Raw genomic sequence first — 162,019 nt, forward strand, 5'->3', positions numbered from 1 at the left:
CAATCGGCGTGAGGCTGATCGCGGGACGGGCGAGGTTGCGCGGCGTCTGAAACTGCGATCTGCTCTTGGATCCGCTGGGCATAGAGGTCTCGCGCCGCTTCCCATTCCGGGGCGAGAGCGATCAGGTTGGCGTCGCCGGAAAGACAACGACCGTCCCCACCACCCATCCGCACGCTGGGTCACGTAGGGCCGGAAGGCAGAGCGCGGAAAGAAGACGGGTGAGCATGCTTTGAGCGTCCTGTGCTTCTGGCAAGTGCCAAGCTTATACCAATCGACGGTGAGGCTGACTCACGGGGTATCGTTGCGGCTCTGGATCTGATTCGATTAGGCGAACCGGAGGGTTTGCGATGTCATCTGCGGTGCGGCTGCGGTAGGACTTCACGGCCGACGATCTGCGGCGGCACGCCAAGGTCAGCCGGGATGCGGGCCAGGGCCGTCGTCTCCTGGCTCTGGCTGAGATCTACGACGGCGGCAGCCGCACCGCAGATGACATGGCAAACCCTCCGGTTCACCTCATCGAATCAGATCCAGAGCCGCAACGATACCCCGTGAGTCAGCCTCACCGTCGATTGGTATAAGCTTGGCACTTGGCAGAAGCCCAGGACGCTCAAAGCATGCTCACCCGTCTTCTTTCCGCGCTCTGCCTTCAGGCCCTGCGTTCGCCAGCCTGCGGATGGGTGGTGCGGACGGTCGTTGTCTTGGCGTCGCGGGAGGCATCACCGCGCGGCAGGGCGGCGCGCGGCGGCGCTGGCGAGATGGCCCCAGTCCGGTAGCCGACAGGCCGGCCGGAGCGTGGTTCAGGCCGCGCGGGCGAGATCACCCTCGATGGCGGCGAGCGCCCGCTCCAGCGCTCCGAAGCAGGCGGGATCGAACGCCGCACCGAGGTCAGCGCGCATGATGCCAAGCGCCTTCTCCAGCGACATCGCTGCGCGGTAAGGCCGGTCTGCGGTCAGCGCGTCGAAGACATCGGCGACAGAAACGATGCGGGTCTCGGGTGCGATCGCGCCGCCGCTTATCCCGCGGGGATAGCCCCTGCCGTCCAGCCGCTCATGGTGACCACCACCGATGCTGGCCATTTCGTGGAAGACCGCGACCCGCGCCAGGATCGTCTCGGACAGAGATGCGTGGTTGCGCATATCGCGCCACTCCGCCTCGTCCAGCTTGCCGTTCTTGTCGAGGATCGCGTTCGAGACCCCGAGCTTGCCGACATCGTGGAGGAGCGCGGCCCGCTTGAGCCACCGGCGTCGTTCCGGCGGGTAACCGAGTTCGGCCGCGATCATGTCGGCGTAGACCGCGACGCGCTCGGAGTGGCCAGAGGTGAACGGACTCTTGGCATCGATGATTTGTGCGAAGGCACGGGCAATGTCGTCGAGGTAATCCTCGTCCACCACGATCGGGCTGGTCGGCGCCAAGGCGAACACCGCCGCCTCGACCTCGGCCGAGGCCAGGGTGTCCCAGAACCCGGGTTCGGAAGCGATTGCCTCGAAACAGGCGACGACCTGAGGATCGAACCATGTGCCCGAGCGCGCCCGCACCTCGGCGATCGCGGCCGCCGGGCCGGCTGCGGTGTGGAACACATCCACCACCTGGGCGAGAAGCGCCACGCGGGCGTAGAGCGGGATCGCGGAGCCGGCGAGACGGTCTGGCCGCCCGCTGCCGTTCCAATGTTCGTCAAGGGCGTGGATGGCTTCGCAGACGCTCGCCGGGAATCGAAGCTGACGGGCGATCTGCGCGCCGCGCTGGCAGCGGGTCTGGATGAGGTCGTCGGCGATCGTCCCGCCGTTCTGCAGGATGTTGAGCACGGCCCGGAAGCGTTCAGCGAGGCCTGCCTTCAGACCGGTGTGAGAAAACACGAAGCCGAGCACCTTGGGCAGGCTATCGCTCACCGTCTTGAAGTCACGCTTGAAGCTGAGATCATCGGAGAGATAAAGTTCACAGATGCGCGCGGCGTTGCTGGAACACCCGAGATCTTTCAACATCACCGTGTGATAGAGTTCCCAGAGCTGTAGGTCCGGCAGGCCCAGCTCTCGGCCGATGTGAAATCCAATCCACGTCGCGCGCACACAATGGCCGACGGGCTGCCCTTCCGTGAGATCGAGGGCATGGCTCAGGGCGCCAAGAACTTCCGAGAGCTGGATCGTCCTGGCTTCGACCGCGCTACCCGATACGATCCGCATCGTTTTGGTCCAGTCTTACGTCTTATAGGCTTCTACAGGGGCAGATAATACCAGCAGAGCCTCACCAAAACGTTGCGCCAAGTCCTGTCGTGTTCGTCTGAAACGCGCGCCACGACGCGGCTGCGTGGGCATTGGCCTTGGGCTTTCTTCGGAATAAGGCGTTCGACGCGGTCGATGCGTCCCGTCGTGGCTTGGCGTGATGCTCTATTGATGTCGGCTTTGATGCCTCGGCCACCTCGAGTAAGCCGGCAGAATACACCAGACACAGAGCGACGCCTGCACCGGCTGCCTGTTTTCAGGTCCGAGTAACCCGCGATCGACGCGGACCGCGACGCTGAGCCTCAGGCCGCAACCAGCAATGCCGCGCCGGCGACACCGGACAAGACCAGCCGCAGCCGCCCGAGCCAGAGCGGCACGAGGCCGCGGCGGTGCAGATCCTGGTCGATCAGGCCCCAGGCGAGCACGAGGACGCCGAGGATGCGCAGGTCCCAGGGTGCCGGCGCCGCCATCGCGGCCCAAGCCACCAGCGACGGGATGATCGCCACGAGATAATCGGCATTGCCGGCATTGCGCGCAGCGGCGGCGCCCCACCGGATGCCGCCGAGAAACGAGGCGATCACCGCCCCATAGGCCGACAGAATGGTGCGCGGCGCCAAACCGAGGCTGCTCAGGCCGCCGTCGCTGCCCGAGACCGCCAGGGCCGCAAATCCCAGGAACGGAATGAGACCCGCCACGCCGAGTACGACGGCGCCGATCGGGACGGTGTTCCGGCTCGCCATCCATCCTCCCAGCAGCGGCATGGGCTGGCGACCTACGCGTTCCAACCGCGGTCCGACGCCGCCCCGGTCGGAGCGTTCCTGCATCGCGGGAGCGCGGTCAAGCTCGGATTGTCCGAGGCCGCGCTCCGGCAAATCTGCGCTAGGACCGCTTCGGAGCAGCCGTCAACGCGACGGAACTGGGTGCAGGAGCGCCGAGCAGTGACATCGGGGCGGTGGCACTTGTTTTGGCGCTCGGCGGCTCGTTGACGGCCGCGTCAATCTTTCGCGGCTTGAACGATGCTGCGAGGGACTTCGCGCTGGCGAGTTCGGCGGTGCTCAGCTTGTTGGCCACGTCGTCGCGCTTCTTGGCCGCGTCCTCGTCGCCCTGGGAGGCGGCGGCGGCGAACCACGCGTAGGATTGCACCAGATCCTGCGTCAAGCCCATGCCGCGGGCGTACAGGACGCCAAGGTTGTACTGGCTGTCGCGGACACCATACTCGGCACCCTGACGGAACCAGGAGGCCGCGGAGGCGAAATCCGGCTTCCCGTTGGCGGCCGGGTTCTCGGCGAAGATCACCGCGAGATTGTGCATCGACCGGGCGTGGCCCTGTTCGGCGGCGCGGCCGTACCAGAGCTTGGCCTTGTCGAGGTCGCGGACCACGCCGGCGCCCTTCTCGTACTGGCCGGCGATCTTGTATTGCGCCGGCGCGTAGCCCGCCGCGGCCAGCTTCTCGAAGAGCTTGGCGGCCACCGCGAGGTCGCGGAGCATGCCGCGGCCATCGGCCTCCCGGGTGGCAAGATCCCAGACCGCCGAGCCGTCGCCTTCAAGGGCGGCCGTCTTCACTTTGGCGAGCCCCGGCGGCACGCCGCCGAGTTCAGCCTGCAGGGTGTTCATCCCCGAAACCTGCGGCAGGGTGGTTTTCGCGGCGGTCGCACGCGCCTCGGCGGGAACCGGGTTCGGAAGGGCCTGGGTGGTCGTCGGATCGGTCACGGGCGGCTTGGCTCCCGGAGCATCCTTCCAGGCTTCGGCTCCGGCCACCTTGGTGGCCTCCTTCGGGACGTCCTTCGACGCTTCCTTGACGACGGTGCCGGTCTCGGATCCTGCCGCGGCCTTCGCAGTGTCGCCGGCTGCCTCGCTGGCAACGGGGCCGGCCTGGCTCGCGGCGACGACCGGGCGGGGCTCGTCCGGGGCGCGCAGTTTGACCGCCTGAAGGGCTCCGAGCGCCAAGACGATCGCGGCGAGCCCGAGCAGCAGCGGCCGACGCCGACGGTCGATCTCGCTCCGCAACCGGCCGAGGCGGCCCGGCTCGCCCACCGCCTGCGCTGTCGCGAGCTTCGCGGCGCGGGTCTCCCGGCGGTCGATCGGCGCCTCGGCGGCCAGTTCCGCCTGCGCGGCCTGGGCGGCGCGGCGCGCGGCCGCGATGAAGCTGGTCTTGATATCGCTATCCGACCCGGGTTCGGCATTCAGCCTGACGCGGGCCGATTCGGTCGGCAAAGCCTTGGCCGACCGGCGGCTCGCCGAATCGCGGCCCCCGCGGGGCGCCCGGATCGGCCGCCCGCTACCCGGCTCGAGAAGGTCGTCGGCGATCAGCGGGGTCTCGGCCCCGGCCATCCGGACGGCCGGGTTCAGATCCGCGGCGGCAAGCGCCACCTCCGGGCTCGTCGAGGACATCAGGCGATCGTCGAGGGACGGAACCCGCGACTCCGCCGTCTCGGTGGGGCCGAGCCGGACGAGAAGGCGTTCGAGGGCCGTCTGGACACCTTCCAGTGTAGCACCCAGACGCGCGTCTGAAGCCGCCTGCCGCGCCTGCATGTCGGCGAGGCTCGCGCGCAGAAGGCCGATCTCGCCCGAATCCGCGGCGATTGCCGAACCGCTCAGGGTCTGCGCGACCGCGTTGCGGGCGGCGCGTTCGACCACGGCCTCGCTCGGGGCCGCGTCCCTGAGGGCGGCCACCTGTGCCAGCAGATCGCCCATCGTGCGCTCGAGCCCGGCCAGGGCCGGATCGCCGCCCTTGGGCGCATCCAGCCGGTCGGCCAGGGTCATGACCTGCTTCTCGAGGGCGTCGAGGCCCTCGTGCTCACCGGCTTCGTCCACCTTCTCGGCCAGCGTGTGGAGCATCGCCTGGATGGAGGCCATCTCGCTGGGCTCGGCATGAACGACCGCGCTGACCGGCTCCGCATGGTCCTGCAGCGCGCAGAGGTGATCGACCTTCTCGGCCAGCGTCTGGATCTGCTCGGCAAGCGCCGCGGGCGCGGCGATCTTCACGTCGCCGCGGATTTCTTCCAGCAGCGGGCGCAGATCCGGGCCGGCGCCGACGCGTTGCAGCTGCACCACCTGGGCACTGACGACCTGAAGGCTGTTCGCCAGGCTCTGGATCCGCTCCGGATCGGCCAGCGTGCTGATCAGCTGCCGGATCTCGTCGAGTTCCGTGAGCAGCCCGGCCAGCGTCTGACCCTCGGGGTCCGTCGGACCGGCCGCCGCGACATCGTCGAGACGCGCGGCCAAGCGGCGGACATCCTCCGCTACGCGGGCGTGGACATGTTCGGCAACCTCGTCGGCCAGGCGCTCGACCTGATGCCGGATCTCGGCGATCGGTGTCGCGATCGCGCTGAGATCGGTACCAACTTGGGCACGCTCCAGGCCGCTCGTCAGGGCGGCCACGGCCTGTTCCAAAGCACCGAGATCGCGGCTCGTGGCCAGCCGATCGATGGCTTGGCGCAGGCGGAGGGTTTCAACCTGAAGCTCCGCGAGGGCGACCGACGTCGCGGCGGCGTCCTCGGTGCGCGCCTCCAGGCGCCGGGCCAGATCCTGGCGCATGCTTGCGACCACACCGCCATCGGCGGCCAGCGGCGCGGCGTCGCCGGCAGGCTCCTGCGACAGCTCCCGCTGGCGCTGGCGGATGTCGAGGACTGCGCTGCGGATATCGGCGGGCGCCGGGCGCGCACGCCGGCCGGGCTGGCGCGTGGCGACCTGCTCGCCGAGCAGCGACATGCGGCGCTCGATATCCCCGAGCCGCTCGGTGACCTGCTGGACCGGGGCGGCCTGCAGGGCGCGCTCGATTCTGGCTTCGATCTCGGCCAGGCGCTGCGCCTCGGCGATCTGTGCTTCGCGCCGGTCCGCATCCAGGGTCCGGTCGAGGCCGTCGAGACGGTTCATCAGAGCGGCAAAGCCCTCGCCGTAGGTCTCGGCGATGGGTGCCGGACGCTCGGGCGGTCGCGACTCGGTCGGAAGATCCCTCTGGCGGGCGCCGATCTGGTCGATGCCTGTTTCGGTGCGGACCGCAGCCTCCGGCCGGTTGACGGGCCGATCGAGCTGCTCGGCGCGGAAGCGGCGACGCTGATTGCGGTTGCCGGACAGACCGGGCTGCGGTTGCGGAACGACCGAGGCGATCCAGGTCTCGAGCGGGACACCCGCCCGGGCGGCGACGTCGCGGGCGGCGTCGAGCACCTCGGGATCGAAACTGTCGAGCTGCGGCATCGCGGTGCGGGTCATCGGGGGCCTGTGGTCGGCAGCGTTCGTGGTCCAGCCCGTTGCGCGGCAGTTCCCCAAATGGGTATCCGCGGATCACGCCCCGGGTCGTTCGAGTGTGATCATTAACTTTCTTGGTAAACACGAGGTTAAGGGTGTTCTGAGCCGGTAATCATCGCGGCGTTCAAGACGCCGCAGGTCGTGACGCGTGTCACCACGTGGCAGGACTGAGCCGTTGCTCCCGCGGTGGCCGGGCGGTTACATGCGCTGCTGAAAGCGGATCGCGCCGAGAGATCCGCGCAGACGGGGGAAGCCTCACGATGCCGCAGTACCGTGCTCCGGTCGACGATACGCTGTTCCTGCTCTCCGACGTGCTGGGCTTCCACGCGCGGGCCAATCTGGCGGGCTTCGCCGACGCATCGCCCGATGTCGTCGAAGCGGTCCTGCGCGAAGGTGGCAAGCTCGCCGAGGAGGTGCTTGCGCCGCTCAACCGGACGGGCGATCTCGAGGGCTGCCGCCGGGAGGCCGATGGCCGCGTGCGCACGCCGACCGGCTTCAAGGCGGCCTACGACACCTATGCAAGCGGCGGCTGGATGGGCCTCTCCGTCCCCGAAGCGTTCGGCGGCCAGGGGCTGCCGCACACGCTCAACACGGCAATCCAGGAGTTCGCTTCGGGCGCGAATCTGGCGTTCGGCATGTATCCGGGCCTGACGCAGGGCGCGATGGCAGCCCTGCTGGTGCACGGCACCGACGAACAGAAGGCAACGTACCTGCCCAAGATGGTCGAGGGCGCCTGGACCGGCACCATGAACCTGACCGAGCCGCATTGCGGCACGGATCTCGGCCTCCTGAAGACCAAGGCGGTGCCGAACGGTGACGGCTCCTACAGCCTCACCGGCACCAAGATCTTCATCTCGGCCGGCGAGCATGACCTGGCCGAGAACATCATCCACCTCGTCATCGCGCGAATCGAAGGCGCGCCCGCTGGCACCAAGGGCATCTCGCTGTTCGTGGTGCCGAAGTTCATCGTGAAGGCCGATGGATCGCTCGGCGCCCGCAACGGCGTGTCCTGCGGCTCCCTGGAGCACAAGATGGGCATCCACGGGAACGCCACCTGCGTCATGAACTACGACGGCGCGACCGGCTGGCTCGTCGGCCAGGAGAATCGCGGCCTCAACGCCATGTTCGTGATGATGAACGAGGCGCGGCTCGCCGTGGGCGTTCAGGGCCTCGGGCAGTCCGAGGTCGCCTACCAGAATGCCGCCGCCTACGCGCGGGACCGGCTCCAGGGCCGCGCGCTGACCGGCGCCAAGGCGCCCGAGAAGGCCGCCGATCCGATCATCGTGCACCCGGACGTGCGCCGGACCCTGCTGCAGATCCGTGCCTTCAACGAGGCGGCGCGCGCCCTGATGCTCTGGACCGCGCTCCAGGCCGACATCCTGCACCGCTCGGAGGATGCCCAGGAGCGGCAGGCGGCCGACGACTACCTCGGCCTGATGACCCCGGTGGTGAAGGGCGTCTTCACCGATCGCGGCTTCGCCAACGCCGTCGAGGCCCAGCAGCTGTTGGGCGGGCACGGCTACATCGAGGAATGGGGCATGTCGCAGTTCGTGCGCGATGCCCGCATCGCCATGATCTACGAGGGCGCCAACGGCATCCAGGCCATGGACCTGATCGGCCGCAAGCTGCCGAAGGACGGCGGCCGGGCGATGATGGCCTTCCTGGGCGAGGTCCAGGCCTTCGTGAAGGATCACGGCGAGGACCCCGCCATGGCGCCGTTCGTCAAGCCGCTCCAGGCCGGGCTGAACGATCTCCAGGGTGCCGTGATGTGGCTGATGCAGAACGCGTTCAGCAAGCCCGACAATGCCGGCGCCGGCGCGACCGACTTCATGCACCTCTTCGGGCTGGTTGCGCTCGGCTACATGTGGGGCCGGATCGCCAAGGCCGCGCTGATCAAGCAGGAAGTGGCGCCCTCCCCGCGCTGGGAATCGAAGCTCACGGGCGGAAGGTTCTTCATGGAGCGGATGCTGCCGGAGACGAGCCTGCGGCTGACGCGGATCAAGGCCGGCGCGGAGAGCACCATGGCGTTGGAGGCGGAGGCGTTCTGACGTTGACGTGCAGGCAATCGACAACGGCCTCGTTCCGGCTGCTGCATCCGGAACGAGGCACGCGTCGCGATTGGTGTCGCGATCGGTCCGGTCGTCGGTGTCGATGCGCCGACCACGCATATTAGACCGAGTTCGGCGTGCGATCCGAGGCGGACCAGCTGGATCGTCGCGGTATCGGCAAGACGGTAGATCAGAACGAGATCCGGCCTGATGTGGCAGTCCCGATGGTCATGCCAATCTCCGATCAGGGCATGGTCCCGGTGCCGCACTTCGAGGGGCAGGTCGCACGCCAAGCGTTCCAAAACGGCCGCGAGGTCGCCGGATAGCGTTGCGCGGTGGCGCCCCTTCAGCTCTCGTTTGACATCGCGCTTGAACTGGCCGGTGTGCTCAATCGTACGCATCGAGGGCGGCCATCAGCGAGGCCACGTCGTCGAAACGCGGCAGCCCCCCCCTCGCCGTGCTTCACGCATCGCGGCGATTGTCGTTTCATTCGGCGCGAGTGGTTCGAACGGCAGCGCCTTCTCGCGGGCGACCCGCGTCAGCAGCAGCCGTACGGCATCGGACACCGTGAGACCCAGGCCGGCCAGAACGACGGCAGCCTCTTCCTGCGTGACGGGATCAAGGTCGGTCTCGATCACGGCTTCGGCATCGTGACAGCCTCCGGACGCGTAGCCCACTATAACGCTGCGATTGCCCGGAAACCATAAGACCGAGGCGGCATGTCTCCGCAGCCGCGCGTCCGGCAGGCCCGTTCACAGGATTCGATGGCGTGCTCAGGCTGTGAGCGCCCCGTCCAGATCCTCGATGAGATCCGCCGGATCCTCCAGGCCGATCGACAGCCGCACAACATCCGGCCCCGCCCCCGCGGCGGTCTTCTGCGCGTCGGTGAGCTGGCGGTGTGTCGTCGAGGCCGGGTGGATGATCAGCGAGCGCGTGTCGCCGATATTGGCCAGGTGCGAGAACAGCTGGAGGTTGGAGACGAGCTTCACGCCCGCCTCGTAGCCGCCCTTCAGGCCGAAGGTGAAGACCGCGCCGGCGCCGTTCGGCGTGTAGCGCTTGGCCAGTTGGTGGTAGCGGTCGGTCTCCAGGCCCGGGTAGCTCACCCACGACACCGCCGGGTGCTGGACCAGGTGCTTGGCAACCGTCAGGGCGTTGTCGGAATGGCGCTGCATCCGCAGCGGCAGCGTCTCGATGCCGTTGAGGATCAGGAAGGCGTTGAAGGGCGACAGCGCTGGCCCGAGGTCGCGCAGGCCCAGCACCCGGCAGGCGATCGCGAAGCCGAAATTGCCGAACGTCTCGGCGAGCACCATCCCGGAATATTCCGGCCGCGGCTCGCTCATCATCGGGTAGCGGGCATCCCCGGCCCATTGGAACGTGCCGCCGTCGACGATCAGGCCGCCGATCGAATTGCCGTGGCCGCCGAGGAATTTGGTGGCCGAATGAACGATGATGTCGGCCCCGTGCTCGAAGGGCCGGATCAGGTACGGCGTCGCCATGGTGTTGTCGACGACGAGCGGGATGTTGTGCTTCTTGGCGATCTGCGACAGCGCCGCGATGTCGGTGATGACGCCGCCCGGATTGGCGATCGACTCGCCGAAGATCGCCTTGGTGCGCGGCGTGATGGCCGCCTCGAACGAGGCCGGATCGTCGTTCTCGGCCCAGGCCACCGACCAACCGAAGTTCTTGTACGAGTGATTGAACTGATTGATCGAGCCGCCGTAGAGCTTGTTCGAAGCCACGAACTCGTCGCCCGGCTGCATCAAGGCGTGCATGGTCAGGAACTCGGCCGCGTGACCAGACGCGACAGCGAGGGCCGCCGTCCCGCCTTCGAGGGCGGCGATACGCTCCTCCAGCACGGCGTTGGTCGGGTTGGTGATCCGCGTGTAGATGTTGCCGAACGCCTGAAGACCGAACAGCGAGGCGGCGTGATCGACGTCGTCGAACACGAAGCTCGTGGTCTGATAGATCGGCGTTGCCCGCGCGCCCGTGGCGGCGTCGGGTGCGGCGCCCGCGTGGATCGCCAGCGTGTTGAAGCCGGGCAGGCGGTCGGTCATCGTCGTGTCTCCTCCAGGCAGGCGAGCCTCTACGCCCGTGCAGGAGCAGGGCGCAAGAGATCACGCAATGGGGTATCGGCCGGGTGTTGGCCCCAGCTTCGAACGGCTACGCGTCCGGTGACGGGCCGATATCGACGTGCGGCTGGCCGGCCTCCACGAGGGCGCGGTCCACGGCCTCGATGGCCACGAGGGTCCGGGTCAGGTCCTCGGACATGGAGATCGGCGCCACGTCGAGGCCGCCGATCCTGCGGGCGATGGCGTTCCGCTGACGTGCCAGCGACGCGCGGGCACGATTGAGATCCTGTACTTCGTCGGCGGTCATCCGCACTTCCTTTCCGAAACTCGTGCCGGTCAATCCCCAGGCGTCCAGTCGATATCAGGCCGCTGCGCCAGCATGCGATCGAGATAATCGGCCACCGCCTGGGCTCCGTCGGTGTGCATCATCGCGACGGGATGGGCGAGATAGGCGCGGGCCAGATCCAGAGGGATCTTGTCGGACTGGAGGGCGCTCAGAACCTCGTCGATGAAGGCGTCGTTGGCCTCGTTGAAGTCGTTCGAGAGCTTCTTTCGATCATTCAAGGCTTTGATCGCCATGCCGTGCTCTTGCTCCTTCACTGGGGGCAGGTTGGCCCTCCCGACCGTTCGAACGGGATAGGGCATCGTGCGTTCCGTTGACAGGACGCCGCCCGCCGGGGACGCGACGCGGTGCATCTCGGTAACCGTGCATATCGTGTTTTTGGAGCGGAAGCGTCGCCGGGCGCGTTAACGCAGCATGTCGATGCCTGCTTCACAGACCCACACCGTTGAAATCGTACCCTGCTCGGAGGGCTACCGCTGGGTCATCCGCACGCGGGGCGGCGCCGTCGTGGAAGCCTCGCCCTACGCTTTCGTGACCTCGAACGGTGCGCGCATCTCGGGCGAGTGCTGGAAGCGCGAGCATTTCAACGACGCCTCGGGCGATTAGACCACTTTTGCCCCAGGAAGATTGAGAACGGCGGCATACCGAAGGGGCCCCCGCCCGGTGCGGCGTGATCGAGCACAGGCCCTCGCTTTCAAGCATTGCCCTCGATCCGCGACAGTCGACCGCGCTGCTGGTGCAGCCGCGGCTTTGCTTGCTGGACCCTGCGAGCCAACGACTCAATCCCTGCGTGTATTTTACTGCGGAAGATGCACCCAGTGTATGCAGCCCCTCCGACGCGCTTTGCCATGCACACCCATACTAGTATTATATCATACAGGCCGCTGTGTATTAGCGGAAGGATTGATTAATCATCGATCCACTGTATCGCCGTCTTTGTCTGATTCTTAATCGGCCGATCCCACCATAGCGTCACGTTTGATTGGCAGGTTCGGGCACACGCAATGGTGAACGGTGACGGCATGGACCGGGACGAGGTTCCGGCGGCGCAGATGGGTTCGGTTACGTCGATCGAGGGTTCGAAGGTTCATCTCGAACTCGCCGGACAGAACGGCCGGCCGCACGTGCGGGCAACCGTCGGCAATTTCGTCCGGATCGAGGCTGGCGCCGCACTCCTGATCGGGATCATCACGACACTCTCGTCGGGCGGTGATCGGTCCGGACAGCGGGGCGCCTATGCGAGCATCGATCTCCTCGGGGAGATCCTGTCGGATAACGGGACCAAGCGGTTTCGCCGGGGCGTGACCTGCTACCCCGCCATCGGGGATGCGGTCGACCTGCTCGCTGCGGGAGATCTGCGGATCCTCTATCAGGTTTCATCGGCGAACATGGCCCCGGTGGGGGCGCTGTATCAGGATCCGGACACGCCGGCCTGCATCAAGGTCGAGGATCTACTCACGAAACACTTCGCGGTGCTCGGCACCACCGGTGTCGGCAAGTCGAGCGGCGTTGCCGTCATCCTCGACCAGGTGATGCGGTCCCAGCAGGCGGTGCGCATCTTCCTGCTGGACGTTCACAACGAATACGCGGCCTGCTTCGAAGAGCATGCGAGCGTCATCAGCCCGCGCAATCTCAAGCTGCCCTTCTGGCTGTTCAATCTCGAGGAGATCGCCGACGTCATCTACGGTGGCCGCTCACCGATCGATGAGGAGATCGAGATCCTGGCGGAAGTCATCCCGCTGGCGAAGAGCAAGTACGCGCAGTACAAGGAGGCCAGCGACAGGCAGATCGTCAAGCGTACCATCGGCAAGAGCTCCGGCTACACCGTCGATACGCCGGTCCCTTACATGCTTCAGGATCTGATCGCCCTGATCGACGAGCGGATGGGGCGCCTGGAGAACCGCGTCGGGCGGATGCACTACCACCGCCTGATCACGCGCATCGAGGCGATCCGCAACGATCCGCGCTACGGCTTCATGTTCGAGAACGCCAATGTCGGTGGCGACATGATGGGCGAGATCCTGGCACACCTGTTCCGGCTCGATCCGGACGGGCGCCCGATGACGATCATGCAGCTCGCCGGGCTCCCCATGGAGGTGGTCGACGCCGTCGTCTGCGTCCTGTGCCGTCTGGCCTTCGAGTTCGGGATCTGGAGCGAGGGCGCGATCCCGCTGCTGTTCGTGTGCGAGGAGGCTCACCGCTACGCGTCCGCCGACCGTTCCATCGGCTTCACCCCGACTCGCCGCGCCCTGTCGCGGATCGCCCGCGAGGGCCGCAAGCACGGCGTGTATCTGGGACTCGTCACCCAACGGCCGGCGGAACTCGATCCGACGATCATGTCCCAGTGCAGCACGCTCTTCGCCATGCGGATGACCAACGATCGCGACCAGGCTTTCCTGGCCGCGGCGGTCTCCGATGCGGTGAACCTGCTCACCTTCGTGCCGTCGCTCGGGACCGGCGAGGTGATCGCCTTCGGCGAGGGCGTGCCGATGCCGGTGCGGATGAAGTTCGCCGCCCTGCCCCCGGAGCGCCAGCCGCGCAACGACATGAGCGGGCGGGCTTCCGACCACGGCGACGCGATCGCCGGCGCGGCCTTCGTGGGCGCGGTGGTCGAACGCTGGCGGGGTGCCACCATGAGCAAGGCCAGCGGGCTCGATTCAGCGGACCAATCCGCAAGCCCGCGCCTCGCCCGGGAACCGAGTGCCGAGGGCAGCAACGGCGCCGCGCTCGACCAAGTGCACCGTCGCCTGCTCCGTCGTCCCCTCGAAGGCGCGGATGCCGCAGCCGCCGAGTCGGGCCTGCGCGCGCCCAAGACGCTCTGGCAGCAGGGCTGACGTGAGCACGTCCGCGCCCCGACATCGCCAGAGCCTGCTGGAAGCCGCCATCCAGGCGCTTCCGGTCGGCGTCGTGGTCCACGACGAGCGAGGGCTCTGCATCCTGGCCAACGACGCCGCCCGTGCTCTGGGATCGCGGGCGATCGACGACCTCTCGGCCAGCGCCTTCGACAGCCCCGACGCCGCGATCATCGCGGAGATCGGCGATTTCGTCGTCGAGGCGCAGGCGCAGGCGGTCGCCACCGAGGCGGATACCTACACGCTCACCACCCTCACGGATGTCACGCACCATCACGACATGCAGCGCGATCTCATCGCGCGGGCCTTCATCGACGCGCTGACCGGACTGCCCAACCGGACGATGTTCGAGCAGAGCATCGAGGAACTCATCGTCGGAGCCGGCCCGGACGACCGCTTCGCCCTGGCCTTCATCGATCTCGACAACTTCAAGCACATCAACGACTATTACAGCCACGCCGCGGGCGACGCCCTCTTGCGCAAGGTGGCTGACCGCATCCGCGGTACGCTGCGCCCGAGCGACATGCTCGCCCGGATCGGCGGCGACGAGTTCGTGTTGCTGCTCAGCCCGGTGGCCGATCGGGACGCCACCCTGGCTTCGGTGCTCGATATCTCGGACCGCCTGAAGCAGCCGTTCTTCATCGACGACCACGAGATCTTCGCCTCGGCGTCGATGGGACTGAGCCTGTTTCCGGAACACGGCACGACCTACGAGATCCTGCGCCGGCAGGCCGACAATGCGATGTATCGGGTGAAGGGTGGGGTGAAGGGCGGCGTCAGCGTCTTCGAGGAGACGATGAGCCACGCCGCCACGGCCCGCATGGCCGTGGAGCAGCGCCTGCGGCTCGCGATCCGCGACCGGTGCTTCTGCTGCGCCTTCCAGCCGAAGGTCGACATGCGGACGCACGCGGTGATGGGCGTCGAGGTTCTGCTGCGCTGGCGGGACGAGCTTGGGATGATCCAGGCTCCCGGCGACTTCATCGAGCTGGCGATCGAACTCGGTCTCATCAACGAGATCACCCTGCAGGTCCTGACCGAGACCGTGCAGACCATGCCGGACATCGACGAGGTGTTCGGGCCGGATGTCACGGTGAGCCTCAACATCGCCGCCAAGCAGGCCTGCGACGTGCCGTTCATGTCGGCTTTCTGCGACGCGCTCGGGGCGACGGGCATGGCCCGGCGCTTCGTGCTGGAACTGACCGAGGAGGCCTTCTTCACCAAGGGCAGCTTTCAGCGCGAGGTTCTTCCGCGCATCCGCGCCATCGGCGCCCGGGTGTCGATCGACGATTTCGGCGTGGGCTATTCCTCGCTCGCGGCGCTGGCGGAAATCACCGCGGATGAACTGAAGATCGACCGGTCCTTCATCACCGATATCGACAAGCGGCCCCGCAGCCAGATCGTCCTGAAGGCGATCGAATCGCTCGGGATGGCCCTCGGCATGTCGGTGGTCGCCGAGGGCGTCGAGACCTTCGAGGAGGTCGCCTACCTGCTGGGCGCCACGCAGATCCGCTGTGCGCAGGGCTATTATTACGCCAAGCCTCAGTTGATCGAGCAGATCCGGCAGGGGGAACAGCGGATGTCGGTGCCGCGTACCTCCCAGAGCCGCGGCTCGGATTTCCGCTCGCCGAGCCTGTTGCGGCGGGCCTGACGGGTGTGATGCGGCGGGACGACCGGTTGCTGCCGGTCGTCCCGAGAGCGCGTCCGGTCGGATGGCCGTCGGAACCGGCCGTTCTAGCCTCGGCCGACTGCCGGCCTGAGCGGTCGGGGCCATCGCGCGGCGCAGTCGCGGCCACGTGCCGAACCCGTGCACCGCTGCGCGCCGCCTCAAGAGGCGCGTCGGTCATCGCTTCCTGGACGACCAGAAACGACAAAGGCAGCACGGAGGCGGCCTTGTGAACGCACGTATGGTTGGAAAACTGGAGCGGGCGAAGGGATTCGAACCCTCGACCCCAACCTTGGCAAGGCTCTCACCCCGCCGCAACTTTCCTAGGGACCGGCGTCCGGCCCGTCAATTCCCATGCAACGCCGTTCGATTGGATCGAGCGCCATGCACGGCCATGCGGGCCGGATTTCGTAATTGCGGGGCCATTCCGGGACCCCGCTCCGGGCGTCAGATATACACGTACCGCCCATCCTTCAGACGCATCCGGATCCCCAGGACGACGACGAAGGCTCCCGGCAGGATCTGGAACAGGTAGCTCACCAGGTACAGCCAGGGCGCGCCGGCCATCGCGGACATGATCGCCTCCGCGGTGGATCCGACCAGCATGAGGCCGGAGCCGAGGATGAGCGCGTCGAGGCTGTAAGCCCGCTTTGGCTGCGGCTCGGTCCTCAGGATCCCGCCGACGCTCCACCAGCAGCCGAGAGCATGCCGGAGCTGATCGAGCTTGGTGTCGCAGTCGGCGAGGTGCGATGACCACTCCTCGGCGTAGGACTCCCGCTTGCCCTCCGGCAGCCGGGCGGCCGCCTTGCGGATGAGGAAGCGGGCGAGCCTCGGGCAGCGGTCGTAGAGGTCCGCGCCCAGGATGTTCATGAGCAGCCCGATCAGGAGTTCCATGCGAGGGCTCCTTCCGGCGCGACCTGGTACTCGGCGAACGCGGCACGGGCCCGGGCGCGCCCTGCCATCGTCAGCGTGTAGAACCGTCGCCTCGGCCTCCCGGCCTCGCTCGGTTCCACCTCCTCCCACTTCCCCTCGACCCAGCCGGCGGTCTCCAGCCGGGCGAGCATGGGGTACATCGTCCCCGACCCGATGCGGGCGGACTTGCTGATCTCCGCGCCCGACCTCCCCTCAAGGGGAGCCGAGAGCAGGAACTTGAGCGCGCGCAGGGTCGTGTCGGAGAGCCGGACGTCCTCAGCCATGGTGTACCTCGAAAGTCGACATAGCCCCCTATATCGACTTTCGACTACGCTTGTCTAGTCCCTGGTCCTTCCGACGCAGGGCCCGCCCTCAGGCCAGTGTCGCGAGGTCGGCTTTGTCCTCCTCCGGCGCCGCCGGGGCCCACTCCATCCGGATCTCGGCCGCGCGGCGTTCCAGGTCCTCGGCCGCTCGGATCGCGAGACGCCGAGTGGGCTCGAACAGGGCATCGGGCACGGGGCGGGAGCCCGAAATCCACTGCGACACCTGCGCCTGGGTGATGCGCCGGCCCGCAACTTCCGAGAGCGCCGTCGCGAAGAAGCTCTGCCAGCGCGGCCCGAAGGCTCGCTCGCCGAGGCTGATGACGCCCCGTCGGATGAGGATTTGAGCCTCGGTCAAACCCGAGAGGTCGACCTTGGCCTCGCGGATCGGCTTGGGGAAATCGAAGGACACGGTGCGGGCTCCTGCGCAGGACGGGCGTTTCAATTCTACACCGGCCGCCCCGTGATGGGGGGCCGGTGGAGGTGCAGGCTTCAGGCGGCCTCGACTTCGAGGAGGTTTTTGATCCCCCGGCGGATGCGCTCGGCGCCCTCGTGCAGGCCCTGGTCGTTGCCGGCCTTCCAGCCGAGGATCGCCATCTCGACCTCGCGGCGCGTGACGTCTCCGGGGAGCGAGAGGATCGGCCTGCCACCCACGCGGACTTGGATGCTCATGCCTCCCGGCGCGCCCCACGCCCACCACCCCTGACCGCGGACGTCGTACCCGGGGAACTGGCCGATGCGATCGCACGCGACCTCCTCAAGATGGCGCACCTGCAGGTTTCGCAGAGTCGCAATCAAGTGCTCGCGTGCCTCCCAGCGGTCGTGGCCGGCGCGTCCGTGGCCGGTCATCCGAGCTACCTCTCCGACGAAGGTCCTGGCGGCGTAGACGGCCCTCTCAGCGGCCGTCCACTCGTCGTCCTCGGTCGACTGGCGCAGCGTCGGTGCCGCGGCGGCGTGCGGCTCCAGGGCGGCGGCGACGGTAGCGTGGTCGTCGGAGGTGCAGAAGTCGAACGTGAGGATCGCGGCAACGGCGGGGTGCTCCGGGAAGGCGCGTTTGGCGGCGGCCCGACCCTCGGCGTCGATCGTGCCGAGGGCGCCGAACATGGCGTAGACGGTCGCGTCCTCGTCCCGGGACGGGGACGCGGCGAGCACGGCCTCGATGGCGGGGATGGCAGCTTTCATGGGTGTGGTCCTTCCGGAAGGGCTGGGTTCGGTCCTGAGGCCCGGGATCGGGAGGTCTCTCACCCCTCCCGAGGGGCGGGCCTCAGTCGCCGGAGAGGCGGCGCTCGGCGCGCTTGCGCAGCACGGAGGCCTCGATCGTGCGGGCCGTCGGGCCGGTGCGCACGTGCACGGTCGCCTCGCGCTCGAAGTCCCGCTCGCCCTCGTAGCGGCGGTAGACGCCGACCCGGACGATCCAATTGCCGTCGAACCTGAACTCGCCCTCGGTCGTCAGGCGCAGGCCGTCGTCGAAGTCCACGCCGTCGTTGTCGAAGTCCACCATCCTGGCCATGTCCGGATCCTCTGTGCTGGGGGTAGGGTTCTCGCCTGAGGCCGGGGGGCGATCCCCCGGCCGGTCCGCGCCCTCAGTCGGCGCAGACCTGGGAGTCCTCCCAGATCTCGGCCTGGAGCTCGGCGTTCATGACGCCATGGCCGTCCTCGGCGCCGCCGGCGACGACGATGTCGCGGTACGTGCGGCCGTTGATCCTGTGCTCATTGCCCCAGCAGAGGACCGAGCCGTCGCCCAGCACCGCGATCGCATCGGAGCCGAGGTCGTCGAGGTCGACCGTGGCGGTCTCGGTGGGGGCGGAGAGGGCCGCGATCTCGGCGAGCGCGGTGTCGAGGTCGGACTGGGTGATGATTTCGTTCAGGGCGTGCTCGACGGCCTGGTTGTGGGCGACGTTGGCGGCGGTGAGTTTGGACATCGGTGCGGTTCCCTCGGGGAGACCGTCTCCCCGTTGCTTGTAAATATACAAGCAACGGGGCCGAAAGCAAGGGGTGCTTGTAAAAAATAAAGCTCCGCGTCAGGCCGCCGCAGCCGCCTTCTGGTAGGCGCTCGACGTGTGGCCGTAGACCTTGAGGACCATGGCCAGCGACATGCCGAGGTACTCGCTCACCTCCACCGGAGGCACGCCGGCGCGGAGCATGATCGTTGCCCTGGAGTGCCGGAGGATGTGCGGCGTCGGCCAACCCATCTCGTCGGCGTCGCCCTCGGCCTCCTCCGAGAGGTAGCCCTCCTCCTCCTCGGGCAGGTCGGCGGCGAGGCCGGCCGACAGGTCGGTGACGCGGTGCGTCCCGTCGATGTCGCGCCGGTCCAGGCAGGCCCGGATCGCGGCCATCCTGAACCCCTTGCTGACCCGCTTCACGGCGGCACCGTTCCGATGGACGACGCGCGACACGCCGGCCGCCAGGTCCTCCTCGCGCCACTCCTTGAGGAGCGGGAGCAGGCGATCGTGGATCCGGCACGGGGGCTGCCTCTTGCGGGATGCCGGCGCCTCGGGGCCCTCGCGGAACATCGTCACCGTCGGGAAGTCCACGTACCCGGCGACCTTGTGCTTGCGCCAGCGCAGGTCGAGGACGGCCGCGCTCCGGGTGCCCGAGTAGAACGCGATCTGGAGGAACCGCACCAGCTGGTCGCCGGGCTCGTGGCGCAGGCCCTCGATCGGCTGCCAGTACGGCTCGCGCGTGGCGATGTCTGAGGAGAACCAGCGGAACCCGGAGGCCGCCTTCAGGAGGCGCTCGAACTCCGATTCGGTCAGCCAGTCCGGATGGCCCTTCGAGGCCTTGGGCAGTTCGAGCACCGGAACCGACGAGAGGTTGTACTCCCGATGCCAGGCGTTGATGGCGGCCGACAGGGTCCCGAGCTCGCGCCGGGCCGTCGACGTCGAGATCGGCTTCGAGATCTTCCAGCCGGGCTTCGTGTAGCGCTCGCTCGTCCGCTTCTCGACGTAGTCGCGGCACGTCGATCCACGGATCTGCGCCAGCGTCAGGCCCCTCAGGATGCGAAGTAGGTGGACGATGTGCTGGCCGACCAAGGCGGCATTCTTCGTGCCCTCCATGCGGGCGCCGTAGAACGTCAAGCAAGCGGCGACGGACACCAGGCGGGGGTTGGAATTCGCCGGGTCGTCGTGATCCGGCGAGGCCATGAGCCGCTCTCGGGCTAGGCGCCCTTGCTCCGCGATGTGGAGCGCGAGCTCCTCTTGAGCCGCGCCGCGAGCTGCAAGGCCGTGTCGTGTTCTGCGCTTGTAGCGCTCGCCATCGATGAAGTCTGCGATTGCCCAGACCTGTCGCTTCCGGTCGAAGACAAGGCGGGAGGGTTGCTTGGGGCGAGCCACGTATTTCTCCAGTCGAGCAGGTATTGGCGGGTCGTGTAGATCGCGTGTCCGGGCTGCATCGATTTCAGTCGATGAGGATCCGGGGCACGCGTCGCGGCCCGCAGCTGCGCGGTGGAGAAGGTCGGGAAGCCTAGGGCGTCCGCTAGCTCGGGGGCCCACGCGGCGACGTCGAGCGACATCAGCGTGTCCGTACCGGCCATGGAGGCCTCGTCGCGGGCGCCGTCCGAGAAGTCGAACGGGCCGGCGTGAAGGACGAATGTGGGCTTCGAATTGAGCATGGTGCGATTCTGAATCGAGGGGGCTTCGACTGCAACGGCAAATAGAGGCCGCGGTTAACACGGCGGGGGATGGTTACTGGGACATGCTCGAAGTCCCAGCGTTTCGGCCGTCCGCGTGTAGGTCCGGTTCGGGCGGTACCGGCGGTAGATCTGCCGCATCGCGTCATCGACGGCCTCGGCGCTATCGTCCTCGAGGAGCTCCGCCGACGCATCGCCGTCGTCGGATTCCGAAAACCGAAAGACGATGTACTGCCGCCCCAAGGTCGGCCGCCATCCGAAATGGGCCGGGCACGCGTCCGGGTCCCGCCGGCGGAAGAGCAGGAGCCGCCCCTCCTCGACGCCGAGGATCTCCCCCAGGAACTCGTCCTCCGGATCGCGGGAGAGGTGGGAGTCCCCGTCATCCCTCGCCGTGAACGGCGGACTGGCCGTCACCAGATACCCATGCTTGATCACGCAGCGATCGAGGCTGTGGGCCTCGGTGATGCTCATGTCGAACGTGATCGACAGGGGAGCGGACGGGGTCGGGGCGGGCTTCTTCTTGGTGGCCATGGTCAGGTGTCCTTGTGTTCGGTGGAACGCGCAGCCTTGGCGCGTGCCCGGGAGGATCCGGCGCCTCACCACGCGAGGCTACCGAGGGCATCGGCATCGTCGGAGGGGGGCGGTTTGGGCCCCGCCGCCTCGACCGCGGCCACCCGGCGGCGGATCACCCGGAGCCAGTGCAAGCACGTCGCGACGTCGAACCCGGCGTGGCGGTGGTGCGCCGCGAGCGTCGGGACCGCCGCGTCGACCCGCGCCGTGCGGAACTCGGGCGGCAACGCGCCGATCCTGACGAGGGCGTGCCCCACGAGGGCGTCCGGATCGAGCACCAGCAGCTTGCGCAGAAGGGGCTCAACAGCGGCGTCGAGTTCCAAGTACGACCGGGCAACCCGCCCGCGTGGCCGCGCCGACCTCAGCGCCGCCGCGACCGCCTCCGCTTCGCGCACCTCGGCCTCGTACGCGTGCCGCGCGGCCTGCTGGACCGGCGGGAGCCCGCGGACCTGGATGTAGTGGGTCCGCCCGTCGTCGTCGCGGAACTTGATCCACGTCTGCTCGTGTGTCAGCAGGCGCCACATGCGCTGCCCCTCGGGCCCCGTCTCGGCCGCCAGCATGTCGACACGCAGGCCGTAGCGGACGATGACCCCCGCATCGCGCCAGGGCGTCTCCGGGTCGCGGGGGATCACGAGGGCCCGACGTCCCTCCCTGATCCTGGGGAGGTCCTCCACGATCCGATCGATGCCGAGCACGTCCACCGGCTCGCCGTCCCCGTAGACCCCGTAGAGCCAGAGGACGTCCTCGCAGACGGCGACCATCTGAGCGTAGGCACCGGCCTCGCCCAGCGGCGTACCTGCCTCAAGGCCCTCGTCGAACGCCCCCTCGTAGCGCCTCGTCCGGAGCTCCTCGATCTGGCGCACCAGCTCGTCGAGACCGGAACCGGTCAGGATCCCGCCCGCCATCAGATGACCTCCCCGACACAGGCGTTCTCGACGCGCGTCCACGCGCCGTCGACGTAGTGGAAGGCGCGCCTGTCCTCGCCCTCGGGATCCCACCCACGCACGTGGGGCTCGGGGCCCCCGTCCACTCTCAGGACGACGACGCCCCCATCGAACAGGCGCACGCGCGTGACCAGGACCTCGCCGTCCCGGCGCACCGAGAGAACCGCCGAGACGAACGTCGGCACGTCGGCCGGCAGGCTCCTCGCGATCGCGGCCTCGACGATGGCTACGTCGCGGGGCCGCCGGCGCCCGACGCCCGCGTCGTCGATGAGGGCCGTCAGGCGGGCGCACGGCGGCAGGGGGGCCGCCTCCCGGATCAGGGGGACCGGCGGCGTCCAGTCGGCCGGCCGGGTGAGCTCCTGCAGCGCGATCTGGCGCCACATCGGATCGCGGACCATCGGGCCAGGATCCGGGACGTAATCCCAGAGGGTCATGAACTCGTCGGCGGGGGGCTGCTCGGGCACGGGGATCACTCCGGCTTGGCGAGGTCGGTGAGCAGCGCCTCGACGTGGGCGCGGTGCTCGGCGGCGAGGCGGTCCGGATCGAGGTGCGGGGGCAGCGCCTCGTCCTCGTCGTCCGGCTCCATCACCTGGTGGTTGTGCTGAAGGTCGATGGCACGGTCGCTCATGCGGCTCATCAGGCGGCCTTCCGGAAAGCGGGGACGTAGGCGGCCTCGCGCGACCTCGGCGCGACGGTCCGGTGCGCCGGGCAGTAGGGCGAGCCGAGATCGGCCGGGTGCCCGCAGGCCGTCGGGTCCAGACGGGGATCGCCGGCGATCCAGCGGCAGACCCCGTCTCGGACGTCGAGGATCGAGACGCGGCGGGACTCCGGCAGGAGAACGTCCGATGCGGCCGGGCGGGGCGCGGGCTTCGGCGGGGGCGGCGGCGCCTTAACCACGAGGGCCTTCGGGGCCTTCCGCGGGCCCTCGTGGGGCTTACGTGCAAGGGGGGTCCTGCTGGCCCCGGGGCCCTGGAAGCTGACGTTCTCGCGCCGCATCCGGCCGATGACCGAGCTGTGGCTACGGGCGATGCCCTCGGCGGCGAGCGTGGCCGAGATGGAGCGGGCGGACACGCCGGCGAGCCACAGCGCTTTGACGCGCTCGACCAGGTCGGGCGACCAAGTGTGGGGATGGAGGGGCATGGGGGTACGAGGCACCGGGGGTCTCCTAGCGAACGCAGATCAACATGCAGCCAATGCACCAGCTTTGTCAACAAGACTATTGGCCGGGCTTATTTCGGAGCATAATCTTGCGTTAACCATTTCCCCTGTGGACACGCCCCATGCCCCGGTTGACCGCTCCCCCGCTCGATTTCGACGGCTTCCCTTGGCGCCACGTCGGCGAGCGCCTCCGCTACGGCCACGCCATGGCGCTCTTCGTCATGGACGAGGCCCCGCAGACCTTCTCGGACGCCTACCGAGCCGAGCGCGGCTTGATGGTCGCGGCGGTCTTCTCCTGGACGGACCGCGCCGGCACCCCGAACCTGCTGCCGTGCTGGTGGGGGATCTCGGCCGAGGACGTGGACGTCCCGGCGCTCAGGGCGGCGGCCGACGCCGCAATCGCTAAGGCCCGCGCCGCCCGTGACGAGGCCAACGCTCGGGCCGAGGAACGCCGGCTCGCCGCGCAGGCTCGCGTCGACGAGATGGCGGGACCGATTCGCGAGCGGCTTCAGGCGCTCGTCGGGGCGGCACCCTGGCAGTTCGGCCGGTCCCTGACGGAGGCGGCCGAGACCGCGCACCGGGCCGAATGGGGGCCCTACGATCTTGAGCGTGCGGAGCGCTGGCTGTCCAACGCCGAGGCCAACCGCGTCCGCGCGGAGCAGAGGATCGGGCGCCCGGCGATGCCGCACTTCTACGCCCGGTCAGAGGACCCGGCGGTGCGCGCTGCGACCCTGGAGGGGCTGCGCTACCTCGCCTCCCTCGACGAGGACTGGGCCGCCATCCAGAACGGCGAGGGTTTCAGCCAGACCACGACCTGGAGCGGTCACGTCCTCGCCGAGCGCGAGGTCCTCGACCGGGGCGAGGCCGCCCACGGGCTCGCGCTGATCTATCAGCACAGGCTGCAGCTGCCCGACGAGCTCTGCGAGCGCGCCCTCGGCGAGGCCCCGGTGCGCCGAGGCCGGCGCCGCCTCCCAGCTGGCGACTTGCTAGCCCCGGCCTGACGATACCCTCGCCCCTGTCTCTCCGTCTCCCTCAGTTCAACTTAGGCAGTCCCGCAATGATCGACCTCAAGAAAATCCTGGCCTTCATCGCCGCTCTCATCGCCGCCATTTTTGGCGACGCCCGCGAGGCCGCCGTGTCCCTGTACGGGGACGTGAAGCGCGTCGCCGGCGTCGCGAAGGCCGCGGTCGACCGCACCGCTACCGCCGTCGGAGCCGGCCTGGAGGGCCCGGCTCGGGGGCTGGATCTCACGGCTTCCGGGATCGGCGGTGTCCTCGGGGCCCTGCTGCCCCGTCCGGCCGTCCACGCGTCCGACGTCGCCGAGGTCGCCCTGGCCAACGACAACCGCGCCGCGGCCGGCCCGCGCCCGGTCGCGCTTGGCCTCGGAGAGCTCGTTATCGCGCACAACCGAGCCGCGATGGACCCGACTGGCCGCTCCGGCAGGGATCTCGCCCCGCTCCCGCGGGACGTCGCATCCTGGCTCGCCGGCCTCGACACTGGCGCCCGGTGCAATCTGGCATTCGTGCCCGCGTTCCGCGTCGAGCAGCATCTCCGCGCCGAGTCCCTCTCGGAGATCCATGGGGGCCTGCCCCTGATGCCGTCCCTTCAGGCGCGCCTTGATGCCGAGGCCCCGAAGCCTCGCCCCGGCGAGTACGACGCAGACGACAAGAGGGTCATTGAGGAGGCCTACAGGCTCCTGGAGACCCCCGAGGCCCACGCCCGCGTCGCCGCCTGCCGCATGTGACGTGTCAGCGACCGAACGACGAAGGGCCCGCCGGTCATCCCGGCGGGCCCTTCGCATGTCTGGGGGGGCTTGAGGCTAGACGAGGCCCTGGCGCCGGGCGGCGGCGACGACCGCGCGCTCGGCCCGCTCGGCCCGGGCCTCGGCCGCCGCGGCGCGCTGCAGGGCGGCCCCGAGGAGGAGGCGGAGCTCGGCGGCCTCAGCGGCAAGGGCATCGGCCTCGGCCTCGACCGCGACGGCATCCCGGCGGGCTTGCCCGAGGCGGCCGGCGAGGCGCGAGACGGCGTGCCGGTCCGTGTCCTGCCGAGCGCGCAGGCCGTCGAAGGCACCCTGGATCGCGGAGTGCCCGAGAGCCAGGCCCTGGCCAACGCGGATGCTGCTGTCGATCGCGAAGCTGCGGGTCTGGTGCGACATGGGCGTCTCTCCTGGCGGGGCGGATCTCACCGCCCAATTCGCGCCTGGGCGGGACTCCCCGTCAACCCGGTGCCACGTGGATCCACATGGGATGGTGAACACCCCGTTTCCGGGGGGGCTGCAGCATGCGTCCTGAACGGATCGCGATTTCGCTCTTGATGAATCGCCGATCATGCAGACTGAAACGCCCAAAAATATGCTGAGGAAATGCTGAGCTCAGCACGACGTGCGCACGAGGGAGTGCCGAGCGAGTGCCGATGCCGTGACATGTCATGGTGCCTTGCACCTCGTCACGGCATCCTACGCCCATGACCGCACCCCGCACCTCATCCTCGGCCGCCCGTGCACGCGAGGCAAACCGCGCCGTCAAGGCGGCCTCCCGCGCCCGGGCGGCGGAGGCGGGCGCGCCCGACCCGGCGACGCTCGACCGCGCGATCGCTGACGGGCTGGCGGTCGTCATCGCAGGCGCGCCCAAGGGGTACCGCCTCGCGAGCCCGATCGACGCGGGAAGGGTTCTGCTGGCGGCGGCCGCCGCGCTCAAGGCCCGCACGGAACGGGCCATCGCGGCCGGAAAGCCGGCGGTCGTCTACCGGCGCGAGGCCGTCGCGACCGCCCTCGCGGCCCGCCTCGGACTGGATCCCTGAGGTCCGGGAGTTCGCAATTCCCGCGTTACACCGGATAGGAGTAACGGGGGGAGGAGATGGCCTGGTCGAAAACACTCGACTGACGCGACGCCCCTTCGGAGGGGTTCTCAGCCCTTGGAGCGCGGCTTCAGCGTCACTTCGAGATCGCAGCCCATCGCGTCGGCCACGGAGCAGAGCCGGGCCCAATGCCAGCCCGCCAGGTGCCCTGCCCTGAGCTCCGTCCGGACGTGGCTGTCCTTCATCCCCTCGGGGTAGCTGAGGCGGCAAGGCTTGGCGGATGGGGCGGCCGGCTTCACCCGCTCGCAGAAGGCCTCGATGGTGCCGGCGTGGGAGACTGCGATCTGCTGGGCCACCCCGTCGCGGGCCCGATCGGCGATCGCCGCGCCCCGGGCGGCGTCGTAGCGCTCGATGATGCGGTCGCTCCGGATGCCGAGGAGGCGGTCAGTGGCTAAATGGCCCGGGCGGCTTGGGCGCGGGCGACCTAGTGCACTGACGCGATCAGAGGATTCACGTGGTGGGTGACGTGTGCGAGTCTGTGCGATGGCTCAGACCGTTTGCGTGCTCCTCGATGACACCGCCCAGTCACAGCTGACCGAGATCGCCGGGGATCGATCACGGCCCCTCAAACACATCCTGCGGGCCCGTATCGTTCTGCTCTCGGCCGAGCGTCTCAACGTACAGGACGTGGCCCGGCAGGCCGGTGTCAGTCGGCCCGCCGTCTGACGCTGGCAGCAGCGCTTTGCTGAGGAGGGCGTCGAAGGCTTGCTGCGCGACAGGACCCGCCCGCCAGGCATCCCACCCCATCCGACCCGAACGGTGGCCAAGGTGCTGGCGCTGACCTGCTCGGAGCCCCCCGGCGAGGTGACCCACTGGACCGGGCGCGCCGTCGCCCAGCAGACCGGGATCTCGTTGCGCTCCGTGCAGCGGATCTGGCAGGCGCATCGCCTGCAACCGCATCGGGTTCGCACCTTCAAACGATCCCACGATCCGGCCTTTGCCGAGAAGGTCGAGGATGTGGTCGGCCTCTACATGGATCCGCCCGCCCATGCGGTCGTGCTCTCCATCGACGAGAAGAGCCAGATCCAGGCCCTGGAGCGCACCCGTCCCGACCAGCCGCTCGGACCAGGGCATCCCGCCGCCCAGACCCATGACTACAGCCGTCACGGCACCACAACCCTGTTCGCCGCCTTGAACGTCTTGGAGGGCACCGTGCTCGGCCGCTGCATGCAGCGCCATCGCCATGGCGAGTTCATCCGCTTCCTGAACGCGGTCGAGGCCGCCGTGCCGGCGGGCAAGGTGATCCACGCGGTGCTCGACAACTACGGCAGCCACAAGCACCCGAAGGTCCGCGCCTGGCTCGCCCGCCATCCGCGATGGACTTTCCACTTCACCCCGACATAGGCCTCATGGCTCAACGCCGTCGAGGGCTTCTTCTCCGCCCTCACACGCCGCCGGTTGCGACGCGGGACCTTCACCGGACTCGTCGACCTGCAGGCGGCCATCAAACGCTACATCGTCGAGCACAACCAAAGGCCCAGACCCTTCGTCTGGACCAAACCCGCCGCTGCCATCTTCGACGCTCTCAACCGAACCCTTGAACCATCCGTCTGAGTCAGTGCACTAGTCGACGGAGCTTGAGTAGCATGGCGCTCCACCAAGAAGGCCATTGACGCTCTATTGCCACGCAAGAAGATAGAGATGCGCTTGAGCCACGGGAACTTCTCCAACAAAGTGGACAAGGCCTACAGGCGGCGTCCCGAGGACTGACGGGTCGGAGCCAGCGACGCCGCCGGCGCCCCTTACGGATCCGAGGGTTCTGCTGCTAAGCTCGAACCCGTGCGGGGGAACGAGTCTCGATGGCGGCGACGGGTTCGGTCTTCGAGATCATCCTGCAATGGTCGAGGAATAAGCCTGACTGGCAGCGGGACGCCCTACGTCGCATAGTGGCCAAGCGCACCCTCGACGCCGACGATCACCAAGAGCTTGCACTGCTCTGCAAGAGGGGATGTGGCTTTCCCGGTATCGAGGTGACACCGTCGCCCTTGGGCGCCGAGCATGTTCCGTCCATGGCCACCGCCGGTGAGAAGGTAGCGCTGACCTCGATCAGGGATGTCATGGGCGTCAATCGGCTCGCTCCCGGCCAGGAACTCTCGTTTGAACCCGATGGAATTACGATCGTCTACGGCGACAACGGGGTAGGAAAATCCGGGTATGCCCGCATCCTGAAGCGGGCGTGCCGGGCACGTTCCCCCGGCGAGATCCTGCCGAATGCCTTCGGCGGCGGTGCCGATGCGGGATCCGCCACGATCGGATGCGTCGTATCGGGCGATCCGATCGCGCCGCTGGCCTGGACCGACGCGGGCTCTCCCCACGCCATCCTTTCCAGCGTCAGCGTCTTCGACCGCGAATGCGGAATGGTCCATGTGCGCGAGAGGAACGAGGTCGCGTTCCGTCCGTTCGGGCTCGACATCCCCGATGAGCTCGCCGGTGTCTGCCAAGCGATCCGCACGGCGCTGACGGCGGAACAGGGGGCGCTTGAGCAGGCGCGGGATTCGGCGTTCACGGAACCCGCGTTCGGGTCTGGGACCCGGGTCGGGCGGCTTCTCGGCGCGCTCGCTCCGGGTACCGACCTCGGACCCCTGGAAAAGCTGTCGAACCTGTCAGCGGAGGAGCGCGCAAGGCTTCGCCGGCTTGAGGAGGACCTGGCCCGCGACCTGGTCCGGGCCTCAGGGGAGCAGCGCGAGCTGGCCCGGGCCGTACGCCGCCTCTCCGAGGAGCTTGATAGGGTCTTCGGGGCGGTGTCGGATGCGGAGCTCGCGCAGCTTGCGGCGCTCGCCGGGACCGCCCGCTCCAAACGCTCCGCCGCCTCGCTCGCGGCCGAACGCGCCTTCGGCGGAAGCGCCCTGAAGGGGGTCGGGGAGGCGACCTGGCGAGCCCTATGGGACGCGGCGCGGCATTACTCGGAGCATGTCGCCTACGAGGGGCACGACTTCCCGCGGACGGACGCGGAAGCGGTCTGCGTGCTCTGCCACCAGCCGATCTCCGAAGGGACCGGGGATCTGAAGCTGACCTTTGAGGAGTTTGTGAAGGCCGACAGCGAGCGCGAGGCGCGGAAGGCCGAGGTCGCCTACGAGGAAGCCCTGGGGAAGCTGTCGGGTCTGTCGCTGCGGATGTCCGGGTTTCCGCTGCGCCGCCAGCTGTCGGTGACCCATCCAGATGTCGCCGCCGCGATCCTGCGCGGGCTGGCGACCGTCCGGCTTCGGCGATGGATCTGCACGCGGGCACTCGCCGACCGCGGGGCGGGTCCAATGCCCGTGGTTGCGGCCGGCATCATCGGCACGCTGACGACTCTTGCGGATGATACGCAGGCCTATGCCAAGGAGCTTCTGACGGCGGTCGATCCCGCCGGTCGGGTACGGCTGGTTGCGGAACGGGACGAGTTGCGTGACCGCGCACTCTTGGAGGCACTGCTGCCGAAGGCGAGGATCGAGGTGGCACGGCTGAGCGAGCTGGCGGGTTTGAAGGACTGCCTGTCCGAGATGGCGACGAATGCCATCACGACGCTCGGCAACACGATCGCCGACAAGGTCATCACGCCGAAGGTCCGCGATCGCTTTCAGGAAGAAATCCAGAAGCTGGCCGCCCACAGGGTGAGGGTCGACATCGTCCGTTCGGGCGGCAGGTACGGCTCCCCGCAGTACCAGGTCCGGCTGTTCGCCAACGAGAGGGCGAAGGTCGGCGAGATCCTGAGCGAGGGCGAGCAGACCTGCGTGGCCCTGGCCGCCTTCCTGACCGAGCTCGCTACCGCGGCTCATGGATCGACGCTGGTCTTCGACGATCCGGTCTCCTCGCTGGACCATCGGTGGCGGCGCAAGGTCGCCGAGCGGCTGGTCGAGGAAGGGGGCGTCCGGCAGATTATCGTCTTCACGCATGACCTCGTCTTCCTGAACGACCTGCATGCGCTGTCAATCGACGGCAGGATCCCGGTCTCCCTGATCTCGCTCACCCACACCTCTGCCGGCGCGGGCGTCGTGAACCAGGGACTGCCCTGGATCGGGGCTAAGGTCCGGGAGCGCCTCGACGCTCTTGAGAAGGACGCACGGGCGGCCAAGGTCCTCTACGACGACAATCGGGATGATGAGTACGGGGCTGCGGCCTCCCACTTCTTCAGCAGGTTACGAAGCACGTGGGAACGGGCCCTTGAGGAGGTGGCCTTCAACTGCGTCATCCAAAGGCACCGCGACTACATCAGCACCAAGGACCTGAGAAAGGTGGCGAGCCTGACCGTTGCCAACGTCGAGGATTTCGCCGCCGGCTTCAAACGGTGCTGCGATCAGACGGAAGCCCACGATCCATCTCCCGGGCGGAACGCTGCTCCCCTGCGCCCAGACGAACTGCTCAAGGCCGTCGGGGACCTGAGGGCCTGGGTGGACCAGCTTCGTGAGCAGCAAAAGGGCGTTTGACGGCCTTCTGTCATCGTCGCCTACCGCAGTAGGTGCCGCGGCCACCTGGTTGAGATCGACGGCGCCCTCCGCCGCGGCAGCCTGGCCCTGCTAGCCCCCGACACCATGCAAGGCCCCTTTCTAATGATCGCCGAGCGGATCCCCGACGCGCTGACCACCTCGACCTTCGAGCGGGATGCCGACCGGAACATCGCAGGCCGCGACGAGCCCTGATGCGCCTTAACGGTTTTCACCTATCAATCGGATTTGGAGGTACGGGCCCCGGCCTACCGCCGATAGGCATCGTGCCAGGAGTGGTCGTCCCACCATCGACGAGAAGGGTGTCGCCGACGATGTAGTCGGACAGGTCGCAGGCTAGGAACGCGATGGCTGAGGCGATGTCCTCGACCCGTCCGATGCGACCATACGGGATCTGCGACACCGCACTGCGCAGATTTTTACCCTGCATCTGGCCCGCGTTAATGCCGGTCCTCACGGCGCCGGGTCGATGGCGTTCACGCGCAACCCGCGCGGGGCGAATTCCTGGGCGAGGGTGCACATCAGCGTCGTCGTGCCGCCCTTCGAGGCCGCGTAATTAACGTGATCGCCCCACGGGATGCAGTCGTGTGACCTGAAGGCTCCCGACGCGATGGGAACCAGCGTCGTCGGCTGACTTCCCGGCTATTGAGCCAGCCCCGGCTTCTGTTCACTTCCGGCCGTTTGTAGTTCGCGCCGATCAGTGTAACAGGCAATTTTTCAAATATCAAAAATCGCCTTTTCATCGTCTATCGAAGGTAACCGGGGGCTCCTAAGCAGTCTCAATCTTTCATGTCTTACATATGCTGCCCTTTCAATTTGTCCTCTTAGTGAACTTTGCATGATTTCACCGGGGACAGTTTCGAGAATATCTGAAATTGTTTGATATTTTATTGGTAAAAACAACCTCTTTTTCAGGACGCTTTTATTGAGAGGTTCCTTCCCCCAATATGTTTTTAAATCACGAATGACAGGCTGGATTTGATCGAGCACGGCTGCTCCGTGTAATCGTGTGAATTCTAAGTGATCCATATCTTGATCGTCATCGTGCATCCGATTTATATCTCTCAAACAACATGCAGGAAATCCGTTTACATACAGATTCGACTCTGGTCTTGACAGACTAAATCTGAGATCAGTTGATATTTCTTGACAGTCAACTATTCCGAATGCGACGGCCTTAACGAGTAGGTCAACATCTTCAGTAAGTCGCTTGGGTCCAATTTTTATGAAAGGTAGCTTCTGTTCTCGCTGATACATACAGGCTTGTACGAAGCCGACAGCATCCAAATCAAAATTATGCCCAGTGAAGATTGCGCGAATTCTGAGTTCGATGTCGGACGGCGCAAGCTGATTTATATCAGCAAATACTCGAGGTTTTTCTATTTCCTCGTGAAATATTTTGTAGAATTCTGCGCTTCCGATACCTATCATGCCATTATTATCTCTCGTTGAGAGTTTCGCGTAGCGAATGCGTGATAATTAGTCCGGGATGGATATGTACAAGTACAATACAATCCGATGAGATAGATCGCGTGACAACGCTTATAGCTTCTTAGATGCGCTTTCATCAAAACCCCGTCACCAAGGTTACAGCAAATCGCCGCGGCACACCGAAACTGATGCCCGGGCTCAGGCCTTGAGCGCCTCGATGCTGTCGAGGAGGTCTGGGCCGCCGGTCCGGCGGGCGCTCCACTTGCGGAAGATCGCGAGGACACTGCGATCGGTGATGCCGTGGCGGGCTGGGTTGTTCTCGTCCAGGACGCGCCGGAGCCGGGCGGGGACGTCGCGGTGCCAGAACTTGGTATGGTTCGGGCCGACCTCGCGTCCGAGTTCCTGGTAGGCGCCGTTGCCCGCCCAGCGCAGGCCCTTGGCGCCGAGCAGGGTACCGATCTCGCTGGCGCGGAAGTCGAGCTTCCGGCCGATACTGCCCGCGGTACAGATGTAGACCACTGCGGACTCCGCGGAGACGGTGGGCAGGTCCGGGGCGGCGCTCTCGCCGCCGACGCGGGCGAAGGCCTCCTCCGCCTTGCCGGTCCGGACGCCGTGCATCTCGGTGACGAGGAGCTCGACGCCGCGGGTGAGCCGCTCAATGAGCTCGCCTTGCCGCTGGAGGCGCTCATCCTGTTCCCGGACACGCGCTAGATGCTCACCGCGCTCGGCGCGGAGGATCTCGTTCTGCTCCCGGAACTGTGCCGCGATGGTCTCTCCCACGTCGCGCCGGAAATCCTCCATATCCGCGAGGGGTTTCCTCGGCGGAAGGTGGTGGAGCACGCCCATGGGAGGCTTCTCGCTCATGCGGCGACGGCTTCCGGGTTCGCGTGGTTACCGTGGAAGGCGTCGAAGGCCGCGTCGGCAGCGAGGGCGGCGAAGCGCTCGTGGTCGATCTCGGTGCGCCGCCCGAGGGCGTCGCGCATGACGGCGTGGGCGCGCTTGCGATCGTCAAGCTCGATCTGGGCGAAGACGCCCTCGGCCTCCGGGTTTACGACCCCGGCCGCAAGCATCTCGCGGCGGGCGAGGTAGGGGTCCCGGGCTAGGGCTCGGATGTAGCGGTCGGCGACCTTGCTCTGAGGAACCTTGCCGCGCTCCCAGCGGGTCCAGGTCTTCGGGCCGGTGGAGAGGATCTGTTCCATGTCGGCCTGGCGGAGCTTGTACTTGAGGCGGATGGCGTTGAGCTCGGCGGCGGACAGGAGCCCGTCCATCTCTCGCACGGCGTTGGCGACGGCGAGCTCGTGCTCGGAGATCTGAGAGCCCTGATAGCTGACGTTCCCGCATTCGGCACAGGCCATGCGACGGTCCTGGATGGCGAGGCTCTTCCCCGACCGTTCGACCACGAAGGGCTCGACGCGCTCGCAGACCGCGATCGCCTCGCAGGCTTGGCAGGCCTCCATCGTCATCGATCGATATCCTTCTTGAATGAGGTGACGACCAGGACGTCAGCGCCGGTGACCAGCAGCTTCAGGAACATCCAGTCGGCGCAGTCGTCGACCCAGATCGAGTAGTAGTCCGACACGGTGGTCGGGTGGTGTCTTCGCGTCGGCTCGGACTTGCTGAAGTGCGCCTCGCCCAATTCCGTCTGGATGATCGCCCGCAGGTCGTCCGTGTCGAGCTTACGGGTCCTGAGCTCTTCGAGGACGGGAGAAAAGAACGAACAGGCCTCCTCGTCGGCGGCGAGCGCGCGGACCTTTGCCAGGGGATTGTGCGGCGTCATCCAGCCTCCAAGAGGTAGCACCATGCTACCCGAACTTCAACCGCGGCATTCTGCTGAGGCTGGCGGCCCGGCTCCCTTGGTTGATCCCCGGTAAGCGTGGCCTGGAGGGTTTTACGCATGGGCCGGTGCGCGGTTCCGTCCCTTCGTGGAAGGGGCCGCCCGTGCCTAACCCAGCTCCATCTTCGGCTTGTCGGACGATCGCCAGGACCGGTTCCAAACTAGGTGCGCAGCATGTCCGATGCCCGGTCCCGCTCCTCGCCGACCTGCTCGGGCGGCCGGGAATCGCGACGCTACGGCGACCCCAGACGCAGAGGGGGGCGACGTCTCCGCGGACGCACCCCCGAGCATGTCGGCATTCGGATAGGCGCCCTGGGACGCCCGTCCGGCATGTACGAGCGCCTCCGGATCGTCCATAAGGCAGTCATGAGCGCGGGATTCCCGATCAGGGCCTACGAGGCGTCGCGCGGCTGGTGGGCGACCGCCGTCCGCCTGCTGTCGTTCGTCCTCCTCCTGGCGCTCATGGCGCCCTGTGCGATTTCCTCCGCCGACGCCCATCGCCTTCCTGATCACGCGCCCGCGTTCGCCACGTCCTCGCATAAGGGTGCGCCGGACCAGCCCGACGGGTGCCCGGCCTGCCATGCGACCTGCGGCTGCCATCTGGCCATTGGCATCGAGGCGTCACCCGGGATTCCGATCGCCACCGCCGGACGCCCGTCCTATGCCACGGCCGACGTCACCGTAGCCTCGATCTCCGCCGGTCGCCTTCCAAGGCCCCCTCGCGCCTGAGGCGGCACCGCCACGGCCGTGGCGGATGCAGACCGGACATCCCAGCGGATGCCGGCTCCTTGAGCGAGCTTGACTTGAACCGGACCGTCGACCCAGCCCCAGGCGGTGACCGCGGTCCTATGCGAACGGCCTCCCTTCCATGCGTGCAATCATATCCGTGGCCCTCCTGGCCATAGGCGTCGCCATCGGCGGTGCCGTCCCCCGCGTGTCCGAGACCGTGCGGGGCGCGCTGGCCGCCGCCGGCCTGTCCTCCACCGCGGCCAAGACTCCGGCGACCAACGCGGCCGTGACCGGGGCGCAGGCCACCAAGGTCGACGGCGACCACAAACACGCCGAGGGCGAGGCGCACGGCCACGACGAGGCAAGCGAGGGCAAGATCAAGATGACGGCCGAGCAGGCCGCCGAGCAGGACATCAAGCTGGCGCATGTCGAGGGCGGCATCCTCTCGCGCCATCTCCTGGTGCCCGGCACCATCACCCAGGACGCCGACCGGATCGCCCGGGTGCCTGCGCGGGTCGCCGGGACAGTGGCGGAGATGCGCAAGCGTCTCGGCGAGGACGTCGCCAAGGGCGAGATCGTCGCCGTCCTGGACAGCCGCGAGGTCGCGGATGCCAAGAGCGACTTCCTCACCGCGACGGTCAAGGCGGATCTGGAAAAGACCAACTTCGACCGGCAGCAGGCCCTCTGGGACAAGAGGATCTCGGCGGAATCGGCCTTCCTGAACGCGAAGGCCGCCTACTCCGAGGCGGGCCTGCGGGTCGATCTCTCCCGCCAGAAGCTATCGGCCCTCGGGCTGAACGCGACCGAGGTCGCCGCCGCGGCCAAGAAGGACGAAACCACTCCGAACTTGTCGTCGCTTCGCCGCTTCGAGCTCAGGTCCCCCCTCGCGGGGCGGATCGTGGAGCGCAAGGTCGACGTCGGAACGAAGGTCGGCAGCGAGGGGGACCCGGCCGACGTCTATACCGTGGCCGACCTCTCCTCCCTCTGGATCGAGCTCCCCGTCCCCACCACCGAGCTGTCCAAGGTCCGCGAGGGCGCCAGGGTGACTATCGTCGGGGGCGAGGACGCTCCCCGCCCCGAGGGCAAGGTCGTCTTCGTCAGCCCGATCCTCAACCCGGAGACGCGCTCGGCCCGGGTCATCGTCGCCCTGCCGAACAAGGACATGTCCTGGCGCCCGGGCACCTTCGTCACGACCGAGATCGAGATCGCCCAGGACAAGGTCGCGGTGCGGCTGCCGAAGTCCGCCATCCAGACCATCGGCGGCGAGAAGGTGGTGTTCGTGCGGACCGAGGAGGGCTTCTCGAAGCGAGAGGTGACCCTCGGCAAGGCGGACGACGATGCCTACGAGGTCGTCGCCGGCCTGGAGCCCGGCGACGAGGTCGCGGTGGCCAACTCCTTCGTCCTGAAGGCCGAGCTCGGCAAGGCCGAAGCCGACCACGACCACTGAGGGCGGCCGCCATGATCTCGAAGATCCTCGACTTCTCCGTCCGCCAGCGTTGGCTCGTGGTGCTCCTGTCGCTGCTCGCGGCCGGGTTCGGCGTGTTCTCGCTGACGAAGCTTCCCATCGACGCGGTGCCGGACATCACCAACAACCAGGTGCAGATCAACACCACTGCGCCCTCGCTCTCGCCGAACGACATCGAGCGCATCATCACGTATCAGGTCGAGACCGCGCTCGCAGGCATCAAGGGCCTGGAATACACCCGCTCGCTATCCCGGAACGGGTTCTCCCAGGTCACCGCCGTCTTCTCCGAGGCGACGAACATCTACTTCGCCCGCCAGCAGGTCGCCGAGCGTCTTCAGGAGGCCGAGGCGGCGATGCCGTCCGGGGTCGAGCCGCGCATGGGGCCGATCTCGACGGGCCTGGGCGAGATCTACATGTGGTCGGTGCACTACGCGAAACCTGCTGAGCGCAAGGTCTCGAAGCCCGGCAAACCCGGTTGGCAGCCGGACGGCAGCTACCTCACACCCGAGGGCCAGAGGCTCTCGACGGAGCTCGAACGCACGGCCTACCTGCGCACGGTCCAGGACTGGATCATCCGCCCACAGGTGAGGACCGTCCCGGGCGTGGCCGGCGTCGACGGCATCGGCGGCTTCGAGAAGCAGTACCACGTCCAGCCCGATCCGATGAGGCTGACGGCCCTCGACCTGTCCTTCGCCGACATCGGGCGGGCGCTGGAGGCTAATAACGCCAACCAGGGTGCGCGCTACCTGGAAGACAACGGCGAGGGCTACGTCGTGCGCGCCGCCGGCCGCTTGGAGAGCATGGAGGACATTGGCTCCGTCGTCGTGACCACGCGCGGCGGCGTGCCGGTCCGCATCTCCGACGTCGCCGAGGTGCGGATCGGGCGCGATCTGCGCACCGGGTCAGGCAGCGAGGACGGGCAGGAGGTCGTCATCGGCACCGCCCTGATGCTCATCGGCGAGAACAGCCGCACCGTCGCCGCCGCGGTCGACGCGCGCATGACCGGCATCCGGCGCACGCTCCCGCCCGGCGTCGAGGTCCAGACGGTCCTCAACCGCACGGTCCTGGTCGAGGCCACCATCCGGACGGTCGCCAAGAACCTGGCCGAGGGCGCGGCCCTCGTCGTGGTCATCCTGTTCCTGCTGCTCGGCAACATCCGCGCGGCCATCGTCACGGCCCTCGTCATCCCGGTGGCGATGCTGATGACCATGACGGGCATGGTCCAGGGCCGCATCAGCGCCAACCTGATGAGCCTTGGGGCCCTCGATTTCGGCCTCATCGTCGACGGGGCAGTCATCATCACCGAGAACGCCCTTCGCCATCTCGCCGAACGCCAAGGGGAACTCGGGCGAAAGCTCGACCTGGAGGAGCGCCTCGCCACCGTGCGGGCCTCGGCCGAGGAGATGATCAAGCCCTCCCTCTACGGGCAGGCCATCATCATCCTCGTCTACGTGCCGCTCCTCACCTTCACCGGGGTCGAGGGCAAGATGTTCGAGCCGATGGCGCTCACCGTCATCATCGCCCTGGTCGCGGCCTTCGTCCTGTCGCTCACCTTCGTCCCGGCGATGATCTCCATCGTCATCACCGGCAAGGTCACCGAGACCGACAACCTCTTCGTCCGGGCGATCAAGGCCGCCTACCGCCCAGTCCTCGGGGCCGCCCTGCGCGTGCCCATGCTGTTCGTCGCGGTCGCCCTGGTGTTGCTTGTCGGGGCAGGCATCCTGTTCAGGGGTCTGGGGCAGGAGTTCATCCCGCAGCTCGACGAGAAGAGCATCGCGTTGAACGCCCAGCGCATCCCGTCGACGTCCCTGTCGCAATCGCAGGCGATGCAGCTGAAGGTCGAGCAGGCCATCGGCCGGTTCCCCCAGGTCGCCTACGTCTTCTCGAAGACCGGGACCGCCGAGGTCGCCTCGGACCCGATGCCGCCGAGCTCGTCGGACACCTTCGTCATCCTGAAGCCGCAAGCCGAATGGCCGGACCCGGACCTGTCCAAGGCCGAGTTGCAGGAGAGCATCGAGAAGGCCCTCGGGGCGCTCGCGGGCAACGTCTACGAGTTCTCCCAGCCCATCCAGCTTCGCTTCAACGAGCTGTTGGCCGGCACACGCGGCGACCTCGCCGTGAAGGTCTTCGGCGATGACCTAGGCGCGATGACCGCGGCCGCGAACCAGATCGCCGGCATCCTGCGCGGGGTCGAGGGCGCGGACGACGTGAAGGTCGAGCAGACGGCTGGGCTGCCGTTCCTGGAGATCGGGATCAACAAGGCCGAGGCGGCCCGCCTGGGCCTGAGCACGTCCGCGATCCAGGACGTCATCGGGGCGGCCATCGGGGGCCGCGAGGCGGGCGTCGTCTTCGAGGGCGACCGGCGCTTCCCCATCGTCGTGCGCCTCAACGACAAGGTGCGCGAGGACCGCGAGGCCCTGGAGAACATCCCGGTGCCGTTACCTCCCGGACCGAACGGGCGCGCCGCGTCCGTGCTCCTGAAGCAGGTCGCGAGCTTCTCGGTGACGGAGGGCCCGAACCAGATCTCGCGCGAGAACGGCCGGCGCCGGGTCGTGGTCACCGCCAACGTGCGGGGCCGCGACATCGGCTCGCTCGTGGCCGAGGCGCAGGACAAGGTAACCTCGGGGGTGTCGCTCCCGGCCGGCTACTACGTGACCTGGGGCGGACAGTTCGAGAACCTGGCTTCCGCCCGCCAGCGCCTGATGGTGGTCGTCCCGGTGTGCTTCTTCCTGATCTTCCTGCTGCTGTTCTCGGCCCTGAACTCGGCCCGGGACGCGCTCCTGGTGTTCAGCGCGGTTCCTTTGGCGCTGACCGGGGGCATCGCCGCCCTATGGCTGCGGGGCATGCCGTTCTCGGTGCCCGCGGCCGTCGGCTTCATCGCCCTGTCCGGGGTGGCGGTGCTCAACGGCTTGGTGATGCTGACCTATATCAAGCAGCTCATCGCCGAGGGACGGCCAAGGCGCGAGGCCATCATGGAGGGCGCCATGACCCGGCTCCGTCCAGTGGCGATGACCGCGCTGGTGGCATCCCTCGGGTTCGTACCGATGGCGCTGGCGACCGAGACCGGGGCAGAGATCCAGCGCCCCCTGGCGACGGTAGTCATCGGCGGCCTCATCTCGGCGACCCTTCTGACCCTCGTGGTCCTGCCGGCCCTCTATGCCAGGTTCGCCGGTGCGGTCGCCCCCGAGAGGAAGGATCGGCCCAAGCCGGTCCAACCGCATCTCCGCGCCGCCGAGTAGGAGGGTCGGCATGAGCAAGAAGGTCGCCCGAACCATCGCCGACTGGGGCGGCGGCGGCCCACGTCGCCGACGCCGCGTCAGGCCCCACGTCCGTCGCGCGGCCGGCCGGGCGTTCGCCCTGGCCCTCATCGCCATCCCGGCCTGCGTCTACGTTCTGTACTGCCTCTGCAACATCGGCGGGAGGACGCACTTCCACCTGATGCCGACGGGGCCGATCCATCCTCAGGACGGATCCCCGTGGGGAGACAAAGCCTCGATGATGCGGCAGTCGGCGACGGACCCGCAGCCGCACTGACCGATGACGTCACGCAGCTCATGCGCCAACCGGGTCAGGTCGGCCAGCTTGCGCTCGACCTGCGCCAGGTGGGCGCGGGCGATGGTGTCGACCTCGGCGCAGGACCGGTCGCGGTCGTCGGCCATGGCGAGAAGCTCCCGGATCTGGTCGACCGTGAAGCCGAGGTCCCGTCCCCGCCGGATGAAGCTCAGGCGGCGCAGGTGCTCCGGACCGTAGAGACGGTAGTTGCCCGCCGACCTTTCCGGCGCCGGCAGGAGCTTCATCTTCTCGTACCACCGGACCGTCTCGACGCGGGTGTTCGTCGCCGCGGCCAGGTCGCCGATGGTCATGGGGGGTGCCTGCGCCATGGCCTTGACCCTGTAGTTGCTACAGGGTGCATGTAGGGCCTCAGACCCTTCGGCGCGAGGCCCGGGTCGACGGAGCTTGCCATGTCAGGGCCAGGAACATCGGGAGCGGTCCCCGCGGGCGCCGCGCTGCGCTACCGCGTGAAGGGCATGGATTGCCCGAGCTGCGCGACCAAGATCGAAACGGCGGTAACCCGCCTGCCCGGCGTCCGCGACGTGCGCGTGAACTACACGGCCCAGGTCCTCGACCTCGTGCTCGACGAGGGCTCGACGCCCAGGGCGGACCTGGAGAACCGGATCACGGGGCTCGGCTATGGCGTCGGGTCCCTGCCGACCGCGGCCGACCTCGCCCGCTCGCAGACGACGGGCATCGCGGCCCCGGCCATCGTCGAGGAGGAGGCGGAGACCCCCGCCTGGCGCAGCCGCAAGGGGCTTTTGGCGCTGGGCATCGCCGTCCTGTTCGCAAGCGGATTTCTCCTGCAGACGGTTCGGCCCGGGCTGGCCGGGGAATACGCCTACTGGCCCGGCGCGCTCCTGGGTCTCGCCTTCTACGGACGCCGCGCCATCGCCGCCGCCCGCAACGGCTCGCCCTTCTCCATCGAGATGCTGATGTCGGTCGCCACCATCGGGGCGCTCGCCATCCATGCCGCCGAGGAAGCGGCGGTGGTGGTCCTCCTCTTCACCGTTGGCGAGATGCTCGAAGGCTTTGCGGCCGGCCGGTCCCGGGCCGGCATCAAGGCCCTCGTGGGCCTGGTGCCGAAGACGGCGCGCCTGGTCGAGGGGGACGGCGCCGTGCGTGAGGTGGCGGCCGCCTCCCTGGTGATCGGCCAAACCGTGCTGGTGCGCCCGGGTGACCGCGTCCCTGCGGACGGCGAGGTCACGGACGGCACGTCGAGCCTCGACGAGTCCCCGATCACGGGGGAATCGGTGCCCCGGCCAAAGGAGGTCGGGGACGCCGTCTATGCCGGCAGCGTCAATGCGGACGGGGCCCTGCAGGTCAGGGTCACCCGGATGCCGTCGGACAACACCGTCGCCCGCATCCTGCACATGGTGGAGGAGGCGCAGGCGTCGAAGTCGCCGACCGCCCGGTTCATCGACCGCTTCAGCGCCGTCTACACCCCGGTCGCCTTCGCGGTCGCCGCGCTGGCGGCGCTTGGCCCGCCGCTGCTGCTCGGCGCCGACTGGGGCACCTGGATCTATCGCGGACTGGCGTTGCTCCTCATCGCCTGCCCCTGCGCCCTCGTGCTCTCGACCCCGGCCGCCATCGCCTCGGGTCTTGCCGCCGGAGCGCGGCGGGGACTGCTGGTGAAGGGCGGCGCCGCCCTGGAGACCATCGGACGGGTGCGTACCGTCGCGTTCGACAAGACGGGGACGCTCACGGCAGGGCGTCCAAGGGTCACCGACGTCCTCCCATTTGCCCCGGACATGACGGATCGCACCCTGCTCGGGCTCGCGGCGACGGTGGAGGCCGGATCGAGCCACCCCATCGCTCGTGCGATCCTCGAACGTACGGAGGCCGACGCCATCCCCCTGCGCCCCGTACGCGATGCCCGTGCGGTTCCCGGCAAGGCCGTCCAGGCCACGGTCGCCGGTCGCACGGTCGCGGTGGCATCCCCGCGCCACGCCGCGACGCTGGCCAGCCTCTCGCCGGAAGCGGAAGCGACGGTGCAGGCCCTTGAGGAAGCCGGCAAGACCGCCGTCGTCGTGGTTCGGGACGGAGAGGCGCTCGGCGCCGTGGCGGTCCGGGACGAGCCCAGACAGGATGCGGCCGCCGGCGTCGCGGCCCTGCGCCGGCTCGGGGTCGAATGCGTGATGCTGACCGGCGACAACCGGCGCACCGGCGAGGCCATCGCCAAGGGCCTGGGACTATCGGTCCGGGCCGACCTGCTGCCGGCCGACAAGCTCGCCGAGATCGGCGCGTTGAAGGAGGTCGGCCCGGTCGCTATGGTCGGCGACGGCATCAACGACGCCCCCGCGCTCGCCTCCGCCAGCGTCGGCATTGCCATGGGCGGCGGCACAGACGCGGCACTGGAGACGGCTGACGCGGCCATCCTCAACGACCGGGTCTCGGACGTGGCCGCCCTCGTGGCGCTGTCCCGGGCGACGCTCGGCAACATCCACCAGAACGTGGCCATCTCGCTGGGGCTTAAGGCCGTGTTCCTGGTGACGACGCTCGCAGGCATCACTGGGCTATGGCCGGCCATCCTGGCGGATACCGGGGCGACCGTCCTAGTGACGGCCAACGCCCTTCGCCTGCTCCGGGCTTGAGCCGATGCGTCTCATACGGGAAAGGGCCGAGGTCGGCGCCCTCGTCGTAATCGCTGTGACCGCGGCGGGCACCGACCTGTGGACCAAGGCGCTGGCGGTCGACAGGCTTTCCGACGGAACCGTGCACGCGGTACTGCCGATGCTCGACCTCAGGCTCGCGTTCAATCATGGCATCAGCTTCAGCCTGCTTCCGGCGCATGACGCGACGTCCCTGGTCGTCCTTCTTGCGCTTCAGGGAATGCTGACGGCCCTCGTTGCCGGGTTGGCATTCCGCGCGACCGGAGCGTCGGAAGGAGTTGGTTTCGCCATCATGACCGGCGGTGCCCTGGGAAACCTCATCGACCGATGTGCGGACGGCCGCGTCACGGACTTCCTCGACCTGCACCCGGCGGAGGTGCATTGGTTCACCTTCAACATGGCCGATATCTGGATCAGCCTCGGGGCCGCCTTGATAGCTTGGGAGGCAGTCGGCAAGCCGGGCCGGCCGAGACCACCAGCGCCGCTTGATCCGGCCGCCCTACGGGCCCCCTAACGGCATCATTTCGGTCGTGCCCGTAATGGTCGGACGGCCTGGCCGCAGGCATCGACGATGCGGTCCTGCTAATCGAACGAATACTGGGATGCGTCCGTTCCTTCAGTCAGGCGGAGGATGCGTTTAGGAAGAACGACGCATGGGGTCCTATGCCTCGATGCCGGCCTCGCCCGCGACATGGTCGGGCTTCTCGACCTTACCGCGTCGCTGGAGCTGGAGGGCCACGACCCAGCACAGGACCGCCCAGGCCGACCCCACGCACCAGCCCGCCAGCACGTCGGTCGCGTAGTGCACCCCGACATAGACCCGGCTCATCCCGACCACCACCGTGAGGAAGACGGCCAGCCCCATGAAGTATGCCTTGAGGCGAGCGCCCGCCGCCACGCGCGTCATGAGGGCACCGAGCGTCAGGTAGGTGACGGCGGAAAGCATGGCGTGGCTGCTGGGGAAGCTGGCGGTAAACACCTGGATGCCGCCGGGGATCTCGGGTCGCGGACGGTTGAAGAGGAGCTTGAGGCCAAAGCTGATGACCGTCCCGCCCAGGATTGAGCCTACCACCAGGACCGCTGCCCCCTGCTTGCGGATCAGGAGCAGGTAGCCTGCCACAGCCGCGATGAGAAAGCAAAGAACCACCATGCTGCCCAGGGAGGTCACGTCCCGGGCCATCTCGTGCAGCCAATCCGGTCCAATCGGACCAGCCGCGCCGGGTGGACGGAAGAAGTGGGCGACGCGGGTGTCGAACCCCATCGTGCCGCCCTCCATGACCTTGTCGGCCAGGAGACCAAACCCGAGGATGAGGGCGGCGACGCAAAACAGCGTCACGGGCAGACCAATCTCCCGTTTGCCGAGGCGCGCCATGATACCGGCACGGGCGGACGGAGAGGATTGGTTCATGCGCCCGAACTCCTGGATCGGTCCCTTGACGGTTGCTGGCTCGGGACACTCACCGCCTCATGCGGCAGAGCCGAAGAACCCGTTCGGATCCTCGCCCGTTCCCCCGCGGTGAGCGGCGAGCCAAGGAGAACCCGCACCTTTGTTGCCCGCAATGGTCGCATCCACGCCGAGATCCCTGCGGAGGAGGACCTGAAACGTCGGATATCGACCCCGAGGCCTAGTGGTCGAAACCTGACGCTTGATACCGTCCGCTTCCGACCCTTCTCGGACCCTCAGAGTGTCCGCTTCCGGGCAGCCTGATAGACCAGATGCTTATGACCGGGATGGGTGGAGAGCAGTCTGGCCGCTTTCGGCGGCGTGCTGTGCTAAGACAGACATAGGTGGCCCTGCCGACCGTGGAAGCACCGCGGTGCTACCGCGCGAACGGACTACGAGCCGAAGTCTGCCGGTCATCCAGGATGGCCAAGAGATGCGTAGGGCGAAGGAAACAGCCTGATCTGACGCGTGGCGAGCACGACCGCCGCTGGCAATGGATCGAAAACAATCTCGACCGCACTCGGACCTCCCCGGGATCAGATGTCGATCCGGGCGCCGATCTCGACGGCACGGTCGACCGGGATGCGGAAGTAGCGGGACGCGTCCGTGGCCGCACGGGCCATGGAGATGTAGAGCCTGTCCTGCCACACCGGCATGCCGGTCTCCGGCGAGGCCACCAGCACCCGCCGCGTCAGGAAGTACGACAGGTCGCCCTTGTCCAGGCCCGCGGCCGCAAGGGCGCGCGGAAGGTCGGGCAGTTCGGTGAACCCGAAGCGCACCGTCACGCAGGAGAAGGCGTCGGACAGCTTCCTCACGGCGACGCGCTCGGCGTCTGCCACGCGCGGCAGGTCCTCGGTGACCACGTGCAGGATATAATTGTTCGCGTGCATCACCCGGTTGTGCCTGACGTTGTGCATCAGGGCCCCTGGGGTATCGCCGGGCGTTCCCGTCAGGAACATGGCCGTTCCCGGCACCCGTTGGATCGAGCCGGTCTCCACCATCCGCGTGAACTCGGAGAGCGGCACGCGCCGACGGTGGATCTCCTCGGCGATCAGGGCCGAGCCGCGCCGCCAGGTCCACATCGCCGTGACCAGGGCGGCGCCGATGGTCAACGGCACCCAGCCCCCGTGCAGGATCTTGAGCGCGTTGGCCGAGAGGAACACCAACTCGATGAGTAGGAACGGCGCGATGACCGCGGCCGCGACCGCAGGCGACCAGCGCCAGACCTTCCAGGCGACGACGAACAGCAGGCAGGCGGTGATGACCATGTCGCCGGTGACCGCGATGCCGTAGGCGGCCGCCAAGCCGCTCGACGACTTGAACAGCACCACCACGAACACGACCGCGACGAGCAACCACCAGTTCACCCGAGGGATGTATATCTGCCCCTTCTCGGTCTCGGAGGTGCGCAGGACCCGCATGCGCGGCAGCAGGCCGAGTTGCATCGCCTGCTGGGTGATCGAGAAGGTGCCGGTGATCACCGCCTGGCTGGCGATGACCGTCGCCACGGTGGCGAGTAGCACCATCGGCAGCAGAGCCCAGGACGGATAGAGCAGGAAGAACGGGTTCTCGGCCCGCTCGGGGTGGGCGAGCAGCATGGCGCCCTGGCCGAGATAGTTCAGGGCGAGCGCCGGCAGCACCAGCCCGAACCAGGCCGCGCGGATCGGCGTGCGACCGAAGTGTCCCATGTCGGCGTAAAGCGCCTCCGCGCCGGTCACAGCGAGGAACACGGCACCGAGCGCCAGCAGGCCGGCCGTGCCGTGGCTCAGGATGAACGAGACGCCGTGGGCGGGGTTAAGCGCACCCAGAATGCTCGGGTCGTCGACGAGGTGGCCCAGGCCGCCCAGCGCCATGACGATGAACCAGAACGCCGTGAGGGGGCCGAAGAAGGTCGCCACCCGCGCCGTCCCGTGGCTCTGCAGGGCGAACAGCCCGATCAGGATGGCGAGGCTGATGGGCAGGACGTACGGGTCGGTGGCCGGGGTCACCAGCTTCAGCCCTTCGACCGCAGAGAGCACTGACATGGCCGGAGTGATGATGGCGTCGCCGAAGAACAGTGAGACGCCGACCATGCCCAGCACGATCACGAACCCGCCGGAATGGCCCAGCGCCCGCTGGGCGAGCGCCACGAGGGACGGCGTGCCGCCTTCGCCGTCGTTGTCGGCCCGCATCACCAGCAGCACGTACTTGAGCGTGACGATGAGGATGAGCGCCCAGAGGATCAGCGAGACGACGCCGAAGACCATCTCGCGGGTCGGCGCGTGCCCCCCTCCGGCGGTGGCGTGGAGGGACTCCTTCAGGGCGTAGAGCGGGCTGGTGCCGATGTCGCCGTAGACTACGCCGACCGAACCGAGCGTCAGCGCCCAGAACCCCGCCCTCGGGCCATGTCCCTCATCGGAGGGCAGCGGGGTCTCGGACTTCGCGAACTCGGTCCTGGCGATTGCGGGCATCCACTGGCTCCACGTCAGCGAACGCGGGAAGCTCGCAAGGCAAGCCTCCAACGGCCTGGGGCCGGGAACGTTCAGGTAACACGAAGACGAATGTCCCCGTTCAGGCAGGCCGTCGCGACGTATGTCTTGAGGACTGAGAAGTAGACGCCCGACCAGCCGGAGTTCGCGATGGCCAGCGCCAGGGCGGCGCTCGCCATCAGGATCAGGCCGCCTGAGGCCTCGCCCCGGAGGACGTTACGCAGGGCCGAGGTCGGGCGAAGGCGCCGCGGCATGGGCATAGATCTCCCGCGCTGGCGGCCCGACCAACGCTGAAGCCTGCCGGTCCGAAGGTCGGACCGCGCACCCATGGCCGGCTATCGCATTCGTTGGCCTATCCGGCAATCCGAAGCCCGGAGCGTCCCGGGACGGTTCATGTCATGCAGCCCGGCCCGCCGCACCGACGCCGACTTGGCTGACGCTCCAGTGCTCCAGGTGCTTGTAGACGATGACCTTGTTCGCGAGTTGGGCACCGTGCCGGCTGCAGAAGCCTTCGAGCTGCTCGCGGGTGCCGATCAGTTCGACGCACATGGTCAGCTCGGGGTTGAGCGACTCGGCGCCGTCGTCCTGGATCGGCCCATGGTTGCTGTAGCCGTGGTGGGACTGGTGGGCGACGGCGTTCATGAGGCCCTCCGCCTTGGCCTGGGCGACGAGCTCCCGATAGAGCGGCTTCGAGCCAGAGAACCACCGGCCCTTGCCGGCGCCGCCGCGCTCGCCCGGCTTCATGTAGATACGGATCATGCCGGTGTCGGCGGCGACGACGCGATGCGATGGGGTCATGACGTCTCCTCGGTGATGGGGCGCTCGGCCAACGGTGCGACGGTCGGCACCCGGCCCGTACGGGCCTGGCGCAGGGTCATGCCGTCCGGGATGTTGGCCGCCGCCGACTTCGGGACCGCGATGCGCTGCGACAGGTAGATGCCGTTGTGACCCGAGCAGAGGTAAGCCAGGAAGCACGCGACGGCGAGATAGACCCCGTGCGTCGCGCCGAAGAGCTCGATGCCCATCAGCGTGCAGGCGAGCGGCGTGTTGGCTGCGCCGGCGAAGACCGCGACGAACCCCAGCGCCGCGAACAGGTCCACCGGCGCGCCGAGCAGCCCGGCCAGGGCGTTGCCGAGCGCCGCGCCGATGAAGAACAGCGGCGTGACCTCGCCGCCCTTGAACCCGGCGCTGAGGGTCACGACCGTGAACAGGATCTTCAGGGCCCAGCTCCAGGGATGGATGTCCGGCCCGAAGAAGGTGTTGATGGTCATCCCGCCGGCGTCGGCGGCCGAGACGCCGAGCCCGAGGTAGTCCCGCGTACCAAAAGCGTAGACGAGGCCGATGACCGCGAGGCCGCCGATCACCGGGCGGAGCGGCCCGTACGGGACCAGGCGCTTCAGCCAACCACCGAGGAGGTGGTTGGCTTCCGCGAACAGCAACCCGACAAGGCCGAAAGCGACGCCGGCGAGCGCGACCTTGGCAAGGAGCAGCGGATCGACGGTCAGGGCCTTCGCGCCGCCGGCGAGGAAGTCCACGTGGTAGAAGCCGTGGTGGATGCCCCATGCCTGGCAGGTCCAGTCGCCGACCACCGCGGCGAGGAGGCAGGGCACCAGCGCGGCGTACTCGACGCGACCGACCGCGAGCACCTCCAGCGCGAACACCGCGCCGGCGATGGGCGTGCCGAAGACTGCGCCGAAGCCGGCGGCGATACCCGCCATCAGGAGGACCCGGACCCCGGCCGCATCGACCCCGAAGAGCTTGCCGAAGGCGCTGGCAAGGCTGCCTCCCATCTGGACGGCGGTACCCTCGCGCCCGGCCGACCCGCCGAACAGGTGCGTGACGATGGTGCCGAGGAAGATAAGCGGCGCCATCCGGAGCGGCACGCCGCCGTCCGGCTCGTGGATCTCCTCGACGATGAGGTTGTTGCCGCCTTCAACGCTCTTGCCGAACAGGTGGTAGAGCAAGCCGACGGCACAGCCCCCGAGCGGAAGCAGGAACAGGAACCAGGGATGGTCGAAGCGCGCCTGGGTGGCCGCGTCGAGGCTCCACAGGAAGGCCGCGCAGAGGGTGCCGACCGCCGCGGCCATCGGCACGAGGATGGCCGACCATCGCGCCACCGAAACGGCATGGGCGTGCCGCGTGCGGACGAACGCCGCGAGGTTCAGGCTGTCGAAGAGATTTTGGAAGGTCGCGCGCATGAGTCCCCCTTGTTGCGGCGCCGCAAAAGGTAGGAGTCATTAGCCCAGGGGGCGGTTTGGCCGAAAGGCCCGGCAGATTCCATTGCCGTGGACGGGAGATGCCTTCGCCTCGCCCGTTCGTCAAGATCCAACTCCCGCGCGCCCGGGCCCCATCCCGAGTGGGGATGGGGCCCGGGTCGTTCGAAAGCATCACGAAAGACGGTGGCTGGTCCAGGGCCCGGGGCATGTCTATGCCCTCCGCGGCCGAGGCCGGCGCGTTCGACGCCGGCCCGGGGCGGAGCGCATCCCATGACCCTTTCCTGGCTCGGAGCCGTCATCACCTTCCAGGTGACCTTCACCGAACTCTTCATCGCCGCGACGGTGATGATGGCCGGGGCGTACCGGTTCGGATGGCGCAGCGTCCTGGCGGGCTCCATCCTCGGCGGGCTGGCGGTGTCGATCCTCGCGGTCGTCCTGCGCAAGGCGGCCTACCTCCTGGCCCTGAACGTCCTGGATTGGATCTCGGCGGTCTTGCTGCTCGGGTTCGGCCTGTACCTGCTCTACGAGTTCATCGACGGGCTCTCGAAGCGCGATGCCGGCACGGCCCCCGGCTCGACGGACGCGAACTGGTCGCGGCCGATCAACGCCGCGGGCCTCGGCGTCGCCGCCTGGGCCCTGGTCGCCGAGGGGCTTGAGATCCTGGTGGTCTGGCTCGGCGTCTCGCTTCGGGAGGGCGCGGGAACGGCGACCCTCGGGGTCGGCATCGGGGTCGTGCTCGTGGCGACCTTGGCTTTCGCCCTCGGCGGCACCGGGATCTTCCGGAAGGTGCCGCCCTACGTCCTCGACGGGGTCGCGGCCCTCATGGTGACGGCCTACGGCGCCTATTTCCTCTCCCTTGCCGTGACCCGCGCGTGATCGGTCGACGAAGGGATTGACCCGGACGACGGATTAATCCACGTTGCCGGACGTGGGATGGGGATGAAGCTCCCCGATAACTGCCGGCCCCCTATGGGCCGGACGATAGCTTCTACCGAGCGCTTCGGCGCGGGTAGAGCTATGTGTTGACCCGCACCGTCACGCTCATGACCGCAACCGGATCGCCGCAAGGCGGCCCCTCATGAGCCGACCGATGACCCTGCCCGATCCAAGACCGTCCTGATGCCCGCCGTCGCCCACCAGGCGCGGTCCGGGCCTTTTCCCGTTCGCGCACGAAAAAAAAGGCGGAGCCATAAGGCTCCGCCGCGACCAGGACACATGCCTCCGAGCGGTCACAAGAATACATGTGCTTAGGTCTAGTCTGTCGCAGGAATAAGGATAGCCACTCGATAGTCTGAGTCAACGCAAAAAAGCGATGTCTCGGAATAATAAAGAGCGGCATCTTTATTTAAAAAACAGCACTATTTGCGCCCCTGATAAAGCCATGGCTTTTTCGGGCGACGTCGTATTGGTTAAATCAGCATCTGCATGATAATGACTGGATAATTCTGTCGCACTTAGAAAATGCTTATTGCGCTGATCTTATAATTCGATACTTCTACCGGCGCTCCACTTGGGCTCCCGGACGATGATCTTGGGGCTCGAGGGGAATGCAGCCCCGGTCCGGGGCCCGGCGCGGAAGCGCGCAGGGCCGACACGTCGCCGCCGACGGACCGGGATGCGGTGAGGAGACCCCTGGCGGACACAACGTCCGGGTTCGAACGCTCAAATGGAGGAACACCTATGAGGAAGATCGCCCTTGCGGCGTCCGTCGCCTACGCCGCGACGCTCCTGCCGGCCGCCATGCCGGCCATCGCGAACGAAAACCTGATGAAGCTGATGCAGGACCCCAACCAGTGGGCGTTCCCGGGCCTCGACTACACGAACCAGCGCTATTCGAAGCTCGACCAGATCAACAAGGACAACGTCAAGAACCTCCAGGTGGCCTGGACCTTCTCGACCGGCGTGCTGCGCGGCCATGAGGGCGCCCCGCTCGTCATCGGCAACATGATGTACGTCCACACCCCGTTCCCGAACATCGTCTACGCGCTCGACCTCGACCACGAGGCCAAGATCGTGTGGAAGTACGAGCCCAAGCAGGACCCGTCGGTGATCCCGGTGATGTGCTGCGACACGGTCAACCGCGGCCTGGCCTACGCCGACGGCGCCATCATCCTGCACCAGGCCGACACCACGGTCGTCTCGCTCGACGCCAAGTCCGGCAAGGTGAACTGGTCGGTCCAGAACGGCGATCCGAAGAAGGGCGAGACCAACACCGCCACCGTGCTGCCGGTGAAGGACAAGGTCATCGTCGGCATCTCGGGCGGCGAGTTCGGCGTACGCTGTCACGTGACCGCCTACGACCTCAAGTCCGGCAAGCGGGTCTGGCGCGCCTACTCCGTCGGCCCGGACGACGAGATGCTCGTCGACCCGGAGAAGACCACCTACCTCGGCAAGCCGGTGGGCAAGGATTCTTCGCTGAAGACCTGGGAAGGCGACCAGTGGAAGACCGGCGGCGGCTGCACCTGGGGCTGGTACTCGTACGACCCCAAGCTCGACCTGATGTACTACGGCTCGGGCAATCCCTCGACCTGGAACCCCAAGCAGCGTCCGGGCGACAACAAGTGGTCGATGACCATCTGGGCGCGTAACCCCGACACCGGGCAGGCCAAGTGGGTCTACCAGATGACCCCCCACGACGAGTGGGACTACGACGGCATCAACGAGATGATCCTCACCGACCAGAAGGTCGACGGCAAGGAGCGCCCGCTCCTGACCCACTTCGACCGCAACGGCTTCGGCTACACCCTGGACCGCGCCACCGGCGAACTCCTCGTCGCCGAGAAGTTCGATCCGGTCGTCAACTGGGCCTCCAAGGTCGACATGGACAAGGGCTCCAAGACCTACGGTCGCCCCCTCGTCCAGGCCAAGTTCTCCACCGAGCAGAACGGCGAGGACACCAACTCCAAGGGTATCTGCCCGGCCGCGTTGGGTTCGAAGGACCAGCAGCCCGCCGCCTACTCGCCGAAGACCAACCTGTTCTACGTGCCCACCAACCACGTCTGCATGGACTACGAGCCGTTCCGGGTGACCTACACCCCGGGCCAGCCCTACGTCGGTGCGACCCTGTCGATGTACCCCGCGCCGAACAGCCATGGCGGCATGGGCAACTTCATCGCCTGGGACGGCGTGAAGGGTAAGATCGCGTGGTCCGATCCCGAGCAGTTCTCGGTCTGGTCGGGCGCCCTCGCCACCGCCGGCGACGTTGTCTTCTACGGCACGCTGGAAGGCTACCTGAAGGCCGTCGACTCCAAGACGGGTAAGGAACTGTACAAGTTCAAGACCCCGTCGGGCATCATCGGCAACGTGATGACCTACACCCACAAGGGCAAGCAGTACGTCGGCATCCTGTCGGGTGTCGGTGGCTGGGCCGGCATCGGCCTCGCGGCCGGCCTGACCGACCCGAACGCCGGCCTCGGCGCGGTGGGCGGCTACGCCGCCCTGTCGAGCTACACCAACCTCGGTGGCCAGCTCACCGTGTTCGCCCTGCCGAACTGATCGGTCGCGAACACCAAGGAGCCTAGGGTGCCGGCGCGGGTCCTCCGCGCCGGCATTTCCCTGTCCGCACCACCCTTCGCCCGGAGCCCGCGTGATCGCCTCCCCAGTACCCCCGCCGGGGCGATGTCTCGTCCTCGTCCGCCATGGCCAGAGCCAAGCCAACGCCGACGGCCTTTTCACGGGACTGCTCGACTCACCCCTCACCGAGCGGGGCCGACAGGAAGCCTGCTCGGCCGGGCTGCGGCTCAAGGACGAAGGATTTCGCTTCGCCTCAGCCTTCACGTCGACCCTCGCGCGGGCCATCGCGACCTCCCGGCTGGCGCTCGATGCCCTGGGGCAGGCCGATCTGGTGCCCCTCCGGGATGCCGCCCTGGACGAGCGCGACTACGGCGACCTCAGCGGCCTTGGCAAGCAGGGCGCCTACGAACGTTTCGGGGCGGAGCGGATCGAGGGCTGGCGGCGCTCCTACAAGGGTCAGCCGCCGAACGGCGAGAGCCTCCGGGACACCGTCGCCCGGGTCGTGCCCTTCCACCTAAGGCATATCCAGCCGGCGGCGATGCGCGGTCCAACGCTGGTCGTCGCCCACGGCAACTCGTTGCGGGCCTTGGTGATGGTGCTCGAAGGACTGGGCCCAAGGGAAATCGAATCCGTCGAGATCGCGACCGGATCGATCCGGGTCTACGAGTTCGGTCCGGATACCACCATCGCATCCCGCCGCATCATCGACTGAGCTCCGGCTCCGTGCCCGTTCCGGATCGAGCCGGTGCGGCCTCGGCTACTTCCCGCTCGATCTCGCCGCGGGATTGAAGCCAGAGGGCGAGGATCCAGCAGGACACCGCCCAGGCCGCGCCCACGCACCATCCGGCGAGGACATCGCTCGGGTAGTGCACGCCGAGGTAGATCCGGCTCAGCCCAACCGCCACCGTCAGGAACACGCTCAGGCCCATGAAGTACGACTTCATACGGCGGTCGGCGCTCCCTCGGGTCAGGAGGACGCCGAGTGTCAGGAAGGTGACGGTTGCAAGCGTTGCGTGACCGCTCGGGAAGCCCGGCGTGAAGACCCGCACCGCGTTCGGGAAGTCCGGCCTGGGCCGGTCGATGCCGTACTTGAGCAAGGTGCTTGCGATTGCGCCGCCGAGGACCGCGGCCACCATCACCATCGCGAGGCCGCGCTTGCGGACCAGCATGAGGTAACCAACGGTCGCGGCCGAAAGGAAGCCGAGGAAGACGAAGCTTCCCAGCGCGGTGACGTCCCGTCCCGTCTCCTGCACCCAGGCCGGTCCTATGGGGATGGCGAGATCCTTGCCCGTTCGAAGCGCGGTGAGCACCGCCAGGTCGAACCGTGCTGTTCCGCCCTCGATCACCTCGTCGGCGAGAAGCCCGAAGCCGAGGAGCAGTGCCACGACGAGGAAGGCGCCCGCCGCCAGCCCGAAGTCGCGCTGCCCCATGCGTGCTAGGAGCGATGGGGTGATCTCGGCGGCCTTGATCTCATCGGTCGCGACCGGCAGCGAGGGCCGGGTCATCGCGGCGCCCCGGAACGCCTGAGGACGCTTTCCACCAGGATCAGGCCTAGCCCTCCGAACAGGAAGATCGCGGCCGATGTCGTGCCGGCCTGTCCGTAGGCGCGCACCAGCCAAGCCGCCCCGACCCAGGCGACGATGGAGGCGGCGAAGCCGACATCGTCCACGACCAATCCCAGGAGTTCGCGAAGGACGGTTCCGAGCCAGTGCATGCGGATGCCTAGAGGTTGGGAAGGGGACGAAGGGCGGCGGCACGTCGACGGCACGTCGGCACGGCCAGAACCGAGAGGCCGAGGAAGCCCGCGGTCAGCGCCGCGACCGCCCAGTCGCCGCCGGGCCAGTCGAGGCCGATGCCCTCGCCGACCCAGAACGCGCCGAAGGCCGACAGGAGGACGCCGACCGTGAACTTGAGCGTGTTCTCCGGCACCATCGACAGGGGGCGGTGAAGCGCGACGCCGAGCGCCACCACGACGATCAGGGCGCCGAGCGCCCCGAGGCTGGCGGGGACCAGGAGTCCCGCCCCGCCCGCACCGACGGCGACGACGATGAAGACGACTTCCAGGCCTTCGAGCATGGTGATCTTGAAGGCGGTGGTCACGGCCACCGCATCCCATCGAAGGCGGCCGCCGCCTCCGGTGCCCAGCGCGGCCGCCTGCTTGCCGTAAGCCTCGTCCTCGTCGTGCAGGGCGATGACCCCGGCGGAGCGGAGGATGGCCTTGCTCAGCCAACGCATGCCGAACAGCAGCAGCAGGCCGCCGACGACGAGTTGTACGTCCCGCAGGGGGATGCGGGTCAGCAGTGGGCCGAAGAGCAGCACGATGGCAAGGAGGACGGCGAGGGCGCCCGCGGCGCCCGCGAGGGCGTTCCGCCAACCCCGGGTCGCGCCGACGGCGAGCACGATGGTGAGGGCCTCGACGAACTCGACGATGGAGGCGAGAAACGCCGCAAGTGCCGTGGGCCATGCATGCACCCAGTCGATGGCCATTCCGATCCTCCCTGCCACTCGACCGCTTGGCCGGACGCGGTTTCCGTCGGGAGGAAATGTCGCTCTTGCTACCGATGTCAACATCATTGTAGAAAATGCTACATCATGGTTCCAAACGGGGCACCACCGACTGGCGGAGTCGAAGCCGATGGCGGACGAGTTCGGCGACACGGTCCGGCGGCTGATGCCATCCCTGTCCCCCGCCGTTGCCCGGGTTGCGGGTTACCTGGATCAGAACCGGGCGACGGTTCTCGCAAGTTCGGCCCAGCAGATCGCCACGCATCTCGCGACATCGGACGCGACCGTGATCCGCGCCGTCCAGGCGCTGGGGTTCGATGGCCTGCCCGATCTCAAGCAGGCGCTCGCCGCCGGACTCGACGGCCGACGGACGCCGGCGACCGACATGCGTCGAACGCTGGCGGAAGTCGGCGCCACCACCGGCGATGCCATCGATGCCGTGCTGGAAGCGCACCGGGAGGGGATGGAAGCGCTCCGGACCGAGGACGGACGCGCGGGTATCCTCGCGGCGGTCACCGCCCTGCATCCAGCGACCCGGATCGGCGTCTTCGGGATCGGCCCCTCCGCGCATCTTGCCCGGTACGTGGCCTTCCAACTTACGCGCTCGGGACGGCAGAGCCTGCTTCTCGATGCGACGGGATGGTCGCTGGCCGACCAGTTGCTGGGCCTGCATGCCGACGACGCGGTCGTACTCCTGGCCTACGGCAAGCCCTACCGCGAGGTGCAGGCCGTGATGGGCGAGGCGCACCGTCTGGGCCTGCCCGTGGTCCTCGTGACCGACACGGAGACCAGCACCATCGCCCGCAAGGCCACGGTCGTGCTGTTGGCCCGTCGCGGCCGCGCGAACCAGGTCGCCCTTCACGCCACCACGCTCGTCGCCCTGGAGGCCGTCATCCTCGGCCTGGCCGCGGCCGACCGCGACACCGCCCTTCGGCAACTCGCCAACCTCGACCGGCTGAGGAAGCTGATCGGGTCCTGAGCGGCAGCCGTGACGCCGCCGACCCATCGACCTGACGGAGGACCCATCCATGGCCGACGACCGAACCGGTATCGAAGTGAGCAAGGTCCCGGAGATCACGCTGGCCTTCTGGGGGATCAAGATCGTTGCCACGACCCTGGGCGAGGTCGGCGGCAACGCCGTCACCCTGACGTTGGGTCTGGGCTACCTCGTCGGCACCCTGATCTTCGCGACCCTCCTGGCTGTCGCCGTGGCGGCCCAGATCAACGCCAAGCGGTTTCACCCGTCCCTGTACTGGGCCGTCATCACTGCGACGACCTTGGCGGGAACGACGATGGCCGATCTCTTCGACCGGTCGCTGGGCATCGGCTACCTTGGCGGGTCGCTATCCCTCCTCGCGCTCGTGCTGGGCTCGCTCGGCCTCTGGTACAGGTCGGAGGGGACGGTCGCGGTCGAGACCGTCGCGACCCCGAAGGTGGAATGTTTCTACTGGCTGACCATCATGTTCTCGCAGACGCTCGGCACCGCGTTGGGCGACTGGATGGCCGACGACACCCCACTCGGCTACAACGGAAGCGCCCTGCTGATCGCCGGCGCCCTGGCCGTCACGGCCGGTCTCTACTTCTTCACGAAAACCTCCCGCACGGCGCTGTTCTGGGCCGCCTTCATCCTGACGCGTCCGCTCGGTGCGACGGTCGCGAACTCGCTCGACAAGCCCTCTGCCCAGGGTGGCCTGGGGATCAGCGACCTGACCATCTCGGTGGTGCTCGCGGCGTTGATGGTCGTATGCGTTCTGGTCGTTCCCCAGAGGGCCGGCCACCATCCGGCGTCGGCTTAGCCTCGACGTTCCGAGGAAGGCCGAGGCGGGAATTTCGCGGGTCGTCGATTTCTGTGCCTCCACCCTTGAGGCAGATCGAGGACCGGCGTCGCTCCCATGTGGGCCTTCCCCCTGATCGCGAAAGCGTCGGGGATACGGTCGCGCGGATCGTCCCGTCCCACCTGACACTCGTCCAACGGAGCGCGATGCGGGGCGCGGCCGCGGTCCCCGGCCAGGGCAAAGCGTTGCGGGCGTCGGCGATGGTGCCGAAAGGCCTTTGGCCGAGAGAGGTCGAGGGTCATCGAGGTCGCACCTCCCGACAAACGCCGCAAACCTGCCGACCCGACTTTCAGACCGCGCACCCGAGGGACCTGTCGCACCGGCGGATGAAGACGGCAGCCCGCATCCGTCCGCCCTTGCGAAGGATGACGCCACGGTCAGTGGCCGCCCACGGCGAAGGTCGCCCCCGGCTTGTCGTGGGTGCCGACGCGCTCGACCATCGTGGCCGTCGCCTCGTTCATGCCGACGACGTCGACCGCGATGCCGTGATGACGGAACTTCAGCACGACCCGGTCGAGGGCGTTGATGGCCGAGATGTCCCAGAAGTGCGCCGCCTGCAGGTCAGTCACGACCGCCCGCAGGGCCTCCTCGCGAAAACCGAAGGCGGCGTGGAAGGCTTCGGCCGTCGCGAAGAAGATCTGCCCGGTGACCTGGTAGGTCCGCACGTCGCCCTTACCGTGGGACGACCGGACGGCGAAGAACCTCGTAACCTTGTGGGCGAAGAACAGACCGCTGAGGACCACGCCGAAAAGGACGCCCTTGGCGAGGTCGTGGGTGGCGACCACCACCGCCACGGTGCCGAGCATCACGAAGCTCGACGCCTTCGGGTGGGTCACCAGGGTCCCGTGCGACTTCCACTGGAAGGTGTTGATGGCCACCATGATCATCACCGCAACGAGGGCGGCCATCGGGATCCGGGCCACGTAGGGACCAAGCACGACGATCAGGAACAGCAGTCAGGATCTATGAGCTTGCTGCGGACACGACGATCACGGCCCGCTGGATCGACGGGTGAATCCGCCTGTCGGCCCCTCACAATGCGTCTCCGCAAACTCTGAAGGGGTCCGCATTTCATCTATTTCAGTGATGAAAAGCATCTAATCATTCCGTTGGAGTGAATGAACGGGACCTGGGATCCTCCGGCATCACATCGGAGCCATCCATGTCCGCGCCCAGACTTTTCTCCCACTCTCGTCCGACGCGTGCCTTGGCCGGCACGAGAGCCATCCTTCCGGGACTGGGCCTCTGCGTGGCGGTCACCGCCGCAGCGATCGGCTTCGAAGCCGCCGAGGCGCACCTGTTCGGTCGTGCCTGGCTCGAAGCCCTGGTGCTCGCGATCCTGCTCGGCAGCGCGATCCGCACCATTTGGACCCCGTCGCAGCGTTTCTTTCCCGGCATCGCCTTCGGGGCCAAGACCGTGCTGGAGATCGCGGTCGTACTGCTCGGCGCGTCGCTCAGCCTCGCGACGATCCTCGCCGCCGGACCGGGCCTGCTCTTCGGCATCGCGGGCGTCGTCGTCGTGGCGATCCTGTCGAGTTACGGCATCGGCCGAGCGCTCGGGCTGCATCCGCGCATGGCGATCCTCGTGGCCTGCGGGAACTCGATCTGCGGCAACTCGGCGATCGCGGCCACGGCCCCGGTGATCGGCGCCGACGGCGAGGACGTCGCCGCCTCCATCGCCTTCACCGCGGTGCTGGGCGTGCTGGTGGTGCTCGGCCTGCCGCTGCTGGTGCCGCTGCTCGGTCTGTCGCCGATGCAGTACGGCGTGCTCGCCGGCCTCACCGTCTACGCTGTTCCGCAGGTCCTCGCCGCCACCGCGCCGGTCGCGGCGCTCAGCGTCCAGGTCGGAACCCTGGTGAAGCTCGTCCGGGTGCTGATGCTAGGCCCGGTCGTCCTGGTGCTCTCCCTCGGCGCGAGCCGGCTGCGCGAGGAGACCGACGAGGCTGCCCCCGGCGTCACCGCCGGCGACCGCCCGGCCCGCGGCGGCCTCGCGATCCACCGCCTGGTGCCGTGGTTCATCCTCGCCTTCCTGGCGCTCGCGGGCCTTCGCTCGGCCGGGCTGGTCCCGCAGGTTGCGCTCGCGCCGATGTCGGAGACCGCCAACGTGCTGACCGTGGTCTCGATGGCGGCGCTCGGCCTCGGGGTCGACGTGCGCAGCGTCGCCAAGGCCGGGGCGCGGGTGACCCTCGCGGTGGTCGCCTCGCTCCTTGCGCTAGGCGCCGTCAGCCTCGGCCTGATCCACGTGCTCGGCCTCGTCTGATCCGCGCTATGGCATCGATCCGAATTCTTGATGAAAGAACTGCCGTGACACGTTCGTCCCAATCTTCGTCCGAGGCGGTCGCGCAGGCGACGGGATGGTTGATGGGGCCGGGTCGCGAAGCGGCGGACGCGGCAGCCCTTCTCGACGGGTTCAGCGCGTGCCTCTCGGGGCTCGGCCTGCCACTGGCCCGCGCCACCACCCACGCGCCGACCCTGCATCCGTCGTTCCGGTGGGTGATGCGCGTCTGGCATCCCGGAGCGTCGAGCCTAGCCCTGCGTCGCCGCCACGGCATCGAGGGTACGCCGACTTTTCACGGCAACACCGTCGAGCACGTGGTCGAGACCCGTACCCCATTCCGATGCCGTCTCGACGGGGATGGGCCGCTGCCGTTTCCCGTGCTGGGCGAGCTTCGCGACGAGGGTCTGACCGACTACCTCATCGTGCCGCTGCGCGCCGCGCGTGGACGCATGGGCGCCGCCTCCTGGGCCACGGCGAGACCGGGCGGCTTCACGCCGATCGAGATCGACACGTTGCTGGCGCTGGTCGGGTCTTTCTCGCTGCTGTTCGAGATCAAGGCGCTCGACGACATGCTCGGCGCGGTGCTGAGCGCCTATGTCGGGCGCGACCCGGCGCGGCAGATTCTGGCCGGCACGGTGCGGCGTGGCGACGTGCGCCTGATGCGGGCCGCGATGATGCTGACTGACTTGCGCGGGTTCGGTGAACTGTCCGACCGGCAGAGCCCAGACTGTGTCGTGGCCGCCCTCAACCGGATGTTCGATGCCATCGTGCCGGCCATCGAGGCGGAAGGCGGCGAGGTGCTGAAGTATATCGGCGACGGGCTACTGGCCGTGTTCGATGCCGATCGCAACGAGGCCGCGGCGCGCCGTGCCGCGTTGCATGCCGCCGAGGCCGCACTCGCTGCGCTTGCGACCCTGCGCGACGGTGACACAGCTGCCTTCGAGGTCGGCGTCGCACTTCATGTCGGGGAGATCGCCTACGGCAATATCGGCGGCGGCGACCGGGTCGATTTCACGGCGATCGGCCGCGATCTCAACGTGCTCGCTCGCGTCGAGCGCCTGTGCAAGACCTACGACACGCCGCTGATCGCCACCGACACCTTCATCGACGGGTTGGCACATGCCCTCGAACCTCTCGGCACCGTCGCCCTTCGCGGTTTTTCAGAGCGTCACGCCCTGTTCGGGCATCGCAGGACCGCGCCCGTCGGCGCGCCGGCGGCGTGACGCCGAGACGGCGTCCTTGATCGTCCCATCGTAGATCGAAACTTCTCAAATCATCGCGTTTGGAGATCATTCACATCGCGAAAGACCGTTGGAAGGAATAAATCGTATCCCGTAGCATCTCCATGGTCGCGAGGAATCGCGACGGGTCCGATGCCCTCGAACGCATCGACGCCGACATTCTTAGGGGAGAGACCATGCACGGACTGGACAGACCGACGAACCGCCGCCTCGTCCTGGGTGGCCTAGGGCTCGGCAGCCTCGGCGCCGCCATGCCGGCCTGGGCGGCGGGCTCGGTGAAGCTTCCGCTGCCGGGCGGCCCGGATGAGCGGGCGTTGACCACGGCCTTTCCGGACAAGGGCGAGATGATCCTGCAGCGCACTCATCCGCCGCTGCTGGAGACGCCGTTCTCGGTATTCGACGAGGGCGTGTTCACACCCAACGACCGCTTCTACGTCCGTTGGCACTGGGCCTCGATCCCGACCGAAGTCGACGCCGGCACCTTCCGTCTTAAGGTCCACGGCCACGTCGATAAGGAACTCTCGCTCTCCCTCGACGCCATCGCCGGCCTGCCCCGCTTCGAGATCGCCGCGGTGAACCAGTGCTCGGGCAATTCACGCGGGCTGTTCGAGCCGCGTGTGCCCGGCGCGCAATGGGCCAACGGCTCGATGGGCAACGCCCGCTGGACCGGGGTGCGCCTCAAGGACGTGCTCGAACGCGCTGGCGTGAAGTCTGGTGCCTTGCAGGTGCGCTTCAGCGGCCTCGACGAGCCCGTGGTCGACGACGCGCCGGACTTCAAGAAGTCCCTCGATCTCGACCACGCCAACAATGGTGAGGTGATGATCGCCTACGCGATGAACGGCGAGCAACTTCCGCTGCTCAACGGTTTCCCGCTCCGCCTCGTGGTGCCGGGCTGGTACTCGACCTATTGGGTCAAGATGCTGTCCGACATCGAGGTGCTGGACAAGCCCGACGACCAATATTGGATGAAGACCGCCTACCGCATCCCGGACGTGCCGGGCGCCAACATTAAGCCCGGCCAGACCGGCTTCAAGACGGTCCCGATCAACAGGATGGTGCCGCGCTCCTTCGTCACCAACCTGACCGATGGCGCCAAGGTGGCGGCCGGAACGCCGGTGGCCCTTCGCGGCATCGCCTTCGGCGGCGATTGCGGGGTGAAGACGGTCGACTTCTCCGGAGATGGCGGAGCGACGTGGTTCCCGGCGCAGCTCGGCGCGGACGAGGGCCCCTACAGCTTCCGCCGCTTCGAGGGCAGCCTACCGGCGCTGGCCTCCGGCACCCACACGATCAGGGTCCGCTGCACCAACACCAACGGCGTCGCGCAGCCCATGGACCGGGTCTGGAACGGCGCCGGCTTCATGCAGAACGGCATCGAGGCCGTGTCCTTCCAGGCCGCTTGAGGAGAACAGCCATGAACCCAATCCGCCCTGCGGCCCTCATCGCCGCGCTCATACTGTCTCCCCTGGTGGCGCTCGCCGCCCCGGCTCCCGAGCCGATGCGCTTCACCTCGCAATCGATCGAATTCCCGACTTCCGACCGAATGTTCCCCGACGGACCGGGGGCCGAGGCGGTCAATAACAACTGCCTCGCCTGCCACTCGGCCGGGATGGTGCTGACCCAGCCCAAGCTCACGAAGGCGCAGTGGACCGAGACCGTGAACAAGATGGTCCACGTCTACAAGGCGCCCGTCGATCAGGCCGACGTGCAGACCATCGTCGACTACCTCACGGCGTTGAAGCCGACGCCCTGAACCCCCGAATCCCGAGGCCGCCGCGCTATTTCGCCGGCCTCGGGGAATAAACCGCGCCTTCTGGCGTCTCCTCAGGGCGATGCACGGCCGGCCCGGCCTTGCACCACGGATTTCCGATTTCGAACCAGCCCTCACGGCAGGCCCCGGCCGCCGAACGAGCGCGCATGCCCGAGAGACCCGCTTCATGACCCATATCCGCACCAGCCTCCGCACCCTCCTCACCGGAGCCGCCTTGCTCCTAGCCCAGGCCCAGCCCGGGTTCGCCGCCGGCTTCGACGGCGCGATCAAGAACAACGCCCTGGCGCTGAACGCCGCCGGGACCGTCGCCGCTGTTTCGAACAGCGAGGAGAGCGCCGTCGTCGTCTACGACGTCGCCAAGGGCACGGTGCTGCGCCGCCTCGACGGCTTCGTCACGCCGCGCAACATCGTGTTCGCGCCGGACGGCGCCCGCTTCTACGTCTCCGACAGCGGCACCGGCCGGATCACGGTCTACGAGACCGCCACCGGCAAGGAGGCCGGCGTTCTCGCCGCGGGCCCCGGCTCGTTCGGTACGGTGCTCTCGGCCGACGGAGGCAAGCTCTACGTCAACAACGAGGCCGCGAGCACGCTGACCGTGTTCGACACCAGGACCATGCTCGCCGAGGCCGTGATCCCCGGCTTCGCGCAGCCGCGCCAGGGCGTGAAGCTGTCGCCGGACGGCAAGACCGTGTTCGTGACGAACTTCCTCGGCGACAAGATCACGTTGGTCGATACCGCTACCAACAAGATCACCGGCGAGATCGCCGGGTTCGACAAGCTGCGCGCCATCTCGATCACCAAGGACGGTAAGACGCTGTTTGCCGCCAACAGCGGCCGCAATACCATCGGCGTGGTCGATGTCGCCGCCCGTAAGGTCACCTCCGAGGTGGCAGTGGGCAAGGACCCCTACGGCGCCGCGCTGACCCCGGACGGGCGCTTCGTCTATTCGGGCAATCTCAAGGACAACTCCTTGTCGGTGATCGACACCGGCACTCTCAAGGTCGTCGCAACGGTGACCGGCCTGAACGAGCCGCGCCAGGCGATCGCGTTCTCGACCGACAACGCCCGCGCCTACGTCCTCAACCGCGACCTCAGCGTCGCCGTGGTGGACCGGGCGAAGAACGCGGTCATCTCGACGATGAAGCCCTGAGGCGACGCGCGCCGGGGGCCTTATCGGTTCCCGGCGCGTTCTCGTCGTCGACACGTCACGAACGCAGGACAAAGACCCCATGCTCGGCCTGTTCCAGCGCAAGGACCGCCTCATCGTCCACGGCAAGGCGCCCTACAACGCCGAGCCGCCGCTCGATCGCCTGCGCGCGACCTTCATTACCGAGCAGGCCGACTTCTACGTCCGCAGCCACGGCGACATCCCGGACATCGACGCCGACAGCTACCGCCTGACCGTCGACGGGATGGTCGCGACGCCGCTCGACCTGTCCGTCGCCGACCTCAAGGCGCGGTTCGCACCCATCACCGTCACGGCAGTAATGCAATGCGCCGGCAACCGCCGGGCCGACATGCTGGCGGTGGCCCCGGTCGCCGGCGACCCGTGGGCGGCCGGCGCCATCGGCAACGCGGAATGGACCGGCGTGCGCCTCGCCGACGTGCTGCGCGCGGCCGGCCTCGACGCGGGGGGCGCACGTCACGTCGCCTTCGAGAGCCACGACCGGATCGCCCATACGGACACGCGCTTCGGCGCCTCGATCCCGCTCGCCAAGGCGCTCGCCCCCGAGACGCTGCTCGCCTTCGCGATGAACAGCGAGCCTCTCGCCCCCGAGCACGGCCATCCGTTGCGCGTGGTGGTGCCGGGCTTTGCCGGTATCCGCAGCCCGAAGTGGCTCGCCCGCATCACGGTGCAGGATCACCCCTCCGACAACCCGATGCAGGCCGACGACTACAAGCTGTTTCCGCCCGACGTGACCGCCGAGACCGCGGACCCCGCCCACGGCATCACCATCGAGGCGATGCCGCTCAACAGCGCGATCTGCGAGCCCGCCCGCGGCGCAGCGTTGAAGGCCGGCCGGCACGCGATCCGCGGCTACGCCATCGCCAGCGACCGAGCGGTCGCCCGCGTCGACGTCTCGACGGATGGCGGTCGCAGCTGGGCGCAGGCCCGGATCGACCGCGATGCGGACGCGCCCTACGCCTGGACGTTCTGGGAGATCGACTGCGAGCTGACGACCGGCGAGCACGAACTCGCGGTGCGGGCCTGGGACTCCGCCGGCCAGACCCAGCCTGCGGCGCCGGACGACACCTGGAACTACAAGGGCTACCTCAGCGCCGCCTGGCACCGGGTGCGGGTCACGGTGGCCTGACCGTCACGCCCAGAGCAGGGCAGTGGCCGCGAGGCCCGAGATCGCGATGAGTAGGGCCGCAACCCCGACGGTGAGGATGCGCGGCATCATCGGGATCTCGGCATGGGCGAGTCGCGCTCGGATCGCCCGGTCCCGCCATGCGGCGCCGGCGAACGAAGCAAGCGCGCAGGCGATCAGCGTGAGCGACAGCACCTTCAGTGGCCAGACCGCCAGCACCTCTCGCAGGAAGCGCTGCGCGGCCAGGCCGACGCCGAGGAAGGCGAGCCCGGTGCGAAGCCACGCCACGAAGGTGCGCTCGGCTGCCAGCACCGTGCGGTCCTCGGCGAGCCTGACCCGCGGGTCGTCGGGGGGAACGGGCTTCGCAGGTTCCCTCATCCGGCAGCCGCCTCCTGGATCAGGTCGAGCAGCGCGTCGGCTGCCCGACTGCGATAGCGCTCCTTGTGGCGCAGCACCCGGAAGGGCCGGCTCGGCAGGGCGAACGCCGCCCGCACCAGCGTTCCGGCCCGTAGCGCGGCGGCGACCACGGTCTCGGACAGGACGGCGGCCCCGCCCCCGGCCTCGACGGCGGCGCGCACCGCCTCGTTCGAGGGCAGTTCGAGCGTGACCCGGAGTTGGGCCGTGGAGAGGCCAGCCTCCATGAGCGCTGCCTCGAAGGCCGAGCGGGTTCCGGATCCCGCCTCGCGCAGCACCCAATCGGCCCCGGCGAGGTCCTCGGGTGCGAGCGCGGTCGCCCCCGCGAAGGGATGTGTTGGGGCAACCACGAGGACGAGTTGGTCCCGCGCGATGGTGGTGCTCGCAAGCGTCGGGTCGTCCAACGCTCCCTCGACGAAGCCGAGTTCGGCCTGCCCGGCGCGCACCGCGTCGGCGGCATCGGTGGTGTTGCCGACCGCCAGCCGGATGGCGATCTCAGGGTAGGTGCGGCGGAAGGCGACGAGGTGGCGCGGCAGCCAGTCGCTGGCGATGGTCTGGCTGGCGTAGAGCGCCAGCGTCCCGCGTCGCAGGCAGCTGAGGTCGGCGAGCACCAGTTCGGCGGCTTCCGCCCGGGCGAGCACCGCGCGAGCCTCGATGAGGAATACGCGCCCCGCCTCGGTGAGTTCGATCCCGCGGCCGACCCGGTGAAACAGCTTCGTCGCGTGCCGCCCCTCGATGTTGGCGATCGCCGTGCTGACCGCCGACTGGACGATGTTCAGCGCCTCGGCGGCTCGCGTCACGTGCTGCCGCTCGGCCACCGCCACGAAGATGCGAAGCTGGTCGAGGGTCACGGCTGCCGACGATCCGGCGCGAGGCCGCGGACGTGCGCATCGACCGCCTGCGCGACGGTGAGCAGCCGGGCCTCGTCGGTACGGCCGGTGACGACGTAGGACATGCCACCATCGACCCAGGAGAAGGCAGCGATGTCGCCCTCTCGGGCGAAGCGGAAGAGCGTTCGCCCATCGCCGTCTCCGACGCGGCTGTAAAGCGTCAGGCGGGTTCCGCGGTCGTCGTCGTACATTAGCATCGCTGCGGATTCAGCGCCGGCCGGCAGCAGCCGCCCGCCCATCAGGCGAAACCCTTGGGCCGCGAGATCGGGGGCCGCGACCGCGTGACCGAGGCGCTTCGAGAGCCACGTCACGAGGTGGGGCTTCTCGTCGGCGCGCACCTCCACCGGATGCACCACCTCGACCACGAAGGTGCGAAAGGCCGCGACCGCGTCCTGCGTCGCCGGTGACTCCGTCACCATCGCCGTTGCGGGTCCGCCGCGCAGGGCATGGCCGACCCAGCCGCCGGCACCGCCGAGCGCAAGGCAGAGCACGGCTGCAGCCGCCATGGGGAACCAGCCCCTGCCGACGAACCGACGTCGCGGGCGAATGTTGGCCACCCGGAGCCGCGCCGGGATCGCCTCCTCGGCGATCGGCGCGAGGCGGGCACGCAGGCGCTCGCGCAGAGCGCGATCCGCCGAGACCTCGGCCGCACGCGCGGGGTTTCCTTTGAGCCATGCCTCGACCAGCGCCTGCCGCTCCGGTTCGAGGCGGCCATCGATCAGGCCGTGCAGGTCGTCCTCGCCGACCGGGCGTGGATCCCCGCTCATTTCACCCTCCTCAAGAGGCCGGTTCGGCCTGTTTCCAGAAAACTTCGCATCCGCGTCCGCGCCCGGCTCAACCGCGACATCACGGTGCCGAGCGGTACGCCAAGCACCTGGGCCGCCTCGGCATAGGACAGATCCTCCACCGAGACGAGGAGCAGCACCGAGCGCTGTTCCTCGGGCAGGGCGTCGAGGCCGGCGAGCACGTCGCGGGCCCCCATCGCGGCCTCCGGGTCGATACCTGGGTCGGGCACCTGCTCCAGCGCTTCCGCGCCGCAATCGACGCCGCGCCGGCCCTGGCGCCGGACGGCGCCGAGGAACAGGTTGCGCTCGATCGTGAACAGCCACGCTCGGAGGTCGCCGTCGCGGCGGCGCCCGGACCAAGCGGACAAGGCCCGCTCCAGGGTGTCCTGGACGAGGTCGTCCGCCGCCTCGCGGTCTCGCAACAGCGCGACGGCGTAGCGCCGCAGGGCCGGGATTTGCGGTTCGATCAGGGCGGCGATCTCGTCCAACGATGCTTCCCGGTCAGAGGGGGCCGATCAAGGCATTCACCGATCAAGGCTTGGCGATGTGCCACGCGCCATTGAGGAAGCCGTCGCCGGTGATGTCGCCGGGCTTGGTGTCCTTGGCAAAGGTGTAGAGCGGCTTGCCCTTGTAGGCCCACTGCATCGTGCCGTCGTCCCGCGTCACCATCGTCCAGTCGCCGCTGGCGGCCGAGCCGGAGGCGGCCATCAGGGCCGGCCAGTTGGTGGCGCAGGGGCCGTTGCACATCGACTTGCCGCCCATGTCCTTGTCGAAGGTGTAGAGGGTCATGCTCTTGGCATCGACGAGCGCCGGCCCCTTGGCGGTCTCGGCCGTCATGGCAGGCGCGGCGGCCTGGGCGGCCAAGGCGGAGAAGGCGACAGCCGCGAAGGCGCCGCGGATCAGCAGAGTGCGCATGGGTGAGGTCTCCCGCGGTCGAGCATGACCGCATCGGGAGGGATGCCGAAGAGGCGCCTCTATTCCACGCGTCTTCTCGACGACAGATCACGAAGGCGTGAACGGGCTCTCAGCCACATCCGCGGAATAAAGCCGCGCCCCAGGCATCCTTCCCATCGACACCGGATCAAAAGGAAGCCGCATGCGCGGAGCACTGGGATTTGCCGTGACGGCGGCGCTGATGGCGAGCGGCCTCGTCGGCGGCCGGATGATGATGCGCCCGACCTTGGCCGCCACCGAGCCAGCGGCAGCTCCGTCTGCGTCCTTCGACGCGATGATGGCGCAGTCGATGGCGCAGATGCATGCCGACATGATGGTCCCGCCCTCGGGCGACCCCGACCGCGACTTCGCCGCGATGATGATCCCGCACCACGAAGGCGCGATCGCGATGGCGAAGGCGGAGCTGCTCCACGGCGAGGATCCGGTCCTGCGCCGCCTCGCGCAGGGGATCGTCGTCGAGCAGGGCCAGGAGATCGATGTGATGCGCCGCGCGCTCGCCGATCGCCTCGCGATGCCGGGTCGGGCCGCCGGCGCCCCTCCCGTTCACCACCATGGCGCGGCACCTGCCGCCGAGATGCCTTCGGAGCACCGCCGATGAAGACCGCCCTGACCGTTCTCGCCCTTGTGCTGCTCTCCGGCTCGGCCTTCGCCGGGCAGGCTCCAGGCCCCGCCTCGGCGCCCGACGTGCCCATCAGCAGCAAAGACCGGTTCTACACCTCCGATCAGTTCTCCAATACGGTCTCTGTGGTCGATCCCGCCGCCAACACCCTGCTCGGGGTGATCCGGCTCGGCGACCCGACGCCGACAAACCTGAGCCCGCTCTATCGCGGGCAGCTTCTGGTTCACGGCATGGGCTTCTCGCCGGACCACAGGACCCTGCTCGCGGTCTCGATCGGTTCGAACTCCGTGAGCTTCATCGACACGGCGACCAACGCGGTCCGCCACACCGCCTATGTCGGCCGCTCGCCGCACGAAGCCTTCTTCACGCCGGACGGCCGAGAGGTCTGGGTGAGCGTGCGCGGCGAGGACTATATCGCCGTGCTCGATGCCGCGACCGCCATGGAGACCCGCCGGATCACCGTACCGAACGGGCCGGGCATGACGATCTTCTCGCCGGACGGCACCTACGGTTACGTCTGCTCCAGCTTCAGCCCCGAGACCGTCGTCATCGACACCAAGACCCACGCCATCGTCGGCCGCGTGAAGCAGGAGAGTCCGTTCTGCCCCGACATCGCCGCCACGCCGGACGGCAAGCAGGTGTGGTTCACCCTCAAGGATGTCGGCCGGACCCAGGTGTTTTCGGCGCGTCCGCCATTCGCGCCGCTGAAGACGATCGAGACCGGGCCGATCACCAACCACGTCAACATCGTCTCGACCAAGGCCGGCCAGTTCGCCTACGTGACGATTGGCGGCCTGAACCAGGTCAAGGTGTTCCGCACCGACGATTTCTCCCAGCTCGCAACGATCCCGACCGGCGCCCTGCCGCACGGGCTCTGGCCCTCGGGCGACGGCAGCCGCGTCTATGTCGGTCTGGAGAACGCCGACAAGGCCGCGGTGATCGACACCGCGTCGAACACGGTGATCGCCGAGGTGCCGATCGGGCAGGGTCCGCAGGGCGTCGCCTACGTCCCGAACGCCGTACCGGAGGGCGACGGAATGCAAAACCTGCAGCCGCTGGGGGCCGCAGGCCAGACCAGTGCGCTGACGCTCGCGGGCAGCGACGGCAAGCCGGCGACGCAGGTCACCCTGTTCGACCAGGGCGTGCTGCAGACGCTGCAGGCCGCGATCACGGGACTGGCGCCGAAGATGCCGTTCGTGCTGGCGCTGTCCGCAGATCCGAAGGGCGCGACCGGCCTGGAGCCACTCGCCGCCTTCACCACCAACCCGGCCGGCGCGGCCATCGTCAACGCGATCGGCCCGATCCGGCAAGTCACCCGCAAGGACGCCGGCCCGAGCCGCCGTTACCTCGTGGTCGCGGCGGGCAAGCCCGGCAAACTCGGCGGCGTCGTGCAGGTGCAGATCACGGATTAATCGAGCGGTGTCGCCAGTCCGGAAGGCGAACATCTCAAACAATGCCTCCGTGACGCGAGCCCAGCCTCGATGTCTGCTTTCGAGAACAGCGTCAGCCCGCTTCTATGGCGTAGTTGGGTCGGATGCGGAATGTCCGCTTGCGGGCGGCCGGTTACCTTCCGCATTCCACCCCAAGCTGACCTCGCGAATGGGTACCAAGCGTCAGGTTTCGACCACTAGGGCGTGTCATCGCTTGAGCCAATCGAGGGCGGCGGCGAGGTAGAGGACGCCCATGAAGCTGACGGCGGTCTTCTCGTAGCGGGTGGCGATGGCGCGCCACTCTTTGAGCCTGGCCCAGAGGCGCTCGACCTGGTTACGGTTGTTGTAGATCCAATCCGGGCAGGCCACGGGCGCTTCGTGGCGCTGAGGCGGGATCGCAGGCCGAGCGCCCATGTCCCAGATGTGTTCGCGAAAGACGTGGCTGGTATAGCCGCGGTCTCCCACGACCCATTTGGGCACCCCCGGCAGTTGATCGAGCAGGGGAACAGCGTGAGGGAGTTCATGGGCCTGACCGGGCGCCAGCCGGAAGGCGATGGCGCGGCCCTGCCCGTCGGCGATCACGCAAGCCTTGGTACTATCGCCGCCACGCGAGCGGCCAAGAGCTTCACGAGCGTCTCGCTCGGCCGCAGATCCCCCCTTTTGGCGGCTCCCGCCGCCTTTTGGTGCGCCCGCACGTTCGTGCCGTCGAGGAACACCATGCCGAGTTGGACGCCGCGTTCCTGCACAAGGTGAAGAAGCCGCTCCCAGACGCCGGCACGCGACCAGCGGATGAAGATCTGGGCGGCCCGCCACCAGGGTCCCAATTCCTCGGGAATGGCCCGCCATTTGGCCCCGTTCTGATGCCGCCAGAGAATGGCCGAGAGCGTGCGCTGCAGATCCTGCGGAGGCGTTTTGGCCTTGGGCCGGCAGGCTTCAACCAGAGGCTCCAGATCAGCCCATTGCGCGTCGCTCAGCATCGTCCCTCCTCCATCAGAGAGACGAAAACGCAAGCCCAGCCAATCTGTTCAGGCGACGACAGGCCCTAGGGGCCCGCATCCACGGGACCTACGGAAACGTCGCCAGGCAACCGGGCTTCAAGGACGCAAAAGAAACCTATGTTATGCGGCAACCTACCGGCCAGGCCGGCCTTTGGTATCCATGCCCCTGCCTGACACCGCCGATGCCCCCCATGTCCTCGTGGTCGACGACGACGCCCTCATCTTGATGGATGTGTCCGACATCCTGGAGGATGCCGGTTTCGTGGTTCTTGAGGCGATGAACGTCGCCCAGGCGATGCGGGTGCTAGACGAGCACCACGGCAAGGTGCAGCTGCTGTTCACGGACGTGCAGATGCCCGGCCCGGACAACGGCTTCGACCTGGCGCGGCGGACGGCCGTGACGTGGCCCCACATCGCCATCGTGGTCGCCTCCGGCAATGTGCGACCTGAACCCGGGGACCTGCCCTATGGGGCGACGTTCATCGGGAAGCCGTTCAGCCCCTCCTTGGTCCGGCACCACGTGCGCGAGACGATGCCGCCGGAGAAGCACCCCGGGCCCCTTCGGAGGTAAGCCCGGGATCGGTTGGCCGGAGCCCCATGCCTCCTCCCGGCTCTCCTCGATCATCGACCGGATGCGAGCGACCCTCGATGTCGGGTTAGGCGAGGTCTTCGAGAATGTCGGAGACCAACCTGCCTACCTTCGGCTCGTCTTCGACCACCAGCATGGTCTCGTCCTCGTTGTCATTCCGCGGCCAAGGGCATCGTGTGCCCCTCGACGGATTCCGGCCGCATGTCGGATCTCGGCAGTCCCCATCCCTTCACCAGCCCGTACACTGCCGGGATCACGACGAGGGTCAGGACGGTCGACGACACCATGCCGCCGATCATCGGCACCGCGATGCGCTGCATGACCTCGGAGCCCGAGCCGGTGCTCCACAGGATGGGTAACAGCCCGGCCATGATGGCGACCACGGTCATCATCTTGGGCCGCACCCGCTCGACCGCGCCGACCATGATCGCCCGCCTCAGGTCATTTCGCGATAGGGGCCGGCCCTCCCGCTCGCACTCCGTCCGGACCTCGGCCAGCGCATGGTCGAGGTAGACCAGCATGATCACCCCGGTCTCGGCGGCGACCCCGGCGAGCGCGATGAAGCCCACGGCCACGGCGACCGACAGGTTGAAGCCGAGCCACCACATCAGCCAGACGCCGCCGACCAGGGCGAAGGGCAGCGACAGCATCACGATGAGGGTCTCGGTCAGGCGCCGGAAGTTCAGGTAGAGCAGCAGGAACACGGTCAGGAGGGTCAGGGGCACCACGATCTTGAGCCGGGCCGTCGCGCGGTCGAGGTACTCGACCTGCCCGCTCCACTGGAGGGTGGTCCCCGGCGGCAGGCTCACCTCGCCGGCCACCGCCGCTCGCGCCTCGGCCACGTAGCCGCCAAGGTCGCGTCCGGTGACATCGACGTAGATGAAGACCGCGAGTTGCCCGTTCTCGGTCCGGATCTGGGTCGGGCCCCGGGTCAGCGCGACCTTGGCGACCTCACCCAAGGGGACCGTGCCTCCGCCCGCGATGGGTACCTGCACCTCGGTCGCGATGGATTGTGGGCTCGACCGGAAGGCGCGCGGGTAGCGAACGTTCACGGTGTAGCGCTCGCGGCCCTCGACGGTGTTGGTCACGCTCTCACCGCCGAGCGCCATGGCGATCACGTCCTGAACCTCGCCGACCGTTAGGCCGTAGCGGCCCAGAACCTCACGGTCCGGCGTGATGTCGAGGAAGTACCCGCCCTGGACGCGCTCGGCATAGGCGCTCGACGTGCCCGGCACCGCCTTCACCACCGCCTCGACCCGGCGGGCGACCTTCTCCATCTCGGCGAGGTCGGTTCCGAGCACCTTGATGCCGACGGGGGTTCGGATGCCGGTGGCGAGCATGTCGATGCGGGCGCGGATTGGCTGGGTCCAGGCGTTCGAGACGCCCGGGAACTGGAGCGCGGCATCCATCTCGGCCTTGAGGCTCGCCAACGTCACGCCCGGGCGCCACTCCGCCTTCGGCTTCAGGTTGACGATGGTCTCGAACATCTCGGAGGGCGCCGGGTCCGTGGCCGTGTTGGCCCGGCCCGCCTTGCCGTACACAGACAGGACTTCCGGGAAGCTCTTCAGGATGGTGTCCTGTCTCCCTAAAAGCTCTCCGGCCTTGGTCACCGAGATGCCCGGCAGGGTGGTCGGCATGTACATCAGGGTGCCCTCGTCGAGGTCGGGCATGAACTCGGACCCGAGCTGCAGGGCCGGCCAGACCGAGGCGCCTAGAACGCCCAGCGCGATCAGGATGGTCAGCACCCGCGCCCGCAGGACGCCGGCGATGATGGGACGGTAGAGCCAGATCAGGAGCCGGTTCACCGGGTTGCGGTGTTCGGGCACGATGCGGCCGCGCACGAACAGGACCATCAGGGCCGGAACCAGCGTCACCGACAGCACCGCCGCCGCCGCCATCGCGAACGTCTTAGTAAAGGCCAGCGGCCCGAACAGACGCCCTTCCTGGCTCTCCAGGGTGAAGATGGGCAGGAAGCTGACCGTGATGATGAGGAGCGAGAAGAACAGCGAGGGACCGACCTCGGAGGCGGCCTCTATCAGGACCTGGACCCGGGGCTTGCCGGGGTCCGCCCGCTCCAGGTGCTTGTGGGCGTTCTCGATCATGACGATGGCGGCGTCGATCATGGCGCCGACCGCGATGGCGATGCCGCCCAGGCTCATGATGTTGGCGCCCAAGCCCAGCGCCTTCATGCCCGCGAACGCCATCAGGATGCCGACCGGCAGCATCAGGATGGCCACCAGCGCGCTGCGCACGTGGAGCAGGAAGACGACGCAGACGAGAGCGACGATGGCGCTCTCCTCGATCAGGGTGCCCTTGAGGGTCTCGATGGCCGCCTCGATCAGGTGCGAGCGGTCGTAGACGGGCAGGATCTCGGTGCCCTTCGGCAGGCTGGCGGCGACTTCGGCGAGGCGCGCCTTGGCGCTCGCGATGACGTCGAGGGCGTTCGCCCTGAAGCGCTGGAGGATGATGCCGCCGGCGACCTCGCCGTCCCCGTTCATCTCGGTGATGCCGCGGCGCTCGTCGGGACCGAGCTCGACCCGGGCGACGTCCTTCACCCGCAGGGGTGTGCCCGCCTCCGTCCTCAGGACGATGCTCCCGATGTCGGCGACGCTCTTGAGGTACCCGCGGCCACGGACGACGAACTCGAACTCGGACAACTCGACGGTGCGGCCGCCGACGTCGGCGTTGCTCGACCTGATGGCCTCCCGGAGCTTGGACATGGTGATGCCCTGCGCCCGCAGTCGGTTCGGATCGACGACGACGTTGTACTGCTTCACGAAGCCGCCGACGCCGGCGACCTCGGCCACGCCCTCGGCGCGGGACGCCCCGAAGCGGACGACCCAGTCCTGGAGCGAGCGGAGTTCGGCCAGCGACCGCTCCTTGGCGACCACGACGTACTGATAGACCCAGCCCACCCCTGTCGCGTCCGGTCCCAGCGTCGGGGTCACCCCTGCCGGTAGGCGCTTGGCCACCGTGTTGAGGTATTCGAGCACCCGGCTGCGGGCCCAGTACGGGTCGGTGCCGTCCTCGAAGATGACGTAGACGAACGAGACCCCGAAGAACGAGAACCCCCTCACCACCTTCGACCGCGGCACCGTCAGCATGGCCGTGGTCAGCGGGTAGGTGACCTGATCCTCGATGACCTGGGGCGCCTGCCCGGGGTACTCGGTGTAGACGATGGTCTGGACGTCCGAGAGGTCCGGGATCGCGTCGAGCGGCAGGGTCCTCAGGGCGTAGAGCCCGGCTCCCACCGCGAACACGGTCCCGATCAGGACTAACACCAGATTCTTTGCCGACCAGGCGATGAGGCGGGAGATCATGGCGCCTTCCCCTCGGCGGCGGCCTGCGGGCCCGGGTCGGGTTTGGGCTCCGAAAGCCCCTGCAGCGCCGCCTTCAGGTTGCTCTCGGCGTCGATCAGGAAGTTGGCCGAGGTCACCACGCGGTCGCCCGCGGCGATGCCGTCGCGGACCTCGACGTAGCCGTCGCCGCGGACGCCGAGCCTGACCGGTCGCGGTTCGAAGCGACCCTCGCCCTTGTCCAGCAGGACGACCTGTTTCGTGCCGGTGTCGATGACCGCGTCGTCGGGCACCGCGACCACCGGCCTGTCGCTGCCGGTGGCGATCGTCACGTCGGCAAACATCCCCGGGCGCAGGTCGCCGTTCGGGTTGGGCATTTCGATGCGCAGACGGGCTGTCCGGGTCCCCATGGCGAGGTGCGGGTAGATCCGGGTCACCGCGCCGGTGAAGACGCGGTCCGGGAACGTCCTGGCGCGCACGGTCGCCATCTGGCCTTCTGCCACGGCCGCCAAGTCGCGTTCGGTCACGTCGGCGAGGACCCAGACCTTGGAATGGTCGACGAGCTTGAACAGCGTGTCGCCGGACTTGGCGCGCATGCCGTCGGAGACGTTGCGCTCGACCACGACGCCGTCGCGGGGCGCCGACCAGGTGATGGTCGAGGGCACTTTTCGGGATCGCTCGATCTCGTCGATGACCTCGGGCGGGATGCCGAGGTTCTCCAGGCGCCGGCGGGCGCCCTCGTAGCCGATGCCGGTGAGGTACTGCGCAGCCGCCGCGTTCATCTCCGGCGAGAACAGGCGCAGGAGCGGCTGGCCCTTGTGCACGTGGTCGCCGGTGGTGACGGCCTCGACCTTCTCGATGAATGCGTCGGTGCGCATCGCGATGACCGAGATCCGGCGCTCGTCCTCCTCGATGGCGCCGGGCGCGCGCACCGGCATCGACAGGACGCGTCGGTCGACGACCGCCGTCCGGACCCCGGTGCGCTGTAGCTTGCCGGGCGAGATTTTCACGGTGCCGTCCTCGGTGTCCTCCCCCTCGTAGACGGGGAGGTAGTCCATCCCCATCGAGTCCTTCTTCGGGGTCGGCGAGGTGTCCGGCAGGCCCATCGGGTTGCGGTAGAAGCGCACCTTGCGGGCCCCCGCAGGCGTGGTGGCCTGACCCATGGCCATGTCGCCGTGCCCGGCGTCGGGCATCGCCTCCGCCTCGTCGGGTTCGTCGAAGCGCACCTCCTCGCTGGCGCGGACGGCGCGATAGTCGCGACCGTCCGCCGTGCGCCTCGGCTCGGAGGCGTAGTCCGGCTTCCCGTCCGGGTCCTGGTAGAAGACGACCGGTCCCGTCGCCTTCGCCGCGACCGATGCCTGTATCGGGGATGCCGGCCGGGGCGTGCTCGGCAGCCAGTGGGTGAACCCGGTCCGCGCCTGCTGGACGAGCGCCGGTACGGGGCTGCCCTCATGCCCCGCGCCATACCCCAGGGCCCCCGCCGCGAGCGCGGCGAGGGTCCCGGCCAGCCATGCCATCCGGCTCACTTGGTGGCCTTGAACACCAGCTTGTTCTCGACGGTGCCGGTCTCGCCCTGAACCTTGGCTCCGAGCGAGAGGCGCCAGCCGCCGGCCATCGTCAGCTTCGCCTTGAACCGGTAGAGGCCCGGCTCCGGCGACGGTAGCTGCTCGATCCTGGAGGTCATCTCCTCCATGCTGTCGGGCGCCATGTCGATGCGCTTGGCGAAGATGACGGCGTTCGGCACGGGCTTGGACGTGCGCTTGTCGACGAGGCGGACGTCGAGGATGGCCTCGCCCTGCTTGGCCTCGTCCTTCACCAGTTGGAACTCGTAGTCCTTGGTGTCGGCCCGGGCCGCGGTGGTCAGGGCGAGACCGAGCAGCGCAGCCGTCAGGGCGCGTGAAAACGATGTCTTGGACACGGTGGATGATCTCCTGAAAACGATGTGACCCGGGCCTTCAGGCGCGCGGGATCGGCCGGCGCAGGCGCCGGCGGCATCGGGTTCAGGCTCGGGGAGGCTCGGTGGGCGGCCCTTGCGACAGGCTGTCGAAGGAGGCGGTGACGGCCCGGGCGGGCCCCTCGATGACGGCAACGCGGCCCGGAAGTCCGACGGCGACCGGCAGGCCGGTGGCGACCTTCGCCAGGCAGAGCGCCATCAGCGGGCAGCCCTTCGAGCAATCGGGCAAGTCCGGCCGCTCCTTGGGGCAACACGGCATCTCGTCCATGGCCATCCCGGCCATGTCGTCCATGGCCTCGTCGGGCATCGCCATGACGTGACCCTGAACGGCCATCGGCGCGCGCATGCCCGCGGCGGCCGCGGATGCGGTCACCGGCGCAAGGGCGAGGCTGAGAACCGCCAGGAGCGGAAGCAGCCTGCGAAGGGCGAGCCAGAAGGTCACCGTCGGACGATGCCACATCGTAGACCGGCGAGGAAGGGACGGGACTACCGGACGCGCCAAAGGGATACGGCGAGCGCGACGTTTGCGAGGGCGAGTACGGAAAGGAGGACATAGGTCGCGTCGGCGCCCGCCTGCGTCAGCACGACGGCCCCGAGGGAGGGCGCGAGCGCCTGCGCCACCAGCCCCGGACGGGCGAGCCGGCCGACGAGCGGGGCGTAGCGCTCGGGACCGAACAGCGCGAGAGGCACCGTGCCGCGGGCAATCGAGTAGATCCCGTTGCCGGCCCCGTAGAGGACGAGCGCCAGTCCGACCACGGGCAAGCCCGCTGCCAGCATCGCGATCCCGGTCGCCACGAGAACCATCGCCGCCGTGAGGGTCCAGAGCGGGTGGTGCCGGCCCTTGCCGGCCATCTCGACGATGCGTGCCCCCACCTGGGCCGGTCCGATCAGGGCGCCGTAGGCCACGGCCGAGGTAAGAGCCACGCCACGGGCCTGAAGCAAGGTGATGAGGTGAACCGAGACCAGGGCCATCACGGTCCCGCCAAGGGTCAGCACCCCGGCCATGAGGAGGAAGGCGCGACGCTCCCGACCATCGAGACGAATGACTGGGCTCGGGCCTGCGGGTCGCGTGATCGGATGTGCGGGGGGCCGGGGGATCGCGAGCAGGACGAGCGGCAGCGTGACCGAAAGGTGCAGCCCGGCATAGGCGAGGCAGGTCCCACGCCAGCCAACCTGTTCGATCAGGAAGGCCGAGAGCGGCCAGCACACCGTGCTGGCGAAGCCGCCCCAGAGGGTCAGCGTGGTGATGGCAGGCCTTGCCTCGGCGCCGTAGAGGCGTCCGAGCGTGGCGAAGGCGGGATCGTACAGTCCGGTGCCCATGCCCAGGCCGATCAGGAGCCACCCCGCGAGGTAAGTCAGCAGGTTCGGAGCGAGGCCGAGGATGGCAAGGCCGACGGCGAGGGCGACGGCCGCGAAGGCCAGTACCGGCCGGCCGCCATGCTCGCCGATGTAGGTGCCGACCCGCGGCGAGGCCAAGCCCGCGACGAGGAGACCGAGGGACAGGCCGCCGATGACCCATCCCAGAGGCCATCCCGTATCCTTCGACATCGGCGCGGCCAGAACCGACAGCAAATAGAACGAGGAGCCCCACGTCAGGATCTGGACCACGCCCAGGGCCGAGATCACGGGCCATCGGCGCGCCGGGGCCATCGGATCGCTACCGGGCGCCGAGCACGGGTAGCCAGAGGGCCAGCGCCGCCAGGGTGACGAGCAGCACGGGCTGGGTGATGACCAGACCCACCCGCATGTACTGACCCCAGGTGATGTGCTGGCCCTTGGTGTCGAGGACGTGCAGCCAGAGCAGGGTCGCCAGACTCCCGATGGGCGTGAACTTCGGGCCGAGGTCGCAGCCGATGACGTTGGCGTAGACCATGAGCTCGCGCATCAGCGGCGAGAGATCCGGAGCCTGCTGGATGGAGAGCGCACCCACGAGCACGCTCGGCATGTTGTTCATGACCGAGGACAGGATGGCGGCGGCGAACCCGGTGCCGATGGTGGCGACGAACGGACCATGGCCCGAGAGCCAGACGAGCCCCTGCGCCAGATAGTCGGTCAGGCCGGCGTTCTTCAGGCCGTAGACCACGAGGTACATGCCGAGGCTGAAGAGCACGATCTGCCAGGGGGCCCCCGTCAGGACCTTGCGGATGGGAATGACGCGGCTGCGGTTGGCCAGCGCCAGCAAGACCAGTGCGCCGGCGCAAGTGACCACCGAGACCGGCACGCCGAACGGTGCCGTCACGAAGTAGGCGATCAGCAGCAGCCCGAGGAGCGGGAAGGCCGCCCGGAAGACCAGCGGGTCCTTGATCGCGTGGCGGGGCGCTTCGAGCTCGGCCACGGGGTACGTGGCCGGAAGGTCGCGCCGGTAGAACAGCCACAGCACCACCAGGGTCGCGGCCAGCGAGACGAGGTTCACCGGCACCATCACGGCCGCGTATCGGCTGAAGGAGATGTCGAAGAAGTTCGCCGAGACGATGTTGACGAGGTTCGAGATGACCAACGGCAGGCTGGTCGAGTCCGCGACGAACCCGCAGGCGACGATGAAGGCCAGCGCCGCCGCCGGCTTGAAGTTCAGCCGGAGCAGGATGGCGAGCACGATGGGGGTGAGCAGCAGTGCCGCGCCGTCGTTGGCGAACACCGCCGCGATCGCGGCCCCCAGCAGGATTACCAGCGGGAACAGCAGCCGTCCCCGACCCCCACCCCAGCGGGCGATGTGCAGCGCCGCCCAGTGGAAGAAGCCGGCCTCGTCGAGCAGGAGCGAGATGATGATCAGGGCGACGAAGGTGAAGGTGGCGTCCCAGACGATGTGCCAGACCACCGGGATGTCCCCGGGGTGGATGACCCCGGTGGCGAGCGCGACCGCGGCCCCGATCAGGGCGCTCCATCCGATCCCGAACCCCTTCGGCTGCCAGATGACGAAGACGAGGGTGACCACGAAGATGGCGAGGGCGAGCATCGGGACCGTTTCTTGTTCTTGGTCTTTCAGGGCGGGTCAGGCGGTAGCGACGCGGCGCCCGTGCTCGTCGACGACGCGCTCGCCATCCTCCTTGACGAACTCGCCCTGTTGGGCGGGAAGGAGGTCGAGGACCGCCTCGGAGGGGCGGCACAGGGCAACACCCAGTGGGGTGACGACCAAGGGGCGGTTCAGCAGGATCGGATGCTCGCCGATGGCATCCAGAAGCTGATCGTCCGTCAGGCTCGGGTCCGAGAGGCCGAGCTCGCCGAAGGGCGTACCCTTCTCACGGAGCAGATCACGGACCTTCACGCCCGCCCGCTCGGCAAGCTGGCGCACCAGGGTCCGGTTTGGGGGCGTCTTCAGGTACTCGACCACGTGCGGCTCGATGCCGGCGTTGCGGATGAGGGCTAGGGTATTGCGGGACGTGCCGCAATCCGGGTTGTGGTAGATCACGACGTCCATCAGGCGGTCTCCGTGCAACAGGCGGCGAGGGCAGCGACAGCCGGGGCGCAGACCTCGGGGCGTCCCTGGCAGCAGTCGCGCATCAGGAACTGGATGAGCTCGGACAGGTCCGGGTAGGCGGCGCTGTAGATGATCGAGCGCCCCTCCCGCCGGGAGGTGACCAGCCCCGAATGGCTGAGCTCCTTGAGGTGGAACGACAGGTTGGTGCCGGACACGCCGACCGCCTCGGCCAGCATGCCGGCCGCCATGCCCTCCGGCCCGGCGGTGACGAGCTGGCGCACGATGCGCAGGCGATGCTCCTGGCCGAGGGCCGCGAAGGCCGCCACGGCTTGCCGTTCGTCCATCATGATGTCAATATCTCAACCATCGTTGAAACGTAGAGGAACGAAACGTCTTGGACAAGCCCCTGCAGCCCTTCGCCGATGGAATGCCGAACCTGAGCGAGGGGCATTTCGTGGTCCCGACGACCGACGCCCTGCACGTGAAGACACCGTTCACCCACGCCCCGCGCTTCCTGATCCTGTACGGATCGCTCCGTGAGCGCTCGTTCAGCCGCCTCCTCGCCTACGAGGCCGCGCGCCTGTTGGAGGCGATGGGCGGCGAGGTGCGGATCTACGACGCGCACGGCCTGCCGCTGCCCGACGACGCCACGGCCGATCACCCGAAGGTCCAGGAACTCCGAAACCTCTCGATCTGGTCGGAGGGCCACGTCTGGGTCAGCCCCGAGCGACACGGCGCCATGACCGGGGTCATCAAGAGCCAGATCGACTGGCTGCCGCTCTCGGAGGGTTCGGTGCGCCCGACGCAGGGGCGGACGCTCGCCGTGATGCAGGTCTCCGGCGGCTCGCAGTCGTTCAACGCGGTCAACAGCCTCCGCGTGCTCGGTCGCTGGATGCGGATGATCACCATCCCGAACCAGTCCTCGGTCCCGATGGCGTACAAGGAGTTCGACGACGCCGGCCGGATGAAGCCGGGTCCGCTCTACGACCGGGTGGTCGATGTCTGCGAGGAGCTGATGAAGTTCACGCTCCTCACGCGCGAGCGATCCGACTACCTCGTCGACCGGTATTCGGAACGCAAGGAGCGCGAGCCCGAAAGGCTCAAGGCCGTCGCCGTCGACATCGGGTTCGTGAAGCGACCCTCCTGATCTGCACGTCCACGCCGACCTCTTCTACGCCATCGCCTCGCCCGGTAGGATAGCGATCCCTATTTCAAGGGCTCCACGACCGTAAGCACAAGAGTCTGAGCGCTGGGGCACGTCGGCCGCCACGATGGCGACCACGGGGGCCGTCTCGTCGGGGCGCCGACGATCGCGACGTGGACGGATCCTTCGCCAACGTCGACGGCGGTCAGCTTCACTAGGCTCAGCTGGAGCTTCCGCATGCCGCCTCGGTCAGCGAGGGGGACCGGACGGAGTGGAGCGTCCCCGAGACGTAGACGAGGTCGCGGACGTCCGTGCCCGGCGCGTCGGCCTCGGCGATGGAGGCGATCGGCTCCGCAGTCAGGAGCAGAAATTTCGCTAGGCATCACGTCCTCCTTGGCCTTGCGCCGAACGAACCCCGCCCAGGTCCGGACGGTCCCGTGCGTCGCTGTCTCCAGCACCGCCACTTCGGAGAGGGTCGACGCGGTCAGGCGGCGAGCGAGGATGGCCAGGAGTGGGATGGTCACGACGCCGCCTTCAAGACGATCGCGTCGACGTCGGCGAAGGCGCCGTCGACCTCCGCGGTGGTGATGGCGCCGGCGCCGATGCCGGCGGCGACCTGGTTGTAGACCGCCAGACAGACGCCAATGTGCCTCCGGATCTGCAGGCTCAGCACCTTCAAGCGGTCGTTCGTGAGGGGCCGATCTACCCCGTCGGCGAACGTCCACGGGTCGCTGTCCTTCCGGGCGTCGAGCAGCGTCGCGGTGACCTCGCTTAGCGTGCGCGTCAGGGCCCGCTCGTTGACGGCGACCGCCCAGCCGTCCCACGTCGTGCCGCCCGCCTCGGCCGCTAGGTGCGCCTCGTATGCGTAGGCCAGGACAGCGGCCGCGTCGGGCGGAGCCGGAGCGTTCGGATCGAGCCAGTAGCCATCGGCCTGTTGGGCCTACCTGAGCCACAGCCAGGCGCCGACCGCGTCGCAGATGACGTCGAGGGAGAGACTAACCATGTGAGATAGCGTGGACCGGGGGCGTTAAGGGGGTGAACGTCACGTGGGGCCCTGAAACATAACACCCCCCGACCCCGGGGGCCGGAGGGTGCGCTCAGGATGTGGTGCATCGCGAGGACGACGGATACGTCGACAGCCTAGAATATACCCCACCGAACAGCATCGGACAAGCAAAAAGAGGGCGAATAACGACGGTCTAGCAAGGGGTAAGCGGCGGTTCTAGACTTGGAACAACGGCGGTCCAGTAGGGGGTAGAGCCATTCCTACGACCCCCCCTGAGCGTCGACGGCCAGCCACATCCAGGGAGGGCGGCGCAGAACGTCACGGTAGTGAGCTACACCAGGGAACGGGGCGGGCGGCAGCGACGGGGAAGGTAGCAGGGGGACGACGGCGGGATGACGACCCGCGGGGAACCAGGAGGCCCGGGCCCAAGGGGACAACGGGGGCCCAGGGGCCCATATGTGGAACCAATCACCCGATTATCGTTGAGGGAGAACGGGTTACAGCGCCGAGAACGCCCGTCAGGATTTCGTCCATCTTGGCCTCCATCCACGGGCCCTTGGAGGCCGGTACGATGAAGCTATCGTGGACGGGCAGGCAGGGGATGGACGCCTTCTCGCAGGCCTTGAGGACATCCACCGCCATGGCGCTGTCTACGGCCATGCAGCGGATCCCACGGTCTGCAGCGATGTCTGCGGCGATGGGGGTGTTCCGCGCCACGACGGCCTTGAGCAGGCCGCGGGTGTAGTCCCAGCCGTGCTCCCAGTCGTCCTTGTCCATAATGGCCGCCGCTGCCGCGTTCATGGTCTTCGCGTTCAAGGCGACGTTGAGGGCGAGCTTGCCCTCGTCACGGGGGAATGTTCCCGTGACGTAGGGATCGTGGCGCAAGACGTGACCACGGGCTGCGTAGAGGATCCGCGGATGGAGGGTGGCGAAGTCCGGCTCGAAGGCCGCCTCGCCGTTGATGAGGAGCTCCCGGCGGCGTCCCTTGGGGAGGTTCTGCCACCATCCGTAGAGCCGGCCGTGGCGGTCCCAACGGCCACGGCCGAACACGCGGTAAACCTCGGGGCTCGGGGTCGGGACGACGCTGGCCCACGTCCCCTTCTCCTTGCGGTCGTTGCGGGCCCGGACAACGCGCGTGGCGTGCTCCCACCCGTCGCCCGTCGGCATCGTGACCGAGACGTTGCCGAGGTAGGCATTGATGCGGTCGAGCTCGGCCTCCAGGCGTCGCGTCTGACGTGTCGGGTCGTAGCCGATGACGTCGCCGGCCTCGTCCTTGAGGATGAGGCGGCAGCGGCGCGTCTCGTACTCGAAGGGCGCGTCGCGGAAGGCGTGGACGAGGTCGGGGGTCGCACGCAGGCGGCTCTGCATCCCGGTGGAGAGGTGGTCGCCAGGGCGGGCCCGGACCTCCTCGATCAGCCCGAGCTCGACGAGTTCAGCCACGGCGGCGAGCACGCGGTCGTAGGTGTAGGGCAGGCCCATGTACCGCGATTGACCGGCGTAGAACGCCTTGCGGCGCGAGTAGCTGACCCAGCGATCCTCGCCGGGCGCCATGTCGGCCGCGATGCACGCGGCCGCGAGGACGCTGCGCCTGGCGACGTCCTGCCTGCGATCGGGGATGTCGGGGATGCCGGCGGCCGAGAGGATGTTCTCCGGGATGCGCCAGTGGAAATCGAGGGCGCGGTCGCGCGCCTGTGCCGTGTTGAGCATGTCGTATCCATCGACACGTCAGGCACCACACCGCCGTGTCGGGACCGATGATCCGCTCGAAATTAGCCTTAGTCTATGGGTCTGTGCTTTGGAGATCCACTGATATACTTCGCGAGACCAGTAGTTCTACCGCCCCGACGGGGTGCATGATCTCACGGGGGTAAAGCATCGATTTCAGCCTCGCCCACGGCCTAACTTCGAGGCACCGGAGGATTCAGCCAACGAGCCCCGTGGACGGCTCCACGGGGCTCTAATGCGGTCGAAAATTTATTTGTGCTCGCATGCGGCCGTCGCCTGATGCCGTGAGGACATATCGAATCCGCGAACAGCTTGGTGAGCTGGTGGCTCGAACTCCTAACCCGATCGGGGTCTACCCGATGACCTCGCGGCGGCCCTGGAGCGGGCCCTGTCGGCCGTGAAGCACATCGACGCCGGTAGGATCGGAGCCGAGGCGTGATGCCCAGTGACCAGGCGTTCCTACTCACCTTCGCAGGCCTGCTGCGAGTCGGCATCCTCGCCGACCCTGTCCCGACCTACCGGGCATGCCGATCGGCTTGCGCCGCCCTTGGGGACGCATCCGTGCCCGTTGACTACACCTGACCGATTCGCGCGGTCCGCTTAGTCCACGAGGAGGATTGGGAGAGTCGGCTGAGGCCCACCCCAACCGCGGCCGCCGTGCGGGCCACGCTGGCGAGCGAGGGCGTGGAGAGCGTCCTGGCACGGTGGGGCGGGCGCTACCGAGGCAAACTCATCGCGGCAGCGAACCGCGCCGCGCGCAGGTCACCGCCCGCCAGACATTCCCTTACGTGTCCGGGATCGGGGGCACGTCCGGAGGCGTCGCCTGCGTGTAGGTGACGGTCTGCACCGTGTAGTCGGGCGTGCCTGAGAAGCTGATGCCCAAGCCGGCGTAAAACCCCATCACGGAGTGGAGCGCGCTCAGGGACGACTTCCTCATCTCGACGGCGACCATGGTCCTCTGGGACAGGCCGACGCGTCGGGAAATTTCGTCCTGCGTCAGGCCGACGAGGGTCCGCGCGGCGCGCAGCTGCATTGGGGAGGGATACACGACGAGGCACTCCGAGCCGGATTCGATGGAAGGCCATTATCACCAAAGCGCCCGAAACGTGCAATGACGGCACATCGACTCGCGTTCTCAGAAGAAGGTGATATCCTCCGATTCGTGCCGACATCGCCGGATCCACTGGCGAAAAAAATGGCCCCGGAAGCGCGCGAACGCCGCCGAGGCCTGGTCAGCCACAGGAGCATCCCCGTGACCGAACCGTGCACCCACCTTACCACCACGACCGCCCCGAACGGTAGCCTCGCCGCGTCCCTCGCCCAGGGAATTTCGCAGTACGCCGAGCGCTTCGAGGAGGCCTCGGTCCTTGAGATCGCGGCGGCCATGAGCGTCGAGGATCCCCACGCGGCGCGGTCGTTCCTCCTGGAGCGCACTGCCGAGCCGGCGTTCCCGATGCTGCGCAGGAGCGTCCTCGGTACGATCGAGCTCCGGATCGAGGCCGCCAAAGCCGCTGCGCGTGACCGCCTCCTCCTGGTGACCGGCGACGACGCGCCGGGCGGGAAGAACGACAAGGCGCGCGAGGCGATCTTCCGCCGGGACCCGGGCGCATTTCTGCCGGGCGCCGAGGTCAGCAAAGTCCGCCCGTTCGCCCGGGCCTTCTGGCACGTCCTGATCGACGGGAAGGACGTGCCCTGCGTCTACGTCTGCCGGGCCGCCGTCGTGAGCGACCTGCACGACATGGTCGAATGCCTGGCCGAGAACAGACAGTACGAGCGGGGCATCGTCATCGGTGCGCCCGAGACCGCACGGGACATCGCCGGCCTACTGCCCCCGAACATCGCCTTCGTGGCCGTACCCCTCGCCACCGACGGGAGGCGCGCGTGAACGCCATCGTCCGCATCCCGGCCGCGCCGGCGATCTCGATCTTCCGCTTCGACAACCACGACATCCGCGTCGTGGAGATCGACGGGCAGCCCTGGTTCGTCGGCGCCGACGTCTGCAAGGCCGCCCGCCTCTCGAACCCGTCCGTCTCGCTCAAGGCGCTCGACGAGGACGAGAGGGCTAAGATCTTCTTAGGGCATCCCCAGGGCGAGGTCCTGGTCATCACCGAGGGCGGTCTCTACACCCTGCTGATGCGCAGCCAGCGTGCCCTCGTGAAGGGCGCGACGGCATGGCGGTTCCGTCGGTGGGCGATGAACGAGGTCCTCCCCGAGATCCGGCGGACCGGTTCCTACGCCGTGGCACCCGCCCCGACGCCGGTCGCGATCCCCGAGGACCTCGACGAGAACAGGGTGCTGAGGAGGATGCTCCTGGCCCGGATGGATCGGGAGGACGCCCTCGTCGAGCGCCTCGTCATCACAGACCAGGAGCTCATCGACACCTCTCGCCAGCTCACCGCCTCGCAGCGGCAGGTACAGCGGGCCCTGCCGGCGGTGGAGTGCGTCGAGCGGTTCACCGAGAGCGAGGATCTCTACAGCCTCCAGGCCGGTGGCAAGGCCCTCGGGCAAAAGCCGAACAAGTTCATCGCTTGGCTGAAGGAGCGCGGCGACCTGTTGGATCTGAACAGGTCGAACCTCCCCCGGCAGGACCTCATCGACCGTGCCCCGTTCCGCGTCCGGATCGAGGAGTACGGCGGCAAGCCCCGTGCGACGCCAAAGATGACGTCGAAGGGCATCCTCCACTACGGACGCGAGCTCTGCGTCTCCGTCGACTGGCGGGCCGCACGGGAGCCCGACCTGTTCGACTGACACCCCTCAGACTCTGAGTGGTGACGAGGGGCCCGGGTGACCGGGCCCCTTTTTCGTGACTGAAATCTGGTGCAGCGAAATGGGAGCGAAGGCCGGTTCGGTATCATTGGCAACCCGGCCCGGGCACGCCTGCGCACGGTTTCGGCACGCTCTCAGCATATTTTCGCGCGTTTCAGTCCGCGCGATCGGCGTTACACCGCGAGCGAAATCCGGCCTCGCTCGTGGAGCGCGCTGCAGCACCCCCCGATCCAGGCGCTCGGTGGCCTACGGGCACGGCCCCCCGGACGGCCGCCGCCGGTACCGGACGCCGTCGTGCAGCAGCACGCCGCTGGGCAGGAGGCTGAGCTCCGCCTCGTAGGGGAACGGCCGGCCCCCGTTGCCGTAGCACCGGGAGGCCGTCACCCGGCCGCCTGAGATCCTCGCCCCGTGGCACTCCATCAGATCGATGCCGACCTCGCCGGGGGCGGGCCCGACGACGATGGCGGGGACGTCGGCCCCCTCGGGGCAGTAGAGGCCCGGGGCGGGCTGGTAGGGGTCCGCCCCGGCCGGGCCAGCGAGCAGGGCGAGGATGGCGAGCGCACGCATGTCAGATCTCCAGGACTAGGGACGGGTCGAAGGCGGGGTTCTCGCCCCGGCGGCCGCGCGGGTTCGCGAGGATGCGGGTCCCACCGATCCGGTAGTCGGCGGACCGGTGGATGTGCCCGTGGATCCAGAGATCCGGGGCGTGCTCCCCTTCGAGGACGCGGCTGCAGTCCGAGGCGTACGCGGCATCGATCGCCTGCAACGGACCCTGCCTGCCCAGCGACGCGGGATGCGGCGCATGGTGCGTGACGACGACGGTCGGGCCCGCGTGCGGCTCGGCTAGGGCGCGCTCGATCCGGCCGAGCTGGGCAACGTGCGCGGCCGCGGCCATCGGTGGCCGGAAAGCGTTCGTCTCGCCCGACGGGAGCCGCGTCCGGATCTGCCGATGATCCCGCATTCCGCCGACGCGGTCCCCGCACGTTGACTGCGCCAACACGCGGAACGGTTCGCCGAGGAGCTCATAGTCCGTCCAGAGCGTGGCCCCGACGAACCGCACGCCCTCGATGTCGAGGGTCTCCCCGACGGCGAGGATGTGAATGCCGGCGGCGGCCGCGGCCTCGCGCCCGCGTTCGAGTTCGCTCTGCCACCTCGACGCGTAGAAGTCGTGGTTCCCGGGGACGTAGATGACGCGCCGCACGAAGGGCACGACGCACGCCGCGAGCCAGGGGATGGACCTCCGCGTCAGGCCGTCGGCGACGTCGCCGGCGATGATCGCCACGTCGCACGGCGGGACGGCCGGGCCCTCCCAGCAGTCGGCGTCGTCGTGCACGTCACTGAAAATCCAGGCTCTCAGCATCCCACCCTCCCACGCACCACGCCGACCCGTCGGCCTCGAACCACACCTGCGCCGCCCGGGTGACCAGGAGGCCGTTCGTCCTAAATCCGGGACACCAGAGCCCGTACCGAAGCCGCTGCGCCGAGGGCGGCCGGTCCCCCTCGGCCACCGTGCCGGTCGCCCACGCGTGGACGTCCCGGGCCCCCGTCCGGAGGCACCGCAGCCTGCCCGCCTCCGACGCCCGGAGGACGACGTCGGCAAGCACGATCGCCGGCACGTGGCCGACGACCCGGCCGCCGACGCGCACGGACCAGAGCCGGCGCGTCAGGTTGCGGTAGACGTCACTTCTTCCCGGCGGCATGGGCGTCGCAGCAGGCCTTCGACCAGCCTCCGTGCCGGATCCGACCAGGCGCTCCGCACGTCTCGCAGATGAAGGCCGACAGGTGCTCTACGCAGTCAACTATAGTGTTGACTTCATTGCGCATCGCCTTCCTAGTCTTGCCTTCGATGGAGTAATACCATCGCGCTTGCGCAAACTTTTCCTTGGTCTGCGTCGTGCGGAATCCCGTCGCGCCGGCCTCGGAGATCAGGCTCGCGCCCGCTTCCCATAGCCACCGCCACCCGCCACCCGAGTACGGCCCGCCGTCCTCGAACGTCCTCGGGTGGCGCGCCCGCAGGGTGGCGTCCCAGTCGTCCGGGACGACGGCGCGGCCGGTCTGCCAGCGCAGGGCGAGGGTGCGCGCCAGGACGCGGAGGACGTCCTGCGCGGGGGGCGGCGCCACTGTCCTGCCGTTGTCCTGCCGGGGGAGCACGCTGCCGCCCGTCCACGTCACGAGGGGACCGTGCGGGGACGGGCTGACGCCGGTGGGTACAACGTCGACGTGCCCGGGATGCCGGCACACGGCGTCGTCGGCTATGACGCGGAATTCGTCGATGAGCATGGGGGTCTCCTGTCAGGATGCGGGGTGGGCAGAGGGGGGCCGCGCGCGGATTTCACGCCCTGTCTCCGCGCGTGCCCGGCAGGGCGTCGACGAGGCGGACGACGCCCTGGACGAGGCGGTCGACGTCGCAGGGCCCGAGGCGGCCGAGGGCCTGCGCCCGCCGCGCCAGGTGGAGTACAGACAGGCCTGAGAACTCGGCCTCCAAGCGGAGGTCGCTCGTCTCCCGGCGGGCGCGCAGGGAGAGGATCGCCTCGTCGAGGGAGGCGGCCGGGGCGGCATTCGGGCGTGCGTCGGACATGGAGGGTCTCCTTCAGTGATGAGGTGTCAGTGGCGACGGGCGAGGGTCTCGCGGCCGTCGAGAAGCGTCGTCACGGCGCGGCGGAGCGGGCGCAGGCTGCCCCCCTTCCACACGCGCGCCAGCAGATGCAGCTCGTCGCCGTCGAGGTCGGGGAGCCAGCCGGCGTCGAGGCCACGCTCGTCGCGGAGCTCGGCGACGAGGTTGGCCGCCGCGACGGGCAGGTCCTCGGCCTTGGGAAGGCCGACGTGCACGACGCGGAAGCGGTCCAGGAGGGGGCCGGGGACGGCTCCCGTCCCGTTGGCCGTCGCCAGGAACTGGGTGCCGCTCAGATCGGCGTTCGTTTCCAGATAGACCTCGTGGAAGGCGCGGCTCCCTACCGGCTCCAGCAGGGCGATCAGGGAGTCCGTGAGGCGCCCGTTCTCCGACCTCGTACCCGCCTTCTCGATCTCGTCGATGATGATTACGGGGTTGGCGACGCGGAGCCGCTGGATCGTCTGCAACGGGACGCTTGCGCGCCCCGTGCTCCACTGGCGCGAGGTTCCTCCGAACGCGGCGTCGGCGACGCCGGCGGCGTTGTAGAGGACGCACGGGATCCCGGCCGCCTCGCAGAACACCTGCAGGTAGCTCGTCTTCCCACTGCCCGGCGGCGACACCGCGAGAGTGTTCCGCAGCCGGGCTACACCCCCGTTGGCGAGGTCCCGCAGCAGCAGCGCGGTGAGGTCCGTGAACCACGGGAACCGCGCGTCGAGCAGCTTGCCGACGGCCACGACATCGACGCCATGGACGAGCGGCAGGGCCTCCCCGGCGAGCGTGTTGAACTCCGCGCGCGGCGTGGACCCCCGCGACGTCCGCGATGAGCCCGTGGTCTCGGAACCGGGTAGGTGGTCCAAGGCCCCCTTGGCTAGGACGACGAGCGTCGGGGTGGCGCGCGCCGCCCGGTCCCTCCAGCCTCCGTCGCCGAGGGGCCAGTCCAGCTGCGCCAGCGCGGCGAGGCCGTCCGCCTGCGCGTCGACCCAGTCCTTGGCGGTGCCGCCGGCGCCACCGCGGGCGAGGTCCTCCTCGATGCCGATCTGCCGGTGCGCCGCCGCGATGATCGCGAGCGTCTCGGCGAATCGGGCCACGTGGTTGTCGTACGGCGCCAGGCTGCTGGCCAGGTCCTCGGAAACGTACCCCGCCTCGTCCAGCTCCTCCGTGGCATCGCCGCAGTATCGAAGGGCGTTCCGCAGGGCGAGCCAAGCGGCGGCGTGATGCCCGTTGGAGGCCGACGCCAGCGCCAGGCGCAAGCAGATCGAGCTGCAGCACGCCGCCGCCTTGGCGGACCCCAGCGCCGCCTGTGCGAAAAGCAGGTCATCCGCCAGCAGCGCCGCGGCGTTCCGGCCCGCGTCCGACGTGGTCTCCGCGTTGGCGTGCCCGCGCAGCGCCGCCTCCACCTTCTGCAGGGAGGCGATGCTGACGTCCCGCCGGGTCTGCCCGAGCTGCCGGACTAGCGCGGCCGGGAGCCGGGGCTCCTCGCCGAGGAACCGGGCGAGAGCCAGGCCGGCGTCGACGCGGGCGTCGTACCGCACGTGCTCGCCGCCGAACGCCTTCGCACGCGGCCCGATGGGAGCCTCGGGCTGGCGGGGCCCCGTCAGGGCGGTGGAGTCGAGGAGCGTGGCACGGGCGGCCTGGACGGCAGCGGCGCGCGCCCGAGAGGCGTCGTCGGTCATGGGGATCTCGCTGGAACGGGAGTGCACGCGGGGCGCGCCGAGCAGGGCTCAGGCGGTCAGGCAGGGCATCCGTTTCGAGCGAGGGCAGATCATCGACGTCATCTCCGGTGTGACGCCGTTATGCGCCAAGCCGGCTCAGGGTGCAAGTTATGTGCAGCCGTTGCGGACCGAGTCGCGTTCCTAGGGTTAACCAAGCCCTAGCGCCGCCTTCAGCGCCGGGCTGCTATCGGCCTCCTCGTCCTGCGCGATGAGGTCGTCGAGGCTGGGCCGGCCCTGGTTGTACGTCGACAGCCGCAGGTCCAGCCCAAGCACATGGAGGCATCGCATCACGCGGTGCATCGATGGCTCCATGCTGTCACCGCGCTCGAAGCGGGACACCCACTCGACGCTGACGCCGGCCTTGGCCGCAAGGGCCCGCTGCGAGAGCCGGCGGTGGCGCCGCGCAAGGGCGAGGGACTCGCCAAGGTCGAAGATGCTCATGCCCTGAGCGTACCTGATCGGCATGCAAGGAACCCCCTGCGACTCAGCCGGCTGCGCGAATTTTCGGACGCCGTCCAGTGGAAATCTTCGATCCGTGGCAGACTCCCATTTGCACGGATTCGATGGGGGAAATGGGATGGCGCAGGTCAAGGAGCTGGGTGGCGAGGCGCCCAAGCGCCACGTCGCGATTGAGGACGACATCGCCGCGGTGCGGGCCGCCCTGCGCGAGGCCGAGGCCTGCACGGACCCCGACGACATCGACGGGATGACGCTCGTCCGGGCGCTCCGGGACAGCCTCGACGGCCTGCTCGCCGAGCAGCGCCGGGCGGCCGAGGCCAAGGCACGGAGGCCGGCATGACCAAGTCTGAGCGCGGCATCCGCCGACAGCTCCGGCGTTCAGGCCTGCCGGCACACGCCATCCCGCGGGCAGCCAGGCGCTTGGCGGCTCAAGCCGACTGCGACGCCTCGGCCGGTACGCTGGAGGCGCTGATCTCCCGCCGGACATGGCGGGAGGGAGATCCTGCGGCTGCGCATGCGGCCAGGTAGGGGGCGGCCATGGGGGCGGAATTCGCCCTCGGGATGCTCGACGCCGGCCGTTGGATCAGCGCCGGGCTGGGCCGTCTCCAGGCTCACGTGAACGGACGGAAGTCCTGAGCCATGCGCATCTACACCGAGACGCCCTTCCGCCTGGCGCCACCCCGGATGGCCGTGGTCCACCCTGAGATAGGGACCGCCTCCTCGCTGCTGGAGGCCCAGCGTGGGGCGTACGATCGCGACGTCGCTCTCATGCGGCACGGCATGCCACGGGAGCTCCTCCCGAACTTCTGGCGCCAGGTCCTGGAGAACCTGGCGACGAAGGAGGCCCGCACCGAGGCGATGCGCCCCTCGATCGGCAAGCCCCTGTCCCGACGCGCCCGGCGTCGCAACCGGGGACGCGTCCGGGTCGCGAAGAACGCCCTGATGCGGAGGTTCACCCCGTCGATGGAGTGGTCCTGGAATAAGAGGGACGCGGCATGACCGAGACAACGACCACCGAGGCAAAGATCGCCGCCGCTCGGGACGCCGTCGACAAGGCGGCCGCCCTGCTGCTCAACCAGGCTGAGGGCCTCGCCATGCTGGCGATGATGGCCCGTCACGCCGAGCGCCCGATGCCCCAGGCGATCGTCCTCAGGATTGTGGGAACGCGATGATCCGGAACTGGCCGGCCGAGCAGGCCTTCTGGTGGAGCGCCGTCGCCGCCGCCACGTTCGCCGGCCACCACGAGGCATTCCGACAGGCTCGCGACGATATGTGGCCGACCCGGCGGGAGGTCGTCCTGCGCGAGGCGGTCGAGGAACTGGTGGGACCGAACGGAGGACCCCCGCCCCCACTCTCGGCGATACCGGAGAAGGTTGGCGGTGTCCGCTTCGCGAGGCGCGTGCACGCGCAGGCCTGGCGGTCGCACCTCGCGGCCAACGCATCGCGGCTGACGCTGGTGAAGGTCACCCCGTGAGGCAGTCCACGATCGACGAGCTCGCCCGGGGGGCAACCCGGACGGTCGAGTGCATCATCGCCGCGGATCCCGGGGACGGCCCGGCCGAGCGGGAGTCCCGGATCCGGGACGCGCTCGCCCGGTGGATCGGGCACACCGTGGAGCGGGAGGCCCGCAACGACCGGCGCCGCGTGGGACGCAGGCAGGCCTAAGGACGGGAACCCTGGACGGGGCGTCGCCAGCCCGCGAGAGTGCCTCAACCTCGGGGGGCAGATGGCGAGACAGGACAAGCGCGCGCGGCTGAAATCGATCGTTACGGACGGGACGATGGCGATCCCGGAGGTCGAGGGAGAGTGGCACCACGACCCCTATCGAACCCTCTGGGTCGAGGTCTCGAACCTCAAGATGGGACAGGCCGTCTCCACGGACTACGGGACCATCAGCCGAACACCTCAGATCTCCGGGATGGCCACGATCCGGAGGGACACCGTCCGGCTCGCGGGATGGGGCGACACCTGCCGGGTCTTGCCCGTGACGATCCGGCCCGCCATCCCCCAGGAGGACGGCAACGGCTACACCCCGTTCACCAGCGTGCTCGGCTTCATCGCCGGTGACTGGGAGTTCAAGAGCGAGGATGCCTGGTTCCTGGAGTGCTGGATCCCCGAGATGGACATGGCCGCGATGCTCGCGGCCTACCGCGCTGGCGAGATGCCGTCGTTCCACCTCGGCGTGAAGCTCGATCTCTGGATCATGAAGGGCGACGAGCACACGCCGCCCGGCTACGGGGTCACCTGGTATCTGGCTCCCCACGCGGACCACGCGAGCGAGAGCCCAGAGGTGGCCCGCGGCACGGTCCGCCATCTCAGCTGGAGCGATGCGCCGCAGCCGAAGGTCGACGAGGATGATGGGGTGCCGGAACAGGGGCCGCCGCCTCAGGCTCCCGCGGATCCCGCCCCCAACCTGGATGCCGCCAACCTCACCGCAGCGATCGACCGCCTGCGCTCCACCGTTCTGCAGGTCGGCCTCGGCATCGGGGTCGCACTGGTGGTCAGCTGGTTCGTCTGACTGAGGGCCGAAACGTCGCGTCCAGGGATCGACTCCCGCACCAATTTGTTCTTCATTCGTTCTCATATGCGAATCAATGGAGGTCCTCGTGGACGAGATGGAGCGGGCCTACATGGAGGCCGCCGACGGCGACGCGAGGGACGCCCTGAGGCGGGCGCCTGGTGACGCCCTGATCGAGATGGCCGAGCTCTCGGGGCAGGTCTCCCGCGGCTTCGTGCGGGCCCAGCGGCCGGCGGACCTGGCGAGGAAGCTGGGTCCGGAGCGCCGGGCCCGGGAGGCCGCCCGCTCCGCCGGCTGACGGGCGGTTAACGGCTCGCCCGCATCATGCGGACATGCCCGACGCCAAACCCGAACCCATCATCGAGACCTTCACCCGGGTCGACGCTCCCCCCGGCGAGATCGTGTTCACGCCCCTGCCGGTTGGCGAGCTCGCCGGGCACGCGCTGTTCCTGGCGTCCCAGCTGTCGAACGTGAACCGGAAGCGCGTGGCCAAGGAGGCCTGCGCGGCCTGGGTCGCAACGTCGGATTGGTTCAGGCGGCAGACGCCGGACGCCCTCGTGGTGTGGTTCAAGCCCGGCCCCCCCGGGTACGACGGCGTGTACCTGACGCCCGAGAAGGGGGCCAAGAAGCTCAAGCCCGCCCCAGCCGTCATCCTGCTGCGCGACGGGGCCTACCGTCTCCTCGACAAGCGGGAGATCGCGGCCGCGGTCGGGCCGCTGCTGGAAGCCCAACCCGAGATCCTCGCGCCGCCGGATCCGGAGGACCTTGAGGATCTCGGCAGGCTCGCCCCCTGACGCAGGATTTAGCCGCCCGCGGGAATCCGGGTGGCCGGCGCCGAAATCCCTCGATCGGCTGAAAACCGTCCATGTGCGACAGCGCACACGAGGTCGGAAATTCCTGGCTTGGGACTGTCCATGGCGCGTGAGAGCGTCGGCCTGCGACCGAATGGCCGGCCCCGTTTCAATCGGGACCGCCGATCGCCTTCCACCCTGCCGGGCCCATCCCGAGCGGAGTTTTAGCCCGTTTCGGGACCAATTACGGGACCACACCCCCAGGAACGCAAAAGGCCACCCGAAGGTGGCCTCTGCTAACGCGCTGTAATCGCGTCCAAATCTGTCCGAGTGAATTGGAGCGGGCGAAGGGATTCGAACCCTCGACCCCAACCTTGGCAAGGTTGTGCTCTACCCCTGAGCTACACCCGCTCACTAGTGCCGCGCCGCCTGGACTTTCGTGCCGGCGGCCCCGACGGCGCTTTCTAAACACCATTCCGACGGGCGACGCAAGCGTCTCTTTGCCCGCTCACGACGATTCACCAATGCGGGTCCGCAGGGAGGTTGCGCCGCACCTCGTCGAGGCGGGCGCGGGTGGCGCGAGTCGTCCCCTCCGGAAGCGCTTCGACCGGGAAGAACGCGCAGGCGGCGATCTCCCGGTCGGGTGCCTTCGGCCGCAGCACCGTGAAGGCCGGCAGGACGAACAGCGCCACGTGATCGCGGGGCGCGGCGGCGACGTTCCGGTACAGGCCGACGAGGCGGGGCGGCGCATCCGGGACGATCTCCGATTCCTCACGGAATTCGCGAATCATCGCCTCGGCCGCACTCTCCCCGCGTTCGACGCCGCCGCCCGGCAGGTGCCATCCGCTGACATAGGTGTGGCGCACCAGGGCCACGCGGCCCTGCGGATCGATGGCGATTCCGCGGACGCCGAGCGTCATGCCCCGCGTGGCGAACGCCCCGAGGTGAAACAGGCGCCGCAGCAGCCAACGATCGAGGAGCATGACGGTCCGCGGCTGCCGGATCAGATGACGTCGAGGGTGATCGCGCCGAGACCGGCGATCGAGGCCACCATGCGCTGGCCGCGCTCGACCGGACCGACGCCCGACGGCGTGCCGGTGAAGATCAGGTCCCCCGGCTGCAGCGCGAAGTAGCCCGACAGGTAGGCGATCTGCTCCGCCAACGACCAGATCATATCGCCGAGGTCGCCCGTCTGGCGCGTCTGGCCATCCACCGACAGCGTGATCTCACCCCGCGCCGGGTGGCCTATCAGCGAGACCGGGTGCAGGGCGCCGATCGGGCCCGAGCCATCCGCCGCCTTGGCGGTGTCCCAGGGCCGCGACAGCCGCTTGGCCTCGTCCTGAACGTCGCGTCGGGTCATGTCGAGACCGATCGCGTAGCCGTAAACGTGATCGAGGGCGTCCTCGACGGGGAGATCGGTGCCGCCGCCGGCGAGCGCGGCCACCAGTTCGACCTCGAAATGGTAGTTGCTGGTCTTGGACGGATAGGGGTGCGGGGTCGGTTCGGAGCCCACGATCTGAAGCGCGTCGGCGGGCTTCATGAAGAAGAATGGCGGCTCGCGATCCGGATCGGCCCCCATCTCCCGTGCATGGGCGGCGTAGTTGCGGCCGACGCAGTAGACCCGGCGGACGGGGAACAGATCGCTGCTGCCGACGATCGGGAGCGCGATGCGGGGCGGGTTCTGGATGACGGAGAGCATCTCTGCCTCTGCGGTGGAACGTCCGGGATCTGGCAAACCCTGCCCGCGATCGACGCGACCGTTGTAAGGTGCCTCCCGCCGCGCGCCAGACGGCCGCTTGCCGGTGACGCGCCTTGGTCTAAAAAAATCTTCGCGATGACACCCATGGCGACCAACCCCGATACCCTGCTCGCCGCGCTCCGCGACGGCCTCGGCGCGCGTCACGTGCTGACCGAGCCAGCGGATCTCGCCCCCTACCTGATCGAGACCCGGAAGCTGTTCACCGGCTCGGCCGTGGCGGTGCTGAAGCCGGGCTCCACCGATGAGGTGGCGTTCGCGGTGCGCGCCTGCACGCAGGCCGGCCTGCCGGTGGTGCCCCTCGGCGGTAATACCGGGCTCACCGGGGCAGGCGTCCCGCAGGGCGGGGTGGTCCTGTCGCTGGAGCGGATGACGCGGCTGCGCGCCATCGACCCGGTGGATGCCACCATCACCGTGGAGGCCGGGATGATCCTTCAGGAGGTTCAGGAGGCCGCCGATGCGGCCGGCATGCTGTTTCCGCTCTCCTACGCGTCACGGGGCTCAGCCCGGATCGGCGGCGGGATCAGCACCAATGCCGGCGGCATCGCGGTGCTGGCTTACGGGAATGCCCGCGATCTCGTCCTTGGGCTCGAGGTAGTCCTGGCCGACGGGCGGGTGTGGAACGGCCTCCGGGCGCTGCGCAAGGACAATGCCGGCTACGACCTCAAGCAGCTCTTCATCGGCTCTGAGGGGACGCTCGGCATCGTCACCGCGGCCGTGCTGAAGCTGTTCCCGAAGCCGCGCAGCACCAGCGTCGCCTTGGTGGGTTTGGACTCGGCACAGGCGGCCCTCGACCTGTTCGTGGCTCTGCGGACCCGGCTCGACCGGGATCTGACGGCCTTCGAGTACCTGCCGCCCTTCGCGCTGGAGATCGTCCTGCGGCATGTCCCGGGCACGGTCCCGCCGCTGGCCGGCGCGCACGGTGCCTACGCGCTGATCGAGGCCGCCTCGGCCCGGCCGGATGCCGACATGCAGGGTGCGCTGGAAGCCGCCCTGGGGGATGCGCTGGAGGCTGGGACGATCGCCGATGCGGTGGTCGGCGCGAGCGGCGCGCAGAACGACGCCCTCTGGCGGCTGCGCGAGGGAGTTCCCGAGGCCCAGACCCGCGAAGGTGCCTCGATCAAGCACGACGTGTCGGTTCCACTCTCCCGCCTGCCTCAATTCCTCGCGCGGGCCGGCGCGGCCTGCGTCGCCGAAATGCCGGGTCTGCGCCCCTGCGGCTTCGGCCATTTCGGAGACGGCAACATCCACTTCAACCTGTCGCAGCCCCCCGACATGCCGGCGGCGGACTTTCTGGCGCAATGGGGCCGGTTCAACAGGATCGTCCACGACATCGTCCACGATCTTGGCGGCTCGATCGCGGCCGAGCATGGGGTCGGCCTGATCAAGCGCGAGGAACTCGCGCATTACGGCGATCCGGCCGGGCTCGACCTGATGCGGCGGCTCAAGGATGCCCTCGATCCCGGGCACATGCTGAACCCCGGCAAGATCCTGGCGGACGTTGCCCCGGAACGCGCGCGAGCGCCCGGATCCAAGGCGTGAAAAATTGTGCGGCGCGCCATAATTCGGCGCCGAGGCCGGTGCAGGACAGACACGGGCTGCCACCATCCGCGGCGGCCGACTACCGCGTTAAGCGTCTGCTAACGCGGTGGCCAGACCTTCTCAAATGACGGCGCAGGCGTGTCGGTAGTAGCCCGGCATGGCAATTGCTCGGGAGCCTTCCTATCTCGCAACTGCGAGATCGAGCGACGAACCGTCAACGACAGGCTGGATCACGTCCTTTTGGAGATCGACGGAATGCCTACCTCACTGGCCCGCGTGCAGACCGCGGAAGCGAGCCGCTACCTTCAGCAGCTCTGCCGGCACTGGAGCCACAAGTTCAAGGTCGAGGCGACCCCGGAGCACGGCACCGTGCCGTTCGGCGAGGATCGCGTCTGCACCTTCGATGCCGAGCCCGACGCGCTGGTGATGCGCATCGACAGCGCAGATCCAGTCAACCTTACCCGGCTGGAGAACGTCGTAGCCGATCACTTGGCCCGCTTCGCCTTCCGCGAGAGCCTCGGCGACATCCGCTGGTCGCGCGCCGCCTGAGGGCGCGGGAGCTGTTCGATCGATCCCAGACGCTTGAGGGCGTGAGCGTGCGCCCTCAGCCGACACGCATCAGGCTGGCATTGCCACCGGCGGCGGCCGTATTGATCGCGGTCGACACTTCCTCGACGAGCCCGGCCACGCCGTAGAGATCCCCGTCCGCCAGCGCGCCCGGGGTACGGACTTGGACCGACAGGATCGCGCCGTCTCGGGCGGCAACTGCCGCGTTGATGACCAACGCGCCATCGGCGCCGCCCTCGAACAGAACCGCCTGGATATCGCCGGCGGCGTCGAGATCCGGCGCATGCGCGACCCGCGCCGCCACGTCGGACGGCAGGTCCCGCAGGAGGGCCCCGTGCCGCTCGCCCAGCACCACGACGGCGTGGTTGCCGCAGGCCAGGATCATCCCGATCTGGATCAGAAGCCCCGGTCCCGTCTCGGCGATCGCAGCGACGCGCCCGCGCGGTCGAAGGGCGTAGAGATTGCGCTCGCCGACCGGTCCCGCCAGCTCGATCTCCCTCTGAGCTGGATAGCATACCGTCGCCAAGCGCTCCGCCACCGGGCCGTACCCCTTCGCGATCAGCCAAGCGCGGTAGGCCGGCACCGGGAACGAGGCCGCCGCGAGCCCATCGTACGCCCCCTCGGGCGCTCGCCGGATCAGACGACCGAGGTAGAGCGGGCCGCCCGCCTTCGGGCCCGTGCCCGACAGGCCCGACCCGCCGAAGGGCTGCACGCCGACCACGGCGCCGATGATGTTGCGGTTCACGTACCGATTGCCGGCCCGGACGCGGTCGAGGACCCGGGCGATCGTCTGGTCGATGCGACTGTGCAGACCGAAGGTCAGGCCGTAGCCGGTGGCCCCGATCGCGGCCAGTAGGTCGTCGAGGTCCGCCCGCCTGTAGCGCAGCACGTGCAGCACCGGCCCGAAGACTTCGCGCTCGACATCCGCCACGCGGCCGATCTCGATCAGGGTGGGCGGCACGAAGGTCCCGCCTTCGGTTTCGAGCGGCAGGGCGAGCTGGTCGACGGCGAAACCGCGGGCCCGCATTGCCGCGAGGTGTCGGCCGATCCCCTCGGCCGCTTCGGGGGTGATGACCGGACCGACATCCGTGGACAGGTGGCGCGGATCACCCACCGCCAGCTCGCGCATCGCGCCCTTCAGCATCAGCAGGATACGGCCGGCGATCTCCTCCTGCAGACACAGGATCCGGAGGGCCGAGCAACGCTGGCCCGCAGAATCGAAGGCGGAAGCGATCACGTCCGCGACCACCTGCTCGGCCAGGGCGGAAGAGTCCACCACCATAGCGTTCTGGCCGCCGGTCTCGGCGATGAAGGGCACGGGCTCGCCGTGCCGGTTCAATCGCCCGGCGAGGCAGCGCTGGATCGTCTTGGCGACTGCCGTCGAGCCCGTGAATATCACGCCCCGAACCCGCGCGTCCGCGACCAAAGCGGCGCCGACCGTACCGTCCCCCGGCAGGATCTGCAGCACGTCCTGCGGAATGCCCGCGTCGTGCAGCACTCGCACCGCCTCGGCGGCGGTGAGCGGCGTCTCCTCGGCGGACTTGGCCAGGACCGTGTTGCCCGCCGCCAGGGCGGCCGCCACCTGCCCGACGAAGATCGCGAGCGGGAAATTCCACGGCGCGATGCAGGCCACCGGCCCGAGCGGTTCGTATCTCCACTGGAGCGTCCGTTCGGCCTCGGCCGCGTAGTAGCGCAGGAAGTCCACGGCCTCGCGGATCTCCGCGCCCCCGTTGCCGAAGGATTTGCCCGCCTCCCGCACGATGAGCCCGATGAGCGCCGGCATCCGCGCCTCGAACACGTCGGCGGCCCGGCGCAGGCTAGCGGCCCGCTCGGCGGCGGACGTCCCCGCCCAGGCCAGCGCGGCGGATTCCGCGCGGGCGAGCGCCCGATCGATGTCCACAGCCGTCGCCGCTCGATAGAAGCCGACGATGTCCCGGTGATCGGCCGGGTTGCGCACGGGGGTTTCAGCCGCGCCGCCCCCCGGCGGCTCGGCTTTCCACGCTGTCCGGCCGCTTGCCGTCAGCGCATCCGCAAGCTGCCGGAGCGCTGCCTCGTCGGTGAGATCGAGGCCGGCGGCGTTGGCCCGTACGGGTCCGTAGAGATCGCGGGGCCGCGCGATCCGCGCGTGCGGCGTGCCCGGTGCCGGCATGGCCTCAACCAGGGTCACGGGATCGGCGATCAGGGTCTCGATCGGCACCGATTCATCGGCGACGCGATTCACGAACGAGGTGTTGGCCCCGTTTTCGAGAAGCCGGCGCACGAGATAGGCCAGCAGCGTCTCGTGCGTCCCCACGGGCGCGTAGATCCGGCAAGGGCGCCGCAGATCCGAGCCCGCCACGACGTCTTCGTAGAGCGGCTCGCCCATCCCGTGCAGGCATTGGAACTCGTACTGCCCGAGCCGGAAGTCGGGCCCCGCCATCTCCACGATGGCGGCGAGCGTCTGTGCATTGTGGGTCGCGAATTGCGGGAACACCGCATCGGGCGCATCCAGCAGCCGGCGTGCACAGGCGAGATACGACACGTCGGTGTGGACCTTGCGGGTGAAGACCGGGAAGTCGGAAAGCCCGTCGACCTGGGCGCGCTTGATCTCGCTGTCCCAGTAGGCGCCCTTGACCAGCCGCACCATCAGACGCCGCCGGCTGCGCCGGGCGAGATCGATCAGGACATCGATCACGAAGGGGCAGCGCTTGCCGTAGGCCTGGACCACGAAGCCGAGGCCGTCCCAGCCGGCAAGCTCCGGATCCAGGGCAAGCCGTTCCAGGATGTCCAGCGACAGGTCGAGCCGGTCGGCCTCCTCGGCGTCGATGTTGAGGCCGATGTCGAAGCCCTTGGCGAGGCGCGCCAGGCCCTGGACGCGCGGCACCAGCTCGGTCAGGACGCGCTCGCGCTGCGAACGGACATAGCGCGGATGGAGCGCCGACAGCTTGATCGAGATCCCCGGCCCGCGCAGCACGCCGCGCCCATCGGAGGCCGCGCCGATCGCCCGGATCGCGTCGTCGTAGGCGCCGAGATACCGCGCCGCATCCCCGGCGGTGACGGCGGCCTCGCCCAGCATGTCGTACGAGTAGGTGAAGCCCTTCGCTTCCATCGTGGTGGCGTTGCGCAGGGCCTCGGCGATCGACCGGCCGGTGACGAACTGCTCGCCCATCATCCGCACCGCGAGATCGACGCCTCCGCGGATCAGCGGCTCGCCGCCGCGGGCGATCAGGCGGGTCAGCGCGGCGGACAGCCCGGCCTCGTCCCGGGTGGCGACCAGCCGACCGGTGACCAGCAAGCCCCAGGTCGCCGCGTTGACGAAAGGCGACGGGCTGTGGCCGAGATGGGCCGCCCAATCGCCCGGCGCGATCTTGTCACGGATCAACGCGTCGCGGGTCGCGGCATCGGGGATGCGCAGCAGCGCCTCGGCGAGGCACATCAGCGCGACACCCTCCTCGCTCGACAGGGCATATTCGTGGATCAGGCCCTCAACCCCTCCGCGGCGACCGTGGCGGCGCAGAAATTCGACAAGCCGGCGCGCCAGGGCGGCCACACGAGCGGCCGCGTCGGCGGGGAGGCGCGCCTGTTCGAGGAGCGGCGCGACGCAGTCCGGCTCCGGGCGCCGGCAGGCCGCAACCACGGCCTGCCGCAAGGGCGACAGGCCGGGCAGGTCGGCGAAGGCACCGAACGGTTCGGTTGCGCCGTCGACGATGGGGGACGCGACCATGGATCATACCCCGACTGCAGCGGCTCGACCGCCCGAGGGACAGGCTACGCCGATCCCATCCGCCGTTTAAGCCCCGGCCAGTTCCGCCGATCAGACGTCACGGCGCGGCATGGGCGGCCTCGATCGCGTCCGTGAGGACAGGCTGGGCGCCCTCGCGACGCAGAACCGCGTTCGGGATGACGACCGTATCGGCGCAGGCTTGCGCGTAGTGGGGCAGATCATACTGGACGGCGAGGCCGCCGGCCTTGGCATCAGGCCACGCCATCATGGCCGGCGGATCGCCCATAGAGGTGTCCTGCACCACTGTTCGGCACGCGTCGTCGTCGCCGTCACGCTTCGCGGCGCCCGTCTTCGGACGGTAGCGTTCGAGATAGAGGGCGTGCAGCCGCTTGGAGGCGAGCGTGACCATCTTGGTCCCGTCCATGCCTTCGACGAGAGCGACTTTACCGGTCAGCGCCGGCGGAAGCAGCTTCGTCCAGTCGACCGGCACGCCGGTCGTCAGGTCGTACATGATCGCCATGAGTCCGGTGCTCGGATGCGCACCACCGCAGAACATGTCGTCGCTGATCTCGACGCTCAGGAAGCGCGGGCCACGCATCGGCGTGCGGATCGTCCGCGTCCAGGAGCTGTTCGCGCCACCATCGGCCTGACAGGACCGGGCCGCCTTGCGGACATTCCCGTCGAGGCGCTTCAGCGCGGCGTTGATCCGGCGCTCCGCGTCGTCGGCAGGCGCCGCGATCTGCGGCATGGCGGCGAGACATGGCTTCAGCTCCGGTTGGGCCGCCACAGTGACCAGCCGATCGGCCGCCCATGTCGGGTTGGCCACAAGGGCTAGAAGGGTGGCAGCACCAAGCTTGAGGCGAAGGATCTGGTTCATCGTCGCGTCGCTCCAGGGCGAATCGAGGCTTGTCCGGTCGCATTGGCTCCTCGCCGCGTCCCGGGCCAAGCGTCGGTGCTGCAAATCCAGGCCGCACGCGGCGCGCTTTCACACGCGCGGGCACGGTGGCAGAAGCCAGACCATGGGCACGATCCTCATCTACGGCGCCACCGGCTACACCGGCACGCTGCTCGCCGAACACGCGCTCGCGCGGGGCCTGCGGCCGATCCTGGCGGGGCGCGATCCAGACAAGCTGCGTCCGCTCGCCCGGCGGCTCGCCCTCGAATCGCGCGCCGCGCGCCTCGACGAGCCGGAGCGCCTTCGGGCGGCGCTCAACGGAGTCGCGGCGGCGATCCACGCTGCCGGCCCCTTCTCGAAGACGGCGCGGCCGATGGCCGAGGCCTGCCTCGCCGCGGGCGTGCACTATGTCGACATCACCGGCGAAATCTCGGTGCTGGAGGCGCTCGCGGCGCGGGACGCGGAGGCGAAGGCAGCCGGCATCGTGCTGTTGCCGGCCGCGGGGTTCGATGTCGTGCCGAGCGACTGCTTGGCGGCCCACGTGGCACGGCGTCTTCCCGGTGCGACGCACCTGCGGATCTCGATCGGCGGCTTCGGCGGGTTCAGCCAGGGCACCGCCCGGACCATGGTCGAGGGTATCGCCTGGGGTACGCGGGTGCGCCGGGACGGCCGCATCGTCGAGTTGCCGAGCCCGCCCCGAAGCAGCGCCGATTTCGGCCGCGGCCCGCGTCGGACCGTGGGGCTCGGCTGGGGCGACGTGTCGAGTGCGTGGTACTCGACACGCGTCCCCAATATCGACGTGTATTTCGAGGCCTTCCCCGCCATGGCGGCCGCCGCCGGCCTGCCGGCCGGTATCCGGCGGATCATTGCCGGAGAGACAGTGCAGCGGCTGATCAACCGCGGCATCGACCGGCTGCCCGCCGGGCCCTCCGAGACCGCGCGGAAGGCGGCGCGCAGCACCTTCCTGGCGGAGGCGTGGGACGGCGCCGGGCGAAGGGTAGCGAGCCGGATGGAGACGCCGGAGGGCTACACGCTGACGGCCGCGACGGCCCTGGAGGTGGCCCGCCGCCTCGCCTCGGGCGCGGTGCCGGCTGGCTTCCATACACCGGTGACGGCCTTCGGACCGGATTTCATCCTCAATTTCCTGGACGTGGTGCGGACGGACCTCTGATCCTCCAAGGAACACGACACAAGACCGGGAAACCCTGGGATGGGTTGTCGAATCCACCCCCTCATCGTGAGGTGCCGGAGCGCAGCGGAGGCCTCGAAGGAGGCCTCCAGAGATCGCGCGTGTTGTGGAACCCTCCTTCGAGGCCCGCTGACGCTGGCACCTCAGGATCAGGTGATTGGGTGGGATCGACCCGGCTTGGCGCTGTCGTTGACCGTGCTACTCCTCACACCGTGGCGCCGATCTGCCAGGGCGCGAATTCCGACGCTCCGAAATCGAACTGCTCACTCTTCGTCCGCTCGCCGCCCGCGACCTTGAGGATCAGCTCAAAAATCCGCCGTCCGGCCTGTTCGACACTCTCCTCCCCGTCGAGGATCGTGCCGCAATTGACGTCCATGTCCTCCTCGAGCCGCCGGTACATGGCCGAGTTGGTGGCGATCTTGATCGACGGGGCCGGCTTGCAGCCGAACACGCTGCCCCGGCCCGTGGTGAAGCACACGAGATTCGCCCCGCCCGCCACCTGCCCGGTCGCCGAGACCGGGTCGTAGCCCGGCGTGTCCATGAACACGAACCCCTTGGCGGTGACCGGATCGGCGTAGCGCAGCACGTCCACGAGGTTGGTGCTCCCGGCCTTGGCCATGGCGCCGAGGGACTTCTCAAGGATCGTAGTCAGTCCGCCGGCCTTGTTGCCGGGCGACGGGTTGGCGTCGATCTCCGAGCCCTCCTTGCGGGTGTATTCCTCCCACCAGCGCATCAGGTCCACCAGCTTCTGGCCAACCTCCGGGCTGACGGCGCGGCGGGTGAACAGGTGCTCGGCCCCGTAGGTCTCGGTCGTCTCCGACAGGATCACCGTGCCGCCGTTCTGCACCACGAGGTCGCTGGCGATCCCGAGCGCCGGATTGGCCGAGACGCCGGAATAGCCGTCCGACCCGCCGCATTGCAGGGCGACGATCAGTTCGCCTGCCGGCACCGACTCGCGGTGGACGACGTTGGCCTCGTCGAGAATCCCCTTCACGAAGTCGATGCCGGCCTCAACGGTCTTGCGGGTGCCGCCGAGGCTCTGGATGTTCATGCTGCGGATCCGGTCGCCCAGCCCCTGCTCCTCCAGGAAGGCACCGATCTGGTTCACCTCGCAGCCGAGCCCGATCATCACGATGTGCGAGAAATTGACGTGCCGGGCGTAGCCCGCGAGCGTCCGGCGCAGGAGCCGCAGCGGCTCGCCCATCGCCATGCCGCAGCCGGTCTTGTGGGTCAGCGCCACCACGCCGTCGACGTTCGGGTAGGCGGCCAGCGGGTCGAGCCCAAGGATCGGGTGGCGCCGGAACGCGTCGGCGATCAGATCGGCGACGTGGGCGCTGCAATTCACCGAGGTGAGGATGCCGACGTAGTTGCGGGTCGCGATCCGCCCGTCCGGACGGCGGATGCCCTGGAAGGTTGCGGGCGGCGCGACGAGCCAGGTCGGCTTCGTATCGACCCCGAACGCATAGTCGCGGGCGAACGCGCCCATCCCGAGATTGTGGACGTGGACGTGCCGCCCGGCCGCGATCTCCTCCTTGGCGAAGCCGATGATCTGGCCGTACTTCGTCACCGCCTCGCCGCTCCGGTGCGGGCGCACCGCGACCTTGTGGCCGGCCGGGATCCGCTCGGCGGCGGTGACACCCTCGGTGACCGGCGTGCCGGGTTCGATGGCGCCGCGGGCCACGACGACGCCGTCGTCCGGGCGCAGGGTGATGACGGGATAGGCAGGCATGGCTGTCTCCTGACGATGCGTCGCGTCGCTCATCGGGCCGCCTCCGGCCGGAGAGCCGGGGCGCGGGCCTCGCGCACCGGCAGCGGTGCGATCTCGCCGACCACGAACAGGTAGATGAAGGCGCCGAGCAGGCAGAACCCGCCGGCCACGATCAACGGTATGACGAACGAACCCTGCGTGACGGTCAGCATCACGCCGGTGAAGGTCGTGGTCACGATGCCGGCGACGTTCGAGGCGAAGTTCTGGATACCGCCGATCGAGGCCACGTGCGCCGGCGTCGGCGCCACGTCGCCGGGCAGCGCCCAGATCGAGGCCGCCGTGAAGGCGAGGCTGCCATAGGCCACCGCGAAGCACAGCAACGCCACGTAGACGTTGGGCGCGATGATCGAGAGCGTGATCACCGAGGACATCAGCATGCCGCCGACAAGGCAGGTCTTGCGCGCGGCCGTCAGGCTCCAGCCCCGGCGGTACAGCGCGTCGGAGGCGAAACCGCCGAGCCAGCCTGCCGGGATCGAGGCGAGCGCGGGCAGGCTGCCCAGCGTGCCGAGTTCGGCGAGCGAGAAGCCGCGAGCCTTCACGAGGTAGGTCGGGAACCACGTGATGAAAAAGTAGATCACGAAGTTCAGGCAGAAGAAGCCGGCCATCATCCCCCAGACCGTGCGGTAGCGGAACAGGGACAGCCACGGCACCTGTTCTTGCGCCTCCGCAGCATCCACGGATTTCGGCCGGTCCTGTGCGGCCCGTAGGCGGGCGAGTTCCTCCGGGGACACGGCGGGGTGGTTCTCGGGCTCGCGATAGAGCCACATCCAGAACACCGCCCAGACGAAGCCGAGCACGCCGGTGACGATGAAGGATTCGCGCCAGCCGAGCGTCGCGATCACCCAGGAGACCAGCGGGATCGCGAGCGCCGAGCCCACCCGCGAGCCGCTGTCGAAGATGCTGCTGGCAAAGCTCCGCTCGCCGCGGGGGAACCACGAGGCCGTGACCTTGGCGAAGGACGGATACGCCCCCGCCTCGCCGATGCCGAGCAGCATGCGCAGGCCGAGCAGGGACAGGAAGCCTCGGCCCGCCGCGGTCAGCGCCGTACAGGCCGACCACCAGACCACCGCCACGACCAGCGAGAGCCGCGCCCCGACCCGGTCGGCGACGTAGCCGAACGGCAATTGCATGATCGCGTAGGTCCAGAAGAAGCCCGACAGGATCAGGCCCATGTCGGTGGCGTCGAGCCCCAATTCCTTCGCCATGGAGGGGGCGGCGACCGCCAGATTGGCGCGATCGATGTAGTTGATCGCGTTGGCGGCCATGCAGAGGCCGATCATGAGCCAGCGCAGACGAGGCATCGTGTTCCTCCCGAAACGCGGGGATGGCGTCCCCGTTTGGCGCGGCGCCCCCGTTGTGGCCGGGGGTCGCCGCAGAGAACGTCGCCGGTCGCCCGATCAGGCGCGGTAGGCATCTCCGTCGAGCCCGTGCGGCCGGCCGGCGGCCAGGAGCGTTTCCCAGACCGGCTCGGGCAGCGGCACGCCCTCCGCGAGGCGCTGGGCCCGCATCCGGCGTTCCGGCTCGCCGGGCAGCAGCACCTCGGCGCCGGGCATCGGGCGCGCGCTCTTGAAGAAATCGAGATAGGTCCGCGCCTCGGTGGCCAGCACATCCTCGGTCCCGAGGGCCGCCGGCGTCACGTAGATCGACAGCATGCCGTTGCAGATCCGGCGCTTGCCCGGCCCGGCCGTACCGGACCCGGTAAGCGCGCCGGCCAGCAGCTCGCACATCAGCGCCAGCCCCGAGCCCTTGTGCTCGCCGAAAGCCCGGATCGCGCCGGCGCCGCGCTGGTTGTCGCGCTCGTCATCGTCGAGGGGGCCGAACAGGGTCGCCGGATCCGTGCTGAGGCGACCGTCGGGCTCGATCAGCGCGCCCTCCGGCAGCGCCTTGCCGCCCCGGGAGGCGACCAGCACCTTGCCCTCGGCCACCAACGAGGTGGCAAAGTCGAGGATGATCGGATCGGCATCCGGCACCGGGAAACCGGCAGAGAACGGCGCGGTGGAGAACCGCCGCTCGACGGAGCCGAACGGCGCCACCAGCAGGCTGCCCGCCACATTGACGAAATGGACCGAGACCAGCCCGGCAGCGGCGGCGCGTTCTGACCATTCGCCGATCCGGCCGATATGCCCGGAATGCCGGAGGGCGATAATCGCGACGCCGGTCGCCCGCGCCTTGGCGATCCCGAGATCGACCGCGAAAGGTCCGGCGGTCTGCCCGAACCCGTAGAGCGCGTCCACCAGGGCGAAGCTCGGCGCGTCGGTGACGATCTCGGGCGTCCGGCCCGCCTCGACCTCGCCGGTGCGCAACCACTCGACGTAGCGGGGCACCCGAACGACGCCGTGGCTATCGTGGCCGGTCAGGTTGGCCGCTACCAGGAAGCGGCCGATCCGCTCGGCCTCCGCCTCCGCACAGCCCTCGCGCACGAAGATGTCCCGCACATAGGCAGATAGCCCGTCAGCCGAGATCCGCATTCCGGCTCCTCCCTGGCCGCGCCTCACCGGGCACGTGCGGGATGAAGCTAGCGCCCACGAACGTGCTGTGCGAGCCGTTCGGGTGACGCCTTCACCGGCAGCGTCACGAAATCTCGCGGATCAATTTGGCGATGATGGCGCGTCCGAACGCCGCGAAGCTCTGGGCGCTCATCACGAACGCGCCCTCGCCGCCGATGACGTGATCCCGGTAATAGGCCGCGAGGCCCCCGGGCGGGTTCGTGTGCTCCCTCAAAAAGTTCGGCATGCCGTCCGGGTCGGTGAGGACGACGATGCCGTTCACCGTGATGCCGGCCGAGATGGCGGCGTCCCGCGCGTCCGAGATCGGGCGACCGGCATTGCCGGTCCCATCGCCCGAGATGTCGATCACCTTCCGCTCGGTCCGGAACGGTGCCCGCGCCAGGAGATCGGCCGCGAAGCCGAGGGCGGAGCCGATCGCGGTCCGGCCGTAGAACGGGCGCATCGCCGCGTCGAGCCGGGCTGCGAACAGCGCCGCATCCTGCGCCGACGCGATGATCATCCAGTCGACCGCGACGCGCTGCTCGCCGGGCCCGGCCCAGTCGAACAGCGCGACGCCGATGCGCCCGGCCGGCCCGTCACCGATGGCGCGCAGGACCCTGGCGTCGGCGAAAGCCTCGGCATAGCCGCGCCGTTCGAGATCGAAGCGTGCCTCGCTGATGCTGAGCGACACGTCCACGGCGAGCACCAAGAGCACATCCACCTCCGGGTCGGCCGCCTCGGCGCGGCGTCCCGCGAGCGACAGAGCCGCGAGCAAGCCGGACAGGAGGTGGCGTCGCCGCATGGTCGACACTCGATCGGGAAGACGACGCGAAAGCGCCGCCGTATCGCAGGCAACGGGCTTGCTGCCCCCGCGGTTCGCGACACCCAAACTCAGCCGTGACCAATTCGTCGGGGGGCGTTTCGATTTGGTTCCGCACGCCCTCGTCGAAGCAGCGCCGCTTTTGGTCTCATCGCGCCGGCCTTCGACAACGCTATTTCGCAGGGGCGAAGGCGTTTCCCGCGCCGCAAACATCGAGACTGCCGTCCATGCATCGTGTTCGCCGGATCGTACGCGCCATCGAGAGCCTCATCGTCGCTGCCGTGATCGGTACCGTCGCGCTGGTGAGCCGTATCATCGATGGAACGATCGACTTGGTCGGCCGCCTGTCCGACCGGTGCGATGCGAAACTCGCCGAACTGGCGCACGCGTCGAAGACGCGGCACCGGCGCGAGGGGCGCCGTCAGATCGATCCGATCAGTCTCGACTAGGGCGCCCCGGGGCACGAAAAACCCGGCGGTTCAGAGCCCTGGTCCCTTCGCGGCTCCCAGAATGCGGCCGGGCTTGGTGTCCGCGCCGCCCTGAAGCAGCACGACCCAGCTGTCCGCATCGGCGATCTCGGCCTGCGTGCCGGGCACGTCGAGGGTGAGCGGCTGCCCGCCCCAATGGCCGAGGTGCTGGAGGCCCCGAACCACGTTGACGTAGGTTGCGGTCCGTCCGCCATTCTCGCCGGACTGGATCGCGACCGCCCGGCGGCGCAACACGGGAACCAGCCAGACCTCGCCGTGCGACTCCGCTTTGGCGTCAGGCGCGGATCCGATCTCGACCCAAATCCGGTCCCCACGCGCCTCGCCGCGGACAGCGATCGGCAATCCGCCATGCTGGACCCCGTCCCGCATCAGCCGGTCGAGGGCGACCCTGTCCGAACCCACGGCCACGCCACCGCCATCGACCACCGCCTGCGGCGTAAAGACCTGTCGGCCCCCGCGGCCCCGGGCATACGCGCGCTGGCGCTCGGTCAGCGGCCGCGACGCCAATGTGTCCTTCCAGCCGAGATAATCCCAGTAGGTCACCGGCAGGGTCAGGGCGATCACCCCAGGCTGCCGTGACAGGTCGCGCAGGATCGGCTCGGCCGTGCGGCAGGCACCGCATCCCTGACTGGTGAACAGCTCCACCACCGCGCGGACCGGCTCGGCCCGTGCCGCGGAGGCAGACACGGCGGCCGCGAGCAGGACCGCGGCGCCGAGCGCGCTGCGGTCGCGGATCCAGGCATGGTGCCAAGACGTCATGGCGCTATCAGAGCGTCTGGTCCGCCGCCTGGGAAATCACGTTGGCTTGAGACGGTTGTACCGGTACTGCGGCCGATGGCGGCATGGCCCGCGCCTTGGGCAGCATGTCCGGCCGCCATCGACGGTGCATCCACAGCCACTGCCCGGGATTCTCGCGCACCCAAGATTCGACCACGGCAGTCATTGCCTGCATGGCGCCGGGCACGTCGATGGTCCCGTCCGCGGCCCGCGGCAGATCGAGTGGTGGCGTCAGTTCGAGCCTGAAACGGCCCTCCGGCAGCCGGACGACCCGGACACCGTGGACCGGGCACTCGTAGTGCCGGACGAGCTTGGCGAGCAGCGGATTGGCAAGGCAGGGCCGCCCGAGGAACTGCACCACGACGCCGCGGGTGAAGTGCTGATCGATCAGCTGGCCGAGATGACCGCCCTGCTCCACGACATCGCGCATGGCGAAGACGGCGCCCGGCTTCGAGGCTGCCAGCCCGCCCATGGACCGGCGGCGGACCTCCTGCACGAGACGCGCGGCCGCCGGATTGTTGGGCGGCCGGAACACAGCCGTCGCGTCCAGGCCGAACCGTGCAGCGGCGATCGCCGGCAATTCCCAGTTGGCGAGATGCGCGGAAAAGATCAGGCCCGGCTCGCCGTCGTCGCGCAGGGCGGCGAAGTGCTCGATCCCGGCAACCTCGGTCCGCAACGGGCGCGCTGCCGCCGGATCGTAGTCGAACAGGCTGTCGAGATGGGCGTACTCGGCTCCGACACGGCCGAGATTGTCCCAGGCCTCGCGTGCGATGCGTCGCCGCTCGGCCTCCGGCATCTCCGGGAAGGCTGCCCGCAGGTTCGCCAGCGCGGTGCGATGGGCCGGCAGGAGCGGCCCGATCCGGCGGAGCAGGCCGGCACCCAAGGCGGTCGAGCGCTTTGGCCCCAGGAGGCGCGCCAGCAAGACCAAAGCACGGATCAGGGGGATCATGGCGTAGCCCGCAAGGCGCGGCCAGGACCGTTTCAGAACGAGGGCGAGACGCAGCACAGTTACTTCCTAGGCAGATCCGGGCCGCCCCCACGCACCCTTACGGCCCCGTTTACGCCATGTCCGGCGCAGCGCGAAGCCCGCTACAGACCGACGAGGATCTTGCCGAACACCTTCCGCGATTCCAGGCGTTCCAGCCCCTGCGCGAAGTCGGCCAGGGGGTAAACGGTGTCGACGACGGGCCGGATGCCGGCGGCCATCTTGTCGAGGGCCTGGCGGATATTGGCGAGCGAGCAGCCGAACGAACCGGTGATGCGGTATTGCTGCTGAAACAGCTGCATCAGGTTCATGGTCGCCGAGACGCCGGAGGTCGAGCCGCAGGTGACCAGGCGCCCGCCGCGCTTGAGGCAGAGCAGCGAGCCGTTCCACGTATCGGCGCCGACATGCTCGAACACCACATCGACGCCCTTGCGCTTGGTCAGGCGCCGGACTTCGCCCTCGAACCGCTCGGTCCGGTAGTTGATGACGTGGTCGGCGCCCAAATCCGCGGCCCGGCGGCCCTTCTCGTCGTCGCCGACCGTCGTGTAGACCGTGCAGCCGATCGCCTTGGCCATGCGGATCGCCGCGGTGCCGATCCCCGAGCCGCCGGCATGGACGAGCACGCTCTCGCCGGGCTCCAGACGGGCGTTGTCGAACAGCATGTGCTGGACGGTGCCGAACGCGATGCCCGCGCAGGCGGCATCGGTGTCGCTCACCCCATCCGGCACCTTTACGACGAGGCGCGCCGGCAGGGTCACCAGTTCCCGGGCGAAGCCGTCGAGATGGAAGCCCATCACACCGGAGACGTCCTCGCAGAGGTTGTCGCGCCCCTCGCGGCAGGCCCGGCACTGGCCACAGGTCATGGCGCCGTAGGGCACGACCCGATCACCGGGCGCGAGACCCGCAACGCCCTCCCCCACCGACTCGATCGCGCCCGCGGCTTCCGCCCCGACCACGAGGGGCAGCTTGCGCTTGACGAAGGCCATGCCGCGAAAGCCCCAGACGTCGATGAAGTTGAGCCCGACCGCGCGGATGCGGATCCGCACCTCGCCCGGACCGGGGGCCGGTGCGGCCTCGATCTCGGTCAGGCGCAGGTCGCGGTCGCCGAAGAGCTGAAGGGCGCGCATCTCGTCTCTCATGATCCCGGCGCCAGATACCGCCGCCGCGCCCAGCCCAGGGTTCGCCCGGCCTTGACGCGGCACCATGTCGTGCGGCTCGGCGTGTCGTTGGTGCAGCCGAAGACCAGGGCGCGGACGCGGATCTCGCCGATCTGCTCGGCGGCGGCATCGGGCTCCACGCGAATGCTCAGGGCCTCGCCGGGCGCCAAGCCCGTGACCCGGTAGACTTCGGGCTCGGCCCGGGCTGGCCCGGCGGCGAGCGGCACCGCGAGGCAGACGACCACGGCAAGGGCAGAGCTGGCGCGCATCGGCGGTATCGTCCGGTTCGGCATGCTCCGGTCAGGTCCGGTGGACGCCCATCATCGCGGTCAGGCCGCCGTCCACCGGCAGCACCGCCCCGGTGATGTAGGACGCGCCCGCGCCCATCAAGAAGGTTGCGAGCGCTGCGACATCTTCGGGCTGCGCGAACCGCCCGGCCGGGATCTGGCGCTCCATCCCGTCGCGATAGGCGGCGTAGCGCGCCATCATGGCGGTGTCGACGAAGCCGGGCGCGATCACGTTGACGGTGACGCCGCGCTTGGCCGTCTCGATCGCCAGCGTGCGGCAGTAGGCGATCAGTGCGCCCTTGGTGGCGGCGTAGGCGGCGTTGCCGGCATTGGCCCGCAGGGCGGCGACCGACCCGATCGCCACGATGCGGCCGGACCGCGCCCGCGTCATCGGGCGGATCAGCGACTTGGCGAGACGAGTCAGCGAGAAGAAGTTGACCTGCATGGCGGCCTCGGCCTGCTCCTGGTCGAGCATGGCGGCGAGCGCGTCATAGGATTGGCCGGCATTGTGGACGAGGCCGTAATAGTCGCCCTCCTCGGCTGCCGTGCAGAAGGCGTCGAGGGCCGATCGATCGGCGAGATCGAGGGCATGGGCCGCGAAGCTGCGGTCCGGATGGGCCGCTCCGAGCTCGGCCAGCAGCGCCTGGGCGTCGTCGGCCGAGGACCGATAAGTGAATTCCACCGCAAAGCCCGCGCCGGCCAGGGCCCGGACGATCGCCGCGCCGATCCCCGACGCGCCGCCGGTCACGAGGATACGGCGGGGGGCCATCGCCGCGCTCACGCCGGCTCCGCTCCGAAAACGAGGCACGTATTCTGGCCGCCGAACCCGAATGAGTTCGACAGCACGGTGCGCACCGGCAGGTCCCGGGCCGTCTCGACGATGTCGAGGGCGATCGTCGGATCCGGCACGCGGTGGTTGAGGGTCGGCGGGATGCGGCCATGGCGGATGGTCATGAGCGACACCGCCGCCTCGATGGCGCCGGCGGCCGTCAGGGTGTGGCCGATCATCGATTTGTTGGAGGTCACCGGCAGGGCGGCCGCGCGGTCGCCGAAGACGGCACCGAGACCCAGCGCCTCCATCTTGTCGTTCTCGGGCGTCGAGGTGCCGTGGGCGTTGACCGTGTCGATCCCGTCGGGTTCGAGCCCGGCATCCTCAAGGCTCGCCCGGATCGCCGCGATGATCGGCGCTCCATCGGGGCTGGAGCGGGTGCGGTGGAAGCCGTCGCCCTTCTCGCCGCAGCCGAGGACGTAGCCGAGAATTTTAGCGCCCCGCGCCCGTGCCGACGCAGCGTCTTCCAGTACGAGGGCGGCGGCACCCTCGCCCATCACGAAGCCGTCCCGGTCCTTGGAGAACGGCTTCGAGGCCGCCTCCGGATCCTCGTTGCGGGTGGACAGGGCCGAGAGCAGCGAGAAGCGGATCAGCGATTCCGGGTTCACCGAGCCATCCGTGCCGATGCACAAAGCCGCTGTGGCCTCGCCGCGTCGGATCGCCTCGACGCCGAGCTGGATCGCGGTGGCGCCGGAGGAACAGGCGGTCGAGAGCGAGATCGGCGAGCCCTTCGTGCCGAACCGCTCGGCGATGCGATCGGCCACAGTGCCGAAGATGAACAGGTCGTGCCAGTCATCGAACCGGCGTGTCGCGGCGGCCCGGAGCAGGCCGGCGTAATCGACCGGGCCGTCGCCGCCGGCGGCCTCGGCCAAGGCCTGGCGCTGCGGCCATTCCATCTCCACCGGGGGCACCGCGATGAACAGGGCGCCGGGGAAATCGCCCGCCGTCCCGATCCCGGCCTGGGCGATCGCCTCCTCGGCCGCCACCGCGGCGAACCGCTCGGACAGGAGCGGCGCCACCAGTGGCGCGGTGTCGAGAAAATCCACCGTGCCGGCGATCCGGGTGCGCAGGCCCTCGGTGGGGAACCGCGCGATGGCATGGATGCCGGACCGACCCTGGGTCATAGCAGCCCAGGTCTCGGCCTGGCCCTGGCCGAGGGAAGAGACGACGCCGAGACCGGTGACCGCGACGAGCGGTCGGCCCCTGGCGTCGCGGTAGGTTTGCGCGCTCATGCGGCGGCCCTTAGCGGATTTTCCGCCGCCTTACACCACCGGACATCCGAGGGCCGCCCCGTCATTCCGCGGCGGACGCGCCAGGTCCGGTCTCGCGGGGGGCGTTGGCGAGGCGCAGCACGGTCTGGAGCAGCACGTCGGTGCCGGCCGCGCAGTCGGCCTGGGTGGCGGATTCCGACTCGTTGTGGCTGATCCCGTCCTTGCACGGCACGAAGATCATCGCGGCGGGCACCCGGGCGGCGAGGTTGCAGGCATCGTGCCCGGCTCCCGAGATGATCCGGCGCCGGGGATGACCGAGGCCTTCGGCCGCCGAGTCGATCGCCGCCACGATGGCGGGGTCGAACGGCACCGGCTCCTTGCGCCAGATCCGGTTGAGCTGGATCTCCAGGCGGCGGCGCTCTGCGATCTCGGCAGCCGCCTCCTGCAGGGCGGCCTCCATGGCGTCGAGGGTGGGCGAGCGCGGGTCACGCACGTCCACCGTGAAGGCGACCCGTCCGGGCACGACGTTGCGGGACGGCGCCAGGATCACAGCCTCGCCGATCGTGGCCACCGCCGAGGGGGCGTGCGCCAGGGCGATGCGCTCCGCGGCTAGCGCGAATTCGGAGAGCGCGAGCAGCGCATCCCGGCGGCGGGGCATCGGCGTGGTGCCGGCATGGCTCTCGAAACCGGTGATTACCCCGTCGAACCACATGATGCCCTGGCCGCCCTCGACCACCCCGATGGTCTTGCCCTCAGCCTCCAGGATCGGCCCCTGCTCGATGTGCAGCTCGACGAAGGCGCCGATCTCGCGTGTCCCGACGGCCTCGACCCCACGATAGCCGATGGCGTCGAGCGCCTCAGCAACCGTGGTCCCGGCGGCGTCGCGCTTGGCCAGGATCTCGTCGGTGGTGAAATCGCCGGCATAGGCTGCCGAGGCCATCATGGCGGGCGCGAAGCGGGAGCCTTCCTCGTTGGTCCAGTTCACCACGAGGAGCGGCGCTTCGGTCTCGAGGCCGGCATCGTTGAGACTTCGCATCACTTCGAGACCGGCCAGGACCCCGAGCACGCCGTCGAACTTGCCCCCAGTGGGCTGCGTGTCGAGATGCGAACCGAAGGCGATCGGCTTCCGGCCCATGTCCCGGCCGGGGCGGAGGGCATACTGCGTCCCGAGCGCGTCCACCGAGACCTCCAGCCCGGCCGCAAGGCAGGCCTCGCGGAACCAGTCGCGCACGCGGCCATCCTCGGCCGAGAGTGTCAGACGGTTGATGCCGCCGGCCGGCGTGCCGCCGAACGCGGCCGTCTCCAGGATGGTGGACCAGAGCCGTGTGCCATCGGCGCGCAGGTTGTGGGTCTTGCTCAGATTCGTCTCGGCCATGCCGGTTCCTCTCACGGCGCAGCACCGTGTCACGCCTGGGTCGTCGATCCGCCCGCCGTTCTGCGCCGGGCGCAGCGTCACAGCAACGCCGATGCCAGTCAGGCCGGCCGCCGCCGCACCGGGTTGGCGCGTAGAAGCCCGACGCCGTCGACCTGCAGGGCAGCGGCGATCGCCCCGAGGGCACTCGCCTCGATATTGCTGATCCCGTCCTGATCGGCGACATCGGCAGCGATCAGGAAGACGTTCTCGCGCTGACTGTCGGGCCGCTCCGCGATTGCCGTGACATTGCGCAGGTTCTCCGCGCGGCCGAGGCGGGTCCGCGCCCGGGCGATCCCCTCGTAGAGTTCGGTCTCGAGCATCAGGGCATCGTAGCCCTTCATCAGCACAGGATCGGCGCTCAGGCCGTGGAGGGCAGCGTCGAATTCCTGCCCGGCCACCTCACCGTCGGCCACGATGACGTTGGCCGCGGCCGAGACCGCAGCGAGCATCAGCGCCTTGTCGCCGACATAGGCCGTGACGGTGCGGCCCACTTGGCCGAGGAGGTCGCGGAGTAAGCTCATGAAGGCTGTGCCGGGGGCTGGGCGCGTGCTGAATACGGGAGGGATAGCAGAGGCTGGCGCGGAAGGAAGCCGAGGTCGCACATCGGCTCGACGCACCGATCTCCGGCGCAACCGGGATTTGCAACTTCTGCGGTTTCCTGGCTCGGCAGACACGCTTGGGCAACATCGTCATGCGACGAGTCGGTCCAGCCGCGTCGAGCGCGGTCGACGGGTGGCGGGCCAAGTCCCCCCAGCAAGTTCCGCCACCGTCGTCACGCCGCCGGAACGAGGTTCGGGTGCCCCCCAGGCCCGACCTTCGCGCCGGCGGCGGTTTCTACCTACGGGCGATCTTCGTTTCCGCGGCGCCTGTGCCCCTGACCTGATCCGAACGCCCCGTCGGCCCGTGCGGCCATAAGCGGCTACGATGTTCGCCAATAGCAGCCCGACGCGGTCTCCTCTCCGTGCGGAAAGGGGAAACGCGCTTGTTTCTTAAGCACGCGGCTTCGGGCGGAGACGCGTGAACCCGGTATGCCATGCCGGAATCGGAACTCGCGCCCTCCGCAGAGCGCGCGAGAACCGCAAGCGGCAGCGGTCGCCTCAGCGCCAGAACGGCTTCAGGTCAAGGAGATCCGATCGGGCATCGGCGGCAGCCTTCAGGAGCTCCTGCGCGCTCGGATCGTCCGAACCGGGCATCGGCGGCCCCGAGAGGCTCTCCGTCATCGCACGGGCGGTCTCAAGGTCGTTGAGCGCCCCGAGATGATCCTGCAGATCCGACAGGGCGTCGCCGAACTTTTCCTGCCGGCGGCGTGCTTTCTTCTTGTGGTAGAGCCCTGCGAAGAACTCCGCGCCGTAGCGCAGCTTCTTGGCCGCGATCCGGGCCCTGTGCCGCGTATGCGGATCGAGATGCTTCAGGCCACGGCCGCGCTTCCTCAACCGCTCGCGCGCCGTGTCGAGTACGCGGACGGCAAAGTCGCGCCCGTCCTCGGCGGCGGCCGCCTGCGTGGTCCAGGCGCCGGTCTCGACCCAACCGGCGAAATCGATGATCAGGCTGCGCCATTGGGGGCTCTGCAGCGTCGACAGAACCACCGCGTAGGCACGCTCCCGTTCCGCCTCGGCCCGCTCGCGAAGCCCGTCAAGCCCGGCCTCGTCCGGGCGCTCCTTCATCAGGTCCGGCAGGGTGTGTCCGAGGAACACGTCGAGGTTGCGCCCCTCACCGAAGGGTTCGGTGACACGCTTGATCTCGTCGGCGAAGCTCACCGCCCGGGGATCCCCAGCGAGCATCGGGGCGAACAGCGACAAAGCCGAACGCAGACGACGCAGGGCAACGCGGATCTGATGGAGAGCCTCGGGCGGCTGCCCGTCTTCCAGGAACACCGTCTCGTTGAGCCGCATGTGGCGCAGGCAGGCCCGCGCCACCGCGCGAAACACCGTGCCGGCGCTCGCATCGTCGGGCAGATCGATCGCCTCGGACTTGACGATGGAGCGTCCGCCGCCGTCGATCAGTGCGAAACCGATCGCGCTCTTGCTGTAGACGCTCAGGTGCAGCGGCACCGTCTCGGCCAGGGCCTGCGCCAGCTGGAACAGGTCGGCCGGATCACCCTCCTGGAGCTCCAGCTCGATCTCGCAGAGCGGCGCCGCGCCCGACGGGCTTTCGACCCGGCCTTCGTCGAGGGTCACGAGGATCCACGACTCGCCCTGTATGATCGGGATTTCCCGGCGCATCACGACAGTCGAGAAGAGCCGCTCCACCGGCGCATCAGCCTCGCGCAGCACCGCCTCGGCAGCCGTTCCGGCCCAGGCGGCGGGATCGGGATCCTCGCTGGCGATCTCCGTCTCCCACTCGGCGCGGTCGAACAGCCCGATATTGCCCGCACCCGCCTTCACGGTCTGGATATGGCGACCACCCTTGGCACGCACCCGCAGCGTCAGGCCGGCGGCCTGCAGGTCGCGGTTGGCTGTGTCGTAATAGGCGCTGATCAGCTGTTCGGGCTCGACATCCGCCGCGCCCGGAAGCCGTGGATGGGCGGCGAGCACCGTCAGATCCGGCCCCGCGCAGGCGAGCTTCAACTCGACTTCGCGCGGCTCCCCGGCGTTGCGTCTGCTCTCGCTCATGCTCTCCTCGTCGTAACCATGCGTGCCCAACCGTCTAAGGCATGCGTCGGGCTGCCGCGACCCGTCGCGCCAGGACCGAACAGCCGCGATCGCCTTCGACGCCAGTCTAGCAAAATCGGGCGGTGCGCGGAGCCGCGCCGCAATCGCCCATCGGCATTGCGCGCCGGGCATGTTGCACTGCGTAAAAATCGCTCTTCCCCAAATCGAAATCGCATGGCAAAACAAATTGTCCACAATCCATCTGCCGTGCATGCCCCGGCCCCGACCGCCCGGCGGCCCCTGGTTCGACGATGAGCCGGCACAGCGGGATTCCCGACGATTCGAGTGGTGTGCGCTGCATGGACGGCAGCGTCGCGGAGATGGTCAGGTCGGTGACTGCGTTGAAGACACTTCTCGTGGGCGTGGTCGGACACGTGGATCACGGCAAGACGGCGCTCGTCCGGGCGCTCACCGGGGTCGAGACGGACAGGCTCAAGGAAGAACGCGCCCGTGGCGTCTCGATCGTGCCGGGCTTCGCGCTCCTAACCACCGACGCGGGTGAGATCGACCTCGTGGATCTGCCCGGCCACGAGCGCTTCGTGCGCGCCATGGTGTCGGGGGCGACCGGCATGCGGGCCGTCCTGCTGGCGGTGGATGCGCATGAGGGCATCAAGCCGCAGACGGTCGAGCACCTCGAGATCGCGCGGCTGATCGGCGTGCGCCGCGGCGTCCTGGCGCTCACCAAATCCGATCTCGTCAGCCCCGAGGTGGTCGCGACACGTTCGGCCGAGATCACGGCCGCCGCGGCCCGGGCCGGACTTGAGGCAGGACCGGTCATTCCGACCTCCACGGTCACGGGCACGGGCCTATCCGAGCTCGGGGCGGCCCTCGCCGGGCTGCTGACCGATGCCGAGGCCGGTCGCGACGATGGTTTCCCGTACCTTCCGGTGGACCGGGTCTTCTCCCGGGCGGGCTTCGGGACGGTGGTGACCGGAACCCTGCGGCGGGGCGCGCTCTCGGTCGGCGACATGGTCGAGATCGTACCGGGCGGCCGCAGCGCGGTGGTGCGTGGTCTCCAGATCCACGGGCGTCCGGTCGAGCGGGCCGAGCCGGGGCGACGCACGGCGGTCGCCCTGCGCGGGGTCGGCCTCGACGAGATCGCCCGGGGACAGGCGCTGGCGCCGGCGGGCCTGCTCGAGCCGAGCGCGTGGCTCGACGTGGCAATCACGGCCGCCGCCAGCGCGGACGCCGCCTTGGCGAGCGGCACGACCTGTCGCCTGCTGTTCGGGACCACCGAGGTCGAAGCCCGGCTGCGCCTGCTCGATCGTGACGTCTTGGAGCCCGGAGCCAGCACGCAGGCGCAGCTGCACCTCGCTCAGCCGGTCGCCGTCCCGGCGCGAGAACCCTACGTCCTGCGGCTCGATTCGCCTGCGGCGACCATCGCGGGCGGCCACATCCTCGATCCGGCGAGCCGTCGCCGTCGCCGCAACGATCCGCGCACCATGGGTAATCTGGCCGCGCTGGCATCGGGAGAGCCGGCAAAGGCGATCTCCGTCCGTCTCGGGCAGGTCGGCGCGGCCGGTGCACCCCTCGCGGAACTGGCCAGGCTCGCCGGCACGGCCCCGGACCGCGCCCGGGAGTTCCTGATCGGGTCCGGCGCGCGCGAGATCGGCGACCGCTTCATCGGCGCGCCGGCCTTCGAGGCTTTGCAGACCGGGATCCTCGCGACGCTCTCGCAGCATCACCGCGACTTCCCGATGGAACACGGGATCGCCCTGGAACGTCTGTCGCGGTCGCTCGTGCTTCCCGACCTCCTTGTCGGCTCGGCCCTGCGTGGCCTCGTGGCGGCGGGGGGTGTAAGTCAGGCCGGCACCCTGTGGCGGCGCACCGATTTCGACCCCGCGCGCAACGAGAGCGAGGCCGCCCGCCGGCTGGAACAGATGTTCCGGCGTGCCGGTCTGAACCCGCCCGACGAGAGCGAGGCCGTGGGGCGGGACGTGCGGCGTCGGGAAGCTCTGACCTATCTGGTCGGCGCCGGGACGGTAATCCGAGCTGTCGACCGCGTGCAGCGCCGCGCAGTCCTGTTCCACCGGGAGGCGGTCGCCGATGCCAAGACGCGCCTCTTGGAGGCCTTCCCCAAAGCCGGGACGCCGGAGGCCGGCTTCCTCGCCCGGGAGGCGGGCGCGACACTGGGGATTTCCCGCAAGTTCTCGATCCCGCTCCTCGAGCATCTCGACGCCACGGGCTTTACCCGGCGGGCCGGCGACAGGCGGATCCTCGTCGCCCTCGAATCGCACACGGGCATCGCGGAAGCCGGATAAGCAGGGCGACGATCCAAGACAGCCACGCCAGCAGGCCCAATGGGTACGGGTTCTGCGGGTACGTCGTGCTGCCCTCGCAGGTCTGGCCCAGCCGTGCCACCGCCGGGGCGAGGTTGATCTCGCGCGTATGCAGCGAGAACAGGTAGCAGCAAGCTGCGGCCGAGCCGGTCTCGCTGCCCCCGGCCGCGTTCAGGACCAAACGTCCGGTGGTCACGATCCGCTCGAACAGCCAAGCCCCGCTCGCCGCAGTGCGGATGTCGCGGACCCTGGACACGTCCGTGCCAAAGCCTTCCGAACGAGGAAATGGCCCAAAGACCGAACGGATCCAATCAGATCCGTACAGCCCGTAGCCCTTGCGGGGAGGGAGACCGGCAAGGCCTTCCGAGCGCCGTCAGTTCACCTTGGTCTTCACCACCCCGTAGATTTTCTCGGTCAGCGTCCCGGCCTCTGCCAGCAGGCCTTCCAATTCCTGAAGCCGCTCGTCGGCGAACTCCCGGTCCTCGAGGCCCTTGGCGTTGACGTAGACGTTGAGCGCCGCGCTGCGCAGGCCGGCATAGGCGGAGAGCACCGCCACGCCGGCATCCGACACCACGTTGAGATTGCCCTTGTCGGCCGTGATCGCCGCGAGGTCGATCACCGCGCGGCAGGCCCGGCAGCAGGCGAGCGGCACGTCGCAGGCCGTCTTGAGCGCCGCCTGGATTTTTTCCGCGCGGGCCGCCTTCTCGTCGTCGGTGCCCTTCGGCAGGCCGTAGGCGCCCATCACGGCGTCGAAGGCCTGGACGTCCTCGCCGATCATGCCGGTGAGCACGACCCGCAAGCCTTCAGACTTGGCGAGCACGTCCTTCAGCTCGGCCTCGACCTCGACATACTTCTTCTTGCCGATGGTGAGGTTGCAAACCATCGACACCAGGGCGGCGCCCATGGCGCCGGAGATGGCTGCAGCGCCGCCGCCCCCGGGGGTCGGGGCGGCGCTCGCGAGCTCCGTCAGGAACTTCTCGATGCTGTCGGTCTCGGGGCGATGCGTCTCGGTCACCGGTGCCTCCTCAGGCCATCGTCTTGGCGAGGGCGTAGATCTCCTCGGCGTCGAGCACCTTATCGGTGCTCTCGAAGAGCTGGCCGACGCAGGCCCGGTGCAGCTTGAGCTTCAGGCCGCCGATGCCGAGGGCTCCGAAGGCCTGCTTGCCGTTGCGCTCCTTGCCCTTGTCCATCACCTCGATGCCGCCGATGCCCGTCGGGGGCTGGGCGTTGTAGTCGGCGACGAACTGGATGGACGATTCCTGAGCCCAGGCGGCTTCCGGCAGCAGCTCGACACCGATGGCGCCGGCCGTGAACACGAGGTTGGTGCCCTTGACGAGGGCAACGCGCGAGGCCTCGTCGGGGGTCGCGGCGGCCTTCACGTTGACCTTGAAGCGCGTGTTGATCTGATCGGCGGCAGCCTGGGTCTTTTCGAGAGAGCGGCCCGCGATCGTCACCTCGGCGCCCTCGCCGGCGAGCAAAGCGGCCGAGCGCATGCCGACCGGGCCGGTGCCCGCCAGCACGACGGCTTTCTTGCCCTGGAGCGAGCCCGCAGCCTTGGCCACCAGCGCGACGCCGGCGGCAGCCGTGGTGTTGGAGCCGTTGGAATCGAGCATGACCGAGACCCGGAACGGGCCGAAGAACCGCTTCTTGACCGCCGTGAACAGCTCCTCGCCGGCCGCCATGCTGCCGCCGCCGACGAAGATCGCGGTCGACTTCTTCTCGGAGCCGCCGCGGGTGTAGATCGTGCCGTCCACCAGCGCGCCGACATTGTCGGGGTTCACGCCGCCGTAGCCGGTGATGTGGTCCGCGCCGCCATCGTAGCCGACGACGGTATCGAACACGTTCGGCACGGCATCGGTGTCGAACAGGAACAGCAGTTTTTTCGTCATCTTTTGGGGACCTTTTCGTCGCGCCCGTGAGGCGCCGGCGCTGTTGTTGGTTGGGTCGATGCGTGGACGCAGTCCTTCTCCTCCCCTGGCGACCCCGGGCTTGCCAGGGATCGCTCAAGCTTGCGGGGAGGAGCCGGAGGTGGGGGGGGGGGTCTAGGATTGAGCAGAGCGGTGCCTCCACCCCCACCCCCACCCTCCCCGCAAGGGGGAGGGGAACGCCCGCCGCAGATCTTGAGGTTATGCTTCGACCACGTTCTGCGGCTTGCCGGCCACGAACGCCTCGACGTTGTCGACGAGCTGATCGGCCAGGATCTGCATCGCCTCCTTGCTCGCCCAGGCGACGTGCGGCGTGACGATCAGGTTCGGCAGGTCGGCATCGCACAGGATGTTGCCGTCCTTGGGCGGCTCCTGCGCCACCACATCGAAGCCCGCGCCCGCGATGGTGCCGTCCTTGAGCGCCTCGAGCAAAGCCGCCTCGTCGACCAGCCCGCCCCGGGCCGTGTTGATCAGGATCGCGCTCTTCTTCATCCGCTTGAGTTCGGCCGCACCGATCATCCCCTTGGTGTCGGGGGTCAGGGGTACGTGCAGCGTGATCACGTCGGATTGGGTCAGGATCGTCTCGAAATCCACGAGTCCGTCCTGCGGGAACACGTCGAAGGCCAGAACCTTCATGCCGAGCGCCTCGGCCCGCTTGGCGATCGACTTGCCGAGCGCACCGTAGCCCACGATGCCGAGCGTCGAGCCGGCGATGTCGTAGATCGGATAATCGAAGTAGCAGAACTGTTTGGACTTCGCCCAATCGCCCCGCCGCACCGAATTGGCATAGGGCACGATCGCCCGGCGCAGGGCGAACATCAGCCCGACCACGTGCTCCGGCACGGTGTTGAACGCGTAGTTGCGGATGTTGACGACCGTGATCCCTTGCGCTTTGGCCTGGGCCTTGTCGACCACATCGGTGCCGGTGGCGGCGACCGCGATCAGCTTGAGATCGGGGAGCTGCTTCAGCGTCTCGGCCCGCATCGGGACCTTGTTGATCAGCGCGATCTCCGCACCCTGGAGGCGGGAGACGATCTCCTCCGGCGTCCAGGTCGAGTCGTGCTCGACGTATTCGTGCGGGAAGTTGAACGGTCGGACCCTGGCATCGAGGGATTCACGATCCAGGAACACGATCTTCTTGGTCATAGGACCCCTCTCGGACGACGGGTAGTTTCCCCGATAGTCTTGTTCTTACTTGCGCGTCGGGGCAGGCCCGGCAACCCGGTCCCGCCCCGATCGCGTGCGCGGCTTACGCCTTATGCAGCGGATTCTCGCGCAGATAGCTGGAGGCGGCGGCGACGCCCGAGCCCGGCGTGACCTTGATGCCGCAATCGATCATCGCCATCTCGGCGCCCGCGATGGCACCGAGCAGCGACAGCTCGTTCAGATCGCCGAGGTGGCCGATGCGGAACACCTTGCCGGCGACTTTCGACAGGCCGGCGCCCAGCGAAAGGTTGTAGCGCTCGTAGGCGTGGGTGATCACCTTGGCGGCGTCGGCGCCCTCCGGGACCACGATCGCCGTGACCGTGTCGGAGTTCCACTTCGGCTCCTTGGCGCAGGGCTTGAGGCCCCAGGCCGCGACCGCCTGGCGGGTCGCCTCGGCGAGCACGTGGTGGCGGTGGTAGACGTTCTCGAGCCCCTCCTCTTTCACGACCTGCAGAGCCTCGCGCAGGCCGTAGAGCAGCGGCAGGACGGGGGTGTAGGGGAAGTAGCCGGTGGCGTTGGCGGCGAGCTGGTCCTTCCAGGCGAAGTAGGCGTGGCCGAGCCGGTCGTTGCGGCCGGTGCCGCCCTCGGCGATCTTGAGCGCCTTCGGGCTGATGCAGATCAGGCCGAGGCCGGCCGGCAGCATGAAGCCCTTCTGCGAGCCCGCGATGGCGCAGTCGACCTTCCACTCGTCCATGTAGAACGGCAGCGAGCCGATCGATGAGATGCCGTCCACGAACAGCAGCGTCGGGTGGCCGGCGGCGTCGATCGCCTTGCGGACCGCGCCGATGTCGCTGGTGACGCCGGTGGCGGTCTCGTTGTGGACGACCATGACGGCCTTGATCTTGTGGTCCTTGTCGGCGCGCAGGGCCTCCTCGATCTTTTGGGGATCGGCGCCGGTGCCCCACTCCTCTTCCTGAACGACCACGTCGAGGCCGAGGCGCTGGGCCATGTCGACCCAGAGGTGGCTGAATTGGCCGTAGCGCGAGGTCAGCACCGTGTCGCCGCGGCAGAGGGTGTTGGACAGGGCCGATTCCCAGATGCCGGTGCCCGAGGACGGGAACAGGATCACGGTCCCGGCGGTCGAGCCGAACACCATCTTGGAGTCCTGCAGGAGCGGCTTCACCAGCTCGGGAAAGCTCGGCGAGCGGTGATCCTCGGACGGCACGTGCATGGCGCGCAGCACCCGGTCCGGGATGTTGGTCGGGCCGGGAATGAAGAGGTGGTTGCGACCGGGGCGCCGGGTTGCGGCCATGATGTTTCCTCCGAATAGTCGATTGCGCGCAGGCCGAGCCTGCGCCGGGTGGTCTAAACGTCCTCGGGAGTCGGTCCGGCGCCGGCGGGCGCGGCTCACGCCACACCACCTCGAACGCCATCCTCTGCCGTGGGTGGGGGGCGCAGCGGAGCGGCAGGCGGCCTCGTGCCGCTCGCGTCGCGGCGCGCCCCCGCGCGCCGGTCGCCTCCGAAATGCCGTCCCGCCCGACGGCCCCAGGGCCGTCCTCGCCGCCTTCCTGTCATGCCCGGCCGCGCTCGTACCGAGCCGCCGGTTATCTGGCATTATGAGGCGGTGTAGCCTGAAAGGAAAACCGGAAAAACTTCCGGAACTTGCCAAAAAAATTTTTTGTGCGCCGCAGCGATACTAATCTCCGATTGAGAAACCACGCCGCAACGCACCCAGGCTCCCAGGGCGCCGCCCTCGGCGCGTCATCAAACTGAGATGGGATCGCGCTCTGGATTTCGGCCGTATTCAGCCGCCGGGAGAGGAAGCCGTGGCCGAGGGTGAGGAGATGCCGGTCCGGGTCCGGACGCTGTTCCTGTCCGATCTGCATCTCGGGACGCGGGGCTGCCAGGCCGGTCTGCTGCTGTCGTTCCTGCGGGATTACGACGCCGACACGATCTACCTCGTCGGGGATATCGTGGATGGCTGGCAGCTGCGCTCCGGCTGGTACTGGCCGCAGGAACACAACGACGTCGTCCAGAAGCTGCTGCGCAAGGTTCGCAAGGGCGCCAAGGTCGTCTACCTGCCGGGCAACCACGACGAGTTCCTGCGCAACTACGTCGGCATGAATTTCGGCGGCATCGAAGTCTCCGAGACCGCGATTCACGAGGCCGCCGACGGGAGGCGCTACCTCGTGATCCACGGCGACCAGTTCGACATGGTGGTGCGCCACTCGCCCTGGCTCGCCCATCTCGGCGACGGGGCCTACACGCTGGCTCTGTCCCTCAACACGCTGCTCAACAAGATGCGCCGCCGGGTCGGGCTGTCCTACTGGTCGCTCTCGGCCTGGGCGAAGCTGCGGGTGAAGAACGCGGTGAGCTTCATCGGCCGGTTCGAGACGATCCTGGCTGAAGAGGCGCGCCGACAGGGCGCGGACGGGGTGATCTGCGGCCACATCCACCACGCCGCCGACCGGCCGATCGGCGAATTGCGCTACCTCAATACCGGCGACTGGGTGGAATCCTGCACCGGGCTCGTCGAGCATTACGACGGCCGCATGGAGGTGCTGCACTATCCGAGCCTGCTGCGCGATCGCGCGGCCGAGACCGTGCCGCAGGCGGTCCCGGGCCGGCGCGCGGTGGCGTGAGGGCTCGACCGTGAAGCTCCTGATCGCCAGCGATGCGTGGCATCCGCAGGTCAACGGCGTGGTGCGCTCCCTCGAGCAGATGGTCCGCCGCGCCCCCGAGCACGGATTCGCGACGACGATGCTGACGGCTGCGGATTTCCCCTCGCTGCCGATGCCCGGCTACCCGGAGATCCGCCTCGCCTATGCGGGACGAGTGCGGGTGGCGTCACGCTGGCGAGGGGAGCGGCCGACCCATGTCCACATCGCCACCGAGGGTCCGGTAGGATACGCGGCGCGGCGGCACTGTCTGTCGCACGGCCTGCCGTTCACCACGAGCTACCACACGCGCTTCCCGGAATACCTCGCCGCCCGCCTGCCGGTGCCGGAGGCGTGGTCCTACGCCTATCTACGCCGCTTCCACGGCTCCGCCCGCGGCACGATGGTGAGCACCGCCTCACTCCAGGGCGAGTTGGAGGCCCGCGGCTTCACCCACATGATGCGCTGGACCCGCGGGGTCGACACCGAGCGGTTCCGCCCCGCCACGCCCGGTGCGCCGCCGCCCATGGAACTCGCCGATCTGCCGCGACCGCTGTTCCTCTATGTCGGCCGGCTGGCAGTAGAGAAGAACATCGCGGCCTTCCTGAACCTCGATCTGCCGGGCACCAAGATCGTGGTCGGTGACGGGCCGGACCGGGGCCGGCTCCAGGCTCTGGCGCCGGCGGCACGGTTCCTCGGGACTCGGACGGGAGCGTCGCTCTCGGCGGTCTACGCGGCCTGCGACGTGTTCGTATTCCCGAGCCTGACCGACACGTTCGGGATCGTGCTGCTGGAGGCGCTCGCCTGCGGCCTGCCAGTGGCGGCCTTCCCGGTGCCGGGCCCGAACGACGTGATCGGGGGCACCCGGGTGGGCATCCTCGATCAAGACCTGCAGGCCGCAGCCCTCGCCGCCCTGGACCTATCCCGGACCGAATGCCGCGCAGAAGCCCTGCGCCGGGGCTGGGAGGTGAGCGCGCGCCAGTTCTTCGGCAACATCATCGAGGCCCATGGCGGCGAGCGCCTCGCCAGGGACGCCGCCTGAACGGACTTCCGAGGGGCTTGCCCCAGCTCTTTTCAGGTGTTTGCAAAAGGACCGAGATACCGGCCGAAACGCACTCTCTTCTCTTTTCTGGGAAGGGGAATGTGTCTCCCATTGGATACGTAAGGGCCACGGATCGTGCCTCTTGCATCCAGTCAAAACACCCTAAACGGGCTAGGTCGAGACCTTTCGCGGGTGAAAGGCAGAGCCTTGCGATCGTGTCAGGGCTTTGCCCTGACGACCCACCAAAGGGCACAGCCCTTCGGATACCCAGAACCCGCTCATTCCCGACCAGGCGAGCTGCTTCAGGGCGCCCCTCGGATCCGCTCCAGCAGCACGGCGTCAGCGTAGCCATCGGCTGGCAAGCCACTTGAACTCTGGAACGCGCGCAGTGCCGCCCGGGTCTTCGGACCGATCTTCCCATCGACGCCGCCAGTGGCGAAGCCGCGCTCGGTGAGGCGGGTCTGCAGGTCGCGCCGCTCGTCCCCGGTGAGCGCCCGGTCGCCCCGGGGCCAGTCACGGACGAGGCCGGGATCGCCGCGCAGGCGGTCCGACAGCAGCGCGACGGTCAGCGCGTAGGCGAGCGCCGTGTTGTAGCGCAGGATCACCGCGAAGTTCGGCCGCAGCAGAAAGGCCGGACCGCGGATTCCGGAAGGCAGGATCAGGGTCGCCTCCGCGGTCTCGTCTGGGATGCCGCCCGGACGAGCGGGCCGTACGCCGAGCGCCTGCCACGCGGCAAGGCTGCGCGGCGTTGTCTCGTCGGCCAGGGCGGCGTCGAAGCCCTCAGGCAGCAGCGCCTCGGCGCCCCAGCCCTCGCCGGGCTTCCAGCCGTGGGCGCGCAGGTACTGCGCCGTCGAGGCCAGCGCATCCGGTACCGAGGTCCAGATGTCGCGCTTGCCGTCTCCGTCGAAATCAACCGCATCGCGCTGGTAGACGCTCGGCATGAACTGGGTGTGGCCCATCGCGCCTGCCCAGGAACCGGTGAGGCTGCCGGGCATCCGGTCGAGGGGCGCTTGGTTCCAGGCGAGGATCTGGAGCGCGGCCGAGAGTTCGTTGCGCCAGTAGGGTGCGCGGGAGGGATCATCGCAGGCCAGCGTCGCCAGGGAGCGCACCACCGGCTTCACCACGGCGGGGTGGTCGAGCACAGCACCGAAGCTCGATTCCACGCCCCAGAACGCCGCCAGGATGTGGCGGTCGACCCCGTAGCGGGCCTCGATCGACGCGAAGGTCTCGGCCTGCTCGGCGAGCTTGGCTCGGCCCGCCTCGATGCGGGCCGGAGTGACGCTGGCCTCGATGTAGTCCCAGATCGGCCTGACGAATTCGCCCTGGCTCGCGGTAGCGGCCAGAACGTCGGGATCGGGCGTCAGGTTGGCGAGTTGGGCGTCGGCGAGGGTCTGCGGCACGGCCTGCGTGGTCGCGAAGGCGATGAGGTCGGCGCGGCAGCTTTCGAAGGGTATCACGGGCCGAGCTGCATCGGGCGCCGCGACCACGAGGGTCGGCACCAGGGCGCAGGCGAAAACGGCTCTGCGGGTTCCCGGACAGGGGCGTGTCGGGCTGCTCATCGGCGCTCTGGGCTCGCATTCTGTGGGGGCCCAGCATACCCGGCCGATCGGGGCGGTTTCCAGCGGCGAACCGGCCCGCTCCGAGGTGTCGGAGTCGCGCCAACGTGATCGCTGGGCCCTGCCGGAGGGACGACGACCCGGGCATCCTTCCTCGGGAGGGCCCAAAGGAGATCGACCGATGAAGCGGATAGCCTTCGCCACGATCGCTGCGGCTTCACTCGCCGCCGGTCCCGCGCATGCCCTGGACGTCACCCGCAGCCGCGACATCCCCGCCCCCGCGGAGGCGGTCTGGGCGCTGGTCGGCGATTTCTGCGCCATCCAGTTCTGGCACCCGCAGGTCGAGCGCTGCATCCTGTCGGCCGACGACGACGATGACGGCATCCGCGCGCAGATCCGGGGTCTCGTGGTGAATGGCGGCCTCGGCACGATCGTAGAGGTCGAGACCGCCCGCGACGAGACGGGCCGGAGCTACAGCTACGGCTTGATCCAGGGCCCCCTGCCGGTGCGCGCCTATAATGCGACCCTGGCGGTCCGGCCGAACGGCAGCGGATCCACGGTGATCTGGAGCGCGACCTTCGACGCCGAGGGGATGAGCGATGCCGAAGCGGTCGCCGACATCGCCGGCGTGTTCGAGGCGGGGCTTGCCGGGATCGCCCGCGAGGCGTCCAGATAGCGTCCGGCCGAATCGGGCGGCCGCGCGATCAGGATCCCGGTCTGCGGCGTATCCCCCTCGTTCCGGCGCCCGCCGGCACTGAACAGAGCGGCGTCGGGGCAAAGGATCGCCCGGCTCGATTCCCAGAGGCAACCTCAGGAGGCCGAGACCCGCATGCGCCGCCACCGCCACGCCAAGATCGTCGCCACCGTGGGCCCCGCCAGTTCGGCGCCCGACCAGTTGAAGGCCTTGTTCCTCGCCGGGGTCGATACCTTCCGGCTGAATTTCAGCCACGGCACGCAGGAGGATCACGCCCGCGTCCACGCCGCGATCCGCGCCCTCGAGAAGGAGGTCGGCCGGCCGATCGGCATCCTGCAGGATCTGCAGGGACCCAAGATCCGGATCGGCACGCTGCAGGGCGGCCGCCTCGATCTGCAAGCCGGCGAGCGGGTGCGCTTCGTCCTCGAAGGTGCCGAGGGCGACAAGCAGACGATCCCGCTGCACCACCCGGAGATCTTCGACGCGGTCGTGCCCGGTCAGGATCTGCTGATCGACGATGGGCGGGTGCGGGTGCGGGTTATCGGACCGGAGCGTACTGCCATCACGGCCGAGGTGGTGACCGGCGGGGCGATCTCGAACCGCAAGGGCGTCAACCTGCCAGGCACGCTGCTCGACCTGTCGCCGCTGACCGCCAAGGACCGGGCCGACCTCGCCTTCGGGCTCGATCTCGGCGTCGACTGGGTGGCCCTGTCCTTCGTGCAGAAGCCGTCCGACGTGATCGAGGCCCGGGGGATCATCGGCGACAGGGCCGGGATCATGTCGAAGATCGAGAAGCCGCAGGCGCTTGAGCGGATCGACGACATCATCCGGCTCTCCGACGCCGTGATGGTGGCCCGCGGCGATCTCGGCGTCGAGATCCCGCACGAGGATGTGCCGGGCCGTCAGAAGGAGCTGATCCGCGCCTGTCGGCTCGCCGTGAAGCCTGTGGTGGTGGCGACCCAGATGCTCGACTCGATGGTCAACGCCCCCGCACCGACCCGGGCCGAGGCCTCGGACGTCGCGACTGCGATCTACGACGGCGCCGACGCCGTCATGCTCTCGGCGGAATCGGCCACCGGACGCTATCCGGTGGAGGCGGTCGCGATGATGGATCGGATCATCCGCAGCGTGGAGGGCCACAAGCTCTACCACTCCATCGTGGCGGCCTCGGAGCCCGGCGAGGAGGAGACGCCGCCCCACGCGGTTGCCACCGCGACCGCCGAGCTCGCCGAGGCGATCCACGCCGCCGCGATCGTAGCCTACACGTCGAGTGGGACGACGGCGGCCCGGGTGGCGCGCAAGCGCCCCGCCGCCGCGATCCTGGCGCTGACGCCGAACCTCGCGACCTCGCGCCGGTTGAGCCTGCTGTGGGGCGCCCACAGCGTCCTCACGGACGATATCGATTCCTACGAGGAGATGACGGCGAAAGCTTGCCAGCACGCGCGGGAGGAGGGTTTCGCCAAGCCGAACGACGTCATCGTGGTGGCCGCGGGCATCCCCTTCCACACGGCGGGCAACACGAACAACATCCGGCTGATGCAGGTGTGAGTGTTACAAGGCTGCTGCGGGCACCGCGGGTGGAACGCGGCCCGCTTCCCATCGTTGACTTGGAAGCTGCGCCGTTTTGGCGCGAAACTGGAGGGCCATCCCATGAACCTGATCGGACGCCTCGTCACCAAGCTCCTCGGCAACGAGAACCGCCCCATCGACCGCGACGACCGGAACGCCAGCACGGCGACCCCGATCGGCCGCCTCGTCACGAAGATCCTGGGCAAGTAAGCGCCGACGCCGCGCGCCCCGGGCGCGCGGCTTCCAGCGATCAATCAGTTCGCGACCGCGCCCGCGACTTCCTTGACGGTCGGCGCCGCCGGCACGGTGTGCTGCCAGAACGTCCCAGTCCGACCCTTGGCAAAGCCCTCGTCGTAGAGGCTGCGCATATAGGCGGTATCAAAGCCCTTCGAGGCCGGCACCTTCGGACCACCTCCGTCGATGTAAGTCAGGTTGAAGCCGATGCCGTTGCCCCGCGCCAGCGCGTAGGTCGCGGTCAGCGTAGCCCGCGAGCGGGCGCGGCTCGCCGTCGTGAAGGAGCGCTCCACGATCGAGAGCGTGTTGTCCTTCGTGACCTCGAAATCGGGCTCCAGGCGGCCGTTGATCACGACGTAGATCTCGGCCTTCCCGCCCGTGCGGATCCGCCCGTCGCGCAGCAGCAGGGTCTGCGGCAGGGTGAAGACCGGCGTCACCACCGAACCGTCGACATGCATCTCCTGGAAGCGCGCGTCGCCGGCCGAGACGTCGATGAATTGCGGCGGGAACACTGCCGGGATGCTGGCCGAGGCGGCTAGCACGTCGCGGAACAGCTCACGGGCATTCGGCACGCCGCTCGCCGCGATGGCGCCCATGTTCCAGATGACGGCCCGCTGGGAATCGAGGTTCGTGGTCACCACGAGCAGGCGCCGGCCCTTCGCGTGCTCCTCGGCCACCGCCCGGATCAGATCCGGCGTGACGTAGCGGTCGATCAGGTTGCGCAAGCGACCGTCACCAAACAGCCCGGAGCCGAACAGCACATTGGCGATGTTGGGCGAGGCCACCAGCTCGCCGGCGACGCCGCTGGTGTAGAATTCGGTGAGATAGGCGTCGTAGCCGGACCCCAGGAACGCGAACGGCGCGATCAGCGCGCCGGTCGAGACGCCGGACACCAGGGTGAATTCCGGCCGCTGGCCCGAAGCCGTCCAGCCGTTGAGGACGCCGGCTCCGTAAGCCCCGTCGCCGCCGCCACCCGACAGCGCCAGATAGTTGAAACCCTTGTTCCGTCGCTGCGGATTGGCGGCGAGTTCCGCGATCGTCTCCACCGAGGCGTCCGCGTAGACGCGCGCGCCGGGGATGCCTGGAACACTCGCAAAGGCGGCCTGCTCGGCACTGTAAGGCGTGCGCGGAAGGCTGCCGCAGGCCGCCACCTGACCCGCCAGCCCGAGCGCGGTCAGCGCCCGAAAGCCTGTCCGACGGAAACCCATCCTCGTCACCCTGATCCGTGAAGCTCGGCCACCTTGCCACACGAAACGAGCTTGGCTGTGACGCACGTTCCGACTTTGTCGCCCGGCGGGCCGGATAAAGGCCTGCTGTTGCGCCTGGGTCACGATCCCACAGGAACGCGGCGCAAGCGTGGCCGGACATAGCTTGGTTGCTACCGGGGTCCGTTCGGTATGCGACGATGCCCGGGCAGCGTCACGACGGCAGCGTCTGGGATCCCGATCGCGCCATTGCCAGTGGACAGGGGCCGCGGAGGGCAGGCGAGCACCCTTGCAACGTTCGTCAGCGCCGCGCTAGGGTTCCGTGCGGCTTGACGGGACAGGGTGTCGCACCGCGGCTCGGCCTGCGTTGATCGGGGGCGCGGTCCGCTCGGTGGCATGATCCGCCGTTGGACGGATCCTTGGACCCGGGTTGCACGCGCCGGACCTTGGCGCAGCGCGGGCTGCAGGGGGCGGAGGGGTAGATGGAAGCGGCTGTAGGCTGGACAGATGATCGCGTGGCGCTCCTGCGCCGGCTGTGGGAGGACGGGCAGAGCGCGAGCAAGATCGCCGCGCAGCTCGGCGGCGTCACGCGCAACGCGGTGATCGGCAAGGTCCATCGCCTGGGTCTGGCGGGCCGCGCCCGGGGTGGGGAAGAAGCCCCCGTCGCCGCGGTTCAGCCGGCGAAGGCGATCGAAATCGAGACGGCCATCGCGGTGGTGGAAACGCAGGCCCCCGAGCCGGTGGCGATCCTGTCGCATCGTCCGGCGCCGGCCTTCCCGTTGGCAGCACCAGCCGCTTCGCCGACGCCCCTGGCGGTCTCTCAGCGCGTCACCATCATGGACCTCCGGGAATCCATGTGCCGCTGGCCGCTCGGCGATCCGACAACGCCGGAATTCCGGTTCTGCGGCGGCCGCTCGATCACCGGTTTGCCCTACTGCACGCATCACGCCGAGATCGCCTATCAGCCGGCGGCCGAGCGGAAGCGGGATCGCCGCGTCGCCTCGTTCCGCTGATCGGCGGCTCTTTTACGGCTGGACGAGCCCGGCTGCGCGAAGATAGCGCGCGGTCGCTGGATTGATGCGATCCGCCGGCACGAGGCCGATCAGGTTCTTCGGGTTCGTCGTGGCAGTCCCGTCACGGCCGAGCGCGCGGACGATGCGTTCGGCCGCATCTCCGTCGAAGCCTGAGCGCGCGAGGATGAAGCTCCACGAGCCCACCGTCTCGATCGGCTCCACCTGTCCGGGGAAGCTACCGGCCGGAACCGTCAGGCGCTTCAGCGCGGCGCCCGGCTGCGCCAGACGCGCGATCCCGGCGTCCGAGGGGCCGAAGAAGCGCGCCCCGCCCGGAGCCCGGGCCATGGTAGCGAAGCCCGGCCAGTCGAGCCCGCCGCCCCAGAGCGCATCGGCCTGACCCTCGCGCACCAGCCTAGGGCCATCACCGGCGTGATCGAGCAGGACCGGGCGGATGTCATGCGCGGGGTCGAGCCCCGAGGCGGCGAGCGCGCTGCGGGCCATCACGGTGAGCCCCGACATGTGCGTGCCCAGCACGACCGTGCGCCCGCGCAGATCCGCGACCGATCGGATCGGGCTGGCCGCCGGCACGACGAACAGACCGGGCGTCGGATACATCGAAGCCAGCACGGAGACACCGTCGGCGGCCGCGAAAGCGGGGTAGGCGTACTCCCCCTGCACAAGACCCAGATCGACGCTGCCGGCCTGTAGGAGACTGAGATTCTCCGCGGAGCCGCCGCTGGCGCGGGGCTCGATGATCAGGGCCGGGTCCGCTTGGCGGATCGTGTCCGCGAAGGCCGCACCGAAGGCCGGAAAGCCGCCGCCCGGTGTCGCGGTCGCCAGGACCACGCGAACAGGCTCCTCGGACCGGACTGGCCGAGGCGCGAGGAGACTCAGTGCTCCGAGGAGCGTCATCCGGCGGGTCGCCATCGTGATTCCCGAGGCTGGCACGCGCTTCGTCATCAACACCCTCGCCGCGCTGGCGCGCCGGACCGGCACCGACCGGGAGAATAACTTTCTATCGCTTTCGCGACAGCCAGCAAGGCTATTCCACGACGCGGCAGAGATCGAAGCGAAAGCGGAAAGAACTTTTGATATGGGCACTTAGCCCAATTGCCCCCGTGGCGGCAACGCGATATCGCAGCCTCCCGTCCGGGCCGATCCAAAGCCTCCCGCCCGGGGGCTTGGTCTCGACCGACCGGACCCACATCTCACCGATCCCACTACGAGCAGGAGCTCCGCGATGGCCGATTCCCTCAACGCGCCGGCGAAGGTCGGGCATGGCCGTGTCTACGGCTCGATCACCGAGACGATCGGCAACACCCCCCTGGTCCGCCTGAACCGCCTGCCGAAGGAGTACGGGGTCGACGCCGAGATCCTGCTGAAGCTGGAGTTCTTCAACCCGATCGCCAGCGTCAAGGACCGTATCGGCGTCAACATGATCGACGCGCTGGAGGCGTCCGGCAAGCTTCAGCCGGGCGGCACGCTGGTGGAGCCGACTTCGGGCAACACCGGCATCGCGCTCGCCTTCACGGCCGCGGCCCGGGGCTATCGCCTGATCCTGGTCATGCCGGAGACGATGTCGCTGGAGCGGCGCAAGATGCTGGCGTTCCTGGGCGCGGAACTGGCGCTTACCCCGGGCGCGCAGGGCATGAAGGGCGCGATCGCCAAGGCCGAGGAGCTCTTGAAGGAGATCCCCGGCTCGGTGATGCCGCAGCAATTCTCGAACCCCGCCAACCCCGAGATCCACCGGAAGACCACCGCCGAGGAGATCTGGAGCGATACCGGCGGCCAGCTCGACGCGTTCGTGGCGGGCGTCGGCACCGGTGGTACCGTGACGGGCGTCGGCGAGGTGCTGAAGCCGCGCCTGCCGAATCTGAAGGTCTTTGCCGTCGAGCCGGAGGATTCTCCGGTGATCTCGGGCGGCCAGCCGGGCCCGCACAAGATCCAGGGTATCGGCGCCGGCTTCATCCCTGACAACCTCCACACCGACATCCTCGACGGGGTGCTGAAGGTCTCCAACCAGACCGCCTTCGAGACCGCTCGGGCGCTCGCCCGCCTCGACGGCATCCCGGGCGGCATCTCGACCGGCGGCAACGTCGCCGCTGCCCTGGAGCTGGCCAAGCGGCCGGAATTCAAGGGCAAGCGCATCGTCACGATCGCCTGCAGCTTCGCCGAGCGCTACATCTCGTCGGCGCTGTTCGACGGGATCGGCTAAGCCGAACGCAGCCCGTTCCGCGACGGAACGGGCTCTGGCTCCGCGCTGGATCGAACGGTGCGGAGCCATACCATCGGTGGATCCGATCGCGGGCGACCCTGCGGGAAAGCCACACGCCCGGTGTGTTTCCCGAGGATGGTGTGGTGCGAGTTACATATTCCTGCTGAACAATTGGCGGATTTTCATAGCTTTATTTCTAAAAATAGCGAATAATTTCTACAGTTACGTCGATTTCTTCTAATAAAATACAGCTGTTTTTGCCATCACCCTTATCGATCAACGTTGCATTTCGAGCCTGGATCTTCCTCGATCGTTCCGGTACCGCAAGAAGCGTGATCGATCGAGGGTTCTGTCATGCGTTGTTTGGTCGTGATCTTGTGCTGCCTCTGGTCGCAAACCTTGCTGGCGCTGGGTTTTGCAGTGCACGATCGGACACCGCTGGCGGAGGACGCACGCACGGCCCTCGGCAAGGATGCCACCGCGCAGGCGGAGCCGTTCCAGCTCATGCTCACCTGCCCCGGCTGTGACGGCGCGCCGACGGTCGCGCTGCAGTTGGGCCGTCTCACGGACGGCACCGAGGGCCGGATCCGCTCCGGCAAGACCACGATGGGCGCGCTGGAGACGATATGCGTCAAGAAGAACCCGGATTGCCGGCTGACCACTCTGCCGGCCGGTCCGGGGGTCGCGTGGATCACGTCCTACGCGTTCGAGACAGGCGCCGGCGCGACCGCCATCGTCCTCCGTGACGGCGATCTTCTGACGATCGATGCCCGGTCGATCGACCGCGGCGCGGCGGAGGATACGGTGCTGCGCCTAGCCCAGAAGCTCCTGCCGCGCATCATCGGACGCTAACGTCCGAACGCTGTTGCCCGCGCCCCATCGCCCGGGGGGCGCAACTCTCCCGCGCCGCCCCGGTTGTCCTGCGAAGACACGGAAAGGCGCGCCATGACCGGCCAGACAGGACGACCGTCCCTCAAGGACTTCGACGCGAACGCGGACCGAAACGGCCAGGATCTTGGCCAGGACTCGCCGCTGGATATCGGCTTGCCTGACCGCACGCAGGCGGATCTGAAGCGAAACCCGGCGGGCGACGCCGAATCCGCGCGGATCGCCTCCGGCACCCCCGGCTCCGATGCAACGGATGCGACCGAGGCGGAGACGCCGCGCGAGAACCTCGACAAGCTGAAGGGTACGTTCAGCGAGAACGCGTCCGGCAGCGGCTCGGATCTGAGCGAGGCGATCGACCGCGCCACGGCCGCCGTCGGCCAGGACGACGGGAAGCGCTGATGGCCCGGCCGACCAGCGAATCCGGCACCGTCACCCGCAAGCCCGACGACGCGGTCGGGTCCCGTGGCGATTCGCCCGCCGGGGGCGGCCACCAGACGGCCGATCAGGCGGCCATCACCAACATGGGCGGGGGCGAAAAGCCTCAACCGGAACCTCGCGAGGGTTGGGGCCAGACCGGCGAGCCTGGGCGGTCGCCGCCGGCGACCGGGGGCTCGTCCGGTGGCCACTCAGACCAGAAGGCGTCCCGCGGTCCTGACGCCGGCGAGACAGTCGCGGACGGGCACTACAGGGCGGAAGGGGAGAACCAAGAATGAGCGAGCGCGAGGACACGGGTGCGAAGCCCGAGAAGCCCAAGAACATCGCACCCGACGCGGTCAAGGATCCGAACGAGAAGACCGAGGGTCATCCCGGAGCCGGGCCGTCGAGCGGTGGAAGCCAGAACGACGAGACCGACCCGGGGGGGAGCTGACGCCAGCCGGACGGCTCAGACGAGCCGGAACGGGATCGGATCTGTGGCCAGCTTCACCGCGTCGGGTCGGCAGCCGCTTTCGACGCAGGCGTAACGGATCGCATCCTGGCGGCTGCGGAAGATGCCCCCTGCACGCCCGCCGGTCTCGACGGCCACCCAATGGCCCGCGCCGTCCTGACCGACGAGATAGGACAGGGGCGTGCCGGCTGAGGCCGGCAGGGACGAGTTCAACGCGACGGTCATGGTCGTCTGGGGGTTCACGCGGACCTCTCGGGTACCGCCATGCCAAACTGGGAAGCCCGGCATAAGGATTCGATGGACCCGAGAGCGATCCGGAATAAGGTCTGCATTAGCAACCGGACATGAGCGTCCGGTTGCCGGCCGTTCAGTTCAGGCCGCGCTGTCCTTCGAGGAACGCTCGACCCGCTTGCGGTCGTTCGGATCCAGCACGGTCTTGCGCAGCCGGATCGACTTCGGCGTGACCTCGACCAACTCGTCGTCCTGGATCCAGGCCAGCGACTTCTCCAGGGTCATCCGGATCGGAGGTGTCAGGCGCACAGCCTCGTCCTTCGAGGTGGTGCGGATGTTGGTCAGCTTCTTGCCCTTGAGCACGTTCACCTCGAGATCGTTCTCGCGGTTGTGCTCGCCGATGATCATGCCCTGGTAGACCTTCCAGCCGGGCTCGATCATCATCGGGCCGCGGTCTTCGAGGTTCCACATGGCGTAGGCCACCGCCTCGCCCTTGTCGTTCGAGATGAGCACGCCGTTGCGGCGGCCGGCGATCTCGCCCTTGAAGGGCTCGTAGGCCTTGAACAGGCGGTTCATGATCGCCGTGCCACGGGTGTCGGTCAGCAACTCGCCCTGGTAGCCGATCAGGCCACGGGTCGGGGCGTGGAATACGAGGCGCAGGCGATCACCGCCCGACGGCCGCATCTCCAGCATGTCAGCCTTACGCTCCGACATCTTCTGGACGACGACGCCGGAATGCTCCTCGTCCACGTCGATCACGACCTCCTCGATCGGCTCGAGCAGGTTGCCCTCCTCGTCCTTCTCGAAGACGACGCGCGGACGCGAGACCGCGATCTCGAAGCCCTCGCGGCGCATGGTCTCGATCAGGATGGCGAGCTGCAATTCGCCGCGGCCGGACACGTAGAACGAGTCCTTGTCGGTCGCTTCCTCAATCTTGAGCGTGACGTTGCCCTCGCCTTCCTTGAACAGGCGGTCGCGGATCATCCGGCTCGTGACCTTGTCGCCCTCGGTGCCGGCCAGCGGCGAGTCGTTCACGATGAACGACATCGTCACGGTGGGCGGATCGATCGGCTGGGCCTGGATCGGCGTGTCGACCTGCGGGTCGCAGAAGGTGTCGGCCACCGTGCCCTTCATCAGGCCGGCGATCGAGACGATATCGCCCGCCTCGCCGACGTCGATCGGCGCGCGCTCCAGGCCGCGGAAGGCCAGGATCTTCGAGACGCGGCCGGTCTCCACGACCTTGCCGTCGCGCGAGAGCACCTTGATCTGCTGGTTCGGCTTCACGGTACCGGAGGCGATGCGCCCGGTGATGATCCGGCCGAGGAACGGGTTGGCCTCGAGCAGGGTGCCGAGCATCCGGAACGGCCCCTCCTCCACCTTGGCGGGGGGGACGTGCTGGAGCACGAGCGCGAACAGCGGCTCCAGGCCGACCGAGGGGTCGGCATCCGGGCTGTCGGCCATCCAGCCGTTGCGGCCGGACCCGTAGAGGATCGGGAAGTCGAGCTGGTCGTCGGTGGCGTCGAGGGCGGCGAAGAGATCGAACACCTCGTTCACCACCTCGGTGATGCGGGCATCCGGCCGGTCGACCTTGTTGATCGCCACGATCGGGCGCAGGCCGATCTTGAGGGCCTTACCGACCACGAACTTGGTCTGCGGCATCGGCCCCTCGGCGGCGTCGACCAGCACGATCACGCCGTCGACCATCGACAGGATACGCTCGACCTCGCCGCCGAAATCGGCGTGGCCGGGGGTGTCGACGATGTTGATGCGGGTGTCCTTCCAGACCACCGAGGTGGCCTTCGCCAGGATCGTGATGCCACGTTCCTTCTCGAGGTCGTTCGAGTCCATCGCCCGTTCCTCGACCCGCTGGTTCTCGCGGAAGGTGCCGGACTGGGCCAGCAGCTTGTCGACGAGCGTCGTCTTGCCGTGGTCGACGTGAGCGATGATGGCGATGTTGCGCAGATTCATGTCGGCCCGAAACGGGTTGTGCCGGCTCCCTGGCGGCCGCGCGGCGCGGCCGTCCGCGCCGGTCCAGGTACGGAGTCGTGGTGGTTGCGTCGCAATATAAGGACACGCGCTCCGGGGCAAGGCCGACGCGTGCATGGTTGCATCCCGCCGTGCCCTGAGCTGCCGGACCACGAGGGCCCGACACCTCTGTAGGGAACAGCAGAACCAGCATAATGCGCGCCCACTCTCGCAGAGGAAAAGGTATGCGAGAGGGGGCCCGGACAGCCCGACCTGTCGATGGGACACTGCCTGAGCTGGGAAAATCGCGGGCGGTGGCGATTCGCCGCCCCGGTTTCTTCGAAACGTCAGAGGACAGCGGAGCGGACGACAATGGGCGGGAAAGTGGCGCTCGTGACGGCAGGGGGCATCGGCATGGGGGCGGTGGCCGCCCGCAAGCTGGCGGAGGACGGTTTCGCCGTCGCGATCCTTTCGTCCTCCGGCAAGGGCGAAGCGCTGGCCCAGGAGCTTGGCCGATTCGGCGTGACCGGCTCGAACCAGTCGCCCTAGGACCTGCAGCGCCTCGTCGACGGAGCCATGGCGCGTTGGGGCCGGATCGATGTCCTGGTCAACAGCGCCGGCCACGGGCCCCGGGCGCCGCTGCTCGACATCACGGACGCCCAGTGGCACGCCGGCCTGGACACCTACCTGATGAACGTCGTGCGCACGGTCCGCCTCGTGATGCCGATCATGCAGGCGCGGCGCGCCGGGGCGATCATCTACATTTCGACCGCCTGGGCCTTCGAGCCGAGCCCGATGTTCCCGACCTCGGCGGTGTTCCGCGCGGGGCTCGCCGCCTACACGAAGCTGTTCGCCGACAGCTACGCCGCCGATAACGTCTGCATGAACAACGTGCTGCCGGGCTGGATCGACAGCCTGCCGGCCACGGAGGAGCGCCGACAGAGCGTGCCGATGGCCCGCTACGGACGGATCGGCGAGATCGCCGCCACGATCGCGTTCCTCGCCTCCGAGGGTGCCGCCTACATCACCGGCCAAAACCTGCGCGTGGACGGCGGCCTGACCCGCGCGGTCTGACCGCGCGGTCGCCACCTCCAACCCGGACGACGCGGCTGCGCGGCAGCCATGCGATCGAAGGCGCCGGCCTTCTCCCTATATGACGGACCGATGACGCAGCGATGCGGTCCACCAGTTCGCGCAGGGCGGACCTCTCGGGTGCATTGGATGAAACCAGACCGCTGGGCTACCGTGTTGATTCTACGCCCACGCATGGGCGCGGCGAACCGGTATGACCTCCGCTCCGACGGCTGCCTCATGGAACGAGCCGATGCGCGCGCTTGAGCCGCGGCTGTTTCCGTACATCTGGCGCTACTCGAAGGCCGACCAGTTCCGGATCTGCGCCGTCGTCCTGGCCTCACTGCCGTTCTACTTCGCCTCGCTCGACCTGCCCAAGCGCATCGTCAACGACGCAATCACCGGCAAGGCCTTCTCCCACGGCGAGGCGACCGCTTCGTTCCTCGACATCACCGTGTCGTGGCCCCAAGCGCTCGGCGGCGGGACGACGCGGCTGTTCGAGGGGTTTCAGGTCGACCGGTTCGAGCTGCTGCTCGGCCTTTCCACCCTGTTCCTCGGCCTCGTGCTGATCAACGGCGCCTTCAAGTTCTGGATCAACCTGCAGAAGGGCATCTTGGGCGAGCGGATGCTCCGACGCCTGCGCTTCCAGTTGTTCTGCCTGATGCTGCGCTTCTCGCCGGAGACGCAGCGGGAGGTGAAATCCTCCGAGACCGCGACGATCATCCGCGACGAGGTCGAGCCGATCGGCTCCTTCATCGGCGACGCGATCGTGGTGCCGGTATTCCTGGGCACGCAGGCCGCAACCGCGCTCGCCTTCATCCTGATGCAGAACCTGTGGCTCGGCCTCGCGGCCGGCGGCATGGTCGCGGTGCAGATGACCGTGATCCCGCGGCTGCGCCGGGAGATCATCCGTCTGAGCCGCCGCCGACAGATCGCCTCGCGCGCCCTCGCGGGCCGCGTCGCCGAGGTGCTCGACGGGCTACCGGCGGTACTCATCAACGATACCGGCCGCTGGGAGCGGGCGGAGATCGGCGGGCGACTCTACAGCCTCTACGACCTGCGCCTGCGGATCTACCGGCGGAAGTTCGCGGTCAAATACCTCAACAACCTGCTCGCCCAGGTGACGCCGTTCCTGTTCTACGCGATCGGCGGCGTCTTCGCCCTGAAAGGCGAGCTCGATATCGGCCAGCTCGTGGCCGTCCTCGCCGCCTATCGCGACCTGCCCCCGCCGCTCAAGGAGCTGATCGACTGGGATCAGCAGCGCCTCGACGTCGAGGTGAAGTACGAGACCGTGGCGGCGCATTTCGGGCCGCAGCGCCTGCAGCCCGCCGAACCCGAGTTAGGCGAGACGCCGCCGCCGCTCGGTAGCCCGCTCCGGGTCGAGGGCCTGACCTTGCGCGATCCGCAGGGCGGCGGCCCAATCGAGGTCGGCGACGCCGAGGTGCCACTGCCGACGCGGCTCGCCCTCGTCCCGCCCGGCCCGGCCGCCCAGGAATTCGCCCGCGTCCTCGCCGGCCTGCAGACCGCGCCGGGCGGCACGATCCGGATCGGTAAGCACGACCTGTCGATCCTGCCGCGGCCGGCTCATGCCTATCGCATCGCCTTCGCCGGCGTGGAGCCGGTCCTGTTCCCGGGGACCTTGCGCGACAACGTGCTCTACGGCCTGCGCATCCGGCCGCTGCGGACTGGCAGCCTTGATCTCAGCAAGATGCGGATCAACGAGGCGGTGAAGACCGGCAACCCGTGCGACAGCGTTGACGACCCGTGGATCGACTACCGGCGGCTGGAAATCCGCAACGCCGAAGAACTGGACGCACACCTCCTCGATCTGCTGAGCCGCCTCGATCTCGGCGACGACCTGTACCGGTTCGGCCTCGGCGCCCTCAGCTCGGTCACCCACGAGACGCCGGTGGGCCAACGCATGATCGCGGCCCGGGAGCACCTGCGCGCGCATTTCGTCGAGAAGGGCCTTGCCGACCTCGTCATCCCCTTCGCCCGCGGCCGCTACAACGATCAAGCGACCGTTGGCGAGAACCTGCTGTTCGGGGTCCCGCGCGACCCGACGCTGTTGGATCCGCAGCGCCTCGCCGCGGCCCCGCTGTTCCGCGAGGCGCTGGAGGAGGCGCACCTCCTCGACGACCTCGACCGCATGGGCGTGGCCATCGCCAGCAGCCTCAAGGACATCTTCGCCGACGTGCCGCCCGGCCATCCGCTGTTCCGGCGCTTCTCGCTGATCACGGCGGATGCCCTGCCGGATTATCTGCGCCGGCTCGCGCGCCTGCCCGAGGATGGGCGCCTCAGCGAGGCCGACAGCGTGGCGTTCCTTGCCCTCACCCTGGCCTATGTCGAGCCACGGATGCGCTTCGGCCTGCTCGACGAGGCGCTGCGCCAGCGCATCGTCGGCGCGCGGACCATCGTCCAGCGCCACATGCACGGTGACCATGGCTGCGACGTCGAATCCTACGATCCCAACCGGATCAACCCGCGCAGCACCGTGCTCGACAACCTGCTGTTCGGCCGTATCGACACGGCGCGGATGCACGGCGAGGCGATCATCCAGCGGGAGGCGCGGGCGGTATTCCGGGAGTTCGACCTGGAACGCCCGATCCAGCTGCGCGGTCTGGATAAGGAGGTCGGCAATCGCGGACAGCTCCTGACCGAGCGCGTGCGGGTGCGGATCGGCCTCGCCCGGGCCATCCTGCGCCGGCCGGAGGTTCTGGTGGTCGACCGGGTGGACGAGTTCCTTGAGCACGGCGTCGACACGCTGCTGGATGTCGCGGAGGCCACCCTGCCCCAGGCGAGCCTAGTGGCCAGCCTGTCCGCGGAGACGGATGCTGCCCGCTTCCCCGCGCGGCTGCCGCTGCGCAAGCCGGAGGCACGCCTGAAGGCCGCCGAATGATCGCGGCGTGATCCGGCGCACTGGCCTGCGGTTTACAGCCCAGCCCGTCTCCGGCACAGGGTGGCGCCTATGCCCGTTCTCTTGGACGCGACCGTGACACAGGCCGGCACCACCCCGAGCCTCGCCGGGCTGCCGCGCGTGGTTCCTCCGCACCGCACGCCGCCGGAGCGGGAATTGCCGATCTGGGCCTATCTGCGCTCGATCCGCGACAACAGCCTCCGGGGTTTCCCCCGCCGCGCCTTCGAGGAACCGGTGACCCGCAGGGGCCTGCTCGGCCGGTCGAGCTTCATCCTGAACGATCCGGAGGCGATCCGCCGGGTCCTCGTCGAGAATCAGGCGAATTACGCGCGCACCACCGGGACGATCCGGATCCTGCGCCCGATCCTCGGCGACGGCCTCCTGATCAGCGAGGGCTCGGCCTGGCGCCACCAGCGCCGGACGCTGGCCCCGGCCTTCACGCCGCGGGCGATCGACGGCCTCGTACCGCACATCGCGACCGCCATCACGGAGGGGCTGGAAAACATCGCCGTCGAGGCAAAAGCCGGCCCGGTCGACCTGTTCACCGCGTACTACCGACTCGCCCTGGAAGTGGCCGGGCGCGCCATGTTCTCGGTCGGCATGGACGAGCACGGACCGGAGCTGCGCCGGCTCATCGCCGCGTACGGCGAGCGGATGGGCCGGCCGCACCTGCTCGACATCGTGACACCCCCGGGCTGGCCGGTGCCGCTCGACTGGGCGCGCGGGCGCTTCCGCCGCCGCTGGATCCCGTTCCTCGACCGGATCATCGCGGCCCGCCAAGCCACGGACCGGAGCCAGGCCGGGTCGGGCGACCTGCTGGACCTGCTCGCGGCGGCGCGCAATCCCGACACGGGCGCCCCGTTCTCGCCGGCCGAGCTGCGCGATCAGGTGGCCACCATGATCCTCGCAGGCCACGAGACCACGGCCGGGACGCTGTTCTGGGCCTCCTACCTGCTGGCCCTCGCCCCGGAGGTGCAGGAGCGCGTCGCCGCGGAGGCACGGAGCGCAGATCTCGCCGATCCCACCGGCTGCCAGAGCGACGGGCGCCTCCCCCTCACCCGCGCGGTGATCGACGAGACCCTGCGCCTCTACCCGGCGGCCTTCGTGGTGGTGCGCCGAGCGCTTGGGCCCGACACGGTGGCGGGCCACGCGGTTAAGACGAGCGATATCGTGATGGTGAGCCCGTGGGTGCTCCACCGGCACCGGACGCTCTGGTCGGACCCCGACGCGTTCGATCCCGGCCGGTTCCTGCCGGGGGCGCCCCCGCCACCGCGCTTCGCCTATCTGCCGTTCGGCGCCGGCCCGCGGGTCTGCATCGGCGCGCAATTCGCGCTCAGCGAGGCGGTGATCGCGCTGGCGCACCTGCTGCGGCGGTTCCGGTTCGTGCTGGACGATGCGGAGCCGATCCTGCCCCAGGCCGTGGTCACCACCCAGCCGGAGCGGGCGGCCCGATTCCGGCTGATCCCGCGGGATCCGTTCGGCTCCTGAGGTTCGGACGCATCCGCCCAGACACCGGTCTCGCCAGGTTAGCGTCGACCGGATACAGCCTCGCGAACACGACGAAACCGCACCCGGCGGACCGGGCGCGGCTTCTGGATTGCGTGCCGGCGGGAGCGACTCCGCTGCGGCTCAAGCGGCCTTCTTGGAAGAACCGAGCCGCCCGCCCTTGTTGGCAGCGACCTCGGCGAGCTTGGCCGCAAGCTTCGCGTCGAGCTTGCCGGCGACACCGAGCGGAAGCTCGATGTCGAGGCCGAGGGTCGAGACGCCCTCGCCACGCTCCAGGGTGACCTTCACCTTGTCGGCTTCCACCGACACGTGGTTGGCGATCACCGCCAGGATCTCGTCCCGGAGCTGCATCACGAGATCCGGACGCCCGGACTCGGCCCGCTCGTGGGCGAGGATCAGTTGGAGGCGGTCGCGCGCGACCGAGCCGGAGTTGCGCTTCTGGAAGAGGCCCAGGATGCTCATGCCGCCCTCCGCATGAACAGCTTGTCGAGGAACGACTTGCGCTCGACCGGCAGGCTCATCGGAACCTTCTCGCCCTTCAGCCGGCGCGCCGCGTCGGCATAGGCCCGCGCCGGGGCGCAGAGGGGGTTGTTGAGGGTCACCGGGCAGCCGAGGTTCGAGGCGCGCAGCACCTCCTGGCTCTCCGGGATGATCGCGAGCAGCGGGATCGACAGGATGTCGAGCACGTCCTCGGTCTTCAGCATGTCGCCGCGGTCGGCCCGCAACGGGTCGTAGCGGGTGAGGATCAGGTGCTTCTCCATCTCCTCGCCCTTCTCCGCCTTGGCGGTCTTGGAATCGAGCAGACCGATGATCCGGTCGGAGTCACGCACCGAGGACACCTCGGGGTTGGTCACCACCACCGCCACGTCGGCGTGGTGCATGGCGAGCTGGGCGCCGCGCTCGATACCTGCGGGCGAGTCGCAGATCACCCAGTCAAACTTCTCGCGCAGCTCTTCCATCACCCGGGCGACGCCGGCGTCGGTGAGCGCATCCTTGTCGCGGGTCTGCGAGGCCGGGAGCAGGTGCAGGGTATCGACCCGCTTGTCCTTGATCAGCGCCTGCGTCAGCTTGGCGTCGCCGTTGACCACGTTGATCAGGTCGTAGACCACGCGGCGCTCAGCGCCCATGATCAGGTCGAGGTTGCGCAGGCCGACGTCGAAATCGACGACGCACACGCTCTGACCACCCTGCGCCAGGGCCGCTCCGAGGGCCGCGGTCGTCGTCGTCTTGCCGACGCCGCCCTTGCCCGATGTGACGACGAGAACCTTTGCCACGCGTCGATCTCCCTAAATCCAGAGCTGAATTAATCTAAGCTTGCCATTCGGATGTTGCCGCCATCGAGCCAGACCTGGGCGGCCTTGCCGCGCAGGGCCGTGCCCATGTCCTCCGCCGTCCGCACGAGGCGGTCGATCCCCAGCAACTCGGGCTCGAATTTGCGGCAGTAGATTCGTGCGCGCGGGTTGCGCGCGGCTCCGGCGATCGCGCGACCGCGCAGGGCGCCGTAGACGTGGATCGAGCCCCCCGCCAGGATCTCGGCCCCCGAGGAGACCGAGCCCATCACGGTCACGTCGCCGGTCGGGTTGATGATGCTCTGACCGGAGCGAACCGAACCCTCGACGGTGATCGAGGTGACCACCTGCGGCTCCGGCTCGGCCGGGACGCTCGGGATCTCGATCTTGTCGGACGGGTGTCCCTTGAGGAGGAGCGGCGGCAGGCCCTCGCCGATGAGGTCGGTACCCTCGATCCCCAGGACCGCGATGCCGCGGGCCTTGAGTTCACGCATGAGCGTCTCGAGGGCGTCCGGCTCGGGCTTGAGCTGGGCGCAATCCAGGATGACGGCCCGGCCTTTCAGCAGAGCCGGCGAGCGCTTGAGCGCCGCGTCGAGACCCGCGAGCCACTGCGGAAGCGGCGGTTCGGGGGAGAGGGCCAGGGCCTTGAAGGCCCGCCCGCGCAGGCTGAGCGGCCGGGGCGCGGAGGGAGATGCCGCCTGGGCGGTCTCCGGATCGATTGGCTCGGGGTGGGTCTCGCTCATGTCCGCCCGTTAAGAGTCCTTACCGGACCATTGACGGCGGGTATGGTTACCGAAGGGTTAAGTTTCTGATCCGGTCGGCAAATTCTGCCGGGATCCCGGTATCAGTGCGGTAATGGACGATCGCGGGCCGTGATCGGCCCGTTCCAACCCTCACGAAAGCCGCACTCAGCGGGATGGGCCGAAACATTCGGCGATCGACGACCCTCAGCCCCGTTCGAACAAATTCAGCTTGATCGCGTCCTCGAGCAGCCGCACCTCTACGGCCTGTCCCCGAAAGGCCGGATCGAGATCGTCGGCGGCGCGGTAGAGGCCGTCGATCGCCACCAGTTCCGGCTCGAACTTGCGGCACCAGATCCGCGCGGCCGGGTTCCCGGCCGCCCCCGCGATCGCCCTGCCACGCAGGGCGCCGTAGACGTGGATCGAGCCCCCCGCGATGACCTCAGCCCCCGAGGCCACGGCGCCGAGCACGGTCACGTCGCCCTCCAGATGCAGCACGGTCTGGCCTGAGCGCACCGGCGTATCGAGGATCAGCGAGCGCGCGGCCTCTTTGGGCTGGGGCCCCGTCGGCGGCGCTTCGCCGGAAGCGGACGTGTCGATCTCACCGGCGGCGCGCCCGCCCGACAGGGCCGGCGGCATCCCGGGCCCTAGCAGCGCCGGCGGTGCGCCCTCGATCCCCAGGATGGCGATGTGGCGCGCCGCGAGGTCGGCCAGCAGCCCGTCGAGGTCCTCCCGCGTCAGCCGCAGGCCCCCGAGGTCGAGGATCACCGGACGCCCCGCGAAAAAATTCGGCGCGCGCCGGTTCAGCGCGTCGAGGTCGCCGAGCCAGTCGGCCACGGGTGGGATGGGCGCCAGGACGGTCGCCATGAAGGACCGGCCGCGGAAACGGATCGGCGGGCGGGCCGGCTCGGATGTCGGCTGGGTCACGGGTATCTTCGATGTCGCTGCAATCGTCGCCTGCATCCATGCTTTGCCGGCGCGCGCTGGGCAATCCCGCAGAGGCCCGTGTGACGCCCTGGCGAGGTCGCCGCTGCGTTTCTGTTGTAGAGAGGTGCCGCAGCCGATCCGGACGAGGCCCTTGAGCAGCATCCCAGTCCAAAAACCCTTCGTCGTCGATGACCTGACCCGGGCCAACCAGCGCCGGGCGGCCGATCCGCGGGCCTCGGCCTGGGTCTCGGCCAATGCCGGGGCCGGCAAGACCAAGGTGCTGACCGACCGCGTGGTGCGCCTGCTGCTCGACGGGTCGCCGCCCGGGCGGATCCTGTGCCTGACCTTCACCAAGGCGGCCGCCGCCAACATGGCGATCCGCGTGTTCCGGCTGCTCGGGCGCTGGGTGACCCTCGACGACGCGACGCTGGCGGCGGAACTCGCCGAGCTCACCGGCGAGCGCGCGGATCCTGAACGCCTGCGCATGGCCCGCCGGCTGTTCGCCCGGGCGGTGGAGACACCGGGCGGCCTCAAGATCGAGACCCTGCACGCCCTGTGCGAGCGGCTGCTGCACATGTTCCCCTTCGAGGCGAACGTTCCAGCCCGCTTCGTGGTGCTCGACGACACCAAGGCCCGGGAGATTTTCGAGATCGAAATGGCCAACGTCCTGGCCGACGCGGTCTCGAACGGCGACACGCCGCTCAGCGCCGCCCTGGCCCGGGTGACCCCCGAGGCGACGGGCGATGCCCTGCGAGCGGCGATCCGGTCCGCGCTGCGGGCCAGGGGCTTCATCGGCGACGCGGCCGGCCTGGAAGCCGCGTTCGGGCGCCTGCACGGGGCGCTCGGGCTCGCGGCCGAGGAGACGGCCGAGCGGATCGAGGCCGCGATCCTCGATGGCGGCCCAGGATGCGCACCGGAGGACAGGGCCGGATTGGTCGCAGCGCTCCGCACCGGCAAGGCCAACGACGAGAAACTCGCCGACGCGCTGGCAGAGGCGGAGGCGGAACGCGCCCGCTCCGAAGGGTTTCCCGACCGGGCCGAGGCGCTGGCCCTCTACCGGTCGGTCTTCTTCACCCAGAAGGACGAGCCCAAGGCCGACAGCAGCCTGGGCACCAAGGCCGTTCCGGCCGCCGCCAAGGAGGCGCTGATCGCCGAGCGCGACCGACTGGACCCACTGTTCGATCGCCTGCGCGCCGCCCGGGCCCATGCCCGCACACAGGCGCTGTTCCAGATCGCCGCCGAGATCCACCGTCGGATCGAGGCCCAGAAGGCCAGGCTCGGCGCCCTCGACTTCGACGACCTGATCCACAAGGCCCTCGACCTGCTCGGACGTGTCGGCGCTGGCTGGGTCCTGTACAAGCTCGACCGGGGGATCGATCACGTCCTGGTCGACGAGGCGCAGGACACCAACCCGGAGCAATGGGCGATCCTGCGGGCGATCACCCAGGAATTCGCCGCCGGCGAAGGGGCCCGGATCGGTAACCGGACCCGCTTCGCGGTGGGCGATCCCAAGCAGTCGATCTACGGCTTCCAGGGTGCGGAGCCGCGGGAATTCGCACTGACGCGTGCGGCCTGGATCTCGGAATCGCGCTCGGCCGGCCTGACCTTCGAGGACGTGCCGCTCACCCTGTCGTTCCGCTCGACCAGCCTCGTGCTGCAGGCCGTCGATGCCGTTTTCGCCCTCGATGCCCACAACGAGGGCCTGTCCTTCGAGGACACGGTGCGCCAGACCGTCCATGCCAGTGCGCGGCCCGGCGCGCCCGGCGCCGTGGAGCTGTGGCCGATCGCCGAGCCCGAGCCCGCGGCCGAGCCCGATGCCTGGACGGCCCCGGTCGACGCGCCGGAGACCAGCGCTCCCGCGATCGTTACGGCTCGCCGGGTGGCGCAGGCGGTGCGGACCTGGGTCACCCGGGGCGACGCGACCGGCCGCGTGTGGCGCCCCGGCGACGTGCTGATCCTCGTGCGCAAGCGCGGACCGGCCTTCGAGGAGGTGATTCGCGCCCTGAAGGGCCTCGCTGTCCCGGTGGCGGGCCAGGACCGGCTGGAGGTTTCGGCCCATATCGCGGTGGCCGATCTCGTCGCTGCCGGCCGGGCCGGCCTGCTGCCCGCCGACGACCTGACGCTTGCCACCGCGCTCAAGACGCCGCTGGTCGGGCTGACCGACGAGGATCTGGTGCGGATCGCCGCCCGCCGCGACCTGTCGGAAACGCTGGAGGATGCCCTCCACCGCCACGCCGCTGCGGGCGACGCGGCGGCGCTTCACGGGCTCGCGACACTGACAGAGTGGATCGCGCTGGCGAGCCTGCACGGTCCGTTCGGCTTCTATGCGCGACTGCTCGGGCCGTTGGGCGGCCGGGCCAAGCTCGTCGCTCGACTCGGCGGCGAGGCGGGGGACGCCATCGACGTGTTCCTTGCCGCCGCCGCGCAGGCCGAAACCGGTGAGGATGCCCCCTCGCTCGGCGGCTTCCTGGCCCGCTATGTCGGCGCCGAGGCCGGGCACACGGTCAAGCGCGACCTCGAATCCGGGCGCGACGAGGTGCGCGTCATGACGGTTCACGGCGCCAAGGGCCTGGAGGCGCCGGTCGTGTTCCTCCTCGACGGCTGCGAGCCCCTGGGCCGGAACGATCCGCCCCTGCTGCCGCTGCCGGCGACCGGACCCGCTTTGCCGCCGGTCTGGTCCGGCGGTCGGACCCAGGATTGCGCCGCCACCGAAGCCGCCCGCGCCGCCCTGCTCGCCCGGGCGCGGCAGGAGCACAACCGCCTGCTCTACGTGGCCATGACCCGGGCGGCCGACCGGCTCATCGTCGCGCCCTTCCGCGGCCACGAGCGCGAGACCGAGGCCGCGTGGTGCCGCATGGTCCAGGCCGGCCTTGAGACGACGCTGGGTGCGGGCCAGACTGTCGAGCTCTCCTACGGCCCGGCGACCGTGTGGCAGGAGGGGGCCGAGTCGCCCCGCGAGCGCGAAAAGCTGCCCCCGGCCGCGGCGCCGGTACCAGAGCCTGGCTGGCTCCGCAGCCCCGTTCCGCCGGAGCCAGAGGCGCCAACGCTCAACCCGTCCGGAGCGCTCGCTGCGGCGGACGGCACCCGCGTGCCGCCGCCACGCCTCGCCGATGCCCAGGCACGGCGCCGCGGCATCCTGATCCACGCCCTGCTGCAGCACCTGCCCCGCGTCGAGCACCCGCGGCGGGAGGCGGCCGGCCTTGCCTTCGTCCGGTCCCGGGCACCCGGACTGCCCCGGCCGGCCCACGTGGCGATCGTGCGCTCGGTCCTGCGGATCATCGACGATCCCAACCTCGCGCCCCTGTTCGCCCCGGACGCCCGCGCGGAGGTGAGCCTCTCGGGGCGGGTGCGAACAGCTGCCGGCGAGCGTGTGGTGCAGGGGCGTGTCGATCGTCTGAGCGTCACCACCGATACGGTGCGGATTGCCGACTTCAAGACCGGGCGGCCGCCGGATTTGGACGCGCCCCTGCCACCCGCCGAGGCAGGACAGATCGCCCTCTACGCCCGTCTGCTCGGCCAGATCTATCCCGGACGCACGATCCGCCCGATGCTGGTCTGGACATCGGGGCCGGTGATCCGCGCGCTCGACGCGGCCGACATCGCGGCAGCGCTGGAGCGGGCCGGAATCGTGGCTTGAGTGAGCCGCATCTCCGATCCCGCCAGGCTTACCTGTGCCCGATCTCCGGCCAATGAGCCGCGCTCCATGGCGAAGGCGCTTATGCGAAAGCGCACATGTGAGAGGCATGTCCCCATATCGGATCATACTGGCGCGTCCGCTCTTCTTGACCACGCCCCGACCCGTCGCCAATTCTGAGCGAACCGCGCGGGCCCCTGCCCGTCCGACACCGCCCCTCTGGCGGCGACTTCCGAAGGGTGACGTTATGGCGACCATGAAGGTGACCGACGCGAGCTTCGAGCAGGACGTTCTTCAGTCCGCCGAGCCCGTCGTGGTGGATTTCTGGGCGGAGTGGTGCGGCCCCTGCCGCCAGATCGGCCCGGCCCTTGAGGAGATCGCCACCGATCTGCAGGGCAAGGTGAAGATCGCCAAGGTCAACGTCGATGAGAACCCGCAGATCGCCGCCCAGTACGGCATCCGCTCGATCCCGACGCTGCTGCTGTTCAAGAACGGCGAGCGCGTGGACCAGAAGGTCGGCGCCGCGCCAAAGGGCGACCTGTCGCGCTGGATCGGCGCCCAGACCGCCTGACCCAAAGGCCCCGATTTGACGTGGGAAGCCCGGCCGTAAGGTCGGGCTTTCTTGGTTCAGAGGCCGGATGTGGTGTCTGTGATCCCACGCCGAGGTCCGGGGCACGGTTGTCCGGCCTCAGGACCAGCCGAACGTGCCGTTCAGACCGGCGGGGTGTCGTTGGCGGCCAGGACTAAGCCGGCGAGGTAAAGCGAGCCGCAGATCAGGATGCGCGGTGGCCGCTCGAAGGCGATGTCCTTGACCATCGCCAGGGCCGCTTCGATGCTCGGCGCCGCGTAGGTCGAGAGGCCGACGCCCTCACCGATCCGGGCGACTTCTTCGGCCGGACGCGCCGCCAGCGTGCCGCTGATCGGCACCGCCACGAGGGCGCGCGCCAGTCCGACGAAGTTGCGCAGGAAGCCGTCCGCGTCCTTGGTGCCGAGGAGCCCGACGATCAGCACCAGGGGGACATCGCTCTTCTCGCCGAGATCCGCCATGGCGGCGGCGAGGATCCGGCCTCCGTCGATGTTGTGGCCGCCATCGAGCCACAGCTCGGTGCCGGGATCGAGCTGCGCGGCCAGCCGCCCGCGACCCAGGCGCTGCAGCCGGCCCGGCCAGTCGACCTCGGTGAGGCCCTTCTCCAGGGCCGTGTTGCCGATGTCGCCGAACCCCGCCGCCCGCAGGGCCGTGATCGCCGTGCCGGCATTGACCAGCTGGTGGCGCCCGGCGAGGCGGGGGCGCGGCAGGTCGAACAGGTCGGTCTCGTCCTGGTAGACGAGCCGGCCGCGCTCCTCGTGGACCGAAAAATCCTGGTTGCCGACGAAGATGGGCCCAGCCCCGATCTCTTCGGCGCGCCGGCACAGCACCGCGTCGGCCTCGGCGTAGTCCTGGGCGGCGATCACCGCCGGGCAGCCGCGCTTGAAGATCCCGGCCTTCTCGGTCGCTACCGATTCCACCGTGTCGCCGAGATACTCCGCATGGTCGCGGCCGATCGGCGTCACCACCGCGCAGGCGGGCTGCGCGATCACGTTGGTTGCGTCGAGCCGCCCGCCGAGCCCCACCTCCAGCAACAGGACATCGGCCGGGCTCTCCGAGAACAGCACCAGGGCCGCCGCCGTGGTGATCTCGAACATGGTGATCGGCGCGCCGGCATTGGCGCTCTCGCAGCGCGCGAACGCGTCCGCCAGCCGATCCTCGTCCACGAAATGTCCACCCCCGATCCCGCCGATCCGGATCCGCTCGTGGAAGCGCACGAGATGCGGCGAGGTGTAGACATGCGCGGCCAGCCCGCCCGCTTCGAGGATCGCGCGCATGAACGCGATGGTCGAGCCCTTGCCGTTGGTGCCGGCGACATGGATCACCGGCGGCAGGCGCCGCTCCGGATGGTTGAGCTGGGCGAGCAGCCGCTCAATCCGGCCAAGCGACAGGTCGATGGTGCGGGGGTGCAGGGCGAGGAATCGCGCCATCAGGGCATCGGATGAGGCCATCGCGCGGGCTTTACGCCGCCTCGTCGGCCGTGACCGGGGTCGCCGGCGCGGCGACGTTGGTCAGGAGGCCGCAGAGGCGGGTGATCGTCTCCTTGAGCTGGTGGCGGTGGACGACCTGATCGACCATGCCGTGCTCACGCAGGTACTCCGCCCGCTGGAATCCGTCCGGCAGCTTCTCGCGGATGGTCTGCTCGATCACCCGGGGACCGGCGAAGCAGATCAGCGCCCCCGGCTCGGCGAGGTGCACGTCGCCCAGCATGGCGTAGGAGGCCGTGACGCCGCCGGTGGTCGGATTGGTCAGAACCACGATGTAGGGGAGCCGCGCCGCATTGAGCCGGCGGACCGCCACGGTCGTACGCGGCATCTGCATCAGCGACAGGATGCCCTCCTGCATCCGCGCCCCGCCCGAGGCCGCGAACAGCACGTAGGGCGTGCGCTTCTCCAGCGCCGTCTCGGCGCCGCGCACGAAGGCCTCGCCCGCCGCCATGCCGAGGGAGCCGGCCATGAAGCCGAATTCCTGCGCGGCCAGCACCATCGGGAGGCCGCCGACCCGGCCGAAGCCGATCTTGAACGCGTCCTGCAGACCCGTCTTGGCGCGCGCCTCCTTGAGCCGGTCGACGTAGCGCTTCTCGTCACGGAACTTGAGCGGGTCGATCGGCGCCTCGGGCAGCGCCACGTCGATCCACGTGCCCTCGTCGAACATCATCTTGAGGCGCGCCTGGGCGCTCATCTTGAGATGATGCTCCGAGCCGGGGATCACCCAGTTATTGGCCTCCACCTCCTTGTGGAACACCATCTGGCCCGTATCCGGGCATTTGACCCAGAGGTTCTCGGGCGTTTCGCGCTTGAACAGGGTCTTGATCCGGGGGCGCACCACCTCCGAGATCCAGTTCATCGGTTCGACCATCGCCTCGCGTCCGTCCGCTTCGAGCCCGCGACAATATCAGGTGGCCGGCGCTTCACCGCCAGGGTCGGCATGGATGACCCTCAGGCCGCCCGCTCCACCGAAGCGGCGCGGACGCCCTCGGCCAGTTCGCGCACCAGCCCCGCCACCGCCGGGACACTGCCCGCCTGAGGACGGCCCTCGGCGTCGAGCGAGCGCACCAGCGCGTCCACCAGCGCCGAACCGACCACGACACCGTCCGCACCCTTCGCGATCGCCGTCGCATGCGCGCCGGTCTTCACACCGAAGCCGACCACGACCGGCAAATCGGTGTGGCGGCGGATGCGGCCCACCGCCTCCGAGACCTTGCCGAAATCCGGCGTCGCGGTGCCGGTGATGCCGGTGATCGACACGTAATAGACGAAGCCCGCCGTGTTCGCGAGCACCGCCGGCAAGCGCCGCTCGTCGGTGGTCGGCGTCGCGAGCCGGATGAAGGCCAGCCCTTTGGCGAGCGCCGGCAGGCACAGCTCGGAATCCTCCTCCGGCGGCAGATCGACCACGATCAGCCCGTCGATTCCGGCCGCCACCGCGTCCTCCAGGAACCGGTCGACGCCGTAGGTGTGGATCGGATTGTAGTAGCCCATCAGCACGATCGGCGTGGCGTCGTTCTCCACCCGGAAGCGGCGCACGAGGTCCAGCGTGCCGGCGACGGTTTGTCCGGCCTTGAGCGCCCGCAGGCCGGCCGCCTGGATGGCCGGGCCGTCCGCCATCGGGTCGGTGAAGGGCAGGCCGAATTCCAGGATGTCGGATCCGGCACCCGGCAGGGCCTTCAGGACCTCCAGGGAGGTCTCGGGATCGGGGTCGCCCGCCATCACGTAGGTGACGAGGACGGCCCGGTTCTCCGCGCGGGCGCGGGCGAAGGTGGCGTCGATGCGGCTCGGCATGGGTCGGCAGGGTTCGCGGTTGCAGGCATCTGGAGCCCGGGGTTGCACCCGCGCTACACCAAAGCCGGCGGCCCGTGAAGCGGGCGGCGCTCGGCTCCCCTGCGCGCACCCTGGTTGCTGCCGTGGCGGCCCGCCGCTAGCGCTCCGCCATGACCATTACGCTCCCGACGCGCCGTTTCGCCGCGCTGCTGTTCGACATGGACGGCACGCTCATCAGCTCGATCGCCTCGGCGGAGCGGACATGGTCGCGCTGGGCTGCAGCGCACGGGCTCGACGTGGCCACGTTCCTGCCGACGATCCACGGCGTGCGTTCCGTGGAGACGATCCGCCGCCTCAACCTGCCGGGTGTCGACCCGGAGGCGGAGGCCGCTGCGATCACCCGGGCCGAGATGGAGGATGTCGGCGACGTCACCGAGATCCCGGGGGCGCGCGCCTTCCTGGCGACGCTACCGCCGGATCGCTGGGCGATCGTGACCTCGGCCCCGCGAGGCCTGGCCCGGCGCCGGCTCGAAGCGGCCGACATGCCCACCCCCACCCTGATGATCGCAGCCGAAGATGTGGCGCAGGGCAAGCCCGCGCCGGACTGCTTCCTGCTGGCCGCGCGCCGACTTGAAATCGCCGCAGCGGAGTGCTGCGTGTTCGAGGACGCGCCGGCCGGGATCCGCGCCGCCGAGGCGGCGGGCGCATCCTTGGTGGTGGTGACGGCGACCCATCACGAACCGGCGCCAACCGGGCATCCGGCGATCGCCGATTACCGCCGGCTCCGCGCGGTGGCGGATCCGGACGGTATTCGCCTCACGACGGAGCATTGAGGCAATCTCGGCAGAGCCGTTGACTTTCGGCGCCGGCCGCGTGGCCCTATTCAGCGTGCGAACGCCGGATGCGGAACAGTATGCCGATGACCAAGCCCGACGGCATGAGGCCGCGCCTCTTCGAGACCGAAGAAGGCCTCCGGCTGGTCGCAGCGCGCAGCGATCCGGCGTGGCGCCACTGGGGGCCGTATCTCAGCGACCGGCAATGGGGCACGGTCCGGGAGGATTACAGCCCGGACGGCGAGGCCTGGGATTACCTGCCCCACGACCATGCCCGGTCCCGCGCCTATCGCTGGGGTGAGGACGGGATCGGCGGGTTCGGTGACCGGCACCTCAACTGGTGCCTGTCGCTGGCCCTGTGGAACGGCCGCGATCCGATCCTGAAGGAGCGGCTGTTCGGCCTGACCAACCAAGAGGGCAACCACGGCGAGGACGTCAAGGAACTCTACTACTACCTCGACGGCACTCCGACACACGCCTTCATGCGGATGCTCTACAAATATCCGCAGGCCGAATTCCCGTATGAACGGCTCGTCGCGGAAAACGGGCGCCGCGGCCTCGACGATCCCGAATTCGAGCTGCTCGACACCGGCGTCTTCGAAGCAGGCCGCTACTTCGATCTCGAAGTGGCCTACGCCAAGGCGGCGCCCGACGACATCCTGATGCGGGTCACCGCCACCAACCGGGGGCCGGACCCCGCCGACCTGACGCTGCTGCCGCAGCTCTGGGCCCGCAACACATGGTCGTGGAAAGAGGGTTCGCCGAAGCCTGAGCTGATGGCGGGATCCGACGGATCGGTCTGGGTACGCCATCCCGACATGGCGCCGATGCGCTTCTTCGCCGAGGATGCCGCCGAGCTGCTGTTCACCGAGAACGAGACCAACACGCATCGCCTGTTCGGCGCCGGGCCCGCGGATGGCTTCTACAAGGATGGGATCGACCGATGCGTGGTCGGCGGCGATCGGGCGGCCGTCAATCACCTGTCCGGCACCAAATGCGCCGCCCGCTACGTGCTCCATCTTGGCCCCGGCGAGAGCCGTATCTTACGCCTGCGCCTGCGCGCCGAGACCGCCCCGGGGGAGCCCTTCGCGGATTTCGACACGGTCTTCGCCCAGCGTGAATCCGAGGCGGATAGCTTCTATGCCGCCCTGCAGGCCCCGATCGCCGATCCCGAGATGCGCCGCGTCCAGCGGCAGGCGCTGGCCGGCATGCTGTGGTCGAAGCAGCTCTATCATTACGATGTGCGCGAGTGGCTGGCGGGCGACCCTGCACAGCCCGCCCCCTCCCCTGCGCGCCGGCACGGGCGCAACGAGGACTGGGCGCATCTGCGCGCCAACGACATCATCTCGATGCCGGATGCCTGGGAATATCCCTGGTTCGCCTCCTGGGACCTCGCCCTCCAGGCGATCGTCTTCGCGCTGATCGACCCGGACTTCGCGAAGAACCAGCTGCTGCTCCTCGTCGACGAGGCCTACGCTCATCCGAACGCGGCGCTGCCGGCCTACGAATGGGGGTTCGGGGACGCCAACCCGCCGATCCACGCGCTGGCCGCCTGGCGGGTGTTCGAGCTGGACCGGGCGCTCGCAGGCACCGCGGACCACGCCTTCCTCAAGCGGATCTTCAACAAGTTGACCCTGAACTTCACGTGGTGGGTCAACCGCAAGGATGCCGACGACCGCAACCTGTTCCAGGGCGGCTTCCTCGGGCTCGACAATATCGGGATCTTCGACCGGTCGAAGCCAGTGGGCGACGGCGCCACCCTCACACAGTCCGACGCCACCGCCTGGATGGCCGCCTACGCGCTGGCCCTGATGCGCATCGCCATCGAGCTGGCGCTCCAGGACCCGACCTACGAGGACATGGCAGAAAAGTTCTTCGAGCATTTCCTCCTGATCGCCGCGGCCACGGGCGACGGCGTCTGGGACGAGGAAGACGGCTTCTTCTACGACGTGATCGAGACCCGCGACGGCGCGCGGCTGCCGATCCGGGTGCGGACCCTGGTGGGCCTGATCCCGATCTTCGCGGTGGCCACGATCAACGAATGCGACCTCGAGAAGCTGCCCGCTTTGCGCAACCGGATGCTGTTCTTCCTGAAGAACCGCCCGGACCTTGCCTCCCTGGTGTCGCGCTGGAACGAGCCGGGCCAGGGCCAGACCGCGCTGCTGTCGCTGCTGCGCGGACATCGGCTGAAGGCGCTGCTGCACCGCGCCCTCGATCCGGCGGAGTTCCTATCCGATCATGGCCTGCGCGGGGTGTCGCGCGTCTATGCGGATCGGCCCTTCTGCTTCGCCTGGGACGGGCGGGATCTCGGTCTCGCCTACGAACCCGCGGAGTCGCGCTCGCGCCTGTTCGGCGGCAATTCGAACTGGCGCGGGCCAGTCTGGATGCCGGTCAACTACCTGTTGATCACCGCCCTGAACCGGTTCCACGACTATTACGGCCCGGATTTCCGGGTCGAGGCACCGACCGGCGCGGGGGGAACCTCCTCCCTGCGCGAGATCGCCCTCGACCTGTCACGTCGCCTGATCGCCCTCTCGACCCGGGATTCTGACGGGCACAGGCCGGTCTACGGAGAAAGCCGGATCGAGCAGGACGATCCGCATTTCCGCGACCTCGTGCTGTTCTATGAATATTATGACGGCGACACCGGCCGGGGCGTGGGCGCCTCCCATCAGACCGGCTGGTCCGGGCTCGTGGCCCTGCTGATCCAGGACGTCGCCACAGCTTCGGCGCCGGACTGAACGGCAGCGCGTGATCCGACGGTGCCCCCTACTCGGCCGCCGTCCTCATCCGGAGCCGCTGATCGGCCCCGATCTGGCGCGAGATGTCCGAACGACGGGCGCTGTAGATCGCCGACACCAGCGGGTAATCGACCGGCAGGCCCCACTTGGCCCTGTAGGCTTCGGGCGTCAGCCCGCGGAGGGTCAGATGCCGTCGCAGGGTCTTGTAGGGTTTTCCATCCTCGAAACTGACGATCGCGTCGGGCCGGATCGACGCCCGGATCTGCGCTTCGGTCGCGCGTCTGGTCGGCGCTTGCGACGGGCGGTCCAGACCCACAACCGCGCCGTGTACCGTGGTCAGTAGATCCGGCAGAATATCGGCCGGGACGCTGTTGCGCGTGACGTAAGCGCTCGTGATCCGCGCGGCGATCTCGACACTGGGCGGGGTGATCCGCATGGCCGCCTCCTCCGTACCGTCGGATTTCGACGGGGGTTTATATTCGCGTTGCGACGTCGGCCGACCTTGAGAGGCTGATCAGTCGAACACTCGACACAACTAGAGCGCGAATTAATTTATGAATCACTCTACCTAAAATATGTAAAGGCCGTCAACGCCAATCCAGCATGCGCGCCTATCGGGGACGGCGTCGATGTCGCCGGGCGTGCCGCTCAGCCCCAGCGGGCGAGGTGTCGAGGCTGGGCGTGCCAGGATGCTCCGGACAGGGCGGGAGGTACGCTTCCAGTCGGCAGCCGCGTGGATCGCACGTCACCCGCACGAAGCCGGCCGCCCGATCCGCGAACGCGGCTCAGAACAGCAGGTGCAGCGCCAGCGGCGCCAGGATCGCCGTCAGGAAGGCGTTGAGCCCCATAGCAATGCCCGCGAAGGTGCCGGCCACTTCGCTCACCTGGAAGGCGCGTGCGGTGCCGATGCCGTGGGCGGCGAGGCCGGCCGCGAAGCCCCGGGCGCGCATGTCGTGGATCTTCAGCGCGTTCATCATCGGCGTGACGAGGATCGCCCCGATGATGCCGGTGAGGATCACCAGGATCGCGGTGAGCGTCGGATCGCCGCCGAGCGCCTCCGCGATGCCCATGGCGACGCCGGAGGTCACCGATTTCGGGGCGAGCGAGACGAGAACCGGCTGCGGGATGTCGAGCAGCCGGGCCAGCGCGATCACCACCGCCAGCGTCGTCGCCGCCCCCGCGGCGAGCGCTGTCAGCATCGGCACCAGCGCCCGCTTCACGGTGGCCCGCCGCTCATAGAGCGGCATCGCCAGCACGACGGTCGCGGGTCCGAGCAGGAAGTGCACGAACTGCGCGCCCTCGAAATAGACCGGATAGGCCGTGCCGCTCAGGGCCAGCACGCCGCCGACCAGCGTCACCGTGATCAGCACCGGATTGGCGATCGGATGCCGGCCGGTCGCGGCGGCGATCCGGTCCGCCAAGACGTAGGCGGTCAGCGTCACGGTCAGCCACAGCAGCGGCGTCTTGGCGAGGTAGACCCAGAGAGAGAAATCGCCGCTCACCCGTCAGGACTCCCCATCGCGCCCCGGCCCCTCCACCCGGGCCGCCACCGCACGGAACACCAGCACGGTCACGAGCAGCGAGAGCGCCGTCGACACCACCAGCACGATAGCGAGCTTCACGCCCTGCGCCCGCAGCAAGTCGAGGCGGCCCACGACGCCGACGCCCGCCGGAACGAACATCAGCGACAGGTTCATCAGGAGCCCCCGCGCGGTGGTCTCGAGGGTGCCGTCGGTCAGCGGCTTCGGGAGAAAGCGGGGCAAACCGAACCGCGGATTGTCGCGCAGCAGCAGGAAGCCGAACATCAACCCCATGCCGATCACGGGTCCAGGGATCGGCACGTGGGCACCGCGGGCGATCGCCTCGCCGACGAGCTGGGCCAGAAGAATGAGCGCCAAGCTCGCGATCATCGCCCAGCTGCCCCTTACGCCAGCCCAGCCTGCTGCTGGCCGATCCGGCGCGCCGACGCGATGGCGCCATCATCGAAGCCGAGCAGCCGACCGAGCCGCTCCACCAGGGCCTCCTCGAACTCGTCGACCCGGCCGTCCGCCGCCGCGACCGACCATGCCATCGCGAGAAGCTCCTGGCGCTCGGCCTTGTTGGCCTCGTGAGGGATCATCTCGACGAGGCTCACCACGTCGCGGGTCTCCGCATCCATCGCGGCCGCGCGCTCGATCAGCGCCCGCGCCGCGTCCGGACCGTCGGCGTAATGGCCCTGCACGAGGCGGGACAGGCGCTCGCTCTCGGACTCCGCCAGGATCCCGTCGACCCGCGCCACGTGGACGAGGAGCGCGGTTGCCGCGAGATGCGTGTCGTCCACGGCTTCGTGCGCACCCACGCCGAGGGCTTCGGCCGCGTAGGCGCGCAGGCGTGCGATGAGGGACATGGGAGCTCCGAAGGGGCACCGATCGTTCGTGCCTCGCACAGTTCGGGCCGAGGCCGACCGCCGTCAAGCACGGCACCGCGGATGGAAGCCGGGCGTGGCCGCGCTGCATCGCCCCCGGCCTTGGAGTCATGACGCGCTCACTTGCGCCGAACCGGTGTCCACTTCGGCGCAGAGCGCCCTAGCGCCGCGCCGCCTCGGTCGCCCCGGCGACCAGATCCGCCAGGATCGCGTCCGCCGCCCCAACCACCTCGGGCCCGGCCTCCGCGGGTGTGCCAGCCCGGAACGGCGGGACCGGGGCGTATTCGGCCACGAGCTGCGCCGTGCGGGCGTAGGCAGGTCCGCGCAAACGGGCGGCCAGCGCCAGCCCGAGGTCGAGCCCCGCCGAGATTCCGGCACCGGTCATGCGGTTACGATCGATGACGACACGCTCCGCCACCGGCTCGGCGCCGAGGAGCGGCAGCACCGCGTCGCGCACGCACCAATGCGATGTGGCGCGATACCCCCGCAGCAGGCCGGCGGCGCCGAGGATCAGCGATCCGGTGCAGACGCTCGTCACCCAAGCGGCCCGTTCG

General features: G+C 68.9%; 158 protein-coding genes, 1 tRNA gene, 5 pseudogenes and 2 riboswitches. Of the genes and pseudogenes, 63 read left to right on the forward strand and 101 right to left on the reverse strand.

What is annotated here, in order from left to right; translation table 11 throughout:
• Positions 1–797 precede the first annotated feature (797 nt).
• From MKK84_RS26265 to MKK84_RS26275, 3 genes are all read right to left on the reverse strand, one after another.
• Complete coding sequence (locus MKK84_RS26265; RefSeq protein ID WP_243924962.1) at positions 798–2,177, reverse strand: HD-GYP domain-containing protein; 1,380 nt, start codon at positions 2,175–2,177, stop codon at positions 798–800.
• 341 nt (positions 2,178–2,518) lie between these two features.
• The gene (locus tag MKK84_RS26270) at positions 2,519–2,956 is read right to left on the reverse strand and encodes a DUF3429 domain-containing protein (RefSeq protein ID WP_243924963.1); all 438 of its coding nucleotides are present in this window, start codon (positions 2,954–2,956) and stop codon (positions 2,519–2,521) included.
• Between the two features lie 139 nt (positions 2,957–3,095).
• Complete coding sequence (locus MKK84_RS26275) at positions 3,096–6,428, reverse strand: hypothetical protein (protein WP_243924964.1); 3,333 nt, start codon at positions 6,426–6,428, stop codon at positions 3,096–3,098.
• Positions 6,429–6,724: 296 nt separating this feature from the next.
• Between MKK84_RS26275 and MKK84_RS26280 the strand changes: the two genes are divergently transcribed.
• A complete protein-coding gene (locus MKK84_RS26280; RefSeq protein WP_243924965.1) occupies positions 6,725–8,512 on the forward strand; it encodes an acyl-CoA dehydrogenase C-terminal domain-containing protein in 1,788 nt (595 codons plus the stop codon).
• A 125-nt stretch (positions 8,513–8,637) separates the two neighbouring features.
• On the opposite strand, the pseudogene MKK84_RS26285 reads toward MKK84_RS26280, so the two are convergent.
• From MKK84_RS26285 to MKK84_RS26305, 5 genes and pseudogenes are all read right to left on the reverse strand, one after another.
• A pseudogene (locus tag MKK84_RS26285) lies at positions 8,638–8,913 on the reverse strand (type II toxin-antitoxin system YafQ family toxin); the annotation flags it as partial.
• A 12-nt stretch (positions 8,914–8,925) separates the two neighbouring features.
• Positions 8,926–9,150 (reverse strand): type II toxin-antitoxin system RelB/DinJ family antitoxin, encoded by a 225-nt coding sequence (locus tag MKK84_RS26290; RefSeq protein ID WP_243924966.1) that lies wholly within the window; start codon positions 9,148–9,150, stop codon positions 8,926–8,928.
• A gap of 135 nt (positions 9,151–9,285) precedes the next feature.
• Positions 9,286–10,566, reverse strand: a complete 1,281-nt coding sequence (locus MKK84_RS26295) for an O-acetylhomoserine aminocarboxypropyltransferase (RefSeq protein WP_243924967.1) — start codon at positions 10,564–10,566, stop codon at positions 9,286–9,288.
• A 106-nt stretch (positions 10,567–10,672) separates the two neighbouring features.
• Positions 10,673–10,888: a hypothetical protein gene (locus tag MKK84_RS26300; RefSeq protein WP_243924968.1), complete on the reverse strand. Its 216-nt coding sequence runs from the start codon at positions 10,886–10,888 to the stop codon at positions 10,673–10,675.
• A gap of 29 nt (positions 10,889–10,917) precedes the next feature.
• The gene (locus tag MKK84_RS26305) at positions 10,918–11,160 is read right to left on the reverse strand and encodes a hypothetical protein (protein ID WP_243924969.1); all 243 of its coding nucleotides are present in this window, start codon (positions 11,158–11,160) and stop codon (positions 10,918–10,920) included.
• A gap of 184 nt (positions 11,161–11,344) precedes the next feature.
• Between MKK84_RS26305 and MKK84_RS26310 the strand changes: the two genes are divergently transcribed.
• The 3 genes from MKK84_RS26310 (at position 11,345) to MKK84_RS26320 (ending at position 15,424) form a co-directional block, all read left to right on the forward strand.
• Positions 11,345–11,530, forward strand: a complete 186-nt coding sequence (locus MKK84_RS26310) for a hypothetical protein (RefSeq protein WP_243924970.1) — start codon at positions 11,345–11,347, stop codon at positions 11,528–11,530.
• A gap of 398 nt (positions 11,531–11,928) precedes the next feature.
• The gene (locus MKK84_RS26315) at positions 11,929–13,758 is read left to right on the forward strand and encodes an ATP-binding protein (RefSeq protein ID WP_243924971.1); all 1,830 of its coding nucleotides are present in this window, start codon (positions 11,929–11,931) and stop codon (positions 13,756–13,758) included.
• 1 nt (position 13,759) lies between these two features.
• Positions 13,760–15,424: a putative bifunctional diguanylate cyclase/phosphodiesterase gene (locus MKK84_RS26320; RefSeq protein WP_243924972.1), complete on the forward strand. Its 1,665-nt coding sequence runs from the start codon at positions 13,760–13,762 to the stop codon at positions 15,422–15,424.
• A gap of 462 nt (positions 15,425–15,886) precedes the next feature.
• Here the strand turns inward: MKK84_RS26320 and MKK84_RS26325 are convergent, their stop codons facing one another.
• The 13 genes from MKK84_RS26325 to MKK84_RS26385 form a co-directional block, all read right to left on the reverse strand.
• Positions 15,887–16,333, reverse strand: a complete 447-nt coding sequence (locus tag MKK84_RS26325; protein WP_056250388.1) for a hypothetical protein — start codon at positions 16,331–16,333, stop codon at positions 15,887–15,889.
• The gene (locus tag MKK84_RS26330; protein WP_056250390.1) at positions 16,321–16,635 is read right to left on the reverse strand and encodes a PadR family transcriptional regulator; all 315 of its coding nucleotides are present in this window, start codon (positions 16,633–16,635) and stop codon (positions 16,321–16,323) included. The genes MKK84_RS26325 and MKK84_RS26330 overlap by 13 nt, the downstream gene beginning before the upstream one ends.
• An 88-nt stretch (positions 16,636–16,723) precedes the next feature.
• On the reverse strand, positions 16,724–17,083 hold the full coding sequence (locus tag MKK84_RS26335) for a hypothetical protein (protein WP_056250392.1): 360 nt from the start codon (positions 17,081–17,083) through the stop codon (positions 16,724–16,726).
• Positions 17,084–17,163: 80 nt separating this feature from the next.
• Positions 17,164–17,853 carry a hypothetical protein gene (locus MKK84_RS26340; RefSeq protein ID WP_147842675.1) on the reverse strand — a complete coding sequence of 230 codons (690 nt, stop codon included), beginning with the start codon at positions 17,851–17,853 and terminating at the stop codon, positions 17,164–17,166.
• 82 nt (positions 17,854–17,935) lie between these two features.
• Positions 17,936–18,181 (reverse strand): hypothetical protein, encoded by a 246-nt coding sequence (locus MKK84_RS26345; protein WP_147842676.1) that lies wholly within the window; start codon positions 18,179–18,181, stop codon positions 17,936–17,938.
• 73 nt (positions 18,182–18,254) lie between these two features.
• Positions 18,255–18,593: a hypothetical protein gene (locus tag MKK84_RS26350; protein WP_056250399.1), complete on the reverse strand. Its 339-nt coding sequence runs from the start codon at positions 18,591–18,593 to the stop codon at positions 18,255–18,257.
• Positions 18,594–18,692: 99 nt separating this feature from the next.
• Positions 18,693–19,814 carry a tyrosine-type recombinase/integrase gene (locus MKK84_RS26355; protein WP_243924973.1) on the reverse strand — a complete coding sequence of 374 codons (1,122 nt, stop codon included), beginning with the start codon at positions 19,812–19,814 and terminating at the stop codon, positions 18,693–18,695.
• A gap of 14 nt (positions 19,815–19,828) precedes the next feature.
• On the reverse strand, positions 19,829–20,281 hold the full coding sequence (locus tag MKK84_RS26360) for a hypothetical protein (protein ID WP_056250404.1): 453 nt from the start codon (positions 20,279–20,281) through the stop codon (positions 19,829–19,831).
• Positions 20,282–20,335: 54 nt separating this feature from the next.
• Positions 20,336–20,830, reverse strand: a complete 495-nt coding sequence (locus MKK84_RS26365) for a hypothetical protein (protein ID WP_147842678.1) — start codon at positions 20,828–20,830, stop codon at positions 20,336–20,338.
• A gap of 65 nt (positions 20,831–20,895) precedes the next feature.
• Positions 20,896–21,774 carry a hypothetical protein gene (locus MKK84_RS26370; protein ID WP_147842679.1) on the reverse strand — a complete coding sequence of 293 codons (879 nt, stop codon included), beginning with the start codon at positions 21,772–21,774 and terminating at the stop codon, positions 20,896–20,898.
• Positions 21,774–22,277: a hypothetical protein gene (locus tag MKK84_RS26375; protein ID WP_147842680.1), complete on the reverse strand. Its 504-nt coding sequence runs from the start codon at positions 22,275–22,277 to the stop codon at positions 21,774–21,776. Before MKK84_RS26375 ends, MKK84_RS26370 begins: the two co-directional genes overlap by 1 nt.
• Before the next feature lie 5 nt (positions 22,278–22,282).
• Entirely contained in the window at positions 22,283–22,441 is a 159-nt protein-coding gene (locus MKK84_RS26380; protein ID WP_187274963.1) for a hypothetical protein, read from the reverse strand.
• An 8-nt stretch (positions 22,442–22,449) separates the two neighbouring features.
• Entirely contained in the window at positions 22,450–22,968 is a 519-nt protein-coding gene (locus MKK84_RS26385) for a GcrA family cell cycle regulator (protein ID WP_243924974.1), read from the reverse strand.
• A gap of 125 nt (positions 22,969–23,093) precedes the next feature.
• On the opposite strand from MKK84_RS26385, the gene MKK84_RS26390 reads away from it, so the two are divergent.
• On the forward strand, positions 23,094–23,972 hold the full coding sequence (locus tag MKK84_RS26390; protein WP_147842682.1) for a hypothetical protein: 879 nt from the start codon (positions 23,094–23,096) through the stop codon (positions 23,970–23,972).
• A 56-nt stretch (positions 23,973–24,028) separates the two neighbouring features.
• Positions 24,029–24,715 (forward strand): hypothetical protein, encoded by a 687-nt coding sequence (locus MKK84_RS26395; RefSeq protein ID WP_147842683.1) that lies wholly within the window; start codon positions 24,029–24,031, stop codon positions 24,713–24,715.
• Between the two features lie 75 nt (positions 24,716–24,790).
• On the opposite strand, the gene MKK84_RS26400 is transcribed toward MKK84_RS26395, so the two are convergent.
• The gene (locus MKK84_RS26400) at positions 24,791–25,126 is read right to left on the reverse strand and encodes a hypothetical protein (protein WP_056250418.1); all 336 of its coding nucleotides are present in this window, start codon (positions 25,124–25,126) and stop codon (positions 24,791–24,793) included.
• Between the two features lie 308 nt (positions 25,127–25,434).
• On the opposite strand from MKK84_RS26400, the gene MKK84_RS26405 reads away from it, so the two are divergent.
• Positions 25,435–25,770: a hypothetical protein gene (locus MKK84_RS26405; RefSeq protein ID WP_056250420.1), complete on the forward strand. Its 336-nt coding sequence runs from the start codon at positions 25,435–25,437 to the stop codon at positions 25,768–25,770.
• 107 nt (positions 25,771–25,877) lie between these two features.
• Here MKK84_RS26405 and MKK84_RS26410 read toward each other — a convergent pair whose 3' ends face one another.
• A complete protein-coding gene (locus tag MKK84_RS26410; RefSeq protein WP_147840812.1) occupies positions 25,878–26,123 on the reverse strand; it encodes a hypothetical protein in 246 nt (81 codons plus the stop codon).
• Positions 26,124–26,310: 187 nt separating this feature from the next.
• Between MKK84_RS26410 and MKK84_RS26415 the strand changes: the two are divergent.
• Together MKK84_RS26415 and MKK84_RS26420 are read left to right on the forward strand one after the other, a co-directional pair.
• Positions 26,311–27,381, forward strand: a pseudogene (locus tag MKK84_RS26415) (IS630 family transposase).
• A 245-nt stretch (positions 27,382–27,626) separates the two neighbouring features.
• A complete protein-coding gene (locus MKK84_RS26420) occupies positions 27,627–30,233 on the forward strand; it encodes an AAA family ATPase (RefSeq protein ID WP_147840813.1) in 2,607 nt (868 codons plus the stop codon).
• A gap of 229 nt (positions 30,234–30,462) precedes the next feature.
• Here MKK84_RS26420 and MKK84_RS36015 read toward each other — a convergent pair.
• From MKK84_RS36015 to MKK84_RS26440, 5 genes and pseudogenes are all read right to left on the reverse strand, one after another.
• Positions 30,463–30,872: pseudogene (locus MKK84_RS36015) on the reverse strand (SDR family oxidoreductase).
• A gap of 96 nt (positions 30,873–30,968) precedes the next feature.
• Entirely contained in the window at positions 30,969–31,682 is a 714-nt protein-coding gene (locus MKK84_RS26425; protein WP_147840815.1) for a hypothetical protein, read from the reverse strand.
• 198 nt (positions 31,683–31,880) lie between these two features.
• Complete coding sequence (locus tag MKK84_RS26430; RefSeq protein ID WP_147840816.1) at positions 31,881–32,546, reverse strand: hypothetical protein; 666 nt, start codon at positions 32,544–32,546, stop codon at positions 31,881–31,883.
• On the reverse strand, positions 32,543–33,145 hold the full coding sequence (locus tag MKK84_RS26435) for a type II TA system antitoxin MqsA family protein (RefSeq protein ID WP_147840817.1): 603 nt from the start codon (positions 33,143–33,145) through the stop codon (positions 32,543–32,545). Before MKK84_RS26435 ends, MKK84_RS26430 begins: the two co-directional genes overlap by 4 nt.
• Positions 33,142–33,459: a type II toxin-antitoxin system MqsR family toxin gene (locus tag MKK84_RS26440; protein ID WP_187275328.1), complete on the reverse strand. Its 318-nt coding sequence runs from the start codon at positions 33,457–33,459 to the stop codon at positions 33,142–33,144. Before MKK84_RS26440 ends, MKK84_RS26435 begins: the two co-directional genes overlap by 4 nt.
• 387 nt (positions 33,460–33,846) lie before the next feature.
• Between MKK84_RS26440 and MKK84_RS26445 the strand changes: the two genes are divergently transcribed.
• From MKK84_RS26445 to MKK84_RS26455, 3 genes are all read left to right on the forward strand, one after another.
• A complete protein-coding gene (locus MKK84_RS26445; RefSeq protein WP_243924975.1) occupies positions 33,847–34,245 on the forward strand; it encodes a hypothetical protein in 399 nt (132 codons plus the stop codon).
• 139 nt (positions 34,246–34,384) lie between these two features.
• The gene (locus MKK84_RS26450; RefSeq protein ID WP_147840819.1) at positions 34,385–35,692 is read left to right on the forward strand and encodes an efflux RND transporter periplasmic adaptor subunit; all 1,308 of its coding nucleotides are present in this window, start codon (positions 34,385–34,387) and stop codon (positions 35,690–35,692) included.
• An 11-nt stretch (positions 35,693–35,703) separates the two neighbouring features.
• Positions 35,704–38,949, forward strand: coding sequence for an efflux RND transporter permease subunit (locus tag MKK84_RS26455; RefSeq protein WP_147840820.1), 3,246 nt, complete (start codon positions 35,704–35,706; stop codon positions 38,947–38,949).
• Positions 38,950–39,171: 222 nt separating this feature from the next.
• On the opposite strand, the gene MKK84_RS26460 is transcribed toward MKK84_RS26455, so the two are convergent.
• Positions 39,172–39,573, reverse strand: a complete 402-nt coding sequence (locus MKK84_RS26460) for a MerR family transcriptional regulator (protein ID WP_147840821.1) — start codon at positions 39,571–39,573, stop codon at positions 39,172–39,174.
• 99 nt (positions 39,574–39,672) lie between these two features.
• Between MKK84_RS26460 and MKK84_RS26465 the strand changes: the two genes are divergently transcribed.
• On the forward strand, positions 39,673–41,856 hold the full coding sequence (locus tag MKK84_RS26465; protein ID WP_147840822.1) for a heavy metal translocating P-type ATPase: 2,184 nt from the start codon (positions 39,673–39,675) through the stop codon (positions 41,854–41,856).
• Between the two features lie 4 nt (positions 41,857–41,860).
• Complete coding sequence (gene lspA / locus MKK84_RS26470; RefSeq protein WP_056250438.1) at positions 41,861–42,388, forward strand: signal peptidase II; 528 nt, start codon at positions 41,861–41,863, stop codon at positions 42,386–42,388.
• A gap of 147 nt (positions 42,389–42,535) precedes the next feature.
• Here the strand turns inward: lspA and MKK84_RS26475 are convergent, their stop codons facing one another.
• From MKK84_RS26475 to MKK84_RS26495, 5 genes are all read right to left on the reverse strand, one after another.
• Positions 42,536–43,282: a phosphatase PAP2 family protein gene (locus MKK84_RS26475; protein WP_147840823.1), complete on the reverse strand. Its 747-nt coding sequence runs from the start codon at positions 43,280–43,282 to the stop codon at positions 42,536–42,538.
• A 572-nt stretch (positions 43,283–43,854) separates the two neighbouring features.
• Positions 43,855–45,768, reverse strand: a complete 1,914-nt coding sequence (locus tag MKK84_RS26480; protein ID WP_147840824.1) for a potassium transporter Kup — start codon at positions 45,766–45,768, stop codon at positions 43,855–43,857.
• A 71-nt stretch (positions 45,769–45,839) separates the two neighbouring features.
• On the reverse strand, positions 45,840–46,040 hold the full coding sequence (locus MKK84_RS26485) for a Na+/H+ antiporter NhaA (protein WP_243924977.1): 201 nt from the start codon (positions 46,038–46,040) through the stop codon (positions 45,840–45,842).
• 142 nt (positions 46,041–46,182) lie between these two features.
• The gene (locus MKK84_RS26490; RefSeq protein WP_147762561.1) at positions 46,183–46,584 is read right to left on the reverse strand and encodes a DUF190 domain-containing protein; all 402 of its coding nucleotides are present in this window, start codon (positions 46,582–46,584) and stop codon (positions 46,183–46,185) included.
• Positions 46,581–47,984, reverse strand: a complete 1,404-nt coding sequence (locus MKK84_RS26495; RefSeq protein WP_147840825.1) for a voltage-gated chloride channel family protein — start codon at positions 47,982–47,984, stop codon at positions 46,581–46,583. The genes MKK84_RS26490 and MKK84_RS26495 overlap by 4 nt, the downstream gene beginning before the upstream one ends.
• Before the next feature lie 23 nt (positions 47,985–48,007).
• Positions 48,008–48,080, reverse strand: a riboswitch (Fluoride riboswitch).
• 192 nt (positions 48,081–48,272) lie between these two features.
• On the opposite strand from MKK84_RS26495, the gene MKK84_RS26500 reads away from it, so the two are divergent.
• The 3 genes from MKK84_RS26500 to MKK84_RS26510 all read left to right on the forward strand — a co-directional run bounded on the left by MKK84_RS26500 (position 48,273) and on the right by MKK84_RS26510 (position 52,227).
• Complete coding sequence (locus tag MKK84_RS26500; RefSeq protein WP_147840826.1) at positions 48,273–48,878, forward strand: TMEM165/GDT1 family protein; 606 nt, start codon at positions 48,273–48,275, stop codon at positions 48,876–48,878.
• A 50-nt stretch (positions 48,879–48,928) separates the two neighbouring features.
• Positions 48,929–49,000, forward strand: a riboswitch (Fluoride riboswitch).
• 682 nt (positions 49,001–49,682) lie between these two features.
• Entirely contained in the window at positions 49,683–51,497 is a 1,815-nt protein-coding gene (xoxF5, locus tag MKK84_RS26505) for a lanthanide-dependent methanol dehydrogenase XoxF5 (RefSeq protein WP_147840827.1), read from the forward strand.
• Positions 51,498–51,591: 94 nt separating this feature from the next.
• Positions 51,592–52,227 (forward strand): 2,3-bisphosphoglycerate-dependent phosphoglycerate mutase, encoded by a 636-nt coding sequence (locus MKK84_RS26510; protein ID WP_409565425.1) that lies wholly within the window; start codon positions 51,592–51,594, stop codon positions 52,225–52,227.
• Here MKK84_RS26510 and MKK84_RS26515 read toward each other — a convergent pair.
• The 3 genes from MKK84_RS26515 to MKK84_RS26525 are packed head-to-tail and all read right to left on the reverse strand — an operon-like array spanning position 52,217 to position 54,002.
• Positions 52,217–53,020 (reverse strand): phosphatase PAP2 family protein, encoded by an 804-nt coding sequence (locus tag MKK84_RS26515; RefSeq protein WP_147840829.1) that lies wholly within the window; start codon positions 53,018–53,020, stop codon positions 52,217–52,219. The genes MKK84_RS26510 and MKK84_RS26515 overlap by 11 nt on opposite strands.
• Positions 53,017–53,229: a hypothetical protein gene (locus MKK84_RS26520; protein WP_147762555.1), complete on the reverse strand. Its 213-nt coding sequence runs from the start codon at positions 53,227–53,229 to the stop codon at positions 53,017–53,019. The genes MKK84_RS26515 and MKK84_RS26520 overlap by 4 nt, the downstream gene beginning before the upstream one ends.
• A gap of 8 nt (positions 53,230–53,237) precedes the next feature.
• Positions 53,238–54,002, reverse strand: a complete 765-nt coding sequence (locus MKK84_RS26525; RefSeq protein ID WP_147840830.1) for a COG4280 domain-containing protein — start codon at positions 54,000–54,002, stop codon at positions 53,238–53,240.
• Positions 54,003–54,150: 148 nt separating this feature from the next.
• Between MKK84_RS26525 and MKK84_RS26530 the strand changes: the two genes are divergently transcribed.
• Entirely contained in the window at positions 54,151–54,999 is an 849-nt protein-coding gene (locus MKK84_RS26530; RefSeq protein ID WP_187275329.1) for a MurR/RpiR family transcriptional regulator, read from the forward strand.
• A 49-nt stretch (positions 55,000–55,048) separates the two neighbouring features.
• On the forward strand, positions 55,049–55,816 hold the full coding sequence (locus MKK84_RS26535) for a hypothetical protein (RefSeq protein WP_147840832.1): 768 nt from the start codon (positions 55,049–55,051) through the stop codon (positions 55,814–55,816).
• Positions 55,817–56,232: 416 nt separating this feature from the next.
• Here the strand turns inward: MKK84_RS26535 and MKK84_RS26540 are convergent.
• Positions 56,233–56,811: pseudogene (locus tag MKK84_RS26540) on the reverse strand (STAS domain-containing protein); the annotation flags it as partial.
• A gap of 206 nt (positions 56,812–57,017) precedes the next feature.
• Here MKK84_RS26540 and MKK84_RS26545 point away from each other — a divergent pair.
• The 6 genes from MKK84_RS26545 (at position 57,018) to MKK84_RS26570 (ending at position 63,457) form a co-directional block, all read left to right on the forward strand.
• Positions 57,018–58,115: a YeiH family protein gene (locus MKK84_RS26545; RefSeq protein ID WP_147840833.1), complete on the forward strand. Its 1,098-nt coding sequence runs from the start codon at positions 57,018–57,020 to the stop codon at positions 58,113–58,115.
• Between the two features lie 44 nt (positions 58,116–58,159).
• Positions 58,160–59,356: an adenylate/guanylate cyclase domain-containing protein gene (locus MKK84_RS26550; RefSeq protein WP_243924978.1), complete on the forward strand. Its 1,197-nt coding sequence runs from the start codon at positions 58,160–58,162 to the stop codon at positions 59,354–59,356.
• Positions 59,357–59,550: 194 nt separating this feature from the next.
• A complete protein-coding gene (locus MKK84_RS26555) occupies positions 59,551–60,774 on the forward strand; it encodes a molybdopterin-dependent oxidoreductase (RefSeq protein WP_147840835.1) in 1,224 nt (407 codons plus the stop codon).
• An 11-nt stretch (positions 60,775–60,785) separates the two neighbouring features.
• Positions 60,786–61,124, forward strand: a complete 339-nt coding sequence (locus MKK84_RS26560) for a c-type cytochrome (RefSeq protein WP_147762548.1) — start codon at positions 60,786–60,788, stop codon at positions 61,122–61,124.
• Positions 61,125–61,308: 184 nt separating this feature from the next.
• The gene (locus MKK84_RS26565) at positions 61,309–62,292 is read left to right on the forward strand and encodes a beta-propeller fold lactonase family protein (protein WP_147840836.1); all 984 of its coding nucleotides are present in this window, start codon (positions 61,309–61,311) and stop codon (positions 62,290–62,292) included.
• 79 nt (positions 62,293–62,371) lie between these two features.
• Positions 62,372–63,457, forward strand: a complete 1,086-nt coding sequence (locus MKK84_RS26570) for a sulfite oxidase (protein ID WP_147840837.1) — start codon at positions 62,372–62,374, stop codon at positions 63,455–63,457.
• A 3-nt stretch (positions 63,458–63,460) separates the two neighbouring features.
• Here the strand turns inward: MKK84_RS26570 and MKK84_RS26575 are convergent, their stop codons facing one another.
• From MKK84_RS26575 to MKK84_RS26595, 5 genes are read right to left on the reverse strand one after another with little or no spacing between them, the layout of a single operon-like run.
• Positions 63,461–63,832, reverse strand: coding sequence for a YidH family protein (locus MKK84_RS26575; RefSeq protein WP_056203338.1), 372 nt, complete (start codon positions 63,830–63,832; stop codon positions 63,461–63,463).
• Entirely contained in the window at positions 63,829–64,719 is an 891-nt protein-coding gene (locus tag MKK84_RS26580) for a LysR family transcriptional regulator (RefSeq protein WP_147840838.1), read from the reverse strand. Before MKK84_RS26580 ends, MKK84_RS26575 begins: the two co-directional genes overlap by 4 nt.
• Positions 64,716–65,525: an anti-sigma factor family protein gene (locus MKK84_RS26585; protein ID WP_147840839.1), complete on the reverse strand. Its 810-nt coding sequence runs from the start codon at positions 65,523–65,525 to the stop codon at positions 64,716–64,718. Before MKK84_RS26585 ends, MKK84_RS26580 begins: the two co-directional genes overlap by 4 nt.
• Positions 65,522–66,031, reverse strand: a complete 510-nt coding sequence (locus tag MKK84_RS26590; RefSeq protein ID WP_243924979.1) for an RNA polymerase sigma factor — start codon at positions 66,029–66,031, stop codon at positions 65,522–65,524. Before MKK84_RS26590 ends, MKK84_RS26585 begins: the two co-directional genes overlap by 4 nt.
• A gap of 43 nt (positions 66,032–66,074) precedes the next feature.
• Positions 66,075–66,458 (reverse strand): hypothetical protein, encoded by a 384-nt coding sequence (locus MKK84_RS26595; RefSeq protein ID WP_147840841.1) that lies wholly within the window; start codon positions 66,456–66,458, stop codon positions 66,075–66,077.
• Positions 66,459–66,639: 181 nt separating this feature from the next.
• On the opposite strand from MKK84_RS26595, the gene MKK84_RS26600 reads away from it, so the two are divergent.
• Positions 66,640–67,095: a DUF305 domain-containing protein gene (locus MKK84_RS26600; RefSeq protein WP_147840842.1), complete on the forward strand. Its 456-nt coding sequence runs from the start codon at positions 66,640–66,642 to the stop codon at positions 67,093–67,095.
• Positions 67,092–68,528: a YncE family protein gene (locus tag MKK84_RS26605; protein WP_147840843.1), complete on the forward strand. Its 1,437-nt coding sequence runs from the start codon at positions 67,092–67,094 to the stop codon at positions 68,526–68,528. The genes MKK84_RS26600 and MKK84_RS26605 overlap by 4 nt, the downstream gene beginning before the upstream one ends.
• Before the next feature lie 225 nt (positions 68,529–68,753).
• On the opposite strand, the gene MKK84_RS26610 is transcribed toward MKK84_RS26605, so the two are convergent.
• Positions 68,754–69,523 (reverse strand): IS5 family transposase gene (locus MKK84_RS26610; RefSeq protein ID WP_147840844.1). Its coding sequence is split into 2 segments (ribosomal slippage): positions 68,754–69,208 and positions 69,208–69,523, totalling 771 coding nucleotides; the frame shifts between segments, so codons are not numbered across the junction.
• 181 nt (positions 69,524–69,704) lie between these two features.
• On the opposite strand from MKK84_RS26610, the gene MKK84_RS26615 reads away from it, so the two are divergent.
• Positions 69,705–70,115, forward strand: coding sequence for a response regulator (locus tag MKK84_RS26615; RefSeq protein WP_187275330.1), 411 nt, complete (start codon positions 69,705–69,707; stop codon positions 70,113–70,115).
• Positions 70,116–70,285: 170 nt separating this feature from the next.
• Here the strand turns inward: MKK84_RS26615 and MKK84_RS26620 are convergent, their stop codons facing one another.
• The 8 genes from MKK84_RS26620 to MKK84_RS26655 form a co-directional block, all read right to left on the reverse strand.
• Entirely contained in the window at positions 70,286–73,453 is a 3,168-nt protein-coding gene (locus MKK84_RS26620) for an efflux RND transporter permease subunit (RefSeq protein WP_147840846.1), read from the reverse strand.
• Positions 73,450–74,955, reverse strand: coding sequence for an efflux RND transporter periplasmic adaptor subunit (locus MKK84_RS26625; protein WP_147840847.1), 1,506 nt, complete (start codon positions 74,953–74,955; stop codon positions 73,450–73,452). The genes MKK84_RS26620 and MKK84_RS26625 overlap by 4 nt, the downstream gene beginning before the upstream one ends.
• Entirely contained in the window at positions 74,952–75,347 is a 396-nt protein-coding gene (locus MKK84_RS26630; protein ID WP_056251379.1) for a FixH family protein, read from the reverse strand. Before MKK84_RS26630 ends, MKK84_RS26625 begins: the two co-directional genes overlap by 4 nt.
• 82 nt (positions 75,348–75,429) lie before the next feature.
• Entirely contained in the window at positions 75,430–75,825 is a 396-nt protein-coding gene (locus MKK84_RS26635; protein ID WP_147840870.1) for a hypothetical protein, read from the reverse strand.
• Positions 75,826–75,869: 44 nt separating this feature from the next.
• Complete coding sequence (locus tag MKK84_RS26640) at positions 75,870–77,033, reverse strand: MFS transporter (RefSeq protein ID WP_147840848.1); 1,164 nt, start codon at positions 77,031–77,033, stop codon at positions 75,870–75,872.
• Positions 77,034–77,040: 7 nt separating this feature from the next.
• Positions 77,041–78,336, reverse strand: a complete 1,296-nt coding sequence (locus tag MKK84_RS26645) for an arsenic transporter (protein WP_147840849.1) — start codon at positions 78,334–78,336, stop codon at positions 77,041–77,043.
• Positions 78,337–78,372: 36 nt separating this feature from the next.
• Entirely contained in the window at positions 78,373–78,798 is a 426-nt protein-coding gene (arsC, locus tag MKK84_RS26650; protein ID WP_055959023.1) for an arsenate reductase (glutaredoxin), read from the reverse strand.
• Complete coding sequence (locus MKK84_RS26655) at positions 78,798–79,145, reverse strand: ArsR/SmtB family transcription factor (protein WP_056251363.1); 348 nt, start codon at positions 79,143–79,145, stop codon at positions 78,798–78,800. Before MKK84_RS26655 ends, arsC begins: the two co-directional genes overlap by 1 nt.
• Before the next feature lie 47 nt (positions 79,146–79,192).
• On the opposite strand from MKK84_RS26655, the gene arsH reads away from it, so the two are divergent.
• Positions 79,193–79,945: an arsenical resistance protein ArsH gene (arsH, locus tag MKK84_RS26660; RefSeq protein WP_147840850.1), complete on the forward strand. Its 753-nt coding sequence runs from the start codon at positions 79,193–79,195 to the stop codon at positions 79,943–79,945.
• Between the two features lie 517 nt (positions 79,946–80,462).
• On the opposite strand, the gene MKK84_RS26665 is transcribed toward arsH, so the two are convergent.
• The 3 genes from MKK84_RS26665 to MKK84_RS26675 form a co-directional block, all read right to left on the reverse strand.
• The gene (locus MKK84_RS26665) at positions 80,463–80,621 is read right to left on the reverse strand and encodes a hypothetical protein (RefSeq protein WP_156629667.1); all 159 of its coding nucleotides are present in this window, start codon (positions 80,619–80,621) and stop codon (positions 80,463–80,465) included.
• Positions 80,622–81,416: 795 nt separating this feature from the next.
• Complete coding sequence (locus tag MKK84_RS26670) at positions 81,417–82,655, reverse strand: hypothetical protein (protein ID WP_147840851.1); 1,239 nt, start codon at positions 82,653–82,655, stop codon at positions 81,417–81,419.
• Positions 82,656–83,457: 802 nt separating this feature from the next.
• Positions 83,458–83,721: a helix-turn-helix transcriptional regulator gene (locus MKK84_RS26675; RefSeq protein WP_147840852.1), complete on the reverse strand. Its 264-nt coding sequence runs from the start codon at positions 83,719–83,721 to the stop codon at positions 83,458–83,460.
• Between the two features lie 204 nt (positions 83,722–83,925).
• Between MKK84_RS26675 and MKK84_RS35740 the strand changes: the two genes are divergently transcribed.
• Both MKK84_RS35740 and MKK84_RS26685 read left to right on the forward strand, forming a co-directional pair.
• Positions 83,926–84,558, forward strand: a complete 633-nt coding sequence (locus tag MKK84_RS35740) for a hypothetical protein (RefSeq protein WP_162240219.1) — start codon at positions 83,926–83,928, stop codon at positions 84,556–84,558.
• The gene (locus tag MKK84_RS26685; protein WP_187275331.1) at positions 84,555–85,421 is read left to right on the forward strand and encodes a BRO family protein; all 867 of its coding nucleotides are present in this window, start codon (positions 84,555–84,557) and stop codon (positions 85,419–85,421) included. The genes MKK84_RS35740 and MKK84_RS26685 overlap by 4 nt, the downstream gene beginning before the upstream one ends.
• 264 nt (positions 85,422–85,685) lie before the next feature.
• Here the strand turns inward: MKK84_RS26685 and MKK84_RS26690 are convergent, their stop codons facing one another.
• The 7 genes from MKK84_RS26690 to MKK84_RS26720 all read right to left on the reverse strand — a co-directional run bounded on the left by MKK84_RS26690 (position 85,686) and on the right by MKK84_RS26720 (position 90,203).
• Positions 85,686–86,006: a hypothetical protein gene (locus MKK84_RS26690; protein WP_243924980.1), complete on the reverse strand. Its 321-nt coding sequence runs from the start codon at positions 86,004–86,006 to the stop codon at positions 85,686–85,688.
• A 1-nt stretch (position 86,007) separates the two neighbouring features.
• Positions 86,008–86,772 (reverse strand): metallophosphoesterase, encoded by a 765-nt coding sequence (locus MKK84_RS26695; protein ID WP_187275332.1) that lies wholly within the window; start codon positions 86,770–86,772, stop codon positions 86,008–86,010.
• A 1-nt stretch (position 86,773) separates the two neighbouring features.
• Positions 86,774–87,139, reverse strand: coding sequence for a hypothetical protein (locus MKK84_RS26700; protein WP_147840856.1), 366 nt, complete (start codon positions 87,137–87,139; stop codon positions 86,774–86,776).
• Positions 87,120–87,719 carry a hypothetical protein gene (locus MKK84_RS26705; RefSeq protein ID WP_147840857.1) on the reverse strand — a complete coding sequence of 200 codons (600 nt, stop codon included), beginning with the start codon at positions 87,717–87,719 and terminating at the stop codon, positions 87,120–87,122. Before MKK84_RS26705 ends, MKK84_RS26700 begins: the two co-directional genes overlap by 20 nt.
• A 52-nt stretch (positions 87,720–87,771) precedes the next feature.
• Entirely contained in the window at positions 87,772–88,017 is a 246-nt protein-coding gene (locus tag MKK84_RS26710; RefSeq protein WP_147840858.1) for a hypothetical protein, read from the reverse strand.
• A 26-nt stretch (positions 88,018–88,043) separates the two neighbouring features.
• A complete protein-coding gene (locus MKK84_RS26715; protein WP_147840859.1) occupies positions 88,044–89,723 on the reverse strand; it encodes an AAA family ATPase in 1,680 nt (559 codons plus the stop codon).
• Between the two features lie 186 nt (positions 89,724–89,909).
• Positions 89,910–90,203, reverse strand: a complete 294-nt coding sequence (locus MKK84_RS26720) for a helix-turn-helix domain-containing protein (protein ID WP_187275333.1) — start codon at positions 90,201–90,203, stop codon at positions 89,910–89,912.
• A gap of 136 nt (positions 90,204–90,339) precedes the next feature.
• Here MKK84_RS26720 and MKK84_RS26725 point away from each other — a divergent pair, with 136 nt between their 5' ends.
• The 8 genes from MKK84_RS26725 to MKK84_RS26760 all read left to right on the forward strand — a co-directional run bounded on the left by MKK84_RS26725 (position 90,340) and on the right by MKK84_RS26760 (position 93,533).
• Entirely contained in the window at positions 90,340–90,561 is a 222-nt protein-coding gene (locus MKK84_RS26725) for a hypothetical protein (protein ID WP_056251323.1), read from the forward strand.
• 299 nt (positions 90,562–90,860) lie between these two features.
• Positions 90,861–91,220 (forward strand): hypothetical protein, encoded by a 360-nt coding sequence (locus MKK84_RS26730; RefSeq protein WP_147840861.1) that lies wholly within the window; start codon positions 90,861–90,863, stop codon positions 91,218–91,220.
• Positions 91,217–91,393: a hypothetical protein gene (locus MKK84_RS26735; protein ID WP_187275334.1), complete on the forward strand. Its 177-nt coding sequence runs from the start codon at positions 91,217–91,219 to the stop codon at positions 91,391–91,393. The genes MKK84_RS26730 and MKK84_RS26735 overlap by 4 nt, the downstream gene beginning before the upstream one ends.
• Positions 91,390–91,695, forward strand: a complete 306-nt coding sequence (locus tag MKK84_RS26740; RefSeq protein ID WP_147840862.1) for a hypothetical protein — start codon at positions 91,390–91,392, stop codon at positions 91,693–91,695. The genes MKK84_RS26735 and MKK84_RS26740 overlap by 4 nt, the downstream gene beginning before the upstream one ends.
• Positions 91,692–91,886 carry a hypothetical protein gene (locus MKK84_RS26745; RefSeq protein ID WP_147840863.1) on the forward strand — a complete coding sequence of 65 codons (195 nt, stop codon included), beginning with the start codon at positions 91,692–91,694 and terminating at the stop codon, positions 91,884–91,886. The genes MKK84_RS26740 and MKK84_RS26745 overlap by 4 nt, the downstream gene beginning before the upstream one ends.
• 61 nt (positions 91,887–91,947) lie before the next feature.
• Complete coding sequence (locus MKK84_RS26750; RefSeq protein WP_147840864.1) at positions 91,948–92,739, forward strand: hypothetical protein; 792 nt, start codon at positions 91,948–91,950, stop codon at positions 92,737–92,739.
• Between the two features lie 97 nt (positions 92,740–92,836).
• On the forward strand, positions 92,837–93,037 hold the full coding sequence (locus MKK84_RS26755) for a hypothetical protein (RefSeq protein ID WP_243925038.1): 201 nt from the start codon (positions 92,837–92,839) through the stop codon (positions 93,035–93,037).
• 34 nt (positions 93,038–93,071) lie between these two features.
• Positions 93,072–93,533, forward strand: coding sequence for a hypothetical protein (locus MKK84_RS26760; protein WP_147840866.1), 462 nt, complete (start codon positions 93,072–93,074; stop codon positions 93,531–93,533).
• Positions 93,534–93,866: 333 nt separating this feature from the next.
• On the opposite strand, the gene MKK84_RS26765 is transcribed toward MKK84_RS26760, so the two are convergent.
• From MKK84_RS26765 to MKK84_RS26775, 3 genes are all read right to left on the reverse strand, one after another.
• Positions 93,867–93,941 (reverse strand) — tRNA-Gly (locus MKK84_RS26765).
• Between the two features lie 107 nt (positions 93,942–94,048).
• Positions 94,049–94,513: an NUDIX domain-containing protein gene (locus tag MKK84_RS26770; RefSeq protein WP_243924981.1), complete on the reverse strand. Its 465-nt coding sequence runs from the start codon at positions 94,511–94,513 to the stop codon at positions 94,049–94,051.
• A gap of 20 nt (positions 94,514–94,533) precedes the next feature.
• Positions 94,534–95,229, reverse strand: coding sequence for a fumarylacetoacetate hydrolase family protein (locus tag MKK84_RS26775; RefSeq protein WP_243924982.1), 696 nt, complete (start codon positions 95,227–95,229; stop codon positions 94,534–94,536).
• Between the two features lie 135 nt (positions 95,230–95,364).
• Here MKK84_RS26775 and MKK84_RS26780 point away from each other — a divergent pair, with 135 nt between their 5' ends.
• Both MKK84_RS26780 and MKK84_RS26785 read left to right on the forward strand, forming a co-directional pair.
• Positions 95,365–96,828, forward strand: coding sequence for an FAD-binding oxidoreductase (locus tag MKK84_RS26780; RefSeq protein WP_243924983.1), 1,464 nt, complete (start codon positions 95,365–95,367; stop codon positions 96,826–96,828).
• Between the two features lie 255 nt (positions 96,829–97,083).
• Positions 97,084–97,377 carry a DUF2218 domain-containing protein gene (locus MKK84_RS26785; protein ID WP_243924984.1) on the forward strand — a complete coding sequence of 98 codons (294 nt, stop codon included), beginning with the start codon at positions 97,084–97,086 and terminating at the stop codon, positions 97,375–97,377.
• A gap of 55 nt (positions 97,378–97,432) precedes the next feature.
• On the opposite strand, the gene putA is transcribed toward MKK84_RS26785, so the two are convergent.
• Positions 97,433–101,098, reverse strand: a complete 3,666-nt coding sequence (putA, locus tag MKK84_RS26790) for a trifunctional transcriptional regulator/proline dehydrogenase/L-glutamate gamma-semialdehyde dehydrogenase (RefSeq protein ID WP_243924985.1) — start codon at positions 101,096–101,098, stop codon at positions 97,433–97,435.
• A 97-nt stretch (positions 101,099–101,195) separates the two neighbouring features.
• Positions 101,196–101,975 carry a DUF4163 domain-containing protein gene (locus tag MKK84_RS26795; RefSeq protein WP_243924986.1) on the reverse strand — a complete coding sequence of 260 codons (780 nt, stop codon included), beginning with the start codon at positions 101,973–101,975 and terminating at the stop codon, positions 101,196–101,198.
• A 142-nt stretch (positions 101,976–102,117) separates the two neighbouring features.
• Between MKK84_RS26795 and MKK84_RS26800 the strand changes: the two genes are divergently transcribed.
• Positions 102,118–103,164 carry a saccharopine dehydrogenase family protein gene (locus MKK84_RS26800; protein ID WP_243924987.1) on the forward strand — a complete coding sequence of 349 codons (1,047 nt, stop codon included), beginning with the start codon at positions 102,118–102,120 and terminating at the stop codon, positions 103,162–103,164.
• 223 nt (positions 103,165–103,387) lie between these two features.
• On the opposite strand, the gene MKK84_RS26805 is transcribed toward MKK84_RS26800, so the two are convergent.
• From MKK84_RS26805 to MKK84_RS26820, 4 genes are all read right to left on the reverse strand, one after another.
• On the reverse strand, positions 103,388–104,911 hold the full coding sequence (locus tag MKK84_RS26805; protein WP_243924988.1) for a UxaA family hydrolase: 1,524 nt from the start codon (positions 104,909–104,911) through the stop codon (positions 103,388–103,390).
• A 29-nt stretch (positions 104,912–104,940) separates the two neighbouring features.
• On the reverse strand, positions 104,941–106,251 hold the full coding sequence (locus MKK84_RS26810) for an MFS transporter (protein ID WP_243924989.1): 1,311 nt from the start codon (positions 106,249–106,251) through the stop codon (positions 104,941–104,943).
• Between the two features lie 96 nt (positions 106,252–106,347).
• Positions 106,348–107,418, reverse strand: coding sequence for a malate/lactate/ureidoglycolate dehydrogenase (locus MKK84_RS26815; RefSeq protein ID WP_243924990.1), 1,071 nt, complete (start codon positions 107,416–107,418; stop codon positions 106,348–106,350).
• Between the two features lie 103 nt (positions 107,419–107,521).
• On the reverse strand, positions 107,522–108,238 hold the full coding sequence (locus MKK84_RS26820; protein ID WP_243924991.1) for a DUF1194 domain-containing protein: 717 nt from the start codon (positions 108,236–108,238) through the stop codon (positions 107,522–107,524).
• Positions 108,239–108,333: 95 nt separating this feature from the next.
• Here MKK84_RS26820 and MKK84_RS26825 point away from each other — a divergent pair, with 95 nt between their 5' ends.
• Complete coding sequence (locus tag MKK84_RS26825) at positions 108,334–108,705, forward strand: MFS transporter (RefSeq protein ID WP_243924992.1); 372 nt, start codon at positions 108,334–108,336, stop codon at positions 108,703–108,705.
• 30 nt (positions 108,706–108,735) lie between these two features.
• On the opposite strand, the gene MKK84_RS26830 is transcribed toward MKK84_RS26825, so the two are convergent.
• The 9 genes from MKK84_RS26830 to MKK84_RS26870 all read right to left on the reverse strand — a co-directional run bounded on the left by MKK84_RS26830 (position 108,736) and on the right by MKK84_RS26870 (position 118,016).
• The gene (locus MKK84_RS26830; protein ID WP_243924993.1) at positions 108,736–109,503 is read right to left on the reverse strand and encodes a DUF1223 domain-containing protein; all 768 of its coding nucleotides are present in this window, start codon (positions 109,501–109,503) and stop codon (positions 108,736–108,738) included.
• A 7-nt stretch (positions 109,504–109,510) separates the two neighbouring features.
• Positions 109,511–110,527: a lipid A biosynthesis lauroyl acyltransferase gene (locus MKK84_RS26835; protein ID WP_243924994.1), complete on the reverse strand. Its 1,017-nt coding sequence runs from the start codon at positions 110,525–110,527 to the stop codon at positions 109,511–109,513.
• 83 nt (positions 110,528–110,610) lie between these two features.
• Complete coding sequence (locus MKK84_RS26840) at positions 110,611–111,633, reverse strand: zinc-binding dehydrogenase (RefSeq protein ID WP_243924995.1); 1,023 nt, start codon at positions 111,631–111,633, stop codon at positions 110,611–110,613.
• A gap of 8 nt (positions 111,634–111,641) precedes the next feature.
• Positions 111,642–111,932, reverse strand: coding sequence for an SH3 domain-containing protein (locus MKK84_RS26845; protein WP_243924996.1), 291 nt, complete (start codon positions 111,930–111,932; stop codon positions 111,642–111,644).
• A gap of 31 nt (positions 111,933–111,963) precedes the next feature.
• Positions 111,964–112,731, reverse strand: coding sequence for an SDR family NAD(P)-dependent oxidoreductase (locus MKK84_RS26850; RefSeq protein WP_243924997.1), 768 nt, complete (start codon positions 112,729–112,731; stop codon positions 111,964–111,966).
• On the reverse strand, positions 112,728–114,011 hold the full coding sequence (locus tag MKK84_RS26855) for a beta-ketoacyl-ACP synthase (RefSeq protein WP_243924998.1): 1,284 nt from the start codon (positions 114,009–114,011) through the stop codon (positions 112,728–112,730). The genes MKK84_RS26850 and MKK84_RS26855 overlap by 4 nt, the downstream gene beginning before the upstream one ends.
• A gap of 61 nt (positions 114,012–114,072) precedes the next feature.
• On the reverse strand, positions 114,073–115,365 hold the full coding sequence (locus MKK84_RS26860; RefSeq protein ID WP_409566548.1) for a Zn-dependent hydrolase: 1,293 nt from the start codon (positions 115,363–115,365) through the stop codon (positions 114,073–114,075).
• Positions 115,366–115,463: 98 nt separating this feature from the next.
• A complete protein-coding gene (locus MKK84_RS26865) occupies positions 115,464–115,925 on the reverse strand; it encodes a tellurite resistance TerB family protein (protein WP_243924999.1) in 462 nt (153 codons plus the stop codon).
• A 576-nt stretch (positions 115,926–116,501) separates the two neighbouring features.
• Positions 116,502–118,016 (reverse strand): CYTH and CHAD domain-containing protein, encoded by a 1,515-nt coding sequence (locus tag MKK84_RS26870; protein WP_243925000.1) that lies wholly within the window; start codon positions 118,014–118,016, stop codon positions 116,502–116,504.
• A 338-nt stretch (positions 118,017–118,354) separates the two neighbouring features.
• On the opposite strand from MKK84_RS26870, the gene selB reads away from it, so the two are divergent.
• Positions 118,355–120,316 (forward strand): selenocysteine-specific translation elongation factor, encoded by a 1,962-nt coding sequence (gene selB, locus MKK84_RS26875; RefSeq protein WP_243925040.1) that lies wholly within the window; start codon positions 118,355–118,357, stop codon positions 120,314–120,316.
• A gap of 391 nt (positions 120,317–120,707) precedes the next feature.
• Here the strand turns inward: selB and fchA are convergent, their stop codons facing one another.
• The 4 genes from fchA to MKK84_RS26895 form a co-directional block, all read right to left on the reverse strand.
• Complete coding sequence (gene fchA / locus MKK84_RS26880; protein WP_243925001.1) at positions 120,708–121,349, reverse strand: methenyltetrahydrofolate cyclohydrolase; 642 nt, start codon at positions 121,347–121,349, stop codon at positions 120,708–120,710.
• Positions 121,350–121,359: 10 nt separating this feature from the next.
• Entirely contained in the window at positions 121,360–122,223 is an 864-nt protein-coding gene (locus MKK84_RS26885) for an NADP-dependent methylenetetrahydromethanopterin/methylenetetrahydrofolate dehydrogenase (RefSeq protein WP_243925002.1), read from the reverse strand.
• Between the two features lie 237 nt (positions 122,224–122,460).
• Positions 122,461–123,405 (reverse strand): D-2-hydroxyacid dehydrogenase, encoded by a 945-nt coding sequence (locus tag MKK84_RS26890; RefSeq protein ID WP_243925003.1) that lies wholly within the window; start codon positions 123,403–123,405, stop codon positions 122,461–122,463.
• A 103-nt stretch (positions 123,406–123,508) separates the two neighbouring features.
• Positions 123,509–124,717 (reverse strand): aminotransferase class V-fold PLP-dependent enzyme, encoded by a 1,209-nt coding sequence (locus MKK84_RS26895; protein ID WP_243925004.1) that lies wholly within the window; start codon positions 124,715–124,717, stop codon positions 123,509–123,511.
• A gap of 514 nt (positions 124,718–125,231) precedes the next feature.
• Between MKK84_RS26895 and MKK84_RS26900 the strand changes: the two genes are divergently transcribed.
• Positions 125,232–126,047 carry a UDP-2,3-diacylglucosamine diphosphatase gene (locus tag MKK84_RS26900; protein WP_243925005.1) on the forward strand — a complete coding sequence of 272 codons (816 nt, stop codon included), beginning with the start codon at positions 125,232–125,234 and terminating at the stop codon, positions 126,045–126,047.
• Positions 126,048–126,057: 10 nt separating this feature from the next.
• Positions 126,058–127,104: a glycosyltransferase family 4 protein gene (locus MKK84_RS26905; RefSeq protein WP_243925006.1), complete on the forward strand. Its 1,047-nt coding sequence runs from the start codon at positions 126,058–126,060 to the stop codon at positions 127,102–127,104.
• Between the two features lie 302 nt (positions 127,105–127,406).
• Here MKK84_RS26905 and MKK84_RS26910 read toward each other — a convergent pair whose 3' ends face one another.
• Positions 127,407–128,663: a lytic murein transglycosylase gene (locus MKK84_RS26910; RefSeq protein WP_243925007.1), complete on the reverse strand. Its 1,257-nt coding sequence runs from the start codon at positions 128,661–128,663 to the stop codon at positions 127,407–127,409.
• Between the two features lie 178 nt (positions 128,664–128,841).
• On the opposite strand from MKK84_RS26910, the gene MKK84_RS26915 reads away from it, so the two are divergent.
• The 3 genes from MKK84_RS26915 to MKK84_RS26925 all read left to right on the forward strand — a co-directional run bounded on the left by MKK84_RS26915 (position 128,842) and on the right by MKK84_RS26925 (position 131,133).
• Complete coding sequence (locus MKK84_RS26915; RefSeq protein WP_243925008.1) at positions 128,842–129,336, forward strand: SRPBCC family protein; 495 nt, start codon at positions 128,842–128,844, stop codon at positions 129,334–129,336.
• A 153-nt stretch (positions 129,337–129,489) separates the two neighbouring features.
• Entirely contained in the window at positions 129,490–130,902 is a 1,413-nt protein-coding gene (gene pyk / locus MKK84_RS26920) for a pyruvate kinase (protein ID WP_243925009.1), read from the forward strand.
• 102 nt (positions 130,903–131,004) lie between these two features.
• The gene (locus tag MKK84_RS26925; RefSeq protein ID WP_192706684.1) at positions 131,005–131,133 is read left to right on the forward strand and encodes a TFIIS helical bundle-like domain containing protein; all 129 of its coding nucleotides are present in this window, start codon (positions 131,005–131,007) and stop codon (positions 131,131–131,133) included.
• 44 nt (positions 131,134–131,177) lie between these two features.
• Here MKK84_RS26925 and MKK84_RS26930 read toward each other — a convergent pair whose 3' ends face one another.
• Positions 131,178–132,365, reverse strand: coding sequence for a patatin-like phospholipase family protein (locus tag MKK84_RS26930; RefSeq protein ID WP_243925010.1), 1,188 nt, complete (start codon positions 132,363–132,365; stop codon positions 131,178–131,180).
• 479 nt (positions 132,366–132,844) lie between these two features.
• Between MKK84_RS26930 and MKK84_RS26935 the strand changes: the two genes are divergently transcribed.
• Positions 132,845–133,375 (forward strand): GcrA family cell cycle regulator, encoded by a 531-nt coding sequence (locus MKK84_RS26935; protein WP_243925011.1) that lies wholly within the window; start codon positions 132,845–132,847, stop codon positions 133,373–133,375.
• A gap of 12 nt (positions 133,376–133,387) precedes the next feature.
• On the opposite strand, the gene MKK84_RS26940 is transcribed toward MKK84_RS26935, so the two are convergent.
• Positions 133,388–134,335: a TAXI family TRAP transporter solute-binding subunit gene (locus MKK84_RS26940; RefSeq protein ID WP_279599728.1), complete on the reverse strand. Its 948-nt coding sequence runs from the start codon at positions 134,333–134,335 to the stop codon at positions 133,388–133,390.
• On the opposite strand from MKK84_RS26940, the gene MKK84_RS26945 reads away from it, so the two are divergent.
• The 6 genes from MKK84_RS26945 (at position 134,304) to MKK84_RS26970 (ending at position 137,346) form a co-directional block, all read left to right on the forward strand.
• Positions 134,304–134,480: a hypothetical protein gene (locus MKK84_RS26945; RefSeq protein WP_243925013.1), complete on the forward strand. Its 177-nt coding sequence runs from the start codon at positions 134,304–134,306 to the stop codon at positions 134,478–134,480. The genes MKK84_RS26940 and MKK84_RS26945 overlap by 32 nt on opposite strands.
• Positions 134,481–134,615: 135 nt before the next feature.
• Positions 134,616–135,590, forward strand: coding sequence for a cysteine synthase A (gene cysK / locus MKK84_RS26950; protein ID WP_243925014.1), 975 nt, complete (start codon positions 134,616–134,618; stop codon positions 135,588–135,590).
• Positions 135,591–135,944: 354 nt separating this feature from the next.
• Entirely contained in the window at positions 135,945–136,442 is a 498-nt protein-coding gene (locus MKK84_RS26955) for a hypothetical protein (RefSeq protein ID WP_243925015.1), read from the forward strand.
• Positions 136,443–136,535: 93 nt separating this feature from the next.
• Positions 136,536–136,877 carry a hypothetical protein gene (locus tag MKK84_RS26960; RefSeq protein ID WP_243925016.1) on the forward strand — a complete coding sequence of 114 codons (342 nt, stop codon included), beginning with the start codon at positions 136,536–136,538 and terminating at the stop codon, positions 136,875–136,877.
• Entirely contained in the window at positions 136,877–137,191 is a 315-nt protein-coding gene (locus MKK84_RS26965) for a hypothetical protein (RefSeq protein WP_243925017.1), read from the forward strand. Before MKK84_RS26960 ends, MKK84_RS26965 begins: the two co-directional genes overlap by 1 nt.
• Positions 137,188–137,346 carry a hypothetical protein gene (locus MKK84_RS26970; protein WP_243925018.1) on the forward strand — a complete coding sequence of 53 codons (159 nt, stop codon included), beginning with the start codon at positions 137,188–137,190 and terminating at the stop codon, positions 137,344–137,346. The genes MKK84_RS26965 and MKK84_RS26970 overlap by 4 nt, the downstream gene beginning before the upstream one ends.
• Before the next feature lie 15 nt (positions 137,347–137,361).
• Here the strand turns inward: MKK84_RS26970 and MKK84_RS26975 are convergent, their stop codons facing one another.
• Both MKK84_RS26975 and typA read right to left on the reverse strand, forming a co-directional pair.
• Positions 137,362–137,589 (reverse strand): RAG2 PHD domain containing protein, encoded by a 228-nt coding sequence (locus tag MKK84_RS26975; protein WP_243925041.1) that lies wholly within the window; start codon positions 137,587–137,589, stop codon positions 137,362–137,364.
• A 147-nt stretch (positions 137,590–137,736) separates the two neighbouring features.
• Entirely contained in the window at positions 137,737–139,563 is a 1,827-nt protein-coding gene (gene typA, locus MKK84_RS26980) for a translational GTPase TypA (protein WP_243925019.1), read from the reverse strand.
• 369 nt (positions 139,564–139,932) lie between these two features.
• Here typA and MKK84_RS26985 point away from each other — a divergent pair.
• The 3 genes and pseudogenes from MKK84_RS26985 (at position 139,933) to MKK84_RS26995 (ending at position 145,036) form a co-directional block, all read left to right on the forward strand.
• Positions 139,933–140,634 (forward strand): annotated as a pseudogene (locus tag MKK84_RS26985) (SDR family oxidoreductase).
• 250 nt (positions 140,635–140,884) lie between these two features.
• The gene (locus tag MKK84_RS26990) at positions 140,885–143,530 is read left to right on the forward strand and encodes an ABC transporter ATP-binding protein (protein ID WP_243925020.1); all 2,646 of its coding nucleotides are present in this window, start codon (positions 140,885–140,887) and stop codon (positions 143,528–143,530) included.
• 69 nt (positions 143,531–143,599) lie between these two features.
• Positions 143,600–145,036, forward strand: a complete 1,437-nt coding sequence (locus tag MKK84_RS26995; protein ID WP_243925021.1) for a cytochrome P450 — start codon at positions 143,600–143,602, stop codon at positions 145,034–145,036.
• 141 nt (positions 145,037–145,177) lie between these two features.
• Here the strand turns inward: MKK84_RS26995 and minE are convergent, their stop codons facing one another.
• From minE to minC (MKK84_RS27015), 4 genes are all read right to left on the reverse strand, one after another.
• On the reverse strand, positions 145,178–145,516 hold the full coding sequence (gene minE, locus MKK84_RS27000) for a cell division topological specificity factor MinE (protein ID WP_243925022.1): 339 nt from the start codon (positions 145,514–145,516) through the stop codon (positions 145,178–145,180).
• A complete protein-coding gene (minD, locus tag MKK84_RS27005; RefSeq protein ID WP_243925023.1) occupies positions 145,513–146,328 on the reverse strand; it encodes a septum site-determining protein MinD in 816 nt (271 codons plus the stop codon). The genes minE and minD overlap by 4 nt, the downstream gene beginning before the upstream one ends.
• Before the next feature lie 29 nt (positions 146,329–146,357).
• A complete protein-coding gene (gene minC, locus MKK84_RS27010; RefSeq protein ID WP_243925024.1) occupies positions 146,358–147,086 on the reverse strand; it encodes a septum site-determining protein MinC in 729 nt (242 codons plus the stop codon).
• Positions 147,087–147,290: 204 nt separating this feature from the next.
• Entirely contained in the window at positions 147,291–148,046 is a 756-nt protein-coding gene (gene minC, locus MKK84_RS27015; RefSeq protein ID WP_409566549.1) for a septum site-determining protein MinC, read from the reverse strand.
• 115 nt (positions 148,047–148,161) lie between these two features.
• On the opposite strand from minC (MKK84_RS27015), the gene addA reads away from it, so the two are divergent.
• Both addA and trxA read left to right on the forward strand, forming a co-directional pair.
• Positions 148,162–151,647 carry a double-strand break repair helicase AddA gene (gene addA / locus MKK84_RS27020; RefSeq protein WP_243925025.1) on the forward strand — a complete coding sequence of 1,162 codons (3,486 nt, stop codon included), beginning with the start codon at positions 148,162–148,164 and terminating at the stop codon, positions 151,645–151,647.
• A 244-nt stretch (positions 151,648–151,891) separates the two neighbouring features.
• Positions 151,892–152,215: a thioredoxin gene (trxA, locus tag MKK84_RS27025; RefSeq protein WP_243925026.1), complete on the forward strand. Its 324-nt coding sequence runs from the start codon at positions 151,892–151,894 to the stop codon at positions 152,213–152,215.
• Positions 152,216–152,355: 140 nt separating this feature from the next.
• Here trxA and MKK84_RS27030 read toward each other — a convergent pair whose 3' ends face one another.
• The 3 genes from MKK84_RS27030 to trpA all read right to left on the reverse strand — a co-directional run bounded on the left by MKK84_RS27030 (position 152,356) and on the right by trpA (position 155,508).
• A complete protein-coding gene (locus MKK84_RS27030) occupies positions 152,356–153,681 on the reverse strand; it encodes a bifunctional folylpolyglutamate synthase/dihydrofolate synthase (protein WP_243925027.1) in 1,326 nt (441 codons plus the stop codon).
• Between the two features lie 10 nt (positions 153,682–153,691).
• Entirely contained in the window at positions 153,692–154,588 is an 897-nt protein-coding gene (gene accD, locus MKK84_RS27035) for an acetyl-CoA carboxylase, carboxyltransferase subunit beta (protein WP_243925028.1), read from the reverse strand.
• An 80-nt stretch (positions 154,589–154,668) separates the two neighbouring features.
• Positions 154,669–155,508 (reverse strand): tryptophan synthase subunit alpha, encoded by an 840-nt coding sequence (gene trpA / locus MKK84_RS27040; protein WP_243925029.1) that lies wholly within the window; start codon positions 155,506–155,508, stop codon positions 154,669–154,671.
• Between the two features lie 149 nt (positions 155,509–155,657).
• Here trpA and MKK84_RS27045 point away from each other — a divergent pair, with 149 nt between their 5' ends.
• Both MKK84_RS27045 and MKK84_RS27050 read left to right on the forward strand, forming a co-directional pair.
• Positions 155,658–156,320: an HAD-IA family hydrolase gene (locus MKK84_RS27045; RefSeq protein WP_243925030.1), complete on the forward strand. Its 663-nt coding sequence runs from the start codon at positions 155,658–155,660 to the stop codon at positions 156,318–156,320.
• An 86-nt stretch (positions 156,321–156,406) separates the two neighbouring features.
• Positions 156,407–159,061 carry an MGH1-like glycoside hydrolase domain-containing protein gene (locus tag MKK84_RS27050; protein ID WP_243925031.1) on the forward strand — a complete coding sequence of 885 codons (2,655 nt, stop codon included), beginning with the start codon at positions 156,407–156,409 and terminating at the stop codon, positions 159,059–159,061.
• A 28-nt stretch (positions 159,062–159,089) separates the two neighbouring features.
• Here MKK84_RS27050 and MKK84_RS27055 read toward each other — a convergent pair whose 3' ends face one another.
• From MKK84_RS27055 to MKK84_RS27075, 5 genes are all read right to left on the reverse strand, one after another.
• On the reverse strand, positions 159,090–159,497 hold the full coding sequence (locus MKK84_RS27055) for a MucR family transcriptional regulator (RefSeq protein WP_243925032.1): 408 nt from the start codon (positions 159,495–159,497) through the stop codon (positions 159,090–159,092).
• 349 nt (positions 159,498–159,846) lie between these two features.
• Positions 159,847–160,563: an LrgB family protein gene (locus MKK84_RS27060; protein WP_243925033.1), complete on the reverse strand. Its 717-nt coding sequence runs from the start codon at positions 160,561–160,563 to the stop codon at positions 159,847–159,849.
• A gap of 3 nt (positions 160,564–160,566) precedes the next feature.
• Positions 160,567–160,971, reverse strand: coding sequence for a CidA/LrgA family protein (locus tag MKK84_RS27065; protein WP_243925034.1), 405 nt, complete (start codon positions 160,969–160,971; stop codon positions 160,567–160,569).
• 14 nt (positions 160,972–160,985) lie between these two features.
• Positions 160,986–161,447, reverse strand: coding sequence for a TerB family tellurite resistance protein (locus MKK84_RS27070; RefSeq protein WP_243925035.1), 462 nt, complete (start codon positions 161,445–161,447; stop codon positions 160,986–160,988).
• Positions 161,448–161,625: 178 nt separating this feature from the next.
• The coding region (locus MKK84_RS27075; protein WP_243925036.1) for a DJ-1/PfpI family protein at positions 161,626–162,019 on the reverse strand (394 nt) is incomplete at its 5' end.

The organism is Methylobacterium sp. E-065, assembly GCF_022829605.1.
GTDB lineage: Bacteria > Pseudomonadota > Alphaproteobacteria > Rhizobiales > Beijerinckiaceae > Methylobacterium.

Excerpts from the sequence above, each read along its gene's own strand:
- MKK84_RS26265 (WP_243924962.1), bottom strand. The coding sequence starts at position 2,177 with ATGCGGATCGTATCGGGTAGCGCGGTCGAAGCCAGGACGATCCAGCTC.
- MKK84_RS26270 (WP_243924963.1), bottom strand. The coding sequence starts at position 2,956 with ATGGCGAGCCGGAACACCGTCCCGATCGGCGCCGTCGTACTCGGCGTG.
- MKK84_RS26275 (WP_243924964.1), bottom strand. The coding sequence starts at position 6,428 with ATGACCCGCACCGCGATGCCGCAGCTCGACAGTTTCGATCCCGAGGTG.
- MKK84_RS26280 (WP_243924965.1), top strand. The coding sequence starts at position 6,725 with ATGCCGCAGTACCGTGCTCCGGTCGACGATACGCTGTTCCTGCTCTCC.
- MKK84_RS26295 (WP_243924967.1), bottom strand. The coding sequence starts at position 10,566 with ATGACCGACCGCCTGCCCGGCTTCAACACGCTGGCGATCCACGCGGGC.
- MKK84_RS26300 (WP_243924968.1), bottom strand. The coding sequence starts at position 10,888 with ATGACCGCCGACGAAGTACAGGATCTCAATCGTGCCCGCGCGTCGCTG.
- MKK84_RS26305 (WP_243924969.1), bottom strand. The coding sequence starts at position 11,160 with ATGGCGATCAAAGCCTTGAATGATCGAAAGAAGCTCTCGAACGACTTC.
- MKK84_RS26310 (WP_243924970.1), top strand. The coding sequence starts at position 11,345 with ATGCCTGCTTCACAGACCCACACCGTTGAAATCGTACCCTGCTCGGAG.
- MKK84_RS26315 (WP_243924971.1), top strand. The coding sequence starts at position 11,929 with ATGGTGAACGGTGACGGCATGGACCGGGACGAGGTTCCGGCGGCGCAG.
- MKK84_RS26325 (WP_056250388.1), bottom strand. The coding sequence starts at position 16,333 with ATGGAACTCCTGATCGGGCTGCTCATGAACATCCTGGGCGCGGACCTC.
- MKK84_RS26330 (WP_056250390.1), bottom strand. The coding sequence starts at position 16,635 with ATGGCTGAGGACGTCCGGCTCTCCGACACGACCCTGCGCGCGCTCAAG.
- MKK84_RS26340 (WP_147842675.1), bottom strand. The coding sequence starts at position 17,853 with ATGAAAGCTGCCATCCCCGCCATCGAGGCCGTGCTCGCCGCGTCCCCG.
- MKK84_RS26345 (WP_147842676.1), bottom strand. The coding sequence starts at position 18,181 with ATGGCCAGGATGGTGGACTTCGACAACGACGGCGTGGACTTCGACGAC.
- MKK84_RS26350 (WP_056250399.1), bottom strand. The coding sequence starts at position 18,593 with ATGTCCAAACTCACCGCCGCCAACGTCGCCCACAACCAGGCCGTCGAG.
- MKK84_RS26355 (WP_243924973.1), bottom strand. The coding sequence starts at position 19,814 with ATGGCCTCGCCGGATCACGACGACCCGGCGAATTCCAACCCCCGCCTG.
- MKK84_RS26360 (WP_056250404.1), bottom strand. The coding sequence starts at position 20,281 with ATGCTCAATTCGAAGCCCACATTCGTCCTTCACGCCGGCCCGTTCGAC.
- MKK84_RS26365 (WP_147842678.1), bottom strand. The coding sequence starts at position 20,830 with ATGGCCACCAAGAAGAAGCCCGCCCCGACCCCGTCCGCTCCCCTGTCG.
- MKK84_RS26370 (WP_147842679.1), bottom strand. The coding sequence starts at position 21,774 with ATGGCGGGCGGGATCCTGACCGGTTCCGGTCTCGACGAGCTGGTGCGC.
- MKK84_RS26380 (WP_187274963.1), bottom strand. The coding sequence starts at position 22,441 with ATGAGCGACCGTGCCATCGACCTTCAGCACAACCACCAGGTGATGGAG.
- MKK84_RS26390 (WP_147842682.1), top strand. The coding sequence starts at position 23,094 with ATGCCCCGGTTGACCGCTCCCCCGCTCGATTTCGACGGCTTCCCTTGG.
- MKK84_RS26395 (WP_147842683.1), top strand. The coding sequence starts at position 24,029 with ATGATCGACCTCAAGAAAATCCTGGCCTTCATCGCCGCTCTCATCGCC.
- MKK84_RS26400 (WP_056250418.1), bottom strand. The coding sequence starts at position 25,126 with ATGTCGCACCAGACCCGCAGCTTCGCGATCGACAGCAGCATCCGCGTT.
- MKK84_RS26405 (WP_056250420.1), top strand. The coding sequence starts at position 25,435 with ATGACCGCACCCCGCACCTCATCCTCGGCCGCCCGTGCACGCGAGGCA.
- MKK84_RS26420 (WP_147840813.1), top strand. The coding sequence starts at position 27,627 with ATGGCGGCGACGGGTTCGGTCTTCGAGATCATCCTGCAATGGTCGAGG.
- MKK84_RS26425 (WP_147840815.1), bottom strand. The coding sequence starts at position 31,682 with ATGATAGGTATCGGAAGCGCAGAATTCTACAAAATATTTCACGAGGAA.
- MKK84_RS26430 (WP_147840816.1), bottom strand. The coding sequence starts at position 32,546 with ATGAGCGAGAAGCCTCCCATGGGCGTGCTCCACCACCTTCCGCCGAGG.
- MKK84_RS26435 (WP_147840817.1), bottom strand. The coding sequence starts at position 33,145 with ATGACGATGGAGGCCTGCCAAGCCTGCGAGGCGATCGCGGTCTGCGAG.
- MKK84_RS26440 (WP_187275328.1), bottom strand. The coding sequence starts at position 33,459 with ATGACGCCGCACAATCCCCTGGCAAAGGTCCGCGCGCTCGCCGCCGAC.
- MKK84_RS26445 (WP_243924975.1), top strand. The coding sequence starts at position 33,847 with ATGTACGAGCGCCTCCGGATCGTCCATAAGGCAGTCATGAGCGCGGGA.
- MKK84_RS26450 (WP_147840819.1), top strand. The coding sequence starts at position 34,385 with ATGCGTGCAATCATATCCGTGGCCCTCCTGGCCATAGGCGTCGCCATC.
- MKK84_RS26455 (WP_147840820.1), top strand. The coding sequence starts at position 35,704 with ATGATCTCGAAGATCCTCGACTTCTCCGTCCGCCAGCGTTGGCTCGTG.
- MKK84_RS26460 (WP_147840821.1), bottom strand. The coding sequence starts at position 39,573 with ATGACCATCGGCGACCTGGCCGCGGCGACGAACACCCGCGTCGAGACG.
- MKK84_RS26465 (WP_147840822.1), top strand. The coding sequence starts at position 39,673 with ATGTCAGGGCCAGGAACATCGGGAGCGGTCCCCGCGGGCGCCGCGCTG.
- lspA (WP_056250438.1), top strand. The coding sequence starts at position 41,861 with ATGCGTCTCATACGGGAAAGGGCCGAGGTCGGCGCCCTCGTCGTAATC.
- MKK84_RS26475 (WP_147840823.1), bottom strand. The coding sequence starts at position 43,282 with ATGAACCAATCCTCTCCGTCCGCCCGTGCCGGTATCATGGCGCGCCTC.
- MKK84_RS26480 (WP_147840824.1), bottom strand. The coding sequence starts at position 45,768 with ATGCCCGCAATCGCCAGGACCGAGTTCGCGAAGTCCGAGACCCCGCTG.
- MKK84_RS26485 (WP_243924977.1), bottom strand. The coding sequence starts at position 46,040 with ATGCCGCGGCGCCTTCGCCCGACCTCGGCCCTGCGTAACGTCCTCCGG.
- MKK84_RS26490 (WP_147762561.1), bottom strand. The coding sequence starts at position 46,584 with ATGACCCCATCGCATCGCGTCGTCGCCGCCGACACCGGCATGATCCGT.
- MKK84_RS26495 (WP_147840825.1), bottom strand. The coding sequence starts at position 47,984 with ATGCGCGCGACCTTCCAAAATCTCTTCGACAGCCTGAACCTCGCGGCG.
- MKK84_RS26500 (WP_147840826.1), top strand. The coding sequence starts at position 48,273 with ATGACCCTTTCCTGGCTCGGAGCCGTCATCACCTTCCAGGTGACCTTC.
- xoxF5 (WP_147840827.1), top strand. The coding sequence starts at position 49,683 with ATGAGGAAGATCGCCCTTGCGGCGTCCGTCGCCTACGCCGCGACGCTC.
- MKK84_RS26515 (WP_147840829.1), bottom strand. The coding sequence starts at position 53,020 with ATGACCCGGCCCTCGCTGCCGGTCGCGACCGATGAGATCAAGGCCGCC.
- MKK84_RS26520 (WP_147762555.1), bottom strand. The coding sequence starts at position 53,229 with ATGCACTGGCTCGGAACCGTCCTTCGCGAACTCCTGGGATTGGTCGTG.
- MKK84_RS26525 (WP_147840830.1), bottom strand. The coding sequence starts at position 54,002 with ATGGCCATCGACTGGGTGCATGCATGGCCCACGGCACTTGCGGCGTTT.
- MKK84_RS26530 (WP_187275329.1), top strand. The coding sequence starts at position 54,151 with ATGGCGGACGAGTTCGGCGACACGGTCCGGCGGCTGATGCCATCCCTG.
- MKK84_RS26535 (WP_147840832.1), top strand. The coding sequence starts at position 55,049 with ATGGCCGACGACCGAACCGGTATCGAAGTGAGCAAGGTCCCGGAGATC.
- MKK84_RS26545 (WP_147840833.1), top strand. The coding sequence starts at position 57,018 with ATGTCCGCGCCCAGACTTTTCTCCCACTCTCGTCCGACGCGTGCCTTG.
- MKK84_RS26555 (WP_147840835.1), top strand. The coding sequence starts at position 59,551 with ATGCACGGACTGGACAGACCGACGAACCGCCGCCTCGTCCTGGGTGGC.
- MKK84_RS26560 (WP_147762548.1), top strand. The coding sequence starts at position 60,786 with ATGAACCCAATCCGCCCTGCGGCCCTCATCGCCGCGCTCATACTGTCT.
- MKK84_RS26565 (WP_147840836.1), top strand. The coding sequence starts at position 61,309 with ATGACCCATATCCGCACCAGCCTCCGCACCCTCCTCACCGGAGCCGCC.
- MKK84_RS26570 (WP_147840837.1), top strand. The coding sequence starts at position 62,372 with ATGCTCGGCCTGTTCCAGCGCAAGGACCGCCTCATCGTCCACGGCAAG.
- MKK84_RS26575 (WP_056203338.1), bottom strand. The coding sequence starts at position 63,832 with ATGAGGGAACCTGCGAAGCCCGTTCCCCCCGACGACCCGCGGGTCAGG.
- MKK84_RS26585 (WP_147840839.1), bottom strand. The coding sequence starts at position 65,525 with ATGAGCGGGGATCCACGCCCGGTCGGCGAGGACGACCTGCACGGCCTG.
- MKK84_RS26595 (WP_147840841.1), bottom strand. The coding sequence starts at position 66,458 with ATGCGCACTCTGCTGATCCGCGGCGCCTTCGCGGCTGTCGCCTTCTCC.
- MKK84_RS26600 (WP_147840842.1), top strand. The coding sequence starts at position 66,640 with ATGCGCGGAGCACTGGGATTTGCCGTGACGGCGGCGCTGATGGCGAGC.
- MKK84_RS26605 (WP_147840843.1), top strand. The coding sequence starts at position 67,092 with ATGAAGACCGCCCTGACCGTTCTCGCCCTTGTGCTGCTCTCCGGCTCG.
- MKK84_RS26615 (WP_187275330.1), top strand. The coding sequence starts at position 69,705 with ATGCCCCTGCCTGACACCGCCGATGCCCCCCATGTCCTCGTGGTCGAC.
- MKK84_RS26620 (WP_147840846.1), bottom strand. The coding sequence starts at position 73,453 with ATGATCTCCCGCCTCATCGCCTGGTCGGCAAAGAATCTGGTGTTAGTC.
- MKK84_RS26640 (WP_147840848.1), bottom strand. The coding sequence starts at position 77,033 with ATGGCCCCGGCGCGCCGATGGCCCGTGATCTCGGCCCTGGGCGTGGTC.
- MKK84_RS26645 (WP_147840849.1), bottom strand. The coding sequence starts at position 78,336 with ATGCTCGCCCTCGCCATCTTCGTGGTCACCCTCGTCTTCGTCATCTGG.
- arsC (WP_055959023.1), bottom strand. The coding sequence starts at position 78,798 with ATGGACGTCGTGATCTACCACAACCCGGATTGCGGCACGTCCCGCAAT.
- MKK84_RS26655 (WP_056251363.1), bottom strand. The coding sequence starts at position 79,145 with ATGATGGACGAACGGCAAGCCGTGGCGGCCTTCGCGGCCCTCGGCCAG.
- MKK84_RS26670 (WP_147840851.1), bottom strand. The coding sequence starts at position 82,655 with ATGCTCAACACGGCACAGGCGCGCGACCGCGCCCTCGATTTCCACTGG.
- MKK84_RS26690 (WP_243924980.1), bottom strand. The coding sequence starts at position 86,006 with ATGCGTGCGCTCGCCATCCTCGCCCTGCTCGCTGGCCCGGCCGGGGCG.
- MKK84_RS26700 (WP_147840856.1), bottom strand. The coding sequence starts at position 87,139 with ATGCCGCCGGGAAGAAGTGACGTCTACCGCAACCTGACGCGCCGGCTC.
- MKK84_RS26705 (WP_147840857.1), bottom strand. The coding sequence starts at position 87,719 with ATGCTCATCGACGAATTCCGCGTCATAGCCGACGACGCCGTGTGCCGG.
- MKK84_RS26710 (WP_147840858.1), bottom strand. The coding sequence starts at position 88,017 with ATGTCCGACGCACGCCCGAATGCCGCCCCGGCCGCCTCCCTCGACGAG.
- MKK84_RS26715 (WP_147840859.1), bottom strand. The coding sequence starts at position 89,723 with ATGACCGACGACGCCTCTCGGGCGCGCGCCGCTGCCGTCCAGGCCGCC.
- MKK84_RS26720 (WP_187275333.1), bottom strand. The coding sequence starts at position 90,203 with ATGAGCATCTTCGACCTTGGCGAGTCCCTCGCCCTTGCGCGGCGCCAC.
- MKK84_RS26725 (WP_056251323.1), top strand. The coding sequence starts at position 90,340 with ATGGCGCAGGTCAAGGAGCTGGGTGGCGAGGCGCCCAAGCGCCACGTC.
- MKK84_RS26730 (WP_147840861.1), top strand. The coding sequence starts at position 90,861 with ATGCGCATCTACACCGAGACGCCCTTCCGCCTGGCGCCACCCCGGATG.
- MKK84_RS26735 (WP_187275334.1), top strand. The coding sequence starts at position 91,217 with ATGACCGAGACAACGACCACCGAGGCAAAGATCGCCGCCGCTCGGGAC.
- MKK84_RS26740 (WP_147840862.1), top strand. The coding sequence starts at position 91,390 with ATGATCCGGAACTGGCCGGCCGAGCAGGCCTTCTGGTGGAGCGCCGTC.
- MKK84_RS26750 (WP_147840864.1), top strand. The coding sequence starts at position 91,948 with ATGGCGAGACAGGACAAGCGCGCGCGGCTGAAATCGATCGTTACGGAC.
- MKK84_RS26755 (WP_243925038.1), top strand. The coding sequence starts at position 92,837 with ATGGAGCGGGCCTACATGGAGGCCGCCGACGGCGACGCGAGGGACGCC.
- MKK84_RS26760 (WP_147840866.1), top strand. The coding sequence starts at position 93,072 with ATGCCCGACGCCAAACCCGAACCCATCATCGAGACCTTCACCCGGGTC.
- MKK84_RS26770 (WP_243924981.1), bottom strand. The coding sequence starts at position 94,513 with ATGCTCCTCGATCGTTGGCTGCTGCGGCGCCTGTTTCACCTCGGGGCG.
- MKK84_RS26775 (WP_243924982.1), bottom strand. The coding sequence starts at position 95,229 with ATGCTCTCCGTCATCCAGAACCCGCCCCGCATCGCGCTCCCGATCGTC.
- MKK84_RS26780 (WP_243924983.1), top strand. The coding sequence starts at position 95,365 with ATGACACCCATGGCGACCAACCCCGATACCCTGCTCGCCGCGCTCCGC.
- MKK84_RS26785 (WP_243924984.1), top strand. The coding sequence starts at position 97,084 with ATGCCTACCTCACTGGCCCGCGTGCAGACCGCGGAAGCGAGCCGCTAC.
- putA (WP_243924985.1), bottom strand. The coding sequence starts at position 101,098 with ATGGTCGCGTCCCCCATCGTCGACGGCGCAACCGAACCGTTCGGTGCC.
- MKK84_RS26795 (WP_243924986.1), bottom strand. The coding sequence starts at position 101,975 with ATGAACCAGATCCTTCGCCTCAAGCTTGGTGCTGCCACCCTTCTAGCC.
- MKK84_RS26800 (WP_243924987.1), top strand. The coding sequence starts at position 102,118 with ATGGGCACGATCCTCATCTACGGCGCCACCGGCTACACCGGCACGCTG.
- MKK84_RS26805 (WP_243924988.1), bottom strand. The coding sequence starts at position 104,911 with ATGCCTGCCTATCCCGTCATCACCCTGCGCCCGGACGACGGCGTCGTC.
- MKK84_RS26810 (WP_243924989.1), bottom strand. The coding sequence starts at position 106,251 with ATGCCTCGTCTGCGCTGGCTCATGATCGGCCTCTGCATGGCCGCCAAC.
- MKK84_RS26815 (WP_243924990.1), bottom strand. The coding sequence starts at position 107,418 with ATGCGGATCTCGGCTGACGGGCTATCTGCCTATGTGCGGGACATCTTC.
- MKK84_RS26820 (WP_243924991.1), bottom strand. The coding sequence starts at position 108,238 with ATGCGGCGACGCCACCTCCTGTCCGGCTTGCTCGCGGCTCTGTCGCTC.
- MKK84_RS26830 (WP_243924993.1), bottom strand. The coding sequence starts at position 109,503 with ATGACGTCTTGGCACCATGCCTGGATCCGCGACCGCAGCGCGCTCGGC.
- MKK84_RS26840 (WP_243924995.1), bottom strand. The coding sequence starts at position 111,633 with ATGCGCGCCCTTCAGCTCTTCGGCGACCGCGACCTGCGCCTGACCGAG.
- MKK84_RS26845 (WP_243924996.1), bottom strand. The coding sequence starts at position 111,932 with ATGCGCGCCAGCTCTGCCCTTGCCGTGGTCGTCTGCCTCGCGGTGCCG.
- MKK84_RS26855 (WP_243924998.1), bottom strand. The coding sequence starts at position 114,011 with ATGAGCGCGCAAACCTACCGCGACGCCAGGGGCCGACCGCTCGTCGCG.
- MKK84_RS26860 (WP_409566548.1), bottom strand. The coding sequence starts at position 115,365 with ATGGCCGAGACGAATCTGAGCAAGACCCACAACCTGCGCGCCGATGGC.
- MKK84_RS26865 (WP_243924999.1), bottom strand. The coding sequence starts at position 115,925 with ATGAGCTTACTCCGCGACCTCCTCGGCCAAGTGGGCCGCACCGTCACG.
- MKK84_RS26870 (WP_243925000.1), bottom strand. The coding sequence starts at position 118,016 with ATGAGCGAGAGCAGACGCAACGCCGGGGAGCCGCGCGAAGTCGAGTTG.
- selB (WP_243925040.1), top strand. The coding sequence starts at position 118,355 with ATGGACGGCAGCGTCGCGGAGATGGTCAGGTCGGTGACTGCGTTGAAG.
- MKK84_RS26885 (WP_243925002.1), bottom strand. The coding sequence starts at position 122,223 with ATGACGAAAAAACTGCTGTTCCTGTTCGACACCGATGCCGTGCCGAAC.
- MKK84_RS26890 (WP_243925003.1), bottom strand. The coding sequence starts at position 123,405 with ATGACCAAGAAGATCGTGTTCCTGGATCGTGAATCCCTCGATGCCAGG.
- MKK84_RS26895 (WP_243925004.1), bottom strand. The coding sequence starts at position 124,717 with ATGGCCGCAACCCGGCGCCCCGGTCGCAACCACCTCTTCATTCCCGGC.
- MKK84_RS26910 (WP_243925007.1), bottom strand. The coding sequence starts at position 128,663 with ATGAGCAGCCCGACACGCCCCTGTCCGGGAACCCGCAGAGCCGTTTTC.
- MKK84_RS26915 (WP_243925008.1), top strand. The coding sequence starts at position 128,842 with ATGAAGCGGATAGCCTTCGCCACGATCGCTGCGGCTTCACTCGCCGCC.
- pyk (WP_243925009.1), top strand. The coding sequence starts at position 129,490 with ATGCGCCGCCACCGCCACGCCAAGATCGTCGCCACCGTGGGCCCCGCC.
- MKK84_RS26925 (WP_192706684.1), top strand. The coding sequence starts at position 131,005 with ATGAACCTGATCGGACGCCTCGTCACCAAGCTCCTCGGCAACGAGAAC.
- MKK84_RS26930 (WP_243925010.1), bottom strand. The coding sequence starts at position 132,365 with ATGGGTTTCCGTCGGACAGGCTTTCGGGCGCTGACCGCGCTCGGGCTG.
- MKK84_RS26935 (WP_243925011.1), top strand. The coding sequence starts at position 132,845 with ATGGAAGCGGCTGTAGGCTGGACAGATGATCGCGTGGCGCTCCTGCGC.
- MKK84_RS26940 (WP_279599728.1), bottom strand. The coding sequence starts at position 134,335 with ATGACGAAGCGCGTGCCAGCCTCGGGAATCACGATGGCGACCCGCCGG.
- cysK (WP_243925014.1), top strand. The coding sequence starts at position 134,616 with ATGGCCGATTCCCTCAACGCGCCGGCGAAGGTCGGGCATGGCCGTGTC.
- MKK84_RS26955 (WP_243925015.1), top strand. The coding sequence starts at position 135,945 with ATGCGTTGTTTGGTCGTGATCTTGTGCTGCCTCTGGTCGCAAACCTTG.
- MKK84_RS26960 (WP_243925016.1), top strand. The coding sequence starts at position 136,536 with ATGACCGGCCAGACAGGACGACCGTCCCTCAAGGACTTCGACGCGAAC.
- MKK84_RS26965 (WP_243925017.1), top strand. The coding sequence starts at position 136,877 with ATGGCCCGGCCGACCAGCGAATCCGGCACCGTCACCCGCAAGCCCGAC.
- MKK84_RS26970 (WP_243925018.1), top strand. The coding sequence starts at position 137,188 with ATGAGCGAGCGCGAGGACACGGGTGCGAAGCCCGAGAAGCCCAAGAAC.
- MKK84_RS26975 (WP_243925041.1), bottom strand. The coding sequence starts at position 137,589 with ATGACCGTCGCGTTGAACTCGTCCCTGCCGGCCTCAGCCGGCACGCCC.
- typA (WP_243925019.1), bottom strand. The coding sequence starts at position 139,563 with ATGAATCTGCGCAACATCGCCATCATCGCTCACGTCGACCACGGCAAG.
- MKK84_RS26990 (WP_243925020.1), top strand. The coding sequence starts at position 140,885 with ATGCGCGCGCTTGAGCCGCGGCTGTTTCCGTACATCTGGCGCTACTCG.
- MKK84_RS26995 (WP_243925021.1), top strand. The coding sequence starts at position 143,600 with ATGCCCGTTCTCTTGGACGCGACCGTGACACAGGCCGGCACCACCCCG.
- minE (WP_243925022.1), bottom strand. The coding sequence starts at position 145,516 with ATGAGCATCCTGGGCCTCTTCCAGAAGCGCAACTCCGGCTCGGTCGCG.
- minC (WP_243925024.1), bottom strand. The coding sequence starts at position 147,086 with ATGAGCGAGACCCACCCCGAGCCAATCGATCCGGAGACCGCCCAGGCG.
- minC (WP_409566549.1), bottom strand. The coding sequence starts at position 148,046 with ATGCAGGCGACGATTGCAGCGACATCGAAGATACCCGTGACCCAGCCG.
- trxA (WP_243925026.1), top strand. The coding sequence starts at position 151,892 with ATGGCGACCATGAAGGTGACCGACGCGAGCTTCGAGCAGGACGTTCTT.
- MKK84_RS27030 (WP_243925027.1), bottom strand. The coding sequence starts at position 153,681 with ATGGCCTCATCCGATGCCCTGATGGCGCGATTCCTCGCCCTGCACCCC.
- accD (WP_243925028.1), bottom strand. The coding sequence starts at position 154,588 with ATGGTCGAACCGATGAACTGGATCTCGGAGGTGGTGCGCCCCCGGATC.
- trpA (WP_243925029.1), bottom strand. The coding sequence starts at position 155,508 with ATGCCGAGCCGCATCGACGCCACCTTCGCCCGCGCCCGCGCGGAGAAC.
- MKK84_RS27045 (WP_243925030.1), top strand. The coding sequence starts at position 155,658 with ATGACCATTACGCTCCCGACGCGCCGTTTCGCCGCGCTGCTGTTCGAC.
- MKK84_RS27050 (WP_243925031.1), top strand. The coding sequence starts at position 156,407 with ATGACCAAGCCCGACGGCATGAGGCCGCGCCTCTTCGAGACCGAAGAA.
- MKK84_RS27055 (WP_243925032.1), bottom strand. The coding sequence starts at position 159,497 with ATGCGGATCACCCCGCCCAGTGTCGAGATCGCCGCGCGGATCACGAGC.
- MKK84_RS27065 (WP_243925034.1), bottom strand. The coding sequence starts at position 160,971 with ATGATCGCGAGCTTGGCGCTCATTCTTCTGGCCCAGCTCGTCGGCGAG.
- MKK84_RS27070 (WP_243925035.1), bottom strand. The coding sequence starts at position 161,447 with ATGTCCCTCATCGCACGCCTGCGCGCCTACGCGGCCGAAGCCCTCGGC.